Source organism: Pseudonocardia autotrophica, from assembly GCF_003945385.1.
GTDB lineage: Bacteria > Actinomycetota > Actinomycetes > Mycobacteriales > Pseudonocardiaceae > Pseudonocardia > Pseudonocardia autotrophica.
This window is the reverse complement of the sequence record NZ_AP018920.1, coordinates 4616785-4847470: the sequence shown is the minus strand read 5'-3', so window position 1 is coordinate 4847470 and position 230686 is coordinate 4616785. Positions and strand designations below refer to the sequence as shown.

The following is a 230686-nucleotide window of genomic DNA, read 5'->3' as shown; positions in this document are numbered from 1 at the left end:
CGGTGCGACGACGACGGCGGGCCCCTGCAGCGCGTAGAACGGGACCCAGCGCAGCTCCACCCCGAGGACGTTGATCACGGCGACCGCGACCACGAAGACCGGCACGGACTGGGAGAGCACCGCGAGCGCGCGCGACACGGACGGCAGGAAGCGGACGCCGGTCGCGGCGGCCGTGCCGATCAGGTAGGCGAGCAGCCAGCCGCCGAGCAGCGCGCCGCCCCCGATCGCGAGCGACAGCGGCATGCGGGCCGCCAGCTCCGGGCCGATCGGGATCCCGGTGGTCGTCGTCGTGCCCCAGTCGCCGCGGAGCAGGCCGGCCATCCAACTCAGGTACTGCTCGACGGGGGGAGCGTCGAGCCCCCAGGTCCGCCGCAGATCCGCCAGGTTCTCCTCGGTGACCGGGATCCCCCTGCTCTGCAGGTAGGCCGCCATCGGGGTGGTCGGGATGCTGCGTGCGATCACGAAGACGACGACGCTGGCCACGGCCAGTACCGCGACTGCGGCGAGCATCCGACGGGCCGGGCCGACCAGCGTGTGGGTCGGCCCGGCCGTCGGGAGGCCGGGTGGGCTCGCCTCGGGCACGGCTCAGCTGAGCCCGAGTTCCGGGTTGATCACGTAGTAGTCGCCGCCGTAGGGCCGGTAGGAGGCGAGTCGTTCGGTCGTGGCGATGTGCCACTGGGGGTCGACCTGGAAGAGCAGGGGCAGGTCGGTGTGCACCTGGCGCTGGATCTGACGGGCGAGGTCGTCGCGCTCGGCGCCCGCCGGCAGGGTGCCCAGGCGGTCCAGGAGGCCGTCGGTCGTCGGCGAGCTGTAGCCGGTGAAGTTGTTGGCCGCCCCGGTGCGCAGGAACTGATTGAGGAAGTACGACGGCTCGGCGGTCGGGGCCGTGTGCTGGGCGTACACCGCGGCGTTCCAGTCACTCGCGGCGAGCCGTTCGCGGATGTCGTCGGTGACCGACGTCGTCGAGGCGATCCCCAGGTCCTTCAGCTGCGAGACCATGATCTGCATGATGATCGACAGGTCCGGTCGCGAGGTATAGGTGACCAGCGACAACGACAGCGGCTCGCCGTCCTTCGCGCGCATGCCGTCCGCGCCACGGACCCAGCCTGCCCGGTCGAGGATCCGGCCGGCCTCAGCTGGGTCGAAGCCCAGGGTGAGGTCACCGGCGAACGAGTAGGTGTGGGCGAAGGCGCCGGTGGCGACCCGGCCGCCGAGCAGCGCGTCGACGTAGGCCTGCCGGTCCAGGCCCAGGTCCAGGGCCTGCCGGACGGTGAGGTCGGTGGTCGCCCCGACCTTCTCGTTCAGCATGGAGAAGTACTGGTACCCGGCCTCGATCGAGCTCACCGTGACCGACGGATCGTCCTGCAGCTGGCGTGCGACCTCGGGCGTGATCGTGAACGCCATGTCGATCGAGCCGCTCTGGATCGCCAGGCGCATCGCGTCGGCGTCGGCGAACGACCGGATGCCGACCGGCCCCCGGCTCGCCGCCTCGGCGTAGTGGGTGTTGGGCACGAGATCGAGCTGCTCCTTCGGCCGGAGCGAGCCCACGGCGTACGGGCCGGTGAAGACGAACCCGCCGGCGGCGTCGCCCTTGAACACGACGTTGGTCCACTCCGCCAGGACCGACTCCATGACCATGGTCGGGCGCGTGGTGCGGACCGCGACCGCGTCGCCCTCCGGCGTGAACGTCATGCCGCCGGTCGAGGCCGTGGCCAGGGAGTTCTCGGTCTGGATCCGGTTCATCGCGTCGGCGAAAGCGGCAGCGTCGACGGGGGAGCCGTCGGAGAACAGGACGCCGTCGCGCAGCTCGAGCGTCCAGTCGAGGGCGTCGTCACGGGTGGCCGACTCGACGAACCGCGACGACAGGGTGCCGTCCCGGTCCGAGGTGTACACCGACTCCGCGACGCCGGCGGCCGTGAGATCCCAGGCCGTGGACATGGGGTCGACCACGTCGAGGACCGAGGTCTGCCCGACGGTGATGGGCGCGGTATCGGAGCCTGCGTCCTGGGCCGACGAGCAGGAGGCGACGACGAGGAGAGCGAGCACGGCCGCGACCGTCCGCACCCGGCGACGGGTGGGAGACGCGACCGGGCGACGGACGTCGGTGGACATGTCACTCCGGAAGGATGATGCCGGCGACTCGCCGAGCTACGGGGGTGGATCCTGCTCGTGACCGGTTACGGGAGCCGGAACCCGTCCGAGCGACGATTTCACAACGATCATCTTCTCAGCTGATGACATGAGCAAGTGTTACGAAGGTCATCCGGTGGCTCCGGGGCAGGACAATCGCCCGTTCGGCCCTGACCTCGTTGCGTCGTCGGAAGGCGCGAGATGCGGCAGAAGACGGACATGGCCACTGTGCGATGCCCGAATGGGCGGACCGGAGCACGACCGGTGCCGCAGGTGTGTCGAGGCCTGTGATCGCTCGGACCGTGCGCAGGTCTCGCCGGTGGCGGCGTTGCGGGTGGGCCCGTTCAGCTCGGCGGGGATGTCGACCCCGTGCGCGCCCTCCGTATCCGGACTCGTTCAGCCACCCGACGATGACACGCGAGCGGGTCCCGACGGCCGGGCCACGGGGGTGAGGCGCTGCGACGCCCTCCGGATAGCCGGACGCCCCTTCGGCTGCACCGGGTGGGGCCGCCCTGTCGTGTCGGGCCTTCTGTGGAGCGAACACCCGATGGACGGGGAGGTCGGAGACCGCTACCGGGTGCTCCGAGCATTCGTTGTTGCAGGTGGGGGACAGGTCGGGCCCCGCCACACGGAGATCACGGCTCTCTCCCACGCGCCACGGCGCCCCCGAGGCAGACAGGCCCGCGAGGGCCGCAACGATCTCCGGGGCCGCACCGATCTCCGACCACGCGGAGACCGGGGCGCTCTCCCATGCGGCGCGGCGCCCCGGGGCAGGCAGGCCCCCGGGTGCCGCCGATCCCTCACTACGCGGAGGTCGCGGTGCTCTGCCGTGCGACCCAGCGACCCTGGGGTGAGGCTGGCCCGCGGGTGTCTCCTTCGGTGTCGGGTCAGAACGGTGGGGCATCGTCGTCACGTCGATCAGCGGTCGCAGCACCTCGATCAGCGGTCGCAGCCTCCGGGGCCTCGGGGGGCGGTGCGGTGTCCGGGTTCGTGAGATGGGGCCGGTAGTCGTGCGGCCGGGTCGTCTCCCGGCGCCCGCACGGGCTGATCCAGGTGAGCGACCCGTCCTCTCCGGCGACGACCTGCCAGCCGGGTGCGTCTTTGAGTTTGTGGTGGTGCAGGCACAGACCGTGCAGGTTCGCCGCGTCGGTCATACCACCGTCGGCCCAGGGGACGAGGTGGTCGAGATCGCGGATCGGTCTGCTGCACAACGGACCACGACAGATTCCATCGCGGGCCCGCACCAGATCGGCCAGATCGTCGGGTGGGGCGTAGGTGCTGCGTCCACGATCGCGGACCTCTCCCGAGAGCGGGTCCACGACCAGTCGGGCCCATACGCCGCCGGCGGCCAGTGCCCGGGCTGTGGTTGCCGGGATCGGTCCGTGTCCGACCAGTTCGGCCGGGCGGTCATCGCCGAGCAGCGTGTCGAGCGAGACGACGACCTGGATCAGCGGCTTGCGCCCGATTGCCGCCACCGGATCCGCCCTGGCCGCCAACACCTGAGCGACCACCTCGGCCAGCGCCTCGGGCGACAGACCCGCCGACGCGGCAGTATCGGCGACGCCGGCTTCCCGGGTTCCCCCGGTGGCCCCACAGGATCCGTTAACCCCACGGGATCCGATGGCCCCGCGAGCCCAGCTGGTTGTGGCACCGTCAACCGGTCCGGCACCGGCCGGCCGGGCTGCGCCACCTCCAGCACCTGCACCGCCTCCAGCACCTACACCGGCTGCACCGTCTCCGCCGGCTGCACCGGCTGTCGTGCCCGCACCGACTGTGGCGTCTGCTCCGGCGGCGAGGACCTGGCAGACGGCCTCTCGGACCGCGGCCAGATCGGTGATCGACACCGTGCCCTGCAAGAGTTGGTGGGCCAGGTCGACCCGCCGCTGCTCCAGCGTGCGCGGGTCGTCGGCGCCCAGGGATCTGGCCAGCCGGTCCACCGACCGCCACGACGCCTCGGTCTGCTCGGCGGCGGCGGAGAGCCACAACGAGGCCATCCCGTCATCGGACCGGCTGATCGACATCCGCCGATCAGCCTTGGCCCGCTCGTGCCGCCGCGCCGCACCCTGCGGGTCCACCCGCGCCACGGTGCGACGCAACCGATCCTGCAACAACCGGCGGGGCGCGGCAGCCGCGCCGGGCAACACTCGTGCCTCGACCTCCCGCGCCACCTCATCGGTCAGGACGCTCGTGGCGTGTGCGATCGCGTCGGCCTTGCGCTCGTCGATCCGGCCCGCCTCCCACTCCGCCAGGGTCGCCGGAAGCACATGCGCGAACCTGACCGCGCCCGCGAGCATGCAGCGGGCCTCCTCCAACGACACCCGCAACGTGAGTGCGACCTGGTCGGGTAACCACCGCCCCACCGGCGCCGCCGCACCCGAATCCGCGCCCGGTGGCGGCGCGCTGCTGCCCGGTGGGTGCCGGTCGGCGAACACAGCCAGCATCCGGGTACGCAGCGCCGAGGCCCAGCGTTCCATCCGCTCGGCACCCTCGACCACATCGAGCAGCTGGGCATCGTCGAGCAGTTCGGGGCTGTCCCCGGCGAGCTGACAGTCCAACGCCAACGCGAAACCCACCGGCCGATCCGGATCCACCGTGACGGCCGGATCGTCATCCCCGCACAGCAGCCCGCACAGCTCGCGGGTCATGCCGTGCGGGCACGGATCGGCCGCGACCGCCTCCGGGCTGAGCAACCCACCATCGATGTCGAACATGTGTTCGAGTCTACTAGGGATTGTGTGCCGCTCTCTAGAACGAATTCCAGGTAATTCCATACAGGACACGAACCGGCACCGCGCACCACCGGATGCCCGAGGCTCGACGCCCAGACCCGACCGCCCGACCGCCCGACCCGGTACGCCCGACCGGCCGGTCCGCCCGACCGCCGCGCCTACCGGCCTGTGGTGGCGGGGAGCGACCACACCTGCGGGTTCGCGCCCCCGGAGCCAATTCCGAGCCACCGGCCACGGATTCGCGCCCCCGGGGCATACCCGAGTTGGTCGCTTGCCGGTCGCGCCCCGGCCCAGCCCCCGGTCACCGGCCCGGTCGCACGCCACTCTGTCGGACGCCACTGCCCCGCGGGCAACACCTGAGTCACCCCTGCCATGCACACCCCCTGAGTCACACCAGAGTCACTCACCTGCGAGCTCGCAGCCCCGGGTAACACCCGGGTCACTCGTCGGCCGGCAACGGCGCCGACACCGGCGCGGATCGCCGACCGAACCAGCGCTCGATCTCCGACGCCGGCGCAGGTCACCGATCGGGCCCGGACCCGTGACGCAGCAGGTCCGGGCCACACCTTGCCGGGCAGTGACCGAGCAGCAGCCGGGCAGCCACGAACCGCCGGCCGACCGGCCACGGCACCCGTCGTCGACCGCCGCACGTGCGCCGGTTCACCCCCTTGACGGCACGATCGGCAAGCCGAGGTTCGCTGAGCGGGAGCAGGAACAGCCGGCCGATCCCGGCGACGACCACGGATCCGTCACCAATCCCTGGGACACCACCAGGATGCCCGGCGGCTCCAGCGGGGGCTCGGGGGTCGCCGTGGCCACCCGGTCCTGCTTCGGGGCACTCGGCACCGACACCGGCGGGTCGATCCGCCTGCCTTCGGCGCTCAACGGTGTCACCGGGCTGCGCCCGACGATCGGACGGGTCAGCAACGCGGGCGTGATCCCGCTCGCCTGGAGCATGGACACGGTCGGCCCGATGGCCCGGACCGCGATCGACTGCGCCGCGATGTTCACCGCGCTCGCCGGCTTCGACCCCGCCGACGCGGGCTCGGTCGACCGGGCGGGCGAGGACTACGGCGGGGACCTGTCCGGGGGCGTCGACGGCCTGCGGATCGGGGTCATCGAGGGCTACTCGTTGCACCACGTGCAGCCGTCGGTGGAGAAGGGGGTCCGGGCGGCCCTGCAGACCCTCGAGGCCGCCGGGGCGCGGGCCACCGAGGTCTCGATCGCCGACATCGAGGGCAACATCTCCGCCCAGCTCACGGTCGAGGCCGCCGAGCCGAGCACGTACCACCAGCGCTGGCTGCGCGAGCGCCCCGACGACTACGGCGACGACGTCCGGCTGCTCCTCGAAGCCGGCGAGATGTTGCTCGCCACCCAGTACCTGCAGGCCCAGCGCTACCGCGCGCTGCTGCGCCGGCAGACACTCGCTGCACTGTCGCGGGTGGACGTCCTGGTGTGTCCGACCCTGCCCTTCACCGCCACTCCACTCGGTGAGGTGACCGTCGAGATCGACGCCGGGGTCCCGGAGGACATGCTCTCGGCGATCATGCAGTTCACCGGCCTGCCCTCACTCACCGGCCTGCCGGCGATCAGCGTGCCTTGCGGATTCGACGAGGCGGGCCTCCCGGTGGGTATGCAGCTGATCGGCAAGCCGTTCGCCGAGGCGACCCTGCTGCGGGCGGTCGCGGGATTTCAGGACCGCACCGCGTTCCACGCGGCGGTGCCGCCGCTGGTCGGTTCGATGAGGTGACGCCCCCGGCCTGGCGCTGCGGCCCGACAGGTCCTCCCCGGAACCGATGGTGACGCCGTGCCGGCCGCCGGTTCTCCCGAGACGTGATGGCCGAGCCGGTCATCGGTCGTGGTGATCGCGGACGTCACTCGGCCGCTGCCCGAACTCACGCCGGAACGATCTGTCGAGATGGGGCAGGCCGGCGAACCCGAGGTCGGTCGCGAGCCGGGTGAGGGACCGCCGGTCGTCGGGCGTCGGAGCCGGCATCGGAGGGCTGGCCGCTGCGGTCGGGCTACGGGCGGCCGGCTGGGACGTCACGGTCCTCGAACGGGACGCCGACACCAGGGGCGCGGGCGCGGGGATATCGCTGTGGTCGAACGGGCTCCGCGCCCTGGATCTGCTCGGTGTCGGAGACACGATCCGCGCGCACGGACCCCTGACCGGGCAGGGCGGGATACGCACCGGCACCGGCCGCTGGCTCTCCCGGTCCTCGGGCGAACGCCTGCACACCGACAACGACCTCGGCGTGCTGATCCTGCACCGCGCCGAGTTGCACTCCTGCCTGCTCGCAGCGCTGCCCCGGGGCGCCGTCCGGACCGGTGCCACGGTCGTCGACGTCGAGCAGACCGACTCGTCCGCGACCGTCATCCATCGCACGGAACACGCCGGGCAGCAGCGCCTCACCGCCGCGCTGGTGGTGGTCGCCGACGGTGTCCGGAGCCGGGTTCGAGCCGCGATCCTGCCCCGCGCCGGTGCACCGGCCTACGCAGGCTTCACCGCATGGCGCGGGGTGACCGGCGACCGCTGTGCGCTGCCGCGCCAGTCGGAGTCCTGGGGGCGTGGCGCCGTGTTCGGATTGACGCAGCTCCCCGACGGGCGGGTGTACTGGTTCGCCACCGCCAACGAGCGGCCCGGGGGGCGGCATGCCGACGAGAGGGCCGAGGTCCTCCGTCGTTTCGGGTCCTGGCATCCGCCGATCGGTGAGATCGTGCGCAGCACCGATCCCGAGGCCGTACTGCGGCACGACATCTACTCCCATCCCCGGCCGCTGGCGGAGTTCACCCTCGGGCGCGTCGCACTCCTCGGCGACGCCGCGCACGCCGTCACCCCCAACCTCGGGCAAGGTGGGGGCCTCGCCCTGGAGGACGCCGTCGTCCTCGCTTCCGAACTCGCCGGAGATGGTCCCGTCAGCCGGGCGCTGGCCCGCTACGACGCCGCTCGGCGACCCCGCGCCGAGCGGATCTCGGCGCTCTCCCAGCGGATCGGTCGTCTGGCCCAAGCCGAGAACCCGATCCTCACGACACTGCGTGACACACTCGTCGCGCTCACCCCGAGCACGGTCTCGGCGAGGAGTCTGGCCCGCACTGCCGCATGGCGACCGCCGTCCCCGGGGCCCGGCGGATCCGGTCCGATGAGGCAGGACGACGCGTCGTAGCCGCACGCCGGGATCGGGCGGGAGGCCTCGTCGAGGCCGGTGCCGGCCGGTCGAACCGGGATCCGCTCCCCGGGCGCGCGGCACGGGGCTCGCGGAGCCAACGGAACCATGGGTAGGGTTCGACGACACCGGAGCGGCCTGATGACACCGCTCCCCGGTGAGTACGACCCCGTCCGGGCCTCGTCTCGCGTCCCACGCGTGCAGCCCGGGACCGTTTCGCACCCGTCTCGGTGGTGCCGTCATCAGGAGCTCAGATGCTCGACCGTCTTCCTGCTCTCGCCCTGTCCGAGCGCGGAGCGTCCCGCCCCGATCCGGTCGTTCTCGGCGGCGTCCCGGTCCTACCGATGCCCGAGCACGTCGTCGAGGCGGTCCGGGCCGTCGCGGGCACGCCGTTCCCGCGGCTCAGCCGGGGATCGCCCACCCTGCGCGCGGCGCTCGCCGCGCGCATCGGCGCGGACGACCCGGAACGCGAGCTGCTGATCACCCACGGCGCCCAGCACGGCATGAGCGTGGCGCTGCGCGCGCTGCTCGCCCCCGGCGACGAGGTGCTGGTCCCGACCCCGACCTACTTCTTCGACGGCATGGTCCGGATGGCCGGCGCGCACCCGGTGCACGTCCCGGCCCGTGCCGACGACGGCTGGGCGGCCGACCCGGCGGCGCTGGCGGCCGCGATCACCCCCGCCACCCGCGCGCTGCTGCTCTGCAACCCGAACAACCCGACCGGCCACACCCCCACCCGTGGCCGGCTCGCCGAGCTCGTCGACCTCGCGGCGCGGCACGGGCTCGTCGTGCTCTCCGACGAGTCCTACGAGCGCTACGTCCACGACGGACCCGGCTACGTCCCGCTCCAGTCGCTGCGCGACCGACACCCGGACCTGGTGACGGTGACGAGCCTGAGCAAGAACTACGCGTTCAGCCACTGGCGGGTCGGCTACGTGCACGCCCCCGCGCCGCTGCTGGACCGCGTGCACACCGCGTTCGAGTGGGACGCGATCAACGTCGGGGACATCCCGCAGGCGGCCGCCGAGGCGGCGGTCACCGGCCCGCAGGAGTGGCTCGACGCGGTGTTCGGCCTGTTCCGCGGCAAGCGGGACCTGCTGGTCGAGACGTTGCGGACGGCGGACGTGCCGGTCGTGCCACCGACGGCGGGCATCTTCGCCCTCGCCGACCTGTCCCGGATCGGTACGGGCAGGCAGCTGGAGGACGAGCTCCTGACCCGGGGGATCGTCGCGCTCGCCGGCGACGCGTTCGGCGGCCCCGCCGGCCACGCCCGGCTGCTCTACGGCGGCCCGGACGCCGGCATCGTCGAGCTCGGACGCAGACTCGCCTGATCAGAGGGGGAGTGCGATCGGGGCGCTGGTCACCGCGGCACTCGCGGTCAGCGCCCCGATGATCTCCCGCTGCGCCGACGCCGTCCGCCGGGCCATCGCGGCGCGCGCGGTGTCCGGCTCCCGGGCGACGATCGCGTCGACCAGGGCCCGGCGCTCGTCGATCCTCCCCGGTGGCATCGACGGGTCCAGCTTCAGCGCCAGCCGGACCACGCGCTCGATCTCGTCCAGCGCGTCGACCGCGGCCGCGGCGAGCCGGGCGTTGCGGCACCCGTTGGCGATGATCGACTCGAACTCGTAGTTGTGCCGGAACCGCTCCTCGAAGCGGGGTCCGCCGAGCTGTCCGTCCTCGTCGTCGACGCACAGCTCCTGCAGCCGGTCCGCCTCGGCGGCCGAGAGGCCGTGCCGCGCGGTCAGCGACGCGGTCTCGGACTGCAGCAGCGAGCGCATCGCGCACAGATCGCCGACGTCGCTGAGCGTCACGGCCGAGACCACGTACCCGGCGCGGGGCTGCGGGGTGACCAGCCCGTCGCGGTGCAGCCGGGCGAGCGCCTCGCGGACCGGGGTCTTGCTCAGCCCGAACTCGCGGGCGACCGCCTGCTCGGAGAACTGGGTGCCCGGCGGGCGCCGGAGCTCGATGATCGACCGCTTCAGCCGGCGGTACGCCGTCTCCATCAGCCGGTCGGCGGGGGGTGGTTCGCGGAGCAGATCCGGCTCGTAGCGCACCGTCGCACGGTAACAGCGCACGGCGATTGACATATGTTTCCGCGAAATCAATATGTCAGCAGGGTCTCGCTGAGATCTCAGAACGCTCCTACTGTGCATCTCACCCGGCGTCGCCGTCATCACGACGCCGGATCCGCAATGGCAGCGCGCAGACGGAGGTCGTTCGTGGCCCACCCACCCCCCGCCGGCTGGCGGGTAGGCGCCGACGTCGGAGGGACCTTCACCGACGTCGTCGCGCTCGGCTCCGGCGGACGGATCGTCCCCATGAAGGTCCTCTCGACCCCGCCGGCCTTCGGCGAGGGTGTCGTCACCGCGACCACGACCGCGGTGCAGGCCGCCGGCGTGACCGCGGCCGACGTCACCGAGATGCTGCACGGCACCACGGTCGCCACCAACGCGATCCTGGAGAAGGACGGCGCGGTGACCGCGCTGGTCACCACCGGCGGCTTCCGGGATGTGCTCGAGCTCGGGCGGCTGCGCCGGCCGACGCTCTACGACCTCGGCTGGACCAAGCCGGCCCCGCTGGTGCCCCGGCGTCGCCGGTTCGAGCTCGACGGCCGGATCCACGCCGACTCCACGGTCGACCCGGCCGCGTCGGCCGAGGGGATCACGCAGGTCGCCGAGGAGATCCGGGGCTCCGGCGCCGCGTCCGTCGCGGTGTGCCTGGTGAACTCGCACCTGCGTGCCGACGAGGAGCGGCGGGTCGCCGCGGAGCTCGGCCGGCTGCTCCCGGGCGTCTACGTGACCGCCTCGGTGGACCTCGGCGCCGAGCCCGGGGAGTTCGAGCGCACCAGCACCGCGGTGGTGAACTCCTACGTCGGCCCCACCGTCCAGGACTACCTGACCGTGCTCGAGCGCGACCTGGTCACCGCCGGGGTCACCGCCCCGCTGCTGGTGATGCAGTCCGGCGGCGGGCTGCTGGACGCGGAGAAGGTCGGCCGACGCCCGGTCGAGATCATCGAGTCCGGCCCGGCGGCCGGCGTGACCGCGGTGGCGGCGCTGGCCCGCGCGATGGACCTGCCCGGGGTCGTCGCCTTCGACATGGGCGGCACGACGGCCAAGGCCTCGCTGATCGAGGACGGGTCCCCGTTCGTCTCGGCCGACTACGAGGTCGGCGGCGGCATGAACGTGGCCCGCGGACTCGGGTCCGGCGCCGGCTACCCGGTGCGGGCGCCGTCGATCGACATCGCCGAGATCGGCGCCGGTGGCGGCAGCATCGTGCGCACCGACGCCGCCGGGGCGCTGCACGTCGGGCCGTCCAGCGCGGGCTCGCGCCCCGGCCCGGCCGCCTACGGCAACGGCGGGGAGCGGCCCACGCTGACCGACGCCAACGTCGTCCTCGGCTACCTGAACCCGGAGTCGATCGCCGGGGGACGGGTCCGGATCCACCCGGACCTGGCGACCAAGGCGCTCGCCGGCGTCGCCGCCGAGCTGGGCGCCGGGGTGCCGGAAACCGCCCGGGGCGCCTACGACGTCGCCGTCTCCGGGATGACGACCGCGGTCAAGGCCGTCACCAGCGAGCGCGGCCGCGACCCGCGGGAGACGACGATGGTCGCCTTCGGCGGTGCCGGCCCGCTCTACGGCGCCGCGCTGGCCCGCGAGCTGGGCATCGACACCGTCGTCGTGCCTACCCACCCCGGCCTGTTCTCCGCGCTGGGGCTGCTCGTCGCCGATATCGAGCGGCACGCCTCGGCCGCCCACGACCCCGACCGGGCCGGCGCGCCGGCGATCGCGGGGGAGTTCGACCGGCTGGCCGCCGTCGTCGACGCCGAGCTGCGCTCCGCGGTCGCCGACCGCGAGGTCGTCGTCGAGCGGTTCCTGGACATGCGCTACCGCGGCCAGCGGTTCGAGCTCCGGGCACCGCTGCCGTCCGGGCCGGTCGACGAGGCGGCGCTGGCCGCCGCCCGCGAGTGGTTCCACGCCGAGCACCGGCGGACGTACGGTCGCCGGGGCCCCGACGCCCTGGTCGAGATCGTGACCCTGCGCGTGATCGGGCGGGTCGAGGCCGGTGTCCGGCTGGACGCCGCGCTCGCCGCGCCGCTCCCGCCGGCCGCCCCGGAGAGCCGCCGGCGATGCTTCTTCGACGGCCGGGAGGTCGACGTCGCGGTCGTCGGCCGCGCCGCGCTGGACGCGACGCCCCGGTCCGGCCCGCTCGTCGTGGAGGACATGGACTCGACGACGCTCGTGCCCCCCGGCGCGTCGGCGCACCGCGACCAGCTCAACAACATCGTCATCTCCTGGAGTCGACCGTGATCCGCGACGCCGCGACCTTCGAGGTCTTCCGCAACGCCGTCACCGGTGCCGCCGACGAGATGGCGATCACCGTGCTGCGCACCGCGCACAGCCAGATCGTCGCCTCGAGCATGGACTTCTCCGCCGCGCTGTGCGATGCCGACGGGCGGACCATCGCCCAGGCCAACACCTGCCCGGTGCACCTCGGGTCGATCCCCGAAGCGATGGACGCGGTGCTGGAGCGCTTCGGCGACACGCTCGCCGACGGCGACGTCTACATCCTCAACGATCCCTCGCTCGGCGGGATGCACCTGCCCGACGTCTTCGCGGTGACCCCGGTCTTCGCCGACGCCGTGCTGGTCGGGTTCGCGGTGAGTGTCGTCAACCACGCCGATGTCGGGGGATGGGCGGCCGGTTCGATGGCCGTCCAGTCGACGACCGTCTTCGCCGAGGGGGTGCAGATCCCGCCGTCCCGGCTCGTCGAGGCCGGCCGGACCAACGAGACGTTCCTCGAGCTGATCCTGCGCAACGTGCGCGAACCCGAGCTGTTCCGCGGCGACCTCGAGTCCCAGCTCGCCGCCAACCACACCGGGGCCCGCGGACTGCGGGAGCTGGTGGAGCGCCACGGCACCGGGGAGTTCGGCCGGCTCGTCGACGAGCTGCTGGACTACTCCGAGGCCCTGCTGCGCGCCGAGCTCGACGGCGCGGTCGCGGGCACCTACGAGTTCGCCGACCAGATCGACGACGACGGGCTCGGCGGCGACCCCATCCCGTTCCGGGTCCGGGTCACCGTCGACGCCGACGGCCTCGGGTTCGACTTCACCGGCAGCTCGCCGCAGGTGGCCTCGGCGCTCAACGCGACCGCGTCGTTCACCCGCTCCGGGTGCTACGCCGCGGTGCAGGGACTGCTCGCCGCCGACATCCCGGCCAACAGCGGCTTCCAGCGGGTGTTCCGCTTCGAGATCCCCACCGGCTCCATCCTCGACGCGAACCGGCCCGCCGCCCGCGGCGCGCGCGGGCTCGTCGCCTACCGGCTCATCGACACCGTCCTCGGCGCGCTCGCGCCCGTCTTCCCCGACCGCACCCCCGCGGCCGGCGACGGCGGGCCGAACTCGGTGGTGATCGGCGTGACCGGCGACGACGGCTCCTCCACCGTGCTCTGGGACGTCCTGTGCGGAGCCTGGGGAGCCCGGCCGGACCAGGACGGCATCGACGGGATCAGCCCGCTCGGCGCCAACCTCGCCAACACCCCGGTCGAGGACATCGAGCGCTCCGGGCACGTCCGCATCGACGGCTACGGCTACCTCACCGACTCGGCGGGCGCCGGCCGCTACCGCGGCGGGCTCGCCACCTTCCGGGACATGACCGTCCTCGCGCCGTGGGCGACCGTCCAGATCCGGTCCGACCGGCGCACGTCGCTGCCCTACGGTCTCGCCGGCGGCCGGGACGGCACGCCGTCGGCGAACCTGCGCGACCCCGGCCCGGACGAGGTCCTCCTCGAGACCAAACCCCACCTCACGATGGTCGCCGGGTCCCGGCACCGGCAGACCACGGCCGGCGGGGGCGGGCACGGCGACCCCTTCACCCGCGACCCCGGGGCCGTGCTCGACGACGTCCTCGACCACAAGGTCAGCCCCCGCGGCGCCCGCGAGGACTACCGCGTCGTCGTCACCGGCGACGGGCGCATCGACCACCCCGCCACCGCACTCCTCCGCTCGGCCCGCTGAGGCCACACACCGGAAGGCCACTGTCATGAGCAGCAGTGACGTCACGGGCACGGATCCGGAGATCCAGGACGAGGCCGAGCGCCGCCTGTGGCGCCGGATCGCCTGGCGCATCATCCCGATCGTCGGCCTCGCCTATCTGATGAGCTACATCGACCGGGCCAACCTCGGGTACGTCGCCCAGCCGATGTCCCGCGAGCTCGGTCTCGACGCGGCCCAGATCGGCCTGGCCGGCGGGTTGTTCTTCATCGGCTACATCCTGGTCGAGGTGCCGAGCAACATGGCGCTGCGCCGCTTCGGGGCCCGCAAGTGGATCACGCGGATCATGGTCACCTGGGGCCTGATCACCGCGCTGACCGCCTATGTGGACTCCGCGGCGCACCTGTACCTCGCCCGGCTGGCCCTGGGCTTCGCCGAGGCCGGGCTCGCCGCCGGCATCCTGCTCTACCTGACCTTCTGGTTCCCCCGGAAGGTGCGGTCCTGGGTGATGGCGACGTTCTTCCTGATGATCCCGCTGTCGTCGATCGTCGGTGCCCCGCTCGCCGCGGCCCTGCTGTCCTGGGGCGACATCCTGTTCCCCCTGTCCGCGTGGCGGTCGCTGTTCCTGGTCGAGGGGGTGTTGACGCTGATGGTCGCGGTGGTCGTCTTCTGCCTGCTGCCGGACCGTCCGTCCGACGCGAAATGGCTGTCCGACGACGACCGCGCACGGGTCGAGGCCGCGCTGCAGGCCGACGAGGAGAAGCGCGCCGCCAGCGGTGCGATCAGCGGGTTCGGGGCCTCGATGCGCAGCGGCCGGGTGTGGGTGCTCGCGATCGCGTTCTTCACCGTGGTCTTCGGCCTCTACCCGCTCGCCTTCTTCCTCCCGACGATGATCTCCACGATCAGCGACGCCGCCGGAGGCGACGTGAACAGCGTGCTCGTCTCGGCGATCCCCTCGGCCTTCGCGATCATCGTGATGATCATGTGGTCGCGGGTCTCGGGCCGGCTCAGCGCGGTCACCGCCACCGTCGTGCCGATGGCCGTCGGTGCCGCCGGGCTGGTGCTCGCGACCGCCGCGGGCAGCGGGTATCTCTTCGTGGCGGCGGTGTGCCTGAGCACCGCCGGGATCTACAGCGCGATGCCGCAGTTCTGGCGGATCCCGCCGCTCGCGCTCACCGGCGCGGCGGCGGCCGCCGGGATCGCGGTGATCAACTCGGTGAGCAACCTGTCCGGCTTCGTCGGGCCGTACGTCACCGGCGCGATCCACGACGCCACCGGCAGCTACACCTGGGCGCTGCTGACGATCGCCGCGGTCATGGTGGCCGGCATAGGCGTCGTGCTGACCACCGGGCGGCGCATCGAGACGACCATGGACCGCTGACCCGGGTGGTCGGGACCCCGACGCGGTGTCGCAGCGATCCACTGCCGGATCCCGTGCTGCGAGTGGTGGGCGTCACTCGGGGTTGAGTGTGCCGCTGCGGCATGACCTGTACTGCGTTCACACGAGCAACAGAGTGGACGACGAGGGCAGGACGACCATGTTCGACGTGCAGCACACGACCGACCGACCGGCGCGTCCGGCGGCACGCGGCCGTCCGACGGTGAGCGTCGTCGTCCCCGTCCGCAACGAGGCGAAGAACCTCGAGGTCGTCCTGCCGGCGCTCGCCGCGGTGCGTCCCGCACTGCACGAGATCATCGTCGTCGACAGGCACTCCACGGACGGCTCGCTCGACACGGCCCGTCGGGTGCTGCCGTCGGTGCGGACCCTCACCCAGACCCGCAGGGGCAAGGGCAACGCGCTGGCCTGCGGTTTCGCCGAGGTGACCGGGGACATCGTGGTCATGTTCGACGCCGACGGCTCGGCCGATCCCGCGGAGATCCCGGCGTTCGTCGCCGCGCTGGTGGCGGGGGCCGACTTCGCCAAGGGCAGCCGGTTCACCGCGGGCGGCACAGCGACGACATCACCGCGCTGCGCAGGGCCGGCAACCTCGGTCTCAACGTCGTCGCCAACGCGTTGTTCGGCACGTCCTACACCGACCTCTGCTACGGCTACAACGCGTTCCGGGCCGATCTGCTGCCGGTGCTCGATCTCCCGGCGACGGACGCCCCGGCCCCGGCCGCGGGCATGCTGTGGGGCGACGGTTTCGAGATCGAGACGGTGCTCAACTGCCGGATCGCGGCCGCCGGTCTCGCGATCACCGAGGTCCCGTCGGTCGAGCGCCACCGGATCTTCGGCGACACCAACCTGCGTACCTTCGCCGACGGCGCCCGGGTGCTCCGCACCCTGCTCGCCGAGCGCCGGCGCACCTCCCGGACGATCGCCCCGGTGCTGCCGCTGCCGGTGTCCGCCGACGTGCCGGCGCTCCCGCACGCCCGCCGCCCGCAGACGACGACACCCGACGCGCCGGGTCACCGCCGCCACCCGACCACCGACCAGCGTCCTGAAGGGGCCGATCGTGCACTCGCCTGAACCCCGCCCCGGGTCGACCTCGCCGGAGGCCGGCGAGGTCGACCACACGGTGCGGCTCGACCGGTCCGCGCTCGACGCCACCCGGCCGTTCGGCGCCCACCTGCGGATGAGCTGGTGGAAACCGCTCGTCCTGCTCGTGACGCTGCCGGTGGTGCTGGTGCTCACCCAGTGGCTCGCCTTCCTGTTCGTCGGCGTCGTCGTGGGCAGCGACGATCCGCTGTCCACCGAGTTCACCCCGTCGAAGTCCCTGGCGGCCAATCTCGCCATCGGGGTGACCGGCCTGGTGGCGGTCCTGCTGCTGGTGTGGATGACCCGGGTGCCCTGGCGAGCACTGTTCAGCCTCCGGCGGGCGTTCGACCCGCGGCGACTGGCCCACTACTCGCTCGGAGCGGCGCTGCTGGTGGGGGCGGCGATGGCGGTCGTCGCGGTGGTCGCGCCGCAGTCCACCGGCTGGACCAGCTTCGCGATCACCGGCACGACCGTCGCCCTCCTCGCGGTCACCCTGCTCACCACCCCGGTCCAGGCGGCCGGCGAGGAGTTGCTCTTCCGCAGCGTCCTGCTGCCGGCGGCCGCGAGCTGGCTGCGCGCGGTCCGGCCGGCACTGGCGCTCGGGCTCGTGGTGTCGTCCCTGGGGTTCGCCGCGGTGCACGGCTCGACCGACCCGTGGCTGGCCGGCTACTTCACGGTGGTCGGGCTCAGCACCGGACTGATGGCGATCATCAGCGGCGGGATGGAGGCGCCGATCGCCTTCCACGTCGTCAACAACGTCCTGGCCGGCATCATCACCAACGTGATGTCCGGCGGCGGAACCAACACCATCGACCGGACGACCGAGACCGGTGGCCCGTCGCTGCTGATCCTCGCCGTCGCGAACATCGCGATGGTCGCCGTCGTGTGGCGCTACGAACGACGGGCACGCCCGGAGCGGGCCGTCGCCTGACGACCGGACCCGCGCCCCGTTCAGTGCGGGGCGCGGATGCCGTCGACGATCCGGGTCCAGCTCTGCGCGCCGTGCCCGTCGTCGATCGCGCGCCGGTAGTGCGCCTGCACCGCGCGGGGGAGCGCGAGATCGATGCCGGCCTCCTCGCTCGCGGCCACGACGTGATCGGCGGTGGCGCCCATCATGGTCGCGGTGCTCAGGTCACCGGGGTGGTGCCCGGTGTCGATCTGGGTCCACGGCGCGTCCCCGGCCGCCACCATGTCCGGTGTGGCCGCCAGCATCGCGAGCAGCCCGGGCATCACCTCCGATGCGGGCAGGCCCGCGGTGCCGAGCAGTGCGGTCCCGTGCGCGAGCGCCGACAGCCCGGTCAGGAAGACGTCGAGATGGGCCAGGTACATGAGCTGCGCCAGCGCCGGATCGTCGCCGAGCCGGTGCGGTTCGCCGATCGTGGCGAGCACCTGCCGGTAATGCTCGAACGACTCGGCGTCGCCGCTGTAGAACACCGACGCGGCCGGGGTGCCGACCATGGGCGGCGGGACCATCACCCCGCCGACGACGAACTGCGCACCCTGCCCGGCGATCCACCGGGCGGCGTCGCGGGTCCCGGAGGGCCCCTCCGAGCTGAGGTTGACGACGGTGCGCCCGTGCAGGTCGTCGGTGGCCTCGCCCAGGACGTCGTACATCGCCCGGTAGTCGGTGAGGCTGAGGATGATCAGCGGGCTCGCCCGCAGCGCGTCGGACGGGGTCGGCGCGAGCACGGCGCCGTCGGCGACGACCTGCTCGGCCCGCGACGGCGTCCGGTTCCACACGGTCACCCGGTGGCCCGCCCCGAGCAGGGCGCCCACCATGGCCCGGCCCATCGGCCCGAGCCCGATCACGGTCACCGCGGTCATGCCGCGCTCCGTCCCACGCGCAGGCCCTCGGCGATCCGGCCGAGGTCGTCGGCGCCGTGGCCGGCGTCGATCTGCTGCCGGACGAGTGCCCGCAGCAGGTCGACCGGTGCGGGATCGACGCCCTGTTCGCGGCTCGCCCGGCCGATCGTGTCCAGTGCGGCGCCGGTCCAGTCCAGGCTCTGTGGCGGGGCGGAGAAGTCGCCGCTGTCCAGGACCGCCGCAGAGGCCGCGAACGACTCCGTCATCGCCGCCAGGAACGGGGTGGCGCGCTCGGCGAACTCGACGCCGGTGACACCACCGGCCCGCACCATGGCGGCACCGTGCAGGAACCCGGTGAACATCGAGTACATGGCCGCGAGCATCGCGAGATCGAGCAGTGACGCCCGCCCGGCGTCGGCACCGTCGTAGGTGCTCGCCGCCCAGCGGTCCAGCAGCTCCCGGTGGGCGTCGAAGACGGTGCGCGAGCCGCTGTAGAGGATCTGCGCGCCGGGTCCGCCGATCATCGGCGGGGTCGCCATGATCGCCCCGTCCAGATGGGCGATGCCGCGCTCCGCGCTCCAGGACGCCAGCTCCCGCGCCTCGGCGGGGGTGCTCGTCGTGAGGTTGACGATCGTGCGCCCGCGCAGCGCATCCGCCACCGGATCGAGGGTCGCGTGCACGGCGGCGTGGTCGAGGAGACAGACGACGACCGGTCCGCCGGCGGCCACCGCCTCCCGTACGGTCGCCGCCCCGGTCGCGCCGCGGGCGAGCAGGTCGGCAGCGCGCCCCGGGGTCCGGTTCCACAGCGTCACCGGACGGTCGTCGTCGAGCAGGGTGCCGGCGAGTGCGCGGCCCATCGCGCCCGTCCCGAGGAGGGTGACGGGAAGTTCCGTGTCGGTCATGGAGGTCGTTCTTCCTTCTTGAGTTCGCCGTATCTGTTCCTCCATGCTGGGCGGGTACTACAGAGGTCGGAAGTACCCACTATTTACTGCGGTACTTACCTATTGGTAAGTGAGGAGCGCACAATGACGGCTTCGGACAGGTGCGGTCCCTACATCTGCGGCATCGACGCGGCGCTCGACGTCGTCAGCGGCAAGTGGAAGGGGCTCATCCTCTGGGAGCTCGACGAGCACGGCGTCCGGCGGTTCGCCGAGCTGCGCCGGGCGCTGCCCGGGGTGAGCGAGAAGATGCTGACCCAGCACCTGCGTCAGCTGGAGGAGGACGATCTGGTGCATCGCCGGGTGCACGCGGAGGTCCCGCCGCGGGTGGAGTACTCGCTGACCGAGCACGGTCGCACGCTCAACGCCGCCCTCGGTCCGCTCGGTGAGTGGGGCCGGGACCGGATCGCCCGCGAGCAGCGCACCATGGTCGACCACCCCGACGCCCCGCTGATGCCCCGCCCCTGACCCGGGCTGCCCCACCTCTGATCCGGGATGTCATCCCCCGGCGCCCGGTACCCGGCGCAGATGCGGGCCCAGCACATCCGGCTCCGGGGTGGACAGCGCCGCGCGCAGGAAGCGGCGCAGCACCGGCGAGTCCTCGTCGGCCCGCCACAGCGCCCCGGTCTCGACGACCGGGGTGTGCTGGCGGGCCGGTCGCGCGACCAGCCCCGGCCACAGCAGCGAGGTGACCTGGGCGGGTAGCAGCGCGACCCCCGCGCCGCTCTCGACCAGGGACAACGCGTGCAGCACCGAGGTCGCCTCGTGCCGGTGGTCGTAGCCGGCCGGGCCGACCTGGTCCCACACCGCGCGGGTGTGGGCGGCGAGGCCGGCGCCCGTCGTGCTCACCCGCCCGTCGTCGAGCGCGGTCAGGTCCACCCGCTCGTGGCCGGCCGCGGGATGGGCGGCGGGCAGCACGAGCACCAGTGGTTCCCGGGTGACCACCGCGACCTCGAGGCCGCGTGCCGCGCCGAGTGCGTGCCGGCTGCCGCCCGGCCCGGACGGGGGCAGGTGCAGCAGCCCGGCCTGTGCCTCGCGGCGGTGGACGCGTTCGACGGCGTCGTCGTCGGCCAGCTCCAGCAACCGCAGGTCGATCTCGTCGCTCACGGCGACGCCGAAGCGGGGGAGCAGCCGGGGCGACACGGTGTGGCCGATCGCCAGCGTCAGCGATCCCTTCGTGCCCAGCCCGACCGCACGGACCTGGTCGGCGGTCGTCGCCAGATCGGCCAGGATCCGCCGCCCGCGCTCGGCGAGCAGCCGCCCCGCCGCCGTGAGCTCGACGCCGCGGCCGTGCCGGGTCAGCAGCGTGACGCCGAGCTCGCGCTCCAGCGACTGCAGGCGCACCGACAGCGGAGGTTGCGTCATGTGCAGCGCGGCCGCGGCGCGGCTGATCGACCCCTCGGTGGCCACGGCGAGGAAGCACTCCAGCGCGCGCACATCCATACAGCGAGCATATATCGGAGTTCCGTAACTCGTATTGGACGAATAGGCGGCCGGTGTCGATACTTCCGGTAGTGACCTGGGGCATACCCGAACGGCCCCGAATCCCGACCCGAGGCGGCGTGACGACGATGCACGACACCACCGGACCGACCCTGCACACCGACGTCCTGGTCATCGGCAGCGGCCCCGCGGGTGCCTCGGCCGCGCTGTTCCTCGCCACCTACGGCGTCGACCACATGGTGATCACCAAGTACCGCTGGACGGCGAACACCCCGCGAGCGCACATCACCAATCAGCGCACGGTGGAGATCCTGCGGGACATGGGGATCGAGCAGGACATCACGACCCAGGGCGTGCCGTCGCACCTGATGGGCGACACCGTGTTCTGCACGGCGCTCGCCGGTGACGAGATCGGCCGCGTGCGGACCTGGGGCACCCACCCCGAGCGGCGGGCCGACTACGTCATGGCGAGCCCGTCGGACAACTGCGACCTGCCGCAGACCCTGCTCGAACCGATCCTGGTCGGGCACGCGGCCGAGCGGGGCAGCCGCATCCGCTTCGACACCGAGTACGTCGGTCTCGAACAGGACGACGACGGCGTCTCGGTCGCGGTGCGGGACCGGCTCTCCGGCGCCGGCTACACGATCCGTGCGAAGTACGTCATCGGAGCCGACGGTGGCCGGAGCCAGGTCGCCCGGGACATCGGGCTCCCGTTCGAGGGGCGGATGGACCTCGCGGGCAGCATGAACATCGTCTTCCACGCGGACCTGTCCCGGTTCGTCGAGCATCGCCCGAGCGTCCTGTACTGGGTGCTCCAGCCCGGCTCGAACATCGGCGGGATCGGGATGGGCCTGGTCCGCATGGTCCGGCCCTGGGACGAGTGGCTGGTGGTGTGGGGCTACGACATCGACGAGCCGCCGCCGCAGGTCGACGACGCGATGGCCACGAAGATCGTGCACGATCTCGTCGGCGACGACACGGTGCCGGTCACGATCCGGTCGACGTCGCTGTGGGGCAACAACAAGATGTACGCCACCCGGTACCGCTCCGGCAGGGTGTTCTGCGCGGGCGACGCGGTGCACCGGCACCCGCCGTCGAACGGGCTCGGCTCCAACACCTCCGTGCAGGACTCCTACAACCTCGCCTGGAAGCTCGCCGCCGTCCTCTCCGGGCGGGCCGACGAGTCGCTCCTCGACTCCTACGACGCGGAGCGCGCACCGGTCGGTGCGCAGATCGTGCTGCGCGCCAACAAGTCCATCGAGGAGTTCGGCCCGATCTTCGACGCGCTCGGGGTGGGCGGCGGCGAGGACCCGGCCACCCAGCAGGCCAACATGAGCGCCCGGTTCGGGTCGACCCCCGAGGCGGAGAAGCAGCGCCGCGCGCTGCGCGAGGCACTGGAGCTGAAGAACTACGAGTTCAACGCGCACGGCGTCGAGCTCGGCCAGCGCTACCGGTCCGGCGCGGTCGTCCCGGACGGGTCGCCGGAGCCGGAGTACGTGCGGGACCCGGAGCTCTACCACCATCCGACGACCTGGCCGGGCGCCCGGCTGCCGCACTGCTGGCTCGGCCGCGGCGGCCACCGCGTCAGCACCCACGACGTGACGGGCAAGGGGCGGTTCGCCCTGCTCACCGGGATCTCCGGTGAGCGCTGGGCGGACGCTGCGGCGCAGGCGTCGCAGCGGTGGGGGGTGCAGGTCGACGCGCACGTGATCGGCCCCGGCCGTGAGTTCACCGATCTCTACGACGACTGGTCCCGGCTGCGCGAGGTGTCGGAGGCCGGCTGCGTGCTCGTCCGGCCGGACGCGCACGTCGGATGGCGGTCGCACGACCTGCCCGCCGATCCGGCCGGGGCGCTCTCGGACGCGCTCGGCTCGATCCTCGGCCGGACCCGCTCGCCGCAGCAGCAGGAGGTATCGCGATGACCACCGGTTTCGTGCACACCACCGCGCCGTCCCGGATCGTGTTCGGGGCGGGAACGCTCGAGACGGTCCCGCAGGAGGTCACCCGGCTGGGCCGGGAACGCGTCCTCGTGCTGGCCTCGCCCGAGCTCGCCGAGGCAGGCGACCGGATCGAGAAGGCGCTCGGCCCGCTCGCCGTCGCCCGGTTCGACGGCGCCGCCATGCACACCCCGGTGCCGGTGACCGACGAGGCGGCGGAGCTGCTGCGGGCGGTGTCGGCCGACTGCGTCGTCGCCGTCGGCGGCGGCTCCACCACCGGACTGGCCAAGGCGCTCGCCGCGCGTACCGGGATCGACCAGGTCGTCGTGCCCACCACCTACGCCGGATCCGAGGTCACCCCGGTGCTGGGGGAGACCGCCGACGGCGTGAAGACGACGCGGTCCTCCCCGGACATCCTCCCGGAGACCGTCGTCTACGACGTCGAGCTCTCCGCCGGGCTGCCGGTACCGGTCGCGGTGACGAGCGCGGTGAACGCACTCGCCCACGCGGTCGAGGCCCTCTACTCCCCGGACGCGAACCCGGCGATCGACGCGCTCGCGCTCGACGCGATCCGCCGGCTCGCGACCGGACTGCGCCGGCTCGGCGACGGCACCGACGACCTCGCGACCCGCTCCGAGCTGCTGCAGGGCGCCTGGCTGGCCGGGACGTGTCTGGGCGCGGTCGGGATGAGCCTGCACCACAAGCTCTGCCACACCCTCGGCGGCAGCTTCGACCTGCCGCACGCACCGACGCACACGGTCGTCCTCCCGCACGCCATGGCCTACAACGCCGCTGCGGCCCCGGCGGCGATGGCGCGCGTCGCGGAGGCGCTCGGCGTCGCCGACGCACCGTCGGGCGTGTACGACCTCGTGGTGCGCGCGGGCGGCCCGACCGCGCTGGGCGACCTCGGGCTCGCCGAGTCCGACATCGCCGTCGCGGCCGGGATCGCCGTCGAGAAGCCCTACCCCAACCCGGCCGAGCTGACCCGCGACGGCATCGAGGGGCTGCTCCGCGACGCCTGGGCGGGACAGCGGCCGCGGAGCTCGCCCGCGGCGGCCGCCGGCCGGATCACCGAGCAGGCCGTCGCGTCGTTCGCCGGCACCCCCGATCCGCGGCTGCACCGGCTGCTCACCGAGCTGGTTCCGCGGCTGCACGACTTCGCCGTCGCCACCGGACTGACCCAGGACGAGTGGGCGGCCGGCATCGACTTCCTGACCCGGACCGGGCACGTCACCACGGCGACCCGCCAGGAGTTCATCCTGCTCTCGGACACCCTCGGGCTCTCCAGCGTGGTCGACCTGCTCACCCACTCCCGCACCCCGGACAGCACGCCGTCCGCGGTGCTCGGGCCCTTCTACGTCGAGGGGCCGCCCGAGCTCGCGGCCGGCGCGGACATCGCGGCGGGCCTGCCCGGTACCCCGCTGTTCGTGGACGTGGCGGTGACCGGGACCGACGGGACACCGATCCCGGACGCCGTCGTCGACGTCTGGCAGTCCGACGACAACGGTTTCTACGACGTCCAGCTGCCCGATGTCGACGGCCCGGTCCTGCGGGCCCGGTTCCGCACCGATCCCGGTGGAGCGCTGCGGTTCCGGTCGATCCTGCCCCGTGAGTACCCGGTCCCCGACGACGGCCCGGTCGGCGAGATGCTCGCCGCGACCGGGCGGCACCCCTACCGTGCACCGCACCTGCACTTCATGATCGACGCTCCGGGATACGCCCGGCTCATCACCCAGCTGTTCGTGCGCGGTGGCCGCTATCTCGACTCCGACGCCGTCTTCGGGGTGAAGGACGATCTGGTCGTCGACTTCGCCGAGCACACGGGTCCGGCTCCGGACGGCCACGACGTCGACGGGCCGTGGCGCTCGCTCGGGTTCACGTTCGTGCTGCAGACCCCGCCCGGAGCGGCCGACGGCGGGTGAGCCGGAACCGGCGGCTCGCCGGCCACCCGGGCGGGCGGTCCCCGCTCCGGGAGCGGGGACCGCCGGGATCGGCCGGGATCAGGACTGTCCGACGAAGCGGAGCAGTGGCTCGTTCACCTCGTCGGCGTGCGTCCAGAGCAGGCCGTGCGGGGCGTCCGGGATCTCGACGTACTCCGCGTCCGGCAGCAGCTCGCGGAACGGGCGTGCGGTCGCGTCGATCGGCAGGATCCGGTCCCCGGTCCCGTGCAGGATGAACACCGGCTTGCCGCTCTCCCGGACGGCCGTGACGTCGGCCCGGAAGTCCTCGATCCAGGACGACACGACCGCGTAGGCGGCGACCGGCGCCGACTTGGTGGCGGTGTTCCAGTTCGCGGTCACGACCTCCTGGCCGATGCGCTTCCCGAGGGTCTCGTCGAGGTTGTAGAAGTCGTTGTAGAACTGGGTGAACCAGGCGAACCGGTCCTCCTTCGCGGTGGCCGCGATGCCGTCGAAGACGTCCTGGGGCAGCCCGGTCGGGTTGTCGTCGGTCCGGACCAGGAACGGCTCCAGCGACGCGAGGAACGCCAGCTTCGCGACGCGCTCGTGGCCGTGCCGGCTGACGTAGCGGGCGAGCTCGCCGGTGCCCATGGAGAAGCCGACGAGTACGACGTCGCGCAGGTCCAGCGTGGTCAGGACGGTGTTCAGGTCGTCGGCGAAGGTGTCGTAGTCGTAACCGCTGCCGACCTTCGTCGAGTCGCCGAAGCCCCGCCGGTCGTAGGTGATGACGCGATTGCCTGCGGCGATGAGTGCCCGCTCCTGACGTTCCCAGCTCGCCCCGTCGAGCGGGTAGCCGTGGATCAGGACGACGGGCCGGCCGCTGCCGCGGTCGGTGTACGCGATCTCGACGGGGACGCTGTTCTCCGCGCCCACGGTGATGGTTGCCATGTGTGGTCCTTGCTCGCGATGTGGAGTCGTGCCGGAGGTGCACCGAGAACACCGTCGTGCGCCGCGCTGTTCCGCGGTGCCACGGACGGATGGCCGGGCACACCGCCTCGGGGGGCGGCGTGCCCGGTCCGGTCGCGGCGTCGGGACCCCCTCGGTGCGACGACGGTAGGGCCGTCGTGCGCGATGCACATCGGTCACCGGATCGGTCGTCGCCGGCGGACCACCACCCTGCGGGTCGGAGCTGCTCGCAGGCCGGGGGTGGTCACAGGTCGAGGACGAGGCGGGGTGTGGCGCTGCGCGAGACGCAGATCATCAGGCAGCTCTGCTCGTCCTGCTCGGCGGCGGTGAGCACGTGGTCCCGGTGGTCGGCGCGGCCGTCGAGGATCGGGGTCTCGCAGCTGCCGCAGATCCCGTCCCGGCAGTCGAAGTCGATGTCGGCCCCGGCCGCCACCGCCCTGGTGAGGATCGACTCGCCCGGCCGCACCACGAACGAGGTGCCGGTGTGGGCGAGCTCGACCTCGAACGGCTGCTGATCGGCGGAGTCGTCCTCGGCGTCGGGTGCTGCGAACAGCTCGTAGCGCACGGCGTCCGGATCGCCCCAGCCCGCGCACTGTTGCTGCACCGCCTCGATCAGGCCGGCGGGCCCGCAGCAGTAGACGAGGGTGCCCGGCTTCGGGTCGTCGAGCAGCCGGCCCAGGTCGGGATGGCCGGCCTCGTCCTGCGGGACGATCTCGACCTCCGGCGGCAGCTCGCCGCGGAAGGCCATCGCGTCGCGGGTCCGCCCGCCGTAGATCATCTGCCACGATCCGCCCCGTCGCCGGACCGCATCCAGCATCGGCAGCAGCGGCGTGACACCGATCCCGCCGGCGACGAACACGTGGTGCGCGGCGTCGACGAGTGCGAAGTTGTTGCGCGGTCCGCGCACAGTGAGCCGGTCGCCGACGGCCGGCTCGGTGTGCAGCCACTCCGAGCCGCCCCGGCTCTGCGGTTCGCGGAGCACACCGATGCGGTAGCGGCTGGTGTCGTCGACGTCGCCGCACAACGAGTACTGCCGGGTCAGCCCGTTCGGCAGCACCAGGTCGAGGTGCGCGCCGGGCGACCAGGGGGCCAGCGCGCCGCCGTCCGGGTCGGCCAGTTCGATCGCGATGACCCCGTCGGCCACGGCCGTGATCGTCCGGACGACCAGATCGCGTTCGGATGTCCCCATGTGCACCTCCGGGACTCAGGAAGCGGTGGGCCAGGAGACACGCAGCTCCTCCAGACCCCGGAAGAAGTAGCTGGCGATGTAGGTCGGTTCCCAGCCCGGCTGGAGGGCGAGCCCGGGAAGGCGCCCGGTCAGCGCCTCGACGGCGAACCTGACCTCGGTCCTCGCCAGGGTCGCGCCGGGGCACCGGTGGATGCCGTGGCCGAACGCGAGATGGTCGCGGACGTTGGGGCGGTCCGGGTCGAGCAGGTCCGGCTCGGGGAAGGTTCGCTCGTCACGGTTGCCGGAGCCGAACAACAGCAGCAGGGCGCTGCCCGCCGGGAGATCGACGCCGCCGAGCCGGGTGTCGCGGGTCGTCACCCGCATCAGTCCGCGGTGCGGGGCGTCGCGCCGCAGGGTCTCCTCGGCCAGCCGCGGGATGATCCGCGGGTTCGTGATCGCCTCCTCCCACCAGCGCCGGTGGGTCAGCATCGCGAGCAGCGTGCTGGTGAGGGTGTCCCGGGTGGTGTCGTGCCCGGCGACCCGCAAGCCGCGGAACACGTACTGGATGTCGGAGTAGCTCATCGGCGGGAAGGCGTCGCCGTCGCCGTGCACCATGTCGGAGATGAAGTCCTCGCGCGGGTTCGCGCGACGGTCCTCGATCAGCGCGGCGATGTAGCGCTCGTACTCGACCATGCGCCGGGCGGCGTCGACCTTGCCGTCGGTCGGCGCGAGCGGGTTCCACAGCAGGACCTGGTCGTCGGTCCAGTCCTGGACGAGATCGACCTCGTCCTCCGGGATGCCGAACACCGCGCTGACGACGGCCTGCACGAACGGGTCGGCGTACTGGGAGAGCAGGTCGGCCGAGCCGTCGGCGGTGAAGGCGTCGATCAGCTCGTCGGCCTTGCGCTTCATCAGCGGCTGGACCGCGCGGATCCGGCGCCCGCCGAAGGCGTGTTCCAGGGTGCGCCGCAGCGGCGCGTGCTCGGGTTCGTCGGTGTTGACGATCGTCGCGCCCTCGGGCGTGCATCCGGCGTCCTCGAAGACCTTCACGACCTCGGGCGGGTTGTTCCAGATCGAGGGGATCGCGTTGCGGGAGGAGTAGGTCGCCGGGTCCTCGACGACCGTCCGCAGGTCGTCGTAGCGGGTGACCAGCCAGGCCCCGAGGGTCGCGCTGAACCGGACCGGCTCGGTGTCGCGGCAGTCCGCGTAGAACGGGTTCGGGTCGTCCCGGTCCGGGGCGACCATCGGGTTGAAGTCGCGGGGGCAGGTGGACGGGGCGGATGTGGAGACGGTGCTGCTCATCAGTCTTCCTCGACTGTGGGTGCAGGTGCTCAGGCGTCGGCCGGCGTGAACTTCTCGCGGTGGATCAGCCGGGGGGCCATCCGCCGGCGTTTGAAGGCCTTCACCCCCGCCTCGACCATCGGTGGCGGACCGCAGAGCCAGCCGGACCAGCCGCGGGCCGACGCGACGTCGTCGACGAAGAGATCGGTCGGGAGACCGGTGCGGTGGGCGGTGCCCGGGGGCGGATCCTCGTGGGACAGGACGGGGACGAAGGTGAACCCCGGGTGGGTCTCGCCGAGGCGGGCCATGAGATCGAGGTCGTAGAGATCGGCGGCGCCGCGGACGCCGTGATACAGCAGGATCTGCCGGCCGGGGTCGCGGGTCAGCGCGGTCCGGGCCAGGGCGATCAGCGGGGCGAGCCCGGTGCCGCCGCCGATCATGACCATCGGTTCCCCGCCGTCCTCGTCGGCGGGGGCCAGGAAGAAGTCACCCAGCGGCCCGGCGGCCCGGACCCGGTCGCCGACGGCGAGCCCGTCGAAGATCCACCGCTCGGTGGCGGCACCGCCCTCGACCAGCCGGACGTGCAGTTCCAGGACCTTGTCCTCGTCGGCGGTGTTGGCCAGCGAGTACTGCCGCCGGACACCGGACCCCGGGACCGCCAGCTCGACGTACTGCCCGGGATGGAAGGCCAGCGGATCGGTCAGGCCCAGCCGCACCCGGCGGGTGTCTCGTGCGATGTCCTCGATGTCGACGACGGTCGTGTCGAGGTCGCGCAACGGATGCGTATCGCGCCCCGCGGTGCCGGCGCCGGGTCCGGAGGGCTCGACGACCGCGTCGGAGCGGAGCCGGGCCTGGCAGGCCAGCGCGAGCCCGGCGGCCCGCTCGTCCGGCGCGAGCGTGTCGGCGGGGGAGTCGCGGTGGTCGACCTCCCCGCGCAGCACCCGCACCTTGCAGGTTCCGCAGGTGCCCTGGTTGCAGGAGTTGGGCATCCACACCCCGCCGCGGAGGAAGGCGTCGAGGATCGCCTGGTCCGGGTGGCACGGCACCTGCTTGCCACCGACGGTCGCCGTGAACACCACCGGCTCAGACCTCCCAGGTGACGTGCAGGCTGGTCGGGCCGCGGAATCCCCAGCCCCAGAACTCGACGTCCGCGCCGGTGTCGCGCTCCAGGTTCGGGACCGACTCGAACAGCTCCTCCAGCGCGATCCGCATGACGTGGTTGGCGTAGTAGATGCCGGCGCACGCGTGGTTGCCCGCGCCGAACGCCAGGTGCGGAAGCGGCGGCCGGTGCAGGTCGAACCGGGTCGGCGCGTCGTACCGACCGGTGTCGTGGTTGGCCGATCCGTAGGAGAGGATCACCGGGGTGCCGGCCGGGAGGTCGATCCCGGCCACCGTGACCGGGCGGGTCGAGATCCGCGCGGTGGCCGACCAGATCGGCGACGTCCAGCGCATGCCCTCGGAGATCGCGCGCGGGATCAGCGTGGGGTCGTCGACGACCTGCTCCATCTGCTCCGGCTCGCCGAACAGCCCGACCAGGGTGGAGGCGATGCCGTGGCCCGGCTCCTGCATGGCGCCGAGCAGGTAGACGTAGATCGTCGGGTAGATGTACTCGCGCTCGCGGGTCCGGCCGGGCGGCATGCCGTCGTGCAGCCAGTGCGAGATGGCGCTGTCGTCGGGGTGGGTGATCCACCGGTCGATCAGCGGGTCGACGGCTGCCTGGATCTCGGCTTTCGCCTGGTCACCCTCGACGAACCCCTCCGGGTTCGCGAACTCGCCGTCCTCGGTCATGGCGGCGTTGGTGAACGACCGGCTCAGCTTGGCGAACCAGTCGCGGAGCGTGTCGGAGTGCACGTCGGTGAGCCCGAGGAGGTCCCCGAGCGAGCGGACGCTGACCGGCTCGCAGTACTGCGAGACCAGCTCGGCCCGGCCGTCGTTCTCGATCCGTTCGAGATGCCGCCGGGCGATCGGGCGGACGAGATCCTCGACGTAGCGGTCCACCTCGATCGGCTGCAGCGCCGGCTCGACCATGCCGCGCAGATCGGTGTGGACGTCACCGTTGACGCCGATGATCGCCGGATGGCCGAAGGTGCGGCCACCGGCGGGGGTGATCACGGCCTCGAAGTCCGGGCTGGTGGCGATCTCCCGGCAGATCTCCGCGGTGGAGGCGACGTAGGAGCCGAGGACCGGGACGTATGCCAGCGGGGCCTCGGCCCGCAGCCGCTCGTAGGTCCGGTACGGGTTGCGCTCCAGCTCGGTCATCGTGACGTCGTTCAGCCACGACAGGTCGGGTGTTGCGGTGTGGTTCAACGTCGTCATCGACGTGACCTCCTTCACTGCGCCGTTCGGGACGGCGAGAAGGTAGGTCCGCGCGGCCGGCCGGGGCGACACCGATCGCGCGGATCCGGTACCGATCGCGCGGAAATCCGTGGAGGCCTGACCTGGGATAAGCTCCCGGGCATGGCCGCACGCAGAGGTGCGCCCCCACGGGACTGGGAGCAGGTGTCGCGCACGGTCGCCGACGCCTATTTCCCGCACGAGCTCACCCCGATCGGCGCGCGGAACGAGCCGCGCCTCACGCTCCAGACCCTCGATCTCGGGCCGGTGCTGCTCGGCTACGTCGGCTGGGGCGCGAACATCGAGATCGTGTGCGACTACCCGGGGGCCTACGAGGTGAACCTGCCGCTGACCGGGCATCTCGTCTCCCGCGGCCGCCGCGGACCGGTCACCTCGGTGGCAGGTCAGGCAGCGGTGTTCCGGGCCGACACGCTGTCGGTGATCAGCCACTGGGATGCGACCTGCACCGTTCTGGGGGTCAAGTTCGACCGGGACTGGCTCGACCTGGAGGCCGAGCGGATCCTGGGCAGCGAACCCGCGCGGGTCGCCGGTGTCATGCCGGACCGGCTCGACCTCGATGCGGGGCCCGGTGAGGACTGGCGGCAACTGGTCAACAGCCTGGCTCCGCTCATGCGCAGGCCGGACGCGTTCAGCGGATCCCCGGCCGTGCGCGAGCAGCTCGCCGGTGCGGTCGCCGCCGGTTTCCTGCTGACCAGCTGCCCCGACCTGGGCCACGGGCCCATCGCGCGGCCGCGCACGATCTCCCGGGTGGTCGACGCGGTCCGGGACGACCCGGCCCGCACGTGGACGGTGGCGGACATGGCTGCGATCGGGAACACGACGGTGCGCCGGCTCCAGGAAGGTTTCCAGGAGTGGATCGGCTGCCCGCCGACGGAACACCTCACCGTGGTGCGGTTGCAGCGGGCCAAGGCCGATCTCGAGGACCGCACCGAGCTCTCGGTGAGCGACGTCGCCGCGCGCTGGGGGTTCTCCAGCCCGAGCCGGTTCGCCGCCGCGTACCGGCGTCGCTACGGCCACCCGCCGTCCGCAGCACGGCGCGGTACCCGGCGCTGAACCACCGGGTACCGCGGCGCCGGTCAGGGATGCGGGCCGCCGCCGAAGCCGGTCCAGCGCAGCTCCGGGGGCAGGTGCCCCATGTCGTTGTAGAGCACCAGGGTCGGTGCCGCGCCCGGCCGGTACTCGATCACGGTGAGCGATGCGTTGCCCGGGTTGAGACCGAGCCAGCGGGCGGGTGGTGCGTCGAGCGCGTGCCGCACCAGCCAGGCGATCGGGTAGGCGTGCGTGACCAGTACCTCGTGCGTGTCGGTGCCGGTGGGCCGGGTGAACCGGCCGGTCAGGGCGGCCGCGCGGGCGGCGCCGTCGGCGGCCTCGGCGGCGTCGTAGCCGTCGAAGAAGCCGGCCCACTCCGCGGGCGGGGCGCCGGGCACGTGCGGTACGTGATCGACGAGCTCGTCCGCCTCGTGCACTCCGGCACCGGGCAGGTACTCGGCGAGGATCTGCGCGGATCGGACGGCCCGGGGCAGCGGCGAGTGCCACACGGCGCCGATCGGCAGCGCGGCCAAGCGGGTGCCGAGCAGCTCGGACTGCCGGTGTCCGTCGTCGGTGAGCCGGCCGAACGGATCGGCGGCTCCGTGCCGGACGAGATGCAGGCGGCGCGCGGGCATCAGCGGTTCTCCTCTGTTCGCAGAGCCGTGTGCGCGTCGTGCAGGCGGTCCGGTCCGGGACGCGGGGTGTGGTCACCGGAGATCTCGTCGGCCCAGTCGAGGAGCCGGTCGCGGTGCGGGCCGGCGTCGTCGACGACGGCGCCGGCGTGCCCGAGGACGACCTGGCCGGTCGTCCCGTCGATGGTGATCACCGTGCCCTCGGCGAGGGTGCCCGTGCGGGTCGTGACCGTCCCGGCGACCGGGTCGACGTCGAGATCGGCGGCGCCGACGACCGCGGGCCGGCCCAGCGCCCTGGCGACGACCGCGGCGTGGCAGGCGGGCCCGCCGCGGGTGGTGAGGATCCCGACGGCCGCCGCGAGGCCGTGCATGTCGTGCGGCGAGGTCTCCGGCCGGACCAGCACGACCGGGCCGCCGGCGGCGTAGCGGACCGCCGCGTCCGCACTGGTCGCCACCCGGCCGGACACCACTCCCGGGCACGCCCCGATGCCCTGCCCGGCGACGACGTCGGCGCCGGTCGGCGCGAGCGTCGGTGTCCGGGCCCGGTCGAGGTCCCGCTCGGTGGTCCGCCGCACCGCTTCCGGCCGGTCGATCAGGCCGTCGTCGGCGAGGTCCACCGCGATCCGCAGCGCCGCGAGCCCGGTGACCTGGGCCGGGCGGAGCTGGAGGAACCACAGCCGGCCGGACTCGTAGGTGAACTCGACATAGCAGGGTCGCCGCAGCCGGCGTTCGGCCCGGTCCAGGGCGGTGGTGAGCGCCGCCCACACCGCGGGTTCGCGCCCGGCCAGCTCGCCCAGCGGACGGGTCCGGACCCGTCCGGAGACGACGTCGTCGCCCCGGTGTCCGAACAGGACGTCGCCGAACGGTGCCGGCGCACCGGTGTTCGGGTCCCGGCTGAAGGCGACCCCGGATCCACTGTGGTCGTCGCGGGCGCCGTCGACCATGACCTGCACGATTGCGGCGGTACCCCGGTCGTGCGGGATGTCGTGCAGCGTCCGGTAGGTGCGGGCGCGGGGCGAGTCCCAGGAGGTGAACACCTCGCGCAGCGCGTCCGCGAGTGGCGCGTTCGGTCCACCGGGGTGTACGGCGACGTCGAGGACCGTGCGCATCATCCCGGGCATCGAATCGGCCGCACCGGAGCGGACCGAGACCTGCTGCGGCAGGGAGCCGAGGGCGCTGGTCACCTCCTCGACGAGCCCATCGGGGAGCCGGCCGGTGCCGAGGACGCCGCGACAGACCTCGGTGGTGACGACGACGGCGGCCGGCACCGGCAACCCGAGCCGGTGCAGCTCGGCCAGCCCGCGGGCCTTCGCGCCGATGCTCGCGGCCGGTTCGTCGAGCTGCGCGGAGACGGTGTGCACCCGGCTCATCGCGGGATCCCGAGGGTGGTGAGCAGGTCCTCGTGCAGCTCGGCCCACACGGTGTGGAACGAGGTGGTGCTGTCGGTGGCCTCCCGGAGGTCGCCCGCCCGGACCCGGCGCAGGGCGAGTGCCAGCCGCGGGCGGTACCGCCCGAACCGTCCGAGCGCGGCGGTCAGCTCCTCGCAGACCACGGCGGCGCGCCGGTCGAGATCGACGAAGCGGTCGAGCACCCGCGCGTCGTACTCCGGGTCGGAGTGGTCGTTCACCACGGTGGCGCCGCCCGCGCCGCGCAGCTGCCACGCCGTGCACAGGTCGAGCAGTTCGGGATTGAGTTCGAGGAACCGGTCGAGGGCAGCGGTCAGGGCCGGGCCGGTGCCTGCGGCGGCGAGCTCGGCGGCGATCCGGTCCGCGTCGGCTGCCCGGCCCCGCGCGCTCAGGCCCCACGACGCGAAGGGCCCGGTCGCGTGGACGACGAGTCCCGCGGCGGCGAGATCGAGCAGCTCCGACTCGACGGTGGCGGGCGGCAGCCCGGTCGCGGCGGCGAGCCGGCCGAGGTCGGTGTGTCCGGTGCAGCGCAACGTGTGCAGGACCAGAAGGTCCAGGGGAGTCGTGGTCGCCACGGTCTCATCTCCGAATGCCGTTAGTCTTCAGATGTCGGCAACATCTGGATGACAGTTGTAGCATGACGTCGGCGATGGGAGGGGTCGATGCCGAGACTGACGCGGGCCCAGCAGCAGGAACGCACCCGAGGCACCGTGCTGGCCGCGGCCCGGCAGGAGTTCGCCGAGCACGGGTTCGGCGCCGCGAAGGTCGACCGGGTCGCCGAGCGCGCGGAGCTGACCCGGGGCGCGGTGTACTCGAACTTCGCCGGGAAACGCGCGCTGTACCTGGCCGTGCTGGTGGACGTCGTCGAGCGGGCCCGCGAGCAGGCCGAGCCGCCCGTGGTGCCGCCGGGATCGACCGGCGCGGCGCTGGCGGAGTTCGCCCGGGTCTGGCTGGAGCGTCTCCCCTTCGTCGGCGACGCACCCGGCAGTGGTCACCTGCAGTTGAGATCGCTCTCCGGCGTCGTCGAGGACGGACCGGCCCGGGAGGCGCTGGCCGAGCTGGTCCGGTTCGAAGCGGTGCTGCTGGGGCTCGCGCTGGAGGCTCGGCGCCCCGGGGCCGGCCGGCGGGTGCGGACGGCCGGGCTCGCACTGACCCTGCTCGCCGGGGCTGCGGCCGTCGCCGAGAACGCCCCCGGCGTCGGTGACCCGTTCGACCTGGTGCGCGCCGCCGAACATCTGGCCGGCATCGCGATCGTCGACGACGACCGCCCCCCGTACCTGGACCATGTCGACCCCGCCGAGATCGTCGACCTCCCCTGGGAGGCACCGCGCGGGCTGGTCGACGAGATCAGCGGTCGCCCCGCCGAACCCGGCCGGGACGGGGTGGTGGTCGCGCTCGGCGTGCACCGCCTGCGGGCCGCCGAGGAGACGTTGCGGTCGGCCCGGCTGCGGGACGAGGTGACGGTCGTCGTGGTGGGTGACGATCCGGCCGAGCTGGGTCGCCTGGCCCGGCTCCGGATCGTCGATCTCGTCGGCTGCCTGCGCCGGGTGTTCACCCCGTCCGACCTGCCCCGGCTCCGGGTCGTACTGGACGACGGGACCGTCGCGACGGCGCTCGGGGTGCGGGAGCCGGGGGTGCGCACCGAGGTGGCGGTGCGGGTGCGCGGGGGGAGGATCGTCGCGCGGGCCGAGGGGCTCGGGGCCGGGCACACGGTGGCGGCGGCCACGGCGTTGCCGCGGGCCTGACGCCCGGCGCCGCCGTGGCCGCCACCGGTCCCGCACGCCGGTCGGGCGTGCCTCAGAGCGAGGAGCGCAGGTGCGCCAGGACCGCGTCGTGGACCTCGCTGCTGCGCGGAACGGCTCCGGACGCCCAGTACACGGCGTGCACGAGTCCGTCGGCCCGGGTCGCGGTGACCGGGGTGCCCGCGGCGTCCAGCGCGGCGGCGAACGACTCACCCTCGTCCCGGAGCGGGTCGAACTCCGTGGTGAGAACGAGGGTCGGGGGCAGCCCGGCCAGGTCGTTGGCCGGCAGCGCCAGCCTCGGGTCCGTGACGTCACCGGGGCCGGTGACGTACTGCGCACCGAACCAGGCGAGCGCCTCCAGGTGGAGGAGGTACCCCTCGGCGTACTCGGTACGCGCTGCGGTCTCGGCCGCCGGGTCGACGAGCGGGTACAGCAGGACCTGGGAGCGTACGGCGGGCCCGCCCTCGTCCCGGGCCCGGATGACCGCGGCCGCGGCGAGGTTGGCGCCGGCGCTGTCGCCGAGCACGGCGATCCGGGCGGGGTCACCGCCGTGCGCGGCGATCTCCCCGGCGGTCCACCGGAGTGCGGCGAAGGCGTCGTCGTGTGCGGCCGGGAACCTGGACTCGGGGGCCCGCCGATAGGTCGCGGTCACGACGACCGCACCGGCATCGAGCGCGAGGGCGCGTGCCCGCTCGTCGACGACGTCCAGTCCACCGCCGACGAAGCCGCCGCCGTGCACGTACAGCACCACCGGGAACGGTCCGTCGCCGTGCGGGACGTGGATCCGCAGCCGCTGCTCCGGGGCGGGGCCGTAGCTCGCGTCGACGACGGCGGCGACCTCGCGGGCGGGAAGCTGCAGACCGGTGAAGCTGTCGACGGCGGCGCGGGTGCCGTCCACGCCGAGCTTCTCGAAGGACTGGAAGCCCTGCGCGCCGAGGCCGTCGATCAGGGCCTTGACATCGGGGTCGAGTGGCATGGGTCGGTCCTTTCAGGCCTGCGCGAGCGCGCGGTCGGAGCTGCTGGAGATGTCGAAGCCCGCGTATCCGGCGGCGACCACCTCGTCGCACCGGGCGCGGTAGCCGGGCGCGCCACCGAGGTAGACCAGCACCCGCTTCGGCTTGCCGGGCACGTTGTTGCCCATGTACCAGGAGGTGGGGGAGTCGGGCAGCAGGGTCGCCTGGGCGAGCTCGTTGGTGTGCGCGACCCAGTCGCGCTCCGCGTCCGAGGTGGGCTCGATGACCGAGCGCCCCGTGGACTCGATGTACCGGATCGCCTCGACCGAGAAGTCGACGTGGTCCTCGATGGCGAGAGGCATGTTGTAGAGCACCGACGGGCTCTGCGGGCCGGTGATCATGAACAGGTTCGGGAATCCGGCCGCCATCAGACCGAGGTAGGTCTGCGGGCCGTCCGCCCAGTGATCGGCCAGCGCGAGGCCGCTGCGGCCGACGATGTTCATGGCGAGCAGAGGCCCCGTGCACGCGTCGAAGCCGGTGGCGAGAACCAGCACGTCGAACCGGTGCACGGTGCCGTCGGCGAGCCGGACACCGGTCTCGGTGACGGCCTCGATCGGGTTGGACCGCACGTCGACCAGATCGACGTTGGGCCGGTTGTAGGCCTCGTAGTAGTCGGTCTCCAGCGGCGGCCGCTTGGTGCCGTACGGGTGGTCGCGCGGAGCCAGGAGCTCCGCCGTCGCCGGGTCCTGCACGCGTTCGCGGATGCGGTCCCGGATGTACTGGGCGACGGTGTCGTTCGCCTCGTGGTCGAACAGGATGTCGCCGAAGGAGTCGATGAACAGCCGGAACCCGCCGCGGTTCCAGCGGTCGTCGAACACCTCGCGGCGCTCCTCGGGGGATGCGGCGACCGCGGAGGGCTGCACCTCGGAGTAGGGGACACCGAGGAAGTGGTTGCGCGAGGCATCCCGCAGCGCCCGGTAGTCGGCTTTCTCAGCGGCCTCCTCGGCGGGGTCGGTGGGGTAGTTGCCGATCGGGGTGGCGTAGTTCGGGGTGCGCTGGAGCACGGTCAGGTGCCCGGCGGTCTTCGCGATCTCGCTGATCGCCTGGATGCCCGAGGAGCCGACACCGACGATCCCGACCCGCTTGCCCTCGAAACCGATCTCGTGGTGCGGCCAGTTGCCGGTCGCGTAGGTCTCTCCGGTGAAGTTCTCGATCCCGCTGAACTCGGGCTCCTTCGGGACGGACAGGGTGCCGGCGCCGGAGATGACGTACCGCGCGGTGTGCACCTCGCCGGCGTCGGTGGTCGCCGTCCAGTGTGAGTTGTCGTCGTCCCAGGCGAGCGAGACGATCCTGGTGTGGAACCGGATGCTGCGGCGAAGGTCGAACCGGTCGGCGACATGCTCGAGGTAGCGCAGGATCTCCGGTTGTGCCGGGAAGCGCTCCGTCCAGTGCCAGTCCTGTTGGAGGGCGTCGTCGAACGAGTACGAGTAGTGGACGCTCTCGATGTCGACGCGGGCCCCCGGGTAGCGGTTCCAGTACCAGGTGCCGCCCACACCGTCGGCGGCGTCGAAGGCGACGACGTTCTTGGACTCCTTGTCGCGCAGCGCGTGAATGGCGTACAGGCCGGCGAATCCGGCCCCGATGATGATCGCGTCGTGATTCTCGGCGGTAGGGGACACCACTGGAACCAGCCTCCTTGCGGGTGACGTGGTGGCGGTCCGCCGGTCGAGCCGGCGGCCGTGTGATCGCCACGACACCGTGCCCTCGGGGCACGGACCGCCGACAGCGTGGAAGCACCTCACCGCCGTCCGGGGCGGTACCCGCGGCGCCGGCGCGTGTTACCCGGGTACTCACCGAGCGTCATCAGGTATGGCGTCGGCGAGGTTTCGTGCCACCCTGGGCGGCACTCCTGGATGGGGAGGCGTCATGGTCGACGTCGCCGGGCAGGACCGGCGCGAACGTCAGGTTCCGCGGGGCCGCCATCGCCTTGCCACGGCGCTCGACAGCTTCGTCGGTCGCGAGTCGGACGTCGCCCGGCTGCACGAGGAACTCCGGACGCACAGCCTCGTCTCGGTGACCGGGCCCGGTGGCGTCGGTAAGACGAGGACCGCGCTGACCGCCGCCGAGCTGTGGGACGACGACGTGTACGTCGTCGAGCTCGCGAGCGTCACCGACCCCTCGCAGATCGCGCCCACCGTGGCGACCGCGATCGGCGTGTCCGACCAGTCGAACCGGGACGCCGTCGACCGGGTGATCGGGCACCTGGCCGCGGCGCCGTCGCTGCTCGTCGTCGACAACTGCGAGCACCTGGTCGAGGGCACCGTGCGACTGCTGCTGCGGCTGCTCGCGGACCTGCCGGAGCTGACCGTGCTCGCCACCAGCCGGTCCGCGCTCGGAGTGCGCGGCGAGCAGGTGCACCGGCTCGATCCGCTTGCCGTCCCGGAGACCGGTCGCTGTGACGGACGGTCGCTGACCGAGGTGCCGTCGGTCCGGCTGCTGCTCGACCGCGCCCGCGGCCTGCTGCCCGAGTTCCGGATCGACGACGGCAACCGCGGCGCCGTCGTAGCGCTCTGCCGCAAGCTGGACGGCCTGCCGCTGGCGATCGAGCTCGCTGCGGTCCGGCTCCGGTCGCTGTCGGTGTCGCAGGTCGTCGATCGGCTGGACGGGCGCCTGCACCTGTTGGCCGCACCCGGCCCCGGCACGGAGCCGCGCCAACAGTCGCTGCGCGCGCTCATCGACTGGAGCTACGACCTGTGCAGTCCGGCCGAACAGCTGCTCTGGGCTCGGATGTCGGTGTTCCCCGCATCGGCCGGCCTGGAGACGCTGGAGGGCGTGTGCGGGCACGGCGACCTGGCCGGGGACCGGCTGCTCGACGCGCTGGACGGCTTGATCGGAAAATCGGTCGTCGTGGTCGACCGGGACGGCGAGGACCTGCGGTATCGGCAGTTCGTCTCGCTCCGGGAGTACGGCGCCGAGCAGCTCGACGAGTCCGGCTGCACCGAGGAGATCCGCCGGCTGCACCGCGACCACTACATCGCGGTCGCCACGACGGTGCTCGAGCGCTGGTGCGGCCCGGACCAGGCACGCGACCTCGCCCGCCTGCGGCTGGACCATCCCAACCTGCTCGCCGCGCTCGGGTTCAGCGCGAGCACCCCGGGCGAGGAGGTCGCCGGTGCCCGGCTCGCGTCGCTGCTGCGCTACCACTGGATCGCCGGTGGCTTCCTCACCTACGGGCGGCGCTGGCTGGAGCGGCTGCTGCGCCGGCTCGATCCGCGCACCCCGGAGCGGGGCGAGGCGCTGTGGGTGGTGGCGTGGGTCGCCCTGATCCAGGGCGACCGGTCGGTGGCCCGTGAGTACCTCGACGAGTGCACGGCGATCGCCGAGGAGCTCGGCGACGTCGCCATGCAGGGTCACGCCGCCCACTGGACGGCTCTGATGAACCTGTTCGAGGGCGACCTGGTGGAGTCGGTCGACCGGTACCGGCACGCGATGGAGATGCATCGTGAGGTCGGCGACGCCCCTGCCGAGCTCACGGCCGGCTTCCAGCTCGGGATGGCCGAGACCTACGGAGAGCGGCCGCAGCAGGCGCTGTCGACCGTCGCCGCCGTCATCGAGCGGGCGACCGCCGACGGCGAGATGTGGAACCACGGCTATGCACGCTGGGTCGAGGCCATCACCAGGCTGCACCTGGGCGAGCTGCAGGCGGCACGCGACGCGGTCCTCAGCACCCTGTTGATCGAGCGGGACTTCCGCGACGGGGTCTGCACGGCGCTCAGCGTCGAGGTCTGCTCGTGGATCATGACGGCGACCGGCCGGGCCGCGGACGGGGCGACCCTGTCCGGTGTCGCCGCCGGTGTCTGGCGACGTCTCGGCACCTCGCTCGCGGCCTTCGGCCCGCACGCCTCGGCCGAGGGGCGCGCCTACGACGAGCAGATCGACCGGGTGCTCGGCGCCGACGCCGCCGACGCCCTGCGCAACGAGTACGCGGGTGCCGACGTGGCCGACGCCGTCCGGATCTGCATCGACATCGTCACCGTCGCCGGGTCCGGGCGGCCGGATCGGACACTCCGGATGGCCGGGCGCACCCTGGCCGAGCTGACCGCCCGGGAGGAGGAGGTCGCACTGCTCATCGCCGAGGGCCTCAGCAACAAGGCGATCGCGGAACGGCTCGTCATCTCGCGCCGCACCGTCGACGGCCACGTCGAGCGCATCCTGCGCAAGCTCGACGCCGGGTCGCGGACCCAGGTCGCGACGTGGGTGATCGAGCAGAGCCGGCGGGCCGGATCGCCCGGGTGAGTATGCGCTGCCGAACGTGCAGCGCGGCGGCGGTGACCCGGTGAACACGGAGTCGTACCCGCGTCCCGCTTCAACGTATAGCGCGGCAGGGGGCTTGCGGCAAGCCCCCGATCATGCTGGAAGCTCTCCCGCCGACGCCGCTTCGGCATGCGGCACGGACACACGGGAGAACAGTGGTCGACACCGCGAGCACGACGACCGGGCGCTGGGTACACGATCTGCGCGAGCTCGACCGGAGCCGGATCGCGCTGGTCGGGGGCAAGGCCGCGCACCTGGGGGAGCTGTCGCGGATCGAGGGTGTGGAGGTGCCGGCCGGCTACTGCGTGTCGACGGACGCCTTCCGGCTGTTCACGGCCCAGGTGCCCGCCTTCGACGAACTCGTCGACCGGCTGGACGGGCTCGCCGCAGACGATCCGGCCGGGCTCGCCGGGCTCGCCGCGCAGATCCGGGCGGCGATGGAGTCCGCCCCGGTACCCGACGACCTGGCGGCGGAGATCGCGGCGGCGGCCGGCGGGGGCGGGCGCGCGGTCCGGTCCAGCGCCACCGCCGAGGACCTGCCGACGGCGTCGTCCGCGGGTCAGCAGGACACCTACCTGAACGTCGTCGGGTCGTCGGCGGTCGTCGGACACGTCCGCTCCTGCTGGGCGTCGCTGTTCACCGAGCGGGCCGTCGCGTACCGGGCCCGGCACGGCATCGACCACCGCACCGCACGGATGGCGGTGATCGTCCAGGAGATGGTCGACCCGCAGGGATCGGGCGTGCTGTTCACGGCCGATCCGGTGTCGTCGAACCGGACCGTGGTGGCCGTCGAGGCCTGTTTCGGCCTCGGCGAGGCGCTGGTCTCCGGCCGGGTCGACGCCGACCACCACACGGTGCGCGACGGCATCGTCGGGACGACGATCGGGAGCAAGGCGCTGGCCGTGCGCCCGTCACCGGGTGGCGGGACGTGGACCGACGCCGTCGATCCGCGGATGCAACGGCGGCCGGTGCTGACCGACGCGCAGGTGCTGGAGCTCGCGCGGCTGGGCAGGCGGATCGAGGCGGCACTGGGCGCCCCGCAGGACATCGAGTGGTGCCTGGCCGACGGACGGTTCCGGATCCTGCAGAGCAGGCCGATCACCACGCTGTTCCCGGTCCCGGTGACCACGGACGGCCGCCCCCACGTGTACGTGTCCGTCGGGCACCAGCAGATGATGACCGACGCGATGACGCCGCTGGGTCTGTCCGTCTGGCAGCGGACCACGCCGCGGCAGATGGCCGAGGCCGGTGGACGGCTGTTCGTCGACGTCGTCGACCAGCTGGCGTCGCCGGTGACGCGGGAGCTGGTCCTGGGCGGCCTGGGGGCGTCCGACCCGCTGATCCGGGACGCGTTGCAGACCGTGCTCGACGGCGGCGGCATCGTGCCCGACGTCCCGCCACCGGCCCCGCCGCAGCCGCCGGCCGGCGCCGCCGAGCCCGCCCCGATCGACGCCGATCCGGCCCTGGTCGAGGAGCTGGTCGCGCACTGGCGGGCGTCCCTGGCCGCCGTCGAACGGGACATCGCGGAGCTGCGGGGACCGGAGCTGTTCGACTTCCTGGAGACGGACCTCGGGGAGCTGCAGCGGCTGCTGATCGAGCCGCGCAGCCACCAGGTGATCATGGCCGGGATGCAGGCCACCTGGTGGCTCAACGACCGGATGCGGGAGTGGCTGGGGGAGGCGAACGCGGCCGACACCCTGGCCCGGTCCGCACCCGGCAACGTCACCTCGGAGATGGGGCTGGCGCTGCTCGACGTCGCCGATGCGATCCGCCCGCATCCCGCGGTGGTGGACCATCTGCGCACCGCCGTCGACCGCGGGTTCCCCGACGGCTTCCCGGGCGAGCTGGCCGGGCTGCCCGGCGGACACGACGCACGGGACGCGATCCTCGGCTACCTCGACCGGTACGGCGCGCGCTGCGTCGGCGAGATCGACATCGCCCGGCCGCGCTGGGCCGAGCGCCCGGGGGATCTCGTGGCGGTGCTGCTCGGCAACGTCGACAACGCCGGGCCCGGGGCCGGGCGCCGCCGCTTCGAGCAGGGCCGGCAGGAGGCGGCGGCGAAGGAGCAGGACCTGCTGGAGCGGTTGCGGGCGCTCCCGGACGGGGCGCGGAAGGCCGACGAGACCGCGGCGATGATCGACCGCCTGCGGACCTTCGTCGGGTATCGGGAGTACCCCAAGTTCGCGATGATCGGCCGCTACTTCGCCTACAAGCGGGCGCTTCTGCGGGAGGCCGACCGGCTCGTGCGGGACGGCGTGCTCGGCGACCGGGAGGACTGCTTCCTGCTGCGGCTCGACGAGCTCCACGACGTCGCCCGGACCGGGCGGGTCGACGACACGCTCGTCCACCGGCGGCGGGCGGAGCTCGACAGGTTCCGCGCGCTCACCCCGCCTCGCGTACTCACCTCGGACGGCGAAACCGTCGCCGGGACGTACCGGCGCGACGATGTGCCCGACGGCGCGTTGATCGGGCTGCCGGCGTCCACCGGGGAGGTGGAGGGCCGCGCCCGCGTCGTACCCGACCTGGCCGCGGCCGATCTCCGCACCGGCGACATCCTGGTCACCGCCTTCACCGATCCCAGCTGGTCGCCGGCGTTCGTGACGGTCGCCGGCCTCGTGACCGAGGTGGGCGGCCTGATGACGCACGGCGCGGTGATCGCCCGGGAGTACGGGCTGCCCGCCGTGGTCGGGGTGGCGGGAGCCACCCGGCTGATCCGGGACGGGCAGTGGATCCGGGTCGACGGGACCAGCGGTCACGTCCGGATCCTGGCCGAGTAGAGGCCCTGGCCGATCACCGGCCGGTGCTCCCGTCGACGAGCTCCCGCAGGATGTCGGCGTGCCCGGCGTGCCGCCCGGTCTCCTCGATCATGTGCGTGAGCGCCCAGCGGACGGTCGGTGCGGGCCGGCCGGGCCGCGGCAGCGGCGCACCGAGATCGGGGAGGGCATCCAGGGCCCGGTTCGCGGCCGCGACCGTGGCCCGGTAGCCGGCGACGACGGAGTCCACGGTGTCCTCCGGGCCGGTGTGGAAGGTCGCCTGCCAGTCGGTCACCTGCTCCCCGAGGAACATCGCCCGCTCGACCGCGGTCAGGTGGTGGAGCAGGCCGAGCAGGTTCGTGCCGGACGGCACGGCGGCGGTGCGCACGGCCGGCTCCGGCGCGCCCTCCACCTTCGCTGCGATCGAGGTGCGCAGATAGTCCAGGAAACCGCGCAGGACCTCGGCCTCCGAGGCTCCGGTGCGCGGGGGTGGGGTGTCCTGTCGTGCGGATCTCGGCACGGTGTTCCTCCGGTGGGTCAGGCGGTGCGGCGGATGGTCAGGACATGGTCGACGACCTCGGCGGTGCTTCCGTCCGGACCGGTCGCGATCCGGCGCGGGGCATCGGCACGCTCGACCGTCCAGCCTGCCGGATCCAGGTCGAGCCCGGCGGCGATTTCGGCCGGCGCCGGGAAGTGGGTGTCCGGATCCTGGTTCCACGACCACGGCGCGATCGAGCCGTGGTCGACGACGAGCAGCAGCCCGCCGGGCCGCAGCGCACCCGCGGCCGCCCGGAGGACGGCGTCCCGGTCGAGCGGGAGCGGGGTGTGCAGGTACTGCGCCGACACCAGATCGAAGCTCCCGTCCGGGAACGTCTCGCCGAGATCGTGGGTCGCGGTCCGGATCCGGTCGCCGAGCCCGAGCCGCTGGGCGAGATCGGCGAGCCTGCCGGTCGCGACCGCCGACACGTCGACCGCGGTCACCCGCCATCCGCGGCGGGCCAGGAACAGGGCGTCGCCCCCGGCGCCGCAGCCCAGATCCAGTGCGGTGCCGGGCTGGACACCGTCGACGGTCTCCGCGAGTCGGGCGTTGGCCGACGGTGCGTCCGTCGCGGCGGGCCGGGTGGCGTACAGGTCGTCCCAGAAGGTGGTGGCATCCGTGCTGTTCATGCCGCCACCCTGATCCAGGGCGACCGGGACGGCAAGAATCGTTGCTGTTCCGGCAACGGGCGACCTCGACTCGTCCGGAGCGGGTCAGGCCGTCCGGAGCGATGACGGGACGGCGGTGCGGAAGTCGGTGGCCCGGTTCAGCGCGCGGTCCAGGACCGCCAGAGCCGGGCGTAGGCCCCGTGGGCGGCGAGGAGCTCGGAGTGGCTGCCGCTCTCGATCATCCGGCCGTCGGCCATGACGACGATGCGGTCGCAGACCGCGGCCTGAGAGAGCCGGTGGGCGATCACCAGGCCGGCGCGTCCGTGCAGCGCGGCCGCCGAACAGCGGTCCAGCAGTTCCGCGTCGCTCGACCCGGCCTCGGCCGTCGCCTCGTCGAGGATCGCCAGGTCGGGATCGGCGAGCACGAGGCGGGCCAGCGCGATCTGCTGGGCCTGAGCCGGGGTCGGCGCCCGCCCGCCGGCGCCGAGCAGGGTGTCCGGACCATCGGGCAGCGACTCGAGCAGACCGTCCGCGCCGGCCGCGGCGAGTGCGCGGGCGATCTCGGCGTCACCGGCGCCGGGTGCGGCCAGGTTCAGGTTCTCGCGCAACGTCCCGGTGAAGACGTGGGTGTCCTGGGTGATCAGCACGGTGTTCTCCGGGCGGGTGACGGTGCCGCTCCTCGGCGCGTGGATCCCGGCGAGCAACCCGGCCAGGGTGGTCTTGCCCGCTCCGGAGCTGCCGACGACCGCGACCCGCTCACCCGGTCCGATCGTGAGATCGATGTCGTGCAACACCTGCCGGCCCCCCGGGTAGGCGAACCCGACCCCGCTCAGCCGGACGACCGGAGCGCCCACCGCGGTGGCGCCGGTGGTGCCCTCCACGGGGCGGCCCGGCGGCATGGTGATCACCCCGATCATCCGGTTCAGCGAGGCCAGTGCCGACTGCAGCACGTCGATCACCAGCAGGAGCTGGGTGACCGGTCCGAACAGACGCAGGGTCACGAGCATCGCGGTGGTCGCCATGCCGACCGTCGAGCTGCCGGATCCGATCAGCAGACAGCCGACGACCAGGATGGCCGCCAGGCCGAGGTACTCGGCGAGGTGCAGCCGGCCGACGAACATGTTCTGCACCGTCCGCGCCCGCAGCGTGTGCCGCACGACCTCCCAGGACGCGCCGACGACCCGCCGGTGTCGCCGGTCGCCGAGGCCGAAGGCCTGCACGGTGTCGAAGCCGCGCAGTGACTCCAGGATCTGCTGCGCGCGTTCGCCGGCGGCCCTGCGCTGGGCCTGGTAGACGGCGGGAGCGGTGGCGAGGTACCAGCGCAGCGCGAACACGTGCACCGGGAGAGTGGCCGCGAGCGCCAGCCCGTAGCGCCAGTCCAGCGCGGTCATCCCGGCAACCGAGACCAGGATCGTGAAACCGGCCGAGGTGAGCGCCGGGACGACCCGGTGCGCGGCTTCGGCGATCTGGGAGACGTCGTCACTGGCCCGTGCGACGAGGTCGCCGGTCCCGGACCGCTCGACGACGCCCTGCGGCAGCTGCATCGCCCGGGCCACCAGGCGTTCGCGCAGCTCCGCCAGAAGCGTCTGGTAGATCCGTCCGGCGAGGACCGCGGTGAGCGCGGTGCCGACCGCGGCGACGCTCGTCGCGCCGACCATCACCACGATCGTCCACCACACGGTGCCCGCGTCCGCGGTGCCGGCGTCGACGGAGTTGATGAGCGAGCCGAGCGCCACCGGCATCGCCAGCCCGAGCGCGGAGCTGCCCAGCCCCAGCAACGCGACGGCGAGCAGCCGCAGCCGGTGGCCACGGCTGACCAGCTTCAGCTCGGCCCAGGTCGTCCCCCAGCCGGCGACGGGCAGACCCGGCCGGATCGCGTCGGCGGTCACCGGGTCACCCGAACCGGGCCGCCGGCGTGCGCCCCCGGCTCGACGACGCGGTCGCATCGGGCCAGGAGCACGGGGGAGGTGGTGACCAGGAGCGTCGAACGCCCTGCGCGCACCCGGCGCAGCCGGTCGGCGATCGCCGCACCGGTCACCGAGTCGACGGCCGTCGTGGGCTCGTGCAGGACCAGGACCTGCGCGTCGCGGGCGTAGGCGCGGGCCAGCGCGAGCCGCTGGCGCTGGCCACCGGAGAGCCGGTTGCCGTTCTCCCCGACCTGGATGTCGAGGCCGCCCGGCGTGCCGGATACGAAGTCGTCGCAGGCCGCAGCCCACAGCGCAGTGGCCCGGTGGTGCGGGGCGGCACCGGGCAGGTCCAGGTTCTCGGCGACGGTGCCGCTGAACAGACCGGCCTCGTGCGGTGCGACGACGACTGCGGCCCGGTAGTCGGCCGGGTCCAGCTCGGCGGCGGGAACGCCGTCGAGAAGCACCTCGGCCATCCGCCCCACACCTCGCGGCGCCAGGAAGGAGCCGACGATCGCATTCGCGGTGCGGTCGTCGGCGTGCAACCCGATCACGGCGCCCGGCTCGAGCCGGATCGGTTCGTCGCCGTCGGCGATGACCTCCACGACCGGCGGGGTGGCCGGGCCGGGCGGGGGCGCGGCGGGTTCCGGTGCGTCACCGGCTGCACGCAGCAGATCCAGTACCCGCTCGCCCGATCCGACGGCGGCCGCCCAGACGGCGCCGGCGTTCGCGGTCAGCAGGTTCAACGGTGGCAGCAGCGCCTGGGTCAGCCCGGCGACCGCGATCAGCTCGCCGATCGTGATCTCGCCGGCGACGGCGAAGAACCCGGCCAGCCCCGCGATGCCGGCGACGAAGAGCCCGGAGATGGTGTTGCTCCCGGCGAGGTAGCGGCCGAGAGCCCCGAGATTGGTGTACGCCCCGGTGAGTGCTGCCCGGCTCTCGTGCCGGTAGCGGCGGGTCGCCTCCTCCTCGGCGCGGACCCCCTTGACAACCCGGTAGCCGGTCACCAGGTCGGTAGCTCGCCCGACCGCGACCGCCAGCAGTGACTGGGCGTGCCGCGCGGTCCGCGAGAACGGCCCGCTCAGCGCACCCATCAGCCAGACGACGACCGGCGCGCCGAGCAGCACGGCCACGCCGAGCGGCCAGTGGATCACCAGCAGGGACACCGCGACGACGGTGATCCCGGCGAGCTCGCCGACCGGGAACACACCGAGGTTCACCGCGGTGGAGAGCCGGGTCAGATCGTTGGTCGCGGTGGAGAGGACGACTCCGTCGGGCCGGCGGACCCGTCCGTCGGCCGGGTGCAGGACCGACCCGGACAGGGTGCTGCGCAGTCGGTGCTCGACCGTCTGCACCGCCCGGGCTGCGAGGAAGGCGCTGACCCGGAAGGCCAGCGCCAGGCAGAGGAAGGTGATCCCCAGCAGGGCCAGCCAGCCCGAGAGCTGCACGAGATCCCCGGTCTGCAACGCGCGGTCGATCGCCAGGCCCATGATCACCGGGATGGACGCGGTGGCGGCGTTCTGCACGATCGCCAGCGCCGCGGCCGGGACGGTCAGGCGGGGGGCCGCGACCGCGACCCGGGCGGTGAACCGTCGTGGGCCGGTGCCCGGGGCGACGGCGAACTGTTCCACCGGGGGTGGGGAGGGCGGGGCCTGCCAGAGCACCGGAAACCGGCGGGTGAGGCGGCCACGCCCGAGCCCGGCCGGGTCCGTCGAGCGCTCAGGGGTCACGCGGAGCCATGGTCATGTCGTCCTTTCCGCAGGGCGTACCCGTCGATGCCCGGCGAGCCGCGCGGCACGGGAAGATCCGGAGGAAGGCGACCCTAACCACGGGTCATCGTGTGGTCGAACCCCTACGTCCGGTGACAGTAACCACAACCCTGAGGCTAGCCTAAACAAACCACAGGAGTTAGCGTCGCTCGGCGTAATCGAGACCAGCCGACACACACCCGCCGTCGTCGACCGAGGTATCCGGTCATCGTCGTGGCGAGGAGCCGGGACCGTCCCGGATGTCTGGCGGGGTCGTGACGCGAGGCGGTGTCCTTCGTGTCCCTCCGTGGCCCTCGTCGTTTCTCCCGGCCCGTCACGTCGGCTGCCGTGACTCCGAGCAGCCCGAGAGGAATCCGATGTTCCGCACCGTGCTCGGTGGAAAGATCCACCGTGCGACCGTCACCCAGGCCGATCTGCACTACGTCGGCTCGTTGACCCTGGACTCCGACCTGGCGGAGGCCGCCGGGCTCGTCGAGGGGGAGCAGGTCCAGGTCGTCGACATCACCAACGGCGCCCGGCTCGAGACCTACGTGATCATGGGTGAGCCCGGTTCCGGCGTCGTCTGCATCAACGGTGCCGCCGCGCATCTCGTGCACCCCGGTGACCTGGTCATCATCATCTCCTACCTGCTGGCCGACGACGCCGAACCGGCCACGCACCGGCCCAGGGTGGTGCACGTCGACGCGGACAACCGGATCGTCGAGCTCGGTGTGGACCCGGCCCAGCCGGTTCCCGGGACCGTCGACCAGGTCGCCTCCCGGTGAGCGCCGTGCCGGATCTCGAGCCGTTGGTGCTCGACGGCGTCGTCGGGCACCCGGAGGAGTTCGCCGCCCGCTACCGCCGGGACGGGCTCTGGATCGATCGGACCTTCTCCGAGATGCTGTTCGACACCGTCGAGCGGGTCCCCGATGACGTCGCCGTGATCGCCGGTGACACCGAGCTCACCTATGCCGAGCTCGGTGAGCAGGTGCTGCGGCTGGCCGCCGGGTTCCGCGCACGGGGCATCGGCCGCGGCGACCGTGTCGTCGTGCAGCTGCCCAACGTCGCCGCGTACATCCCGCTGGTGTTCGCGCTGTTCGAGCTCGGCGCCGTCCCGGTGCTGGCGCTGGCGGCACACGAGCGCAACGAGATCGCCCAGTTCGTCGACCTGGCCGAGGCCGTCGCCTACCTGACCGTGGAGTCGCACGACGGCAGCGACCTCGCCGGGCTCGCCGCCGGGATCGCCGCGTCGTCGCCGACGGTGGCGCACACCGTCGTGCTGGACCGGGCCGGCGGCGGCCCGGAGCTCGACGCGCTGCTGGCGCACGAGCCGCTGCGCCACGAGCGCCGCTCGCTGCCCTCCGACGTCGCGTTCCTGCAGCTGTCCGGCGGCACCACCGGCACCTCGAAGCTCATCCCGCACACCCACGAGGGCTACCTGGGGTCGATGGTCCAGGCGTCCCGCGTCGGCGGCATCACCGCGGACACCGTCCAGCTTGTCGTGCTGCCGATGCCGCACAGCTTCGCGATGCGCTCGCCCGGCTACCTGGGCGCGCTGCACGCGGGTGCCACGATCGTGCTCGCCACCGACGGGAGCCCGGACACCGTCTTCCCGCTGATCCAGCGGCACCGGGTGACCGAGACCGCGCTCGTCCCGCCGCTGGCGCTGGCCTGGCTGAACTCGTCGCTGCGCGGTGAGTACGACCTCACCAGCCTGCGGACGGTACGGGTCGGCGGGGCCAAGTTCGGCGCGGAGGCCGCAGCCCGGATCGGCCGCGAGCTCGGCGCCACCCTGCAGCAGAGCTACGGCATGGCCGAGGGCCTGCACACCTTCACCGGTCTCGACGAGGACGAGGAGACGATCACCACCCGGCAGGGCAGGCCGACCTCGGACGCGGACGAGATCCTCGTCGTCGACGACGAGGACCGGCCGGTCCCGCAGGGCACTCCCGGCCACCTGCTGACCCGGGGACCGGCGACCGTCCGCGGGTACTACCGGACCCCGGAGCACGACCGGACGGTGTTCACCGCCGACGGCTTCTACCGGGTCGGCGACCTGGTCCAGCAGGACGAGCGCGGCTACCTGACCGTCGTCGGCCGGGCGAAGGACCAGATCAATCGGGGTGGCTCGAAGATCGCGCCCGAGGAGGTCGAGAACCACCTGCTCGCCCACCCGGCGGTGCACGACGCCTCCGTCGTCGGGGTCCCGGACGACGTGCTCGGGGAGCGAGCCAAGGCCTACCTCGTGCCCCGCGAGGGCGGTGACCCCTCGGCGCTCACGCTCGCCGGGACGCGGTCGTTCCTGCGGGAACGCGGTCTGGCCGGATACAAGCTCCCGGACCTGGTCGAGGTCGTCGAGACGTTCCCCAGCACGGTCGCCGGGAAGGTCAGCAAGCGCGCCCAGCGAACGAAGAAGGACTGACGTGAGCAATCCGGTACGCCTGCCGTTGTCCGTCGCGCAGCGCGGGGTGTGGTCCGCGCAGCAGCTGTTCCCGGACTCGACCGTCTATCGGGTCGGCCAGATCATCTGGATGGCCGGGCCGATCGATCCGGTCGCGTTCGTCGAGGCGGTGGACGCGGCGGTCACCGAGACCGAGGCACTGCGCGCGCGGTTCGGCGAGATCGACGGATCGCCGGTGCAACGGGTCGACGACGACGCCACGGTGCATACCGCGATCGTGCACGAACCGCTCGACGACGACGCGATCGTCGATCGCGCCCGGATCGACTACCGCACGCCGGCGACCGGATCGGACACGCTGTACGCGCCGTGGTCGCTGCTGGCCCGGCGCAGCGGCGGCGGCTGGGCCTGGGCCTTCAACCACCACCACCTGGTGCTCGACGCCTACGGTGTCTCGCTGGTCGTCCGCCGGATCGCCGAGCTCTACACCGCGCGGGTGTCGGGCGCACCGGCCCCGGAACGCTGGTTCGGCACCCTGGCCGACATCGTCGATCCCCCCGACGGCGGCCCGGAGGCGGCGGAGGCGTACTGGCGGGGGGTGCTCGACGTCGATCCCGGCGTCCCGGACGACGCGGGCCGGCTCGACGACGCCTTCGGGTTCCGGCCGCACACCGTGCCGGTGCCGCTCGGCCCGGAGGTCCGGGACCGCATCGCCGCGTTCGCCCGGCCCGCGCGACTGTCCTGGCCGGACGCCCTCGTGGCGCTGTGGGGCCTGTTCACCGCGCGGGACCGGCACTCCGACCGGGTCGCGGTCCGCATGCCGTTCATGCTGCGGGACGGGGCGGCCCGGCTGCGCACCCCGTCGATGACGTCGCGGATCGTCCCGCTGGTCGTCGGGATCGGACCGCGGACGACGGTGGCCGAGCTGCTGCAGGCGATCTCGGCGCAGATCCGCGGCGTCCCCGCGCACACCGCGATCGAGGACGCGCAACTGGCCCGGCTGTGGCCGGGTGGTGAGGCCGCCTACTTCGAGCTCCCGGTCGTCAACATCAAGCTGCTGGACTACGCCGCGGACTTCGCCGGCACCGCGGGCGTAGAGCAGACGGTGAATCCCGGCCCGGTCGGCCGGCTGGACCTGTCCGTGCACAACGATCCGGTCCACGGTTTCCGGCTCGACCTGCGCGGGCGCGAGCCGGAGTACGCGGGGCGCGCCGTCGAGGAGCACGCCCGGCGGTTCGCCGACTACCTCGACGCGGTGCTGGACCTGCCGATCGACACGACCCTGGTCGATCTCGACCGGGCCGGGGCGCCGCGCCCGGACGGCGACACCGCCACCGGGCCCGACGGGATCGCGCTGGACCCGCCCGCCCGCACCGTCGACGAACTCGTCCGCCGGCAGGTGGCCCGCACCCCGGGGGCCACCGCCGTCGTCGACGACCCGACCGGACTGCGCTGGACCTTCGCCGAGCTCGACGCGCGGGTCAACGCGCTGGCCGCGCTGCTGGTCGAGCGCGGCGTGCGGGTGGGCGACCGGGTCGGGGTGCTGCTGCCCCGCAGCCCCGACCTGGTGGTGGCACTGGCCGCGGTCCTCCGGGCCGGCGCGGGCTACCTGCCGATCGACCCGAACCTGCCGGGTGCGCGGATCGCGACGATCCTCGAGGACGGCACCCCGTGCCTGGTCGTCACCGACACCGGCGGCGCCGGCCGCGCCGGCCCGGACGTGCTGGTCCTCGACGAGCACACCGGCGAGCTCGACCGGGGCGCGGCGACGCCGCCGGCGCTGTCCCGGGAACCGGCGCCCGACGACCCGGTCTACGTCATCTTCACCTCGGGCACCACCGGACGGCCCAAGGGCGTCGAGGTCCCGCACCGGGCACTGGTGAACCGGCTGGCCTGGGGCCGCGAGCGCTACCCGCTCGGCGCCGGCGGGACCGTGCTGATGAAGACCCCGGTCTCGTTCGACGTCTCCGCCCCGGAGGTGTTCGCCCCGCTCACCGAGGGCGGCTCGCTGGTCGTCGCCGCGGACGGGCGGCACGGTGATCCGGAGTACCTGCACGAGGTGATCCGCCGGCACGCCGTGCACCGGATCAACTTCGTGCCCTCGATGGGCGAGGAGTTCGTCCGCGCCGGCACCGGCACGCTGCCGTCGCCGACCGTGACGATGGTGGCGGGCGAGGCGTTCCCCGCCGCGCTCGCGACCGCGCTCGGCGAGCGCACCGGCGGCACGGTCCTCAACATCTACGGACCCACCGAGACCGGCGAGATCACCCACCACGAGGCGGACCCGACGACGCCGGGCCGGGGCGCGCTGGTGCCGATCGGCACCCCGATGGCCAACACCCGGGCCCGGGTGCTCGACCGGTGGCTGCGTCCGGTCGGGGCCGGGATGCCCGGCGAGCTGTACCTGGGCGGCGACCAGGTCGCCACCGGCTACGTCGGCCGGCCCGGCCGCACCGCGGAACGCTTCGTCGCCGATCCCGGCGGCGCGGGGCAGCGCCTCTACCGCACCGGGGATCTGGTGCGCCGCACCGCCGACGGCGTGCTGGAGTACCTCGGCCGCGCCGACGACCAGGTCAAGATCCGCGGGCACCGGGTGGAACCCGGCGAGGTGGCCGCGGTGCTGGAGCGACACCCGGCGGTGACCCGCGCGGCGGTCGTCGCACAGGAACACCGCACGGCCGGAACCCGGCTGGTCGGCTACGTGACCACGGTCTCGCGGACCGGGGACGAGCCGTCCGGGCGGGCCGCGGCGCTGCGCGCGCACCTGGCCGGGCAGCTGCCCGGCCACATGGTGCCCGCCGCGATCGTGGAGCTCGATGGCTTCCCGGTCACCGCCAACGGCAAGATCGACCGCCGGGCCCTGCCCGAGCCCGGGGCGCTCGCCGAGCCTGCGGCCGCCGGCCGGCCGCCCCGCACCGGCACCGAGATCGCGCTGGCGGAGGCGTTCCGGGAGATCCTCGGGCTGCCCGCCGACACCTGGCCGGGCGTCGACGACGACTTCTTCGCACTCGGCGGGCACTCGCTGCTCGCGACCCGGCTGCTGGCCCGGGTGAACGCCATGGCCGGGACCCGCGCCTCGCTGCGCGACGTCTTCGACCGGCCCACGATCGCCGGGCTCGCCGACCTGCTCGGCGAGCTGCCCCGAGCTGTGGCCCCGGCCGCTTCGGCCGCCGCCCGCCCGGGACGGGTGCCCGCCTCGGCAGGCCAGCAGGCGCTCTGGTTCGCCGAGCAACTCGGCGGGCCCGGCGGACGCTACGTCGTCCCGACGGTCGCGCAGGTGACCGGCGACCTCGATCCGGCGGCGCTCACCGCGGCGGTGCGTGACGTCGTCGCCCGGCACGAGTCCCTGCGCACCCTGCTGCGCGACGACGACGGCGGCGGGCTGGTGCAGGTGGTCGTCCCCGCCGACGAGGCGGGGCGGCGGCTGGTGTGCACGATGGAGGACCTGAGCGCTGCCGCGCCGGAGGTGCTCGACGAGCGGGTTGCCCGGGTGGTGCGGGCCCGCTTCGACCTGGCCGTGGACCTGCCGGTGCGGGTGGCGGTGCTGCGCACCGGGGCGCAGGAGTGGCGGTGGGTGCTGGCGGTGCACCACCATGCGGTCGACGAGTGGTCACTGCCGGTGCTGCTGCGGGACGTGTCGGTGGCGTATCGGGCGCGTCGGGCCGGACGGGAGCCGGAACGGGCGCCGTTGCCGGTGCAGTATGCCGATCACGCGATCAGCCGGCGTGCCCACCTGGGCCGGGCGGACGACCCGGGTTCGGTGCTGGCCGGGCATCTGGCGTACTGGCGGGATGCGCTGGCCGGCGCGCCGGAGGAGTCGACGATCTGCGCGGACCGGCCGCGGCCCGCCGAGCCGACCCACCGGGGCGAGGACGTCGGGTTCGCACTCGACGGCGACGTGGTGAGCGCGCTGCGCACGGTGGCCGCCCGCCACGGCGTCACCTCCTTCATGATCGCCCAGGCCGCCGTCGCACTCGCCGTGTCCGCGCTCGACGGCACCGGCTCGGCCGACGCCGACGTGGTCGTCGGGTCGCCGGTGGGCGGCCGCACCGAGGAGGGCCTGGCCGACGCGGTCGGCTACTTCGCGAACGTGCTGCCGTTCCGGCACCGCTTCTCCGCCGCCGACCGGCCGGCCGACGTGCTGGCCAGGGCCCGGGAGACCGTGCTCGACGGCTTCGCCCACCAGGACGCGCCGTTCGACCGGATCGTCACCGCCGCCGGCGCCGGCCGGGACACCGGCCGCAACCCCGTGTACCAGGTCATGCTGACCCACCAGCAGCACACCGGCGAGTCCTACCCGCTGGTGCTGCCGGGCGCCGACGTCCACCCGGACGGCACCGGCATCGGCGCCGTGAAGGCCGACCTGGACGTGTACCTGACGGACCGCCCGGACGGCATCGACGGGTTCGTCAGCGCCGCGACCGATCTGTTCGACCGGGCCACCGCCGAGCGGTTCGTCGCGGTGCTCACCCGGGCGCTGGCCGCGTTCGCGGCCGATCCGGAGCAGCCGCTGGCCCGCCTGGAGCTGCTGCCCACCGACGACCTCGCACGGATCGAGCAGTGGTCCCGCGGCACGACCGGGGCACCCGCCGGGGCGTCCACGGTGGACGCCATGCTGCGGCAGCGGATCGCGGCCACCCCGACGGCGACGGCGGTCGTGGACGGTGCGAGCGGTCGCCGGTGGACCTTCGCCCAGCTCGACGCCCGGATCGACGCCGTGGCCGCCACCCTCGCCGAGCGGGGTGTCACGGTGGGCGACCGGGTGGGCGTGCTGCTGCCGCGCGGCGTCGATCTCGTGCCGGTGCTCGCCGGCGTGCTGCGTGCCGGGGCGGCCTGCGTGCCGCTCGACCCGGCACATCCGCCGGCGCACCTCGCCCGGCTGGTGGAGGTCGCCCGGCCCCGGCTCGTGGTCACCGCCCCCGGCGGGCCGGAGCTGCCGCTCGATGCCGACCGGCTGCTCGACGTCCCGGAGGTGGCGCAGGCGCCGCAGGCGCCGCCGGCCCCGGCGGACCGCCGGGCCCCGTCCGGCGGCGATCCCGCACAGATCATCTTCACCTCCGGCACCACCGGCGAGCCCAAGGGGGTGCAGCTCCCGCACGCCGCCCTGGCCAACCGGCTGAGCTGGGGAAACGCCCTGCTCGGCCTCGGCGCCGGGTCGCGGGCGCTGGTCAAGAGCGGGGTCGGTTTCGTGGACGCGGTGACCGAGCTGTTCGGCCCGCTCACCGCGGGAGCCACCGTCGTCGTCGCGCCTGACCGGATCGCCCGCGACGCCGCCGCACTGTGGTCGGCCGTGCGCGACCACGACATCACCCACCTGCTCACGGTGCCCGCTCTGGCCGACGGGCTCGGTGCCGAGCCGCACACCGCCGGGGACCCGGGACCGGACACGCTGCGGCACTGGGTGTCGTCCGGGGAGCCGCTCACCCCCGGGACGCGGGACACGATGCGCCGGCTCGCCCCGGGTGCCGTGCTGCACAACTTCTACGGCTCGACCGAGGTCACCGGCGATGCCACCGTCTGCACCGTCGACACAGCGCGCGCGGGCGGGCGGGTGCCGATCGGGCGCCCGCAACCCGGCGTCACCGCGCGGGTGCTCGACGGCCGGCTGCGCCCGGTCGGCCCCGGCGTGACCGGTGACCTGTACCTGGGCGGTGCCCAGCTGGCCGACGGCTACCTGGGCCGACCGGCGTTCACCGCCGAGCGGTTCGTCGCCGATCCGTTCGCCGCCGCCGGCGGCGGCAGGCTCTACCGGACCGGCGACCTGGCCCGATGGACCGCCGACGGCCGGCTCGAACACCTGGGCCGCGCCGACGACCAGGTCAAGATCCGTGGGCACCGGGTCGAGCCCGGCCAGGCACGCGCCGTGCTGCGCGCGCATCCGGCGGTCTCCTCGGCTGTCGTCGTCGCCGCCGAACACCCGGCGGGCGGCATGCGCCTCGTCGGGTACGTGACCGTGCGCCCCGGGTCGACCGGCCCGGACGTGCCGGGGGAGCTGCGGGCCTTCCTGGCCGAGCGGCTCCCCGACCACCTGGTGCCCTCGGCGCTGGTGGAGCTGGACCAGCTGCCGCTCACCCCGAACGGCAAGGTCGACCGGCGCGCACTGCCCGCTCCCGGGCCGGGCACCGGAGCCGCCGGACGGGCCCCGGCCACCGACCACGAGCGGCTGCTCGCCACCGCGTTCCGCGAGGTGCTGGCACTCGACCCGGACACCGCGCTCGGTGTCGACGACGACTTCTTCCGCCTGGGTGGGCACTCGCTGCTCGCCGCCCGGCTGCTGACCCGCGTCAACACCACACTCGCGTCCGCGTTGCGGTTGCGGCACGTGTTCGCCCACCCGACGATCGCCGGTCTGGCCGCCGCCGTGTCCGGCCCCGCCCGGCACGACAGCTCGCCGCTGCCACCGATCACCGGGGTCGTCCGCCCGGACCCGATCCCGGCGTCCTTCGGCCAGCAGGCGCTGTGGGTGCTCGGTGAGCTCGGGATGGGCCCGGCCTACCAGGTCGGGATCGTGCTGCGGATCCCCGGCGGCGCGGACGTCGCTGCGCTCGGCCGGGCGCTGCACCGCTTCGTCGAACGGCACGAGATCCTGCGTACCCGTTTCGTCGCCGACGACGGGCTGCTCACCCAGGTCGTCACCGCGCCGCCGCAGCAGCCGGGCCCGACCGTCCGGACCGTCGCCGCCGACGACGTCCCGGCACGGGTCGGCGAGTTGCTCGCCGAGCGGCGCGACCTGGCCGTCGACGGCGGCGCCGGGTTCACCCTGCTCCAGGTGCACGACCGCACCGGGGCCGGACCGGCCGGGCGGGACGACCTGCTCGTCGTGCACGGCCACCACATCGTGATCGACGAGGGATCGGTGCGGCCGCTGGTCCGCGATCTCGACGCGCTCTACGACGCCGAGCTGACCGGCACGCCGGTCGCGCTGCCCCCGCTGCCCGTCCAGTCCGCGGAGTTCGCGGTGTGGCAGCGCCGCCTGCTCGGCGACCGCCACGACCCGGGTTCCCGGTTCCGGGCCGACCTGGAGCACTGGGCGAAGCAGCTGGCCGACCTGCCGGTCGAGACCCCGCTGCCGCTGGACCGGCCGCGGGCCGAGACCACCGAACGCACCATCCGGACCGTGCGGGCCGGACTGGGCGGCGAGGGGTCCGCCGCCGTCGACCGGCTGCTCTCGGACCGGCGGGCCACCCCGCTGCAGGGACTCGTCACCGCGCTGGCGCTCGGCCTGTGGGCCGAGGGCGCCGGGAGCACCGTCCCGGTCGGCACCCCGGTCGAGCTGCGCGACCAGCCCGAGCTCGCCGACGCCATCGGCTACCTCGTCAACACCGTCGTCGTGCGCGCCGACGTCGACGACAGCGCCGGGTTCGGCGAGCTGCTCGCCGACGTCCGCGACCGGGTCGTCGACGCCGGCGAGCACAAGCACGCCCCGTTCGACAGCGTCGTCGAGACCCTCGCGCCGCCCCGGATCCCGGGGATCAGCCCGCTGTTCCAGGTCATGGCCGCCTTTCGAGACGACCACCGGCGAGACGACCACCGGCCGCGCCGGCTCGTCCCCGATCCGGCGGTCGTGGCCGCCGCGGCCGACGACCGGGCCAGGCCCGCCCTGTCCGACCTGGTCGGGCTCGTCGTTCGGCGCCCCGACGGGCAGCTCGACCTGCAGCTCAACTCCGCCCGAGAGCTGTTCACCGCCGCCACCGCCGACCGCCTGCTCGCCCGGGTGCACCGGTTCCTGGTCCTCGGAGCCCGCTACCCGCATCTACCGGTACGCCATCTCGTCCAGCTCGTCCGGGCAGCAGGCGACCGGCTCGACGACCGGGCCGACCGGGACACAGCCGACCCGGTGCACTCCGGGGCCGGGCCCGAGGCCCGCCATCCGCTGCCGGACCTCGACCCGGGCGACGTCGCCTCCTGGAACGCCGCGCTGGAGTACCTGAGCTGCACCCTCCCCGGGGCGGGCCCGCTCACCCTGCACGTGCGCGACGACGGCTCCGCAGAGCTCATTGGGCACCCCGACGGTCCGGCGCTCGCCGGGCCCGGCGGCGGCCCGGCCGCGGCGCTCGGCACCGTGGCCGGGCTCGCCGCTGAGCTCGTGGCGTCCTACCGGACCCGGGTCGCGCTGACCGTCGGCCGGGAACCCGGCGTGCACCCGGGCCGCCCGCAGCTGCGGCCCGCCGACCGGGTCCGCGTCGCACCGGCCGACGCCGACCGCCTCCGCGCCCGCTACGGCCCGGACAGCAGGCTGCTGCCGCTGTCCGCCCTGCAGAGCGGACTGCTCTACCACATGGTCCGGTCCCGCGAGACCGGCGACAACAACGCCTACGTCTCGCAGGTGCTGCGCGAGATCAGCGGGGAACTCGACGTCGACCACCTGCGCCGCACCGTCGAACGGGTGTGTGCCCGGTACCCGAACCTGTTCGCGGCCTTCGTGCCACTGCACGACACCGAGGTGGCGGTCGTCCCGGCCGGGGCCACGGCCGGTTTCCGGGTGGTCGGCCCGGACGAGCTCGCCGGCGACACCGCCGCGTCCTACCTGGAGCGCGAACGCCGCGTCCCGTTCGACCTCACCGACCCGCCCCTGATCAGGTTCACCCTGGTCCGGCACGCCGAGCGGGCCGCCACCCTCGCGATGACCTTCGAGCACATCCTCATGGACGGCTGGTCGATCAATGCCCTGCTCGCCGAGATCGTCGACAGCTACGCCGATCCGGGACTGCCCGAACGGACCGGGCCGGCGTCGTTCGAGGACTACCTGGACTGGCTCGGCGCCCGCGACACCACCGCCGCCCACCGGGCGTGGGACGACTACCTCGCCGATCTCGCGGGCCCGACCCTGCTCTGGCCCGAGGGCGGCGACCTCGGCCTGACCCGGGTCGACACCGGCGACGTGCACCGGGACCTCACTCCGGAGGCGGCCGCCGCGGTGCACGCCGCAGCCCGCCGGGCCGGGGTCACCGTCGGCACCCTGCTGCAGGCCGCGTGGGCGCTCACCCTCGCCCGCGTCACCGGTGGCGACGACGTCGTGTTCGGCAACACGGTCTCCGGGCGGCCACCGGAGCTCCCTGGCTCCGACCGGATGATCGGGCTGCTGTTCAACACGCTGCCGATGCGGGTCGGCCTCCGGCCCGCCGAGAGCGTCGGCGAGCTCCTGTCCCGGATCCGGACCGAGCAGCTGCGGGTACTCGACCACCCCTACGCGGAGCTGACCCGGATCCAGGACGCCACCGGGCTCGGCGCGCTGTTCGACACCCTGTTCGTGGTGCAGAACCTGCCGTTCGACCCGTTCGGTACCGACGAGACGGCGCCGGGCGGGCTGCGGGTGACCGGGGGCACGGTCAACGACGCAACCCACTACCCGGTCACCGTCGCGGTGAACCCCTGGGAGCGGGCCGGCCACGCCACCGTGCACGTGCGGCTGTCCTACCGCCGCGACGCCCTCGGCTCCGACGCCGCGGACCGGCTCACCGAGCGCTACCTGCACGTCCTCGGCGAGCTCGCCGCCGACCCGAACCGGCCGGTCGCCCGGGTCGGGACCTACCTGCCCGACGAGCGGCCGCCGTCGCCCGCCGGGGCGGCCCGCCCGGTGCGCGAGGTGACGGTGGCCGACCTGCTGGACGAGCAGGTCGTCCGCTCCCCGCAGGAGACGGCGATCGTCGCCGGTGACCGCAGTCTCACCTTCGCCGGGTTCGCCGCCGAGGTGAACCGCTACGCGCGGCTGCTGCTCTCCCGCGGGGTCCGTCCCGAGCACCGGGTGGCGCTGCTGCTCCCGCGCGACGAGCGGATGGTCGTCGCGATGTTCGCGGTCTTCACCGTCGGCGCCGCCTACGTGCCGATCGACGCCGAGCACCCGGACGAGCGGATCGGGACGATGCTCGACATCGCGCGCCCGACCGCGACCCTGGTGACCACCCGGGACGCCGCCCGCGTCCCGGGGCCCGCGCCTGGCTCCGGCCGGGGGAGTGCCGGTGAGTTGCTCGATCTCGACGACCCGGCGGTACGTGCGGAGCTGGCGGCGGGCGATCCCACCCCGGTGACCGACGCAGAGCGGGGCGGGCCGATCGAGCAGGACAACCTGGCGTACGTCATCTTCACCTCGGGATCGACCGGGCTGCCCAAGGGGGTCGCGGTCGGCTACCGCGGCCTGACGAACATGTACGCCAACCACGTCGAGGAGATCTTCGACCGGGTCGTCGCCCACCAGGGCGGGCGCCGGATGCGGATCGCGCACACCACGTCGTTCTCCTTCGACGCCTCCTGGGAGCAGCTGTTCTGGCTGCTCAACGGGCACGAGGTGCACGTGATCGACGAGGAGCTGCGGCGCGAGCCGCAGCGGCTGCTCGACCACTACGACGCCGCCCGGATCGACGGGTTCGACGTCACCCCCTCCTACGGGCAGCTGCTCGTCGACTCCGGCCTGCTCGACCGGGACCGGCCGGCGGGGCGGTCGGTCGCCGCCGACGCGCCCGGTGTGGTGTTCGTGTCGCTGGGCGGCGAGGCCGTGCCGGAGGCGTTGTGGCGCAGGCTGCGCGAGGCACCGGGGGTCGAGTCCTACAACCTCTACGGACCGACCGAGTACACGATCAACGCGCTGGGCGCCGATCTGTCCCGCTCGGAGACGTCCAGCGTGGGACGGCCGATCGCCAACACCCGCGCCTACATCCTCGACGGGGCCCTGCACCCGGCGCTGCCCGGCGTGCCCGGCGAGCTCTACCTGGCCGGGGCGGGGACCGCCCGCGGCTACTGGGCCGAGCCGGGGCGCACCGCGGAGCGGTTCGTCGCCTGCCCGTGGGAACCCGGCACCCGGATGTACCGAACCGGGGACCTCGCCCGCTGGACCCCCGAGGGGACCATCGACTATCTCGGCCGCGCCGACGACCAGGTCAAGATCCGGGGGTACCGGATCGAGCCCGGCGAGGTCGCCGACGTGCTCGCCGGTGACCCGCAGGTCGCCCGGGCCGCGGTGATCGCCCGCCCGGACCCGCAGGGCTCGACGGCGCTGTACGGCTACCTGGTCTCGGCGGCCGGCGAGATCGCCCTCGACGCGGTGCGGGGACGCGCGCGGCAGCTGCTGCCCGACTACATGGTCCCGGCCGGGCTGGCCGCGATCGACGAGCTGCCGCTGACGGTCAACGGCAAGATCGAGGCGCGGGCACTGCCGGACATCACGACCGACGCCGCCGAGCACGTGGCACCGCGCACCCCGGCCGAGGCCGCGGTCACCGGTGCCGTCGCCGAGCTCCTCGGCGTGCCGCAGGTGTCGGCGACCGCGGGCTTCTTCGACGCCGGCGGCAACTCGCTGCTCGCGATGCGCCTGGTCGCGCGGCTGAACGAGCGGCTCGGCTCCGGGCTGCTGGTGCGCGACGTGTTCACCGCGCAGGATCTCGCCTCGATCGCCGAGCTGATCGATCCCGGCTCCGGCGCCGATCCGGGTGGCGGTGGCTCAGCCGACGTGGCCGGTGCCGTCCTGATGCCGCTCGCGCCGTCGACCACCGGCCGGCACCTGTTCTGCGCGCACGCCCGCTACGGGCACGCCTCGCTGTACTCGGCGCTGGCCGGCCACGTCCCGCCCGGGGTCGGCGTCGTCGGGCTGCAGGATCCGGCGCACGCCGGGCTGGACACCGAGTTCGGCTCGATGGGCGAGCTCGCCGCCGTCTACGCCGACGCGGTCCAGCGGGTCCAGTCGGCCGGACCCTACGACCTGCTCGGCTGGTCCTTCGGCGGGCACATCGTGTTCGCCGTCGCCCGCGAGCTCGTCGCACGCGGCGAGCCGGTCGCCACGATCACGATCATCGACACCACCCCGACCGGCCCGGACCACGTCCCCGACCCGGGTGACGTGGCGCCCCGTCCCGGCGTGCCGGTGGCCGCCGACACGCTCCGGCAGGAGGAGTTCCTGCGCGCGACCTCCGGGGAGCTGCGCGAGGTGCTCGGCGAACAGGCGAGCGCCGAGGTCTTCGCCGACCACACCCAGCTCACCGCGTTCGCCGTGTCCGGGCTGCGGTGCGAGCGGCACATGGCCGAGCCGACCACCGGCGGGCTCGACTGCCCGGCGCTGCTGGTCGCGGCCGGCGCACCGGTCGAGGCCGACACGGCCGCCGGCACCGGGATCGCCGGGTGGACCGCGCACCTGCCGCGCGCCCGCACGGTGCACGTCGGGGACGCCGACCACAACGCGATCGTCCGCCCGGATCGCGGCCTGCCGCACTGGGCGCACCACCTCACCGGCCTGCTCCAGCGCAGCGGACCGGGGACCCACAACCAGGAGGGACATCGATGAGCCTGACCGCCGACGAGGCCGCCGCGGACGTCGCGGAGGTGCTGTTCCTGGAACCCCGCGATGTGGACCACCGGCTCGACCTGCGGGAGCAGGGCCTGGACTCGGTGCGCACGATGGAGCTGGTCGACCGGTGGCGCCGGGCGGGCGTGCCGGGGGTCAGCTTCGTGCTGCTCGCCGAGGACCGCAGGCTGGAACGCTGGCTGGAGCTGCTGGGTGAGCTGCAGGCGGAGACCCGGGACGATCCGGAGCCGGCGACCCGGGTCCGCACCTGCATCGCGACCGTCTCGCTCGGCGGGACACTGCCCGAGAAGCTCGACGCCGCGGCCGCGGCCGGGTTCGACGGCGTCGAGCTGCTCGACGCCGACCTGCGTGACGGGCCGTGGGCGGCGGCCCGGGTGGCGGCCCGCTGCGCCGAGCTCGGTCTGGACATCGACCTGTACCAGCCGTTCCGGCGCGCCGAGGGGGTGGACGACGCCGAGTTCGACGCCGTGCTGGCCCGCTTCCGCGGCGAGCTCGACGTCATGGCCGACGTGGGCGCGTCGTCGATCCTCGTCGTCTCCAACACCGACGCCGACGCCGATCCCGACCGGGACCGCACCGTCCGCCAGCTCACCACGCTGGCCGACGCCGCCGCCGACCGGGGAATGACGGTGACCTACGAGGCCCTGGCCTGGGGAACCCACGTCGGCCGGTTCACCGACGCGTGGGACGTCGTGCGCCGCGCCGATCATCCGGCGCTGTCGGTCGCCGTCGACACCTTCCATCTCATCTGCCGCGGTGAGGACGCCGCGGCACTGGCGGGGGTGCCGGCCGGGAAGATCTCGCTGGTCCAGGTCTCCGATGCGCCGTGGCGGTCCGGCGGGCTCGCGGAGTGGAGCCGCAACCACCGCTGCCTGCCGGGGGACGGTGAGTTCGATCTCGTCGGGCCGCTGGCCGCCCTGTTGGCCGGCGGCTACCGGGGGGCCCTGTCCCTGGAGCTGTTCGATCCGGCGCTGCGCCGGCGGGACCCGCACGAGGTGGCCGCCCGCGGCGCGGCCGCGCTGGACGAGCTGGTGGCCCGGACCGGGGCCGGGGCGGTGCCCGCGGGCTGACGGCCCGCACCCGGCCGGTGCGCACCGGGGGCGGCGGCGGACCGCCCCGGTGCGCACCGGCGCGTGCGTCAGACCTGGCCGATCGGCTCGCGCTTCTCGGACTGGAACGCGTCCTCGCCGCGGCCGTGCGCCCAGTACGCCGACAGCGACAGCCGGGACCGGTCGATCCCGCACTCGTCGGCCAGGTACGGCCGCAGCGCCTTCATCGCCCCGCGCTCGCCGTGCGCGAAGACCTGCACGTCCCCGTCCGGCCGCTCCAGCGCGCGGACCGCGTCGACCAGCACCGTGCTGGTGCCCGCCCCGGCGCCGCCGCGGTGCAGCCACCGCACCTCGATCCCCTCCGGCGCGACCAGGTCGAGCTCGTCGGCCGCGGTGCCGACCTCGATCAGCGCCGTCCCGCGCGCGTCGGCGGGCATCGCCTCCAGCGCCGACGCGATCGCCGGCAGCGCCGACTCGTCCCCGGCCAGCAGGTGCCGGTCGGCGCCCGGGTCGGGGGCGTAGCCGCTGCCGATCCCGCCGAGCACGACCGGATCGCCCGGCCGCGCGGACGCCGCCCACGGCCCGGCGATCCCGGCGTCGCCGTGCACGACGAAGTCGATCCAGATCCGCTCGGCCGCGAGGTCGAAGCGCCGGATCGTGTAGGTCCGGGTCGAGGGGAGCTGCTTCACCGGCAGCCGCTCGCGCAGCGCGGCCAGGTCGTAGGGCGGGACGAGCTCCGAGCCGGCCGGCCGGAACAGCATCTTGGTGTAGGTGTCGGTGTGCCCCTTCGCGGCACTCTCGGCGGCGTCGGCCAGGGCGGGCCCGCCCGCGACGATGCGCATCAGGTGCGGCGAGAGCTGCACGCGCTCGAACACCTCCAGCACGATCTGGGGCCTGCGGGTCCGGGGTCCGGGAGCGGTCATCGGGTTCCTTCGGTGGTCGAGGTGCGGGGATCGAGCGGCACGACGGTCGGGGTACCGGTGACCGGATCGGGGACGACGAGGCAGCGGAGCCCGAAGACCTCCTCGATCAGCTCGGCGGTGATCACCGCCTGCGGCGGGCCGGTGGTGACGACCCGGCCGTCCTGCATGACGATCAGGTGGTCGGCGTAGCGGGCGGCCTGGTTGAGATCGTGCAGCACCGCCACGATCGTCCGGCCGTCGGCGTGCAGGGTGCGGAACAGCTCCATCAGCTCGTACTGGTGGGCGATGTCGAGGAACGTGGTCGGCTCGTCCAGCAGCATGATCGGGGTGTCCTGGGCCAGCAGCATCGCCACCCACACCCGCTGCCGCTGACCGCCGGACAGCTCGCCGACCAGCCGGCCGGACAGCTCGGTGAGCCGGGTCGCGGCGAGCGCGTCACGCACCGCGGCCTCGTCGGAAGGACGCCACTGGTGGAACAGGTTCTGGTACGGCGCGCGGCCGCGGGCGACCAGGTCGGCGACCCGGATGCCGTCCGGGGCCAGCGAGCTCTGCGGCAGCAGGCCGAGTAGGCGGGCGGCCCCCTTGGCCGGGTACTCGGCGATCGCCCGGCCGTCGAGGAGCACCTCGCCCGAGCTCGGCGGCAGGATCCGGGACAGCGCCCGCAGCACGGTGGACTTGCCGCAGCCGTTGGGGCCGATGATCGCGGTGAACGACCGGTCGGGTACCTCGACGGAGAGGTGTTCGGCGACGACGCGGCGCCGGTAGCCGATCGTCGCGTCCCGGGTGACGATCCGTGCAGCGCCGGGCCCGGCAGGCGCGCCGGCCCCGGCGGTGTCGGTGTTCCCGGAGGTCGTGCTGGTCATCGGGGGTCTCCCGTTCCCGCTCATGGATGGGTGCCGTACTGCCGGCGGGCCTCGTGCACCAGCAGCCAGATCAGGTAGATGCCGCCCAGGCAGACCGTGAGGAGTCCGACCGGGACGACCCGGTACACCTCGGCGATCACCAGGGAGAGCAGGTGTGCGCCGGCCAGCAGGGCCGCGCCGGTGCAGGCGGCGGACAGCGTGCTGACGCCTGCGGTGCGGCTCAGCCGGCGGGCGATCTGCGGGGCGGCCAGCGCGATGAACGCGATCGGCCCGGCCGCCGCGGTCACCAGCGCCGTCGTCGCCACCCCGACGACCAGCAGCGACAGCCGGGCCGTGCCGACCCGGGTGCCCTGGGTGACGGCGGCGTCGTCGCCCAGCTCGAGCCGGCGCAGCGACGGCGACAGCACGACCGCAGCGCCCAGGACCACCGCGGCGATCCCCAGCGACGGCAGCATCGACGACCAGGTGATGTTCGCGATCGAGCCGGCGGCCCAGAATCCGACGGTCAGCGCATCCTCGACGTCGGCGCGGGTGATGAGGTAGGCGTTGGTGGAGTGCAGCATGGCCGCGATCGCGATCCCGACGACGATCAGCCGGAACCCGGCGATGCCGCCCCGGTAGGCCAGCAGGTACACCGCCAGCGCGGTGACCAGCCCGCCGGCCAGCGCGGCGGCCGCGATGTTCCAGTAGCTGCCGGCGCCGAACACCAGGACGGTCAGCGCCACGCCGGTGTAGGAGCCGGCGTCGAAGCCGATCACGTCCGGCGAGCCGAGCGGATTGCGGGTGAGCGACTGGAAGATCGCCCCGCCGACGCCCAGCAGCGCGCCGAACACGAGCGCGGCCGTGACCACCGGCAACCGCCACTCGAGCACGATCGTGCGGTGGAAGCGCTCCCCGCCGCCGACCAGGGCGCGGGCGACCTCGCCGGCGCCGAGCCGGTAGTCGCCCAGGCCGAGCGCGAACACCGAGACCCCGAGTGCGAGGGCGAGCAGCACCGCCGAGACCCCGACCAGCCGCAGTCCGATCCGGCCGGAGAACAGCGGGGTGCGGACGGTGCGCAGCGGATAGCCGAAGTCGACCGGCTCGCCGGTCCCGGGGCCCGGGACGTCGTGTCGGGTGCGGGTCACAGGCCGCTCGCCTCCCTCCTGCGAACCAGCGCGATCAGCACCGGCGCGCCGATGATCGCGGTGACGATGCCGACCTCGATCTCGCCGGGGCGGGCGATCACCCGGCCCAGCACGTCGGCGACGAGCACCAGCGCCGGGGCGGTGAGCGCCGAGTAGGCGATGATCCACCGCTGGTCCGGCCCGACGAACCAGCGCACCACGTGCGGCACCATCAGCCCGACGAAGGCGATCCCGCCGGTCAGCGCGGTCGCACCGCCGGCGAGCAGGGTGATCACGACGATGCCGAGCACCCGGGCCCTGGCCACCTTCGTGCCGAGCGACGCGGCCAGGTCGTCGCCGAGCGCGATCGAGTTCAGCGCACCGGCCAGCGCCACGGCACCGATCAGACCGGCGATCAGGAAGGGGGCGACGAGCAGGGTGTCGGCCAGCCCGGTGCGGTCGATCGAGCCCAGCCCCCAGTTGCGGAACGCGCGGAAGGTCTCCGGGTCGATCAGGGTGAGGAAGGTCGAGAAGCCGTTGAGCACCGCGCCGAGCGCCACCCCGGCGAGCACCAGGGTGACCGGCGACGCGGTCCCGCCGCCGGCCGAGCCGATGACGAACACGACGACCGTGGTCACCGCGGCGCCGAGGAAGGCGAACCACAGGTACCCGGTGATGCTCGTCAGGCCGAACACCCCGGCGCCGAGGGTGACGGCGAACCCGGCGCCCGCGTTGACGCCGAGGATGCCGGGCTCGGCCAGCGGGTTGCGGGTGAGCGCCTGGATCAGTGCGCCGGCGACGCCGAGCGCGGCGCCCACGAACAGCGCGACGACCGTGCGGGGCCACCGCTCGGTCCACACGATGATCGACGCCTCGGAGCCGTCACGGGACCACAGCGCCGACCACACCTGGTCGTAGCCGACCGGGTTCGCACCGTGCGCCAGGCTCAGCAGCACGGCGACCGCGAGCGCGGCGACGATGGCGCCGAGCCCGAGGGCCCGGCGCCGGTACAGCGACGACGGGGCGGACGCCCGGCCGGACGACCGGGCTGGGGCGTCTCCCCGCCCGGTGCGTCGCCGGAGCCTGGTGGTCGGCACGTCCGATCAGCCGAGGTCGAGCCCGTCGAGCTGCCTCGTCAGCTCGTCGGCCGCCCACGGGAGGCTCGTCGCGCTCGCCCCGCGCCGCAGCACCCAGGTCAGCTCGCTGCCCGGCTCGTCGATGGTGACGCCGACGTAGCGGCCCTCGGCGACCGCCGGCAGGGCCTGGAACAGCGGCGCGCTCTCACGCGCCTCCCGGCCGGGCGCGTCGTTGTAGAACATGACCAGCACGTCGCCGTCGAGCTGCCCGACCTGTTCGTCGGCCACGCCGGGGTCGGCGGCGAACTGTTCGGCCAGCGGGTTCGGGGCGAAGCCCATCGCGGTAACGATCCGTTCGGCGGTGCCACCGGCGACGGTGTAGTAGTCGATGCCGGACTGGGTGTAGTCCGTGGCGATCGTGATCGTCCGCCCGGCGTACCGCGGGTGTTCCCGGGCTGCGGTGGTGACCGCCTGCTCGGCCTCGGCGATCACGGTGTCGGCGGCTGCCGGGAGGTCCAGCGCGCGACCGACCATGCGCTGCGTCTCCTGCCAGGAGATCTGGTCACCGGCGACCTGCTCGGGGTTCTCCAGTACGGGTGCGATCGAGCTGAGGCGCTCGAAAGCCACGTCGTCCTGGACGAAGTTGGTGGCGATGATCAGGTCGGGTTCGGTCGAGGCGATGCCCTCGAAGTTGATCGGGTCGCGGCGGGTCGCGGTGTCCCGCATCTCGATCTCGGAGAACCACTCCTGGCTGCGCCAGGGCCACTCCGTCTCCTCCGCCATCGTGTAGACCGGGGTGACCCCGAGCGCCTCGAGCGCGTCCACGTTGGGGGAGAACCCGATCACGGCGATGCGCTCCGGGCGCTCCTGCAGCGTCGTCTCGCCGGCCCAGGTCGTGAGCGTGAGCGGGTACCGGGTGGTGCCCTCGGCCGCGGGGAGCGCCGGTCCACCGGCTGCGGTGCCGCCGTCGGCCGTGTCGTCGCTGCCGGTACCCGCGCAGCCGGCCAGCGCCAGCAGCAGCGCGATGGCGAGTGCGGGCACGGCGTTCCGCCGCCCGCGGCGGAACATGGAGAGAGCCATGACCGTCCTTTCCTGAGTGGAGCGATGCCCGGGAACGGGGTGATCCGGACTCCCCGGACACCAGCAGTCAGGTTAGGCAACGCTATCTCCGGTGGGGTGCAGATTCCGACACGATGTGTGCAGTTGGCGCCACGATCGCCCGCCGAACGGCGTCGCTGCCGGAGACTGGCCGGGTGTCGCACGCTGCGTGGTTGCCCGACGGCGGGCCGATGAGCGACCCGGATCACGCCGAGCCCGGTGCGACCGGGCTGCCGTGGCGCATCCACCTGCCGCCGGTGTCGATCGCCGAACGCGTCGAACGCGACAAGCACGTTCTGCTGTGGCAGGTGCGGGGCCGCTCCGACTTCACCGTCGACGACGTGCCCCGGGGACTTCGGGTCGGGCAGGCACTCTGGCTGCCGGTCGGCACCCGGCACTCGTTCACCACGCAGCTGAACGCGGTACTGCTCCCCATGTCCTTCGAGGTCGCGGTGACCGCCACGACGCTGTCCCGGCCGACCACGATCGACGTCGACCGTGACCTGAGGACCCTGTTCCTGGCGTTCATCCAGTCGACCTACAGCATCATCCGGCCCAGCACGAACATCGCCCGTCAGATCCTTGCCCTGATCGAGGAACGGCCCGTGCTGGCCACCTCGATGCCGATGCCGACGACCGACTCGGCGCTCGTCGTGGCCGAGGCGCTGCGATTCAATCCGGGCGACGAACGCTCCGTCGACGAGCTCGCCGAGTCGGTCCACACGTCCACCAGGACGATCGAGCGCGCCTTCCTCGCCGAGACCGGCATGACGTTGCGTCGCTGGCGGATCGGTAATCGGATGGAGGCCGCGGCGATCCTGCTCCGCTCGCACACGACGCCGGACGCCGTGGCGCGCCGGGTGGGGTACGTGAACACCAGCGCGTTCCGGCGGGTGTTCAAGGGGCACTTCGGCGTGACGCCGGGTCAGTACATCGAGCGCTTCCGGGTCGAGCCGTGACTCGTCCCGTCAGTTGATGCTCGAGTGTGATTTCCGGCTCGTTCCGGTGGTCGCAGCTGTTGCGAATTCACGGCAACAGCCGAGAGTGCGCGGACAGTTGTCCGAGTTGCTCGCGTGCTGACCGGCCACGCTGCCGGATCGCAGGTCGCAGGGTCCTTGCTGCTGGAAGTTCCTGTCATTCGAACACCAGTTGTTGATGCAGTTCGGTGGCAGTTGAGTGATTGGGGCGATCGATTCCGGGATCTAGGCTCGCGCCGGATCCGAGAAAAAGGAACGACAATGCGATCGCTGTTCGCCGACGTGCGTTTCCGGCGGCTGTTCGCCGCCCAGGTGGTGGCACTCGCCGGCACCGGGCTCACCACGGTCGCGCTCGGGCTGCTGGCCTACGACCTGGCGGGGGAGCGGGCCGCGCTGGTGCTGGGCTCGGCGCTGACCGTCAAGATGGTCGCCTACGTGCTCGTCGGCCCGGTGGTGGGCGCGATCGCCGACCGGGTGCCGCGCCGCCGGTTGATGCTGGCCGCGAACCTGGTCCGCGCCGGGGTGGTACTGGCGCTGCCGGGGGTCACCGCACTCTGGCAGGTGTTCGTCCTGATCGGCGTGCTGCAGGTCGCCTCGGCGACCTTCACCCCGGTCTTCCAGTCCGTGCTGCCCGACATCATCACCGACGAGCAGGACTACACCCGGGCGCTGTCGGCCGCGCAGCTCGCGAGCAGCCTGGAGACGGTGCTGAGCCCGCTGCTGGCTGCCGCGGCGCTGCTGGTGGTCGGCTACTCGTCGCTGTTCGTCGGCACTGCCGTCGGATTCGCGGTCGCGGCGGTGCTGGTCGCGGTGACGGTCGTCCCGCCGGTGGCGCAGCGTGCTCCCGGCGGATTCGGTACCCGGCTGCTGCTGGGCGTGCGGCTGTTCCGGGCGGTCCCGCAGCTGCGCGGCCTGCTGGCGCTGAACGCGGTGGTCGCGACGGTCGGGGTGATCTCGCTGGTCACCACGGTGAACGTGGTGCGGGACCTGCTCGGCGGCACCGACGCCGAGGTGGGGCTGCTGCTGGCGGTCTCCGGCGCGGGCACCGCGGTGGCGGCGGCCTGCACGCCGTGGTTCGCCCGGCGCGCGCCGATGCGCACGGTGATGCTGGCCGGAGCCGGTGTCTCGCTCGGCGCGGCGGCCGCCACGGTCATGCTCGGGCTGTACCCGTCGTGGACGGTCGCCGTGTTCGCCTGGGCGCTGGTCGGGCTCGGCCCGGGCTGGATCATGGTCAGCACCGGGCGTCTGCTGCGGGTGTCCGCCGGTCCGGGGCAGCGACCGGCGCTGTTCAGCGCGCAGTTCTCGCTGTCGCACGCCTGCTGGCTGCTCACCTACCCGCTGACCGGCTGGCTCACCGTCGCGGTGGGCCTCACCGGAACCTGGTTGGTGCTCGCCGTGCTCGCGGTGCTCGGGACCGGGGCGGCGGCCGCGCTGTGGCCGCGGACGGACGCGGACCTGATCCGGCACCGGCACGACGACGACGTCGACCACGACCACGTCGCCCGGGCCGACCGGACCGCGCGGGGATGGACGCACTCGCACCGGCTGGTCGTCGACGAGCGGCACCCGCACGGGCCGGTCCCGGCCTGAGCACACGCACCCGGGCGACGCCTGTCGTCGCGGGTCGAGGCGGATGGGGGCCGGTCGGGGGCGACCGTCGACCGGTCGCTGATCGGGCTCAGCTGCCGACCTGGCTCAGCTGTCGATCGAGCTCCGCCGCTGATCGGGGCAGCTGTGGACCAGCCTCAGCTGCTGATCCGGTACCGGGCGATCTTGCGATACAGGGTGGACCGGGCGAACCCCAGCGCCGCCGCTGCGGCCACCCGGTTGCCGCCGCTGTCACGCAGGGCGGCCACGATCGCGTCCCGCTCGGCCTGGTCGACCGGGCGCAGCGAGGTGCGCGGCGCGCTCTGGCAGAACTCGGGCAGGTCCGCCGCGCTCAGCTCGCCCACCGGGCGCCGGTCCAGCGCGGCCTCCAGTGCCGCCCGCAGCTCGCGCACGTTGCCGGGCCAGCCGTAGCGGGTGAGGGTCCGCAGCGCGTCCGGCGACGGGCGGACCTCGCGTCCCGGTGCGAGCTCGGCCAGCAGCTCACCCACCAGGCCGGGCAGGTCGCCGATCCGGCTGCGCAGCGGTGGGACCGTCACCGACTGCCGGAACCGGGCGAGCAGCGCGTCGTGCCCCGGCCCGCGCCGGGTGGTCCCGGTGGCGGTCGCGGCGAACCGGATGCCCGGCCGATCGAACAGGGGGAGCAGCCGGCGGGCACCGTCGTCGTCGCGCCGGTCGATGTCGGACAGCACCACCAGCTGCGACGTCCCGGCGGCGAGCTCGGGGACGGGGTCTGCGGGAGCGAGCTCGAGGACGCCGTCGGTGCCGTGCAGGGCGCGGTCCAGATCCTCCAGTAGCCGGCGCCGCCCGGTCCCGGCCTCGCCGACGACCAGCAGCGGGGTCCCGGTGCGCAGCGCCTCCGCGGCGGTCGCCCCGGCCACCCGCAACGCCGGGCTGCCGGCACTGCCCGACGGCAGCGGCGCGCGGTCGTCCGCGGCGATCCGGGGCGCCGGGACCCCACCCGCCTCGCGGACCACCGCGACCTCCCCGGCCAGCCCCGCGACCGTCCCACCGACCGAGACGGTGCTGCCGCGCAGCCGGACCCGGGCGCCCGACGGCAGATCGATCCGGTCGTCCACCCCCGGCCCGCCGATCATCAGGAACCGCGCGTGGTCCTGCAGCGCGACGAGATCACCCGGCTCCAGCAGCGTCCGCATCGCCGCGTTCGCCAGCACCGTCCGGCGGCCGACCGCCAGTACCGCCCGCCGGGTGCGCGCCTCGACCCGGGTGTACAGGTCGAACAGGGCCTGCTGGTCGGGATCCCGGTCGCGCAGCAGGTTCTCCCGGATCCGGGCGGCCGCCGAGCGGACCAGCGAGTGCAGCACCGGCGAGGAGTGCTCGGCCCGGCAGCTGATGTCGATCACGCCCTCGATCCGGCCGCTGAACGGGTCGTGCACCGGGGCCCCCGCGCAGGCGTAGCCGTGCAGGCGTTCCACGAAGTGCTCGGCGCCCACGATGTGCACGGACTCGCCGCTCTCCAGCACCGTGCCCACGCCGTTCGTGCCGACCGCGTCCTCGGCGTAGCCGAACCGCTCGGCGAAGTTGTTCAGATCGGCGTCCCGGCCGATCCCGGACGTGGTGTCGCGCCGGACGAGCAACCGGGCGCGGTCGTCGGTCAGTGCGATGCACACCGGAATGTCCGCGACCTGCTCGGCGAGCTGTTCGAGGACCGGGCGGGCGCACCGGACGAGCCGGGACTGCACGTCGAGATCGGAGTGGTACTGGTTCGCGATCACACCCGGATCGACGCCGCGGGCCGCGCTGCGCCGCCAGGACGCGACGACGTGTCGCGGTACGTCCGGGAGATCTGCGTCCGGCTGCTCCAACAACGCCGAGCGGGCTGCGTCGAGCAGCCTGCGCCGGCCGACGAGATCACCCAACGTCGCACCTCCCTGTGCTCCCCATCACATCATGCGGTGTCGGTCAAGGAAGCCGTCTGTCCGAGTTTGGGACACCGCCGGTCCGCCGGCCCCGCCTAGCGTCGAAACGGTCCCGCCACCGCCGATCCGGGAGGTCCCGACATGACCGACGCCGCCACCCTCGAGCGCGACCGGGAGGCCGGGACCCCCGGCCACGTCGACGTCCTGATCATCGGGGCCGGGGTGTCCGGTATCGGTGCCGCGCACCGGCTGCGCGAGCAGTACCCGGATCGCAGCTTCGCGATCCTGGAGGCCCAGGACGCCTGCGGCGGGACCTGGTGGACCCATCGGTTCCCCGGCGCCCGGTCGGACAGCGACCTGTTCACCTACGGCTACCGGCACAAGCCGTGGCGCGGCCCGTCGATCGCGGCCGGCGACGAGATCCTGAACTACCTCGACGAGGTCATCGAGGAGGACGACCTCGCCGGGCACATCCACTACCGGCACCGGGTCACCGCGCTGGACTGGTCGACCACGGACCGGCGGTGGACCGCGCAGGTCACCCGGACCGACACCGGTGAGCAGCTTCGGCTGACCACCGACTTCCTGTGGATGTGCCAGGGCTACTACAACCACGACGAGCCGTACACGCCGCAGTGGCCGGGCATGGAGCGCTTCGAGGGCCGGGTCGTGCATCCGCAGGCGTGGCCGGACGATCTCGACCACGAGGGCCGTCGGGTGCTCGTCATCGGATCGGGCGCGACGGCGGCGACCGTCGTCCCGGCGATGGCCGGGACCGCCGAGCACGTGACGATGCTGCAGCGCTCGCCGTCGTACTGGTTCCCGGCGCCGCGCGTGCACGAGCTCGCCACCATGCTGGCGCCGCTGGACCTCCCGGCCGACTGGACGCACGAGATCCTCCGCCGCCAGTACGTCCAGCAGCTCGACTGGCTGGCCACCACCGGACGCGACGATCCCGACCAGCTGCACGAGTTCCTGGTCGAGGCGATCCGGCCGCTGCTGCCCGACGGCACCGACGTCGAGAAACACTTCACCCCGAGCTACCGGCCATGGCAGCAGCGGATCGCGTTCGTGCCCGACGGCGACTTCTTCGAACGGATGCGCGCCGGACGGGTCTCGGTGGCCACCGACACGATCGACGAGTTCACCGAGAAGGGCGTGCGGCTCTCGTCCGGCGAGGTCGTCGAGGCCGACATCATCGTGACCGCGACCGGGTTCAACCTCTCGGTGTTCGGCGACATCCCGTTCCGGGTGGACGGCGAACTGGTCGACTTCACGAAGCGGGTCACCTGGCGCGGGATCATGATCAGTGGGGTGCCGAACATGGCGTACGCCTTCGGCTACTTCCGGCACAGCTGGACGCTGCGGCTGGACCTGGTCAACGACGTCATCGGGCGGATCTTCGACCGGATGGCCGAGCGCGGCGCCGGCATCGTCGTCCCCGAGCTGCGCCCGCAGGATTCCGGCATGGAGCTGCGGCCATGGGTCGAGCTGGAGAACTTCGGCCCCGGCTACGTCCAGCGCTGCCGGGACCGGATGTTCCGGCAGGGCGACCGGGACCCGTGGACCCACATGCACGAGCACGACCACGAACGCGTCGCGCTGCCCGGGGCCGACGTCGACGACGGCCTGCAGTACCGCTGACCGGCTACCACCCACCCCCCGACCGCGTCCCAGGGAGGACCCGTGCCCCGCATCCCCGTCCGCACCGGTGTCACGCTCAACCACGAGATCAGCGGCGCCGGCGAACCGTTGCTGCTGATCATGGGAACGTCCGGCTCGATCCAGCTCTGGGGTGAGCTGATCGCCCGCCTGGAGCAGACCCACCGGGTCATCGCGTTCGACAACCGTGGCCTGGGCGGCAGCGACCGCGGGGCCGGCCCGATCAGCGTCGCGGCGCTGGCCGAGGACGCCTCCGCCCTGCTGGAGGCGCTCGAGGTGCCCTCGGCGCACGTGCTCGGCTGGTCGCTGGGATCGGCGGTCGCCCAGGAGCTCGCACTGGCCCACCCGGAGCAGGTCCGCTCGGCCGTGCTGTACGCGACCTGGGCCCGCGCCGACGGGTTCCAGCGTGCGGTGCTCAGCGCGCTGCGCGCCCCCTACGTGCACCGGGACATGGAGGCGGCGCTCGCCGCGTCCGGGATCGCGTTCTCCCCGCAGCTGCTCGACCATCCCGACTTCGGCGCGCTGCTGGAGCCGATGCTGCCCGCGTTCCCGCAGAACGAGTCGCAGATGCAGGTGACCGTCGAGCAGTGGGACGCCGACCTGGCACACGACACGCTGGACCGGCTCGGCGCGATCACCGCACCGAGCCTGATCGTGGTGGGGGAGCAGGACCTGCTGACCCCGCCGTGGCAGGCGCGCAAGGTCGCCGATGCGATCCCCGGGGCCCGCTTCGAACTGGTGCCCGGTCCCGGATCCAGCCACGGCCTGCACATCGAACGGCCGGAGGACCTGGCGAAGATCGTCATCGGTTTCCTGGGGGAGCACGCCGGCAGCTGAGCCGGTCGCAGTCTCTCCGGTGATCCGAGCCGGGGCACTCCGCGCGGGGGGTGTGCCCCGGGGAGGCACGGAGCTCCCCCTGGTGCCTGGCCCGAGGCCACCGGGTCACGCGAGTGGATCTCGGCACGCCGTATCGCGGGAGCGGGGGTGCGGAGCAGTCGCCGGCGAGCCCCTGTCAGGGCGGCCCCGGCTTCGAGCACCTGGTCTTCTGCGTACCCCGTGGAGGGGCCGTCGCGCTGAGCGGCCCGCCCCACCCGCGCGGGATCCCCCTGACCGCACACCTCTTTCCTGTGCCACACACCCGTTGCGGCAGGTGTGTGGCGCAGCAGAGAGGTGTGCGGCGGGCCGGGACCGCCTCCCGCGTGCTCCGAGGGGGAGCGGCCTGGGCCCGTTCGTTTCCTTTGCGTGACGACAGCGCAACGCTCCGTTCCACCACTTGTCGTGCACCACCCTCTCCGATTTACTGGCCTAGCCAGTAACTCTGACGAGGGGGTCGGATGCCGCGTATCGCGCACCCGTCACGGATCCGCCGACTACTGCCGGGCGTTGCCCTGGCGCTGGTCACGGCCGTGTCTCTGGCCGGCTGTGCGGCCGGCCCACCGGCCTCCCGGTCCGCCGACGGGGAGATCACGATCGCCCTCGGGACCTCGCCGACCAATCTCGACTTCACCCGCAGTGCGGGCGTCGCGATTCCGCAGGCCCTGCTCTACAACGTCTACGAGGGCCTGGTGAAGATCGACGACGACGCCCGGGTGGTGCCGCTGCTCGCCGAATCCTGGACCGCCGCGCCGGACGGGCTCAGCTACACCTTCCGGCTGCGTGAGGGGGTCCGCTTCTCCGACGGCAGCCCGATGACCGCCGACGACGTCGCGTTCAGTTTCGACCGGCTCGACGAGTGGACCACGGCCAGCGCGCGGTCCCTGTCGGCGATCGCCGGCACCCGGGTGCTGTCCCCGCGCGAGGTCGTCGTCGAGCTGTCCGAACCGGACAACGACCTGCTCCGCAACCTGGCCGGGCCGGGCGGCGCGATCTTCACCCCCGGCGCGGTGGACGAACTGGCCACCACCGCGGTCGGCACCGGCCCGTACCGGGTGGAGGGCTACACACAGAGCTTCGAGATGCGGCTGGTCGCCCACGACGACCACTGGGCAGGCCCGCCGCAGGCCCGCCGGCTCACACTGTCCTATTACAGCGACCCGACCGCGCAGATCAACGCGCTGCTCAGCGGCAGCGCGGACGCCGTCGTCGGGCTGACGGCGCCGCAGCTGCTCGGCCAGCTCGACGATGACCCGGAGTTCGCGGTCACCGAGGGCACCACCACCGGCGAGGTGGTGCTGGCGATGAACAACGCCACCGCCCCGTTCGACGACGAGCGGGTCCGCCGCGCGATCCGGCACGCCGTCGACGACGACGCCGTCCGCGAGGTCGCCGCGGACGGTCGCGGCTCCGCGATCACCTCGATGGTCCCGCCCACCGATCCCTGGTACGACGACCGGCCCGATCCGTACCCGCACGATCCCGAGCGTGCCCGGGAGCTGCTGGCCGAGGCCGGGCAGTCCGGCACGGAGGTCGGCTTCACGGTGCCGAACCTGCCCCAGTACGTGGCCGCCGCCCAGGTCGTCCAGTCCGATCTCACCCGCGTCGGGTTGACCGTCGACCTGCGGATCCGCGAGTTCCCGGCGGTCTGGCTGGACGAGGTGTTCGGTCGCAAGGACTACCAGCTGGCGATCATCAACCACGCCGAACCGCGCGACATCGGGCAGTTCTCCAATCCGGACTACTACTTCGGCTACCGGGATCCGGTCGCCGACGACCTGCTCGATCAGGCCCGCACCGGACCGGCGGACGAGTACACCGGCCGGATGCGGGCCTACGCCGAACGCATCTCCGACCGCGCCGCCGCCGGATTCCTCTACCTGACGCCCTGGCTGACCGCGCACCGCGAGGACGTCACCGGCCTGCCGGTGAACTCGACGTCGGAGTCCATCGACCTCACCCGCGCCGCGCGCGGCTGACCCCGGAGACCGAACATGATCGTGTCGATGACGCGGCGGCTGCTCGTCTTCGCGGGCACCGTCCTCGCCGCCTCGGTGGTGATCTTCGGGTTGCTGTCGGTGCTGCCCGGCGATCCCGCCGAGGTCGCGCTCGGGCTGGGGGCCTCCCCGGAGGAGCTGGCCGCACAGCGCGCCGAGATGGGCCTGGACCAGCCGCTCGTCGCGCAGTACCTGCAGTGGCTCGGCGGTCTGGTGCAGGGCGACTTCGGGATCTCCGCGGTCACCGGCACGCCGGTCGGCGCCGAGCTGGGCACCCGGTTGACGACGACGGCGGTGCTGATCGGCTCCGGGATGGCGGTCGCGGTCGTCGTCGCCGTCCCGCTGGGCGTGCTCGCCGCGACCTACCAGCGACGGCCGGTCGGGGCGCTGCTCAGCGGATCGAGCCAGGTCGGGATCGCGGTCCCGAACTTCCTGGCCGGCCTGCTGCTCATCACCGTGTTCGCGGTGCAGCTGCGCTGGTTCCCGGCCGGCGGCTGGTACCGGACCGGCGACGGGTTCGGGACGCTGTTCGCGCATCTGGTGCTCCCGGCGCTGGCGCTGGGCTCGGTACAGGGCGCGGTGCTGGCCCGCTACGTACGCTCCGCGGTGCTCGACGTGATGCGCGACGACTGGATGCGCACCGCCCGGGCCAAGGGCCTGTCCCCGGCCAGGGCGCTGCTCCGGCACGGGCTGCGCAACGCCGCGGTCCCGGTGCTCACGGTCGGCGGCGTCCAGCTGGGCGTGATGCTGATCGGCGCGGTCGTGATCGAACGGGTCTTCGTGATCAACGGGCTCGGCAGCATGCTGCTGGAGCGGATCGCGACCCGGGACATGATCGCGGTGCAGGGGATCGTGCTGGTCCTGGTGCTGGCCGTGCTCCTCGTCAACCTGGTCGTCGATCTGGTGCAGACCGCCGTCGACCCCCGACTCCGGGAGGCCTCGTGACCGGACCGCAGCGCACCGATCCGCCGGCGGCCACGGCCTCCCGGCGGCTGAACACCGGCATCATCGTCGGCGGGGGACTGGTCGCGCTGGCCGTGCTGGCCGCGCTCGTCTCACTGGTCTGGACGCCGCACGATCCGCTGCCCGTCGTCGCCGCGGACCGGCTGCTCACCCCGGGCGACGGCTACCTGCTGGGCACCGATCCGTACGGCCGCGACGTGCTCAGCCTGCTCATGTACGGCGCCCGGATCAGCCTGCTGGTCGGCGTCGTCGCGGTCGCGATGGCGGTCGTGATCGGCGTCCCGGTCGGGGTCTGCGCCGGGATGAACGGCGGGCGGGTCGATCAGCTCCTGATGCGGATCAACGACGTCGCGCTGGCCTTCCCCGCGCTGCTGCTCGCGATCGTGCTGGGCGCGGTGTTCGGGGCGGGCGTCGGCACCGCGATGATCGCGCTCGGGATCGGCGCCGCGCCGTCGTTCGCCCGGGTGTCACGCAGCGGAACACTGCAGGTGATGAGCCGGGAGTACGTCACCGCCGCCCGGGCGGCCGGGCGCGGCGGGCTGTTCGTCGCCGTCCGGCACGTGCTGCCCAACATCTCCGGCCTGGTGATCGTGCAGTCGTCGGTGGCGTTCGCGATCGCCGTCCTCTCCGAGGCGGCGCTGTCCTATCTCGGTTTCGGTACCACGCCACCGACCCCGTCCTGGGGCCGGATGCTGCAGGAGAGCCAGAGCTACCTGGCGTCCGCGCCGCATCTGGTCGTGTGGCCCGGCCTGGCCATCGCGCTCACCGTGCTCGGGCTGAACCTGTTCGGCGACGGGCTGCGCGACCATCTCGATCCCCGGATGGAGGCGGGGCGATGAGCGCCCCCACCACGACCACCGCGATCCCGGCGCTGCGGCTGACGGACCTGCACGTGCGCTCCGGCGGGCGGACTCTCGTGCACGGTGTCGACCTGGAGCTGGCGCCGGGAGAGCGGCTCGGGCTGATCGGGGAGTCGGGCAGCGGGAAGTCGCTGACCGCGTACGCCGCACTCGGACTGCTCGACGAGTCGCTGCAGGCCACCGGGACGATCGCGCTGGCCGGGGTCGACGGCAACCTGCTCGACGCCGGCGAGGCCGCGCTGTGCCGGGCCCGCGGCCGCACCGCGTCGATGGTGTTCCAGGAGCCGATGACCGCGCTCAACCCGCTGATGCGGGTCGGGGCACAGATCGCGGAGGTGCTGCTCGAACACCGGACGGTGCCCGGCCGGGCCGCCGCGGCGGCGGCTGCCGTGGAGCTGCTGGAACAGGTCCGGATGCCCGACCCGGAGCAGGCGGCGCGGGCCTATCCGCACCAGCTCTCCGGCGGGCAGCGGCAGCGGGTCGTGCTCGCGATCGCGATGGCCAACGCCCCGGCGGTGCTGGTCTGCGACGAGCCGACCACGGCGCTGGACGTCACCGTCCAGGGCCAGGTGCTGGAGCTGATCACCGAGCTGGCCCGGGAGCGCGGCACCGCGCTGCTGTTCATCAGCCACGATCTCGCCGTGGTCGCCTCGGTCACCGACCGGGTCGCGGTCATGCAGAACGGCCGGATCGTCGAGCAGGGCCCGGTCGACGAGGTGCTCACCGCGCCGAGTCATCCCTACACGCGGGCGTTGCTCGCCGCCGCCGATCTCTCGGTGCTCGACGAGCACGGGCGGCTGCGCACCACGACGAGCGCGCCGGCAGCATCTGCTGCGCCGTTGCGGGAGGTTCCGGTCCCGCCGGCCGGCCCGCAGCGTCCCGGCGGGCCGGCCGCACACCTGGTCCTGCCCGAGGACGGCCCGCCCCCGGTGTTCAACGCCGTCGAGGGCACGGCGGACGGCACCGGAGAGAGCACAGGAGACGGCGCAGGAGAGGGCGCAGGAGAGGGCAGAGCGCTGATCCGGGCCCGCGACCTCACCCGCACCTACCGTCGCGCGGGCGCATCGGTGCTGCGGCGCAGCCACCCGGTGCACGCGCTGCGCGGCGTCGGGTTCGACGTCGCCGAGGGGCAAGCGCTGGGGATCGTCGGCGAGTCCGGCTCCGGCAAGTCGACCCTGATCCGGCAGCTCTGCGGGCTGGACCGGCCCACCTCCGGGTCCCTGCAGCTGGCCGGCGACGACATCACCGATCCGGACCGGGCGACCCTGCGCCGCGTCCGGGAGGCCGTCTCCATCGTCTTCCAGGACCCGATGGGCTCGCTCGACCCGCGGATGCGGGTGCGCGACATCGTCGCCGAGCCGGTGCTGCGCGGGGACCGCGCGGAGATCCGGGACCGGGTGGCCCGGCTGCTGGAGTCGGTCGGACTCGACGCCGCCGCCCTCGACCGGTACCCGCACCAGTTCTCCGGCGGCCAGCGGCAGCGGATCGCGATCGCCCGTGCGCTGATCACCCGGCCACGGATCCTGGTCGCCGACGAGCCGGTCAGCGCGCTCGACGTGTCCGTCCGCGCCCAGGTGCTCAACCTCATCGCCGGCCTGGCGCGGGAGTACCGGCTGACCGTCGTGCTGATCTCGCACGATCTCGCCGTCGTCCGGCACGTCTGCGACACCGTCGCCGTGATGAACCAGGGCCGGATCGTGGAGGCGGGCCCCACCGCCGACGTCTACGCCTCCCCGCTGCACCCGTTCACCCGCCGCCTGGTCGCGGCCACCCCGCGGCTGCGCGACGCCCTCGCCGACCGTACGAAGGGAGACCCGGCGTGACGAGCGCGCTGCCGGACACCGACCTCACCGCCCGCACCGCGACCGAGCTGCGTGCCGGGTACGCGGCGGGGGAGTTCACCCCCACCGAGGTGCTGCGGGCGGTGCAGGAGCTCGTCGACCGGCTGGAACCGGGGATCGGCGCGTTCGCGCACAGGGAGCCGGCCGGGAACGCCCGCGCGGCGGCCGCCGCCTCCGACGTCCGCTGGTCGCAGGGCCGGGCCGGGCTGCTCGACGGTGTTCCGCTCACCCTGAAGGAGAACATCGCCGCCGTCGGGCACCCACGGCCGTCCGGCTCGGCGGCCTTCGCCGACGCCGAACCCGCCACCGAGGACGGCCCCGCCGCGCAGAGCACCGCCGCCGAGGGTGCGATCCGGCTCGGCAGCACCGTCATGTCCGAGCTGGGGATGCTCTCGTCCGGGGTGTCCGGCCTGCACGGCGTCACCCGCAGCCCGCTGAACCCGGCATGGACGGTCGGCGGGTCCAGCGGCGGCGCCGCCGCGGCGGCGGCCGCCGGATTCGGCCCGTTGCACGTCGGCAGCGACATCGGCGGCTCGATCCGGCTGCCCGCGTCGTGGACCGGTCTGGCCTCGTTGAAACCCAGCTTCGGCATCATCCCGGTCGATCCGCCCTACCTGGGGCGCGCGCTCGGACCGCTCGCCCGCACCGTCGACGACGTCGCGCTGGCCATGCGGGTGCTGGCCCGCCCCGATCCGCAGTACCGGGACCCGGGGTATCTGGAGCTCGCGGACGCGGGCTGGCAGCGGGTCACCGAGCAGCCGATCACCGACGGCGAGCTGCGCGGCCTGCGGATCGGGCTGCACGCCGACGCCGGCTGCGGCCTGCCGACCGATCCCGAGGTCGCGGCCGCCGTGCACGCCGCCGCGGAGCTGTTCGCCCGGGCCGGCGCACAGGTCGTGCCGGTGCAGCCGTTCCTCACCGCGGAGCTGCTGCACCTGCTCGACATGTTCCTGCGTGCCCGGTCCTGGGCCGATCTCGTCGCACTCCCGGAGCGCCGGCGCGACGCCGTGCTGCCCTACATCCGCGAGTGGGCCGCGGCCGCCGCGGACATGCACGGTCCCGCTGTGTTCGAGGCGTATCACGCCGTCGGACGGATCCGGGCCGACACGATCCGGGCCACCCGGCACGTCGACGTCGTGCTCTCACCGGTCGCGCCGGTCGCCGCGTTCCCGGCCGAGCAGCACGGCCCCACCGACGACCCGGCCACCGCGCTCGACCACATCGCCTACACCGCGCCGTACAACTTCTCCGAGCAGCCGGCCGCCACCGTCAACGCCGGTTTCACCACCGACGGCAGGCCGATCGGCCTGCAGCTCGCCGGGCACCGGTTCGCCGACGTCGAGCTGCTGCGGGTCGCCCGCTGGTTCGAGCAGGCGTGCCCGCGCCGAGACGTTCGGGACCGAGTTCTGCGGCCCGGGTCCGACCCCGGCGACTAACCTGGTGAGTCGATCACGTCCCGGGCCCCGGGGGAGTCGGAGGGAAGGTCCCGCGTGGAGTTCGAGACGATCAGCCGGCAGAGCGCCCACGAGGCGATCGTCGAGCGGATCGAGCGTGCCGTCGACGAGGGCCTGCTGCGCCCCGGCGACCGGCTGCCCAGCGAGCGCAGGCTGATGGAGCAGTTCGGGGTCAGCCGGCCCACCGTCCGCGAGGCGATGCGGGTGCTGCAGGCCACCGGCGTCGTCGCCGCGCACCCGGGGGACCCGCGCGGCCCGGAGATCCTCGCCTACTCCCCGGCGGTGTTCGAGAAGTCACTGGCCCGCCTCGCCGCCGTGGACACGATGTCCCGGGTGGAGATCCTTCAGTTCCGGGTCGTCATCGAGGCCAACGGATCTCTGCTCGCCGCGCACAACCGCACCGAGGACGACCTGCGCGAGATCCGGGCCGCGCACCGCGAGCTGCAGGCCGCCGCCGAGCGGGCCGACGGCGGCTTCGGGGCCGCCGCCGACAGCTTCCAGGCCGCGATCCGGCGGGCCTCGCACAACCAGCTCGTCTCGATCACCGGCGGGGTGCTGGCCGGGGTCGTCCGCGCCCTGATCGACCGCAGGCTCGCCGACGAGACCGACGTCCGGCGACGGCTGCGCGCCAGCGAGCGCTACGCCTCCGCTGTGCTCGCCGCCATCGTCGCCGGGGACGGCCCCACCGCGGCCCGCGAGGTGACCCTCGGGATCCACGCCTACTACGCGGGCCATCTCGACCCGGCCGAACAGGACCAGCTCGCCCTGCTGCTCGGCGAGACCTGAACCGACCGCCCGGGTCCCGATCGGTAGTCAGGTGTTGGCATAGTCAGTCCGGATCGTTCGGATCCCCGGCAGGCCCCGTCCCGTCCCGGACGACGGCGGCCAGCCACTTCTTCAGCAGCACCGTCTCCGGCGCGTCCAGTGCCTGGTTGTCGTCCGGCAGACCGGCGAGCAGGGCGGCGGCCGCCTCGGCCGGTGACCGCTCCGCGTCCGCCCGGCGCCCGGGCCGGCCACCGGTGATCGCCTCCAGGGTCGCCTCGCGCGCGTCCGCGGAGAGCTCCGGATCGGGGGAACCGGTGATCTGGTGCAGCGTGACCCCCACGTTCGCGGCCAGCACGTGCCCGGCCGCCCGCTCCGGGCTCGTGACGAGCCGTCCGCGCCGCTGCGCCTCACGAGTCAGGCCGAGCAGGATCCGGTTGGTCCGATCCTGCGCCGCCGGACGCCTGCCGGGCGTCACCTGGCCGTACATGAGCGCGTAGAAACCGGGGTTGGCCAGGCCGAACGCGACGTGCGCGTCCCACCCGTGGGAGATGTCCCGGATCGGGTCCCCGGTCGACTCGCCGGCTTCCTTCAGTGCCAGGTACTGCTCGAAACCGTGCTCGACGACGGCGTCGAGCAGGCCCTCCTTGTTGCCGAAGAAGTGGTAGAGGGTCGGCAGCCGGACCCCGGCGGCGTCACAGATCGCCCGCAGCGGAACCGGCTCGCCGGGGGCGGCTGCGATGAGATCTGCGGCGGCCCGTAGAAGCCGGTCCCGGGTGTTTCCGGCACGCCCATCAACCACCCGGTCACTGTACGTGGACCCCGGTGTCCGCCCGCTGCCGCCGAGCGGCCGGGCACGCGGACCGTGGCCCGCGCACCCGGCCACCCCTCAGCCCTCCCGGATCGTCATCGACTCGATCCGCGCGCCGTCGACCCGGAACTCGAAGCTGCTGTACCCCGCCATCGACTCAGCGGGTGGTGTACCCGCCGTTGGCGAAGATGGTCTGGCCGGTGATCCACCAGCCGTCGGTGGCGAGGAACCGTACGATCGGAGCGATGTCCTCGATCCGGGTGAGCTGGTTGCCCATCGCCATCGACTTGTGGAACTCGACCCGCTCCGGGGTCTCCTGCGGGTAGAAGAACGGCGTGTCCATCGGGCCCGGCCCGATTGCGGTCACCGAGATGCCGCGGTCGGCGAACTCCTTCGCCGCGGCCCGGGTGAAGTGTTCCACCGGCGACTTGCCGCCCGCGTAGGTCGAGTAGCCGTCGGTGAACGCCGCCAGCAGCGACGTCACGATGGTGATCACCTTGCCGCCGTCGGCGAGGCGCAGGCCGGCCTCCTTGATGAAGAAGTACGCGGCCTTCGAGTTGATGTCGAACATCGAGTCGTACTCGGCCTCGGTGGTCTCCGCGATCGGCTTGCGGAGCACCTTGCCGACCGTGTTGACCGCGACGTCGATCTGCCCGAGAGCGGCCTCGGCGTCGGCGAAGAGCCGCTCGACGTTCGCCGGGACCGTGAGGTCACCGCTCAGCACCACGCTCGTTCGGCCGGCAGCCTCGACGGCTTTCAGCGTGTCCTCGGCTTCGCCCCGGGAGGACTCGGAGTTGTAGTGGATCGCCACGTTCGCCCCGGCCTCCGCGGCCTGGCGGCTGATCAGCCCCCCGAGGTTCTTCCCACCGGCGGCGACCAGCACGTTCTTGTTCTGCAGGGTGTGCGCGGTCATGAAACCTCTCCTATATCGACTGACTACTGCAACATAACAAAGATATATAGCGATTGCGAGCCGAGACGCCACCCGCGCCGTCCGGCGGTCGGGCGCGAGCGGAAGTGCGGGCGTGTGGGTCGCGGGGGTGATGACGCGACTCCTGGTCGAGGCATCCCTGCGGAGGTCTGGGCGATCCCTCGGTGAAAATTCTGACAGCGCTATTATGTTAGTGCTGTTATGTTAGCGCTGTGACATCGAAGGACCCGACCCGTACACCGGACCGGCTGGCGCCGATGCGCGCGCTCGTCGCCGATCTGGAGGCCGAGATCGCGCAGGTCTACGAGACGCGCGGGCTGCACGGGGTGCGCCCCCGCTACGCCTATCCATTGATCCGGCTCGCGCACACCGGACCGTTGACCATCCGGGAGCTGGCCGAGTCGATCGGCCACACGCACTCGGCGGTCAGTCAGACCCTGGCGGGCATGCGACGCGAGGGACTCGTGACCTCCGAACCGGGTCCGGACGCGAGGACCCGCCGGATCGCGCTCACCGAGCGCGGGCAGGCGCTCGTGCCGTTCCTGGAGGCGGAGTGGCGGGCGACCGAGGCCGCCGTCGCCGACCTGGACGACGAGTGCCTGCCCACCTCGATCGGCGCCATGGTGGAGGCGATGCGCGCCGCACTGCGCCGACGCGGCATGCAGGACCGGATCGGTGACCGGCTCGGCGGGCTGAGACCCCCGCCGGACACCTGATGCGGACCGGGCTGATCGATCTCGAGCCGCTGCGCACGCCGGCCTTCCGCGCCGCCTGGATCGGCGGCACCGCGCACGGCTTCGGTCACCAGGCCGCCACGGTGGCGGTGCTGCAGCAGACCTGGGACCTGACCCGGAGCCCGCTGTGGACCGGTGCGCTCGGGGTGGCCACCGCGGTGCCGATGATCCTGGTGGGGCCGGTGGGCGGTGTGCTGGCCGACGCGGTCGACCGGCGGGTACTGATCCGGCTCGCGTCCGCGGTGCAGCTGTTCGTGGCGTTCGCGCTGGTCGCCCAGATGGTGTCCGGTGTCGCCTCGGTCGCACTGCTGTTCGGGCTGGTCGCCCTGCTCGCGGCCGGGACGGGGCTGGGCGCGGGCGCCCGGCGGACACTGCCGGTCCGGCTGCTCCCCACCGCGCAGGTGCCCGCCGGGATCGCCTTGACGGTGGTCTCGTTCCAGGTCTCGATGCTGGCCGGGCCGGCCGCCGCCGGGGCGTTGATCGCGATCTGGTCGCCCGCCGCCGGGTACGGGCTGCTGGTCGCGATGACGGCGATCGCGCTGCTGGCGACGACGTGGCTCCCGGCCCTGCCCGTCGGTGACGCCGGCACCGGGCGGGCCCCGGCCGGCGGGTGGGCGTTCCTGCTGCGCCGACGGACCCTGCGCGGCTCGTTCGCAACCGATCTCGCCGCCTGCCTGCTGGCTTTCCCGGTCTCACTGTTTCCGCTGGTCAACGAGCTGAGGTACGGCGGTGACCCGCGTGTGCTCGGAGCGTTCCTCAGCGCGCTCGCGGTCGGCGGGCTGATCGTGGGGCTGTTCTCCGGGGCCCTCACCCGCATCCGGCGGGCCGGGGTGGTCCAGCTGGTCGCCGCGGGCACCTGGGGTCTCGCGGTCGCCGGGTTCGGGACGGCCGGGTCGTTGTGGGCTGCGCTGGCCTGTCTGGTCGTCGCGGGTGCAGCGGACTCGGCGTCGGTGATGGTGCGCGGCGCGCTCGTCCAGATGGAGACGCCGGACGTGTACCGGGGGCGCGTGTCCTCGGCCGAGATCGTCGTCGGTATCGCCGGGCCGGAGCTGGGGAACCTGCGCGGCGGGCTGGTGGCCGCACTGGTCTCGGGACCGTTCGCCCTGGTCAGCGGGGGACTGGCGGCGACCGCCGTCGTCGGATGGGTGGCGCTGCGCAACCGTGCGCTGCGGGAGTACACGCTCCCGGGGCGTTCATGATCCCTGTTTCGGGAGTGCAACGTGCTCGAACCGGCACCAGCACTCCCGAAACAGGGATCATGAACAGGTCCGCCCGGCCACCGTGCGGTGGCCGGGCGGATCCGTGGTGCAGGTGAGGTGTCAGCCGGGCATGCCGGGCATCATCGGCATCTCGGGCAGCACCGGCTGGGACGCGAACAGGTCGAGGTACATCCCGCCGGACACGAACAGGCCGAGCACACCGAGCACCAGCCCGCCGAGGGCGACCGGACGCACCCAGGTGGCGGTGCCCGGACGCTTGGTCGGGCCGAGCAGCAGCACCGTGGTGATCACCACGGCGATCAGTGCGATCAGGCCGTTGACGCCGGCGGCGACGTTCCACGGAGCACCGTAGAACGCGTTGATGGAGTCGCCTGGCATTCCTGTGGCGGCCTCGATCTGGCCGACCAGCTCCTCTCGGGAACGCAGCATGTCGGTGAGCGAGGTGCCGGTCAGGGACGCGAGGCCGAGGCCCGCGCCGACCACGGCGCCGGCGCCCGCCGCCGCGCCACCGGAGGTGCTGGTGCCGGCGCCCGCCGCCGCACCGGTCACGGCATCGCCGGAGCCCGATGCAGCATCGCCGGAGCCGGAGCCGGAGCCGGAGCCGGAGCCGGAGCCGGAGCCGGAGCCACTACCCGAGCCAGAGGTGGTGCCCGAGCCGGAGCTGGAGCCACTACCCGAGCCAGAGGTGGTGCCCGAGCCGGAGCTGGAGCCCGTGCTCGAGCCGGCGCCCGAATCCGAGCCGGTCTCGGAGGCGGCGCTCTCGGAGGAGGAGGCGCTCCCGGAGGCAGCGCTTCCGGAGGCGGCGTCGGCGGGCACCGAGCCGGTTCCCGACGCGGTCGTCGCGGTGTCGGTCCGCTCGCCGGAACCGGTCCCGGTGGTGCCGTCGGAGGTCTCGGCTCCGGTCGGGTCGGTCTCGGTCGCGACCGGAGCGGTCTCCGTGTCGTGGGTCGTCTCGGAAGCCATCCCGGCACGGTACGTGAGGCAACGAAGCCTCCGGCGACCCCCCTACCTCGGCAAACGTCCGGACACCTTCCGGTCACCCGATCGACGGATGTGCGCTGGGCAACAGCCGATCAGGCGTTCGCCAGCGGCCCGGACACGGTGACCGGCGGCACCTCGGCGGTCACCGCCTCGATCTCGACCGGGCAGCTGTGCGCGCTGGGTCCCTGCGCGAGCGCGGACGTGCCCCGGTCACCGGTCAGCACGTTCGCGTTGCCGTGCACGCCGAGCCGCCCGGCCGGGCACCCGCCGAACCGATGGGGTCCGATCGGTGCCCGGTCGGGCGGGTACGACCCGGAGCCGGATCAGCTGTTGGTGGGGAACCCCAGGTCGACGCCGGTGGCGGTGTGCGGCCACCGGGTGGTGACGACCTTGGCGCGGGTGTAGAAGTGCACACCCTCGGTGCCGTGCGCGTGCGTGTCGCCGAACAGCGAGTTCTTCCAGCCGCCGAAGCTGTAGTAGGCCATCGGCACCGGGACCGGCACGTTGATGCCGATCATGCCGACCTCGACCTCGTTCTGGAACCGGCGGGCCGCGGCGCCGTTCTGGGTGAACAGCGCGGTGCCGTTGCCGTACGGGTTGCTGTTGATCAGCTCGACGGCCTCGGGGTAGGTGCCGACGCGCAGCACGGACAGCACCGGGCCGAAGATCTCGTCGGTGTAGACCGACATCTCGGTGGTGACGTTGTCGAGCAGCGTGGGGCCGACGAAGAAGCCGTCGCCGTCGGCGTCGAAGCCGCCGGTGCGGCCGTCGATGACGACGGTGGCGCCGGCGGCCTCGCCCGCGTCGACGTAGCCGGTGACGCGCTCCTGGGCGGCGCGGGTGACCAGCGGGCCCATGTCGCTGGAGCGGCGACCGTCGCCGGTGCGCAGTACCCGGGTGCGCTCGGCGATCTTGGCGACGAGGGTGTCGGCGATGTCGCCGACGGTGACGAGCGCGGAGATCGCCATGCAGCGCTCGCCGGCGGAGCCGTATCCGGCGTTGACGGCCTGGTCGGCGGCCAGATCGAGATCGGCGTCGGGCAGCACGACCATGTGGTTCTTGGCGCCGCCGAGTGCCTGCACCCGCTTGCCGTGTGCGGTGCCGGTCTCGTAGATGTAGCGGGCGATCGGGGTGGAGCCGACGAAGCTGATCGCCTTGACGTCGGGGCTGGTCAGGAGTGCGTCGACGGCGGTCTTGTCGCCGTTGACCACGTTGAACACTCCGTCGGGCAGGCCGGCCTCGGACCACAGCTCGGCGATCCACAGCGCGGCCGAGGGGACCTTCTCCGACGGCTTGAGCACCACGGTGTTGCCCGCGGCGATCGCGACCGGGAAGAACCACATCGGGACCATGGCCGGGAAGTTGAACGGGCTGATGATCCCGACGACGCCCAGCGGCTGGCGCACGGAGTGCACATCGACACCGGTGGAGGCGTTCTCGGTCGCCGAACCCTTGAGCAGGTGCGGCATCCCGCAGGCGAACTCCACGACCTCCTGGCCGCGGGCGACCTCACCGGCGGCGTCGGAGAGGACCTTGCCGTGCTCGGCGGTGATCAGCGCGGCCAGCTCGGGGGCGCGTTCGTTGAGCAGCTCGCGGAAGCGGAACAGGATCTGCGTGCGGCGGGTCAGGCTGGTGTCACGCCAGGCCGGGAAGGCCGCCGCGGCCGCTGCGACCGCGACCGCCGTCTCCTCCTCGGAGGCCAGCGGCAGGTAGCCGGTCACCGCGCCCGTCGCCGGGTCCGTCACGTCGGAGAACCGGCCCGAGACACCCTCCAGGGGCTTCCCGCCGACCCAGTGGTGCAGCACCCTCGTGTCAGGGCTGTCGATCGTGCTCGTCATGATCGCCTTTCAGGAGTGGTCGGGTCGCAGGAACGGGCGCTGGGCGGCCTTGTTCTGCTCATAGGTCTTGCGCGCGGACTGCGTGCTCGCGAGCTCGCTGACCTCGGCGACCGGCACGTCCCACCAGGCCTCCGAGTCCGGGGAACCGGACAGCGGATCGGTCTCGACGTGGATCACCGTGCTGTCGTCGGCCGCCTTCGCCGCCCGGATGGCGTCGGCGAACTCCTCCGCGGACGAGGCGCGGACGACCCGCACCCCGAAGCTCGCGGCGTTCGCGGCCAGGTCCATCGGGAGCCGGTCGCCGTCGAGGCGGCCGGTCGTCGCCGACCGGTACCGGTACCGGGTGCCGAACCGCTGCGAGCCCAGGGACTCCGACAGGGCGCCGATCGAGGCGAACCCGTGGTTCTGCACCAGCACCGTGATGATCTTGATGCCTTCTTGGACGGCGGTCGCCAGCTCGGTCGCCATCATCAGGTACGACCCGTCGCCGACCAGCACGAACACGTCGCGGTCCGGGCAGGCCAGCCGGACGCCGAGACCGCCTGCGACCTCGTAGCCCATGCAGCTGTAGCCGTACTCGACGTGGTAGCCCTTCGCCTCCCGGACCTGCCACAGCTTGTGCAGGTCGCCGGGCATCGAGCCGGCCGCGCACACCACGACGTCCCGCGGGGCCGACAGCTCGTTGACCAGGCCGATGATCTCGCCCTGGCCGAGCAGGCCGTCCCGGCGCCGGGACGGGGCGAAGGCGGCCTCCACCCGTGACGTCCACTCCGCGGTGGCACGGGTGTACTCCGCCCGGTACTCCTCCGGTACCCGGTAGTCGCGCAGCAGCCCGGTCAGCCCCTGCAGCGTCTCCCGTGCGTCGGCGACGATCGGGGCACCGGAGTGCTTCACCGAGTCGATCGGCGCGACGTTGAGGTTGACGAACCGTACGTCCGGGTTCCGGAAGATCGTGCGGCTGCCGGTCGTGAAGTCCGACCAGCGGGTACCGACCCCGATGACGACGTCGGCGTCCCGGGCGGCGGCGTTCGCGGCGGTCGTGCCGGTGGCGCCGATCGCGCCGAGACACTGCGGGTGGTCGTGCAGCAGGCTGCCCTTGCCGGCCTGGGTCTGGCCGACCGGGACACCGGTCTGCTCACAGAACGCCGCCAGCGCGTCCGTCGCGTCGCTGTAGTGCACACCCCCACCGGCGACGACGAGTGGGCGCTCCGCGTTCCGCACGAGGTCGACGGCCCGGTCCAGGGCCCGCGACTCGGGAACCGGCCTGGCCACGTGCCAGGTCCGTTCGGCGAACAGCTCCTCGGGCCAGTCGTGTGCCTGCGCCTGGACGTCCTGCGGGAAGCAGACCGTCACCGCGCCGGTCGCGGCCGGATCGGTCAGTACCCGCATCGCCGACAGCAGCGCCGCGGGCAGCTGCTCGGGCCGCCAGATCCGGTCGAAGTAGGCGGAGACCGGGCGGAAGCAGTCGTTCACCGTCATGTCGCCGGCCCACGGCTGCTCCAGCTCCTGCAGCAGCGGCGACGCCGAGCGGTCGGCGAAGGTGTCCGCCGGCAGCAGCAGTACCGGCAGCCGGTTGATCGTGGCCAGCGCCGCGCCGGTCACCATGTTCGTCGCACCCGGCCCGACACTGGTCGTGACCGCCCAGGTCTGCAGGCGCTCGCGCATCCGGGCGTAGGCGACCGCGGTGTGCACCATGGCCTGCTCGTTGCGGCCCAGCACGTAGGGCAGCGAGGGACGGTTCGATCCGTCGGCCCACTCCAGCTCGTCCTGCAACAGGGCCTGCCCGATGCCCGCGACGTTGCCGTGGCCGAAGATGCCGAAGCAGCCCTCGATCAGCCTGCGCCGCTCACCGTCGCGCTCGCTGTACTGGGCGGCGAGGAAGCGCACGGTCGCCTGGGCCACCGTCAGCCGGACGGTGCCGGGCCCTGCTCCGGACGGCCCTGCTCCGGACGGCCCTGCTCCGGACGGCACTGTCCCGGACGGCCCTGCTCCGGTCATCACTGTCCTCCGAGGCGGGAGTCGACCGCCTGGTCGGCCCACGTGTCGCGGACCCAGGCCTGGTCGGGGTGGTCGGTGATCAGCCAGGCGCGCTCGTCGCCCGGACCGGCCATCACGTTGAGGTAGTACATGTCGTGCCCCGGAGCGGCCGCACACGGTCCGTGCCAGCCCCATGGCACCAGCACCGTATCCCGGTCGTGTACCTCGACGGTCACGTCGATGTCGTGCCCCGGCGACGACGACGTCCGGTGGAACCCGAGCCCGGGCTGTCCGTCGGGGCCCGGCGCGATCTCGAAGTAGTAGATCTCCTCGAGCTCGCACTCGTGCGGCCCGGCCTCGTCGTGCTTGTGCGCCGGGTAGCTGGACCAGTTCCCGCCGGGCGTGATCACCTCGACGCAGATCGCCGACGCCGCCTCGAACACGCCCGCCGCGCCGAAGTTGCGGACCTGGCGGGAGGCCTGGCCGGCGCCGCGCAGCTCCACCGGGACCTCCGCGGCGGGCTGGTAGCGGAACGGTAGCTCACGGTCGGTGCGGGCCGCGCACAGGGCGAACCGGCCGCCGGCGGCGGAGGCGATCGTGACCGCGGAGCGCACCGGCAGGTAGGCGAAGTCCGACGGCCCCTCGAACACGTTCTCGCGGCCGAGCAGGGTGTGCGTCACCTCGCCCAGGGTGACCGTCGCCGAGCCGGACAGCGGGATGACGAGCATCTCCTCGTCGCGCGTGTCGACCAGGTGGCTGCCGCCGGCCGGCAGGTTCAGGATCCGCAGGCCGGAGTGCTGCCAGCCGGCCGACTCGGGGGTGACGACCAGCTCGTAGCCGTCGCCGGGGGCGGTCCCCGCGGGGACCACGTAGCGGTCGTTCATGGCGTCTGTACCTCCTGCGGCCGGACCAGCGACACGGCGGTGTCGACGGCTGCGGCGACGTCGTCGTCCTCGGGGAAGAGCAGCGTGCGGCCGACGATCAGGCCACGCACCGACGGCAGCTCCAGGGCAGCCTTCCAGGACGCGTAGGTTTCCTCCGGCTCGGCTGTCGGGTCACCGCCGAGCAGCAGGGTCGGCAGCGTGGTCGCCGCCATCACCCGCTCCATCTCGTCCACGACCGGCAGCTTCAGCCAGGTGTAGGCGCTGGACCCGCCCAGGCCCTGCCCGATGTGGATGGACCGGATGACGGCCTCGGGGGAGAGGTCGTTGGACACCTGCCCGTCGATGCGCCGGGACAGGAACGGCTCGACCATGCACACCAGCCCGGCCCGGTTCGCCTCGGTGACGACCCGGGCGCACAGCTCCAGCGTGCGCACCGATCCGGGATCGTCCGGGTCGATCCGGGTCAGCGTCTTGATCGCGTCGAACCCGGCGTCGACGGTGTCGCGCACCGCGTAGCCGGTCTGCCGGTCGTCCAGCTCGAACGTGGACCCCTGGATGCCGCCCCGGTTCATCGAGGACAGGACGACCTTGTCCTCGAGCGCACCGAGCAGCAGCAGGTCCTCCAGGATGTCGGCGGTGCCGAGCACGCCGTCGACGCCGGGCCGGGACAGTGCCGTGACCAGCCTGCCGAGCAGCTCGGGCCGGCTCTCCATGGCGTCGGCCCGGCCGCCGGCCGAGAGCGAGCCGCGGGCCGGGTGGTCCGCCGCGACGATCATCAGCCGGCCGTCGGAGGGGACGAACGGGCGGCGGCGGCGCGACGCGAGCAGCGCCGGGATCCGCTCCGGCGAGAAGGCGCGGATGTCGCGGATCTCGTCGTAGGAAGCCGCGAACCCGTGGGTGGGCGGGTGCATCGTGGTCATCGCTCCTCGTTCGGGTCGCCGCCGCCGAGCAGGACGTCGATCTCGGCTGCGGTGGGCATTGCTGTCGAGCACTCCAGCCGGGAGGCGACGATCGCGCCCGCGGCGTTCGCCCGGGCGAGCACCGTCTCCAGCGGCCATCCGGCGAGCAGGCCGTGCGCGAGCGACCCGCCGAAGCTGTCACCCGCACCCAGCCCGTTGTAGGGACTGATCGGGATCGGTGGGGACACCACGCGTTCGGTGCGTGTCCTGGCCAGCACTCCGTCCGGGCCGCGCTTGACGACCGCGAGCTGCACGCCGGCATCGAGCAGGGCGTCGGCGGCCCGGTCCGGATCGGTCTCGCCGACGGCGATCTCGCACTCCTCGCGGTTGCCGACCGCCACCGTGACCTGCCCGAGCACCTTCTGCACCTGCTCGGTGGCCGCGGCCGGGGACTCCCAGAACATCGGCCGGTAGTCCAGGTCGAGCACGGTCCGGCCGCCGGCGCGGGCGGCGAGGGCCTCGTGGTGCGCGGAGCGGGACGGCTCCTCGGACAGGCCCGACACCGACAGCCACAGCAGCCCGGCGCCTGCGATCGCGTCGCGATCCAGGTCGGCGGGGGAGACCTGCAGGTCGGGGGCGGTGGGCCGGCGGTAGAAGTAGAGCGGGAAGTCGTCCGGCGGGAAGATCTCGCAGAAGGTGACCGGGGTCGGGTACTCCCCGTTGGTGACGACGTGCCGGTCGTCGACGCCGAGACGGTTCAGCTCCCGGCGGACGTAGCGGCCGAACGGGTCGTCGCCGACGCCGGTGATGATCGCGGCGCGCCTGCCGAGCCGGGCCGCGGCGACCGCCACGTTGGCCGTGGTGCCGCCGAGGAACTTGCCGAACGAGGTGACATCTTCCAGTCCGACGCCGACCTGCAACGGATAGATGTCCACCCCGGCGCGACCGAAGGTCAGGATCTCGGCTGAGGTGTTCATGATCCTCTTCCCGTTGGGTCCATGGTGTGACTGCGTTGTGAACGGTAGGCGCCCCGACACGCCTCGGTCAATACTTTGTACAGACATAGAGACAACCGGACTTTCCGAGGTAGGGTGCGCTCATGGCCACCCGAACCGACGCCGTTCAGGTCGATGTCCGGCTCGACCGGGCCAGCCCGGTGCCGCTCTATCACCAGCTCGCCCAGGCCATCGAGATCGCGATCGAATCGGGTGCGCTGAAGCCGGGAGACCGGCTGGAGAACGAGCTCTCGCTGACCCGGCGGCTCGGGCTCGCCCGGCCCACCGCCCGCCAGGCGATCCAGGAGCTGGTGCGCAAGGGGCTGCTGGTCCGCCGGCGGGGGCTCGGCACCCAGGTCGTCCGGCCGGCGATCCACCGGGACGTGCGGCTGAGCAGTCTCTACGACGACCTCACCGCATCCGGGCGCGCGCCGGAGACCACGGTGCTGGCCCACGAGAGCTGCACCCCGGCCACGGCCGGGATCCCGGTGCTGTCCGAGCTGCTACCGGCCGACGAGCCGCTGCAGCGGCTGAAACGGCTGCGCCGCGCCGACGGCGAGCCGTTGGCGATCATGACCAACTTCCTGCCCGCCCGGTTCGAACTCGGCGACGGCGAGCTCGCCGGGCGCGGGCTCTACACGCTGCTGCGGGAGCAGGGGGCACAGATCGCGATCGCGCACCAGATCATCGGTGCCCGGCTCGCCGACGCGGACGAGGCGGCGCTGCTGCAGCAGCCCGCACCGCTGGCCTGCGTGACCGCCGAGCTGGTCGTCTACGACGACGCCGGCGTGCTCGTCGAGCTCGGCCGTCACCTCTATCGCAGCGACCGGTACACGGTGCAGACCTCGCTGGTCGTCTGAGGCCGCTGGTCCGCGCCGGCCGGTTCGGCGCGCCGCGGCACCGGGGCCGGGCCCGGGCGGCCGGAGTGCCGGCGCCGGCGGCCATCAAGCCACGAGCGCCGACCCACAGTGGCGCGGTGCGCTCCACGGTCAGCAGCGCGATCCCGATCGGGACCCGGTTCCGCTGGTCGTCGGAGTCCGACGACGAGGTCCGCCGTGCCGGCGGATCCTCATCGGTGGGTGAGCGGTGCCGGTGGACGACCGGCACCGCTCACCCGGTGGGGAGTGCCGCCCGCAGGTTCTGCACGCTGGTGGACACGTCCTCGACGGGGCCGGCGCCGGACGGCGGCCCGTGCAGGATGGTGTCCTGCTCCAGCACGTGCCAGCCGGTGTAGCCGTAGGCGTCGAGTCGCGACAGCACACCGTCGAGATCGAGGTCGCCCTCACCGAGGGGCCGGTACATGCCCAGTCCGACGGCCTCGGTGTAGCTGCGCCGCCCGTCCTGCACCTGCCGGGCCAGGCCGAGGTCGACGTCCTTGAGGTGGGTGTGCGAGATCCGCTCCGGTGCCTGCCGGGCCAGTTCCGCCGGGTCGGTGCCGCCGATCAGCAGGTGCCCGGTGTCGAGGCAGAGCTGGATCCGGGCCCCTTCCAGCACCCGCCGGACGTCGTCGCCGGTCTCCACCATCGTCCCCACGTGCGGGTGCAGCACCGCGGTGACGCCACGGGTGGCGGCGTGGTCGGCGATCCGGTCCAGGTTGGACAGCAGCAGCTTCCAGCCGCCCTCGTCCAGCTCGGGCCGGGAGTCGTAACCGGTGCCGCCGGAGTCGGCGGAGAGCACGAGGGTCCCGGCGCCCGCGGCGTCGTAGCCGGCCAGCAGCTCGTCGACGCCGGCCAGCGGATCGTGCTCGGGGACGTGCAGCAGGGTCGGGGTGAACCCGCCCACCGCGTGCAGGCCGTACCGCTGCAGCGTCGCGGCCTTCGCGTCCGGGGCGTCGGGCAGGAAGCCCTCCGGGCCGAACTCGGTCGCGACCAGGCCGACCTCACGCATCTCGGTGAGCACCCGGTCCGGGTCGAGCTGGAATCCCCAGCCGGGGACCTCGCAGACTCCCCACGAGATGGGCGCACCGGCGATCCTGGGAGCGGGCATCAGCGGGTCACCTCGTCGAGACGGACGGAGCGGTGCGAGCGCAGCGAGAGCGTCGCGGCCTCGGCGATCCAGTCGGCGGCCAGTGCGTCGCTCACCGAGCACGGGGTCTCGCGGGTGCCCGCGACCAGCTCGGTGAACGCGGTCAGCTCGGCCCGGAACGCGGGCGCGAGGCGGTCCATGAACGTCTCGTGCAGCCGGCCGCCGGGGAAGTGCACATCCGGCTCGACCGACCGCAGCGGCAATCCGGTGTCGAGGCCGACCGCGATCGAGTCGGCGTCGCCGTGCAGCTCCATCCGTACGTCGTAGCCCCGCCGGTTGTACCGGGAGTTGGTGACGACCGCCTGCGAGCCGTTGTCCAGGGTCAGGACGACCTGTCCGGTGGAGACGTCGCCGGACTCGGCGAAGACCGGGTCGCCGTACACGTCGCCGGTGGCGTAGACCTCGACGACCTCGCGGCCGGTCACCCAGCGCAGGGCGTCGAAGTCGTGGACGCCGCAGTCGCGGAAGATGCCGCCCGAGGTCCTGATGTAGTCGGCGCTCGGCGGCGCCGGGTCCAGGGTGGTCGCCCGGACGGCGAACACCCGGCCGAGGTCGCCGGCCTGCACGGCGGCGCGGGCCGCCACGAACCCGGCGTCGAACCGGCGCGGGAAGCCGATGTGCACGCGCTCGTCACGCCCGGCGAGCTTGCTCGCCACATCCACCCCGTCGTCGATCCGGGTGGCGAGCGGCTTCTCGCAGAAGACCGGCAGGCCGGCGTCGGCCGCGGCGAGCAGCAGCTCGGGGTGCGATGCCGTGGCGGCGGCGATCACGACGCCGTCCGGCTTCATACCCAGCAGCTCCTCGGGCGAGGCCGCGGCCACGGCACCGGTCCCGGCGGCCACCGCCGCGATGGCGTCGCTGCGGGCGTCGGTGACGATCAGCTCGTCGACGGCGTCCAGGCCGGCCAGGGTCTGCGCGTGGAACGCGCCGATCCTGCCGAGTCCGATGAGTCCGATCTTCATGGCTTTCCAATCGTGTCGAGGTGGGTGCCGAGGCGTCCGTCGGACCGTGTCGCGACCGGCCCCACGCCGAGTCTCCGGCGGAATTAGTAGTTATGTCAAGACAAAGTATTGTGCAGTAGGAAGGCCCGGGGCCGCCTCGGCGGAGCGGCCCCGGGCCGGGGGAGCGGGTGGGTCAGCGCTTCAGCTCGTGGGCGAGTTCCGCCAGCTCCTGACCACCCGCCATCTCGGCGGTCAGCTCCTCCAGGGACACCTCGGAACGCCGGCGGTCGAGCACCTGGCGGCCGAGTTTGAGGATCATGAACCGGTCACCGACCAGGTTCGCGTGGTGCGGGTTGTGGGTGATGAACACGACGCCCAGTCCGGCGTCGCGGGCTGCGGCAGTGTACTTGAGCACCACCCCGGACTGTTTGACCCCGAGCGCGGCGGTCGGCTCGTCCAGGATCAGCACCCGGGCCCCGAAGTAGACCGCCCTGGCGATCGCGACGCACTGCCGCTGCCCACCGGAGAGCGTCCCGATCGGTTGGTTGATGTCCTTGACGTGGATGCCCATCTTCCCGAGCTCGGTGTCCGCGATCTCGCGCATCTTCGGGATGTCCAGCGGTGCCAGCGGATACCGCCCCTTCCGCAGCTCGGAGCCGAGGAAGAAGTTCCGCCACACCTCCATCAGCGAGACCACGGCGAGATCCTGGTAGACCGTGGCGATCCCGAGATCGAGCGCCTGGCGGGGCGAGCTCAGCCGGACCTGCTCGCCGTGCACGGACAGGGTGCCCTCGGTATGCGGATGCAGCCCTGAGATGATCTTGATCAGGGTGGACTTACCGGCTCCGTTGTCGCCCAGTACGCAGGTCACCTCACCGGCGTGCACGGTCAGATCCACACCCTCCAGTGCCCGGATGGCGCCGTAGGCCTTGCCGACCCCGCTCAGCTGCACCAGCGGCACGGGGGAGCGCCGCTCGGTCGTCTCGTTCGTCCCGGTCGTGTCGGACGTGTCGGTCGTCATCTCGGGTCCCTTCACTTCCGCCGCGTCGCGGAGGTCTTGACGTAGAGGTTGACCAGGACGGCGAGCAGCAGCATCACGCCGAGGAACGCCTTGAACCAGTTCGGGTCCCATCCGGCGTAGACGATGCCCTGGGTGGTCATCCCGAAGATGAACGCACCGAGTGCGGATCCCGCGGCGGAGCCGAAGCCACCGGTCAGCAGCGCCCCGCCGACGACCGCGGCGACGATGTAGATCAGCTCGTTGCCGACGCCGAGCCCGGCCTGCACGGTGGCGAAGTTGAACAGCAGGTGCTGGCCGAGGAACCAGGCCATCAGGGCGACGCCCATGAACAGCCCGATCTTGACCCGGGCGACCGGGACACCGACCGCGCGGGCCGAGTCCTGATTGCCACCGACCGCGAAGATCCAGTTACCGGTGCGGGTGCGCAGCAGCAGCCAGGAGGCGATCGCGACGAACACCAGCCACCAGATCACCGACATCTTCACCGTCATGAAGCCGAGCGGCACGTCACCGGCGAAGAACGCCTTGGCCGAGGTGAAGCCGTCCATGGTGGAGATGTTGCTGGTGGCGACGGTACCGGTGACCAGCTTGGTGACGCCGAGATTCACACCCTGCAGCACGAAGAAGGTGGACAGGGTGATCAGGAAGCTCGGCAGTTTCGTCCGGACCAGCAGCCAGCCGTTGACGAACCCGATCGCGAGCGCGATCACCAGGCTGACCGCCGCGCCCACCCAGACGTTGAGCGAGAGCTGGAAACTGATCATCGCCGACGACAGCGCCGCTGCGGTCACCGCGACACCGGAGGACAGGTCGAACTCGCCGCCGATCATCAGCAGCGCCACGCCGAGCGCCACGATGCCGATCGTGGACGCCGAGTAGAGGACGGTGGACAGCGCCTCGACGGACCGGAACGGCGGCGCCAGTACGAAGAAGAACACGAAGATCGCGATCGCGGCCGCGGTGGCCCCGATCTCCGGGCGGGCCAGTGCGCGGGCGCCGAGCGAGCGCTGCACGCGCTCCGGGCCGGGCTTGGGAGGTGTGGTGGCGGGTGGGGTGGCGACACTCATCGCAACGGCTCCTGGGCGGTCAGCGGGTGTTGTTCGCCGTGTATTCGGCGATCTCGGCGATGTTGCTGCTGTCGACGAAGGACGGACCGGTCAGCACCGGCTTGCCCCCGCCCAGGTCGTTGCCGTTGGAGAGGTTGAGCCAGAGGCTCTGCACCGACATGTATCCCTGCACGTAGGGCTGCTGGTCGACGGAGAAGGCGATCCGGCCGTCCTGCACGGCGGCCGCGACGTCGGCGTTGAGATCGAAGGTGATCACCTCGGCCTGGCTGCCGCTCTCGGCCTTCGCCTGGGTCGCGGCGAGTGCGACGGGAGCACCGAGCGTCACGACGTGCGTGATCGACGGGTCCTGCTGCAGCTTCGCGCCGATGGTCTGCTGCACCGCCGGCAGGTCGGCGCCGTTGACCTGCAGGTTCTCCGTGCCCGGCGAGGTGGCGAGCACGCCGGCGCAGCGGGCCTCCAGGGAGACCGAACCCTGCTCGTGGATGACGCAGAGGGTCTTGCCGCCGCCGCCCTCGGTGATCCGCTCACCCGCGCTGCGGCCGGCGAGGGTCTCGTCCGAGCCGAAGTACATCCCGATGCCGTAGTCCGGGTAGTCCTCGATCCCGGAGTTGAACGCCACGGCCGGGATGCCCGCCTCGACCGCCCGTTGCACGGCCGGACCGACCTGCGCGGACTGCGAGAGCGTCACCGCGACGCCGTCCACCTGGGAGTCGATCGCGTTCTGGACGAGAGTGGCCTGTTGGCCGCCGTCGGGGTTGTTCGAGTACCGCAGATCGACGTTCAGCTCGGTCGCCGCCTGCTCGGCCCCGGCGCGCACCTTGTCCCAGAACGAGTCGCCGGGCGACTCGTGGGTGATCATGGCGATCACGTAGCTCTGGCCGGTGGCCTGATTCTGCGCCTGTGCGCCGCCCTGACTGCTGCACGCGGCGAGTGCCAGTACCGACGCCGCGGCGACGGTGACCGCGAAGGTCTTCCGAATACTCCTCATCGAGCATCTGTCTCTCTGTGAAGTGCAGCCGTGGTGGCCACGGGGAGTGAGATACGCCACGAACAGGTGTACGCTCCCGACTTCATCAGGTCAATACTTTGTCAGTACAAATCAGGGAGCGTCGAACAGGAGGAGGTGACCGGTGGCCGAGCCGGGATCCGCCGTGCGGGACACGCCGGACCGGGGCAGCCCGGTTCCGCTGTACTTCCAGGTCGCCGGCCACATCCAGTCCATGGTGGACAGCGGGGAGCTGGTCGCCGGCAGCCGGCTGCCGCACGAGGCGGAGCTCCTGGAGCGCCTGCGCACCAGCCGGTCCACCCTGCGTCGTGCGGTGTCCTATCTGGTCGAGCTGGGGGTGCTGGCCCGGCGTCGGGGAGCCGGGATCCGGGTGCTGCCACGCCGGGCCGAACTGCCCGCCGACCTGTGCGGCCTGCACGACGAACTCCTCCGGGCCGGGCGGGTACCGACCACCGAGCTGCGTTCGTTCGAGATCGGGCCGGCCGGGGAACACATCGCCGCGGCGCTCGGCCTCCCGGTGCGGGCGACCGTCACCCGGTTCGAGCGGTTGCGGCTGGCCGACGGCGAGCCGCTCGCGCTGCTGTCGAACCGGGTGCCGGTGGGGGTGCTGCCGCTGCGCGCCGACGATCTCGCCGTGCGCGGTCTCTACGACCTGCTGCGCGACGCGGGGCACGCACCCCGGCGGGCCCGGCAGCTCGTCGGTGCCCGCGCGGCCACCCCGGAGGAGGCTGCGATCCTCGGCGAGGCTCCGGGTGCTCCGCTGCTCACGATGACCAGCACGTCCTGGGACGACGCCGGAGCCGCCGTGGAGTACGGCTCACACCTCTACCGGGCGAGCCGCTACTCCATCGAGCTGAACCCGACCGCGTCCGGGATCGCTCCGGCGTGAACCGCGGGTAGGGCAGGTGGATCAGGCCGGACGGTGCGGGGTCCCGCGCAGGCTGTACCAGTACGCGCCGGCTTCGGCGTCGCTCATGTCGGTCCGCACCTCGACCCCGGCGGGGCGGCCGAATCGGCGCTTGATGGCCTTCCGGGCGACCTTCTCGACCTTGTGTGCCAGCCGCTCCGGGATCGTCCGCCCGGCGAGGGTCAGCACGGCGACGAAGGCGTAGCGGACCGGCCCGCGACGCGGCCAGGGGCCGGTGCCGTCGGCGAGCGAGAGCTCCACGGTCATCGGGCGCTTCTCGTGCTCGTGCAGCGCCCTGGTCAGCTCGGCCTCGACGGTCTGCGCGTCGGCGCCGGCCGGCGCCTCGACCCGGACGACGGCCATCACGGCGTTCGGCATTCCTGCGCCCACAGCGCCCACTGCACTCACGGTCCGTGGCTCCTTCCGCTGCACGCCACCTCGGGTGGTGCGCATCCCGGACCATTCTTTCCCGGTGGGACCCGTCTCAAACAAGAGCTGTATCGAGAAAGCACGCGGCAACATCACTGCAGAGGGTGGCGTTCGGCGTAGTCGTACACCCATATGGGCTACGGCCGGGTCAGCCGTTCCAGTATCTCCAACACGTGTTCGTAATCCTTGCCGGTCGCCCGGCTCATCCCGAGCTCGCAGGTCCGGTTGCAGGACGCGTACCCGTCGGCGGGTACCGCGGCGATCTCCCGGGCCTGCTCGGCGGTCGCCGACTCGGTCAGCTCCGGATGCAGCATCCCGCGGTCCCCGGCGAACCCGCAGCACCCCCACGCGTCCGGGACGACGATCTCCTGCGCGACCGCGTCCGCGACCCGCCGCAGGGGCTCGACGAGCCCGAGCTGGGTGGCCGAGCAGGTCGGGTGCAGCACGATCCGGCCCAGCCGCCCGCGGACGGTCCCGGCGAGCGCCGGCAGCAGGTGCTCGGCGGCGTAGGCCACCGAGTCGACCACCTCGATACCCCGGTACTCCGCAGGCCCGGACGCGATCATCACCCGCAGCCCCTCGGTGCACGACGACGCATCGGTCACGACCGGCAGGGTGCCGCGCCGGGTCGTCGTCCAGAGCGCGGGCAGCACCCGCTCCGCCATCACCGCGGCGCCGTCGGTGAGCCCCTTCGACTTCCAGGGGGTGCCGCAGCACAGCGACCCGAGATCGGCGGGCGCGGTCACCCGGATCCCGGCACGGTCGCAGAGCCGGACGAACGCGTCCGCGGCGCCGTCGCCGGACGAGCCGAACATCGCACCCGTGCACGACGAGAACAGGACCAGCTCGGCCCCGGTCGGGACGAGCCCGTCCGGCCTGCGCCGCCCGCCGCCGCCGGGCAGGTCCGCCGACCACAGTGGAACCTGCTCGGGATCGGCGATCCGGCGCAGCGCCGCCGACGCGGGCCCCGCGCCCGGCACCCGCTGCGCCACCGACAGCGCGGCACCCGCGGCCCGGGTGGTGGCGCCCCAGTGCTTCGCGGCGAACGCCCAGCCGCGTGCTGCGGCCTTCTGCGGGCGCTCGGCGCGCAGCCGGCGCACCAGGTCACCGGTGTTGATCAGGACGGGGCAGGCGGTGGCGCACATGCCGTCGGCGGCGCAGGTGTCGACGCCGTCGTAGGCGTAGTCGGCCTCCAGCTCGGCCACCAGCTGCTCGTCGCCCGCGGCCCGGGCGTGCTCCAGCTCGCGGCGCAGCACGATCCGCTGCCGGGGCGTGGTCGTGAGATCCCGGCTGGGGCAGACCGGCTCGCAGAAGCCGCACTCCACGCACCGGTCCACCTCGGACTCGACGGTCGGGGCGGACTTGAGATCGGACAGGTGCGCGGTGGGGTCGTCGTCCAGGACGACGCCGGGGGAGAGCACGCCGCGCGGGTCGCACAGCCGCTTGATCTCGAGCATGACGTCGTAGAGGTCGTCGCCGTACTGCCTGCGGACGAACGGCGTCATCATCCGTCCGGTGCCGTGCTCGGCCTTGAGGGTCCCGCCGTGGGCGAGCACCAGATCGACCATGTCGTCGGTGAACCGGCCGAACCGGTCCCGGCCCGCGCCGTCGCCGAGCCGTTCGGTGAGCATGAAGTGGACGTTGCCGTCCTTGGCGTGCCCGAAGATCACCGCGTGGTCGTAGCCGTGCCGCCCGAACAGCTCGATCAGGCCCTGGCAGGTCGGCAGCAGGTCCGGCACCGGGACGGCGATGTCCTCCAGCAGCGCGGCGGTGCCGGACGGCCGGGCCCCGGCGACCTTCGCGTACAGGCCCTTGCGCAGCTTCCAGAGCCCGGCCTTCGCGACCGGGTCGCCGGACAGCTCGCGCGGGCCCTGCAACGGCAGCGCCGCGATCAGCCCGGTGGCGGCCCCGGCGAGTTCGTCGGCCTCGGCGGCCGAGTGCCCGCGGTACTCCACCAGCAGCGCCGCCTGCTCGTCCACGGTGAGGGCGCGCAGCCGGGGATCGGCGTCGGCGTCGGCCTGACCGACCCGCAGCGAGGTGGCGTCGAGCAGCTCGATCGTCGCCGGTCCGGAGTCCACCAGCGACGGCAGCGCGCGGTTCGCGGCCGCCAGGTCGTCGAACACCAGCAGCCCGGTCCGGGTGTGCGCCAGCACCGGGACGGTCCGCATGGTGATCGAGGTGATGAACGCCAGCGTCCCCTCCGAGCCGACGATCAGCCGGGCCAGCACGTCGACCGGCCGGTCGTGGTCGAGGAACGAGTTCAGCCCGTAGCCCATCGTGTTCTTCAGGGCGAACTGCTGCTCGATCGTCTTGCGGGCCACCGGATCGGCCCGCAGCCGGTCCCGGATCCGGGAGAGCCCGGCCCACAGCTCGGGTTCGCGGCCGCGCAGCTCGTCGTCCGCGCCGGGGGCGCCGGTGTCCAGTGTGGTCCCGGACGGCAGCACGATCTCCAGCGAATCCAGCAGCGCGTAGCTGTTCGCGACCGTCCCGCAGGCCATCCCGGACGAGTTGTTGGCCACCACACCGCCGAGGGTGCACGCGACCTCGCTGGCCGGGTCCGGGCCGAGCATCCGGCCGTGCCGGGCGAGCCGGGTGTTCACCGCGCGGACGGTCGCGCCCGGGCCGACCCGCACCCGGGCCCCGTCGTCGAGGATCTCGATCCCGCGGAAGTGCCGCCGGGTGTCGACCAGGATCCCGTCGGTGACGGCCTGCCCGGACAGGCTCGTCCCGCCGGACCGGAAGGTCAGCGGCACCCCGGTCGCTGCGGACACCCGGAACAGCCTGGCCACCTCGTCGGCCCCGGCCGCCGTCACGACGGCCGCCGGGGTGCGGGCGAAGTGCGACGCGTCGTGCGCCATGCCGAACCGGTCGATGGCCCGGGTGCGGACGGCATCGGGCCGGACGGCGGTCGCCAGCCGGTCGTGCAGGTCGGTGCTCACGATGGTGCTCCTCGCGTGGGGGTGGACGCGTGGGCTCCAGACTGCACTGCCGGTGCCGGAGACGGCGACATCGGCCCGCCCGCGGCGAGGGGCTGCGTGCCGGACCGGATCGGCTCGGTCGTCCTGGGCGGAGGGGGATCGTGGCGCTCGATTCTCGAGCAGCGCCGCGGCCCCTTCCAGCACGTCGGGGCCCATGAAGGTCGGCATCTCGTAGGCGGCGGAGGCGTCGAACGCCGGTCCGGCGCTGCGCAGCCATGCGTTCGGAGACCGCTTGGTCAGCCGGACCGCCTGCTGGGAACCGGCGTCCGCCGGATCCTCGCCCGGAGCGGGGACAGGCGGCCGGCGGGGGCGCCGAGGATCAGGAGATCGCGGGCATCGGGCCGGGCGGCCGGTCGAGGTGCGGCCACGGCCGGGCGGACAGCCGCGGATCGGGCATCCGCGGCATCCGCGGGAGCAGCCCGGTCGACGGAGCCTCCCGGGTGGGTGCCGGTGCCGGCCCCGGGACCGGCACCGGTGCGTCCGGGACGGAGGCCTCGGCCAGTAGCTCGCGGACGTCGACGGTGACCGGATGTGCCTCGCCCAGGATCCCCTCGGCGGTGTCGGCGATCGCGGCCAGCAGACTGCCCGCGCCGGGCAGGTCACCGTTGTCGGCCCGGGCCAGCGCGAGCCCGGCGCAGGACGCGATGGTGCACGGGTGTGCCGGGCCGAGCACCCTGGTCCGCCGGTCGATCACGTCCTGGTAGCGGGCGATCGCCTCCCGCGGGTCCCCGGTGATCCGGTGTGCGGCGGCGACCGCGTCGGCGGCGGCCAGCGACGCGGGATGGTCGGCGCCGAACTCCACCTCGCGGACGGTGAGATTGCGGGTGGCCAGTGCGAGGCCGCGGATCTCGTCGTCACCGAGGAGGTAGGCGACGGCGAGACTGCCTTCGACGACGAGGGTGTCGGTGTCCCGCGGGCCCAGCTCGCGGCGGGCGGCGGCGAGCACCTGCTCCAGCCGCCGGGTCGCGTCGATCACTGCCGTACGGTCGCCCGCCCGCCCTGCGGCCCGGACGTCGGTCGCGGCCCGGTCGTGCCGCACCCGCAGCGCGGAGCGTGTGCCGCCCGCGCGATGGTCGACGTCCGCGCTCTCGCGCAGGAACGGGGAACCGGCGAAGACGCTGTCGTTCATGGTCGTCGGCCCCTTTCCGATCATCGGCCGGTCACTCGTCCGGCCCTCAAGATCGCTACTCAGCGTACCGACAACTCGGTCGATGACCAGAGGTGCAGGTCCATTCGAGGCGCAGGCCACCCCGGTTATCGACACAGGGTCACCGCGGTGCGACACCCGGTCGCGGACGGCGGCGCGGGGGAGCACTCAGCGGCGCACGGTGAGGCTCGCCGACGCAGCCGCCTCGGCGATCCCGGAGTGCAGCCGGACCAGCGACGCCGGCAGATGGGTGACGGCGTCGCGGGCCAGGTCGCGGGCCGTCGTCCGGTCCACCTCGGGCTCCAGCAGCCGCTCCACCCCGAGCGCGGAGATCAGCGCCAGGCTGAACGCGCCGTGCAGGGTGAAGGTGCCGGGACGACGCACCATCTCCCGCAACGCGATGCCCGGCTCGTGCGCGGCGGCCCGGTCGGCGACGGTCAGCCGGTGCCGGCGGCGGCCCAGCAGGCTCCGTGCGGTCTCCTGGGTGAGTACTCCTCGCCGGAGGAGCTCGTTGCGGACGGCACTCAGAAGCGGCTCGCCGAGCGCGTCGGTCCACGCCCGCACCGGATGGGGCCGGGTCTCGTGCGCGATGCTGTCCAGTACGAGCATCGCGGTCCCGTCGGCCGGTGCCGGCCGCCCGGCGCGGTTCGCGACCACCCGGTCCTCCTCGTCGACGGACAGTGCGCCCGCCGCCACCAGATCGCCGAGCTGGGCACCGACCAGCCCACAGGCGAGCAGATCGGGGGCCAGCCCGGAACGTCCGGTCAGTTCGTCGTACGCGATCAGGTAAAAACCGGTCGCGAGCGCGCCCTGCTTCACGTCACCATCCCAAGATTCACTCTGAGTAATTGGTTGCGCGCATAACGCCAGGATTACCGTCCGATTGCGCGATGAGCGTGACGGGACGTTAGCATTTTGTCTCGACAAACGATTCCCAGGTGATCAGGAGACCCGCATGGCACGGCATGCGACGGTGGACCGGCAGGTGCCCGGGCTGCGACGGCGACGGCTCGGGGTGGTGCACCTGGTGTTCTTCACCGTCGCGGCGTCCGCGCCGCTCACGGTCCTCGCGGGTGGTGTCACCACGGCCTATGCGGTGAGCGGGAACCAGGGTGTGCCGCTGGCATTCCTCGGGGTGGCCGCGGTGCTCGTGCTGTTCGCCGTCGGTTACGCGGCGATGAGCCGGCACGTCGCGAATGCCGGGGCGTTCTATGCGTATCTGTCGCGCGGTATCGGTCGCCCGGCCGGTGTGGCGGGTTCGTTCGTGGCGCTGGTCGCCTACAACGCGATCCAGATCGCGCTCTACGGACTGTTCGGCGTGGCCATGTCCGACTTCGTCGCCGAGCTCGCCGGGCTGCGGCTGCCGTGGTGGAGCTGGGCCGTGTTCGCGATGCTCGCCGTCGGCTGGCTCGGGCTGCTGCGGGTCGACCTGAACGCCCGGGTGCTCGCGGTGCTGCTGCTCGTCGAGGTCGCGGTGGTCGTCGCGTTCGACGTCGTCGGCTTCACCGAACCGGCCGACGGTGTCGTGTCGACCGATCCGTTGCTGCCCTCGACGTTGCTCGCCGGGGGGATCGGGGCGGTCATCGCGTTCACCGTGGCGTCCTTCACCGGTTTCGAGTCCGGCGCGATCTACTCCGAGGAGGCGCGGGACCCGCGGCGCACGGTGGCCCGTGCGACGTTCGTCGCGGTCGCCTTCACCGGCCTGTTCTACGCGCTGTCCGCCTGGGCGATGGTCGCCGCCACCGGCGCGGCCGACCTGCAGGCGCGGGCCGCGGACGAGGGGCCGGGCCTGGTGTTCGGCCCGCTGGCGGACCGGTTCGGCCCGCTGGTCGCCGACATCGCCGTCCTGCTGCTGCTCACCAGCGTGTTCGCCGCGCTGCTGAGCTTCCACAACGGCGTCGCCCGCTACCTGTTCGCGCTCGGCCGTGAGCGGGTGCTGCCCGCGGGACTCGCCACGGTCGGCGCCCGGTCCGGCGGCCCGATCGCCGGTTCACTGACCCAGTCGCTGCTGGCGGCGGTCGTGGTGTTCGCGTTCGCGGTGACCGGGGCCGATCCGATGCTCGCTCTGTTCAGCTGGTTCTCCGGCCTGTCCGCGGTCGGGGTCGTGCTGCTGATGACCGGCACCTCGATCTCGGTGATCGGGTTCTTCCGGCGGAACCGGACGGCGAAGGCGTCGCTGTGGGCACGGACGATCGCGCCCGCGTTGGCGGCGCTGCTGCTGGCGGCGATCCTGACCGTGCTGGTCGGCAACTTCGACGCACTGCTCGGGGCCGACCCGTCGTCGCCGGCCCGTTGGGTACTGCCCGGGATCGTGCTGCTGGCCGCGGTGATCGGCGTCGGCTGGGCGCTGTACCTGCGCCGGACCCGGCCCGAGGTCTACGAGGGCATCGGCGCCGGTGCCCCCGCTCCCGACGGGGTCGCCCCGGACACGGGTGCCCCCGCGGTCTACCTGCGGCGGGCCGGTGAGACGGGGCCCGCCGACTGGGCCGATACCGGTTCGGCGAACGAGGGGGTGCCCGCGGACGATCGTGCGACGACGGTGTTCCCGATCCCGGGGGCCGATGACGGGCCTCCCCGGTCCGGCCCGCGCGACTGATCGGCTTCGCCGGGGTCACCCGGCCGTGCGGTGTTCCGGTTCCTGCGGTGCATTTCCGTCGTGCGGACTGGAACTGCGCGCACCGGATCCCGAGGATCGATTCCTTCGACGCCGTGCGACACGAGGGGACGCGATGCCGGATTCAGGACGGGTGCGCCGTGCGGCGTGCCCCGGTGGCCGGCGGTGACCTCCGGCGATACCGGCGGAGACGACGCACCTGCGGGCGATCGCGGCCCGGACACGGTCCGGTGGGTCCCCGACTGGGCCACCGAGGGCGCGCACCGGCCGATGCCGCCCCGCCCGCCACTGCGGTCGGTGCCGTTCTTCGGTGTGCCGCTGACGTCGGAGCCGATGGCCGACGCGTCGGAGCCGCCGGCCCAGCCACCGGTGCAGTCGACCCAGCCGCCGATGCCGCCGGCCGAGCCGCCGGTGCAGTCCAGCTACCCGCCGGTGCCGCCGGCTCAGCTGCCGGTGCAGTCGACCCAGCCGCCGACGCCGTCGACCGAGCCGCCGGTGCAGTCCAGCTACCCGCCGGTGCCGCCGGCTCAGCTGCCGGTGCAGTCGACCCAGCCGCCGACGCCGTCGACCGAGCCGCCGGTGCAGTCCAGCTACCCGCCGGTGCCGCCGGCTCAGCTGCCGGTGCCGCCGGTGCAGTCGACCCGCCCGTCGCCGCCCTCGGGGGAGCCCGGCCACCCACCGCTCCCGCCGGGGTCCGGCCGCGCGACCTCGCGTGCGCTGACGTTCGGGCTGGCGGGTGTGTTGCTCGCCGCCGCCGGGGCGTCGGTGGCGGTCGTCGCCGCCTCGGCCGCCGTGCAGCAGGACGGTGGCTGGCCCCGGGCCGGGGCGCCCGCCGCGGTGCTGGATCCGGCCGGGCCCGCCGAGCCGGAGGGATCCGGCCCGCCCGCCACGTCGCCGGGGCTTCCGGCCACGGCACTCCCCGGGCCGGGGGCCGACAGCGGGGACCCCGGAGCCGGGAGCCCACGGACCGGGAACGACGGCCCCTCCGGTGCGGCCGGGCAGGGATCCGCGGGCGGTCCCGTAACCGGAAGCGGCGGGCCGGGAGCCGGGACGGATGAGCCTGGTGCTCCCGGGCCCGGGGCACCGGCACCCGCCGTTCCCGGTGCCGGAGGTCAGGTCCCCGATGCCGGCGCCCCGGGTGGTGACCGGCCCGGAACCGGAGGATCGGCCGCCGGCGAACCCGAGCCCGAGGCGCCCGGATCCGGTGCGCCCGGTGCCGGTGGTCCGGGGTCAGGTGGTGCCGGTGAGCCGGACGCCGGCGGCCCCGGCCCCGATGCCGGTGGGCCGGGATCCGGTGGTCCGGCCGGCGGTGAGCCGGGATCGGGTGGCCCGGGGTCCGGTGGTCCCGGTGCGGGTGAGCCGGATGGCGGTCAGCCTGGTGCCGGAGGTCCGGGTGGCGGTGGTCCGGGATCGGGCGGCTCGGGCTCCGGTGGTCCCGGTGCGGGTGAGCCGGGTGGCACTCGGCCCGGTGCCGGTGGCCCGGGGGGCGGCGAGCCGGGATCCGGTGGTCCGGGATCGGGTGCCCCGGGAGCCGGTGGGCCCGAGTCCGGTGCCGCGGCGGGCAGCTCCGGCCGGCCGGCACCGGCACCGGCACCGGGAGCAGGTGGGACGCCGGAGACGGCCGGAGGGGCGCAGCCCGGTTCCGGGTGATCCGGCGTCCCCGGCTCCCGGCGACCGGACCGCGGAAGCCGGGCTCGTCCTCCTCGGACTGATCGGGATCGTCTCCGTGCTCCTCACACCACGCGTCCAGCGGGTCGGGGACCTCCTCGCGGGAACGGTCGTCGAACTCGATCCCGGACTCGATCCCGGACTCGATCCCGGACGCTGACTCGCAGGTCGGCGGGGAGCTCTCCGACCGTGGTCGGACGGCCGGGATCCGTCCCCGCTCCGACGCGGCGCGGGGGGTCGGCCCGGCAGGGTTGTACACATGGGAGCGACGCAGCACAGGTCTTGCGGGGGTCCGCCGCCCGCCACGATCGGGTACCGAGCATCATGGCTCGTCGTGGACGGTCCCGGCTGGTGTGCGGTGCGGCCCGGTGGGGGCGCGCGGTGACCGCGGCGGAGCGCCCCACGATCGTCGAGCGGTTCGTGACGCTGTGCCGGCGCAATCCGGTCGTCGTCGATGCCGTCCTCGCCGCGCTGCTGATGTACGTCGCGGTCAGCTGGACGCTCGAGGGCAAGGTGCCGCGCGCCGACCAGGCCGTCGCCCTGGTGATGGCCGTGCTGGTCGCGACGCCGGTGGCGCTCCGGCGGACGCACCCGATCCCGGCCGCGGTCGGCACCGCCGTGATCGCGGCCGCCGCGCAGCTGTTCTTCCCCGGGATCGGCGCGGTGGTCCTGCTGCCGGCACTGGTCATGGGGTACTCGGCGATCGCCTACGGCCCGCGCTGGGCGGGCGCGGTCGCCTTCGTCCTGATCCTGCTGGGCGCGGTGATCCGGCCGGCGATCGGGCTGCTGACCACCACCGCCGACCTGCCGGGACCGTGGGCGTTGCCGCTGGTCCTGGGCGTCCCGCTGGTGCTCGCGCTGCTCGTCTGGCTGTCCGGGTCGCTACGCCGGGCCGCGGTGCGGCGGACCGAGCAGCTCCGCGACCGCGCCCGGCTGCTGGAGGAGACCCGGCGCCAGGAGGTGCGGATCGAGCTGCTGGCCGAGCGCTCCCGGATCTCGCGGGAGGTGCACGACGTCGTCGCGCACTCGCTGTCCGGGATCATCGCGCAGGCCGACGGCGGCCAGTTCGCCGCGCAGCGCGACCCGCAGAAGGCGGTGGAGGTGCTGGCCGGTATCGCCACCACCGGCCGGGAGGCGCTCGGTGACGTGCGCGGTCTGCTGGAGATGCTGCGCGACTCCGGGATCGACGACGGCGGCGTCGACGAGCCCGGCCGTCCACAGCCCGGCACCGACGACGTCGCCGCACTCGTCGAGCAGGTCCGGGCCGGTGGGCTGCCGGTCGAGCTCGCCGTCACCGGCACACCGCGCCCGATCGGCGGCGGCAGCGCGCTGACCGCCTACCGGGTGGTGCAGGAGGCGCTGACCAACGTGCTCAAGCACGCCGGGCCGGCCACCCCGACCCACGTCGGCCTGGAGTGGACCGAGGACGAGCTGACCGTCCGGATCCGCGACGAGGGTGCGCGTGGGCCTGTCCCGCGGCCGCCGCGTGGCGGTCACGGCCTGATCGGTATGCGTGAGCGGGCCGCCCTGCACGGCGGTTCCGTCGAGACCGGCCCGCACCCGGACGGCGGCTGGGCCGTCCGGCTGCGGCTGCCCTTGAGAGGAGAACGGTGACCGCTGTCCGTCTGATGCTGGTCGACGACCAGGAGCTGGTCCGCGCAGGCTTCGCCATGGTGCTCGACTCGTGCGACGACCTGTCCGTCGTCGCCCAGGCCGGGGACGGCGAGGCCGCGCTGGCCGAGCTGGAGCGCACCGAGGTCGACGTCGTCCTGATGGACGTCCGGATGCCGCGCCTGGACGGCATCGAGGCGACCCGGCGGGCGGTCGCCGCGCACCCGGGCCTGAAGGTGATGGTGCTGACGACCTTCGATCTCGACGAGTCGGTGACCGCCGCGATCGCCGCCGGGGCCAGCGGTTTCCTGCTCAAGGACGTCCGGCCGCAGGAGCTGATCGAGGCCGTCCGGACCGTGTACCGGGGCGACTCGGTCGTCGATCCGGTCTCCACCCGGCGGTTGCTGCGGGCCACCGCGCCGCTGCTGTCCGCGCCCGAACCGGCCGCCGCCGCACCCGAGGCGACGGCCGCGCTCACCGCGCTGACTCCGCGTGAGCACGAGGTGCTGGGCCTGGTCGGGCAGGGCATGAGCAACGCCGAGATCCAGGCCGAGCTGGTCGTGTCCGAGGCGACCGTGAAGACCCACATCGGGCACCTGCTGGCGAAGACACAGTCCCGCGACCGGGTGCAGCTGGTGGCACTCGCCTTCCGCGCGGGCCTGGTCAGTTGAGCACGACGACCGGCCGCATCCGGGCACTGGACGCGATCCGCGGGCTGGCACTGGCCGGCATCCTGATCGTCAACATCCCGCCGCTGGCCGACATGCCGATCCCGGCCCGCGACGGCTGGGAGGGCGGCACCGAGCAGTGGTTCCAGCTCCTCGTCCAGCAGCGGTTCTTCCCGATCTTCTCGTTCCTGTTCGGTCTGGGCTTCGCGATCTTCCTGCAGCGCGCGGCGACCCGCACCGACCGGCCCCGGCTGGTGCTGCTGCGCCGGCTGCTCGCGCTGGGCGTGCTCGGCGCGCTGCACCAGCTGCTGCATCCGGGGGAGGCGCTGCTGCCCTACGCGATCGCCGGGATCGTGGTGCTGCTGCCGGCGTCCTGGCTGCCCCGGATCGTGGTGCTGCTCGGCGGGATCGCCGCGACCGGGATCGCCGTGTTCGTCCTGCACGGTGGGATCTTGCTGATCCCCGGCATGTTCCTGCTCGGGGCGGCCGCGGCCCGCTACGGCATCCCGGAGCGGCTGGAGCGCCCGGGGGTGGGCGTCGGCGTCGTGTGCGCCGTGGCGGTGGCCGGTGCGGTGCCGTTGCTCGTCCTGCAGACCGGGTCGATCCGGTACAGCGGGTTCGACCACCTGTCCCCGGTAGCCGGCCTGGTCCTCGCCGTGGCGTACGTGACCGGGCTCGCCCTGCTGCTGCGCACCCCGGCCGGACCGGCCCTGTCCGCGGTACTCGAACCGCTCGGCCGGATGGCGCTGACCAACTACCTCGGCGCCACCCTGCTGGTGCTCGCGTTCGCGCCGCTGATCGGACTGTCCGGTTCCGAGCGCTATCCGCTGGTGCTGGTGCTCGCCGCGGCGATCCTGGCGGTGCAGGTGCCCGCCAGCCGGTGGTGGCTGCGGCGCTTCGCCTACGGGCCGGTGGAGTGGCTCTGGCGGATGGTCTCCTGGTGGGCTCCGGTCCCGCTGCGCCGGTCCGCCGACTGATCCGATCCGATCCGCACGACGATCTTGCCGCGGGCCCGGCCGGACCCCAGGTGCTCGATCGCGGCGCCGGCGTCGTCCAGCCCGACGGTCCGGTCGAGCACCGGCGTCAGCTCGCCGGTCTCGACCAGGTCACGCAGGTGTCCCAGGTCGGTGCTGTTCTCGCTCGCCACCAGCACGACGAGCCGTTGCCGCAGCAGCGGTGAGAGCGCCGCGGCGCGCAGCAGCCGCCCGTAGCCGCCGGTGATCCGGGCGTCCGGCCGCTCCCCGCCGACCAGCACGGCGGTGCCTCGCGGGGTCAGCAGCCGGCGCAGCCTGCTGACCGGCGGATTGCCGCCGATGTCGAGCACGACGTCCCAGCGGCGGCCGAGACCGGCCACGTCGGTGCTGGTGCGGTCGATCACCTCGGTCGCGCCGAGCCCGCGGACGAGATCCACCGATCCGGTGCGGCACACCGCCGTCACCGACGCGCCCGCGGCGCGGGCGATCTGCACCGCGAACGTCCCGACCCCGCCGGACGCGCCCAGGACCAGTACCGACGCGCCCGCGGTGACCCGGCCCGCGGTGTGCACCGCCTGCCACGCGGTCTGCCCGGACACCCCGAGGGCGGCGGCCGCCTCCGGCGCGAGACCGGCCGGGGCGTGCGCGATCCGGTCCGCGGGCGCGATCGCGTACTCGGCGAGGCTGCCGCGCGGCGCCGTGCCGAACACCGCGTCGCCGACGGCGAGCCCGGCCACCCCCGGCCCGACCGCGGTGATCTCGCCCGCGAGATCGCGCCCGGGCACCGGGGTGCGCGGCGCCCGCAGCCCGACGGCCGGGCGGACCGCGAACGGCAACCCGGCCATCAGGTGCCAGGTGCCGCGATCGAGCGCTGCGGCCGCGACCCGGATCAGCACCTCACCCGGCCCCGGCTCCGGCACCGGGCGCTCCGCGACCTGCCACACCCCGCTCGTGCCGTACCGCTCCTGCACCACAGCGCGCATCGTCCACTCCTGTACTAAGTACGAAAACGTACGTCGTACGATACGGTCGGACGGCATCGACCACAAGGGGGACGCCGATGGCGCGGCAGCAGCTGAGCCGCGAGCGGGTACTCGCCGCGGCAACCGAGCTGGCCGACCGGGAGGGGATCGCGGCGCTCACGATCCGGGCCGTCGCGAACCGGCTCGGCAGCGCGCCGATGGCCGTCTACCACCACGTCGCGGGCAAGGACGAGATCCTCGACGGCCTGGTCGACACCGTCTTCGCCGAGATCGACGAGCCGGTGCCGGGGCAGCCGTGGCGCCCGGAGCTGGCCCGGCGCAGCCGTTCCGCGCGGGCCGCGCTGGCCCGCCACCCCTGGGCGGCGCCATTGCTCGACAGCCGCCGCCGGCCCGGCCACGCCACTCTCGCCCAGCACGACGCCGTGCTCGGAACATTGCTGTCCGACGGGTTCGACCTGCCCGCCGCCGGGCATGCGTTCGCCCTGCTCGACGCGTTCGTCTACGGGTTCGCGCTGCAGGAGGCCGCGCTCCCGTTCGCGCCGGACACCATCGAGGCCGGAGCGCAGGAGATCGTCGCGGCTCTCCCGGACGGCAGCTATCCGCACCTGGCGCGGTTCGCCGCCGAACGGATCGGCCCCGGCTACGCCTTCGGCGACGAGTTCGACGTCGGGCTGGAGCTGGTGCTCGACGCCATCGGCACGCTCAGAGCTGCAGTACCAGGTGTGCCACGCTGAAGTAGATGACCAACCCGGTCGCGTCGACCAGGGTCGTCACCGCCGGCGCGGACACCACCGCCGGGTCGATGCCCACCCGGCGCGCGATGAGCGGCATCGTCGCCCCGATCGTCGCCGCCCAGGCGCAGATCACCACCAGCGAGATGCCGACCACCAGCGCGATCGACGCGCCGACCAGCGCGGTCCCGATCACCAGCCCGGCGAGCGCCAGCATCGTGCCCAGTGCGGCACCGACCCGCGCTTCGCGCCACATCACGGCGAGCACGTCCGAGGGCCGCACCTCGCCGACCGCCAGTGCTCGCACGCTCGCCGTCGCGGCCTGCGCGCCGGCGTTGCCGCCGGTGCCGATCAGCAGCGGTACGAACAGCGCCAGCGCGGTGACCTGGGCCAGGGTGTCCTCGAAGTACTGCAGGACGTTCACCGTCAGGGTGGCCGCGACCAGCAGCAGGAGCAGCCAGACCACGCGGGAGCGGGCCAGCCCCAGCACCCCGGCGGTCATGTAGTGGCCCTGCCACGGCTCGGCGCCGGACTGGCGGGCCACGTCCTCGGACTCGGCGCGCTCCAGCTCCTCGACCGCGTCGTCGATCGTGAGCAGCCCGAGCAGCCGCCGCTCGGCGTCGACGACCGGCAGCGCGATGCCGTCCGAGTCGCCGAGCAGCCGGGCCGCCTCCTCACCGGTGTCGGTGGCTCGGACCCACGGGATGTCGGTCTCCACGAGCTCGGTCAGCGGGGTGTCCGGCGGGCTCAGCACCAGCTCGCGCAGCCCGATCGTGCCCTCCAGCCGGCGGCCGGGGCCGACCACCGGCAGTGTGTAGACGGTCTCGGCGTCCCGGCCGGTCCGGCGCACCCTGGCCAGCGCGTCGGCGACCGTGCCGCCGGCGTGCAGGCTGACCACCTCGGGCGTCATGAGTCTGCCGACCGAGCCCGCCGGGTAGCCGAGCAGCGCCGCCGTCGCGCGGCGCCGGGCCGGGGTCAGCCCGGCCAGCACCCGGTGTGCGACCGAGGCGGGCATCTCGCCGAGCAGCCGGGCGCGGTCGTCCGGGTCGAGGCCCTCGACCAGCTCGCGGACGGTGTGCCCGCGGCCGTCGGCGGGCTCGTCGGCGGTGCCCTCGCGCATCCCGTCCAGCACCCGCTGGGCGCTGACCGCGTCGAGCTCCTCGAACACCGCGGCGGCGGTGTCCTTGTCCAGCAACCGGAACAGCACGCCCGCGTCGGTCTCGTCGCAGCGGGCCAGCACCTCGGCGAGATCGCGGGCACTGAGGTCGCAGGCCCGGGCGGCGACACCGACCAGGTCGCCGTCGTGCAGGGCTCCGGTCAGCAGATCGGTGAGGTGGTCGGGATGACTCGGGACTCCACCTCGGGCGGCCTGATCGGCCTGCGTGCGCGTCGTGGTCGTCGCGTCCATGTCCACCTCCCTGCTCCGGAGACGGGCCGGGACCGCGCGAGACGGCGCAGCATCGGCCCGGTGAGTTGCGTACAGCAACAGTCGTACGCTTCACGCAAGCGTCTCGCACCCGGGCCGGACGGCCGTCACCGGGGTGTCAGCGGACGGGCGTCGATCACGCTGCGTGGGCCGGCGGTCGCGGTGACCGACTCGACCCGGAAACCGGTGTCGGCCAGCAGCTGGGCGTACTCGGTGCGGGTGCGTTCGCGACCGCCGGTGCCGACCAGCATGTGCAGGTCGTAGAGCGCGGGTCCGGGATCGCCGGGATCGTCCTCGGGCAGTACCTGCTCGACGACGAGCACCCGTGCGTCCGGTCCGGTCGCGGTCCGCACGTTGCGCAGCAGGGCGCGGCACTCGTCGTCGGTCCAGTCGTGCAGCACGAAGGACAGCAGGTAGACGTCGGCGTCGCCGGGCACCGCCTCGAAGAAGTCGCCCATCATCACGTCGCAGCGATCCGCGACGCCGGCCGCGGTCAGCTCGGCGTGTGCGCGCTGCGCCACCAGTGGGAGGTCCACCAGGATCCCGCGGCAGGCCGGGCGGGCGGCCAGCACGTGCCGCAGCAGTGCACCCGTCCCGCCACCGAGATCGACCACGGTGCTGCCGTCCGGCACGTCGTAGGCCTCGACGAACCGGGCGCCGGCGTCGTCGATCAGTCCGCGCTGGGTGACGTCGTAGAGCGCGCCCAGCTCCGGGCGGTGGGTGAGGTGGCCGAACAGCGGGCGCCCGTTGACCCGGGTGCAGGCCTGCTCACCGGTGCGGACCGACGCGGTCAGGTCGTCCCAGAGCGGGCGCCACAACCGGGAGGTGAGCAGTGCCCTGGCGTGCGCCCCGCCGGGTGCGTCCCGGCGCAGCGCATCGCCGAGCGGGGTGGTCGACCAGTGGCCGTCGGCCGCGCGGGTGCACAGGCCGAGCGTGCCGAGCGCGCGCAGCAGCCGGTCCAGCGCCGGTGGATGGGTGCCGGTGGCCTCGGCCAGCTCCGGGGTACCGACCGGGCCGTCGGCCAGTACGTCGGCGACGCCCAGCTCGGCTGCGGCGCAGATCGCGTCGGTGATCCAGTGCGCCTGGACCATGCCGATCAGCTCGGTGGCGGGGGACGGGGATGCGGTGTCCATCCGGGAAGTGTCCCCGGTCACACCGGCCCGCGCCGGGATCAGAGACCGGGATGGTCGCGCAGGTTCACCTGGTCGCAGGTCAGCGCGAACGCGTCGATCTCCTCGGGGGTGGGCGGCTCGGCCCGGGCGGCGAACTCGGCCAGCCCGCGGAAATAGCGCTCGCGCGGGGCGCCGGGGACGAACAGGATCAGGAACCGGGCCGCCGAGTCCGGCCCGGTGCGGAACGCGTGCACCCCGCCCGGCGGGACGTGCACGAGGTCGCCGGGGCCCGCCTCGGTCCGGTCCGCCCCGGTCATGATCCGCAGCCGGCCCTCGAGCACGTAGAAGCTCTCGGTGAATCCGGAGTGGTAGTGCGGCATCGCCCCCGGCGAGTCCGGCGGGATCCACGACTCGAACAGCCCGAAGCCGCCGCCGACGGCGTCGCCGGGTGCGGCGAACCGGGTCCACGACCCGGTCCGCGAGGTGACGGCCTGCTCGGTGGTCGCAGCGGGGCGCCACACCGCCGACGGTTCGGGGAAGCTCACGCCCACCGACGGTAGTCGTCGGGTGACCGGGCGTCCTGTGGCGACGGCCGGTCGATCCGGATCGACCCCGCGGCCGAACACCGGGGGAGCGGCGAACGCGATGCCGGCCGTCGGTATCGTCGGCGGCACCGGCGGAGCGGATCCGTCGCGGTCCCCGTGGAGGAGCGAGGTGAGGTCGTTGCGCGCCCTCGCCTCCCTGTTGCTGCTGGCACTGGCGCTGCTGATCTGCGCCGGTCCGGCCGCGGCCGGGCCACCGCCCGGGCACACCGCGGCCGTCGGCGCCGCGGAGTGTCCGTACCACCCGCCGTCGACGCTGCACGCGGGTGACTCGGACCAGGTGCCGCGGCGCGGGGACGACGGGCCGCCGGTACCGGACGTCGCACCGGCGACCGTCCCGGTCGCGCTCGCCCCCGTCGCACCGCCGGACACCGTCGCGCCGTCGCCACCGGAACGGACGCTGCGCACGCCCTCACCGGTCGAGCAACTCTGCGTCGATCGGAACTGACCAGCGGGAGCCCGGTCCGTCCTGTCCCGATCCCGTGATCCGGCATCCCCGCCGGCCCCCCGTGGAGGAACCCTCCCGATGACCCGCAACGTCAAGATCTCCCTCGCCGTCGTCGGCGCGTTCGCGCTGATCCTGGCGGCGCTGCTGTTCGCCAACCGCCCGGACGCGCCGGATACCGCCCCGGGTGGCGCCGTCGCCGCCGACACCCTCGTCCCGGCCGAGGCGCCCCGCCTCAACGACAACCCGGGCGCGCCGGTCACGATGGTCGAGTTCCTCGACTTCGAGTGCCCGTCCTGCGCCCAGATCCAGCCGGTGATGAGCCAGCTCGTCCAGCAGTACGGCGATCGCGTCGAGTTCGTCGTCCGCTACTTCCCGCTGCCCAACCACAGCAACGCCGTGCCTGCCGCCGTCGCGGCCGAGGCCGCGCACCGGCAGGACCGCTTCATCCCGATGTACGAGCGGGTGTTCCAGACCCAGGCCGAGTGGGCCGGGGCGGAGGACGCCGCGGGCATCTTCCGCGGCTACGCCGAGGAGCTGGGGCTGGACATGGCCGCCTACGACGCGGCGGTGGCGGACCCGGCCACCCGGGCGGCGGTGCAGGAGTCCGAGGAGGCCGGCCTCGCCGCGGGCGTGCAGAGCACCCCGACGTTCTTCGTCAACGGTGAGAAGCTGAACCCGGAGTCGGTGCAGGACATCACCGACGCCCTGGACGCGGCGGTGGCCCCGTGACCGCAGCCGCCCCGACCGAGGAGTTCGCCCGCGTGCCCGTCGAACCCGCACCCGCGGTCCCCGGACCGGTGCCACGGCTGTTGCCCTGGCTGCTGATCGTGGGCGGTGCGCTGGGCCTGCTGGCCGCCTTCGCGCTGACCGTCGAGCGGATCGCGCTGCTGCAGGACCCGAACTACCAGCCTTCGTGCAGCATCAACCCGGTGCTGTCCTGCGGGTCGGTGATGACCACCGAGCAGGCCGCGTTCTTCGGGTTCCCGAACCCGCTGCTCGGGATCGGCGCGTTCGCCGTCGTGGTCACGACCGGGGTGGCGCTGCTGGCCGGTGCCCGCTTCCCGCTCTGGTACTGGGCCGGCCTGACCGCCGGCTCGGCGGCCGGGGTCGTGTTCGTGCACTACCTGATCTTCCAGAGCCTCTACCGGATCGGCGCGCTCTGCCCGTACTGCATGGTGGTCTGGGTGGTCACGATCCCGATCTTCTGGTACTCGGCGCTCGCGACGCTGGACCGCAGCGGCGGTGCCCGGGGGCTCTACGCCGGACTGCGCCAGTACCACGCGGTACCGGTGGTGCTCTGGTTCGTCGTGGTCATCGGGCTGGCCCTGCACCGGTTCTGGGACTACTGGTCGAGCCTGCTCTGAGCCGCCGGTGCGGGGGACCACACGGTCTCCCGCACCGGACCGGCCCTGCTCAGCGCTCGGTGTCGGTGCGGGACTCGGTGCGCGGGGTCTCGCGGCCCGCGCCTGCTTCGGGGAGCTCCCGGGGCGGGGTGCCGTCGCCGTCGGCCGGCTCGTCCTTGGTGTTCAGCTCGGTCTTGAGGATCCGGCTGGAACGCCCCACCGAGCGGGCCAGGTCGGGCAGCTTCTTCGCGCCGAACAGGAGCACGATCACGAGCAGGATGATCAGCAGCTGGGTCGGTCCGGGAGGGGTCATCTCTCACTCCTTGTCCGCCGGGCGGATGCCCAGCACGTGACGCAGGTACAGCGACCGCGTCGCGGCCGCACACAACAGGAACGGCGGGACCACTGCGAGCAGCAGCGGCCACACCGCGGCGGGCGGCGCAGCCATCCCGAACAACGGGGCGACCGGTGTGAAGGGTAACGCGACGCCCGTCACCACCACCGCGGCCACCGTCACCACCACCGCCCGGGCGGGCCGGCCGGCCCGGGTGCGCAGCAGGAGCAGCACCAGTACCTGCGAGAGAACGCCCTCGACGAACCAGACGGCCTGGAACACCGCCTGCTCCTCCGGGGTGTCCAGGCCGAGGTAGCGCCAGACCGCCCAGAACGTGAGCAGGTCGAACGCCGAGCACAGCGGCCCGAAGACGGCCATGAACCGCAGCATCCCCCGGGTGTCCCAGCTGCGCGGCCGGGCCGTCCAGCCCGGTTCGACCCGGTCGAACGGCAGCGCCAGCGCGGCCACGCTGAACAGCACGCTCTGCAGCACCAGCTGGGAGGGCAGCAGGGGCAGGAACGGCAGCACCGCCGAGGCGGCCACCACCGACAGCGCGTTGCCGACGTTCAGCGCGGCGGTCACCGTCAGGTAGCGGGTGGCGCGCCCGAGGGTGCGCCTGCCCTCCTCGACGGCGGTGACCACGACGTCCGGGCCGCGGTCGGTGAGCACGATGTCCGCGGCCGCCCGCGCCGCCGGGACCGCGCCGTCGACCCCGATCCCCACGTCGGCGGCGCGCAACGCGGCGACGTCGTTGACGCCGTCGCCGAGGAAACCCACCGTGTGCCCGCCCGCCTGCAGGGCGGTGACCACACGTTCCTTCTGCAACGGGCCGAGCCGGGCGAACACCGTGGTCCGGTCGACGGCGCGGGCCAGCGCGACGTCGTTCATCGCGTCCAGGGCGGGGCCGTCCAGCACGCCGTCGACGTCGATGCCCGCCCGCTCGCAGACCTGCTCGGCGACCGTCGTGTCGTCGCCGGTCAGCACCTTCACCGCGACACCCTGGGCGCGGAACCGGGCGACCGCGGTCGCCGCCGACGCCCGCACCGGATCGACCATCCCGACGAAGCCGAGCAGCAGCAGGTCCCGCTCGGGCTCCGGGTCGTGTGCGGGGGCCCGCCGGGTCGCGACCGCCACCACCCGCATCCCGCGGGCGCGGTGGCCGTCGGCGGCGTCGGCGGCCGCGGCGCGCAGCGAACGGGTCAGCTCGACCCGTGCGCCGTCGCGCACCGTGTGCGTGCAGCGCGGGAGCACGGTGTCCGGGTCACCGCGCACCAGCACCAGCTCACCGGCGGCGTGCGCGTCGCGCAGCACCACGGTGGCGCGCCGGCGGGCGTGGTCGAAGGGCAGCTCGCCGACCCGGGTGAGCAGGCCCCCGGCCAGCAGCGTCGAGTCGTCGCGGCCGGCGCCGGCGAGCGCCTCGTCGGTGCCGTCCCGGGGGACGCCCTGGAACCGGACGGCGACCGCGGCGGCGTCGCCGGGAGCCGGATCGGGGCGGCCGTCCAGATCGACCGAGTGCGTGAAGACGACCCGGTCCTCGGTCAGCGTCCCGGTCTTGTCGAGGCAGGCGACGTCGATCGCGCCGAGATCGTGGATGCCGTCCGGCCGGGTGACCAGCACTCCCGCGTCGCGCAGCCGGGCGGTGCCGCGCAGCAGGGTCGTCCCGACGATCACCGAGAGCAGTTCCGGTGCCAGCCCGACGGTCACCGCGACCGCGAACAGCAGCGCCTGCCGGGAGTCCCCGGAGACCGTTCCGTTGATCATCAGCACCAGCGGGGCGGCGACCAGCATGCACCGCACGAGAGTCCAGCTCACCGACCGCACGCCGCGGTCCACGGCCGACTCCGGGCGGGGCCGGCGCGCCCGCCCGGCGAGCTGCTCGGCGTGTGTCGTGGCCCCGGTGGCCAGCACGACGGCGGTGGCCCCGCCGCGGGTGACGGTGCTCCCGGCGAGCAGCAGCGAGCCCAGCCCGGTGACCGGGCGCCGGTCCTCCCCGCGCCGGTGCCGGGCACGGCGGGGGCCCGGTCCGGTGCGGTCCGACGGCGGCGCCTTCGGCACCGGCAGCAGTTCCCCGGAGAGCGACGACTGGTCGACGAGCAGGTCGTCGGCGCGCAGCAATCGCAGGTCCGCGGGGACCGGGTCGCCCGCGTGCAGCAGCACCACGTCGCCGGGCACCAGATCCTCGGGCGGGATCTCGCTCTCCCGGGGTGCCGAACCCGGCGCGGGCCGCCGGCGCACCGTCACGGTGGTGCCGACCCGGGCGCGCAGCACCCGGGCGGCGCGCCCGGTGCGGATCTCGTTCCACATCCGCAGCCCGATGCCCAGCGCGGCGAGCAACAACACCAGTGCGGCGCTCGCCGGGCCGTCGGCGACGGCGAGCAGCGCACCGAGCACCACCATCAGACCGGCGAACGGGCTGGCGACGGCCCGGCGGACCCAGCCGGCCGCCGACCGGCCGCGCTCGGCCGCCGGGACGTTCTCGCCGTACTCGGCGGACCGCACCGCCGCGGTCTCCTCGGTGAGTCCGCGGCGGGACGTGTCGAGGCCGCGGAGCAGGGCGAACGCGTCGGCCGTCGCCGCGTCGCGCAGCGCGGTCTCGCCGCGGGCGACGGGCGGCCCGGGCGGTGCGGGACGGGTGGTCGGCGACCCGCCGGGGATCCGGCGGCCGGTCCGGTCCATCACACTCCTCGGGTCCCGGCTCCACGCCGGGAACCGTGTAGGTAGGGTAACAGTTGCGTAAGTGGCGCAACTGTTGCAACTGTCTTGGGGCGTGGTGGACGAGCCGGAGCTGCTCGATCCCGAGCTGCTGGCCGATGCGGCCGCGGCGTTCGGGATCCTGAGCGCGACCTCCCGGCTGCAGATCGTCTGGCTGCTCGCCGCCGGGCCGCGCGACGTCGGCACCCTCGCCACCGCGCTCGGCCAGCCGGTCGCCGCGGTCAGCCAGCACCTGGCCAAGCTCAAGCTGGCCGGGCTCGTCCGGGCGCGGCGCGACGGGCGCCACCAGATCTACGTGATCGACGATCCGGGCGTCGTCGAGGTGGTCCGCGCGGTCGTCGCCTCCCGGACGGCACGCCGTCCCGAGGCGCCGGGCGAGCGGGGGACCGCGTGACGCCGCCGCGGCCGGGGCGGCGACCCGACTCGCCGACCACACCGCTGCAGCCGCGCACACCGGACGCCCGGGGCGGTCCCGGCCGGCCGGCGCCGGGTGCAGCGCCGCCGCCCGGTGCTGCGGGGTCCCGCGGCACCGGGACGCCACCGCCGCCGCCCGGGCGAGCCGTGCCTCCGGCCGCCGGTCGGCCGGGAGCGGCTCCCGGCGGTGCGGCCCGGCGGCCTGCCCGCGCCGGCGTCCCCGCGGCCCCGGTCACCGGCCGCCCCGCTCCCGGTGGCGCCCGACCCGCTCCCGGTGGTGCCCGACCGGCCCCCGGCGGTGCCGGCCGGCAGCGGTCCGCCGGCGCGGTGCCTGCCGGCCGGGCGCCGGGCCCCGCGCCCGGCGGCTCGTCGTCACCGACCGACCGGCTCCAGCCCTGGCCGCGCGCCGAACGGGCGGCCCCGCGCCGTCCCCGGCGGGTGCGGCGCTGGGCGGCCACGCTCTCGGCGGCCGTCTTCCTCGCCACCGGTGCCGGCTGGGCGGTGCTCGGCGGCGACGGCGGCCTGGTCACCGCGGACGTGACCGGGGAGAGCGTGGCCGACGGCGCCACCGACATCCTGCTGGTCGGCAGCGACTCCCGGGTGGACGCCCGCGGGAACCCGCTGCCCCGCGAGGTCCTCGACGCGCTCGACGCGGGAGACGCCGACGGCCAGCAGAACACCGACACCCTGATGCTGGTCCGGATCCCGGACGATCCGTCGCTCGGGGCGTCCGCGGTGTCGATCCCGCGCGACGCCTGGGTGGCGGTGCCCGGCCTGGGCACCCACAAGATCAACTCAGCGCTGGCGCGGGGCGCCGCCGTCGCCCGGCCCGGCCTGCAGGAGCAGGGACTGAGCGGTCCCGAGCTGGAGCGGCAGGCGAACGCGGCGGGCAGCCGGACGCTGGTGCAGACCGTCGAGGCGCTCACCGGCGTCTCGGTCGACCACTACGCCCAGGTCAACCTCGCCGGGTTCGCCGAGATCACCCGCGCGCTCGGCGGGGTCCCGGTCTGCCTGAAGGGCCCGGTCGACGACCACTACTCCGGCGCGCGCTTCGCGGCCGGCCCGCAGACCGTGCAGGGGGCCGAGGCGCTGTCGTTTGTCCGGCAGCGGCACGGCCTGCCGGGCGGGGACCTGGACCGGGTCCGCCGCCAGCAGGCGTTCCTGGCCGGATTGACCCACCGGCTGCTGTCGGCGGGCACGCTGGCCGATCCGGTCGCGGTGGCCGGGCTGTTGCGTGCTGTCAACGGTGCCGTCGTGCTCGATCAGGGCTGGGACCTCACCTCGCTGATCGCGCACGCCGCGGAGCTGCGCGGCGACCGGGTGGAGTTCCGGACGATCCCGACCGGTCGCGCGGACTACCGGACCGGCTCCGAGGGCGTCGCCGTCGAGGTGGATCCGGCGGAGGTCAGCGCGTTCTTCGCGGAGCTCACCGCCCCGAAACGGCCGCCCACCGATGATCACGGCGCCGAGGGTGCGGGTACGGGCACTGTGGAGGCCGACACTGCGCCCACCACCGGCGCGGGCGGGGGCAGCGCAGCCCCACGGGGGGATCCGGTTCCGGTGTCGGAACCCGCGAGCGTCCCCCCGCCCGACCTGACCGCCGACGGCGTGCCCTGCGTGGACTGATCCCCACCGGCACGATCCCTGAGCCGAGGAGCTCCCATCTCCGAGATCATCGAGTTTCTCAACTCCGTCCCGCTGTGGGTGGTGGTGCTCGTCGCGGGTCTGATCACCCTCGGCGAGACCACGCTCGGGATCGGACTCGTCCTGCCCGGCGAGACCGTGCTGATCGCGGCGGCGATGGCCGTGCCCGACGTGCCGTCGGCGGTGCTGGTGACCGGTGTCGTCGCGGTCGCGGCGATGGGCGGGGACTCGATCGGCTACACGATCGGGCGCAGGCTCGGCCCCCGGCTGCGGGATTCCAGGCTGATCCGGCGGATGGGGCAGGACAAGTGGGACGACGCGGCGCGCACGCTGCGCAGGCACGGATCCTGGGCGGTGCTGTGCGCCCGGTTCCTCCCGGTGGTGCGGACGATGACGCCGGCGGCGGCCGGCGCCTCCGGGCTGCCGCTGCGCCGTTTCCTGCCCGCCGTCGTGGTCGGGGCCATCGCCTGGGCGTCGCTGCACGTGGCGGCCGGCTACCTGCTGCGGGAGGCCGCGGAGAAGTTCGAGCACGCCTTCGGGCTGCTGGGCTGGGTGTTGCTCGGCATCGCTCTCGTGGTCGGCGCGATCGCCTGGAAGGTGCGCCGCCGCCGGGCGGAGGCGCGCAAGCGGGAGGCCCGCGAGAAGGTCGCCGCGCTCCGCGAGTGAGGCGACCGGGGGGCGACAGTCGCGCCCGCCGCGGGCAGGATCATGCCGATGAAGGCAGTCAGCTACTCCCGTGAAGGCGCGGCCCGCGACGTCCTGACCATCGGTGACCTGGACACGCCGCAGCCCGGCCCCGGGCAGGTCAGGGTCCGGATCCGCATCTCGGCGGTGAATCCGACCGACACCAAGACCCGCGCCGGCACGACGTCGCGCCCGATCGACGTCGTCCGTGTCCCGCACCAGGACGGGGTCGGCGAGATCGACGCGGTCGGGGAGGGCGTCGATCCGTCCCGCGTCGGACAGCGGGTGTGGGTGTGGCTCGCCTCGCCCGGCGGCGAGGGCGGTGCGCCGCTCGCCGAGTGGGGCAGCTGCGCGCAGTACACGGTGCTGCCCGCCGCGCAGGCGACACCGTTGCCCACCGGCGCCGCGGACGATCTCGGTGCCTGCCTCGGGGTGCCTGCGATGACCGCCTACCACTGCGTGCTCGCGGACGGCTCGGTGTCCGGGCGCACCGTGCTGGTCACCGGCGGTGCCGGTGCGGTCGGGCACTACGCCATCCAGATCGCGCGCTGGGCCGGCGCCACCGTGGTCACCACGGTCTCCGGGCCGGAGAAGGCAGCGCAGGCCCGGGCCGCCGGGGCGCATCACGTCGTGAACTACCGGGAGGGCGATCCGGCCGCCGCGATCCTGGACGCCGCCGGGCCGGTCGACCGGATCGTCGAGGTTGCGCTCGCGCAGAACCTGGAACTGGACCTCGCGGTGCTGCGCCGGGGCGGGCACGTCGTGTCCTACGCGGCGACCCCGCAGGATCCGGCGCTGCCGGTCCGGTCGCTGATGACGGCGAACGCGGTGCTCCGGTTCATGCTGCTCTACAACGTCGAGCGGGACGTCCTGGCGGACGCGGCACGCGGGGTGAGCGTCGCGGTCGCGCACGGCGCGCTCACCCCGCTGCCGATCCACCGGTTCGGTTTCGACGACGTCGTCGCCGCCCACGAGGCGGTCGAGGCAGGCGTCACCGGCAAGGTGGTCGTGGACCTGTCCTGACGGCCACCCCGGCAGCCACCCGTCAGCAGGCTCCCGTCAGTGGAGGTCCGTCAGTAGGAGTCTTCGTCCTGGCCGGCGTCGCGGAGCTGATCCGCGAGGTCGGCCGGATCGGCCTCCCGGTCGGTGCCGGGGACGACGGGGATGTCGTCGTCATCGGGGAGCACCGGGCGGCGCTGTTCGAGCGCGTCCGCCGGGTCGGCCTCGGAGATCGGGGTGTCGGGGCGCATCGTCTCTCCTCTCGCTCGGTCGGTCGGGGCGTACCCAGCCGGCGGGCGCCTCATGCACGGGGCCGGTCAGCCGGGTCCGATCAGGCGCAGCTGGGGGACCACCGGCGCGCCGCGGGCCGAACCCAGCTCGGCCCAGGTCGTCTTGCCCCGCGGGTGCCTGCGGACCCCCCAGCTGCGGGCCACCGAGCCGACGATCTGCAGGCCGCGCCCGCGGCGTGCGGACGGGTCGAGCGGGCGCTCGTGACCGGGTACCGGTGAGCCGTCGCGGACGGTGACCCGGACCGCTCCCTCGCGGACCCGGGCGGTCAGCACCAGCGGTGTGCGTGCGTGGTCGATCCCGTTGGCGACCAGCTCGTGCAGGACCAGCACGGCGTCGTCGACCAGGATGTCGTCGTCGAGCAGCGGGGCCAGGAAGCGGCGCAGCTCGGACCGGACGAACCGGCAGGCCGACGGCTCCGGGGCGACCCGGAGCCGCCATGATCGGTCGCTCACCGTCGAACCTCCATTCCGGCTCGTCGGACGGTGCCGATGACTACCCGCGGTTGCTGCGACCAACACCTTCGCGTCCGTTCGGCGGTCCGGTGCTCCGGCGGGGACGGGTACCGTCGGGGTGTTCGACGCGTAGAGCCACCTGCGCGTGCCCGCAATCCTGCGAGCACGACGAGGAGGCCCGTTGCGCATCGCCGTCATCCGCACGTCCGAGGTTCCCGACGGGTGCGGAACCGCACCCGTCTCCACCGCCCTGGCCGTTGCGGGACACCGCGTCCTGGTTCTCACCGACCGGCCGGGTGAGCACGACCCGGTTCCCCCGGCCACCGGGCCCGGGGAGCTGGAGGTCCGGCCGCTGGCGGGCACCGGCACCGGCTGGGACGACGACCCGCCCGACCTGGTGCACGCGATCGGACCCGCCGCCGTCCGGTGGGCGGTCGCGACCGGCGTGCCGACCGTCGCGGCGTACCCGACCGGTGGCCCGGACCCGAGCGGTCCGCCGGAGGGGGTCGCGCTGGTGCTCGCCGACTCCCAGCACCGGCACACCGCGCTGCTCGAGACGGGCGTGCCGCGCGCGCAGCTGCGGACCGTGCCCGCCTGTGTCGACACCGACGACTACACCCCCGAGGGCCCGGCCCTGCGCCGCGGCGAGCACCCGAGGCTGGTCCTGATCGGCTCGCTCGCCCCGGGAGCCGGGGCGGGTACCGCGATCCGCGCGCTCGCCCGGCTGCGCGACGCCGAACTGCTGGTGGCGGGCGGCACGCGGGGCGACGACCCGGACCGTGCCCGGCTGTTCGCGATGGCCGGGGAGGCCGGCGTCACCGGACGGGTCCGGTTCCTCGGACCGGTCGGGGACGCCCAGCGTCCCCGGCTGCTCCGCTCCGCCGATGTCGTGCTGGAGGTGCCGAACCGGGCCGTCCCGGTGGCCCCGGTGCTGCAGGCGATGGCCTGCGCCCGGCCGGTGGTGGGGTCCGCGGTCGGCGGGGCGGCCGACGCGGTGGTCGACCGGGTCACCGGGCTGCTGGTCCGGCCCGGGCGTCCCGCGGACGTCGCCGCCGCCGTGCGCGACCTGCTGGGCGACGACGCCATGCGGGCCGGCTACGGCATCGCCGGGCGGGACCGGGCGGTGTCCAGGTTCGGCAGGTCCCGGATCGCCGTCACGCTGACCGCGCTGTACGGCGGGCTGATCGGGCCGGCGGAGCCGGACCCCGAGTCCGATTCGGAGTCCGATCCGGAGGCCGGGGCCGAGCCGGACTCGGCGATGGAGCTGCTCGGGTAGCCCGGCCCGAGGACCGTGCTCCGTGACGGGAGCAGGGCCGCGTCGCGCTGCCGCCGGTGCGACGGCCACCGGTACGGCCGCTCGACGGCGATGTCGCACAAGCGATGGGCGAGGTCGAGCTGCTGCGGGCGGACCGCGGTCAGTGACCGGCCCGGCGCAACCCGAGCAGCGCCAGGTGCACCGAGGTGCGAACCTCGGGCTCGGTCAGGTCGGCACCGACGAGCGTCGACAGCCGGCGTATCCGGGCGTAGGCGGCGGGCCGCCCGGTGCCGATCCGGCGGGCGAACTCGGCGACGACGCCACCCGCGTCGACCAGCGCGTCCAGCCCGGCCAGCGCCTGCTCGCGCTCGGCGTCCGGCAGCGCGAGCACCGGCCCGAGCTGTTCCTCCACGAAGCCGAGCAGCCGGGGATCGTCACCGAGCCGCCACACCAGCCCGCGCACGCCCAGCCCGGCGCGGCGCCTCGGCAGCGGTGGCCGGGCCCCGGGCGGCGACGTGGACCGGTACACCTCGGCCGTCGTCCGGGCCTGACACAACAGCTCCGGCAGCCGGTCGAACGGGCCGGGCCCGGCGACCGCCACGACGGTGCCGGGTGGCAGCAGCCGGACGAGCTCGTCGGCGCGGGATCCGCCACCGGCCCGGCGGGGGAGTGGCACCAGCACGACCTCCGCCCCGTCGAGGCTCGCGGTCACCGCGTCCGGGACGACCGCCGGTGCGGTCCCGGACGCCGCGCCGTCGATCAGCACCACCTCGAACTCCCCGGTGGTGTCGATCCCGGCGGCGCGGGCGCGCAGGGCGAGCCGGCCGGTGTCCACCGGCGTCGCGGCGGCCAGCTCACCGAGCAGCGCGTCGTGCGCGGCCCGGAGCAGCCCGGCCGGGGCGTCTTCGCGGACCAGCAGCGACAGCGCGTCCGCCGTGTGCCCGAGTACCGCGGCGATCCGGTCCTCGGTGCCCGCGGCCGGGCGGGCTGGGACCGCGAGCCTGCCCCAGCGCGCGCCCGGCAGGCCGACCGGCGCCGTCCGCCAGCCCTCCGGCCCGGCCGGGCCGGCCAGCCGGGAACGGGCCGGCCAGTCCCGCAGGTCCGGCTCGCCCGCGGTGAGCAGCACCCGGTGCGCCAGGTCCTCGCACACCACCGGACCGTCCAGCAGGACCGCGGTCTCGGCGACCACCCGCTGCGGTGCCGCTCCGTGCAGGGTCAGCGTCCGGAACACGGTGCCCGCGTGCTCGGTGAACGACGCCCGGTCGTGCCGCTCGGTCAGGATCGTCCCCAGCACCCCGGCGACGACCTCGGCGAAGCGCACCGTGCGGCGCAGCTCGACCAGCGGGAAACCGGCTGCGCGGGCGGCCTGTACCAGCGGATCGGGCAGCGCGGCGAGGTGCTGGCCGATCTCGACGACCAGCCCGACCCCACCCGCCGCGCGCACCGCCGCGACGTAGCGGGCCGGATCGGTGGTCGGGTCGGTGGCGGGCAGCCCGACCGACAGCACCAGCACGCCGTCCGGCAGTGTCCCGGCGGGTTCGGCCAGCTCGCTGACGTGCACCCAGCGGACCTCGGTGCCCAGCGCGGCCCGCCCGGCGCGGACGGCGGGTGCCCCGGCCCGGACCTCCGGGCGGGCGAGGACATCCGCGATCGTCGGGTACACGCGGAGCACTCCGTTCTGGTCGGGGCATCAGACGATACGAATCGTATCGGCGTGTCCGGCGGCGCAGGCCGGACGATCGGACGGACGACCGCGACCGCCGGACGGCACGGACAGGAGTCCCCCCATGACCGCACTCGAGGACCGCAGCACCGCCGCCGACGACCCGCCGATGTCCGCGGCCGCGCAGGCCGCCGGGAAGCACCTGTGGATGCACTTCGCCCGGATGCACGGCCGGGACGGCGCCAACCCGATCCCGGTGATCACCCGGGGCGAGGGCATGAACCTGTGGGACGACCGCGGCCATCGGGTGCTGGACGGGCTGGCCGGGCTGTTCGTCGTGCAGGCCGGCCACGGCCGCCGGGAGCTCGCCGAGGTCGCCGCGAAGCAGGCGTCCGAGCTGGCGTACTTCCCGGTGTGGGGGTACACCACCCCGCCGGCGGCCGAGCTCGCCGAACGGCTGGCGCATCTCGCGCCCGGCGACCTGAACCGGGTGTTCTTCACCTCCGGCGGCGGGGAGGCGGTCGAGTCGGCGTGGAAGGTGGCCAAGCAGTACTTCAAGCTGCGCGGCAAGCCCGCCAAGCACAAGGTGATCAGCCGGATGACCGCCTATCACGGCACTCCGCACGGGGCGCTGGCGATCACCGGGCTGCCCGCGATGAAGCAGGACTTCGAGCCGCTCGCGCCGGGCGGGTTCCGGGTGCCGAACACCAACCTCTACCGCCATCCCGAGTTCGGCGGCGACGCCGAGGCGCTCGGGCGCTGGGCCGCGGACCGGGTCGAGGAAGCGATCCTGTTCGAGGGCCCGGGCACCGTCGCCGCGGTGGTGGTGGAACCGGTGCAGAACTCCGGGGGCTGCCTGACCGCGCCCGCGTCGTACTTCGCCCGGCTCCGCGAGATCTGCGACCGGCACGACGTGCTGCTCGTCTCGGACGAGGTGATCAACGCGTTCGGCAGGCACGGGCACGCGTTCGCCTGCACGAAGTTCGGCTTCACCCCGGACATCGTGACCTGCGCCAAGGGCATGACCTCGGGCTACGGCCCGCTCGGCGCGATGATCGCCTCGGAGAAGGTGATCGAGCCGTTCCTGGAGCCCGGGGTGACCTTCCCGCACGGCTACACCTGGGGCGGGCACCCGGTCTCGGCCGCCGTCGCGCTGGCGAACCTCGACCTGATGGAGCGCGAGGACCTCTACGGCAACGTGCTGGCCCACGAGCAGGCGTTCGGCGACACCCTTCGCCGGCTGCTGGACCTGCCGATCGTCGGCGACGTCCGCGGTGACGGCTACTTCTGGGCGATCGAGCTGGTCAAGGACAAGGACACCCGGGAGACCTTCGACGCCGCCGAGCGGGAGCGGCTGGTCAAGCAGTACCTGCCGGGGGCGCTGTTCGGGAACGGGCTCTACTGCCGTCCCGACGACCGCGGTGACGTCGTCGTGCAGCTCGCCCCGCCGCTGATCGCCGGGCAGGCCGAGTTCGACGAGATGGAGCAGATCCTGCGGCACACCCTCACCGAGGCACAGGCGGTGGTCTGACCGCACGCCGCGGTTCCCCCGTAGCACCCCGGCGCGCCCGGCCGGCCGTGTCGCGAAGTTGTTCGGCAACCGCCCGGTAACTACGTTGTGCCAGGGGAATGCGCCGCTACGCGGCGGGCCGGGGCAAGGGGGATCGATGACGACCGACGGACTGCTCGGGACCCGCGAGGTGGTGATCACCCAACCGCGTTCCTTCACCGAACGATCGATCCTGCAGCGCTGGGCGGAGAAGGAGCATCCGGGCGCCCGCATCGTGTCGATCGGCGCCGGATCGGAGGCGCCGGCCGCGCTCGGCGAGGCGCTCGACGGTGACGACACCGTGATCGTCCCGGCCCGGGTCACCTGGGTGACCCCCGAGCCGGACGAGTCCGGTCCGGTGCGCAAGCTGGCCGGGCTCGCGACCACCGCGGCGATGCGGATCGCCTGGTCGCCGCTGCACCCGACGATGGCCCGGCACCGGCCGGACGCGGTCCGGGTCGTCGCCGGCGAGCCGGCCACCGTCGCCGACCTGGCGTCCCGCTTCGTCGCCCAGGAGAGTGGCGGCCCCGGCTCGGTCGGCTTCACCCGGTTCGTGGCCCGGCAGGCGGTGCTGGCCTGCGACCGCGCGGAGCGCCGGATCCTCGGTGACCGCTACAAGGTGCCCCGCCGGATGGTCGAGCAGATCACCTCCTCGAACCGGTTCCCGAAGCTGGTCGAGCGGCTCGTCGGGCAGACCGGCTCGACGAAGGCCGAGATCGAGCAGCAGCTGGGGAGCTGCCTGCAGGAGATGGCGGCGGTGCAGAGCCCGCCCGCGATCGACGTCTTCCGGGCGATGATGGGCCCGATGCACACCAAGGCCTGGGACGTCCAGGTCGACGAGTCCGGCCTCGAACGGCTGCGCGAGCTCAACAAGGAGCACGCGCTGGTCTTCCTGCCGAGCCACCGCTCGTACGCCGATCCGCTGGTGTTCGCCGAGGTGCTGCACGAACGGAACTTCCCGCGCAATCACGTGCTCGGCGGCAACAACCTGTCGTTCTGGCCGATGGGCGCGCTCGGCAGGCGGGCCGGGGTGGTGTTCATCCGGCGCAGCTTCGGCGGCGACACCGTCTACAAGGCGGCGATCCAGGAGTACCTCGGTCATCTGCTGGCGAAGCGGTTCAATCTGGAGTGGTACATCGAGGGCGGACGTAGCCGGACGGGCAAGCTGCGCCGCCCCCGCTACGGGCTGCTGCGCTACCTGGTCGCCGCGATGGAGGACCGCCCCGAGCTGGACGCAGTGCTGGTCCCGGTCTCGATCGTCTACGACCAGCTGCACGAGGTCGGCGCGATGGCCGCCGAGCAGCGCGGCGGGGAGAAGAAGGCCGAGGGCCTGGGCTGGCTCTACGGCTACTTCCGGGACCAGCGGCGGCACATCGGCGCCGCGCGCGTCCGGTTCGCCGAGCCGCTCTCGCTGCGCCAGGCACTGACCGACGCCGGCGACGGATCGGCCCGGCTGGAGAAGGTCGCGTTCCGGGTGTGCGCGGGCATCAACCGGGTCACCCCGGCCACGGCGACGTCGCTGGCGACGTTCGCGCTGCTCAGCGCCCGGGACCGGGCACTGACGCTGCAGCAGGTGCGCGAGGTCGTCGCCCCGCTCGCCGACTACCTGGAGGCCCGCGGCGTCCCGGTGCCGATCGCCGAGCTGCGTACCCGGCACGGCCTGCGGATGACCCTCGACCGGCTGGCCGAGGCCGGCGTCGTCACGATCTACTCCGGCGGCACCGAGCCGGTGTTCTCGATCAGCTCGGGCCGGCACCACGTCGCCGCGTTCTACCGCAACGGGGCGCTGCACCACCTGCTGAACCGGGCGATGCTCGAGCTGGCCCTGCTCCGGGTCGGCGACTCCGGCGAGGACGAGGACCCGGTCGATGTCGCGTGGCGCGAGCTCGCCCGGCTGCGCGACCTGCTGAAGTTCGAGTTCTTCTTCTCCACCCGCCGCGAGTTCCGCGACGAGATCCTGCGCGAGGCCGATCTGGTCGATCCGGAGTGGCGCCGGCGGGCCGGGAAACCCGCCGATGCGCGCTCGGCGCTGCGGCAGGCACCGCTGCTCGTCGCGCCCGGCGTGCTGCGGTCGTTCTTCGACGCCCAGCTGGTCGTCGCGGACCGGCTCGTCGCGCTCGGCGACGAGCCGATGCCCGAGGAGAGCGAGTTCCTCAACGACTGCCTCGGTGTCGGGCGCCAGATGCTGATGCAGCGCCGCCTGGACCGGCCCGACTCGGTGTCGCGCGAGCTGTACGCGACGGCGCTGCGGCTGGCCGAGAACCGGGAGCTGCTCGACTCGTCGTCGCCGGGCGCGCGGCGGGCGGACTGGCAGACCGAGGTCGGCGCGGTGATCGAGGACCTGGGCCGGCTGGCCGACCTGCACCGGGCCCGGCTGCAGGTGGTCCTCGGCGACGGGGACGATCAGGCCGCCGTGCCGGCGGTGGCGACGAAGGAACGTGCGGAAGGGGACAGCGGTGTCGCGAGCTGAGGGAGCCGATACGGCGAGGGCCGAGCGGCTCGCGGCCGTCCGGGCGGCGCCACCCGGGCCGGGCACCATCGCCTACTTCGACTACGACGGCACCGTCATCGACGGCTACTCGGCGGGCGCGTTCTACCGCAGGCGGCTGCGCGAGTTCGACGTCGGGCCGGTCGAGATGGTGCGCACCGTGCTGTCCGGGATGCGCGGGATCCGCACCGACGACGACTTCAAGGAGTTCCTCTCCATCACCCTCGCGACCTGGAAGGGGCGCAGCGAGGCCGAGCTGCACGCGCTCGGCAACGCCCTGTTCCGCGAGGAGATCGCCGGGTCGCTGCACCCCGAGGTGTGGGAGCTCGTGGCGGCGCATCAGGAGCAGGGGCACCAGGTCGTGATGGCATCCTCGGCGACCCGGTTCCAGGTGCAGCCGATGGCCGAGGAGCTGGGCGCCGACCGGGTGCTGTGCACCGAGCTGGAAGTGGCCGACGGGGTGCTCACCGGGCGGGTCGTCGGGACCTCGCTGTGGGGGCCCGGCAAGGCCGAGGCGGTCCGCGCCGACGCCGCCGCGCAGGACGTCGACCCGGCCGACTGCTTCGGCTACGCCAACGGCACCGAGGACGCCGAGTTCCTCTCCTCGGTCGGCCATCCGGTCGCGGTGTCGCCGACCGACTCGCTGCGCGAGCTCGCCGGCCGCAACGGCTGGCCGGTGCTGGACTGCGCACCCCGCGGGGGACTGTTCCCGGGGGTCACCGACCTCGCCCGGACCGCGATCTTCTACGGCGGCATGGCGGGTGGGCTCGCCGCCGCGGCCGGTGCCGGGCTGCTGCACGGGTCCCGGCGCAAGTTCGTCGACCTGGCCGCCGGGGTGGGCTCCGACGTCGCGTTCGGGCTGTCCGGGATCGACGTCGAGGTGACCGGGGCCGAGCACCTGGTGTCCGCCCGGCCCTGCGTGTTCGTGTTTAACCACCAGTCCAAGTTCGACGTCCCGATCCTGATGAAGCTGCTCCGTGACGGGTTCACCGGCGTCGCGAAGAAGGAGGCCGCGGCGATCCCGGTCTGGGGGCAGCTGTTCCAGATCGCCGACGTCGCGTTCGTCGACCGGGGCAACACCGCGCAGGCCAGGGAGGCGTTGCGGCCGGCCGTGGAGAAGCTGCGGGACGAGGGCATCTCGCTGGCCATGGCCCCGGAGGGCACCCGCTCGCCGACGCCGCGGCTGGGCCGGTTCAAGAAGGGCGCCTTCCACATCGCGATGCAGGCGGGCGTCCCGATCGTCCCGCTGGTGATCCGCAACGCGGGGGAGATCATGTGGCGGGGCGCGCAGACGCTGCGCGGGGGAACCGTGCAGGTCGTCGTGCTTCCGCCGATCGACACCTCGCACTGGGTCGCCGAGGACGCCGGGAAGCACGCCGAGGAGGTCCGCACGATGTTCCTGGACACCCTCGCCCGCTGGCCGGAGCGCCGCCCGCACCTCGGTGATTCCGATGAGTGAGACGCCCCTGAGCTGGGGATCGGTCCGCGAGATGTCGCCGTTCGAGGTGATGATGTGGCGGGCCGAGTCCGATCCCCGCTACCGCGCACCGGTGCTGGCCGTCGAGCTGCTCGACGAGAAGCCGGACTGGGAACGCCTGGTGGCCGCGACCGAGTGGGCGACCCGGATGGTGCCCCGGTTCCGGGAACGGGTGCGGGAGCCGCTGGCCGGGCTGGGCACCCCCTACTGGATCCACGACGTCGAGTTCGACCTGCACTACCACCTGCGGCGGGTGCGGATCCCCGGCTCCGGGCCCGGCTTCTGGGCCGAGCTCGCACCGATCGCCGAGCAGTTCATGATGACGCCGTTCGACCGGGAGCGGCCGCCGTGGGAGGCGATGCTGGTCGAGGGCCTGCCGGGCGGGCGGGCCGCATTCCTGCTGAAGCTGCACCACGTGCTCACCGACGGCATGGGCGTCGTCCAGCTGCTGTCCCAGCTGCACAGCCGCCGCCGCGAGCACGACCCGGAGAAGCCGCAGCCGGTCGCGCCGGCGGCCGAGGCACCCGATCCGCTGGCCGAGGTCGATCGGCTGGTGCGCCGGGAGGTCGGCCTGGTGCCCGCCGCGGCCCGGATGGCACGTGACGTGCTCGGTGCGCTCACCCACCCGGTGTCGGCCGTCCGGGACACCGTCCGGTGGGTGGAGTCCGCGACCCGGGTGCTCGCGCCGCCGTCCGGCGGGGCGTCGGAGCTGCTGCGTCCGCGCGGACTGTCCTGGCGGTTCGTCGCGCTCGACGTCGGCTTCGCCGAGCTGCGCGCGGCGGGCAAGTCGGTCGGCGGATCGTTCAACGACGCCTACGTCGCCGCGCTGCTCGGCGCGTTCCGGATCTACCACGAGAAGCAGGGACGGCCGGTCGCGCCGGCGGCCACGCTGCGCACCTCGGTGCCGGTGTCGTTGCGGCGCACTGGTGACGCCGCGGGCGGTAACCGCTGGGCGCCGGCCCGGCTGGCCGCGCCGATGGGCGTCGTCGACCCGGCCGAACGGATCCGCACCGTCGGGTCGCTGATGCGGGCCGCCCGGGACGAACCGGCGCTGGAGAGCCCGGACGTCGTCGCGCCGCTGCTGGCCCGGCTGCCCGGCCCGCTGCTCACCCTGGTCGCCGGCGGGTCGACCGCCGGGAACGACCTGCAGGCGTCGAACGTGCCGGGCCTGCGCTCCGAGGCGTTCCTGTGCGGGGCGCGGATCGAGCGGGTGTACCCGTTCGCGCCGCTGCCCGGCTGCGCCGCGATGATCTCGGTGGTGACCCACGGCGACACCTGCTGCGTCGGGGCCAATCTCGACGCCGCCGCCGTCACCGATCGGGAACTGTTCGCGGAGTGCCTCGCCGCCGGGTTCACGGAGGTGCTGTCGCTGCGTCCGGGGGCCGCGGAGCCCATGATCGTCCGGTGACCGGCCACCACCGCGGCGGCTCGGGCGAGCCGTTGCTGCTGCTGCACGGGATGACGTCGTCGTGGCGGGCCTGGCGCCCGGTGCTGCCGATGCTGGAGCAGCATCACGAGGTGTGGGCGGTCACGATGCCCGGCCACCTGGGCGGTCCGGGGCTGCCCGACGGTGACTTCTCGCTCGATCTGATGGTGGACGCCCTGGTCGAGCGGCTCGACGAGCTGGGGATCGACCGGATGCCGCACGTCGTCGGGAACTCGCTCGGCGGGTGGGCGGCCCTGGAGCTGGCCCGGCGTGGCCGGGCCCGGTCGGTGGTGGCGCTGTCACCGGCCGGGGCGTGGGCGGTCCCCTCGGACCTGTACCGGCTGCTCGCCACGTTCCGGATCGGTGCGCTGCTCGCCGGGTGGGCGCCGGTCCGGATGCTCGCGTCCTGCCGGTCGCTGCGCCGGCTGCTGCTGCGCACCGTGTCCGAGCACGCCGACCGCTACTCCGCCGACGACGTCGACGTGCTGTTCGACGATCTCGCGGGCTGCACCGCGCTCGATCCGCTGCTCACCGCGGCCACGATGGACACCATGATCGCGCCGTTCGACGAGGCGCCCTGCCCGGTCCGGATCGCCTGGGCGGGTGCCGACCGGACGATCCCCTACGCCCGCTACGCCGAACCGATGATGGCCGCCGTGCCGGGGGCCGATCTGGTGGTGCTGCCGGGCGTCGGGCACGTCCCGATGGTCGACAATCCGGCGCTGGTGGCGTGGACGATCCTGCAGCACACCCGCTACGAGGTGGCGCTGCGCGAGCGGTGAGCCGCGCCGAGCGCCTCGACCGTCTCGGCGAGGGACTCGGCGACCGGCGTGGGGGCGATCCCGAGTGTCGCCGTCGCCTCGGTCGAGTCGAGCAGGAACGGTGCACGGAACTGGTACTGGGTCTCCCGCAGCGCCCGCACGGTCGGATCGGTGAGGCCACCGAGCCACAGCGCGGCCCGCGGGAGGGTGTGCAGGCGTGGGGCGGCCGACCCGGTGTGACGGCAGGCGAGGACGGCGATCTCCCGGATCGAGACCGGATCGGCACTGGGCACGTGCCAGGCCCGGCCCCAGGTCGCCGGGGCTGCGGCGACGGCGACCATGGTGCGTGCCACGTCGGACACCGCGGTCCAGGTGTGCGGCGCGTCGAGATCGGCGGGGACGAACGCCCTGCGCCCGGCGAGCAACCGGGGTAGGACCAGCCCGGTGAGCAGTGACCTGCTGCCCGCCCCGAGGTGGTCCGAGGCACGCACCTCCACGGTGCGGATCCGGCCCGCCCGGTGCCGGTCCAGTGCGTCCTGCCAGACCTGGGCACGTACCCGGGCCTTCGCACCGGCGGGCCGGATCGGGGAGTGCTCGGTCATCGGCCCGGTGACCGGACCGTAGAGGTAGAGGTTCCCGGCGGACACGAGCACCGCACCGCTGTGCTCGGCGGCCTCCAGCAGGGCGCCGGCGAGCGGCGGCCACTCCTCGGGCCACCGGTGATAGGGCGGCGCGGCGCAGTCGTACAGCGCCACCGCGTCGCCGGTGAGCCGGGCCAGCGTGCCCCGGCCGGTCACGTCCGTCGCGATCGGTTCGATCGACGGGTGCTCCGGGCCACCACCCCGCCTGCTGACGATCCGGACCTGCTCCCCGCGGGCGGCCAACGCCGTCGCGACCGCGCTGCCGACGGCACCCGCACCCACCACCACATGCCTGCTCATATCAGTGCTCCGTTTCGCGATCAGTGCTCTCGTCAAGCCGACGGTACGTCCGGAGTCGGTCGCGGACAAGGGGCGGTCGCCGGGTCGTGCGGGGCCGTCGGCCGTGCGGTGGACGACAGGTGCCGGGGTCAGCGACCGTCGGCGGCGATCCCGGTGTGGTCCTCGGCGGCCCGGCGCAGCTCGCCCAGGATGCGCGTCAGCTCGACGCGGTCGTGCTCGGTGAGCCGGTCGAAGACCTGGCGGAGGTCGTCGGCCCGGGCATCGCGGATCGCCCTGGCGGTCGCCGTGCCCCGTTCGGTCAGGTGCAGCTGGACGGCCCGCCGGTCGTCCGGATCCGACACCCGCTCCACCAGGCCGAGTGCGGCCAGTCCGTCCACGACCTCGGTGGCCGAGCGCGGGGTGATCCGTAGGTGTTCGGCCAGGCCGCCCGGGCGCAGCTCACCGTGCCGGGCGAGCGCGCCCAGTGCCCTGGCCTGCGACGGGGTCAGGTCCCAGGTGGCCAGCGCGGTCGCCGAGGCGTGCCGCAGCCGGCGGGCGACCGCCCAGAAGGAGTCGGCGAGGTCGCCGGCGGAGTCCGGATCGGGCACGGGAACACCGTAGCAAGCAATCGTGTTGTTCCCACATAGTGAGGTAACCACACCAGTTTTCGATCGCCCTGCGAAGGAGCCCCCTTGAAATCCGACCACCCGAACCGTCCCGGCCGGCCGCCGGATCCCCGGACACCCGGCCCCGAGGAGAAGGAACAGGCCCGCGCCGTCTCGCTGCGCCGGATCGGCGCCCTGTTCACCCCGCACCGGGCCCCGCTGGCGGTCGTCCTCGTGACGATCGCCGCCTCGTCGATCGTCGGAATGGCGTCGCCGTTCCTGCTGCGCGAGGTCATCGACGTCGCCCTGCCGGAGCGCGACGTCGTGCTGCTCGCCTGGCTGGCCGGCGCGATGGTGGCGGTCGCCGCGATCACCGCCGCACTCGGCGTCGTCCAGACCTGGATCTCGACCCGGATCGGTCAGGAGGTCATGCACGGGCTGCGCACCGACGTCTTCGCGCACCTGCAGCGGCAGAGCCTGGCCTTCTTCACCCGGACCCGCACCGGTGAGGTGCAGTCCCGGATCACCAACGACATCGGCGGCATGCAATCGGTGGTCACCAGCACGGCCACCTCGGTCGCCTCGAACCTGACCACCACCGTCGCCACGCTGGTCGCGATGCTGGCGCTGTCCTGGCAGCTCACGCTGGTCTCGCTGGTGGTGCTGCCCCCGGCGGTGCTGCTGACCCGTCGGGTCGCCCGCACCCGGCGTGCCGTCACCGCCGCGCAGCAGCGCGAGCTCGCCGATCTCAACGTGACCGTCGAGGAGAGCCTCTCGATCAGCGGTGCGACGCTGTCCCGGACACTCGGCAGCGGGCCGGAACTGACCAGCCGGTTCACCGACTCGTCGTCCCGGCTGATCGGTCTGGAGCTGCGCTCGCAGCTCGCGGGCCGCTGGTCGATGGCGGTGACCCAGGTGGTGTTCGCCGCCGTCCCGGCCGTGATCTACCTGTCGGCGGGGCTGCCGTTCACCGCGGGCGCGATGAGCATCGGAACCCTGGTCGCCTTCACCGCACTGCAGACCGGCCTGTTCCGGCCGATCATGGGCCTGCTCTCGCTCGGGGTTCAGATCGTTGCCTCGCTGGCGCTGTTCGCGCGCATCTTCGAGTACCTGGACCTGCCGATCGACGTCGCCGAGCCGCGTGACCCGGTCGAGGTCGACCACGCCCTGGTGCGCGGGCACGTGCGCCTCGAAGGCGTCACCTACGCCTACCCGGGCAGCGGCACGGCCGCCGTCGCCGGGATCGATCTCGACGTGCCGGCCGGCAGCACCCTGGCGCTGGTCGGGGAGACCGGCTCGGGCAAATCGACGCTGGCCGGGCTGGTCGCCCGGCTGCACGACCCGACGTCCGGGCGGGTGACGATCGACGGCGTCGACGTGCGGGATCTGGCCACCGCCGATCTCACGGGGATCGTCGGCGTGGTGAGCCAGGAGACCTACCTGCTGCACACCACCGTCCGGGAGAACCTGCGCCACGCCCGGCCGGACGCGACCGACGCCGACATCGAGGCCGCCGCCCGTGCCGCGCAGGTGCACGACCTGATCACCGCGCTGCCCGACGGCTACGACACGCTCGTCGGATCCCGCGGGCACCGGTTCTCCGGCGGGGAGAAGCAGCGGATCGCGATCGCCCGCACGCTGCTGCGCGACCCGAAGGTGCTGGTGCTCGACGAGGCCACCAGCGCGCTGGACACCCGGACCGAGCGGGCCGTGCAGGCCGCGTTCGACGAGCTGTCCCGCGGCCGGACGACGATCACGATCGCGCACCGGCTGTCCACCGTCCGTGACGCCGACCGGATCGTCGTGATCGACCACGGCCGGATCGCGGAGGCGGGTACGCACGACGAGTTGCTGGCCGGTGCCGGCCGCTACGCGGCGCTGGCCACGGCCTGAGCGCAGCTGCCTGATTGCCCGGTCTGCGGCTGCTCGGCTGCCGGTCCGTCGTTGCCCGGCAGGGTGCGATCCAGACCTGCTGCGTGACAGGTCCGGATTCGGTCGGTGAGCTGTGTCGGGGTCGGGGTCGGGGTCGGGGTCGGGGTCGGGTGCTGGGGCCGGTCGGTGATCCGCGCCGGCGTCGGTGCCGTGGCCGGCCGGCGGGTGACTCGGGTGTGGCCCCGGGGTGCGAACTGGCGGGTGGGTGGATCGGGTGTGGCCCGGGGTGCGAACTGGCCGGCGGGCGATTCGGGTGTTGCCCGGGGGCGCGGATCCGCAGGTGGGCGACTCGGGTGTTACCCGGGGGCGCGAACCCGCAGGCAGGCGACTTGAGTGCGGCCCGAGGACGCGAATCCGGTGCCCGGTGCCCGGTGGCCCGATGTGGCCTGGGGTGCGAACTCGCAGGCGGGCGACTTGGGTGTGGCCCGAGGCGTGAACTCGCAGGCGGGTGACCCGGTGTGGCCCCGGGGGCGAGAGCTCGCAGGTGTGGTCGCTCTCCGCCGCCTCGGACCGGTACGTGCGGCGGTCGGGTGTACCGGGCAGGCGTGCTGGTCGGGTCCGGACGTCGGGCATCCGGCGGGGTGCGGTGACGGTTCGTGTCCTGTATGGAATTGCCTGGAATTCGTTCTAGAGAGCGGCACGCAATCCCCGGTAGACTCGAACACATGTTCGATATCGATGGTGGGTTGCTCAGCCCGGAGGCGGTCGCGGCCGATCCGTGCCCGCACGGCATGACCCGCGAGCTGTGCGGGCTGCTGTGCGGGGATGACGATCCGGCCGTCACGGTGGATCCGGATCGGCCGGTGGGTTTCGCGTTGGCGTTGGACTGTCAGCTCGCCGGGGACAGCCCCGAACTGCTCGACGATGCCCAGCTGCTCGATGTGGTCGAGGGTGCCGAGCGGATGGAACGCTGGGCCTCGGCGCTGCGTACCCGGATGCTGGCTGTGTTCGCCGACCGGCACCCACCGGGCAGCAGCGCGCCGCCACCGGGCGCGGATCCGGGTGCGGCGGCGCCGGTGGGGCGGTGGTTACCCGACCAGGTCGCACTCACGTTGCGGGTGTCGTTGGAGGAGGCCCGCTGCATGCTCGCGGGCGCGGTCAGGTTCGCGCATGTGCTTCCGGCGACCCTGGCGGAGTGGGAGGCGGGCCGGATCGACGAGCGCAAGGCCGACGCGATCGCACACGCCACGAGCGTCCTGACCGATGAGGTGGCGCGGGAGGTCGAGGCACGAGTGTTGCCCGGCGCGGCTGCCGCGCCCCGCCGGTTGTTGCAGGATCGGTTGCGTCGCACCGTGGCGCGGGTGGACCCGCAGGGTGCGGCGCGGCGGCACGAGCGGGCCAAGGCTGATCGGCGGATGTCGATCAGCCGGTCCGATGACGGGATGGCCTCGTTGTGGCTCTCCGCCGCCGCCGAGCAGACCGAGGCGTCGTGGCGGTCGGTGGACCGGCTGGCCAGATCCCTGGGTGTCGATGATCCGCGCACGCTGGAGCAGCGGCGGGTCGACCTGGCCCACCAGTTGTTGCAGGGCACGGTGTCGATCACCGATCTGGCCGCGGTCCGAGAGGCCGTCTGCCAGGTCCTCACGCCCGATGCAACAGGCGCAACGGATGCAGCCGGCACATCCGATGCAGTGGGCGCAGCCGGTACAGCCGATGCAATGGGTGCCGCCGATGCGGCCGCTTCGGCGGGTCTGTCGCCCGAGGCGCTCGCCGAGGTGGTCGCCCAGGTGTTGGCGGCCAGGGCCGATCCGGTGGCGGCAATCGGGCGCAAGCCGCTGATCCAGGTCGTCGTCTCGCTCGACACGCTGCTCGGCGATGACCGCCCGGCCGAACTGGTCGGACACGGACCGATCCGGGCGACCACAGCCCGGGCACTGGCCGCCGGTGGGGTGTGGGCGCGGTTGGTGGTGGACCCGCTCTCGGGGGAGGTCCGCGATCGTGGGCGCAGCACCTACGCCCCACCCGATGATCTGGCCGATCTGGTGCGGGCCCGCGACGGAATCTGCCGCGGACCGCTGTGCAGCAGACCGATCCGCGATCTCGACCACCTCGTCCCGTGGGCCGACGGTGGTATGACCGACGCGGCGAACCTGCACGGTCTGTGCCTGCACCATCACAAGCTCAAGGATGCGCCGGGCTGGCAGGTCGTCGCTGGCGAGGACGGGTCGCTCACCTGGATCAGCCCGTGCGGGCGCCGGGAGACGACCCGGCCGCACGACTACCGGACCCACCTCACGAACCCGGACACCGCACCGCCCCCTGAGGCCCCGGAGGCTGCGACCGCTGATCGAGGTGCTGCGACCGCTGATCGAGGTGAGGACGATGCCCCGCCGTTCTGACCCGACACCGAAGGAGACACCCGCGGGCCCGCCTCACCCCAGGGTCGCTGGGTCGCACGGCAGAGCCTCGCGACCTCCGCGTAGTGGGGGATCGGCGGCACCCGCGGTGGGCCCGCCTGCCTCGGGTGGCGTGGGAGAGCGGCCGTGCTCTCCGTGCGGTCGGGGATCGGCGGCACTTGCGGGCCCGCCCGCCTCGGGGGTGCTGGGCGGCGTGGGAGAGCGCCGCGGTCCGTGTGGTGGGGGATCGGCGGCACCCGTGGGCGGTCCGGCGTGACCCGGCCGAGGGGACGATCCGAAGCAGGGCCGGGTGGATCCGGGCCGGATCCACCCGGCGTGGCACGGCGTGGCGCTGCCCGGATCGCGCTACCTTCCGCAACCTCCGGGGGTCGCTTGATCGAGTGAGGTGGGGATGTGGGTCACATCCGATTGCTACGCGCGTCGGCCGTCGTGCTGGGTGTCCTCGTCCTGACCGGGTGTACGCGTACCTCGATCGAGGGCCTGCAGGTGCGTTCCGGTCCCGGCACCGGGCACGGCGTCGTCGCCACGATCCCTGAAGCCGGCACCCCGGTCCGGGTGAGCTGCTGGCAGCGCGGCGAGGCGGTACGCGGTGACGACGTCTGGTACCGCATCGGCTCCCCGGAGCAGGGCTGGGTGACCAACTACTACGTCCGGACCACCCGGGACTTCGGGAGTGCCCCCGCCTGCTGAACGGGCCCGGTCACTCGTGCTCGGGCAGCAGCGGGACCTCCAGGTCGTCGCCCCGCCCGAGCCCGGTCGCCCGGGACACCGATCCGGCCCCGAACCGGCGGCGCACCGCGTCCAACGCGGTGTCCAGTGCCGGACCGGAACGGGCGTCGAGCGGGAGTTCCAGCTGCAGGGCGTCGTCCCGGTCGAGGTTGGTCAGCGACAGGCCGAGCAGCGTGATGCCGCGATCGCGGATCTCCGGCAGCGCGGCGACGAGCAGCCGTCGGGCCGCGGCGAGGATCGTCGGGGTGTGCGCGGTCGGCACCGGGAGCGTGTGCGAGCGGGTCACCCGGGCGTAGTCGGCGAAACGCAGCCGCAGCACCACCGTGCGGCACACCCGCCCACCGCCCGTGCCGGACGGGTCCCGGTCGCTTCCCGTCGGCGCGCGCAGCCGGCGGGCGAGCCGGTCGACGGTGCCGGCGAGGATCGCGTCCAGCTCCTGCGGATCGCGATGCCGGCGGCCGAGCGCCCGCTGCGACCCGATCGAGCGCCGGGCCCGGCTGGTCTCGACCGGGCGCGGATCGCGCAGGTGCGCCAGCGCGTGCAGGTGCCGCCCGGCGGCCGGGCCGAGCAGCGACACCAGCGCCGCCTCACCGAGCCCGGCGACGTCGGCGACGGTCCGCACGCCCAGCTCGTGCAGCCGGCCCGCGGTGACCGACCGGACGCCCCACAGCCGCTGCACCGGGAGCGGGTGCAGGAACTCCCGCTCCCGCTCCGGCTCGACGACGAGCAGCCCGTCCGGCTTCGCGACGCCGCTCGCCACCTTCGCCAGGAACTTGGTGCGTGCCACCCCGACCGTGATCGGCAGACCGGCCTCGGCCAGCACCCGCTCGCGCAGCCGGGCGGCGATCTCCCGCGGCGCACCCGCGATCCGGGCGAGCCCGCCGACCTCCAGGAACGCCTCGTCGATCGACAGCCCTTCCACCTCGGGTGTGACGTCCCGGAAGATCGCGAAGACCGCGCGGCTCGCCGCCGAGTAGGCCGCCATCCGGGGCGGCACGACGATCGCGGCCGGGCACAGCGCCCTGGCCTGCCTGCCGCCCATCGCGGTCGCGACGCCGTACGCCTTCGCCTGGTAGCTCGCCGCCAGCACCACCCCGCCGCCGACGATCACCGGCCGGTCGCGCAGGCTTGGGTCGTCCCGCTGCTCGACCGAGGCGTAGAACGAGTCCAGGTCGGCATGCAGGATCGTGGCCAGGCCGCGCACGAACATATGTTCGCACACGGGCCGGGTTCGCGTCACGCGCCTCCGGTGCGGCTCTGCCAGCGCATCCTGGCCCGCCGTGCGGCTTTCGCGACGCCCTCGTCGGGATGGTTCGTGCCGAGCTCGGCGAGCACGTCGCCCAGGTGCGGATTGTCGAGCCGCCACAGATCCTCGAACACCGGGGCCGTCTCCGGTGGGAACTCCCGGGCGAACAACTCCGGCCACTGGTCGGGGGCGATCGTGTCGATGGTGACGGCGAGCACGTCGACCGAGGCGTGCAGCAGCAGGTCCGGCTCCAGCTCGTCGGGATCGAGCAGCCCGCGCCCGACCAGCCGCCGAGCGACCTGCGCGCGGTGCGGCCCGTCGAGATGCTCGAGCAGCAGATCGTCGACGACACCGGAACCGAACCGCTCGGCTGCGACGCTGGTCGCGGTCAGCACGACGACCAGCGGCCGGGCGGGATCGAGTGCCTCGGTGACGAACGCCGAGATCGCCCGCGCGGGATCGGGCTGCGCCGCATACCAGGCGTCGATGTCGTCGCGCCACTCGTCGGGTGGCACCTCGCCCGCGAGACCGACGACGTCGGCGGCGGTGGCGACGGCCGGATCGGGCCGGGTCGGGAAGTCGATGCCCTCCGCGGCGAGCACCAGCAGCGCGCAGGCGATCCCGCCCGAGGTGAGCACGACCCGCCCGCCGATGCGCCGGGTCTCCTCGAACGGGCCGGGATCGGGCAGCTGCTCGGAGTCGTCCCAGCGGACGAGCCCCAGCCGTTCGAGCCGGGTGACCAGGACACCGGTCGTCGTGGGGACGACGTCGACCACCCGGAACCACTCCGACCAGCCCAGGACGAGGCCGAGCAGCTCGGCGACGGTGTCGAACTCCAGCCCGTCGGCGGGATGGCGCAGCAGGGCGAGGAACGCCGGCGTCGCGTCGTCGGCGGGATGCGGGAGGGCGTCCTGGTCGTCGTCGTGATCGGCACCGGCACCGGTGACCGTCTCGAGATGTGCCTGCAGGATCTCGATGGCGTGCCGCTCCACCTCGTCGACGGGTTCGTCCGCGGCGTCGAAGAGCCCGTCGAGGCCCTCGTCGATGAGATCGCCGGACCACTCGTCGTCGTCGCTGCGGCGGTCGCCGAGCACGGTGAGCACGCCCTCGTCACGGGCGGCGAGCACCAGGTCCTCGTGGGCCGTGGTGTCGTCGAGCTCGGCGAAGCGCTGCACCGCGACCAGTCGTCCGCCGTCGCGGCGGACCGCCCCGGCCCGCACCGCGGTCTCCAGCACCCAGGTGAGGGTCCGCAGCTGGTCGGACCGGGCCAGCCGGGAACCGGCGGGGCGGTCGAGCGGGTCGCCGGTGCCGAGCAACTCCACCAGGTGGCGGGCGTCGGCGAGCCGCAGGTTCCCGGTCCTGGTGAGGGCCCGGCCGCGGTCGCCGCACCACCGGGCGAGTGCGCGGGCGTCGCGCAGGATCGGCGCCTGCGCGGCGCATCGCGCACGGTCGGCCGGGGAGGGGATCCGCACCGGATCCGGCGGCGACTCGAACTCGGCGAGCAGCGGCTCGACCGGGCCGGCCTCCAGCTCGTCGTAGGTGTCGGCGAAGTCGGTGCACCGCCGCCGGATCGCCGAGGGCCGCGGGCTGGTCGGTGCGAGCAGGCCCTGCTCGTCGAGGTACTCGGCGAACACCACGACGGTCAGCGGGACCAGCCGCAGCGGCAGCCGGTGCTCGGCCATGACCTGCGGGCACCACTCGGCCAGGAACTCGGTGATCTGCTCCAGCGGCCAGCTCGCGAGATCACCGTCGGCGGCGAGCCACTTGTACTGCATCAGGAGCTCGGCCGAGGTCGGTTCGCCGGCGAGATCGTGCTCGTCGAGCCACGCGGCGAAGCCGGTACTCAGCTCCGCCAGGCGCTCCCGGAACGCGTCGCCGTCGTCCACACCGAACTGCATGCGCATGACGACGAGTGTGCCCTGTGGGTACGACACCGGCAGACCGGCGTGTCCGAAGCCGGTTCGGCCCGGAACGGGCAGGATGGGCCGCGCCATGACGACCTTGTTCGCGCTGCTCATCGCCGTCGCTGCAATGATCGGCAACACCGTCGCGGCGCTGTGGGAGGCCAAGGGCAGCCGGCTGGCGAAGTACGGCCGCCTGGTGTGGTTGCAGCCGTGGTTCCTGGCCGGGCTGGCCGCCGACGTCGTCGCCTGGGTGCTGACCGTGGCGGCCCTGCGCTACCTCCCGGTGTTCGCGGTGCAGTCGATCCTGGCCGGGGCGATCGCGCTGACCACGCTGGCCGACCACGGTTGGAACCCGTGGAACCTGATCCGGCGCGACCGCTGGGCGGTCGTCGCGGTGCTGTCCGGGCTGGTGCTGGTCGCGGCGAGCGCCGAACCGGAACGCCCGGATGCGCTGCCCCCGGTCGCGACGCCGGTGCTGCTGGTGTCGTTCGCGCTGCTGCTGGTCGCGGTGCCGTTCGTGTGGCGGGCCGGACGCCCGATGCTGCTCGCGTTCCTCGCCGGGCTCGGGTTCGGTGGGACGGCGCTCGCGGTGCGCGCCATCCATCCCGGCCCGATCCGCTGGGAGACCGTCGGTGACCTGCTGCTCGATCCGCTGGGCTACGGGGTCGTGGCGATGGGGGTGCTCGGCGTGGCGGCGTTCGCGAAGGCGCTGCAGGACGGCGCCGTCGGGACGGCGACCGCGGTGCTGTCGGTGACCGAGGTGGTGGTGCCGGGTGTGGTCGGCATCGCGCTGCTCGGGGACCGGATCCGGCCCGGCTGGGAGGGCGCCGCACTGCTGGGGGTGATCGTGGCGCTGGCCGGAGTGATCGCGCTCACCCGGCCCGATCCGGACTCGCAGCGCAGACGGGTGCACTGAGCGGGAAGCCCGGCGGGCCGGCCGGCGTTGACCTCGGACATGACGGCGAACACGGCGGACGCAGCGGCAGACACAGGGGCGGACACAGGGTTCACGGCGGCGGACGCAGGGACCACAGCGGCGGCCACGGGAACAGCGGCGGCGACTGCTGCGGGTGCGCACGCGGCCTGGCGGGCCGAGCGGGAGGAGCTGCTCCGCGCACCGCACGGCTGGCTGTCGCTGACCGCGCTGCACTGGCTCGACGACGGTCCCGGCACCGTCGGGTCGCTGCCGGGAACCTGGCGGATCGCCGACGCCGACACCGTCGAGATCACCGCAGCCGCGTCCGACGGCGTCGTCCTGCCCGGTGCCGGGCAGCCGCTGGACGGCACCGCGCAGGTCCGTCCGGTCGACGGCGCGCCCGGCGCGATGGTGACGGTGGGGGAGCGGGTCGTCGAGATCGCCCGCCGCACCGACGGCTACGCACTGCGGGTGCGCGATCCGCAGGCGATCACCCGGACCGCCTTCGACGGCGTCCCCACCTGGGACTTCGATCCGGATGCCGTCGTGACCGGCCGGTTCACCGCCTACGCCGAGCCGCGCCGGATCACCGTGGACGCGGTCGTCGAGGGCCTGCAGCACTTCCCGACCGCGGTCGGTGAGGTCGAGTTCGAGCACGGCGGTGCCACCCGGCGGCTGGTCGCGCTGGCCGGCAAGGACGGCGGCCTGTCGCTGCACTTCCGCGACGCCACCTCGGGCCGGGAGACCTACGGCGGCGGCCGGATCCTGACCGCCGCCGATCCGGGCGCCGACGGTGCCGTGATCCTCGACCTCAACCGGACGGTGAACCTGCCCTGCGCCTTCACCGCCCACGCGACCTGCCCGCTGCCGCCCGCCGGCAACACCCTCGACGTCGCGATCGAGGCCGGGGAGCGGACGCCACCGCGCCCGGACCTGAGCTGAAGAGGGGGTTCGGGCGCCGCCCCGCCCGGACCCGAGCTGAGCGGGGGAGTGGGAGCGTCAGCCCGCGACACGCTGGTAGATGTCGGTCACCAGGAGCGTGAGGAACAGCGCCGACGATGCACCGAGCAGCGTGTTCGACAGCCACCGCGAGCGCCCCTGCGCCGGGACCCGCTTCGAGTTGAGCAGCAGCATCAGGGTGATCGCGAGGAACGGCATGAACACCGACCCGAGCACGCCGTACACCAGGGTGAGCCCGAACGGGCGATCGATGAACAGCAGCATCATCGGCGGGATCGTCAGCCACAGCAGGTAGCCGCGGAACGGCAGCGAACGCTCGACCTCGGTCGCGACGAACGCGCTGGAACGTTCCCGCTCGGTCTCCGGGGCCGCGACGGCACCGGCCGCCGAGGTGCTCGCGGCGGCGCCGACCGCCGCGTCGTTGCCGATGACGTCGGCGGCCCTGCCGTGCGGTAGCCGCAGCGTGCGGACCATGTCGGCGAACAGCAGGCTGACCCCGTTCCAGACGCCGAGCAGCGAGCTGGAGGTGACCGCGAGGAACCCGAACAGGAACAGCAACCGGGCCCACTCGCCGTAGCTCTCGCCGAGCGCCTCGCCCAGGGTGAGCAGGCCGCGGTCGTTCTCGGTGAGGTCCTGGCCGAGCAGCATCGTCGAACCGACGATCAGCATCGCGACCACGAAGATGCCGGTCATCACGTACCCGACGGCGTTGTCGAGGCGCATCATCGACAGCCAGCCGGTGCCCTTCCAGCCCTTGGCGAACATCCAGTAGCCGTATGCGGCCATCGTGATGGTCCCGCCGACACCACCGATCAGGCCGAGCACGTAGACGACCGAGCCCTCGGGCAGCCGCGGCACCAGCCCGCTCGCCAGGTCGCCGAGGTCCGGGGTGACCAGCACGGCCACCGACACCACGGACACGAACTTGATCAGGACCAGCACGGTCATGAACTTCTCGAACACGTGGTAGCGCTGCGCCCAGACCAGCGCGAGGCCGACCACGCCGGCGATCATCGCCCAGTACCGCACGGACAGGCCGCCGAACAGTGCGTTCAGCGGGAGCCCGACCGCGGACATCGCGGTCGCCCCGTACACGAAGCCCCAGATGACGATGTAGGCGGCGAAGAAGCTGGTCGCCCAGCGCCCGAGCCTGCGCCAGCCGTCGAGCAGCGTGGAACCCGATGCCAGATGCCAGCGCCCGACGCCCTCGCCGAGCGCCAGCTTCAGGACGGTGCCGAGCACGGCGGCCCACAGCAGCGCGGTGCCGTACTGCGCGCCGGCGATCATCGTGGCGACCAGGTCGCCTGCCCCGACGCCGGTCGCCGCGGCCAGCAGACCGGGACCGAGGCTGCGGAACCGGTGCCGCCCGGTCGGCGGGAGCAGCGGTTCCGTGGGGGTCCGATCCGAAGCGTCACTGCTCATGAGCTGCTGCACTTCCTGTGGCAGGGGTGTCGGGCACCGGGACGCCCTGGTCACGGCGCGGCCGGCGCAGCGGGGCCGGGCGATCGCCGCCGGACGGTCCGGGAGCGAGCTGCGCGGGTGCGAGCATGACGCACCGCAACGGTTCCGCGCAGCGTTTGCAACCTCGCCGCAACCGTGTCGCCGGGCCCTTCGGGTGGTGTTCACTGCACTCGTTGCCCCGACGACCGTGGCGCGGAACGGCGAGCACCGCCGCGGTCGTGGCGAACCCGCTCGCAGGAGGCCCGACGTGACCGAGACACTCGAGAAGTCCGCGGTGCGCGACACGGCGCAGACCTGGATGACCGCGTTCGGCGACGCGCTCGCCGCCCGCGACGTCGACCGGGCCGTCGCCCTGTTCGCCGACGAGAGCTACTGGCGCGATCTGGTCGCCTTCACCTGGAACCTGACGACCGTCGAACACCACGACGGCGTCCGCGACCTGCTGACCCACACCCTGGACGGTGCCGACCCGTCGAACTGGACGATCACCGCGGAGCCCACCGAGGCCGGCGGGGTCACCGACGTCTGGTTCTCCTTCGAGACGGCGGTCGGCCGGGGATCCGGGCACGCCCGGCTGGTCTCCGGCGACGGCGGGCCGCGGGCCTGGACCTTCCTCACCACCCTCGACGAGCTGAAGGGCCACGAGGAGCCGCGCGGGGAGAACCGGCCGTTCGGCACCGAGCACGGCCCCAACCCGAACCGGGTGACCTGGAAGGAACAGCGCGAGCAGGAGCTGTCCGAGCTGGGCCGCACCCGCGATCCGGAGGTCGTGATCGTCGGCGGCGGCCAGGGCGGGATCGCGCTGGGTGCGCGGCTGCGTCAGCTCGGCGTCCCGGCGATCATCGTCGAGCGCAACGAGCGCCCCGGCGACTCCTGGCGCAAGCGCTACAAGAGCCTCGCCCTGCACGACCCGGTCTGGTACGACCACCTGCCCTACCTGAAGTTCCCGGAGAACTGGCCGGTGTTCGCGCCGAAGGACAAGATCGGCGACTGGCTGGAGTTCTACACCCGGATCATGGAGCTGAACTACTGGGGATCGACGACCGCGCGCTCGGCCACCTACGACGACGCGAGCGGCCGCTGGGATCTGGTCGTCGACCGGGACGGCGAGGAGATCACGCTGCGCCCGCGGCAGCTGGTGTTCGCGCTCGGGGTGTCGGGGAAGCCGAACATCCCGACGTTGCCGGGCCGGGAGCGATTCGCCGGCGAGGTCCAGCACTCGTCACAGCACCCGGGCCCGGACGCCTACAAGGGGAAGAAGGTCGTCGTCGTCGGGTCGAACAACTCGGCGTTCGACATCTGCGGGGCGCTCTGGGAGGTCGGCGCCGACGTCACGATGGTGCAGCGGTCCTCCACCCACATCATCAAGTCGGACACCCTGATGGATCTGGGCCTGGGCGATCTCTACTCGGAGCGCGCGGTCGCGAACGGGATCGACACCCACACCGCCGACATGATCTTCGCGTCGCTGCCGTACCGGATCATGCACACCTTCCAGAAGCCGATCTACGACAAGACCCGCGAGGTCGACGCCGACTTCTACCGGCGGCTCACCGATGCCGGGTTCGATCTCGACTTCGGTGACGACGACTCCGGCCTGTTCATGAAGTACCTGCGTCGCGGCTCCGGCTACTACATCGACGTCGGTGCCGCCGAGCTGGTCGCCGACGGCCGGGTGAAGCTGGCCAAGGGCCAGGTCACCGAGTTCACCGAGAAGGGCGTGCGGCTCGACGGGCCGGACGGCGGCGCCGAGCTCGAGGCCGATCTTGTGGTGTTCGCGACCGGCTACGGCTCGATGAACGGGCTGGCCGCCGACATCGTCGGCCAGGAGATCGCGGATGCGGTCGGCAAGGTCTGGGGACTCGGGTCGGACACCACCAAGGACCCGGGACCCTGGGAGGGCGAGCAGCGCAACATGTGGAAGCCCACCCAGCAGCCGAACCTGTGGTTCCACGGCGGGAACCTGCACCAGAGCCGGTTCTACTCGCTGTACCTGGCGCTGCAGCTCAAGGCCCGGGAGGCGGGCATCCCGACGCCGGTGTACGCGCTGCAGGAGCGGCACCACCTGTCGTAGCGGCGCGGGCCACCGGCGGACCGCGCATCCCCCCGGAACACACGGGCCGCCGGTGTGGGCCCGGGGGGACCTCCGGCCGCCCTCCGGTGCCGCGGATCCCGGCACCGGGGGGCCTGGACAGCTGTCCTGAATTTACTTGACGACTGTCCAGACCCGGTCACCGGCCATTGCTCAGCGACCGGCCGGCGCGGCGAGATCCTCCACCGCGGATCCGACGTCGACCGAGCTGCGCAGCACCCCGTAGTCGGCGTAGCGGTCGGCGACCTCCTGCAGCTCGGTGACCAGCGCGTCGTCCAGCGGTTCGGTCTCGCGCTGTGCCCGGTCGGCCATCAGCTGGGCGACCTCGGCCGGGCGGCCGGTGAGCTCGGAGTAGATCGCCGCGTTCTCCGCCGGGTTCTCCCGCGCCCACTGCAGGGCGGTGGCGTAGCGCTCGGTGAAGTCGGCCATCGCCGCCCGGGTGCCCGGGTCCTCCAGGGCCGCGGTGTTGGCGTCGAGGAAGGTCAGGCCGGTGCCCAGGCCCTCGGAGTCGCGCAGGATCCGGGCGCCGGACTCCTGCTGGGCGACCGCGGTGTACGGGTCCCAGGTGGACCACGCGTCGATCGCGCCCGAGTTCAGCGCCGCGGCCGCGTCGACCGGCTGCAGGAAGGAGATCTCGACCTCCTCGGCGGGCACCCCGGCCTCCTCCAGCGCCCGCAGCAGCAGGTAGTGCCCGATGCTGCCCTGGGTGGTGGGGGAGACCTTCTTGCCGCGCAGGTCGGCGACCGTCTGCACCGGGGAGTCGCCGGGCACGAGCAGCGCGAGGCCGCCGTGTGCCGGGGACCGGGTCGCCTCCACGATCTTGATGCTGTCGGTGGAGGAGAGCGCGGTCAGGGTCGGGGCGTCACCGGCGATGCCGATGTCGATCGCCTCGCTGCGCAGTGCCTCCAGCAGCGGGGCCGCCGCCGGGAACTGTGCCCACTCGACGGTGTAGGGCGCGCCGTCGAGCGCGCCCGATGCCTCGACGACCGCCGACTGGATGCCGGCCTGGTCGCCGACCCGCAGCGTCACCTGCGACAGATCGACCGGGGCGCCGTCGTCGGCCGGGGTGCCGCCGGCGCAGCCGGTCAGGACCAGCGCGATCGCGGCGAGCACGGCGGGGAGCGCGAGTCGGTTCACGGTGTGGGCTCCGGATCGGTGAGCGGGGTGAGCGAGGGAAGGTTCACGACGATCCCCTCCTGGGTGCTGCGCGAGATCACGACGACGGCCGGGTTGTCCGGGTCGGGGTTCTCCTCGCGGTGCGGCACGTAGGGCGGGACGAACACGTAGTCGCCGGGCTCGGTCTGCAGCACGACCTCGCCGGTGCCGTCGTGGAAGACGAACCGCGGACGCCCGCTGACCACGTAGATCGAGGTCTCGGCCTCGCCGTGGTGGTGGTCGCCGGAGTTGGTGTCCGGCGCGACGTGCGTCTCGCCGGTCCACAGCTTCCGGGAGCCGACGGTCCGACCGCTGACGGCCTCGCGCCGCGACATCCCGCTGGTCTGGGCGGTGTCGGCGGACAGGTCGGCACCGCGGACCAGGTGCACCCGGGCATGCGCCGGCGGATCGCCCGGGGTCGGTGCGAGATCGGGATGGAAGGCGTCGGTGTTGCTCATCGGGGGGTTCGCTCCGGGGTGAGTGCGGTCAGGGTGTGGCCGGTCAGGAAGTCGGCCACGGTGCGTTCGAGATCGGCCCAGAGGGCGGCGGCCGGGCCGGTGCCGCGGACCGTCGCGAGCGCACCCTCGGTGGCGCGCACGACGTCGGCGACGGTGATCGTGTCGGCGGGCAGGGCGAGCCGGTAGCCACCCTCGCAGCCGCGCCTGCTGGTGACGAGCCCGGCCCGGCGCAGCTGCAGCATGATGTTGACCAGCGAGTTCAGCGGGATCCCGCGGGTACGGGCGATGGTCTCGCAGGTGACGGTGCCCTGGCCGTCGTCGCCGGCCGCCGTGGCCAGCTCGGCCAGTGCCCGCAGCGCGTGGTCGAGCCGGGCGGACACGTTCAGCGGTGCGGCCCGCCGGGTGCGCGCCGCGGCCTCCGCCTCCGGGGCGACGAACGTCGCCCCCTTGGCGACCTTCTCCAGGAACAGCACCAGGCGGGCGGCGACGATCCGGTGGAACTGGTCGTTGAGCACGTCGTGCACCCCGTCGGCGACGACGGCGAGCTCGTCGGCCGCCCGCACGAGCGCCCGCACCGCGGCGACCGGGGCGACGACGTCGGCGTCGCCGTGCAGCCACAGCACCGGTACCTCGGGCAGCGCGGCGGACGGCACCGGCGCGGCGGGCACGGCGATCTCGCCCCAGCGGAACCCCGGATCGGCCTCCAGCACGCCACGGTGCACCGGGCAGGCGGTGCGGGCGTCGAGCTCGCCGGCCCGGTCGCGCGGCGGCTCGGTCGTCGGGGCGGCGGCGGGCAACCCGGCCAGCACCAGCGCGTCCAGCCCGACGGTGCCTTCGGCGGCGATCTCCCAGGCGCGCAACGCCCCGGTGTCCGAGCCGAGCAGCACCCTGGCACCGGTGGCGCCGTCGAGGGCCGCGGCGACCGCCGCGATCGGGTCGGCGTCGCCGGCAGCGGAATCGGGCGCCACGACCGTCCAGCCGTCGACGGCCAGCCGGCGACCGAGCCGGGCGTAGAGACCGGGGTGCTCGCCGCGGCCGCCGAGCACCACGACGGTGCCCCGGGACGCGCTCTCCGGCGTCCAGCGGGCTGTGGCGGTGGCGGGTGCGCTCACGCCGGCACCCCCACTGCGCTGCCCCGGCGGGTGAGCTCGGCGCGCACCGCGGGCAGCAGCTCGCTGCCGTAGCGGCGGGCGTCGGCGATCGGGTCGTAGCCGCGGATCAGCAGCGTGCTCACCCCGATGCCGACGTAGTCGGCCAGCGCGGCGGCGACCGTGTCCGGTGTCCCGACCAGCGCGGTGGAGTTCCCGGCCGCGCCGGACGCGGCGGCCGTCGCCGTCCACAGGCAGCGGTCGTGCACCTCGCCGGCGGCGGCCGCGGCGAGCAGCCGCTGGGAGCCGACGTTGGCCGGGGCACCCGCCTCACGCATCCGGGTCCCGGTGAAGGAGCCGTGCCCGCCGTTCGCGGCCACGATCCGGGCGTGTACGTCGCGGGCCCTGGCCCACGCCTGCTCCTCGGTGTCACCCAGGATCGGCCGGAACGACACGCTGATCCGCGGTGCCTCGGTGCGCCCGGCCGCGTGCGCGGCGTCCCGGACGCGGGCGATCTGCTCGGCCGTCCCGGCCAGTGGCTCACCCCACAGCGCGAACACGTCGGCGTGCCGCCCGCCGACCCGGTAGGCCGCCTCGGACGAGCCGCCGAAGTACACCGGGATCGACGAGAGCGGACGGACCTCCTGGCGGACGCCGGCGACCCGGTAGTGCTCGCCGTGGTGGTCGAACGCGTCCGGCTCGGTCCAGGAGCGGCGCACGACCGAGAGGTACTCGTCGGTGCGGGAGTAGCGCTCCTCCTTGTCCAGCCAGTCGCCGTCGCGCCGCTGGTCGACGTCGCTGCCGCCGGAGATGACGTGCATCGCGACCCGGCCGCCGCCGGTGAAGTGGTCCAGCGTCGCGTACTGGCGGGCGGCGAGGGTCGGCGCGGTGAACCCGGGCCGGTGCGCGACCAGGAACCCGAGCCGCTCGGAGTGCGCGGCGGCGTAGGCGGCGACCTGCAAGCCGTCCGGGGTGGACGACGAGTGGCCGACCAGCACCTTGTCGAAGCCCGCCTCCTCGTGCGCGGCGGCGAACCCGCGCACCGCGGCGCGGTCGATCAGCGGGCCGGTCGCGGGCCGGATCTCGGAGACCTCCTGGGTCCCGATCATGCCGATGAACTCGACGGCGGCCGTTCCTCCTGTGATCACTGGTTCTCCTGAGGTCGCTGGTGGACGCCGAGACGGCCGAGCAGCTCGGCGCGCAGGCGCTGGAAGTCGGGATCGGTGACGTCGCGCGGCCGGTCGATCGCGACCGGTGCGTCGTAGGAGATCCGGCCGTCCTCCATCACCAGCACGCGATCGGCGAGCACCAGCGCCTCCTCGACGTCGTGGGTCACCAGCAGCACCGCGCAGCGGTGCCGCTGCCACAGTTCGTCGACCAGGCCGCGGGCGGTGATCCGGGTGAGCGCGTCGAGCGCGGAGAACGGCTCGTCGAGCAGCAGCAGGTCCGGATCGCGGACGAGTGCACGCGCCAGTGCGGCGCGCTGGGCCTCGCCGCCGGAGAGCACCTTCGGCCACACGTCGGTGCGGTGCGACAGGCCGACCTCGGCCAGCGCGGCCTCGGCGCGGGCCCGGTCCGGCCGGCCGGGGAGCCCCATGACGACGTTGCGCCACACCTTCTTCCACGGCAGCAGTCGGGGCGCCTGGAAGCCGACGGCGCGCCGCCGGGCGACGGTGACGTCGCCGGTGACGTCGTGGTCGAGATCGGCGAGGATCCGCAGCAGCGTCGACTTGCCGCAGCCGGACGCGCCGAGCAGTGCCACGAACTGGCCGGGCTCGATGTCGAGATCGAGGTTCTCCAGCACGGTGCGGTCGCCGAAGCGACGGGTCAGTCCGCGTACCGCGACCGGGGTCACGGCGCCGTCGGTGGTACTCAGTTCCCGCTGAACGCCGGTCGCCACGACAGGAACCCCCTCTCCAGCATCCGCACGACGAAGTCGCCGAGCAGTCCGAGCAGTGCGTAGAGCGCCAGGCAGACGACGATCACGTCGGTCTGGAAGAACTCGCGGGCGGTGTTCATCTCGTACCCGATGCCGGAGGTGGCGTTGATCGTCTCGCCGAACACCAGCGCCAGCCACGCGGTGCCCAGCGAGAACCGCAGGCCGACCAGGAACTGCGGCATCGCCGACGGCAGGATCACGTGCCTGACCTGGCCGAACCAGCCGAGCCCGAGGGTCCGGGCGGCCTCGACCAGGGTGGCGTCGACGTTGCGGATGCCGCCGAAGAGGTTCATGTACAGCGGGAAGGTGACGGCCAGCGCGATCAGCGCGATCTTCGGTTCCTCGCCGATGCCGAACCAGATGATCAGCAGCGGGATCAGGCCGATCACCGGGACCGTGCGGAGCATCTGGACCGGGGCGTCGATCACGTCCTCGCCGAGCCGGAACAGCCCGGACAGGGTGGCGAGCACGACCGCGGTGACCAGGCCGATCGCGATCCCCGCGACGACCCGGCCGGTGGAGGCCAGCACCGCGCTCTGGATCGCGCCGTCGGACCACATGTCGGCGGCGGTGACGGCGACCGTGAGCGGCGCGGCGAGCACGTCGCGGGGCAGCACGCCGGTGCTGGAGAGCACCTGCCAGAGCCCGACGAGCGCCACCGGCGACGCGGTCTTCACCACCCAGCGCGGGATCCGGCCGGAGCCGCGTGCGTGCCGGGTCCGGAGTGTCTCCACCTCGGGTGGCGCCTGCGCGCGCTCCCGTTCGGAGGTCATGGTCATGGGTGCTCCCAGCGAGCTGTCGGGGCGGGTGCCGGCACACCGGCCCGCCGCCCGGCCCCGGACGGGGCGGCGGCGGGAGGGTGTGGGAGTGCGACGTGAGGTGGTCACCCCTGCGGTGCGCCCGAGCGGGGCCGGGTGGTCCGGGAACCCGCCGGGGCGTCGGCGCCGGCCGGGGTGGCCAGGGTGGTCACGCCGGCCGGAGCGACCGGGGTGGCCACGCCGATCGGGGTGGCCGCGTGGTCACGTCAACCGGAGTGACCGGGGTGGTCACGCCGGCCGAGGTGGCCGGGGTGGTCACGCCGATCGGTACGGCCGTGTGGTCGGGGGTGACCGGGGTGGCCGTGCGGTCAGGGTCGACAGAGCGCCGACGCGACGCGCAGGAGGTCGATGTGACCCCGCGTCGTCAGCAGCACCGATCCGGTCATGGGACGACGGTAACCCGGCCCGGCCGGAAACCCAACCCCGGAGGTTGGGATTGAACTCACTGTGTTTCGCCTGGTGGGAAGCGGTGTACCCGTCCGGACACGTTGGCTGTGAGACACGGGGACACGAGAGCGCGAGCGGGCTCCCCGTGGCGAATCGGTGCCAGGGGAGCCCGCTCGCGTGAGGGGAGCGGGCCTCAGACCGTCAGGGCCAGGCCACGGGCCCGCAGCACCCGGCGTTCCAGCGGCCGGAACACCAGCAGCTCGATCCCGATCCCGACGATGAGGATCAGCAGGATGCCCGCGAACACCTGGGAGATGTTGCTGACGTCGGCGCCGTTCTTCAGGTAGGCGCCCAGCCCCAGGCCCAGTGCGGGCCCCATCGCGATGATCTCGGCGGCCATCAGCGACCGCCACGCGAAGGCCCAGCCCTGCTTGCAGCCGGCCAGGTAACCGGGCAGTGCCGCGGGCAGCAGGACGAACCGGGCCATCGCGAACCCGGTCGCCCCGAGGACCCGTCCGGCGCGGGGAAGGATCGGCGGCACCTGGTCGATCCCGGCGACCAGGCCGTTCGCGATCGAGGGCACCGAACCGAGCAGCACCACGTAGAAGATCGTGGCGTCGGTCAGGCCGAACCACAGCACCGCCGCGGGCACCCAGGCGACCGACGGCAGCGACTGCAGTCCGGTCAGCAGCGGCCCGATCGCGGCCCGGACCAGCGGGACCTTCGCCACCAGCAGGCCGAGCGGGGTGGCGATGGCCAGTGCGAACAGGAACCCGATCGCGGCCCGGCTGATCGAGGTCCACAGGATCGACCAGATCGAGCCGTCGATGACGATCTCGGCGAACTGCTCGCCGACCACGCCCGGTGCGGGCAGCCGGAACTCCGGCAGCACCGCCGACGCCCACACCGCCTGCCAGATGCCGATGATCGCGGCGAGCGCGACCAGCGGCGGCAGCCAGGTGCGCAGCAGTTGCTGCCACCACGGCGTCCGCCGGACGACCGGGGTGTCCAGCGCGTCCAGCCCGGCGATCGCGTCGGCGGTGTCGTTGTCGGGATGTCCGGGCGCACCGCGGGGCGCCCCGCCGGCGGTGCCGTCGAGCGGGTCGTCGCCGAGCACGCCGACCGGGCGGCGTCCGTCCTCACGCGGCATGGCTGGTGATCACCTGCCGCAGTCGTCCGGTGATGTCGTCGTGCAGCTGTGCCTGCTGCTCCGCGCCGTGGCCGTCGGCGGGGATCTCCCACTCGCGGACCACGGTGCCGGGCCGCGAGGACAGCAGGACCACCCGCTCGGCCAGCCGGACGGCCTCGCGGACGTCGTGCGTGACGAACACGATCGTGGTCCCGGTCGCCCGCCACACCCGCAGCAGCTCGCCCTGCAGGACGTCGCGGGTGATCGCGTCGAGCGCGGCGAACGGCTCGTCCATCAGCAGCAGGCCGGTCGTGTCGGAACCGGGGTCCCCGGCTCCCAGGCCGGTGGCCGCGGCCAGCGCGCGGGCCAGCGAGACCCGCTGCCGCATGCCGCCGGAGAGCTCGTGCGGGCGCTTGGCACCCACCCCCTCCAGCCGGACCAGCGACAGTAGCTCCTCGGCCCGCCGGGCGCGGGCCGCCCGGCCGTGCCCGGCGAGCCGCAGCGGGAGCTCGACGTTGCGCTGCGCGGTCAGCCACGGCATCAGCGCGGCCTCCTGGAACATGAACGACGGCCGCGCCGCACCGACCGAGACGGTGCCCGCGGTCGCGTCGTCCAGGCCGGCGAGCAGGTTCAGCAGCGTCGACTTGCCGCAGCCGGACGCGCCGAGCAGGCAGACGAACTCGCCGTCGGCGACCGTCAGGTCGATCCCCTTCAGCGCGTTCACCGCCGCCGGGCCGTGGCCGAATGTCTTGCCGACGCCGTGCAGCTGCACGGCGGCGGTGCCGTGGGTGCCGCGGGCGCCGTGGGCGCCGGTGATCTCGGCGAGATCGGTCGGTTCGGTGAGTTCGGTGAGATCGGCAGGCATCGGAGGTCCCCCTCGTCGGTGGTGGCGGTCGTCAGCTCGCGTCGAGCCCGGCCGGGTCGATCGCGGGCTCGCCGGCGGCCGCACGGACGGCGTTGATCGCGGTCGGGTCGAGGAAACCGGTGAGATCGGCGGCGGACTCGGCGATCTCCGCGGTCACGGCGTCGTCGGCCAGCTGTGGCCAGGTACCGGCCAGCGGATCGGTGTCGAAGGTCAGCTCGCCGAAGGCCCGGTCGAGCACCGGCTCGGACAGCGCGTTCCCGGTGATCTCCTGGATCGCCTGGTTGGAGACGGTGCGGGCCTGCTCGGGCTGCTCGCGGATGAACTCGATCGCCCGCTGCTCGGCGCGCAGGATCGCCTCGACGGTCTCCGGGTGCTGCTGCAGGAACTCGGTCCGGACGATGATCACCGTGGTCGGGAACTCGCCGTCCGGCCAGAGGGTCCGCTCGTCCAGGAAGACCGAGGCGCCGGCGTCGACCAGGCGCGAGCTCCACGGCTCGGGCAGCCAGCCGCCGGCGACCGCGCCCTGCTTGAACAGGTCGAGGGTGCGCGGGTTCTCGATGTTCTGCACGGTCACCGCGTCCGGCCCGTCGCCGATCGGGAGGTTGTTCTCCTTCAGCCAGGTCTTCAGCGCGACGTCCTGGGTGTTGCCCAGCTGCGGTGTCGCGATCGTCTTGCCCTTGAGCTGCTCGGGGGTGGTGATGTCCGGGGTGGTCACCAGCTGCGCACCGGCCGAGGTGGAGCCCGCGACCAGGCGGACCGCCTCGCCGCCGGAACGGGAGAACGCGTTGATCGCCGGGCCGGAACCGATGAAGGCCACGTCGATCGAGCCGCCGAGCAGCGCTGCGACCTGGTCCGGGCCGGCGTTGAAGGTCTGCGGGGTGAGCGCGGTGTCGCCGAGCTCCTCGGCGAACAGGCCGTTCTCGACCGAGATCAGCGCCGGGGCGTGGGTGATGTTCGGGAAGTAGCCGAGGCGGACCTCGGCGGCGGGGGAGGTCTCGCCCGAGGCGGCGGCGCCGCCTCGCTCCTCGGCGCGGGAGCAGCCGGCCAGTACGCCGACGGTGGCGAGCAGTGCGACGAGGACGGCGGCGGTGCGCCTCCGGGAACCGGAGCGCAGGACGTGCGGGGGCATCGGGACGTGGTCCTTCCGTGGTGGGGCCCGCGCCGGTGGAATCGGGCGCGGACGGGAGACGCCCGGTGCGGTCGCCGGGGGTCGGGATGTGCCGGGATCAGGGCACACCGGGGGAGCCGGTCGGGCCGGCGGCCGGGGAGACGGGGTCCCCCGGCGGAGGATCAGCGACAGTGCTCGCTGAAGGCCGGTGCACGCCGGCTGGGCCAGAACGGCTCGAGGCCGGTCGGGCGGACGGGGATCGTGCGGTGCCGCGCGCGGGATCGCGCAGCGATGGGTCGATCGCCCCGCGTCGTGGTGTCCGGAGCCTCGAGCACGCCCCGGAGACGCGGACCGGGACGCGATGGCCGTCCCTGGCACGTCGTCACCCGGACAGGGTGCGGTGCGGTCACCTCTCCGGACAACCCTCGGTCCACCGGCCAGGAAACGGGACACCCTGTCCGGACAACATCACCCGGATCCGGCGACCGGGTGTCCGTAGCTCGGGACGGCCGGATTATTCCGCACGCGTCGCAGGTCACTCCGGGTGCGCGCGGGTTGACACGGCGGTGGCCGGACTCCTTAGAGTCGATGGCGGACACCATCCGGAGCGGCCGAGAGACCTGGCTCGACGACGCCGCAGCAACCCCCCGCAGCACGCGGGTGCGGGTGCTCCTGCCGGGCACGATGGAGGGGATCATGCGGTCGGTGGCGGATCGGGTGCGCGGCGCGCACCACCCGCGGTACCGCAGGCACGTCGATCTGCGGCGGGTCACCAGCGCGGCCTGTCGCGGCTGAGCGCGTCCCCGCCTCCCACCTCTCACACACGTTCCGCCGCGCGTCGACGCGCGGCGAGGAAGCGATGCCCCGATGTCCGCACCGGACACCTCTGTCCCGCCCGCGTCGCCGCTGCACCTGGCGGTCGCGTTCGACGGCACCGGCTGGCACCCCGCCGCCTGGCGCGAGCCGGGTACCCGCCCCGGCGAGCTGTTCACCGCCCGGCACTGGGTGCAGCTGGCCCGCACCGCCGAGCGTGGCCTGCTCGACCTGATCACCATCGAGGACGGCCTCGGCCTGCAGTCCGGCGATCACCTCGCCGAGCCCGAGCGGCGCACCGACCGGGTCCAGGGCAGGCTCGACGCCTCGCTGGTCGCGGCCTTCCTCGCGCCGCTGACCTCGCGGATCGGGCTGGTCCCGACCGTCACCACCACACACACCGAGCCGTTCCACGTCGCATCGGCGCTGGCCACGCTCGATCACGACTCGCACGGCCGGGCCGGCTGGCGGGTGCAGACCTCGGTGCGCGCCGACGAGGCCGCGCACTTCGGCCGCAGGCAGATCCCCGCGGTCGGCCGGTCCGAGCTGGACACCCCGCGGGGCCGGGCGCTGGTCGCCGAACTGTTCGGCGAGGCCGCCGAGGTGGTCGACACGGTGCGCCGGCTGTGGGACTCCTGGGAGGACGGCGCCGAGATCCGGGACGCGCTCACCGGCCGGTTCGTCGACCGGGACCGGCTGCACACCGTCGACGTCGAGGCCGCGCACTTCGCCGTGCGCGGCCCGTCGATCGTGCCGCGGCCGCCGCAGGGCCAGCCGCTGGTGGCGTCGCTGTCGCACGGCTACGAGCCGTCGCTGCTCGCCGCGCGGGTCGGCGACGTCGTGTTCACCACCCCGCACGACGCAGACGACGCCGCCCGGGTGGTGGACCAGGTCCGCACCGCGGAGCGGGCCGCCGGCCGCACCGCGCCGCCGCTGCGGATCCTCGCCGATCTCGTCGTCGTGCTCGCCGGCACCGAGGCGGGCGCGCGGGACCGGCTGGCCCGGCTCGACGCCCGTGATCCGCTCTCCAGCGACGCGCTCGTCGTCGCCACCACCCCGGCCGGGCTCGCCGACCGGCTGCTCGACTGGCGGGCCGCCGGGCTCGACGGCTACCGGCTCCGCCCGGCCGTGCTGCCCACCGATCTCGACGCGATCGTCGACGGTCTGGTTCCCGAGCTGCAGCGGCGCGGCGCGTTCCGCACCGGCTACGCCGAGACCGGTCTGCGCGAACGCTTCGGGCTACCCCGTCCCACCAGCCGGTACGCGCCGCGGTCCGGCAGCGCGACCGTCCCGGCACTCCTCCCGGGGCTCGCCCCCGTGCCCGCCCCGACCACCACCGGGAGCCCCGCATGACCCGCAAGCAGATCGTCCTGGGTGCCTACTTCCCGGGCGTCAACCACGACACGGTGTGGAGCGATCCCGCCTCCGGCAGCCACATCGCGTGGGAGTCGTTCGAGCAGTGGGCCCGCACCGCCGAGCGTGGCGGCCTCGACCTGTTGTTCCTCGCCGAGGGCCTGCGGCTGCGCACCCGCGGCGGCGAGATCTTCGATCAGGACGTCGTCGGCCGCCCGGACACCTTCACGGTGCTCGCCGCGCTGGCCGCGGTGACCGAGCACATCGGGCTCGCCGGGACGATCAACTCCACCTACAACGAGCCCTACGAGCTGGCCCGCAAGTTCGCGACGCTGGACATCCTGTCCGGTGGGCGGGCCGCCTGGAACGTCGTGACCAGCTCGGACGCCCCGACCGGGGAGAACTTCCGGCGCGGCGCCTACCTCGGGCACCATCAGCGTTACGAGCGCGCCGGCGAGACGCTCGCCGCGGTCCGCGCGCTGTGGGATTCCTGGGGATCCGGCGCGGTCGTCGCCGACCAGGCCTCCGGGGAGTTCCTGTCCGACGCCCGGGTGGGCGACTTCGCGCTGTCGGGCAACCAGTTCGACATCGCGGGCCGGTTCAGCACGCCGCGCAGCCCGCAGGGTCACCCGGTGATCCTGCAGGCCGGCGAGTCGCCGGCCGGGCGGGACTTCGCCGCGGCGAACGCGGACGCGATCTTCTCCCGGTACCAGAGGTTCGACGAGGCCCGCGCCTTCTACGACGACGTCAAGGCCCGGGTCCGCCGGGCCGGGCGCGACCCGCACGAGGTCCGGATCCTGCCGAGCGCGGGCGTCGTGCTGGGGGACACCGACGCCGAGGCCCGGGAGCGGCACGAGCACATCCACGACCTGCAGGTGGACCCGTGGACCTCGATCGTGCTCGCCGAGATGGTGTGGAATCGGGACCTGTCGTCCTACGACCCGGACGGCCCGCTGCCCGACGTCGACCCCACCCCGGAGGCGCCGCGCTGGATCGAGGGCCGGGCCCCGCTCACCCAGGATCCGCACGCCACCGCGGCCGCCTGGCGGGAGATCGCCGCGGCCAACGGGTTCAGCCTGCGTGAGACCGTGAAGCACGTCTTCGACCGGGCGGTGTTCGTCGGCACCCCGGAGCACGTCGCCGACGAGATCGACCGCTACGTGCAGTCCGACGCGAGCGACGGCTTCATCCTCGGATCGCACGTCACTCCGTCCGGGCTCGACGAGATCGTCGAGCGGGTGGTGCCGATCCTGCAGGAGCGCGGCGTGTTCCGGACCGGCTACGACGGCGGCACACTGCGCGAGAACCTCGGCCTCGCACCGCCCGCCCGGTTCGGTGAGCGCCGGAACTCCGGGCGGCGCGCGGCGGTGGCGTCGTGAAGCTGCGCCGTCCGTCGTTCCCGTGGCGGGTGCCGCTGCCCGGGCTCCCCGCAGGCCGCGGCGCGGTGCTGCTCGCGGCCACCGCGCTGACCCTGACCGCCTGCGGCTCCGGTGCCGCCGGCGCGGCCGCCGGGGAGCCGCGGCCCGGCGGGACGCTGGTGTTCGCGGTCTCCTCCGACCAGGGCTGCGCCGATCCGCAGCAGGTGGCGTCGAACGACTCGATCTACTCGCTGCGCCAGGTCGTCGACTCGCTCACCGACCAGGACCCGGAGACCGGCGAGATCGTCCCGTGGCTGGCCACCGAGTGGTCCTCCGACGACGACGCGACCGCCTGGACGTTCACCCTGCGCGAGGGGGCGACCTTCTCCGACGGCACCCCGGTCGACGCCGAGGCGGTGCAGGCCAACTTCGACCGGATCCCCGAGCTCGGCGCCCGCGGGGTCCTGCCGAAGGGCTACCTCGCCGGGTACGCGGGTACCGACGTCGCGAGCCCGACCGAGTTCACCGTGCGCTTCGAGCAGCCGAACGTGCAGTTCCTGCAGGGCACCTCGACGCACAGCCTGGGCCTGCTCTCCCCGGCGAGCGTCGCCGGGACCGATGAGGAGCGCTGCGCCGGAGTGATCGGCTCCGGGCCGTTCACCCTCGAGTCGTACGTGAAGGACGACGTCACCGTCCTGGCGAAGCGCGCCGGCTACGACTGGGGCTCGTCGCTGTTCACCCGGCCCGGCGAGGCCTATCTCGATCGTGCCGAGTTCCGGGTCGTCCCGGAGTCCGGTGTGCGCTCGGGCAGCCTGCAGTCCGGCGAGATCGACGCGATCGCCAGCGTCGGGCAGCAGGACGAGGCGCCGCTGACCGCCGCCGGTGTCGAGCTGGCGGCCCGGCCGAACCCGGGCATCCCGTTCGGGATCAGCTTCAACCACGAGACCCCGCTGGGCGCCGACGCCGCGGTCCGCGAGGCCGTGTCGCGGGGCATCGACCGGGCCGAGCTGGTGACCGCCGTGCACCCGACGCAGACCGTCGCGGCGACCAGCTCGCTGTCCTCGACCACGCCGGGCTACGCCGATCAGTCCGCGCTGATCGAGCACGACGCGGCGGCGGCCACCGCCGCACTGGACGCCGCGGGCTGGGTGCCCGGGCCGGACGGCATCCGGGTCAAGGACGGCCGGCCGCTCACCCTGCCGCTGACCTTCGCGCAGAACATCGCGACCGCCAAGCCGTCGCTGGAGCTGATCCAGCAGCAGCTGCGCCGGATCGGGATCGACCTGCAGCTGCGCGAGGTGCAGATCTCCGAGTCCCCGGTCATCCAGCAGAACGGCGACTTCGTCGCCCTGTGGGGCAACCTGACCCGGGCTGACCCGGACATTCTCCGGTCGCAGTACTGGACCGGCGGGAACAACTACTACCGGCTCCCGCCGAGCCCGCTCGACGACGCGCTGGCCGGCCAGGCCGCCACCACCGACGAGGCCCGGCGTGCCGAGCTGGCCGGGACGGCGCAGCGGCTGCTCGCCGAGGGCAGGCACAACGTGCCGGTGGTCGAGCTGACCACAGTGCTCGGTGTCGGCCCGACGGCGCACGACGTCGCCTTCGACGCGTCGTCGCGGATCCAGCTGCACGACACCTGGAAGTCCGGATGAGTACCGCCGACGTGCTTTTTCCCGCGGAGGCGGCATGAGTACCGCCGACGTGCTTTTTCCCGCGGAGGCGGCATGAACACCCCGTATCTGCTGCGCCGGCTCGGCCTGGCCGCCGTCGTCGCATGGGCGGCGTGGACGGTGTCGTTCGTCGTGCTCTACCTGCTCCCCGGCGACCCGGTGGCCACCATGGCCGCCGGGGCCGGGGACGGCGAGCAGCTCGGCCCGGCCGAGCTGGACGAGCTGCGCGCCCGCTACGGGCTCGACCAGCCGCTGATCGTCCAGTACGTGACGAAGCTGCTGGCCGCGGTGCAGGGCGATCTCGGGACCTCGTTCGCCACCGGGCAGCCCGTCCGGTCGGCGATCGCCGAGGCGCTGCCCCCGACCCTGCAGATGGCGGGGGCGGCGCTGCTGGTGGCGATCGTCGGCGGCACCGCCGTCGCCGTCGCCGCGACCTGGACCCGCCGCCCGTGGCTGCGTCAGGTGCTGGCCGGGCTGCCGTCGCTGGCGGTGTCGCTGCCGGTGTTCTGGATCGGGCTGATGCTGGTGCAGCTGTTCTCGTTCCGGCTCGGCTGGCTCCCGTCGGTCGGTGACCGGGGAGTCGCCGCGCTGGTGCTCCCGGCGATCACGCTCGGCCTGCCGACCGGTGCGCTGATCGCCCAGGTGCTGGCGAAGAGCCTCGGCCAGACCCTGGAGGCGCCGTTCGTCACCACCGCGCGGGCCAAGGGGGTCGGCCCGGCCGCGGTGCACCTGCGACACGCGCTCGGCAACGCCGTCATACCCGCGCTGACGGTGCTCGGCTACGTGGTGGGCAACGTGCTCGCCGGAGCCGTCGTCGTCGAGACGGTGTTCACCCGGCCCGGTCTGGGCCGGCTCACGGTTGCCTCGGTCGGGGTGCAGGACATCCCGGTCGTGCAGGGCGTCGTGCTGTTCGCCGCGCTGACGTTCGTCGTGGTCAACCTGCTCGTCGATCTCGCCTACCCGCTGCTCGATCCGAGGGTCGCCGTCACCGCAGGTGCCCGGTGACTCCGGTGAGCCTGGCAACCCCGTTCCCGCACGGAGGTGCGTCATGACCGAGCTGCTGGACCGCGCCGCACGCGGCGCCCCCGATCCCGCGGCCCGCCCCGGCTCCGGCGGCCGCGGCGGAACCGGCCGGGCCGGGCGGCACGGTGGTGGTCCCGCCCGGTTCGGCCGGTTCCTGCGTGCCCGGCCCGGACTGGTCGCGGCGATCGCGATCGTGCTGCTGGTGCTGACGGCCGCGGTCGTCCCGGGGCTGCTCGCCCCCGGGGACCCGGCGATCGGCGACACCGCGGACCGGATGCTCCCGCCCGGCCCCGGGCACTGGTTCGGTACCGACCACCTGGGCCGGGACGTGTGGACCCGGGTCGTGCACGGGGCGTCGCTGTCGTTGCAGGCGACCGTGATCGCGGTGGCCGTCGCGCTGATCGCCGGTGGCCTGATCGGCCTGGTCGCCGGGTTCGCCGGTGGCTGGGTGGACGAGATCCTGATGCGCGTCGTGGACGTGCTGCTCGCGATCCCGGCGATCCTGCTGTCACTGGCCCTGATCACCGCGCTGGGCTTCGGCACGGTGAAGGTGGCGATCGCGGTCGGCATCGCCAGCGTGGCGAGCTTCGCCAGGGTGATGCGCGCCGAGACGCTGCGGGTGCGCCGTTCGCTCTACGTGGAGGCCGCCCGGGCGGTGGGCACCCGCGCTCACGTGACGTTGCTGCGGCACGTGCTGCCGAACGCGGCCGGACCGGTCGCGGTGCTCGCCGTGCTGGAGTTCGGGCTGGCGATCCTTGCGATCTCGGCGCTGTCGTTCCTCGGCTACGGTGCGCCGCCACCGGCGTCGGAGTGGGGTTCGTTGGTCGCCGACGGCCGCAACTACCTGGCCGTCGCCTGGTGGATGTGCGCGATGCCCGGCCTGGTGATCGCGGCGACCGTGCTGTCGGTGAACCGGATCTCGCGGGCCCTGGACGGCGAGTGGAGGCGATCGGCATGACCGGGCAGCTGTTGTCGGTCCGCGACCTGGAGATCACCTACCGCGGTTCGGCGGGGCCGGTGCACGCCGTGCGCGGGATCGATCTCGACGTGGCCCCGGGCGAGGTCGTCGCGATCGTCGGCGAGTCCGGGTCCGGCAAGTCGACGCTGGCCCAGGCGGTGCTCGGGCTGCTCCCGGAGAACGGCTCGGTCACCGGCGGGTCGATCGCGCTGTCCGGCACCGGTGAGCTGACCGGGCTGGCGGAGAAGGCGTACCGCGCCGTGCGCGGTGCCCGGATCGGCCTCGTCCCGCAGGATCCGGGCGTCGGCCTGAACCCGGTGCAGCGGGTCGGCGAGCAGGTCGCCGAGGTGTTGCGCACGCACGGCCTGGCCGACCGGCGCTCGGCGGCCGCCCGGGCCGTCGAGCTGCTGGAACGGGCCGGGCTCACCGATCCGGCGACCCGCGCCGGGCAGTACCCGCACGAGCTGTCCGGCGGGATGCGCCAGCGGGTGCTGATCGCGATCGCGATCGCCGCCGATCCGGCGCTGGTCGTCGCCGACGAGCCGACGAGCGCACTGGACGCGACCGTCGCCCGCCGGATCCTGGACCATCTCGACACGCTGCGCCGCGGATCCGGTACCGCGCTGCTGCTGATCACGCACGATCTGGCGGTGGCCGCCGACCGGGCGGACCGGATCGTCGTCATGCGGCACGGGCTGATCGTCGAGCAGGGGCCTGCGGCGGAGCTGCTGGCCGGTGCGACCGAGGAGTACACCCGGGAGCTGCTGGCCGCGGCGCCCGGGCTGGCCGTGACCGCGCCGCCGCCGCGGCCCGCGGTCGATCCCACCGGGGTCCCGATCGCGGAGGTCCGGGACCTGGTGAAGGAGTTTCCGCTGCCGCGGGTGCGCGGGCAGTGGCGGCGCCCCACGCACCGGGCGGTGGACGGGGTGTCGTTCAGTATCGCCCGCGGCGAGACCCTCGCACTGGTCGGCGAGTCCGGATCGGGCAAGTCGACGACGGCGCGGCTGCTGCTGCGGCTCGAGGACCCGACATCGGGCGAGATCCTGATCGACGGCGAGGACGTCACCCGGGTCCGCGGCGAGGCGTGGCGGCGGCTGCGGCGCCGGGCCCAGCTGGTCTACCAGAACCCGTACGCCTCGCTGGACCCGCGGTTGCGGGTGCGCGAGATCGTCACCGAACCGCTGCGGGCGTTCTCCGTGGGCAGCCCGGCCGAGCAGGCGGACCGGGCGGCCGAGCTGATCGGCCGCGTCGCGCTGCCCACCGAGCTGCTCGAACGCCGGCCCGCGGAGTTGTCCGGTGGGCAGCGGCAGCGGGTCGCGATCGCCAGGGCGCTGGCGCTGTCGCCGGACCTGGTGGTCTGTGACGAGCCGGTGTCGGCGCTGGACGTGTCGGTGCAGGCCCAGGTCCTGGAGCTGCTCGCCGAGCTGCAGGAACGTGACGGGCTGGCCTATCTGTTCATCTCGCACGACCTGGCCGTCGTACGCCGGGTCGCGCACCGCACCGGGGTGCTGCGGGACGGGGTGCTGCGCGAGCTGCGGCCGACCGCCGAACTGTTCGACGACCCCCGCGACGACTACACCCGGGAGCTGCTGGCCGCGATCGCCGGCCGCCGGGCGGAGGTCGCCCGGTGAGCCGTCCGGTGATCTGCCCGGTGAGCCGCACCGTCACGTCGCGGCGCCGGTTCGTCGACTTCGGTCGCACCCACACCACGCTCTGTCGCCCCGGCCGGACGACCGCATCCCGACCGCACCGCAGAGCCCAGGAGACCGCCGTGAGCACACCCGTCCGTGCCCTTCCGACCGACCACACCACCCGATCCCGCGCCGTGGATCCCGGTGCCCAGCTGCTCGACGGCCTGGAGGCCCTCGTCCGGCGGCACCGGGCGCTGGCCCACGACGACGCCGACACGCTGCACGCCGAGCTGATCACCGCCGAGGTGGCCCAGCAGCTGGCGGTGGCGCGCAACGCGCTGCGCCGCATCCCGCGGTCGGCCTGACCGACATCGAGGGCCGACATCGAGGGCCCGGCACCGGGCGCGCATTCCCGGTGCCGGGCCCTCGATGTCCGGTGCGGCTACCCGACCTCGTCGAGCTTGCCGGTCGCGACGTCGAACACGAACCCGCGGATCGAGTCCTTCTTCGGTACGAACGGGTTCGCCTTGATGCGGGCGATCGACTGCCGCACATCGGCGCCGAGGTCACGGAACGACTCCGGGGCCCACTCCGGCTTGATACCGATCTCGTCCTGGATCGACGCCCTGAAGGCGTCGTCGGTGAAGGTCAGCATCCCGCAGTCGGTGTGGTGGATCAGGATGATCTCCTCGGTCCCGAGGAGCCGCTGGCTGATCGCCAGCGAGCGGATCTCGTCGTCGGTGACCACACCGCCGGCGTTGCGGATGACGTGCGACTCGCCCTCCTGCAGACCGAGGACGCGATAGACGTCGATCCGGGCGTCCATGCAGGCGACCACGGCGAGCTTGCGGGACGGCGGCAGCGGGAACGGGCCGGAGAAGGACTCGGCATAGCGGGCGTTGTTCTCGAGCAGTTCGTCGGTGACGGACACGGGTGCTCCTGTGCAGTGGGGGAGCGCGGGCGTCGAACCCGCGCGGAAACGCACGGGACGGCCACGCGGCGACCCACCGGCACGTGGTGTGCGGAGGGTCGCTACGCGGCCCACCGACAGAACTCGTCGAACTGCACGACCCGGCGGCTGGGCCAGAACGGCTCGAGCCGGGTGCGCATCACCGCATGATTCGACCGCGTCCGGTCCCCGCACGCAAGGCGCGGACCGGTGGACTCTTCGATCGGCAGCACCGGCGGCACGAGCGGCCGGCCGGAGTCCGGGGAATGATCAGCTGTCCGGTCCGGTGAAGAACTCCAGTGCGATGTTGTCCGGATCGCGGAACGAGATACCGCTGCCGTAGTGCGCCCGCTTGATCCCGTCGTGGCCGATCCCGAGCTCGGTCAGGCGCTGCGCCCACCGCTCCAGCTCCGCGTGCGAGCCGACCGCGAACCCGACGTGATCGAGGCCGGTGCGCTGCTCGTCGAACGGTTCGCCGGACTCCCGGCCCTGGTGGGTGTGCAGCCCGAACAGCATGCCGCCGTCCAGCGCGAAGACGGTGTGGTGGAACCGGCCACCCTCCTCGTCCTCGTCGAGGACGGGCTCGGTGCCGAACAGCGCCGCGTACCAGCGGGTGCTGCGATCGAGATCACTGACGGTCAGCGCGACGTGCTGCAGTCCCGGAAAGGCCACGATGGAGCTCCCTTGCTTCTCGTGTGGGGATATCGCCACGTGTCTATCAGTCGTGGTCGTCGCGCCGGGCCCTCCAACAGGACGGGGCGGGACCCGGGAGATTCCCGTGGTCCCGCCCCGTGTACCCGGTGATCAGCTGGCGGGCATGAGCACCTTGTCGATCACGAACACGGTCGCGTTCGAGGTCGGGATGTTGCCGCAGAGCACGGCGGCGGTGTTGCCCTGGCCGTCGGTCACGGTCGGGGCGTCAGCGGTGCCGCCGATGGTCAGGTCGCCGCCGGCGAGCTCGGTCAGCGTGCCCTTCTCGACGATGCCCTCGGCGTCCAGACGCTCCGGCGTCACGTGGTAGGAGAGCAGGCCCTGCAGCTGCTCGGTGTCGGCGAGCAGCGCGTTGAACTGCTCCTCACCGAGCTGCTCCTGGACCGCCTCGAAGGCCGGGTTCGCCGGGGCGAACACGGTGATGGCCTCCTGCTGGTTCAGCGTGTCGGCCAGGCCGGGCACCTCGCCGACCGCGGTCACCAGGGTGCTGAGCAGCGGGTTGCTGCCCGCGGCGGTGGCGACCGGCTGCGGGCCCATCGCGTTCAGCGAGCCGGGCTCGTCGCCCTGCGGAAGCTGGCCGCAGGCCGGGCCGAACACGTCGTCGTTGGTGGTGACACCGTCGGCGGCGGCCGGCTCGGCCGGGGCCGACGACATCGCCGGCGGGGCGGAGGCGGCCGGCTCGGCCGGCTCGTCGCCGCCCATGCCGCCACAGGCGGTGAGGCCGAGGGAGAGGGCCGCCAGGAGTCCGACGGTGGCCATGGTGCGAGATGCGCGCATTGTGATTTCCTTTCGAGATGATGCCGGGCGAAGAATGCTGTAGTTATTTTTTCCGGTGTCGAGATGTTGTTCGTGTCGAGCCGGCTGTCCGGTTCGGACGGATGGAGTTTTTTTTCGAGAAGATTCCGGGTTTTCCGGAAAATGCCAGGGCGGTGCCCGGGAACGACGCGTCGCGGGCTCAGGCGACGGTGAGGATCACCTGCGGCTGACCCGTCGCACCGTCCGGGATCGGATCGACGCGCTCCTCGGTCTGGGTCAGGCCGCGCCGGTCGGTGGCACGTGCGGTGAGGGTGTGGCTGCCCGGTTCGAGATCGAGCTCGGCCGTCCACATCCGCCAGGTGTTCGGATTGACCTCGGTGGCCAGTTCGGCCCGTACCCACGGCCCGCCGTCGGCCCGGACCTCGACCTGCGCGATCCCCACCGGCTGCGCCCAGGCGACTCCGGCGACCCGGACCCGTCCGGCCGGCTGCTCGGAGAACCCGGTCGGGGCGTCGATCCGGCACTGGGTCTTGATCGGTGCCCGCTCACCCCAGCCGCGGTCGCGCCAGTAGACGGTGCGGTCGGCGAACGTGGTCAGCTCGATCTCGGCCAGCCACTTCGTCGCCGAGACGTACCCGTAGAGACCTGGCACCACCATCCGCACCGGGAACCCGTGCTCGACGGGCAACGACTCGCCGTTCATGCCCAGCGCGAGGATCGCGCCGCGGCCCGGCTCGAGGACGGTCGCGGTCGGGGTGCCGGCGGTCCAGCCGTCGCGGCTGGTGGAGACGATCTGATCGGCCGCCGGATCGACGCCGGCCTCCAGCAGCAGCGGCGCCAGGTCGACACCCACGAAGTTCGCGGTGGACACCAGGTTGCCGCCGACGGTGTTGGAGACACAGGTCATCGTGATCGTCCGCTCGACCAGCGGACGGGCCATCAGGTCGTCGAAGTTGAGGGTGATCTCGCGATCGACCCGGCCGTGGATGCGCAGGCTCCAGTCCTCGGCGCGCACGGCGGGGATCTGCAGGGCGACGTCGATCCGGTAGAAGTCCGCGTTCGAGGTGACGAACGGGACCGTGCCGAACCGGGCGAATCCCGCGGACTCCGGGATCGCCGGCGCACGCTCGGTGAGCCGGGCCATCGCCAGCCGCCGGGTCACGGTGGCCCGGGACTCGGCGATGCCGCGCCCGGAGGCGGCCAGCGCGACGCCGGCACCACCGGCGACCAGCGACCCCACCGCGACAGCTGCCGAGGCACCGGCGAGTACCGTCCGGCGGCGGACCGGGGTCGCGGCCGGTCCGTCGCCGGACGAGATCGGGCCGGCAGGATCGGCCGGACCGGGGGGACCGGCGGGACCGGTTGCGCCGGCGGCTCCGGGCGCGCTGTGCCGGGCCGCGGCCGCCGACCTCGCGAGGTGGTGCAGGCCGAGTTGGGTGAGCAGCCCGACGACCAGCGCGGTGAGCGGTGCGAACACGTCCGACGGCCGGGCGGCGGGCCCGGCGAGCACGGCCACCGTCGAGACGACGCCCAGCAGTACCACCGCGAGGGTGCCGGGCAGTGGCCGGTGCCGGGCGGCGAGGCCCGCCGCCGCCCCGGCGAGCATCAGCAGCACCGCGGTCCCGGCGAGGAGCACCGGCTTGTCGGCCGTGCCGAACGCGGATTTCGCGAACTCGACCACCGGCTGCGGGGAGAGCCGCACGACGGCGTCGCCGACCGCGACGAACGGTGACGACGCCGGTGCGAGCAGCCCCGCGACCAGATGGCCGGAGGCCACCGCGGCGATGATGGCGAGCAGTTCCACCATGATCGCCACCGACCGCGACAGAACGGTGCTCGCTTTTACCGGGGCCCGCTCGTCGGTGGTCACACCTGTTCTTCGAGAATGCGGGCCCTGCTGGTTCGGATGAATTCTCCGGCGTGCCGATGCGCGCCGGCTGAGCGGTTCCGGACGGGGCGGGCCCGGTCAGGTCAGCCCGAGCCGCTCGGTGTTCGACCCGAGCGTCTCGGGGGCAGGCGCGGTCGTGGCCGCGGGTACGGCGCCGGTGCGCTGGTTCGGCGGCGCGGCGTCCCCGGTGGAGTGCTGGGTGGCGTGCTGGGTGGTGTCCGATGGCGGGTCGGCGGGCTGTTCCGTCGGCGCGGGGACGGGCGTCGAGGGTGGGGTCGGCGCGGGGAGCGCGGTGTCGGCACCCAGACCCATCTGCGCCGCCGCCGTGCGGATCGCGTCGACGACCAGCAGCAGCGCCGCCCGGCGCCCGGAGTTCGTACGGTAGGCCAGCGACACGGTCCGGGTGAGGGCGTCGCCGAGGGCCACCACGTCGACCCCGGGGGGCCGCAGCGCCAGGCCCAGGTCGGACACGAGCGTCACGCCCAGCCCGGCCGAGACCATCGCCATCGCGGTGGCCTGCTCCTCCACCTCGTGGTCGATCCGCGGGACGTACCCGGCCGCCTGGCAGGCGAGCCGCGCGGCGTGCCCGAAGTGCGAGCGGGCCGGGGACATGATCCACGGGTGCTCGGCGAGCTCGGCCATCGTGACGCTCGCGGCGGGCACCGCACCGGCGGGGACCGCGGCGTAGAGCCGCTCGACGGCGATCACCGCGCGTTCCAGGCTGCGGTCCCAGGTCATCGGGTAGTTGGAGTAGTCGATGACGAACGACAGGTCGAGTTCGCCGTCGCGGACCGCGGCCGCCGTCTCCTCGGGGGCCAGCTCGCGGCTGCGGACCACCACCCCCGGATGCGTACGGGCCAGCGCGGTCAGTGCGTCGGGTAGCAGCCCGGACGCCACCGACGCCCACACCCCGGCCGTGACCTTCGCCGAGACCGACTCCCCGGCCTCCTCGATGGCCTGGGTCGCGCGTTCCACCGCGGCGAGAATCCCCTCGGCGTGCTCGGCCAGCAACACTCCGAGGTCGGTCAGTTGCACGCGGCGACCACGCCGTTCGAACAAGCGGGCACCGACGTCGCGTTCGAGCTGGGCGAGCTGCTGGGACACCGCCGACGCGGTGTAGTGCATAGCCGTCGCGGCCGCGGTGATCGTTCCGCGTCGGTGCAGCTCACGCAGCATCCGGAGGCGGGGCAGCGACAGGTCCATGAACCGGAGCCTAGGCGTTGTGCAGGAACGGTGAACACCGCCGTGAATGATCCGTAAATGGACGCGGTGGCAGGTCCGGCCGCACGCTGGGGTCACCGGTCGATCAGCCATGGACCGGGGGGACGACGAGGTCCGCAACAGGCTAAGACGCGACCGGCGTGGCCCCAGGCCAGGCGACCGGCACGAGCACGAGGAGGTGGGTCGCCATGACCACGATGCAGAACCCCGCCGGCAGCACCGCCCAGCAGGTGGCGGCGCAGACCGCCCCGGCCGTCCCCGGTATCGGCGCCACGCCCGTCGCCCCGGCCGTCCGCCGCTCCGAGCCGTACATGCGCCTGCAGTGGAACGACTCGATCACCGGTGCGGTCGGCTACCTGGTGGTGCACACCCTGCGCGGCGGTCTGGCCACCGGAGGCACCCGGATGCGCGCCGGCTGCACGCTGAGCGAGGTCGAGGATCTGGCCCGCGGGATGGCCAACAAGACCGCGACCTTCGACCTGCCCGTCGGCGGAGCGAAGGGCGGCATCGACTTCGACCCGAAGGACCCGCGCGCCGTCGAGGTGCTGGAGCGGTTCTGCGAGGCCATGCGCCCGTGGATCGACCGGCACTGGGTCACCGCTGAGGACCTGGGCGTTCCGCAGCACCTGATCGACGAGGTCTTCGGCCGGCTCGGCCTCGGCCAGAGCTACCACGCCGCGATCAGCCGTGCCGACGACCCGGAGGCCACCCTGCAGCGGGTCCGCAAGGGCCTCTCCGCGAAGGTCGAGGGCGGTTTCGAGCTCGGTGACGTGATCGGCGGCTACGGTGTCGCGCACGCCTGCCTGGCCGCCGCGGTCTCCTGGGGCCAGGTCCCCGCCGAGACCACGGTCGCGATCCAGGGCGTCGGCACGATGGGCGGCGCGGCCGCCTACTACCTGCACGAGGCCGGTGTGAAGGTCACCACGGTGGCCGACGCCGCGGGCACCCTGCACTGCGCCGACGGGCTCGACGTCCCCGCGCTGCTGGACCTGCGGGACGGCTACGGCGAGATCGACCGCACCCGGCTGCCCGCGGGGGTCGAGGAGCTGCCGCGCAACGCGATCCTCTCCTCCGAGGTGGACATCCTGGTGCCGGCCGCGATCTCGTACGCGATCACCCCGGACAACTCGTTCGACGTCCGTGCGCGGGTCGTCGTGGAGGCCGCGAACGCCGCGACCACCCCGGAGGCCGAGGCCATGCTCGCCGCTCGCGGCGTCCCGGTGCTGCCGGACTTCGTCGCGAACGCCGGTGCGGCCGTCTGGGCGTGGTGGATGCTGCTCGGCGAGGTCGACGACCAGCCGCAGAACTCGTTCGACCGGCTCCGCAGCGTGATGCACGCCAAGGTCGCCTCGCTGCTGGCCGCGTGGGCGGAGGAGGGCGTCACTCCGCGCGAGAGCGGGCACCGCTGGGCCGACGACCCGGCCCCGACGACCGGCCCGGTCGTCATTCCCTGATCACGGGTTGCACCCGGTGGGCCCGGACCGGCACGGTCCGGGCCCACCGGCGTGTGTGGGGGCCGGGCGAGGTGGCCGTGCCGGCACGGTCGCTTGACCTGGAGCGCGCTCCAGGCCGGATGCTTGCCGCATGAGCACCCCGCAGATCGTCCTCGGCGCGATGAACTTCGGCACCCGCGTCGACACCGGCACGGCGTTCGACCTGCTCGACCGGTTCGTCGAGCGCGGCGGCGAGTGGATCGACACGGCCGACGTCTACGCGTTCTGGAACGACCCGTCCGGTGACGGCGGCCAGAGCGAGCGGGTCATCGGATCCTGGCTCGCCGCGCGCCCCGGCGTGCGTGACCGGGTGCGGATCTCCACCAAGACCGGCGTCCGTGGCGGGCTCGGCCCGGCCACCGTGACCGAGGCCGCCGCAGGCAGCCTGCGCCGGCTCGGGACCGAACGCGTCGACCTCTACTGGGCGCACACCGACGACCGGGATGCCGATCCGGCCGCGACGGCCGAGGTGTTCGGCGGGCTCGTCGAGCGCGGCATCGCCGACCGGATCGGGGCGTCCAACCACACGTCGTGGCGGGTGCAGCGGTTGCGCGGGCTGGCCGCGGCACGAGGGATCCCGGCTTTCGGCGCCGTCCAGTTGCGGCACTCCTACGTGGTGCCGCGGCCGGGCGCCGCGCTGCCCGACGTCGGACACGTGCTGCTCTGCGCGGACGCCGCCGATCTCGCGGCGGCGGAGAACCTGGAGCTCTGGGCCTACACCCCGCTGGTGAACGGTGCCCTCAGCCGGACCGACCGCACCCTTCCCGAGGCCTACGACCACCCCGGCACGGTGGCCCGGCTCGCCGCGCTGGACGCGGTCGCCGCGGATCTCGGAGCCACCCGCAACCAGGTCGTACTGGCCTGGCTGCTCGCCGGCGGCAGCGGGCGCAGCGGGCGAACCGGGGATCTCGCCGTCCCACCGGCGTGGCCACTGGTCGGCGTCAGCGGGATCGGACAGCTCGACGAGGTGCTCGACGCCCGCGATCTGGTGCTCGATGCGGCCGCGCGCGAGCGGCTGGACACCGCGGCATGACGGTGCTCGGAGACGGACCGTGCTCGGCGGGCGAGGCCGCCCGGCGGACCGGGCTCACCGTCGACACCCTGCGCTACTACGAGCGGGTCGGGCTGGTCCCGCCGCCCGCCCGGGACCGTGCCGGGCACCGGATCTACACCGACGAGGACCTCGTCTGGATCGGCATGGTCGGCTGCCTGCGATCGGCCGGTCTGGGCATCTCCGACCTGCGGGAGTTCCGGACCCGGCTCGACGACCGGGCGGGTGCGGACGATCTGACGTCGTTCCTGACCGCGCACCGGGCCGAGCTGCTCGCGCGCCGGGCCCGGCTGGACGCGGCGCTCGCCGTGCTGGACGAGAAGATCGCGCACTACGGGCCGGGCTGAGCCGGGCTCAGTCCGTGTGGTTGCCCCGGTCGTCCCGGCCGCTCCGGTCGCCCCGGTCGCGCTCGTCGCGGTGGATCTCGTCGTACCGGCGGCGGGCCTCGACGTGCTGCTCGGATCGCCGGGCCTCCCGGGTGGAGGCCGCCGCGCCGACCGGGTAACCGGCCTTCATCACCCGCGTCTCGGCGGCCTCGACCACGTAGACCATCGAGTAGAAGAACCCGATGAACGCGCCCGCCAGGATCGCGCCGAGCCGCACCCACGGCGGACCCGGCACGACCAGGTAGAGCAGCGCCAGCAGCGGGGCCAGCTGGACGGCCGTGCGGGCCAGGTGCCGGAGCCACCAGGTCCGGCAGGTGACGTCGTGCAGTACCCAGCGCCGGTGGCGCTCGGGCAGCCGGGCACCGAAGGCGTAGGCCAGCCAGCGGAAGGGGTTCGGGCGGTGCATGACGTCCTCCAAGTCAGGTGACCCTAACCCGGCGAGCCGCGGGTGCATCGGATGCCCCCGGGTGGCTGATGAGCAGCGCGAGCGAGCCGCCCCGCAGACGTTCGGGCGGGCGGCAGTGACGGGTACGGATCAGGTCAGGCCCCTCTCTCCTCGCGGCGCATCGACTCGCCGCCGTCCGGAGCACCGACGGCGGACGGCGGCGACGACGGCCCGGAGCGGTGTTGCCGCGCTCGTCATGGTCGACCGTCCTGGCGCGCAACCACAACCCGGCGGGGGCCACCGGTGCAGCCGGCGCGCAGATCCGTGCGCCGCAGGACCGGTCCGACCGCCATATCGTCCGGTTTCCCGCTTCGGCGCCGCCTACACCCGTGCGGCGGTGCGGGCCTGCACACACCGGCCCCGCGAGCTGCCCGGCCGAGGCGGTCCGGTGCCGCGCTGCCGGGGCGCGCGGAAGTCGGGTGCGCGGCGCGGGTGGATCACCTAGCCTGCCCGGCGTGGCAGCGTACCTACGCCTGCGCGTCGCCTGACGGCGGCGCCCGAGCATCCTTCCCGCGGCACCGCCGTCCCCGCAGCCGGTCCTGAACCACTGCCGGGCGGCGCTTTCGTGCGCGTCCGGCTCCCTCCCCGGGAGCTTCCCTTGGCACGCCCACTCGGCCGTCACGAGCACGGCCAGAACTTCCTCATCGACCCGTCCGTCCCCGCCTCGCTGAGCGTCGTCGTCGCCGGGTACCCGGCGCGCCCGATCCTCGAGCTCGGCGCCGGTGACGGCGCCCTCACCGCCGCGCTGCTCGACCTGGACCGGCCGGTCACCGCCGTCGAGATCGACCCGCACCGGGTGCAACACCTGCGCCGCCGCTTCGGTGCGCGGGTCACCGTCCGGCACGGCGATCTCGTCCGCGAGCGGCTCGACCGGCCGGTCGACGTCGTCTCCAACGTCCCGTACGCCCTGACCACCCCGCTGCTGCGCCGACTGCTGGGCGCCCCGCAGTGGGCGCACGCACTGCTCCTGCTGCAGTGGGAGGTGGCGCGCAAACGGGCCGCGGTCGGCGGGACGACGGCGCTGACCGCCCGCTGGTGGCCGTGGTTCGGCTTCCGGCTGGTCGGCCGGGTCCCGGCCCGCGCGTTCCGGCCCGTCCCCTCGGTGGACGGCGGGATCCTGGAGATCACGCGGCGGGCGTGTCCGCTGGTCGACGGCCCGGCCGGGCCCTACCAGCGGATGGTCGATCAGGTGTTCACCGGCCGGGGCCGCGGTGTGGTCGACGTCGTCGCGCGGCGGTACGGCCGGGCGACCGCACGGGCCTGGGCGGCCGGCGCCCGGCTCGACGCGCGCACGCTGCCCCGGGACCTGGGCCCGGAACACTGGGCGGAGCTGTACGCGCTGGTGCGGGCCCGCTGACCCCGGCGACGGCGAGCGGCGCACCCGGAAGCCGGACCCCCGTCCCGGTGATCCCGATCGCCCCCGGGCCCGGCCGGGCGTCCCACGACCGGGTGGATCCCGCCGAGGTGTGCCACGCCCGCACGCCCGGCCCCGCTCCGTTGTGATCGTCTCACCCCCGGCCGACCGGCGACCGGGGGAGTGGACATGACGAGGCGGGTGCGCGACGGGATGGTGACCGTTGCCGTCACCGCTGTGCTCACCGTGCTGCTGCCGGCGTCCACCCCGGCCGGTCCCGTCTCCGCGGCGGATCCCGCGCTCGCGGCCGCGGTCCACGCCGTCGCGCCCGCTCCGGCGATCACCCACCGAGAGGAACGGATCGACACCCCGGGCGGACCGGTCACCACCGATGTCGTCGTCGCCGACCTGCGCCGGTCCGGTGTGCAGGCCACCCTGCTCACCGGCGCGACGGTCGGCGAACGGGCCACCGTTGCGGTACACGCCGACCGGGCGGGCGCCGCCGCGGCACTCAACGGCGACTTCTTCGACTTCGCCCGCAGCAACGTCCCGGCGGGCCCGTCGGTGCGCGACGGACGGGCGCTCACCTCACCCGTGCCGCCCGGTCGTCGGCTCGCCCCCGCGGTCCCGGGCAGCGACCCCGGTGACGTGCTCGCCGTCGACGACGGCGGCACCCCCCGCATCGACCGGCTCGTCCTCGACGCCTCGGCCACCGCCGCCGACGGGACCACCCTGCCGATCCGCACCCTCAACGCCTACGCCGTCCCGGTCGGCGGCATCGGCCTGCTCACCCCGGACTGGAACGGCGACCGCAACGCCACACTCTGCGGCAGCGACACCGACCGGGACGCCCCGTGCGCGCCGGACCGGATCGAGGTCGCGGTCCGCGACGGCGCCGTCGCCGAGGTCCGCCCGCCCGGTACCGGTCCGGTCGCCGACGGCGAGCAGATCCTGGTCGGGCGCGACGAGGGCGCCGCCGCACTGCGCGGGCTGGCCCCCGGTGATCCGGTCGAGATCGAGCACCGGATGACCGCCGCGTCCGGTGTGCCGCCGCGGACAGCGGTCGGCGGCAGCCCGGTGCTGCGGGACGGCGCACCCGTCCCCGGTCTCGACGCCGCCGTCCGCGAGCCGCGCAGCGCCGCCGGGATCACCGCCGAGGGACGCCTGATCCTGCTGACCGCCGACGGCCGCGAGTCCACCAGCGTCGGCATCACCCTGGCCGAGACCGCCGAACAGCTGCGTCGCGCCGGCGCCGTGCACGGCGTCAACCTCGACGGCGGCGGCTCGTCGACGATGGTGTTCCGCGGGCAGGTCGTGAACGCCCCGTCCGAGGACGCGCACCGGGCGGTCCCCAACGCGTTCGGGATCCTCGCCCCCTGAACCGGGCCGCTCAGGACCGGCGGGCGGTCACCTCGAGCATCGCGAACAGCTGCTCCACCAGCCAGTCCCGCAGCCCGGTCCGGTCCGGGACCTCCCCGGCCTCCAGCCAGGACAGCACCGAGCCCTCGACCAGAGCGACCCAGCCGCGCAGCGTCATCAGCTGCAGTACCTCCGGATCCGGGACCCCGCCGCGTACGCACAGCAGATCGACGATGTGGTCGCGCACCCCGTCGACCAGCGCGTCGGTCTCACCGGTCGACACCACCGATCCGCTGCGCAACAGCGCGACGTAGGCTCCGGCGTGCCGCCGCACCACGTCGATGAACACGTCCAGCGCCGCCGACAGCTGCTCCTCCAACGGGCCCTCACCGGCCAGTGCGACCCGGGCGATCAGCTCCTCGGCGACGTTGCCCAGCGCCGCGACGTGCAGCTCCTCCATGCTGGAGAAGTAGCGGTAGAACAGCGCCCGCGACACGTCGGCGACCCGGGTCACGTCCTCGACCGCCACCTCGTCCGGGGAGCGGCTCCCGTAGAGGTCGAGTGCGGCCGACACGAGCTGTGCGCGCCGGGCCTCCGGCGTCATCCGCCGGGGTGAACGGGCAGGGGAGGAGGTCATCACCGGAAAGCGTACGGAACTCCCACGCCTAGCGACCGAGATCGACGACGACACGCGCGCCCTCCGCCCGCCCGACGCACAGCGCGGTCAGGCCGGGCCCCGCCGGATCGCCCACCGTCGATCCCTCGACCAGCCGCACGTGGCAGGTGCCGCAGAACCCCTGCCGGCAGGAGTACGCGACGTCCGGCCGCACGTCCCGGATCACGTCGAGTGCCGTCCGGTCGGCGGGCACCGGCAGCTCCGGGCCACCGGCGAGCGCCACCGTGAAGGGGCGGCCGTCCCGGATCGGCGGCGGCGAGAACCGCTCCGAGTGGAACCGCCGGTCGGCGGGCAGCGCCCGGCGCACCGCGTCGATCATCGGTGGCGGCCCGCAGCAGTACACCGCGGCACCCGGGTCCGTGCCGGCCAGCAGCTCCTCGGCGGACGGGACCCCGGCCGTGCCGTCCGGCCTGCGCCGGACGCGATCGGATGCGAGCCCGGCGAGCCCCTCGGACAGCGGCATCGACGCCAGGTCGCGCCCGGTGTGCACCAGCTGCCAGGGCAGGCCCGCCGCGTGCACCGCACGCACCATCGGCGCGATCGGGGTGATCCCGATCCCGCCGGCCAGGAACAGGTAGGACGGCGCCGCCGCCAGCGGGAACGCGTTCCGCGGCCCGCGCACCCGCAGACGGGCACCCGGGGTGAGCCGGTGCACCTGCGCCGATCCCGAACCACCGGGCACGGCACGCACCGCGATCCGGTACACCGACCGGTCCGCCGGATCCCCGCACAGCGAGTACTGGCGCAACAGACCCGATGGCAGCACGACGTCCAGGTGGGCACCCGGCCGCCACCCGGGCAGCGGGCCGGAACCGGCCAGCTCCACCTCGGCGACATCCGGGCACGGGTACGTCACCGACCGGACCTCGACCGGCAGCTCCCGATCGACCGGAGCGGCCGGCCGGCGGCGGCGCGCGCTGCGCAGCGACGCCTTCTGCGCGACGGCGGTGACCGTCGCCAGCGCCCGTGCACTCCGGTTCGGATGCGGGGGTGGGGCGACGCTCATGCCGCGCCGCCGTGCTCGGCGGCTGTGCTGCTGCTCGGCGCGGCGGCGGTGCTACTCCTCGGCTCGGCCGCTGTGTCGGCGGTCGGCGCGGTGGCTGTGCTGCGGCTCGGCTCCGCCGCTGTGTCGATGGTCGGCTCCGCCGCTGTGTCGATGGTCGGCTCCGCCGTGCCGCTGCTCGGCTCCGCCTCGGCTGCCCGCGCGGCGGGGGAGACCGCCAGGTAGGCCACCGCGGCGTCGGTGTCGCCGTGGTTCGCCGGGTGGAAACGCGGGTTCAGGTAGGACAGCATCGCCCGGGTGAACAGCATCGGCCCCGGCACCAGCCCCCGCCGCGACGCCCGCAGGTAGTCCCGGACCCGGGCCCGCCGGGCCGGGGTCCCGCGCAGCCCCGGATCGCGGGCACACAGCTGCGCCGTCCCCGACGCCCACAACCGGATCAGCGCCGGCGCCGTCACCAGCATCGCCCGGATCCGGCGCAGGTAACGCCCGTCGAGATGCACGTACAGGTCGTGCGCGACCGACCGGTGCTCCACCTCCTCCGCCCCGTGCCAGCGCAGCATGTCCAGCATCTGCGGGTCCGCCCCGGCCGCGTCGAGCTCCGGGGAGTGCAGGATCCATTCGCCCAGCACCGCCGTCAGGTGCTCGATCGCGGCCACCAGCCCGACCCGCTCGACCAGCCACTCCCGGGCCTCGTCGCCGGACAGCCCGCGCTCCCCGAGCAGCTCACCGAAGATCCACTCCACCTGCTCGACGTACCGGGTCACGTCGATCCCGGCCTCGCCCAGATGATCCAGCGCACCCTGGTGCGACGACGCGTGCATCGCCTCCTGCCCGATGAACCCGCGTACATCCTCGGCCAGCGCGTCGTCGCGCACCATCGGCAACGCCTGCGAGAAGACCTCGACGAACCAGCGCTCGCCCTCCGGCAGCAGCAGGTGCAGCACGTCGATCAGGTGCGAGGCGAACGGTTCGTCCGGGATCCAGTCGGTGCGCAGGGCCGAGAAGTCGAAGCGGACGTCACGGGCGTGCAGCGCGATCCGGTCGCCGTCCTGCGGAAGGGCGGTCATCGGCGGTGCTCCTCTCTCCGGGAACGGGTGGTGCGGCGGGCTCAGCGGGGTCAGTGAGGTCAGCGGGGTCGGCGAGGTCAGCGGGTTCAGCGGGTCAGTGAGTTCAGTGAGTTCAGCGGGTTCAGCGGGTTCCGGCGTCGATCCGGGCGACCGCCCGCAGCAGGCCGGGGGACAGCCGGGACGCCAGCAGCCCGGCGTGCGCCTCCGCGGTCACCGGTGCGAGCGCCACGTTCCGCTCGACCGCGCGGATCAGCCGCGACGCGACCCGGTCCGGGGTGTAGCCACGCCGGGCGTACGCGGCGGCGGAGGCCCGCCTGCGGGCGTCCTGGGTGGCGTCGTCGGTACCGGCGAACCGGGTGTGCGCGGTGATCGGGGTGTCCACGAACCCCGGGCACAGTGCGGTGACGCCGACACCCTCCTCGGCCAGCTCGGCGCGCAGGCACTCCGACAGCATCAGCACCGCGGCCTTCGTGGTGGCGTACGCGGGCAGCGCACGGGACGGCAGGTACGCCGCCGCCGACGCGACGTTCACCAGGTGACCGCCCTCGCCGTGCTCGCGCAGCAGCGCCCCGAAGTGCCGGCAGCCGTGCACGACACCCCACAGGTTCACGTCGACGATCCGCCGCCATTCCTCGGCCGTGATGTCCGCGAACGGTCCGGCGACGGCGATCCCGGCGTTGTTGACGACGAGATCGGGGACGCCGTGCTCCGCGGCCACCCGGGCGGCCAGCCCGGCGACCGCCTCGTCGACGGCGACGTCCACCGTCTCGGCGAACGCCCGGCCGGTGCCGTGCCTGCGCTCGATGATCCCGGCGGTCCCGGCGGCACCGTCCGCGGAGAGATCGGCGACCACCACCCGGGTGCCCCGGTCGGCGAGTGCCAGCGCGGTCGCCCGCCCGATCCCGCTCCCGGCGCCGGTGACGACGGCGAGGCCGCCCTCCCAGCGGACGGCCCGCCCGGACCGGCCGTCGGAGGCGACCAGCGCGCGGCCGCGGGCCGCGGCCCGGGTGAGGGCGGGGGCCGGCCGGGCCGGCGCGGCGGTCCCCGCGACCATCTCGGCGGTGCAGCGGGCGATCACCTCGGGCCGGTGCCGGACGATCCAGTGCCCGCCGGGCAGGTAGCGGACCCGCAGGTCGGGGGCGAACTGCGCGGCGCTGGTGGCCAGCGCCGGCATCACATAGGCGTCGCCGCGCGGCGCGAGGATCTGGACCGGAACGTCGGTTCGGCGCTGCTCGGGCCTGCCGAGCCGGCGGGGCAGGTTCCGCCGGTACAGCTCCAGGCCGTTCACCCCGTCCCGCACCGAGGGCCGCGGGATCCGCTCGGTCCGCTCCAGCAGCCTCCCGATCGCCCCGCTGCGGCAGAGGAGCTCGGGCAGCACCGGCAACCGGAACGCCAGCGTGTACCAGGAGTGCAACCCCTGCCGGACGACCGAACGCAGGTCCCGCGGGGAGCGGCGGCGCAGGAACAGCCCGACGTGATCGAGGCTCGGTCCCGAGATCGAGGTGAACGACGCGACCCGCCCGGTCAGCGCATCGCCGGTGACCGCGTGCCAGGTCTGGATGGCGCCCCAGTCGTGGGCGAGCAGGTGCACCGGCTCGCCCGGCGAGACCGCGTCGCAGACGGCGCGCAGATCGGCGGCGAGCAGTTCGAGGTCGTAACCCGCGCGGTCGGCCGGCGCGTCCGAGTCGCCGTGCCCCCGGACGTCGTAGCTGACGACGTGGTGGTCGGTGGCGAGCAGGTGGGCGACACCGTCCCAGACGTGCCGGTCGTCCGGGTAGCCGTGCACGGCGACGATCGTCGGTGCTGCCCGGTCGCCCCGTTCCTCGACCGCGAGGCCCAGGCCGTCCGGCGTCGTGACGGTCGTGCGTTCCACCACATCACTGTGAGACACATCGTCATCATAGAAAAGCTGTCAACAAGAGTCGAGGGGTGGACGGCCGGTCCGCCCTCCGGTCGCGCAGGGTCACCTCGGGCCGGCGCCGCGCCCGTTCCCCGGCCGGGGCGGGCCGTTGGCCGGCACCGGGCCCGGATCCGGATCGCCTGCCGCCCACATCGCCGCCACTCGCCCGGCCACCCGGTCGTGGGCCGCGAGGGTCGCGGCACCGGTCGTCCGGACGCCGGCGAGCGTGTAGAGCAGCTCGGCGTCCCGGCCGTGGTCGAGATCGAGCAGCCCGTGCACCCGGGCCAGCTCCAGGACCAGCCCGCACGGTCCGGTGCCGGCGGCGCCCGCGGCCCGCGCCAGCGCACCCGTGGTCGTGGTGGCGGCACCGGGGAGCAGGCATCGCCCCAGCTCACGGGCCAGCCGGCCGAGTGGCTCGACGTCGGCGGGATGCACCGCGACCAGGCAGAGGTCCGGGCACGGGCCCGGCGGGTGGCCCGGCCGCGCCTGCGCGGCGCACAGCACCCCGGACAGCCGGCACCAGGCCCGCGCCGCGGCGGCCGTCGCGCCCGGCGGGGTGGCGTCCCGGGACAGCGCGCCGAGGGCGGTGCACAGCACCCGGTCGACCCTCGCCCAGCCGCCGGGATCGCGCGGGACCGCCCGGATCACCGTCCCACCCGTCGATCCGCTCATGGGCCCTCCTCGGCCGTACGGCGTCGTGGGAGGCGTCGCCCGGATGCCGGCCGCCGTTACCGCGCGTAGTCAGAACTGGCGAGGAGGTACGTTCGACCCGTCCCGAATTCCGGGTCCCGTGCCCGATCCCGTTCCCGCCACGACCGCCGGAGGCCTCACGTGCCCGACGACCCGCCCGCCTGGTTCACCTCGGCCCTCGCCGTGCCGTCCGGTTGCGGCGGCGTCGAGGTCGACGGGGTGCGGATCGCGTACCGGACGTGGGGCGACCCGGGTGGGCCCGGCGTCGTCCTGGTGCACGGCGGCGCGGCGCACTCGCACTGGTGGGACCACATCGCGCCGCTGCTGGTGGAGGGCACCCGCCGGGTCGTCGCGGTGGACCTGTCCGGGCACGGCGATTCCGGCCGGGCACCGTCCTACGACCTGGATCGCTGGGCCGCCGAGGTGCGGGCGGTGATCGAGGACGCGCGGCTCGGCGAGCGCCCCACGCTGATCGGGCACTCGATGGGCGGCTTCGTCACGCTGACCGGGGCGCTGCGCTACGGCGAGGAGCTGGCCGGGGCGGTCGCGGTCGACTCGCCGGTGCGCGACCGGTCACCGGAGGAGGACGCGGCCCGGGAGAAGCGGGCGTTCGGCCCGGCCCGGGTGCATCCGGACCGGGAGGCGCTGATCGCCCGCTTCCGCACCGTGCCCGAGCAGGACGGCGACCTGCCCTGGGTGCACCGGCACATCGCCGAGCACAGCATCACCGCCGTCGACGGTGGATGGCGGTGGAAGTTCGATCCGAGGATCTTCGGCGGGATCGGGCTGACCCCCGCCGATCTCGGGCGGCCCGGCTGCCGGATCGGACTGTTCCGGGCCGAGCACGGGCTCGTCCCGGCGGACATGGGCGAGATGGTGGTGGACCGGATGGGGCGGGCCGCACCGGTGGTCGAGATCCCCGGCGCCGGGCACCACGTGATGATCGACCAGCCGCTCGCCCTGCTCAGCGCGCTGCGGACGCTGCTGGCCGACTGGGAGTACTCGGTGCCGGTGACCGCACCCGAGACCGTCGGTTAGGTTACCCTCACTCGCGTCGGTCCGAGCGGGCCGCAGGGGAGGCGTGATGGGGGAGTCGACGGGGCGCGCGCAGGGAATCCTGCTGCTCGCGGTGCTGGCCGCGATCGTCTCGCAGCAGGTCCTGGTGCCGGTGCTGGCGCCGTTGTCCCGCGAGGTCGGCCTGTCCACGGTCGAGCTCGGGCTGGTGATGACGGTCGCCGCCGGGCTCTTCGCCGTCACCAGCCTGTTCTGGGGGCGGGTGGTGGACCGGTGGGGGCACCGCCGGGTGCTGCTGCTCGGGCTCGCCTCGGCCGGTCTGGGGCTGACCGGGTTCGCGGTCGTCTCGCAGGCGGCGCTGGCCGGTCTGCTGTCCCCGGGCGCCACCCTCACCGGGATGATCGTGACCCGCAGCGTGGTGTTCGGCATCGGTCTCGGGGCCGTCCCGACGGCGGCGATGGCGTTGATCGCCGCCCGCACCGCACCCGGCCCGGAGCGCACCGCCGGGATCGGGCGGCTCGGTGCGGTGCAGGGGATCGCGGTCGCGCTGGGGCCGGCACTCGGCGCGCTGCTCGGGTTCGCCGGACTGCTCGGGCCGGTCTGGCTGGCGCCGGTCGCGGTGCTGGTGGCGATCGCGGTGGTGGCGGTCGGGGTCCGGCCCGCGCCGGTGGAGCACCGGGCCGCCGAGCCCGGGGACGCGCCCCGCGCGGTCCGCCCGTGGGACGCCCGGATGTGGCCGGTGCTGCTGACCGGCTTCCTGATGATGCTGTCGCTCGGGCTGGTGCTGATCGTGCTCGGCTTCCTGGTCCAGGACCGGCTCGGGCTGGACGCGGCGGGCACCGTGCGGGTGTCCGGTGCGATGTCGTTCCTGTCCGGGATCGCGCTGGTGCTGATGCAGGGTGTCGTCGTGCCCCGGCTGGGCTGGCCGCCGGTGCGGCTGCTGCGGCTCGGCCTCCCGGTCGCCACCGCCGGGCTGCTGCTGCTCGCGGTCGCGCCCGGGATGCTCACCATCGGGCTGGCGATGACACTGCTCGCGGCCGGTCTCGGGCTGGCGATGCCCGGCTACACCACCGCGGCGACCCTGCAGGCCGGGCCGGAGGGCCAGGGCGGCGTGGCCGGGCTGGTGAACGCCACCAACGGGGCGACGTTCGTGATCGGTCCGCTCGCCGGGACCGCCCTCTACACGCTCGGGACCGGGATCCCCGCGTTCGTCGCGGCCGCGGCCTGCCTGCTCGGCGTGCTGCTCGCCGTCATCCATCCGGCGCTGCGCTCGGCACGGCGGGATCCAGCGGCTACTGTGACACCATGACCGAGCAGTCAGAGCTGACCGTTTCCGGTGACGAGGTGCTCGTCGAGCGGCGCGACGGTGTCCAGGTGATCACCATCAACCGGCCGGCCGCGCGCAACGCGCTGAACGAGAACGTCGCGCGGGCCGTCGCGGCCGCGGCCGACGAGCTGGACGCCGACGACGAGCTGCGGGTCGGGATCCTCACCGGCGCCGGCGGGGCCTTCTCGGCCGGGATGGACCTGAAGGCGTTCCTGCGGGGCGAGCGGCCGGGCCTGCCCGGCCGGGGGCTCTGCGGCATCACCCAGACCCCCCCGCGCAAGCCGATGATCGCCGCGGTCGAGGGCTGGGCGCTGGCCGGTGGCTTCGAGCTGATGCTGGCCTGCGATCTGGTGGTCGCCGCCCGGGGTGCCCGGTTCGGTGTGCCGGAGGTCAAGCGTGCGCTGGTCGCGGCGGCCGGCGGGGCACTCGAGCTGGCGAACCGGGTGCCGCGCGCGCTCGCGCTGGAGATGCTGCTGACCGGCGACCCGATCGACGCCGCCAGGGCCGAGGCCGCCGGGCTGGTCAACCAGGTCGTCGACGACGGCGGCGCACTCGACGCCGCGCTCGGGCTGGCCGCGCGGATCTCCGGCAACGGCCCGCTCGGCGTCGCCGCGAGCAAGCGGATCGTGCGGGAGTCCCCGGACTGGGGTGCAGACCGCTGGGCCCGCCAGGACGAGATCACCGCCGCGGTCCTGAACTCGCAGGACGCGCGCGAGGGCGCGACGGCGTTCGCCGAGAAGCGCGACCCGGTGTGGAAGGGCGCGTGAGCGCGGCTCAGTCGTCCAGGTAGCGGTGCATGACGTGCAGCCCGGTGGTCGTGCCGTCGGGCAGTGTGAACGCGTCCGGCACGATCCCGATCGTCGCGAAGCCCAGTGAGTGCCACAGCGCGACCGCCCGGGTGTTGCTCTGCACGACGGCGTTGAACTGCATCGCCGAGTAGCCGAGCGAGCGGGCCAGGGCCACGATGTGCTCACCGAGCGCCCGCCCGGTGCCGCGCCCGGCCCGCTGCGGGTCGACCGCGAAGCTCGCGGTCGCCACGTGCGAACCGGGGCCGGGCTGGTTCGGGCCGGTCTTGGCGGTGCCGACGATCACGCCGCCGCCGCTGCGGTCGCCGTCGCCGCCGCCGTCGATGGCGACGACCACCCGGCCCGGCGGGCGCAGCATCCACATCGAGCGCGCCCACCCCTCGTCCACATCGGTCGGCACGGTGTAGGTGCGGCCTTCGGCGAAGATCGGCCGGAGGATCTGCCAGACGGCGGGCCAGTCGTCGTCGTGGGCGTCGCGGATCTGCACGCGATCAGGGTAGATAGAGGTCGCGCGGGCCGGCGTCGAGGGCGTCGACCGCGCCCCCGGTGTGCTCGGCCAGCCAGGCCTCGAAGTCCCCGACCCGGGACTCCGCGACGGCCACGGTGAAGGTGACGTCGGCGCCGTGCTCGACCTCGCGCAGCAGGTACGACGAGTTCCGCAGGGCGTGCTCCAGCCGTCCGGCCCGGTCGTGGGGCAGTGCGAGCAGTAGCTCGCGATGTCGGACCCGGCGCAGCTCGCCGACCCGGTCCAGGGTCTCCGACAGCGCCCCGGAGTAGGCGCGCACCAGCCCGCCGGCGCCGAGCTTCGTGCCGCCGAACCAGCGGGACACCACCGCGACGACGTCGGTCAGCCCGCGCCGGGACAGCACCTCCAGCATCGGGACGCCCGCGGTGCCGGACGGCTCGCCGTCGTCGTTGCTGCGGGCGGTCATCGCCCCGGTCGCCGGGTCGCCGATCCGCAGCGCCGTGCAGTGGTGGGTGGCGTCCGGCCCGGCCCGGCGCACCCGGTCGATCAGTGTGGTCGCGGCGTCCACGTCGGGCACCCGGGCCACGGTGCAGACGAACCGGGAACGCTGGATCTCGATCTCGTGCGCGCCGTCGCGGGCGATCACCCGCACGACACTGCCCCGATCCGGGCCCCGATCCGGGTCGTCGGGTGACCCGGGTCGCCGGAGGTGGCGGTTCCGGATCGATTCAGTGCACCCTGGAACGGTCCGGTGCGGAGGCCGCCCGGTGCGGCCGGCCGCACATCCTCGACGGAGAAGGGATCTCCGACCATGAGCGACACCGTCGCCACGCTGCACCTCCCGCGCGGACTGCGCGCCGCCCTGAGCCGGCTGGGCCGCCGGATCGACGCCTACACCCTGCAGGCGTTCAACCCGGTCTACTCGATGCCCGGCGCGCGGCGTCGCTGACCCCCGTCACGGGGGCGGCGGGTTCTCCTCCGCCGGGGCTGCGGGGATCCGCAGCGGCCGCAGCCACACCCACAGCACGAACAGCGCGCCGAGGACCAGCATCGCGATCCCGGTGTCCAGGTTCAGGTTCGTCCCGCCGGTCTTGGCCAGGTTCGCGGGATCGTCACCGGAGACCACGCCCATGATCACGAGCACCAGGCCGTAGACGCCGAACAGCAGCGCGATCACCGAGCGCAGGTCGAAGAGGTTGGTCGCGGTCGTCGAGACGGGGGCGTTCGCGCCCGCCCGGGCGCCGGCTCGGTCGTCGGTCATCTCTGGGCTCCTGTTCCGGTCAGCCGGTCACGACGTAGAGGACCACGGTCAGGGCGAGCACCGCAGCGGCGAGGACGGCGGGGGAGCGGTACCAGCCCGCGTCGTCGCCGTCGGTGGAGTGCGTCCGCGACGCCTTCGGGGTGAGGCTCCAGACCAGGCCGACCAGCTCGGCGTCCGGCCTGGGTGCGGTCACCAGGGACACCGCGCCGGCCACTCCGACGCCGACCACGAACGCGGCGATGGCACCCAGGAAGCTGCCCGCCTGGTTCGAGATCTCGAGCACCCCGGTGCGGACCAGGACGTCCACGGTGACCGCGGCCGTCGTGCCGGAGAGGAGTCCGATCCACGCGGACGGGCCGGTCATGCGCTTCCAGAACAGGCCCAGGATGAAGATCGCGAACAGTGGGGCGTTGAAGAAGCTGAACAGCGACTGGATGTAGTCCATCAGGTTCGTCGAGCCGGACGCGATGAACGCGGTGCCGATCGCCAGCACACAGCCGATGATCGTCACCAGCCGTCCGATCCGGAGGTAGTAGCCGTCCTCCCGGTCGGGACGCACCCAGTCCTGCCAGATGTCGTAGGTGAACACGGTGTTGAACGAGCTGATGTTGGCCGCCATGCCCGCCATGAACGCGGCGAGCAGACCGGCGATCGCGACACCGAGGATGCCGTTCGGCAGCAGCTCCTTCATCAGCAGCGACAGCGCGTTGTTGTAGGTGATGCCGTCGACGGCCGCGCCGCCGCCGGTCTTCACCGCGCTGATCTGCGGAACCAGGATCGCCGCGATCATGCCCGGGGTCACGATGACCAGCACGACCAGCGCCTTCGGGAAGGCGCCGATGATCGGCGTGCGGCGGGCCGCGGACATGCTCTTGGCCGACAGCGCGCGCTGGACCTCGGCGAAGTTCGTCGTCCAGTAGCCGAAGGAGAGCACGAAGCCGAGACCGAACACGATGCCGAGCACCGACAGGAACGGGTTCTGGATCTCGGTCAGCGGGGTGCCGGGCCAGGCGTTGAGGTCGGCGCCGCCGCTGGGGCCCTCGGTGACCGCGCGGGTCAGGCCGTCCCAGCCGCCGACCCGGTTCAGCCCGGCCACGGTCAGCGGGATGAGCAGCGCGAGGATCACGAAGAACTGCAGGACCTCGGTGTAGATCGCCGCGGACAGCCCGCCGAGCGAGATGTAGCCCAGCACGACGACGGCCGCGACCGGGATGGCCAGGTACAGCGACCAGCCCAGCAGCGCCTCCAGCACCAGCCCCAGGGAGAACAGGTTGACGCCGGCGATCAGGATCGAGGCGACCGCGAAGATCACCGCCTGCACCCGCTGGGTGGTCCGGTTGAACCGCTTGAGCAGGAACTCCGGCACGCTGCGGGCCTGCGAGCCGTAGTAGAAGGGCATCATCACGATGCCCAGGAACACCATCGCCGGGATCGCGCCGAGCCAGTAGTAGTGCACCGTCGGGATGCCGTACTGCGCGCCGTTGGCGACCATGCCGATCAGCTCGATCGCGCCCAGGTTGGCCGAGATGAACGCCAGGCCGGTGATCCACGCCGGCATCGACCGGCCGGACAGCAGGAAGTCCAGGCTGGACGAGACCGAGCGGCGGGCCGCGTACCCGATGCCCAGCACCAGCACGAAGTAGAACGCGACCAGCAGGTAGTCGACGACGTTCGGGTCGAGCCGGAGGATCTCTTCGGTCGTCATGTCACGCCCTTGCACAGGGCGGTCTCGCACAGGTCCATCTCGGACGCTCCTCGCCGTCGAGTAGGCATCGCGCTCGGTTACGTTGCGCAAATCAACGCACAAGATAGACCGAAGACGGACAGAAGTGAACACTCTCTCCCGTTCGATCTTTCGATCGGGCGTCCCGCAGTTGCTCCACGTTCGGTTTTGTTGCAACCTGTGCGGGTGATGCTCTTCTCGGACGTGCTGTCGTGAGCCTGCTCGCGGAGCAGCGGCGCGAGGTGATCGTGGAGCGGGTGCGTGCCCACGGCGCGGTCCGGGTCTCCGAGCTGGCCGAGCACCTGGGCGTGTCCGAGATGACGGTCCGGCGCGATCTCGACGTGCTGGCCCGGCGCAGGCTGGTGGACAAGGTGCACGGCGGTGCGACGGTGATCGGCGACCACACCACCACCGAGCCCGGCTTCTCGGCGAAGGCGGTCCGCGAGCCCGCGGAGAAGGAGGCGATCGCCGCCGCGGCGGCTGCGCTCGTCGAACCCGGGGCCGCGGTCGGGCTGTCCGCCGGCACGACGACCTGGCGGCTGGCGCACCGGATCGCCCGGATCCCGCGGCTCACCGTCGTCACCAACTCGCTCGCCGTCGCCGAGGCGCTGCACACCGGCGGGGCGGAGTCGGTGGGTTCCACCGTGATCCTCACCGGTGGGGTGCGCACGCCGTCCGAGGCGCTGGTCGGGCCGGTCGCGATCGCCGCGCTGCGCTCGCTCAACCTGGAGATCGTGTTCCTCGGCGTGCACGGGATGAGTGCCGCGGCCGGGTTCTCCACACCGAACATGACCGAGCGGGACACCAACCGGGCGCTGGTCGACGCCGGCCGGCAGCTCGTCGTCGTCGCCGACCACACGAAGTGGGGCACCGTCGGCATCTCGACGATCGCCGAGCTGGGGGAGGCCGACGTGCTGGTCACCGACTCGGGTCTGGCCGACGTCGATCGGGCGGTACTCGACGGTGAGGTGGACCGCGTGATCGTCGCCGGACCGGAGGAGACGTGATGGAGACCGTGCGCCGCTCGGCGACCCGGCTGGCCGACGGCCGGGAGATCCTCTGGTTCGACGAGCCCGGATCGCCGCCCCGCGACCCGGCCGGTCTGGTGGACCGGCGCGACCTGCCCCGGGTGACGCCGGCCTCGCAGCTGCGCTTCGATCCGCTGGCCGGCGAGTGGGTGACGATCGCGGCGCACCGCCAGGACCGCACCTACCAGCCGCCCGCCGACCGGTGCCCGCTGTGCCCCAGCCGGGACGGCAAGCTCACCGAGGTGCCGTCACCGGAGTATCAGGTGGTTGCATTCGAGAACCGGTTCCCCTCGTTCGGCTCGGCGCCGGGCGCGCCCGTCCCGGAGCCGGCCGGGGATGCTCCGCACGCGGAGTCCGGGCGCTGTGAGGTGGTCTGCTTCACCGACGACCACGACACCCCGTTCGCCCGGCTGCCGGCCCGTCGGGTCCGGCTCGTGCTCGACGCCTGGGCCGACCGCACCGCCGCGCTGGGCGCCCGGCCGGGGGTGCGGTACGTGTTCCCGTTCGAGAACCGGGGCGCCGAGATCGGGGTGACGCTCGCGCACCCGCACGGTCAGATCTACGCCTACCCGTACCTGCCGCCGTTCCCGCAGCGGATGCTCGCCCAGGTGGCCGCGCACCGGGAGGCGACCGGGGAGAACCTGTTCGACGTCCGGCTGGCCGCCGAGCGGGCCGGGGAACGGGTCGTCGTCGCGGGGGAGCACTGGACGGCGTTCGTGCCGGAGGCGGCGCGCTGGCCGGTCGAGGTGCACCTGTATCCGCACCGTCCGACGCCCGATCTCCCGGCGCTCGACGAACCGCAGCGCGCCGAGTTCGGCACGATCTACCTGGACGTGCTGCGCCGGCTCGACGCCCTCTACGACGACGAGCTGCCCTACGTCGCGGGCTGGAACCAGGCCCCGGTGCTGGAGTCCGACGGTCGTTCCGACGCCCGGCTGCACCTGCGGCTGCACTCGATCCGCCGGGCCCCCGGGAAGATCAAGTACCTGGCGGGATCGGAGTCCGGGGCCGGGGCGTTCATCTCCGACGTGCTCCCCGAAGCCGTGGCCGAGCGGCTGCGGGGCCGGTAGGGCGCGGAGTACCGGGGCCGGACATGCGTCGAGGCCGGGTCCCTCCCCAGGGACCCGGCCTCGGACGTCGTACGGAACGCCGGGTCAGACCCGGATCGCGTTGTGGAACGGCATCGCGTCGACGTCGGAGTACTTGACCGGCTCGCCGCTGGTCGATGCGTGCAGGATCTTGCCGTTGCCGGCGTAGATGCCGACGTGGCTGACCGGCGAGTAGAAGAACACCATGTCGCCGGGCTTCAGCTCGCTCTTGGAGACCGACTGGCCGCCCATCTGCGACTGCGCGCTGGAGGTCCGCGGGAGGTCGATGCCGGCCTGCTCGAAGGCCCAGACCATCAGGCCGGAGCAGTCGAAGGCGCTCGGCCCGGTGGCGCCCCACTTGTAGGGCGCGCCGAGGGCGGTCTTCGCGGTGGTGAGCGCCTGGATGCCGGCCGAGGAACCGCTCACGTCGCCGACGGGGCCGCCGCCTCCGCCGCTGCCACCGGCACCCGATCCGGCGCCCCGGCCCGCGTTGTTCGCGGCGCGCTCACCGGCGCGGGCGCGCTCCTGCTCGGCCCGCTCCTGGGCCTCCTGCTGGGCGGCGACCGCGGCGATGCGGGCGGCGTCGGCCTGCTCGAACGCCTGCGGTACCGCCGCGGTGGCCTGCTCCAGGCCGCTTCCGAGGGTGGTCGCGGCCTCGCTGGTGCCTGCGCCGCCCTGGTCGGAACCGGCGGCGGGCAGCGACAGCGTCATCGTCGCCTCGTTGTTGACGCCCGCCAGGTCGACCCCGGCCGCCTGCTCCTCGGTGGCCTGGTCGCCGGGGGTGCTGACCGCCGTGACGACGCCCATCACCGCGGTGGCGCCGACGAGGGTCGCCGACATGGTCGCGGCCACCGCGCGCGGGTTGCGGCCGAACGGCCCGGTGTCGGAGGTGCCGCGGACCAGCCCGATGGCCGATCGCGAGGTGACGCCGGCCGGGAGGTCCCGGGAGACGATCGAGTCGCCGTCCGCGGCGACCGGGGCGTCGCCGGCGGGGACCGCGGGGAAGCCGGTGGCCGGGGTGTCGATCTGCTCGATCGCCGGGCCGAAGGCTCCGGTCCCGGCGGCCCTGGCGGCCCGGCGGCCGCCGGAGGCGGGGGTGTCGAAGCCGGCCTCGGAGTAGCGGGACAGCAGCTCGGCCGCGGAGATGCCGGCACCGGAGTCGCGGTCGCGGCGACGCCGGGGGCTGCCGATGTCGGGGAGCTCGGTCGCGGGGGTCTCGACCGGATTCAGTGCAGTGGTCATTCGTGGTTCCTCGCCGCCACGGGCCCTGCTCCGGCTCTCGAGCCGGATGCGAACCCGTCCCCGCCGCGTGCTGGTGGGCGCCAGGGGGAGTGTCGGCAGGCGGGGTTCGGACGGCCGACCAGGCGCACCAGCCGACGTTTCGTCGGCCAGCACGAAGGACCGTAACCGCTCCGTGACTCAGGTGCCTGTCAGCCTCGCCGCGCATGCGACGAGCGGCGCGTCCTGCGCGATCCGCGTGCAGAACGGCCGCCGAACGGTGGGCGCACTGCGCCGTTCGAGGTAATCGAGGCGGATTCTGCGACGAGCGGTCGGTGCGACCGGGTGACGGTCCGTGCGCCGGATCGGCCGATGGGCCGGACGGCGCAGGGCGGCCGTTCGCACGGCCGCTCGGGCCGCGGATGGCGGTGCGACGGTGTCGGAAATCGGAGGCTCTGCCACGATCGTGTCGACGGCCGGGTCCGTGCGGTGCCGAAACACGCACCGGAGCCGGCCCGAGCGAACCACGAGACGACGCGCCACCACCCGCGCCCTTCCGGGCGGGTCGGCGGGATCTGAACCGGACCGGACATCCGGTACGTATCCACCACCACATGTCGACACACACACCGGAGGTCCCTGCAGTGCCGGACCGATCACCCGGCCCGATCTGGGTCGGGGAGACCGCCCACCGGCGCGCCCCGGGCGGGCCGCCCGGGGTGGGCCTGCACGTCCACCCGCGGTTCACCGCCGCGCGTCTCCTGGTCACCGACGCGGGCGTGCCCGTCGGCCAGGTCGACGTCGCGCTGACCGACGGGCGGGCCACCGCGGCCGAGATCGACCGGGCGACCGCCGCGGTCGTCGCCGGCGCCCCGCCGGATCCGCCGCCGGCCTCCGACGAGCCGATGACCGTCGTCGTCGCGACCCGCGGCCGGCCGGAGAGCGTGCGGCGCTGCCTCGCGGCGATCCTGGCCGGTGACCACGCGGCCGTCACGGTGCTGGTCGTCGACAACGACCCGCCGGACGATCGCACCCGCGACGTGGTCGCCGCGGTCGGCGACGACCGGGTGCACTACGTCCACGAGCGCAGGCGGGGGGTGTCGGTCGGCCGCAACCGGGGGCTGGCCGAGGCGCGGACCGAGGTCGTCGCCTTCACCGACGACGACACCGAGCCGGACCGGCACTGGGCGTCCCGGATCGCGGGCGCGTTCGCCGCCGATCCCGGGCTCACCGGGCTCAGCGGCCCGGTGCTGGCGGCCCGGCTCGACACCCCGCAGGAGCGGGCCGCGGACATCGCACTGGCCTGGAACAAGGGATTCACTCCGCGCCGGTTCCGGCTCGACGACCCGCCGGTGGACTCGGCGGTGTTCCCGTTCTCGCCCGGCCTGTTCGGGATCGGCGCGAACCTCGCCGTGCGGGCCCGGCGGGTCCGTGAGCTGGGCGGCTTCGACGAGGCACTCGGCCCGGGCCGGGCCACCCGCGGTGGCGAGGACATCGAGCTGATGGTCCGGATCGTGCTGGACGGCGGCACACTCGGCTACCTGCCTGCCGCCTACGTGTGGCACCACCACCGTCCCTCGGACGGCGAGCTGCGCACCCAGCTCGGCGGCTACGCACTCGGGCTCGGCGCGTTCCTCGGCAAGGTCGCGCTGGACGGGCCGGCCCGCCGGCTCGCGCTGCGCCGGTTCCCGGCCGGGATCGCGCGGCTGCGCGAGATCGTGCGCCGCGAGTCGGCCGGTGTCGCGCAGGACGATCCTCCGGAGCCGGACACCGCCGGCTCCGCGCCCGGTCCGGGACCGGCCCGGGCCGGTACCGACGGTGGCGAGGCGGATGCCGCCGCGGGCACCGGGCCGTCCGCGGTGGCGGTGGCCGAGGCGGCGGGGGTGCCGGCGGTGGCCGAGGTGCCGGCGGACCCGGAGGAGCGGCGGCACGAGACCGTCGCGCTGCCGGACGGTGCGGCGGCCCGGAAGCTGCGCGGGCTGGCCGGTGGCCCGGTGCTCTACCTGCGCACCCGCCGGCAGGTGCTCGCCGAGGGCGGCAGCTGCCCGCCGCTGACCGCGCCCGGCCGGCACTGACCCGGCCGGCACTGACCCGGCCGGCACTGACCCGGCCGGCGGCGGGCCCGGTCGGCCCGGGTGTGCCGGCTGGGTCCGGTCGGGCCGGGGGTCCGGCGGGCTCGGTTGGCCGGGGGCTCGGCTGTGCGGCGGGCTCGGCTGTGCGGCGGGCTCGGCTGTGCGGGGGCTCAGCGGTCCGGCAGGTCCGGATCCACGGCGGGACCGGCGAGCTCGGCGAGCACGGCGGAGGTCGCCGAGCCGAGTGCGGGGCCGGGGTTCCCGCGCCGGGCCGGGGTGCGGGAGAAGCGCATCGGCGAGCCGAGCTGACGGACCGGCCCGAGCCCGGGGTGCTCGGCCTCCCAGAGGAAGCCGCGCTCGCGCAGCACCGGATCCTCGAACACCTCGTCGTAGCCGGCGATCGGCGCGCAGGGGACACCGGCTGCGTCCAGTGCCGCGCGCACCTCCGTCGTCGGCATCGTGGTCGTGGATTGCTCGATCGCCGCGATCAGCTCGTCGCGTGCCGCCATCCGGGCGGTGCTGTCGGCGAACCGCGGGTCCTCGCGCAGCGCCCCCAGCCCGAGCGCGTCGCACAGCGACGACCACAACCGCTCGGTGTTCGCGCCCACCGTCACGTAGCCGTCTGCGGTGCGGACGGCCTGGTAGGGCGCATAGCGCTGGTGCGCGGAGCCGTGCCGGACGGGCACCTCGCCGTCGCCGAAGTACATCCCGGCCTCCCACACCGCGAGTGACACGCCGGACTCCAGCAGCGACACGTCGATGTGCTGACCGACACCGGAGCGATCCCGCTCGCGCAGCGCCGCGGTCACCGCGAGCGCCACGTACAGCCCGGTGACCAGGTCGCAGACCGGCACGCCGACCTTGACCGGGTCGCCGCCGGGTTCCCCGGTGACGCTCATCAGCCCGCTCGCCGCCTGGGCCATGATGTCCAGTCCGGCGCGCCCGGCGGCCGGCCCGTCCTGCCCCCAGCCCGACGCCGAGGCGTAGACCAGCTCCGGGCGTCGCTCGCGCAGCACATCGGCGCCCAGTCCGAGCCGGTCCATCGCGCCGGGCCGCAGGTTCTCGACCACGACGTCGGCCCGGTCGGCCAGCGAGAGGAAGGCGTCCCGGCCGCGCTCGTCCTTCAGGTCGAGCGCGACCGACTCCTTGTTCCGGTTCAACCGCAGGAACGGGGAGCTCTCGCCGTCCAGGAACGGTCCCGCGGACCGGGTCGGGTCGCCGGCGCCGGGCGGCTCGACCTTGACGACCCGGGCGCCCAGGTCGGCCAGCTGCATGGTGGCGAACGGGGCGGCCATGAAGGCGCCGACCTCGAGCACGAGTAGCCCGGTCAGGGGAGGGTCCGTCGTCATACGGGGTGCTCCTGGTTCCTGCGGCCGCCGCGGCGGCCTGTTATACGGTATACGGGTAGCTGTCCGAATCGAGGTGGTGACGATGACCGCGGTGCAGTCCGGATTGTCGGGGCGGATCGTCGTGCCGCCGAGCATGGCCGATCTCGCGACCGACGCGATCCGGGCGATGATCTTCTCCGGCGAGCTCGCACTGGGCGAGCGGCTGGTGGAGGCGCGGCTCACCGAGCGGCTGGGGGTGTCCCGGCCGCCGCTGCGCGAGGCGCTGCAACGGCTCGGGCACGAGGGGCTGGTCGCCTCGCATCCCCGGCGCGGCGCCACCGTCCGCAGGCTGAGCCGGCACGACGTCTACGAGATCGTGACGCTGCGCGAGGAGCTGGAGTCGATCGCCGTCCGGCTCGGGATCCCGGTGCGCTCGCCCGCCCGGCTGGCCCGCTGCCACGACGCGCTGCGGTCGTTCTCCGAGACCGCCCGCGAGGCCGACGAGAGCCGGTTCCTGCAGCGCAAGTTCGACTTCCATCTCGCCGTCGTCGATCTCGCCGGGCACTCCCGGCTCACCGACGCCTATCGCGCGCTGTCCTCGCAGCTGCAGCTCTGCATGGCGCTGAACCGGACCGCCCGGCGCGACCGGGAGAGCCTGCTGGAGAACGTCGAGCGGCACCGGGAGCTGCTGGCCGTGATCGAGGACGGCGACCCGCAGATCGTGCAGCAGGCCCTCACCGAGCACGGTCACGGATCGTTCCTGCTCGACGTCGTCGATCAGCTCGACGGCGGTAGCCCGGAGTCCGAGGAGTGGCTCGCCCGCCGTCGCGGCCGTTCCTGACCCGGCCGGACGCGACCGGCGGTACCGACCGGCCGGAGCCGTCCGGACCACCCGGCGAGCCGGGCTCATGCGAACCGCCCGGCCAGCCGGGTGGCGGCCTCGCGCAGCAGGGTGGCCGCCTCCTCGGTGCGGTCGGCGAAGAACCGGCTGGTCGGACCGGACACCGAGATCGCGGCCGGGCTCGGCGCCCCGGGGACCGGGACGGCGACGCAGAACACGCCGTCCTCCTGCTCCTCGGCGTCGACCGCGTGACCGGCCAGCCGGATCGCGTCCAGCTCGTCGAGCAGCGTCTCGACGTCGACCACGGTGTAGCCGGTCTGGCCCGGCATCCCGGCGGTCTCCAGCAGCCGCCGGGCCTCCCCGGCGGGCAGCTGCGCGAGCAGTGCCTTGCCCACCCCGGTGCTGTGCAGGAAGACCCGCCGTCCGACCTCGGTGAAGGTCCGCATCGAGTGCCGGGACGGCACCTGCGCGGTGTAGACGGCCCGTTCGCCGTCGAGCACCGCCATGTTCGCGGTCTCGCCGATCCGCTCGGCGAGTGACGCCAGATCCGTCCCGACCCGGGCGCCGAGCAGCCGCGACGCCCGGTCCCCGAGCCCGATCAGGCCGGGCCCGAGGGTGTAGCGGCGGTTGGGCAGCTGATGGACGTGGCCGAGATCGACCAGCGTCCGGACGAGCCGGTGGATGGTCGGCAGCGGCAGCCCGGACGCCTGGGCCAGCTCGCTGACCGAGAGCTCGCCGTCGGATCCGGCGAGCACCTCCAGGATGCCGAACGCGCGGGCGACGGACTGGACCCCGCCCGTCATCAGCCCCAGCCGGGCACGACGAAGATCAGCCAGCTGAGCAGCGGTGCGACGGCGCACATGCTGAAGCCCCAGATCATCAGGCCGCGGAACACCCGGTCGGTCTGCTCGGCCGGCGCGTTCGCGACGACCAGCGCGCCGCTGGTGGAGAACGGCGACGAGTCGACCACCGACGACGAGATCGACAGCGCGATGATCAGCCCGATCGGGCCGATCTCACCGGCCAGCAGGAACGGCACGGCCAGCGGGATCAGCGCGCCCAGGATGCCGGTGGTCGAGGCGAACGCGGAGACGACCGCGCCGATCAGGCAGATCAGGATCGCGGCGAACAGCGGAGCGCCGATCCGGGTCACCAGGTTGCCGAGCCAGTCGATCGTGCCGACCCGTTCCATCAGGGCCACGAACGTCACGATGCCGCAGATCAGCAGGACCGTCGGCCAGGCGACCTGGCCGACCGCTGCCTTCGCCGAGGTCGGCGAGATCAGCGACAGCACCACCGCGACGGTGAGTGCGGTGAAGCCGACGTCGAGACCGAAGGCCAGTGCACCGACGGCCAGGAACACCAGGCCGAGGATGGTCATGATGTGGTCGCGTTCCAGCGGGAGGTGCGCGGTGTCGTCCGGGTCCCCGTCCCCGTTCCCGCTGCCGGTGGTGGTCGTGGGCGCGGTGCGGGAGTGACCGACGGCGCCGCCGCCGAGTGCCACCGAGGTGCCGGGCTCGGCCGCGACCGCGATCCGGCCGGGTCCGCCGAGCGTGGCGTTGTCCGCGGAGCGGCGCATCAGCTCACGGCCGCCGAACATGAAGAACACGACGATGCTGAGCAGCAGGTTGAACACGAACGACGAGACGAACAGCAGCCCGGGGTTGCTGGGCAGCCCGTTCCGGCTGACCACGCCGTTGACGATGCTGCCGAAGATGCTGATCGGCGAGAAGCCGCCCGCGGTGGCGCCGTTGATGATGAGCAGGCCCATCAGCATCGGGTTGATCCGGTAGCGCAGGGCGAAGCCCATCCCGATCGGGGCGATGATCGCGACGGCCGCGGGGACCACCGCGCCCGCCGCGGTCAGTACCGCGGTGACCAGGAACATCACCCACGGGATCAGGGCGATCCGGCCGCCGACGGCGCGTACCGCGAGCTGGACGAGCCGGTCGACGGTGCCGTTCCCCTTCGCGATCGCGAACAGGAACGTCACCCCCACCAGGATGACGAACAGGTCCCCCGGGAAGCCGCCGACGATGTCGTCGGTGTCCTCCCCGACGAACGCCGTCCCGACGACGAAGGCCGCGACGAAGGCCAGCGCCCCCATGTGCACGGGCAGCGCCGTCGCTATCAGGAACACCAGGCCCAGGGCCACGACGGTGATGAGTTCGATGGACATCGTTGATCCTCTGTGGTCGGCATTGACGCAGTCAGGGTTCAGGGATGTTCGGGAAGTACCGTATCGACGGCAGACTGTAGACGGTATACCGTCGATTGCGCGAGACCCGGTTTCCGTGATGCGGAACAGCGGGCACCGAGCGTGGAGGGGAACCCATGACGTACGCAGCCGGCAGGCACTTCCTGCAGATCCCGGGGCCGACCAACGTGCCGGACTCGGTGCTCCGCGCGATGTCGGCGGCCACCATCGACCACCGCGGTCCCGAGTTCGGGGAGCTCGGGGCGCAGCTGCTGCGCGATGTCCGCCCGGTCTTCGGCACCACCGGGCCGGTCGTCATCTACCCGGCCACCGGCACCGGTGCCTGGGAGGCGGCGCTGGTCAACACGCTCAGCCCGGGCGACACGGTGCTCACCTTCGAGACCGGGCACTTCGCCACGCTCTGGCAGGACATGGCGCGCAGCCTGGGCCTCGAGGTCGACTTCGTGCCCGGCGACTGGCGGCACGGCGCGGATCCCGCGGTCGTCGCGGAGCGGCTCACCGCCGACACCGCGCACCGGATCCGGGCGGTCTGTGTGGTGCACAACGAGACCTCCACCGGCGTGACCAGCCGGATCCCGGAGATCCGGGCGGCGATCGACGCCGCGGGCCATCCGGCGCTGCTGCTCGTCGACACCATCTCCTCGCTCGGCTCGATCGACTACCGGCACGACGAGTGGGGCGTCGACGTCACCGTCGCGGGCTCGCAGAAGGGCCTGATGCTCCCGCCCGGGATGAGCTTCAACGCGATCAGCGCCAAGGCGCTCGAGGCGTCGGCCACCGCGCGGCTGCCCCGGACGTTCTGGGACTGGGGCCCGATGCTCGCGGCGAACGAGCGCGGCTACTTCCCCTACACACCGAACACGAACCTGCTCTACGGCCTGCGCGAGGCGCTGCGGCTGCTCTACGACGAGGGCCTGGAGAACGTCTTCGCCCGGCACGCCCGGCACGCCGAGGCCACCCGCGCCGCCGTGCGCGGCTGGGGGCTGGAGGTGCTCGCACTCGACGAGCGGGAGTACTCCGGTGCGCTCACCGCGGTGCTGGTGCCCGACGGCGTCGACGCCGACAAGGTGCGCGCGCTGATCCTGGACCGGTTCGACATGTCGCTCGGCGCCGGACTGGGCAGGCTCGCCGGGCGGGTCTTCCGGATCGGGCACCTGGGCTCGTTCAACGACCTGACGCTCGCCGGGACGCTCGCCGGCGTCCAGATGGGGCTCGGCCTGGCCGGCGTCGCGGTGGACGGGCGTGGCCTGGACGCCGCGCTGGAGGTCCTGCAGGACTCCTGAGCCCGGCCGCCACCGGAGGAGAAGCACCAGCGCGAGAGGACGCCCCCGTATGACCGCCGAGCTGACCGGCACCACCACCGGGCACACCACCACCGAGCACGCTGCCACCGTCCCGGGCCTGGAGCAGGCGCTGCGCTCCCGGCTCGCCGGGGAGGTCGCGTTCGACGACTACAGCCGGCACCTGTTCTCCCGGGACGCCAGCATGTACGCGATCACCCCGCTGGGCGTGGTCTTCCCACGCAGCCACGACGACGTCGCCGAGGCCGTCCGGATCGCCGGCGAGTTCGGCGTTCCGGTGGTGCCGCGCGGGGCCGGGACCAGCCTGGCCGGGCAGACCGTCGGGCCCGGCATCGTGCTGGACACCTCCCGGCACCTGAACCGGATCGTCGAGATCGACCCGGCGGCCCGCACCGCGGTCGTCGAGGTCGGGGTGGTGCAGGACCAGCTCAACCAGGCGGCGGGCGAGCACGGGCTGATGTTCGGCCCGGACACCTCCACCAGTAACCGGGCCACGATCGGCGGGATGCTCGGCAACAACTCCGCCGGCAGCGGCTCGCTGACCTTCGGGATGACGATCGACCACATCCGGGCGCTCGACGTGGTGCTCGCCGACGGCTCCACCGCCCGCCTGGAACCGGTCGACGAGGCCGAGCGGCTGCGCCGGGCCGAGGCGGACACCCTGGAGGGCCGGCTCCACCGGGAGCTGCCCGCGCTGGTCGACGCGAACGAGAAGGCGATCGCCGACGGGATGCCGCTGTTCTGGCGGCGGGCCTGCGGCTACCGGCTCGACCGGCTCGCCGGCTACGGCGACGCGAACCCGTTCGACCTGGCGAAGTTCGTCGTCGGTGCGGAGGGGACGCTGGTGCTGGCCACCCGCGCGGTGGTTGATCTGGTGCCGAAACCGAAGCGGACCGTGTACGCGGTCGGGCACTTCGCGACCGTGCACGGGGCGATCTCGGCGACCCTGGACGCGCTGAGCTGCGCGCCGCACCAGGTCGAGATGATGGACAAGACGATCCTCGACCTGTCCCGGCAGAAGATCGAGTACGCCGACCTGGGCAATCACCTGGTCGGCGATCCGGCGGCGCTGCTGTTCGTCTCGTTCTCCGGTGACGACGAGCCGGAGCTGGTCGCCAAGCTGGACGCGCTCACCGCGCTGTGGGAGCGGCACGGGCACGGTTACCACACGCTGCGGCTGGTCACCCCGGCCGAGCAGGCCGCGCTGCTCAAGGTCCGCAAGTCCTCCCTCGGCCTGCTGATGGCGGCGGGTGAGGGCACCCGGCGCCCATTGGCGTTCATCGAGGACACCGCGGTCGCGCCCGAGCACCTGGCCGAGTACACCGAGCGGTTCGCCGCGATCCTCGACGAGCACGGCCTGGAGGCCGGGTTCTACGGCCACTGCTCCGTCGGCTGCCTGCACATCCGCCCGTTCGTCGATCTCACCGACCCGGAGCAGGTCGAGACGATGCGGGTGGTCGCCGAGAAGATCAAGAACCTGGTCGCCGAGTACGGCGGCGTCAACTCCTCGGAGCACGGCGACGGTCTCGCCCGGTCGGAGTTCAACCGGGAGATCTTCGGCGACCAGCTGTACGAGGCGATGCGGCAGGTCAAGGCGCTGTTCGACCCGGCGGGCGTGCTGAACCCCGGGAAGATCGTGGACGCGCCGCCGATGACAGACAACCTGCGTGACCGGGACGCACTGCCGCCCGCCCCGCCGCTGACCACGGCGCTGTCGTTCGAGGTGATCGGCTCCGGATCGGCCTCCGGCATGCGCGACGCGGCCGATCGCTGCATGAACATCGGGCTCTGCCGCAAGACCACCGCCGGGGTGATGTGCCCGTCGTACCAGGTCACGCTGCAGGAGGAGCACTCCACGCGGGGGCGGGCGAACGCACTGGTCAAGGCGCTGTCCGAGCCGGATCCGGCGGCCGCGCTGGCCGACGAGCGGCTGCACGAGATCCTCGATCTCTGCCTGATGTGCAAGGCCTGCAAGAGCGAGTGCCCGATGGGCGTCGACATGGCGTCGCTGAAGTCCGAGGCGCTGCACCAGCAGCACGCCCGGCACGGCACCCCGCTGCGGTCCCGGCTGTTCGGCGCGATCCGCACGCTGAACCGGCTGGGCGCGGCGACCGCGCCGGTGTCCAACCTGCCCGGCCGGATCGGGTTCCTGCGCCGGATCATGGAGCGCACGGTCGGGATCACCGCGGCCCGGCCGCTGCCCCGGTTCGTGCGCGACGACCTGGTGCGCCGCCGGCGCAGGCACAGCCCGGCCCGGGGGACCGCGGGCACCGTCACCTGGCTCGCCGACTCCTTCACCACCTACACCGAGCCGCACATCGGGGAGGCCGCGATCGAGCTCCTCGAAACCGCGGGCTGGAACGTGCAGCTCGCCTCCGGTGGCTGCTGCGGCCGTTCCAGCCTGTCCAAGGGCCTGCTCGACGACGCCCGCCGCAAGGCCTCCGGCCTGGTCGCCTCGCTGGCCAGGGACACCCCGGCCGGGTCGCCGATCGTGGGCTGCGAGCCGTCCTGCGTGTTCACCCTGCGGGACGAGACGATCGCGCTGCTCGGCGACTCACCCGAGGCGCAGCAGGTCGGGAAGCGGGTCCGGCAGGTCGAGGAGCTGCTGGTCGAGGCGATCGACGACGGCAGGCTGGTGCTGCCGGAGCGCTCCGGGCTGAGCGGGCGGCGGGTCGTCTACCACGGCCACTGCCACCAGAAGGCCGAGGTCGGCACGGCCGCGACGCTCGCGCTGCTGCGCCGGATCCCTGGCCTGGAGGTCGCGGAGATCGACTCGGGTTGCTGCGGGATGGCCGGCTCGTTCGGCTTCGAGGCCGAGCACTACGCGACGTCGATGGACGTCGGCCGGGACCGGCTGTTCCCGGCCATCGAGGCCGAGTCCGCGGACACCCTGGTCGCCGCCACCGGCGTCTCCTGCCGCCAGCAGATCTTCCACGGCGTCGGGCGGACGGCATGGCATCCGCTGGAGCTGGTGCGCCAGGCGCTCGGCGGACGGGGCTGACGGCATGCGGATCGTCCGGTTCGACGGCGACGGCGGGCCCGTGCGGACCGGCTGTGTCGAGCCCGGCCCGGTCACCGGCCGCCCGGCGGGCGGGCCGGACCCCGGTGCGCGGCCGGACCCGGCGGGATCGGCGGGATCGGCGGGCGAGATCGTGCGGGAGCTCGGTCGGTCCGGCCCGGGGGCGGTTGCCGGGCGGCTCGACGAGCTGCGGCTGGCCGCACCCTGCGAGCCCCGCACGATCGTCTGCGTCGGCAGCAACTACCCCTGCCAGGTGGCGGAGAAGGGGCGGGCCCGGCCGGAGCGGCCGGCACTGTTCCTGAAGGCGCCGAACGCGGTCGTCGGGCCGGGGGAGCCGGTGCTGCGCCCGCGCGAGGTGAACCGCCTGGAGTACGAGGGCGAGCTGGCGGTGGTGATCGGCACCCTCGCCCGCGACGTCGACGAGTCCGACGCCATGCGCCACGTGCTCGGACTGACCTGCGCCAACGACGTCACCGCGGACGACTGGCGGGCCGACGGGCAGTGGACGCGGGCGAAGAGCGCCGACACGTTCTGCCCGCTCGGCCCGTGGATCGAGACCGAGCCGCGGCCCGGCCCGCTGGGACTGACCACCCGGCTCGGCGACGAGATCGTGCAGCGCTCGGACACCGGGGCGATGATCTTCGACGTGCCCCGGATCCTGGCCTGGGTGACCCGCTGGATCACGCTCTCGCCCGGTGACGTGGTGCTCACCGGCAGCCCGGCCGGGGTCGGGCCGATGGCGCCGGGGGACCGGGTCACCGTCGAGATCGAGGGGATCGGCGCCCTCAGCAACCCGGTCGCACGGCGCTGATCCGGGCTCGCGGTGCTGGCGGCCCGGGCCCCGGCGACGGAGCCCGGGGGCGTGCGGCGGTGGTCCGGGTGCCCCGGCGCGACAGCTCAGGCGCCGCGCAGCGGCAGGGCCGGCTCCGGTGCGTCCAGCTCGTCGGGGGCCGGGGCGTCGGCGTGCCCGAGCGCGCTGCGGTAGACCGCGCCGAGCGCGTCCGCCCAGACCGACGCCTCGAACCGGTCGAGGAACCGCTGCCGGGCGGCGGCACCGCGGCGCGCCCGCAGCTGCGGGTCGCGCGCCATCCGGACCAGCTCCTCGGCGATCCGGGACGCCGAGACCGATGTCAGCGCGCCGGTCTCCCGGGTCACGATCTCCGGGATCCCGCCGACCCGGGTGGCCACCGCGGGTGTCCCGGTGCCGTGCCCGAGCACCAGCCGCCGCGGCATCGTGTCGTGCCGGGTGGTGTGCAGCTGCACGTCCGCGACCTGCAGCAGCTCCACCGGATCGGTGTCCTTGCGGAACGCGACCCGGCCGGAGAGCAGCTCGTCGCCCGCCACCCGGGACTCCAGCCAGGGGCGCAGTGGACCGTCGCCGCCGAGCACCACCGTCACCGGTTCGTCCTGCGGCAGCTCGGCGACGGCGTCGAGCAGCATGTCCTGCCCCTGCCCGCGGCGCATCGGGGCCACCGAGACGGCGACCACCTCGTTCTCCGCGACACCCAGCCCACGCCGGAACCGGGCTGCCGCCTCGGGCGTCCCGACCCCCGGATCGGCGGCACCGTCCGGGATCACCGACAGCCCGGCCGTCGAGCCGGCGGCGGCCCGGTACCAGTCCCGCTGCAGCATCGACGTCGCGATGGTGCGGGTCATGAATCGCCTGCGGGCCAGCGTCTTCGCCGTGCGCCGCAGGTGGTCGCCGCGGTCGGCGGGCTGGGCGTGGATGTGGTGCAGCGTCGAGATCGCCGGGATCCGCAGCCGGGCCGCGGCGGCCGAGCCGACGACGTCCGGGCGGAGCCCGTGGGTGTGCACCAGATCGACGCCGTGCTCGCGGAACGCCCGGAGCACCTTCGGCACGGCACGTGGATCCCACGGGGCGACGTTCAGCTCCACGACGGGGGTGGCGGTCCGGCCGAGCCGGGCGGCGATCCCGGGCTGGTCGGACGGGTTCAGCGCGACCACGACCAGCCCGTACCCGGCGGCGGGGCCCGCGGTTGCCAGGTCGGCGAGTGCGGCCGCCACGCCGTGCGGGTCGAGTGACTCGACCAGATGTCCGATCTTCATCGTGCTTCGGCCTCCCGGGATGGATCTGGGATGTCGGTCGGCGGGGCACCGACACTACCGAGTGACAGCGGTCCGTGACGGCCGGGACACCGCGGGGATCGGGGGACGGGGCGCCGGGCGGAGTGCGGCGTGGATTACGGTCACGGCGTGCGCACGGTGTTGGTGATCGGGATCGGGGCGGGCGACCCGGAGCACCTGACCCTCCAGGCGGTCGACGCCCTGCGGCGGACCGACGTCGTCTTCGTGATCGACAAGGGCGACGTCAAGGACGACCTGCTCGCGCTGCGCACCGAGATCCTGCGGCGGCACCGTCCCGACGGCGGGCACCGGACCGTGGTCGCGCCCGAGGTCGACCGGAACCGCGGCGCGGACGTGCAGCACGATGACGCGCGCTACCGCGACGTCGTCGTCGACTGGCAGGACCGGCGGGCCGAGCTGTACCGCACGATGCTCGAGACCGAACTGGCCGACGGGGAGACCGGCGCGTTCCTGGTCTGGGGTGATCCGTCGCTCTACGACGGGACGCTGCGGCTGCTCGACGCCGTGCTGGCCGACGCGCCCGACGGCGACTGGCGGGTCGAGTCGATCGCCGGGATCTCCAGCGTCGCCGCGCTGGCCGCCGCGCACCGGCTGATCCTGAACCGGGTCGGGCGGCCGGTGCTGATCACCACCGGCCGCCGGATCGCCGACGGGATGCCCGGCGATGTCGACGACGTGGTGGTGATGCTCGACGGCCGCACCGCGTTCGCGACGCTCCCGCCGCAGCAGCGCGGCGAGCTGCACATCTACTGGGGCGCCTACCTCGGGACCCCGGACCAGCTGCTGCTCGCCGGCCCGCTGGAGAAGGTCTGCGACGAGATCCTGCGGGTGCGTGCCGCGGCCCGCGAGCGCAAGGGCTGGATCATGGACACCTACCTGCTGCGCCGCGGCGCAGCAGAACGCTGACGGGCACTGACGGGCACTGAGGAGCGCCGCGGACCGCTGAGCAGCGCTGTCGGGAACCGAGCAGCGCGGAGGGGCGCCGGGGATTGTCGGGGACGGCGGAACCGCACGGCATGAGCAGCGACGCGCCGGGGGCCGGTCCGCTGCGGTGGACCGGGTTCGCCGGTGCCCTGCTGCTGACCGGCGGCGCCTGGGCCGTGCTCGTCCTGCCGGCGTCGGTGCCCGCGCTCGCCGCGGGCGTCACCGGCACCGGATTGCTGGTGCTGGCGTGGGCGTCGACCGGGCGCCGGGTGCTGCGCGGCGTCCCGCCGTCGCCGGGCTGGTCGGTCCGGACACTGGGCCTCTGGGCCGCGCCGCTGCTGGTCGCCCCGCCGCTGTTCAGCCGGGACGTGTTCAGCTATCTCGCGCAGGGCGAGATCGCGCACCGCGGGCTCGATCCGCACCTCGTCGGGCCGCGCGCGGTGCTCGGCACCAGCTCGGGCCCCGGGGCGCTGGTGGACGGCCACTGGGTGGACACGCCGTCGCCCTACGGCCCGCTGTTCACCGCGCTCGCCCGGGGTGTCGCCGCGATCGCCGGCGAGGACCCGGTCGCCGGGGTCGCGCTGCACCGGCTGCTCGCGGTGGCCGGGCTGGTGCTGCTGGTGCTGGCGGTGCCCCGGCTCTGCGCGCTGTCCGGTGCCTCGCCCGCGGTGGCGATGTGGCTCGGCCCGGGCAATCCGCTGGTGCTGTGGCATCTCGTCGGCGGGGTGCACAACGACGCGCTGATGCTCGGGCTCGGGCTCGCCGGTACCGCGCTCGGGCTGCAGGCACTCGACGGCGCGCGGGACCGGATCGGCTGGGCGCGGCTCGGCGCGGGCGTGCTGCTCGTCTCGCTGGGCGCGCTGGTGAAGCTGCCGGTGCTGGCAGCACTCGCGGTGGTCGGGACGGCACTGGCCCGCCGCCGCGGCGGCACGCTCGGTGGGTTCGTGGCGGCCGGGTTCGGGGGGGCCGCCGCGTTCGCCGCCGTCGCCTCGGTGACGTCGGTGCTCACCGGCACCGGGTTCGGCTGGATGCGGTCGGTCGGCACCCCGGGCATGTTGTGGAGCTGGATGGCGCCGACGAACTGGTTCGGCTTCGCCGTCGGCGGGATCGGTGCGTTGTTCGGCGCCGACCTCACCGCCCCGATGATCGCTGCCGGCCGGGTCGCCGGAACGGTGCTCGCCGTCGCCGGCATCGCGTTCGTGCTGTACCGGCAGCTGCACGGCCGGATCGACCCGGTGCCGGCCTGCGGTGCCGTGCTCGGGCTGATCGTGGTGTTCGGGCCGGTGCTGCATCCGTGGTACCTGCTGTGGGCGGTGCTGCCGCTGGCCGCCTCCCCGCTGACGACGCGGGCCCACACCCGGATCGCCGTCGTCTCCGGGGTGTTCGCGGTGCTGCTCCCGCCGCTCGCCGGTGACCACGGCGACCGGCCGGGAACGCTCGTCGCCGGCTACGCGACGGCGGCGCTGATCGTCGGGATCGCGTTCGTGCTGCTGCTGCGCCGGGAACCGACACCGGAACGCGCACCGGCGCGCGACGGCGGCGGGACCGGCCCACCGGTGTGACCGCGCACCCCGGTGCGAGCGCTCCGGGCGGCGGTCCCGGATCATGGGGGTGTCGATCTCGGAGGAGCGGATGAGCGGTGTCGTGACCGGGCGTGCGGACGGCCCGTGGCGGGAGCGCTTCCGCGCGCTGCGCCACGTCCCGCTGCGCCACGCCGCCGCCCTCCCGGCCGGCGTGCTGCTGCACCTCGCGTTCCCGCCGCGGCTGCTCTGGTGGGCGGCGCCGATCGCGTTCGCCCTGCTGTGGTGGGCGCTGCAGCGGAGCACGGTGCGCCGGGCCGCGCTGATCGGCTTCGTGTTCGGGCTGGCGTTCTTCCTGCCGCACCTGGCGTGGATCCAGGACTTCCTCGGCCGCGAGTTCGGACCGGCGCCGTGGGTCGGGCTGTCCGCGCTGATGGCGGTGTTCACCGCGGCGTTCTGTGCGGTCGTCCCGCTGCTGTCCCGGTTGCCCGGCGCCCCGCTCTGGGCGGCCGCGGCGTTCGTGCTGCAGGAGTCGCTGCGCGGCCGGATCCCGCTCAACGGGTTCCCGTGGGGCCGGGTCGCGTTCAGCCAGGTGGAGGGCCCGTACCTGCCGCTGGCCGCGTTCGGCGGGGCCCCGCTGGTGACCTTCGCGGTGGTCGCGACCGGTTTCACCCTCACCGCGCTGCTCACCCGCCCGACGGTGCTGCGGGCCGTCCCGGTGCTGCTGCTGGTGGCGGCGGTGCTCGGGGTGCCGGCGCCGCCGACCGACGCGCAGAGCGGGACCCGCACCGTCGCGCTCGTCCAGGGCAACGCGCCGGATCTCGGCCTCGGCCTGCTCGGCGCGCGGGACCTGCTGCGCCGCAACCATCTGGCCGTCACCGCCGAGCTGGCGGACGAGATCCGGGCCGGCACCGTGCCGCGCCCGGACCTGGTGCTCTGGCCGGAGGGCGCCACCGGGACCAACGGCACCGATCCGGCGGTCGATCGCGCCGTCGCCGATCTCGGCGTGCCCACGCTGATCGGTGCGATGTACCGCGACGCGGGCGGCACCGAGAACGCCGTCGTCGCCTGGGACCCGCGGACCGGCCCTGGCCCGCGCTACGCCAAGCAGGAGCTGGTCCCGTTCGCCGAGCGGATCCCGCTGCGGCCGATCGCCAGCCTGGTCACCCCGTTCGTCGACGTCCCGGACCTGCGTGCCGGGGACCGGCCGGGCCGGATCGATCTCGCAGGCACCCGGCTGGGCGTCGGGATCTGCTATGAGGTCGCCTACGACTGGGTGCTGCGCGAGTCCGCGGCGCAGGGCGCCGAACTGCTGGTGGTCCCCACCGACAACGCCTGGTACGGGCCGGGGGAGATGACCTATCAGCAGCTCGCGATGGCGCGATTGCGCGCCGTCGAGCACGGCCGGGCGGCCGTCGTCCCGGCGCTGAGCGGGGTCAGCGCGGTGGTCCGGCCGGACGGCAGCGTTGCCCGCTCCACCGAGATGTACACCGCCGCGACGGTCGTCGAGCAGGTGCCGCTGCGCTCGGACGTCACCGTGGCGACCCGCTGGGGCGGCCTGGTGGAGGCCCTGTTCGTCGCCGCCGCGGTCGGCGGCTGCCTGGCCGGAGCGGTGCGGCACCGCCGGCGCCGGGCCGCCGCATCCTGAGCCGGACGGCTGTCGGCGGGCGGGAGTGTCCCGGCTGTGGTCGGATCGGTGGCGTGCTGAGCATGCTGGACACCGTCCTCGACCGCGCCGTGGTCCCCGGCTACTCGAGGATCGGGTACCTGCTGCGCAGGCGCGGATGGACCGGGCCGCGGGCCGATCCGGCGCGCGGCGCGCTGATCGGGCGCACCGCGCTGGTCACCGGCGCGGGCGGCGGGCTCGGCGAGGCGGTCGCGACCGGCCTGGTCCGCCTCGGTGCGACCGTGCACCTGCTCGTGCGCTCGGCGGAGAAGGGCCGCGCGGCGCAGGACCGGATCCTCGCCGCCGTCCCGGGGCTGTCCCGGAGCCGGCTGCCGGTGCAGATCTGCGACATCGGTGAGCTCGCGCAGGTCCGGTCGTTCGCGACCCGGTTCGCGACCGAGGTCGACGCGCTCGACGTGCTGGTGCACAACGCCGGGCTGCTGCCCGAACGGCGCAGTGAGACCGGCGAGGGCAACGAGACGACGCTGGCCGTGCACGTGCTCGGCCCGCTGCTGCTCACCCGGCTGCTCGCCGACACCCTCGCGGCCGGGGCGCAGCGCTCCGGCACCGACTCCCGGGTGATCGTGATGTCGTCCGGCGGGATGTACGCCCAGCCGCTGCGCGTCGACGACCTGCAGTTCGAGCGGGGTGACTTCGGCGGGACCGCCGCGTACGCCCGGACCAAGCGGATGCAGGTCGTCATGACCGGGCTGCTCGCCGACGAGCTGGTGTCCCGGCGGATCACGGTGCACGCCCTGCACCCGGGATGGGCGGCGACCCCCGGGGTGACCGGGTCGCTGCCGCTGTTCGGGAAGCTGCTCGGGCCGGTGCTGCGTACCCCGGCCCAGGGCGCGGACACCGCGGTGTGGCTGGCCGCGGCGCCGTCGTCGGAGATCGGGAGCGGGCGGTTCTGGCACGACCGGGCGCCCCGCCCGGCGCACTACCTGTCGCGGACCAGGGAGAGCGCCGAGGACCGGGAGCGGTTCGGCCGGGAGGTGGATCGGCTCACCGGGTGAGCGGTCCGTCGAGCAGGGCCGCCGCGGCCCGCCGGACGTGCGCCAGTACGTCCTCGGGATCGGCCCGGCCGACCGCTCCGTCCGGCAGCAGCGGATGCACCAGGCTCAGCCCGAGCAACCAGGCCAGCAGCAGCTCGGCCCGCAGCTCGGCCTCGGCCAGGTCGGCGGCACCGGTCGCGCGGGCGGCGAAGGCCGCGGTGAATGCACCGGCGAGCTCCATCCGTACCGCCGCCGCAGCTTCCGAGGTGCCGGCCGAGCGGACGACCGAGCCGAACAGGTCGTGCTCCGGCCCGGTGCCGCCGTCGAAGATCGAGCGGAGCGTGCGTTCGAGCAGCTCCTCGGGCGGTCCGCCGTGCAGCACGGCCAGCGCGCGCTCCGCGGCGACCCGGGCGAACAGCGCGTCCTTGCTGCCGAAGTAGCGGAACAGCAGCGCCTGGTTCACCCCGGCGCGTTCGGCGATCGCCCGCACCGGGGTGCGGTCGTAGCCGTGCTCGGCGAACAGGTCCGTGGCCGCGGCGAGCAGCGCCCGGCGGGTGGCGTCGCCGGAACGCACCGGCGGGGCACCGGACTCGGCGCTCACGGGCGGACTCCTCTCCTGCGGGGCACGGTGATCAGGTGAGTGGACGGTAGCGCCCGCCCGGCGGCGCATGGCGCTCCCGGTGCCCGGGTACGCGCAGTGCGAGACCCGAACCGAGAAGGACGTGAGACCCGTGGCCGCAGGCGACGAGAACGAGTTCCAGCCGGAGGCGCCGGACCTGGCGTCGGCGTTGCAGCTGGACACCGACGAGGCGCTGACCGGCCCGTCGGACGCCGATCCGCTGGACGCCGGCTACGTGCCGCCGGACCGCCCGTACGGCGTCGAGGACAACGCCGTCACCCCCGCCGGCGAGCGGGCCGGTGAGACCCACGAGGCTCGGCTCGCCAGGGAGGTGCCGGATGAGCTGTCCACGGCGGATACCGACCGCTCGGGCCGGTTGACGAGTGCGACCGACTCGCCGGACGGGCGGCCCGCGGTGGACGGTGCGGCCCACGACGTGGGTATCGACGGCGGCGCGGCCGGCGCGGAGGAGGCCGCGGTGCACGAGGCCGACCGGCGGATCGTGCCGGTGGTCGACGAGTCCCCGGCCGGCGATCCCGAGGTCAGCGCGCAGCTCGCGGAGGACGCCGACCTGGCCGACGAGGCCGCCGCGGATGCGGAGTCCGACGCCGGGAGCCACCCGGAGTGGGCCCGCCGCAGCTGACCCGGACCGACCCGGACGGGTCAGGCCGCGCTGCCGGTGAGCCGCGCGATGGCGCCGTCGAGATCGAGGTGGTCGTTCTCCTCGCCGAGGTCGACGATCTCCAGCGTCGCCTCCACGAACTGGGCGAGCAGGTCGCGGTCGACCTCGAGGACCGCGGCTCCGCCGTCCGAACGGATCTCGATCTCGACGACGTCGTAGCCGTCGACCCGACGCGGTGCCATCCGGATGTCGCCGATCCCGGTCGGCGTGGTCAGGCCCTCGATCACCAGGTCGCGGGCGACCAGCCACTCGATCCAGCGGTCCGCGGAGCGGCGCACGGAGAACGAGATCGCGAACGGATCTGCCGCCCGGAACGCCCAGCGGCTCACGATCGGGGACGCCTGGCCGTGCAGCACGGTGAAGACGTCCTGCTGGATCGAGTCGCTGGTCATCCTGCTCGCCCTCCGAAACCGTGCCCCGGACCGCCGTGGTGTGCCGCGGTCTCACCGGGTACATCGCCGGACAGGCCTCCGGCGCTGCATCCCGGGCGAGGATTCACCCGTTCGCGCCATCTGTCGTTCACGTCACGATACGGAAGTGGCACAGCAGGTCCAACGAACGGGCGTGCCGTCGGCGACGGCCCGGGGTGTCGCCGGATCCGGTGACACCGGGTGGTCGCCGACGGCTCAGTGCCGGGTGACGGCGGTGACCAGCCAGATCCCGCCGGGGCCGGGCCGCACGGTCTGCTCCAGGGTGACGGTCGCCCTGGCCGGTGACCGGCCGTCGGTGACGTCGTAGTTGCCCGGGGCCAGCTCGGTGATCGCGGGATTGCGGTACTCCAGCTCGGCGCCGACGTAGGAGATCGTGACCTCCTGCGGGTCGAGCAGCCACGGGTCGCCGCCGCGGTCGGCCTGCTGCTGCATCCGCTGTGCGGTCGCGGCGTCGCCTGCCGGCCAGGACGGCACGTCCTGCTCCGCGCGGGGCGCGGCCTTCGCCTGCGGATCCGGTGCGGGCCGCGGGCCCGCCGCGGGGGCGGGGGCGGCCGGTGGCGGCGCCGGAGAGCCGGCCGGTGCAGGCGGCGCGGTCGGCGCAGACGGTGCAGGCGGCGCGGACGATCCGGGCGGTCCGGCCGACGTGGACGACCCCGTCGGCATCGTCGACGAGGCCGTCGGGGCGGGTGCCGGCGGGGCCTCCGGAAGTGCGGCGTTCCCGCAGCCGACGAGCAGCACGACCAGCACCAGCAGCGCCAGGCCGACGAACGCGCCGCGCAGCATCAGCCGCGGCCCGAGCCGGCCCACCCGGATGCCGGCCGGACGGCCCGGAGCGGCCCCGGCCGTGCTCACCTGCGGGAGGTCCGGTGCGGTCACGCGGGAACCTTACGACCGGCCCCGCGCCGGACCGGGGAGGCGGCGCCGCCCCGTTCCGGTGACCGCCGCCCGGCGGGGGACCTGGCGGGACGAACGGTGCCGACGTCCGCCGGAGTGATTAGGGTCGCCGGTGAGCGACGGGGAGCAGCCCCGGCACGAGCCCGACGAGGTGCACGAGAATGGCGTCCGGTACCGCGGCGACGGACAAGTTCCTCGCCGCACGCGACTTCCTGCTGGCCCACCGCGAGGACTACGCCACCGCCTACCGCGACTTCCGCTGGCCGGAGCTCGACGAGTTCAACTTCGCGCTGGACCACTTCGACGTGGTGGCCGCCGATCCGGAGCGGGGCGCGCGGCGCGCACTCTGGATCGTCGAGCAGGACGGTTCGCAGGAGCACTGGACCTTCGCGGAGCTGGCGCAGCGGTCGAACCGGGTCGCGAACTGGCTGCGCGCCCAGGGCGTCGGCCGCGGCGACCGGGTCATCCTGATGCTGGGCAACCAGCTGGAGCTGTGGGAGACCCTGCTCGCGGCGATGAAGCTGGGTGCCGTCGTCATCCCGGCGACGACCCTGCTGACCCCGGCGGACCTGCAGGACCGGGTGGACCGGGGCGGGGCGCGGCACGTGGTGGCCGCGGCGTCGGACACGGCGAAGTTCGAGGCGGTCACCGGCGACTTCACCCGGATCGCGGTGCGCGGTGCGGTGCAGGGCTGGCGTGACTACTCCGGTGAGGCCTACACGGCGGACGCCGAGTTCACCCCGGACGGTCGGACCGCCGCGTCCGACACGCTGTTGCTCTACTTCACCTCGGGCACCACGGCGAAGCCGAAGCTGGTGGAGCACACGCACACGTCGTACCCGGTGGGGCACCTGTCCACGATGTTCTGGATCGGGCTGGAGCCCGGCGACGTCCACCTGAACATCTCCTCGCCAGGCTGGGCCAAGCACGCCTGGTCGAACGTGTTCGCGCCGTGGATCGCCGAGGCGACGGTGCTGGTGATGAACTACGCCCGGTTCGACGCCGAGTCGGTGCTCGGCGTGCTCGACCGCTGCGGAGTGACCAGCTTCTGCGCGCCGCCGACGGTGTGGCGGATGCTGATCCAGGCCGACCTGTCGACGCTGAACACCCCGCCGACCAAGGTCGTCGGGGCCGGCGAGCCGCTCAACCCGGAGGTCATCGAGCAGGTCGAGAAGGCGTGGGGGCTGCGGATCCGGGACGGGTTCGGGCAGACCGAGTCGTCGGTGCAGATCGGGAACTCGCCCTCGCAGCCGGTGAAGCCGGGCTCGATGGGCCGCCCGATCCCCGGGTTCGTCGTGGCGCTGGTCGATCCGGCGACCGGCGAGGTCGGCGACGAGGGTGAGATCTGCCTCGACCTGAACCACCGCCCGACCGGGCTGATGGTCGGCTACGCCGACGACCCGGAGCGCAACGCCGAGGCGATGGCCGGCGGCTTCTACCACACCGGTGACGTGGGTTCGCGGGACGCGGACGGCTACATCACCTACGTCGGCCGCGCCGACGACGTCTTCAAGGCCAGCGACTACCGGATCAGCCCGTTCGAGCTGGAGAGCGTGCTCATCGAGCACCCGGCGGTCGCCGAGGCCGCGGTGGTGCCGTCGCCGGACCCGGTGCGGCTCGCCGTGCCGAAGGCCTACGTGGTGCTCGCCGCCGGGCACGAGCCGACCGAGGCGACGGCGACCGACATCCTGCGGTTCGCCTACGACAATCTCGCGCCCTACAAGCGGATCCGCCGGCTGGAGTTCTTCGAGCTGCCCAAGACGATCTCCGGGAAGATCCGCCGGGTCGAGCTGCGCGGCCGGGAGAACGAGATCCACTCCGACCCGCAGGCCGAGGTCGGGACGGAGTACACGCTGTAGGGCGCCGGCCGGTCAGTCGTCGGCCGCGTAGTGGCCCGGCCACTCGCGGTAGGGGATCCGGGCGATCTCGATGATCTCGCCGAGCCGGGACCACTCGTTGCGGCCGAGCCGGGCCAGCGGGGCGAGCCGGCGCACGTCGGGCAGTGAGGTGCCGCGAGCATCGGTGGTGAACACGTCGTCGTCGATGGCGGCGTTCACCACCCGCCCGATCACCACGGTGGAGTCCCCGAGTTCGATCGCCGAGTGCAGCACGCACTCCAGCGCGACCGGGGACTCCGCCACCCGGCTCGGGGTCACGACGGTGCTCGGCTCCGCGGTGAGCCCGACCGAGGTGAACTCGCTGATCTCGGACGGGAAGTCGGTCCCGGTGGCGTTGATCTTCTCGAACATCGGCTCCCCGGCCAGGCACACCACGAACTCCCGGGTCTCCGAGACGTTGCGCAACGAGTCCTTCTTCCCGACCGAGGTGAACTGGACCATCGGCGGGTCGACGCAGGAGACCGTGAAGAACGAGTGCGGTGCCAGGTTGTCCACGCCCGCGGCGGAACGGGTGGACACCCATGCGATCGGCCGGGGGACGACGACACTGGTCAGCAGCTTGTAGAACGGTCCGGTGCCCAGTTCGTCCGGCGAGTGGTCGGTGCGCATGGGGTGATCCTGCCTGTTCGGTGATCAGCGTGCCGACCTACCGTCAGCCGCATGCGCGACGGCGCCCGGGCGGCCGGGCTGATGATCGGGATCCTGGCGGACGCGATGCTCGGCGACCCGCGGCGCGGGCATCCGGTCGCGGCGTTCGGCACGCTCGCGGCCGGGCTGGAGCGGTGGCTGTACCGCGACTCCCGCGTCGCCGGGGCGGTGTACGCGGTGGTGCTGGTCGGCGGCACGGTCGCGGCCGGTGTGCCGGCCGGGCGGGTGGGCGGACCGGTCACCCGGACCGCCGTCACCGCCGTGTCGACCTGGGCGGTGCTCGGCGGGACGTCGCTGATCGGAGAGGGGGCCGCGCTCGCGGCGGCGCTCGCCGCGGACGACCGGGCGGCGGCCCGGACGCGGGTGACCCATCTGTGCGCCCGCGATCCCGCGCTGCTCGACCCCGACGGCATGGCCCGCGCCGGGGTGGAGTCGCTGGCCGAGAACACCTCGGACGCGGTGGTCGGGCCACTGGTCTGGGGCGCCGTCGCCGGTGTGCCCGGGCTGCTCGGGTATCGCGCGGTGAACACCCTGGACGCCATGGTCGGCTACCGGTCGGCCCGCTACGAGCGGTTCGGCTGGGCCTGCGCGCGGCTCGACGACCTGGTGAACCTGGTCCCGTCGCGGGTCACCGCCCTGCTCACCGTCGCCATCGCCCCGCTGGTCGGCGGATCGTCGCGGGCCGCCCTGCGCGCCTGGCGCCGCGACGCCGCCGGTCATCCCAGCCCGAACGCCGGACCGGTCGAGGCCACCGCCGCCGGCGCACTGGGCCTGCGGCTGGGCGGACCGACGACCTACGCCCACGGCACCGAGAACCGGCCCGCCCTGGGCGACGGGCACCCGCCCCGCCAGGGGGACCTGGTGCGGGCCGCGCGGCTGTCGAGACTGGTGGCCGCCGCGGCCGGGGCGCTGGCGGTCGGCGTGGCGTACGCGACGGGCCGGCCCCGCAGTGGGGGAGTACATCCGGAACCGCTCACCAGGTGAGCGGTTCCGGTGGAGCGAGGCCGGACAGCACGGGCCGATCGCTCACCCGGTGAGCGAACTCGCCGGGTGAGCGCCTGGGCTCACCGGCGGGCGCCGCTGAGGATCACGCCCGCGAGCAGCGCCGGGACGGCCCACTCGGCGGCGCGGATCGCGTCCTTCGGGGCGTCGTCGCGTGCTCCCAGTACCGCGGTGCCCACCGTCAGGCCGGCCGCGGCGACGGTCAGGCCGACCCCGACGGCGTCGCCGGTGGCGCGCCGGGTCGCGAGCTGGCCGAGACCACCGGTGAGGGTCGCGGCGAGCGCGGCCCGGGCGATCGGCGTCCAGGTGGACCAGCCCGCGGTCGCGACGCGCTGCCGGTCGGCGGGCCCGCCCGCAGCGTCCGCTGCGGCGTTCAGCCCGGAGACGCCCATCAGCGAGCCGCCGAACCAGGCGGCGGCGCCGACGTCACGAAGGGCCCGGAAAGCGGTCGCGCGGTCCATGTCTCTCCTCGGGGAGCGGGATGTGTGCGCGCGAGACCCTAGCGCCGGGCGGTCACCGGTCCGCGCGGCCCTCGCCGCCGTAGCCGTCCCGGCCGGAGAGCTGCTCGCGCAGGCTGCCGCGTGGGTCCCGGCGGCCGCGCCGCTGCAGCAGCTCCAGCCGGATGAAGATCACCAGCGCGACCAGTGCGACCACGCCGAAGGTCAGCCACTGCAGCGCGTAGGAGAAGTTGCTGAACGGCGCCCCGCCGCCCGGCGGCGCGATCGGGATCGGGTTCAGCACGCCGGCCTGGCCCTCGTCCAGGGAGACGATCCCCTCGACCGGGGTGGTCCCGGTCGCCTCGGCGACCGCGCGCGAGTCGGCCGCGTAGATCTGCCGGGTGCCGCCGTCGAGCAGCGGCGGCCTGCCCTGCGGGTCGTTCTCGTTGAGCCGCAGCCGGCCCTCGACGTTCACGGTCCCGTCCGGGGCGGCCGCGATGTCGGGGACGACGCCGCCCTCACCGGCGGCGACCGTGCCGCGGTTGACCACGACCAGGCGACCGTCGGTGAGCCGCAGCGGCGTCAGCACCTCGTAGGCGGGCGCGCCGTCGACGACCCGGAGCCGGACCAGCGACTCGGCGTCGCGCTCGAAGGTGCCGGTCAGCTCGACCCGGCGCCAGATGTCGTCGGACGACACGGCCGCCCCCGGCGGGACCAGCTCGGCGAACGGGACCGCCGGGGTGTCGTGGGCGGCGGCGATGGCGGCGTTCTGCGACTCCCGTTCGGCCTCGCGGCCGAACTGCCACGGCGCCAGCAGCGTGTAGCAGGCAACCACGAACGCACAGACGACGCCGATGAAGGCGAGCCAGCCGGGCCGGAGCAGGAAGCGCACGCCGTCCAGGGTAGTCGTGGCCGACGGGGATACTGACCGGTGTGGCAGTCGACCTCTCGGGCGCGGTGTTGATCGCCGGAACGACCTCGGACGCGGGCAAGAGCGCCGTGGTCGCGGGGATCTGCCGCTGGCTGCACCGGCGCGGGGTGTCGGTGGCGCCGTTCAAGGCCCAGAACATGAGCAACAACTCGGTCGTCACCCCGGACGGCGGCGAGATCGGCCGGGCACAGGCGATGCAGGCGCACGCCTGCGGGATCGCGCCCGGCGTCGACCTCAATCCGGTGCTGCTGAAGCCGGGGAGCGACCGCACCTCCCAGGTCGTCGTCCGGGGGCGGGCCGACGGGCAGGTGTCGGCGCTGTCCTACCGGCACCGCACCGCGGCGCTGGCGGAGGTGGTGGCCGACTCGCTGAGCCGGCTGCGGGAGCGCTACGACGTCGTCGTCTGCGAGGGTGCCGGCTCGCCGGCGGAGATCAACCTGCGCCCCACCGACCTGGCCAACATGGGCTTCGCCCGGCGCAACGACCTCCCGGTACTCGTCGTCGGGGACATCGACCGGGGCGGGGTGCTGGCGCACCTGTTCGGCACCCTCGGCGTCCTCGAACCGGCCGACCAGGCACTCGTCGCCGGGTTCGTGATCAACAAATTCCGGGGGGACGTCCGGCTGCTCGAACCGGGGCTGGAGCAGCTGCTGACGCTGACCGGCCGTCCGACGCTGGGAGTGCTGCCGTTCGCCGAGGGACTGTGGCTGGACGCCGAGGACTCGCTCTCCGCCGTCGCCGACGGCGTGCTCGGCAGGCCCGCCCCGCCGCGCGGCGCGCAGTGGCTGCGGGTGTCGGTGATCCGGCTGCCCCGGATCTCGAACGCCACCGACGCCGAGGCGCTGGCCTGCGAGCCGGGCGTCGCCGTCCGGTACGTGACCGAACCGTCGCGGATCGCCGACACCGACGTCGTCGTGCTGCCCGGCTCGAAGTCCACCGTCTCGGACCTCGGGTGGCTGCGGTCGTCCGGGATGGCCGACGCGGTGGCCGCGCACGCCGCCGTCGGACGCCCGGTGCTCGGGATCTGCGGTGGCTACCAGATGCTGGGCCGCACGATCACCGACCCGCACGGGGTGGAGGCGACGCCCGGCACCGCGGTCGACGGGCTGGGTCTGCTCGACCTGGAGATCGCCTTCGACCGGGACAAGCACCTGGGCACCCCGACGTCGACCGCATGGGGGCAGCCGGTCACCGGATACGAGATCCACCACGGCCGGGTCGTGCGCTCCGGTGATCCCGGGCTGATCGGCGACGAGGGATCCGACCGGGGGAACGTGCTGGGGACGCACTGGCACGGCCTCGCCGAGAACGACGGCTTCCGGCGCGCGCTGCTCACCCGGCTGGCCGCCGAGGCGGACCGGGACGGCTTCCGGGTGGCGGACGACACGTCGTTCGCGGCGGAGCGGACCCGGCAGGCCGATCTGCTGGCCGACCTGGTCGAACAACACATGGACACGTCGTCACTTGAACATGTGATCCGACACGGAGCACCGGCGGATCTCCCGGTGCTGACGTCCGGTCTGGCAGCCTCGGCCAGGTGAACGCTGCGGTGACGTCCCTTCGATTCCCGTTCTCCGCCGTCGTCGGGCACGACGACCTGCGGCTGGCGCTGCTGCTCAACGCCGTGCACCCGGGGGTCGGCGGGGTACTGGTGCGCGGCGAGAAGGGCACCGCGAAGTCGACGGCCGTGCGGGCGCTGGCCGCGCTGCTGCCGGATCTCGACGTCGTCGAGGGCTGCCGGTTCGGCTGCGACCCGGCCGCGCCGGACCCGGCCTGCCCGGACGGACCGCACCTGCTGGGTGAGGCGAGCACACGCCGTCCGGCCCGGCTGGTGGAGCTGCCGGTCGGCGCGACCGAGGACCGCCTCGTCGGGTCGCTCGACCTGGAACGCGCGCTGTCCGAGGGCAAGCGCGCCTATCAGCCGGGTCTGCTCGCCGACGCGCACCGCGGGGTGCTCTACGTCGACGAGGTCAACCTGCTGCACGACCACCTCGTCGATCTGCTCCTCGACGCGGCCGCGATGGGCCGCGCGCACGTCGAGCGGGACGGCGTCTCGGTCTCGCACGCGGCCCGGTTCCTGCTGGTCGGCACCATGAACCCGGAGGAGGGCGAGCTGCGCCCGCAGCTGCTCGACCGGTTCGGGCTGACCGTGGAGGTGCGGGCCTCGCGCGACGTCGACACCCGGGTCGAGGTGACCCGGCGGCGGCTGTCCTTCGAGGACGACCCGGCCGGGTTCGCCAGCCGGTTCGCCGGCGCCGAGGCGGACACCGCCGCCCGGCTACGGGCCGCGCAGGAGCGGGTCGTGGGCGTCCGGCTGTCGGATCGTGAGCTGCGCCGGATCGCGTTCGTCTGCGCCCGCTTCGACGTCGACGGGATGCGTGCCGACCTGGTGATCAGCCGGGCGGCCGCGGCGCACGCGGCCTGGGAGGGGCGCACCGCGGTGGTCGAGGACGACGTCCGGGTCGCCGCCCGGCTCGCCCTGCCGCACCGGCGCCGTCGCGACCCGTTCGACGAGCCCGGCATCGACGAGAAGGACCTCGAGGAGGCCCTGCGCGACGCCGAGGAACACCTCGGCCCGGACGACGACCCGGACCCCGGTGGCGGCCCCGACGGCCCCGAGGACCCGGACCCGCAGGACGGCCCGGACTCCGCGGACACCGACGGCGCCGAGCCGGACGGCATCGATCCCGGCACCGATCCCGGCACCGACCCCGACGGCGGCTCCGACGAGTCGGGTGGCTCCGGCCCCCCGCAGCGCCCGGACGGCTCGGCGCGGGACGGCCACGATCCGGCCGACGGCACCGAGCAGTCGTCCGAGGCACCGGACCCGGCGAACGACTCCGCGGAACCGGAGGACGGCGCCGGCCGGGAGCAGCGACCGGGCGGCGACGGCGGGGAGGGGCGCGCCCTCGTCGTCGGGGACGCCGCGAAGCTGCGCCGGGCGACGATCCGCAAGTTCGCCGTCCCCGGGCTCGGCGCGGGCGCCCCCGGACGCCGGTCGCGGGCCCGCACCGACGCCGGCCGGGTCGTCCGGCCGACCGACTCGGGCACCACCCGGGCCGCCGACCTGCACCTGCCCGCCACCGTGCTGGCCGCCGCGCCGCACCAGGCGCAACGCGGTCGCAGCGGGCCGGGGCTGCTCGTGCAGCGCGGCGACCTGCGCCGCGCCGAGCGGGAGGGACGCGAGGGGAACCTCGTGCTGTTCGTCGTCGACGCGTCCGGGTCGATGGCCGCGCGGAAGCGGATGACGGCCGTCTCCGGCGCCGTCCTCGGGCTGCTGCGTGACGCCTACCAGCGTCGCGACAAGGTCGGGCTGGTGACGTTCCGGGCCAGGACCGCCGAGCTGACCCTGCCGCCGACCTCGTCGGTCCCGACCGCGCAGCAACGGCTCGCGACCCTGCGCACCGGCGGGCGGACCCCGCTCGCCGAGGGGCTCCTGCGGGCCCGCTCGGTGCTCGCCGCCGAACGCCGCCGCGATCCCCGCCGCCGTCCGCTCGTCGTGCTGCTGACCGACGGCCGGGCGACGGTGCCGGCCCGCCCCGGCGGTGACCCGGTGGCCGACGCCCGCCGCGCGGCCGCGCTGCTGGCCGACGACGGCGTGCACACCGTCGTCGTGGACTGCGAGAGCGGGCACGTCCGGCTCGGACTGGCCGCGCCGCTCGCCGCGTCGGCCGGCGGCGAACTGGTGACACTGGACGAGCTGACCGCCGAGAGCGTGGGGGACCTCGTCCGGTCCGCCCGCGCGGCCTGAGAGGAGACCCGCCGTGCCGCAGGGACAGGTGAGTGTCACGCCCGAGGACGGGCTGACCACCCGGCAGCGCCGTAACCGGCCGCTGCTGATGGTGCACACCGGCGTGATGAAGGGGAAGTCGACGGCGGCGTTCGGGATGGCGCTGCGCGGCTGGAACCAGGGCTGGTCGATCGGGGTCTTCCAGTTCGTGAAGTCGGCCAAGTGGAAGGTCGGCGAGGAGGAGGCGTTCCGCGCGCTCGGCCGGGTGCACGACGAGACCGGCGAGGGTGGTCCCGTCGAGTGGCACAAGATGGGATCGGGCTGGTCTTGGTCCCGCAAGCAGGGCTCCGAGACCGACCACGCCGACGACGCGCGCGAGGGCTGGGCCGAGATCCGCCGCCGGCTGCGTGCCGAGCAGCACGGCCTGTACGTGCTCGACGAGTTCACCTACCCGCTGAAGTGGGGCTGGATCGACGTCGACGAGGTGGTCGCCGAGCTGACCGGCCGGCCGGGGCACCAGCACGTGATCATCACCGGCCGGGACGCGCCGCAGGCGCTGATCGACGCGGCCGACCTGGTGATGGAGACGACCAAGGTCACGCACCCGATGGACGCCGGCCAGAAGGGGCAGCGGGGGATCGAGTGGTGAATGCTCGCGCCCTGGTGGTGGCGGCGCCGTCGTCGGGGAGCGGGAAGACGACGGTCTCCACCGGCCTGATGGCCGCGCTGCGCAGCCGGGGCACCCGGGTCGCGCCGTTCAAGGTCGGCCCGGACTACATCGATCCCGGCTACCACTCGCTGGCGGCCGGACGGCCGGGCCGGAACCTCGACGTCGTGCTGCAGGGCGCCGAGCGCCTCGCGCCGCTGGCCCGGCACGGCTCCCGGGACGCCGACATCGCCGTCGTCGAGGGCGTGATGGGGCTGTTCGACGGACGCATCCCGGACGGTGCCGGTTCGACGGCGCAGGTCGCGGCCGCGCTGGGCGCACCGGTGCTGCTGGTGGTGGACGTCCGCGGGCAGTCCCGGTCGCTGGCCGCGCTGCTGCACGGCTTCCGGTCGTTCGACCCGGCGGTCGAGGTGGCCGGGGTGATCCTGAACCGGGTCGGGTCGGCGCGGCACGAGGAGGTGCTGCGCGCCTCCGCCGACGAGATCGGACTGCCGGTGCTCGGCGCGGTACCGCGCCGGGCCGAGCTCGCCGTGCCGTCGCGGCACCTCGGCCTGATCACCGCGGCCGAGCACGGCGCCGCCGCGACCGCCGCCGTCGACGCGATGGCCGGGCTGGTCGCCGAGCACGTCGATCTCGACGCGGTGCTGGCGCTGGCCCGCCCGCTGCCCGACGGCCCGGTCTGGGACCCGCACGCCGAGATCGCCGCAGTCACCGGTGCGGCGCCCGCTCCCGCTCGGCCGGTGTCCGGCGGCCTGGCCCGGGACCTGCACGCCGAGATCGCGGCAGCCACCGGCGCGGCGCCGGTTCCCGCCCGCCCGGTGTCCGGCGGCCCGATCCGGGACCTGCACGCCGGGATCGCCGCCACCGGCGCGGTGCCGGCCCCCGCTCGGCCGGTGGTCGCGCTGGCCGGCGGCCCGGCGTTCGGGTTCGGGTACGCCGAGCACGCCGAGTTGCTCGAGGCGGCCGGTGCGCAGGTGGCGGTCGTCGATCCGCTGCGCGATCCGGACCTGCCGGAGGGGACGTCCGCGCTCGTGCTGCCCGGCGGGTTCCCGGAGGAGCACGTCGGCGCGCTGGGGGAGAACCGGTCGCTGCGGATGGCCGTCGCGCGGCTGGCCGCGTCCGGTGCGCCGGTGCACGCGGAGTGCGGGGGCCTGCTCTACCTGTGCCGGGACCTCGACGGGGCACCGATGTGCGGGGTCCTCGAGGCCTCGGCCGCGATGACCGACCGGTTGACCCTCGGCTACCGGGAGGCCGTCGCGGTGTCGGCGTCGCCGCTGTTCCCGGCCGGGGCCCGGGTGGGTGCGCACGAGTTCCACCGTTGTGCCGTCACCCCGCGCGCCGGTTCGGCCCCGGCCTGGGCGTGGCGTGGCGCGGAGCCGGAGGGGTACGTCGTCGCCGGGGTACACGCCTCGTTCCTGCACACGCATCCGGCAGGCAACCCGGACTCGGTCGCCCGCCTGGTCGCAGGCGCGTGACCACCGGTTCCGGGCCGGAGCGCCGGCCCGGTGGGCGTCCGGCGCCGCAACCGGAGCTCGCACTCGGGATCGGGATGCGGCCCGGGGTGTCGGCCGCCGCGCTGCGGGCGCTGCTGCGCCGGGTGGCGGACGAGCACGGCCTCGATCTCGATCACGCGGTCGTCGCGACGCTCGACCGGCGGACCTCGGAGCCGGGTCTGCTGCAGGCCGTCGCACCGCGGACCCCGCGCGGATACCCGGCGGAGCAGCTCGCCGCGGTGGTGGTGCCGACGCCGAGCGACCGGGTCGCCGCCGCCACCGGAACGCCCGCGGTCGCCGAGGCCGCCGCGCTGCTGGCCGCGGGCCCCGGGGCGGTGCTGGTGGTACCCAAGACCGCCGCCTCCGGCGCGACCGTGGCGGTGGCGCGGCTGGCGCGGGCTACGCGGGTGGCGCGGGCTATGCGGATGGCGCGGCTGGCGGTGGGAATGGCGCCGTCCGGCGCCGCCCCTGATCCGTCCTCTGACACCGCCCCGGGCTGACGCCCCCGGCAGCCGCACGGGTTCGCCGAGTCCGCACGGGTTCGTTGCGTTCGCACGGGGTCGGATCTCGTGCGGATGCGGTGATCCCGTGCGAACGGTGCTCGGGCTCGTGGCCGGTCGCGTGGCGAGGGCTTTCTCCCCGTGCCGGGTGGCTGCCGGGGCGCAGGGTCGGCTGCGTTCGCACGGGTCGGCTGCGTTTACGCAGGCCGGCTGCGTACGCGTGGGTTCGTCGCGGGCCGCGTGCGCACGGTTCGCCGCGTCCGCATGGGCTCGCTCCATCCGCACGGGTTCGTTGCG

At 73.8% G+C, this 230686-nt stretch carries 188 protein-coding genes, 2 pseudogenes and 1 riboswitch (1 of these 191 cut by a window edge); of the genes and pseudogenes, 95 read left to right on the top strand and 95 right to left on the bottom strand.

Features of this window, described 5'->3' with window-relative positions; translation table 11 throughout:
• The 3 genes from Pdca_RS22525 to Pdca_RS22515 form a co-directional block, all read right to left on the bottom strand.
• Positions 1–582, bottom strand: partial view of an ABC transporter permease subunit gene (locus Pdca_RS22525; protein ID WP_085916836.1) — the 5' portion only. 390 nt of this gene lie to the left of the window's left edge; only the first 582 of its 972 coding nucleotides appear in the window; it begins with the start codon at positions 580–582; the stop codon falls past the left edge of the window.
• A 3-nt stretch (positions 583–585) separates the two neighbouring features.
• Positions 586–2112, bottom strand: a complete 1527-nt coding sequence (locus tag Pdca_RS22520) for an ABC transporter substrate-binding protein (RefSeq protein ID WP_085916835.1) — start codon at positions 2110–2112, stop codon at positions 586–588.
• 905 nt (positions 2113–3017) lie between these two features.
• Positions 3018–4901: an HNH endonuclease signature motif containing protein gene (locus Pdca_RS22515; RefSeq protein ID WP_133725364.1), complete on the bottom strand. Its 1884-nt coding sequence runs from the start codon at positions 4899–4901 to the stop codon at positions 3018–3020.
• A gap of 535 nt (positions 4902–5436) precedes the next feature.
• On the opposite strand from Pdca_RS22515, the gene Pdca_RS22510 reads away from it, so the two are divergent.
• The 3 genes from Pdca_RS22510 to Pdca_RS22500 all read left to right on the top strand — a co-directional run bounded on the left by Pdca_RS22510 (position 5437) and on the right by Pdca_RS22500 (position 9354).
• The gene (locus Pdca_RS22510) at positions 5437–6609 is read left to right on the top strand and encodes an amidase (RefSeq protein ID WP_232021120.1); all 1173 of its coding nucleotides are present in this window, start codon (positions 5437–5439) and stop codon (positions 6607–6609) included.
• 208 nt (positions 6610–6817) lie between these two features.
• The gene (locus Pdca_RS22505; RefSeq protein WP_158092225.1) at positions 6818–8023 is read left to right on the top strand and encodes an FAD-dependent monooxygenase; all 1206 of its coding nucleotides are present in this window, start codon (positions 6818–6820) and stop codon (positions 8021–8023) included.
• A 254-nt stretch (positions 8024–8277) separates the two neighbouring features.
• Complete coding sequence (locus Pdca_RS22500) at positions 8278–9354, top strand: pyridoxal phosphate-dependent aminotransferase (RefSeq protein ID WP_085914282.1); 1077 nt, start codon at positions 8278–8280, stop codon at positions 9352–9354.
• Here Pdca_RS22500 and Pdca_RS22495 read toward each other — a convergent pair whose 3' ends face one another.
• The gene (locus Pdca_RS22495; RefSeq protein ID WP_232021119.1) at positions 9355–10077 is read right to left on the bottom strand and encodes a GntR family transcriptional regulator; all 723 of its coding nucleotides are present in this window, start codon (positions 10075–10077) and stop codon (positions 9355–9357) included. It abuts the gene before it with no gap.
• Positions 10078–10242: 165 nt separating this feature from the next.
• Here Pdca_RS22495 and Pdca_RS22490 point away from each other — a divergent pair, with 165 nt between their 5' ends.
• The 6 genes and pseudogenes from Pdca_RS22490 (at position 10243) to Pdca_RS22470 (ending at position 17422) form a co-directional block, all read left to right on the top strand.
• A complete protein-coding gene (locus tag Pdca_RS22490; RefSeq protein WP_232021118.1) occupies positions 10243–12330 on the top strand; it encodes a hydantoinase/oxoprolinase family protein in 2088 nt (695 codons plus the stop codon).
• Complete coding sequence (locus tag Pdca_RS22485) at positions 12327–14036, top strand: hydantoinase B/oxoprolinase family protein (protein ID WP_085914284.1); 1710 nt, start codon at positions 12327–12329, stop codon at positions 14034–14036. Before Pdca_RS22490 ends, Pdca_RS22485 begins: the two co-directional genes overlap by 4 nt.
• Positions 14037–14061: 25 nt before the next feature.
• Positions 14062–15393, top strand: a complete 1332-nt coding sequence (locus Pdca_RS22480; RefSeq protein ID WP_085914285.1) for an MFS transporter — start codon at positions 14062–14064, stop codon at positions 15391–15393.
• Between the two features lie 157 nt (positions 15394–15550).
• A pseudogene (locus Pdca_RS37080) lies at positions 15551–15922 on the top strand (glycosyltransferase family 2 protein); the annotation flags it as partial.
• Positions 15923–16026: 104 nt separating this feature from the next.
• Entirely contained in the window at positions 16027–16482 is a 456-nt protein-coding gene (locus Pdca_RS37075; protein ID WP_232021772.1) for a hypothetical protein, read from the top strand.
• Positions 16469–17422: a CPBP family intramembrane glutamic endopeptidase gene (locus Pdca_RS22470; RefSeq protein WP_197719800.1), complete on the top strand. Its 954-nt coding sequence runs from the start codon at positions 16469–16471 to the stop codon at positions 17420–17422. The genes Pdca_RS37075 and Pdca_RS22470 overlap by 14 nt, the downstream gene beginning before the upstream one ends.
• Before the next feature lie 20 nt (positions 17423–17442).
• Here Pdca_RS22470 and Pdca_RS22465 read toward each other — a convergent pair whose 3' ends face one another.
• Both Pdca_RS22465 and Pdca_RS22460 read right to left on the bottom strand, forming a co-directional pair.
• Entirely contained in the window at positions 17443–18315 is an 873-nt protein-coding gene (locus Pdca_RS22465) for an NAD(P)-dependent oxidoreductase (protein ID WP_085914286.1), read from the bottom strand.
• Positions 18312–19196 carry an NAD(P)-dependent oxidoreductase gene (locus tag Pdca_RS22460; RefSeq protein WP_085914287.1) on the bottom strand — a complete coding sequence of 295 codons (885 nt, stop codon included), beginning with the start codon at positions 19194–19196 and terminating at the stop codon, positions 18312–18314. Before Pdca_RS22460 ends, Pdca_RS22465 begins: the two co-directional genes overlap by 4 nt.
• Positions 19197–19319: 123 nt before the next feature.
• On the opposite strand from Pdca_RS22460, the gene Pdca_RS22455 reads away from it, so the two are divergent.
• On the top strand, positions 19320–19700 hold the full coding sequence (locus tag Pdca_RS22455; protein ID WP_085914288.1) for a winged helix-turn-helix transcriptional regulator: 381 nt from the start codon (positions 19320–19322) through the stop codon (positions 19698–19700).
• A gap of 30 nt (positions 19701–19730) precedes the next feature.
• On the opposite strand, the gene Pdca_RS22450 is transcribed toward Pdca_RS22455, so the two are convergent.
• The gene (locus tag Pdca_RS22450; protein ID WP_085914289.1) at positions 19731–20675 is read right to left on the bottom strand and encodes a LysR family transcriptional regulator; all 945 of its coding nucleotides are present in this window, start codon (positions 20673–20675) and stop codon (positions 19731–19733) included.
• A gap of 128 nt (positions 20676–20803) precedes the next feature.
• Between Pdca_RS22450 and Pdca_RS22445 the strand changes: the two genes are divergently transcribed.
• Together Pdca_RS22445 and Pdca_RS22440 are read left to right on the top strand one after the other, a co-directional pair.
• The gene (locus Pdca_RS22445; RefSeq protein WP_085914343.1) at positions 20804–22597 is read left to right on the top strand and encodes an FAD-dependent oxidoreductase; all 1794 of its coding nucleotides are present in this window, start codon (positions 20804–20806) and stop codon (positions 22595–22597) included.
• Positions 22594–24534 (top strand): maleylacetate reductase and hydroxyquinol 1,2-dioxygenase domain-containing protein, encoded by a 1941-nt coding sequence (locus Pdca_RS22440; protein ID WP_085914290.1) that lies wholly within the window; start codon positions 22594–22596, stop codon positions 24532–24534. The genes Pdca_RS22445 and Pdca_RS22440 overlap by 4 nt, the downstream gene beginning before the upstream one ends.
• Positions 24535–24612: 78 nt before the next feature.
• On the opposite strand, the gene Pdca_RS22435 is transcribed toward Pdca_RS22440, so the two are convergent.
• The 5 genes from Pdca_RS22435 to Pdca_RS22415 all read right to left on the bottom strand — a co-directional run bounded on the left by Pdca_RS22435 (position 24613) and on the right by Pdca_RS22415 (position 30241).
• Positions 24613–25458 carry an alpha/beta fold hydrolase gene (locus Pdca_RS22435; RefSeq protein ID WP_085914291.1) on the bottom strand — a complete coding sequence of 282 codons (846 nt, stop codon included), beginning with the start codon at positions 25456–25458 and terminating at the stop codon, positions 24613–24615.
• Between the two features lie 262 nt (positions 25459–25720).
• A complete protein-coding gene (locus tag Pdca_RS22430; protein ID WP_085914292.1) occupies positions 25721–26665 on the bottom strand; it encodes a PDR/VanB family oxidoreductase in 945 nt (314 codons plus the stop codon).
• A gap of 15 nt (positions 26666–26680) precedes the next feature.
• Positions 26681–27946 (bottom strand): cytochrome P450, encoded by a 1266-nt coding sequence (locus Pdca_RS22425; protein ID WP_085914293.1) that lies wholly within the window; start codon positions 27944–27946, stop codon positions 26681–26683.
• A gap of 29 nt (positions 27947–27975) precedes the next feature.
• Positions 27976–29004 (bottom strand): 2Fe-2S iron-sulfur cluster-binding protein, encoded by a 1029-nt coding sequence (locus Pdca_RS22420; protein ID WP_085914294.1) that lies wholly within the window; start codon positions 29002–29004, stop codon positions 27976–27978.
• Between the two features lie 4 nt (positions 29005–29008).
• Positions 29009–30241, bottom strand: coding sequence for a cytochrome P450 (locus Pdca_RS22415; protein ID WP_085914344.1), 1233 nt, complete (start codon positions 30239–30241; stop codon positions 29009–29011).
• A 141-nt stretch (positions 30242–30382) separates the two neighbouring features.
• Between Pdca_RS22415 and Pdca_RS22410 the strand changes: the two genes are divergently transcribed.
• Positions 30383–31333 carry an AraC family transcriptional regulator gene (locus tag Pdca_RS22410; RefSeq protein ID WP_085914295.1) on the top strand — a complete coding sequence of 317 codons (951 nt, stop codon included), beginning with the start codon at positions 30383–30385 and terminating at the stop codon, positions 31331–31333.
• A 23-nt stretch (positions 31334–31356) separates the two neighbouring features.
• Here Pdca_RS22410 and Pdca_RS22405 read toward each other — a convergent pair whose 3' ends face one another.
• From Pdca_RS22405 to Pdca_RS22395, 3 genes are read right to left on the bottom strand one after another with little or no spacing between them, the layout of a single operon-like run.
• On the bottom strand, positions 31357–31944 hold the full coding sequence (locus Pdca_RS22405) for a histidine phosphatase family protein (RefSeq protein ID WP_085914296.1): 588 nt from the start codon (positions 31942–31944) through the stop codon (positions 31357–31359).
• Positions 31944–33311: a PEP/pyruvate-binding domain-containing protein gene (locus Pdca_RS22400; RefSeq protein ID WP_085914297.1), complete on the bottom strand. Its 1368-nt coding sequence runs from the start codon at positions 33309–33311 to the stop codon at positions 31944–31946. Before Pdca_RS22400 ends, Pdca_RS22405 begins: the two co-directional genes overlap by 1 nt.
• The gene (locus Pdca_RS22395) at positions 33308–33922 is read right to left on the bottom strand and encodes a transcriptional regulator (RefSeq protein WP_085914298.1); all 615 of its coding nucleotides are present in this window, start codon (positions 33920–33922) and stop codon (positions 33308–33310) included. Before Pdca_RS22395 ends, Pdca_RS22400 begins: the two co-directional genes overlap by 4 nt.
• Before the next feature lie 87 nt (positions 33923–34009).
• Here Pdca_RS22395 and Pdca_RS22390 point away from each other — a divergent pair, with 87 nt between their 5' ends.
• Positions 34010–35092, top strand: coding sequence for a TetR/AcrR family transcriptional regulator (locus Pdca_RS22390; RefSeq protein WP_085914299.1), 1083 nt, complete (start codon positions 34010–34012; stop codon positions 35090–35092).
• Between the two features lie 52 nt (positions 35093–35144).
• On the opposite strand, the gene Pdca_RS22385 is transcribed toward Pdca_RS22390, so the two are convergent.
• Together Pdca_RS22385 and Pdca_RS22380 are read right to left on the bottom strand one after the other, a co-directional pair.
• Positions 35145–36065 (bottom strand): alpha/beta hydrolase, encoded by a 921-nt coding sequence (locus Pdca_RS22385; protein WP_085914300.1) that lies wholly within the window; start codon positions 36063–36065, stop codon positions 35145–35147.
• Between the two features lie 12 nt (positions 36066–36077).
• Positions 36078–37721 (bottom strand): flavin-containing monooxygenase, encoded by a 1644-nt coding sequence (locus Pdca_RS22380; protein ID WP_085914345.1) that lies wholly within the window; start codon positions 37719–37721, stop codon positions 36078–36080.
• A 247-nt stretch (positions 37722–37968) separates the two neighbouring features.
• Here Pdca_RS22380 and Pdca_RS22375 point away from each other — a divergent pair, with 247 nt between their 5' ends.
• Both Pdca_RS22375 and rph read left to right on the top strand, forming a co-directional pair.
• A complete protein-coding gene (locus Pdca_RS22375; RefSeq protein ID WP_085914301.1) occupies positions 37969–40338 on the top strand; it encodes an ATP-binding protein in 2370 nt (789 codons plus the stop codon).
• Between the two features lie 173 nt (positions 40339–40511).
• On the top strand, positions 40512–43133 hold the full coding sequence (rph, locus tag Pdca_RS22370; RefSeq protein WP_232021117.1) for a rifamycin-inactivating phosphotransferase: 2622 nt from the start codon (positions 40512–40514) through the stop codon (positions 43131–43133).
• A gap of 13 nt (positions 43134–43146) precedes the next feature.
• Here rph and Pdca_RS22365 read toward each other — a convergent pair whose 3' ends face one another.
• The 4 genes from Pdca_RS22365 to Pdca_RS22350 form a co-directional block, all read right to left on the bottom strand.
• Positions 43147–43629: a DinB family protein gene (locus tag Pdca_RS22365; RefSeq protein WP_085914303.1), complete on the bottom strand. Its 483-nt coding sequence runs from the start codon at positions 43627–43629 to the stop codon at positions 43147–43149.
• Positions 43630–43646: 17 nt separating this feature from the next.
• On the bottom strand, positions 43647–44276 hold the full coding sequence (locus Pdca_RS22360; RefSeq protein WP_085914304.1) for an SAM-dependent methyltransferase: 630 nt from the start codon (positions 44274–44276) through the stop codon (positions 43647–43649).
• Positions 44277–44413: 137 nt separating this feature from the next.
• Entirely contained in the window at positions 44414–46144 is a 1731-nt protein-coding gene (locus Pdca_RS22355; protein ID WP_232021116.1) for an ABC transporter ATP-binding protein, read from the bottom strand.
• Positions 46141–47889: an ABC transporter ATP-binding protein gene (locus Pdca_RS22350; protein WP_197719798.1), complete on the bottom strand. Its 1749-nt coding sequence runs from the start codon at positions 47887–47889 to the stop codon at positions 46141–46143. The genes Pdca_RS22355 and Pdca_RS22350 overlap by 4 nt, the downstream gene beginning before the upstream one ends.
• A gap of 395 nt (positions 47890–48284) precedes the next feature.
• Between Pdca_RS22350 and panD the strand changes: the two genes are divergently transcribed.
• Genes panD through Pdca_RS22330 form a run of 4 tightly spaced genes read left to right on the top strand, consistent with a single transcriptional unit; the run spans position 48285 to position 63670 of the window.
• Entirely contained in the window at positions 48285–48692 is a 408-nt protein-coding gene (panD, locus tag Pdca_RS22345) for an aspartate 1-decarboxylase (RefSeq protein ID WP_085914306.1), read from the top strand.
• Complete coding sequence (locus tag Pdca_RS22340) at positions 48689–50329, top strand: (2,3-dihydroxybenzoyl)adenylate synthase (protein ID WP_085914307.1); 1641 nt, start codon at positions 48689–48691, stop codon at positions 50327–50329. The genes panD and Pdca_RS22340 overlap by 4 nt, the downstream gene beginning before the upstream one ends.
• A 1-nt stretch (position 50330) precedes the next feature.
• Entirely contained in the window at positions 50331–62579 is a 12249-nt protein-coding gene (locus Pdca_RS22335; RefSeq protein ID WP_085914308.1) for a non-ribosomal peptide synthetase, read from the top strand.
• Positions 62576–63670: a TIM barrel protein gene (locus tag Pdca_RS22330; protein WP_174824292.1), complete on the top strand. Its 1095-nt coding sequence runs from the start codon at positions 62576–62578 to the stop codon at positions 63668–63670. The genes Pdca_RS22335 and Pdca_RS22330 overlap by 4 nt, the downstream gene beginning before the upstream one ends.
• 68 nt (positions 63671–63738) lie before the next feature.
• Here Pdca_RS22330 and Pdca_RS22325 read toward each other — a convergent pair whose 3' ends face one another.
• Genes Pdca_RS22325 through Pdca_RS22305 form a run of 5 tightly spaced genes read right to left on the bottom strand, consistent with a single transcriptional unit; the run spans position 63739 to position 68697 of the window.
• Positions 63739–64572 carry a siderophore-interacting protein gene (locus Pdca_RS22325; RefSeq protein WP_085914309.1) on the bottom strand — a complete coding sequence of 278 codons (834 nt, stop codon included), beginning with the start codon at positions 64570–64572 and terminating at the stop codon, positions 63739–63741.
• On the bottom strand, positions 64569–65435 hold the full coding sequence (locus Pdca_RS22320; protein WP_085914310.1) for an ABC transporter ATP-binding protein: 867 nt from the start codon (positions 65433–65435) through the stop codon (positions 64569–64571). Before Pdca_RS22320 ends, Pdca_RS22325 begins: the two co-directional genes overlap by 4 nt.
• Positions 65436–65455: 20 nt before the next feature.
• Positions 65456–66562 (bottom strand): FecCD family ABC transporter permease, encoded by a 1107-nt coding sequence (locus tag Pdca_RS22315; RefSeq protein ID WP_085914311.1) that lies wholly within the window; start codon positions 66560–66562, stop codon positions 65456–65458.
• Complete coding sequence (locus tag Pdca_RS22310) at positions 66559–67638, bottom strand: FecCD family ABC transporter permease (RefSeq protein WP_085914312.1); 1080 nt, start codon at positions 67636–67638, stop codon at positions 66559–66561. Before Pdca_RS22310 ends, Pdca_RS22315 begins: the two co-directional genes overlap by 4 nt.
• Positions 67639–67644: 6 nt before the next feature.
• Positions 67645–68697, bottom strand: a complete 1053-nt coding sequence (locus tag Pdca_RS22305) for an ABC transporter substrate-binding protein (RefSeq protein ID WP_085914313.1) — start codon at positions 68695–68697, stop codon at positions 67645–67647.
• Positions 68698–68906: 209 nt separating this feature from the next.
• Between Pdca_RS22305 and Pdca_RS22300 the strand changes: the two genes are divergently transcribed.
• Both Pdca_RS22300 and Pdca_RS22295 read left to right on the top strand, forming a co-directional pair.
• Entirely contained in the window at positions 68907–69674 is a 768-nt protein-coding gene (locus tag Pdca_RS22300) for an AraC family transcriptional regulator (protein WP_085914314.1), read from the top strand.
• A 279-nt stretch (positions 69675–69953) separates the two neighbouring features.
• Entirely contained in the window at positions 69954–71282 is a 1329-nt protein-coding gene (locus tag Pdca_RS22295; protein ID WP_085914315.1) for an MFS transporter, read from the top strand.
• A 155-nt stretch (positions 71283–71437) separates the two neighbouring features.
• On the opposite strand, the gene Pdca_RS22290 is transcribed toward Pdca_RS22295, so the two are convergent.
• Positions 71438–73177 carry a sigma-54-dependent Fis family transcriptional regulator gene (locus Pdca_RS22290; RefSeq protein WP_085914316.1) on the bottom strand — a complete coding sequence of 580 codons (1740 nt, stop codon included), beginning with the start codon at positions 73175–73177 and terminating at the stop codon, positions 71438–71440.
• Between the two features lie 141 nt (positions 73178–73318).
• Between Pdca_RS22290 and Pdca_RS22285 the strand changes: the two genes are divergently transcribed.
• The 8 genes from Pdca_RS22285 (at position 73319) to Pdca_RS37615 (ending at position 83613) form a co-directional block, all read left to right on the top strand.
• Positions 73319–74821, top strand: coding sequence for a flavin-containing monooxygenase (locus Pdca_RS22285; protein ID WP_085914317.1), 1503 nt, complete (start codon positions 73319–73321; stop codon positions 74819–74821).
• A gap of 42 nt (positions 74822–74863) precedes the next feature.
• Positions 74864–75676: an alpha/beta fold hydrolase gene (locus tag Pdca_RS22280; protein ID WP_085914318.1), complete on the top strand. Its 813-nt coding sequence runs from the start codon at positions 74864–74866 to the stop codon at positions 75674–75676.
• A gap of 569 nt (positions 75677–76245) precedes the next feature.
• Positions 76246–77691 carry an ABC transporter substrate-binding protein gene (locus tag Pdca_RS22275; RefSeq protein WP_158092226.1) on the top strand — a complete coding sequence of 482 codons (1446 nt, stop codon included), beginning with the start codon at positions 76246–76248 and terminating at the stop codon, positions 77689–77691.
• A 15-nt stretch (positions 77692–77706) separates the two neighbouring features.
• Entirely contained in the window at positions 77707–78654 is a 948-nt protein-coding gene (locus tag Pdca_RS22270) for an ABC transporter permease (protein ID WP_085914320.1), read from the top strand.
• A 47-nt stretch (positions 78655–78701) separates the two neighbouring features.
• Complete coding sequence (locus Pdca_RS22265; RefSeq protein ID WP_085914348.1) at positions 78702–79511, top strand: ABC transporter permease; 810 nt, start codon at positions 78702–78704, stop codon at positions 79509–79511.
• Positions 79508–81355: a dipeptide ABC transporter ATP-binding protein gene (locus Pdca_RS22260; RefSeq protein WP_085914321.1), complete on the top strand. Its 1848-nt coding sequence runs from the start codon at positions 79508–79510 to the stop codon at positions 81353–81355. The genes Pdca_RS22265 and Pdca_RS22260 overlap by 4 nt, the downstream gene beginning before the upstream one ends.
• Positions 81352–82809: an amidase gene (locus tag Pdca_RS22255; RefSeq protein WP_085914322.1), complete on the top strand. Its 1458-nt coding sequence runs from the start codon at positions 81352–81354 to the stop codon at positions 82807–82809. Before Pdca_RS22260 ends, Pdca_RS22255 begins: the two co-directional genes overlap by 4 nt.
• Before the next feature lie 54 nt (positions 82810–82863).
• On the top strand, positions 82864–83613 hold the full coding sequence (locus Pdca_RS37615; protein ID WP_197719797.1) for a FadR/GntR family transcriptional regulator: 750 nt from the start codon (positions 82864–82866) through the stop codon (positions 83611–83613).
• 43 nt (positions 83614–83656) lie between these two features.
• Here the strand turns inward: Pdca_RS37615 and Pdca_RS22245 are convergent, their stop codons facing one another.
• Positions 83657–84391 carry a TetR/AcrR family transcriptional regulator gene (locus Pdca_RS22245; RefSeq protein WP_085914349.1) on the bottom strand — a complete coding sequence of 245 codons (735 nt, stop codon included), beginning with the start codon at positions 84389–84391 and terminating at the stop codon, positions 83657–83659.
• A 166-nt stretch (positions 84392–84557) separates the two neighbouring features.
• A complete protein-coding gene (locus Pdca_RS22240) occupies positions 84558–85313 on the bottom strand; it encodes an SDR family oxidoreductase (RefSeq protein WP_085914323.1) in 756 nt (251 codons plus the stop codon).
• A gap of 230 nt (positions 85314–85543) precedes the next feature.
• On the opposite strand from Pdca_RS22240, the gene Pdca_RS22235 reads away from it, so the two are divergent.
• Both Pdca_RS22235 and Pdca_RS22230 read left to right on the top strand, forming a co-directional pair.
• Complete coding sequence (locus tag Pdca_RS22235; RefSeq protein WP_085914324.1) at positions 85544–86047, top strand: MarR family winged helix-turn-helix transcriptional regulator; 504 nt, start codon at positions 85544–85546, stop codon at positions 86045–86047.
• Positions 86047–87264 (top strand): MFS transporter, encoded by a 1218-nt coding sequence (locus Pdca_RS22230; RefSeq protein ID WP_085914325.1) that lies wholly within the window; start codon positions 86047–86049, stop codon positions 87262–87264. Before Pdca_RS22235 ends, Pdca_RS22230 begins: the two co-directional genes overlap by 1 nt.
• 120 nt (positions 87265–87384) lie before the next feature.
• On the opposite strand, the gene Pdca_RS36115 is transcribed toward Pdca_RS22230, so the two are convergent.
• The 7 genes from Pdca_RS36115 to iolC all read right to left on the bottom strand — a co-directional run bounded on the left by Pdca_RS36115 (position 87385) and on the right by iolC (position 94841).
• Positions 87385–88248: a hypothetical protein gene (locus tag Pdca_RS36115; protein ID WP_158092227.1), complete on the bottom strand. Its 864-nt coding sequence runs from the start codon at positions 88246–88248 to the stop codon at positions 87385–87387.
• Positions 88249–88358: 110 nt separating this feature from the next.
• Positions 88359–88508 carry a hypothetical protein gene (locus tag Pdca_RS35720; RefSeq protein ID WP_158092228.1) on the bottom strand — a complete coding sequence of 50 codons (150 nt, stop codon included), beginning with the start codon at positions 88506–88508 and terminating at the stop codon, positions 88359–88361.
• A gap of 81 nt (positions 88509–88589) precedes the next feature.
• Positions 88590–90104, bottom strand: a complete 1515-nt coding sequence (locus Pdca_RS22215; protein ID WP_085914327.1) for a CoA-acylating methylmalonate-semialdehyde dehydrogenase — start codon at positions 90102–90104, stop codon at positions 88590–88592.
• Between the two features lie 9 nt (positions 90105–90113).
• Complete coding sequence (iolD, locus tag Pdca_RS22210; RefSeq protein ID WP_232021115.1) at positions 90114–92006, bottom strand: 3D-(3,5/4)-trihydroxycyclohexane-1,2-dione acylhydrolase (decyclizing); 1893 nt, start codon at positions 92004–92006, stop codon at positions 90114–90116.
• 95 nt (positions 92007–92101) lie between these two features.
• The gene (gene iolB / locus Pdca_RS22205) at positions 92102–92965 is read right to left on the bottom strand and encodes a 5-deoxy-glucuronate isomerase (RefSeq protein ID WP_085914329.1); all 864 of its coding nucleotides are present in this window, start codon (positions 92963–92965) and stop codon (positions 92102–92104) included.
• A complete protein-coding gene (locus tag Pdca_RS22200) occupies positions 92962–93876 on the bottom strand; it encodes a class I fructose-bisphosphate aldolase (protein ID WP_085914350.1) in 915 nt (304 codons plus the stop codon). Before Pdca_RS22200 ends, iolB begins: the two co-directional genes overlap by 4 nt.
• Positions 93877–93881: 5 nt before the next feature.
• On the bottom strand, positions 93882–94841 hold the full coding sequence (gene iolC, locus Pdca_RS22195) for a 5-dehydro-2-deoxygluconokinase (RefSeq protein ID WP_085914330.1): 960 nt from the start codon (positions 94839–94841) through the stop codon (positions 93882–93884).
• A gap of 122 nt (positions 94842–94963) precedes the next feature.
• Between iolC and Pdca_RS22190 the strand changes: the two genes are divergently transcribed.
• Entirely contained in the window at positions 94964–95719 is a 756-nt protein-coding gene (locus Pdca_RS22190; protein WP_085914331.1) for a GntR family transcriptional regulator, read from the top strand.
• 250 nt (positions 95720–95969) lie between these two features.
• On the opposite strand, the gene Pdca_RS22185 is transcribed toward Pdca_RS22190, so the two are convergent.
• From Pdca_RS22185 to Pdca_RS22165, 5 genes are all read right to left on the bottom strand, one after another.
• Positions 95970–96845 (bottom strand): sugar phosphate isomerase/epimerase family protein, encoded by an 876-nt coding sequence (locus Pdca_RS22185; protein ID WP_085914332.1) that lies wholly within the window; start codon positions 96843–96845, stop codon positions 95970–95972.
• The gene (locus tag Pdca_RS22180; protein WP_085914333.1) at positions 96845–97846 is read right to left on the bottom strand and encodes a Gfo/Idh/MocA family protein; all 1002 of its coding nucleotides are present in this window, start codon (positions 97844–97846) and stop codon (positions 96845–96847) included. The genes Pdca_RS22185 and Pdca_RS22180 overlap by 1 nt, the downstream gene beginning before the upstream one ends.
• Positions 97847–98018: 172 nt before the next feature.
• Complete coding sequence (locus Pdca_RS22175) at positions 98019–98846, bottom strand: ATP-binding cassette domain-containing protein (protein WP_085914334.1); 828 nt, start codon at positions 98844–98846, stop codon at positions 98019–98021.
• 11 nt (positions 98847–98857) lie between these two features.
• On the bottom strand, positions 98858–99913 hold the full coding sequence (locus Pdca_RS22170; RefSeq protein WP_085914335.1) for an ABC transporter permease: 1056 nt from the start codon (positions 99911–99913) through the stop codon (positions 98858–98860).
• 19 nt (positions 99914–99932) lie between these two features.
• Positions 99933–100901 (bottom strand): substrate-binding domain-containing protein, encoded by a 969-nt coding sequence (locus tag Pdca_RS22165; RefSeq protein WP_085914336.1) that lies wholly within the window; start codon positions 100899–100901, stop codon positions 99933–99935.
• A 142-nt stretch (positions 100902–101043) separates the two neighbouring features.
• Here Pdca_RS22165 and Pdca_RS22160 point away from each other — a divergent pair, with 142 nt between their 5' ends.
• A complete protein-coding gene (locus Pdca_RS22160) occupies positions 101044–101808 on the top strand; it encodes a GntR family transcriptional regulator (RefSeq protein WP_232021113.1) in 765 nt (254 codons plus the stop codon).
• 21 nt (positions 101809–101829) lie between these two features.
• On the opposite strand, the gene Pdca_RS22155 is transcribed toward Pdca_RS22160, so the two are convergent.
• The 4 genes from Pdca_RS22155 to Pdca_RS22140 all read right to left on the bottom strand — a co-directional run bounded on the left by Pdca_RS22155 (position 101830) and on the right by Pdca_RS22140 (position 107199).
• Positions 101830–102234, bottom strand: a complete 405-nt coding sequence (locus tag Pdca_RS22155) for a hypothetical protein (RefSeq protein ID WP_125911519.1) — start codon at positions 102232–102234, stop codon at positions 101830–101832.
• 158 nt (positions 102235–102392) lie between these two features.
• Entirely contained in the window at positions 102393–105194 is a 2802-nt protein-coding gene (locus tag Pdca_RS22150; protein ID WP_197719796.1) for an FAD-binding and (Fe-S)-binding domain-containing protein, read from the bottom strand.
• A 358-nt stretch (positions 105195–105552) separates the two neighbouring features.
• A complete protein-coding gene (locus Pdca_RS22145; RefSeq protein WP_125911518.1) occupies positions 105553–106362 on the bottom strand; it encodes a tetratricopeptide repeat protein in 810 nt (269 codons plus the stop codon).
• A gap of 186 nt (positions 106363–106548) precedes the next feature.
• Positions 106549–107199, bottom strand: coding sequence for a GOLPH3/VPS74 family protein (locus Pdca_RS22140; RefSeq protein ID WP_158092229.1), 651 nt, complete (start codon positions 107197–107199; stop codon positions 106549–106551).
• Between the two features lie 136 nt (positions 107200–107335).
• Here Pdca_RS22140 and Pdca_RS22135 point away from each other — a divergent pair, with 136 nt between their 5' ends.
• The gene (locus tag Pdca_RS22135) at positions 107336–108976 is read left to right on the top strand and encodes an APC family permease (RefSeq protein ID WP_085914340.1); all 1641 of its coding nucleotides are present in this window, start codon (positions 107336–107338) and stop codon (positions 108974–108976) included.
• 629 nt (positions 108977–109605) lie between these two features.
• On the opposite strand, the gene Pdca_RS22130 is transcribed toward Pdca_RS22135, so the two are convergent.
• Positions 109606–109905, bottom strand: a complete 300-nt coding sequence (locus Pdca_RS22130) for a hypothetical protein (protein ID WP_125911517.1) — start codon at positions 109903–109905, stop codon at positions 109606–109608.
• Between the two features lie 332 nt (positions 109906–110237).
• On the opposite strand from Pdca_RS22130, the gene Pdca_RS22125 reads away from it, so the two are divergent.
• The 4 genes from Pdca_RS22125 (at position 110238) to Pdca_RS22110 (ending at position 113918) form a co-directional block, all read left to right on the top strand.
• Positions 110238–110822, top strand: a complete 585-nt coding sequence (locus Pdca_RS22125) for a hypothetical protein (protein ID WP_125911516.1) — start codon at positions 110238–110240, stop codon at positions 110820–110822.
• 164 nt (positions 110823–110986) lie between these two features.
• A complete protein-coding gene (locus tag Pdca_RS22120) occupies positions 110987–112276 on the top strand; it encodes a sensor histidine kinase (protein ID WP_085916465.1) in 1290 nt (429 codons plus the stop codon).
• Positions 112277–112290: 14 nt separating this feature from the next.
• Complete coding sequence (locus Pdca_RS22115) at positions 112291–112944, top strand: response regulator transcription factor (RefSeq protein WP_085916473.1); 654 nt, start codon at positions 112291–112293, stop codon at positions 112942–112944.
• Positions 112941–113918 carry a DUF418 domain-containing protein gene (locus tag Pdca_RS22110; protein ID WP_232021112.1) on the top strand — a complete coding sequence of 326 codons (978 nt, stop codon included), beginning with the start codon at positions 112941–112943 and terminating at the stop codon, positions 113916–113918. Before Pdca_RS22115 ends, Pdca_RS22110 begins: the two co-directional genes overlap by 4 nt.
• Here Pdca_RS22110 and Pdca_RS22105 read toward each other — a convergent pair.
• On the bottom strand, positions 113843–114898 hold the full coding sequence (locus Pdca_RS22105) for an NAD(P)-dependent alcohol dehydrogenase (RefSeq protein ID WP_085916464.1): 1056 nt from the start codon (positions 114896–114898) through the stop codon (positions 113843–113845). The genes Pdca_RS22110 and Pdca_RS22105 overlap by 76 nt on opposite strands.
• Before the next feature lie 77 nt (positions 114899–114975).
• Here Pdca_RS22105 and Pdca_RS22100 point away from each other — a divergent pair, with 77 nt between their 5' ends.
• Positions 114976–115632, top strand: coding sequence for a TetR/AcrR family transcriptional regulator (locus Pdca_RS22100; protein WP_085916463.1), 657 nt, complete (start codon positions 114976–114978; stop codon positions 115630–115632).
• On the opposite strand, the gene mgtE is transcribed toward Pdca_RS22100, so the two are convergent.
• From mgtE to Pdca_RS22085, 3 genes are all read right to left on the bottom strand, one after another.
• Positions 115601–117037, bottom strand: coding sequence for a magnesium transporter (gene mgtE / locus Pdca_RS22095; protein ID WP_085916471.1), 1437 nt, complete (start codon positions 117035–117037; stop codon positions 115601–115603). The two genes, Pdca_RS22100 and mgtE, sit on opposite strands and share 32 nt — an antisense overlap.
• Positions 117038–117162: 125 nt before the next feature.
• Positions 117163–118188, bottom strand: coding sequence for a methyltransferase (locus Pdca_RS22090; protein ID WP_085916462.1), 1026 nt, complete (start codon positions 118186–118188; stop codon positions 117163–117165).
• A gap of 38 nt (positions 118189–118226) precedes the next feature.
• The gene (locus Pdca_RS22085) at positions 118227–118712 is read right to left on the bottom strand and encodes a cupin domain-containing protein (protein ID WP_085916461.1); all 486 of its coding nucleotides are present in this window, start codon (positions 118710–118712) and stop codon (positions 118227–118229) included.
• Between the two features lie 169 nt (positions 118713–118881).
• On the opposite strand from Pdca_RS22085, the gene Pdca_RS22080 reads away from it, so the two are divergent.
• From Pdca_RS22080 to Pdca_RS22070, 3 genes are all read left to right on the top strand, one after another.
• Positions 118882–119217, top strand: a complete 336-nt coding sequence (locus Pdca_RS22080; RefSeq protein ID WP_125911515.1) for a hypothetical protein — start codon at positions 118882–118884, stop codon at positions 119215–119217.
• 78 nt (positions 119218–119295) lie between these two features.
• Positions 119296–119946: a DsbA family protein gene (locus tag Pdca_RS22075; protein ID WP_085916459.1), complete on the top strand. Its 651-nt coding sequence runs from the start codon at positions 119296–119298 to the stop codon at positions 119944–119946.
• Positions 119943–120581, top strand: coding sequence for a vitamin K epoxide reductase family protein (locus tag Pdca_RS22070; RefSeq protein WP_085916458.1), 639 nt, complete (start codon positions 119943–119945; stop codon positions 120579–120581). Before Pdca_RS22075 ends, Pdca_RS22070 begins: the two co-directional genes overlap by 4 nt.
• Positions 120582–120630: 49 nt before the next feature.
• Here the strand turns inward: Pdca_RS22070 and tatA are convergent, their stop codons facing one another.
• A complete protein-coding gene (gene tatA, locus Pdca_RS37610) occupies positions 120631–120873 on the bottom strand; it encodes a twin-arginine translocase TatA/TatE family subunit (RefSeq protein WP_085916457.1) in 243 nt (80 codons plus the stop codon).
• 3 nt (positions 120874–120876) lie between these two features.
• On the bottom strand, positions 120877–123570 hold the full coding sequence (mgtA, locus tag Pdca_RS22060) for a magnesium-translocating P-type ATPase (RefSeq protein WP_085916456.1): 2694 nt from the start codon (positions 123568–123570) through the stop codon (positions 120877–120879).
• Between the two features lie 91 nt (positions 123571–123661).
• Here mgtA and Pdca_RS22055 point away from each other — a divergent pair, with 91 nt between their 5' ends.
• The 4 genes from Pdca_RS22055 (at position 123662) to Pdca_RS22040 (ending at position 127371) form a co-directional block, all read left to right on the top strand.
• Positions 123662–124000 (top strand): ArsR/SmtB family transcription factor, encoded by a 339-nt coding sequence (locus Pdca_RS22055; RefSeq protein ID WP_085916455.1) that lies wholly within the window; start codon positions 123662–123664, stop codon positions 123998–124000.
• A 347-nt stretch (positions 124001–124347) separates the two neighbouring features.
• Entirely contained in the window at positions 124348–125646 is a 1299-nt protein-coding gene (locus Pdca_RS22050) for an LCP family protein (RefSeq protein WP_125911514.1), read from the top strand.
• Between the two features lie 81 nt (positions 125647–125727).
• Positions 125728–126330: a DedA family protein gene (locus Pdca_RS22045; protein WP_125911513.1), complete on the top strand. Its 603-nt coding sequence runs from the start codon at positions 125728–125730 to the stop codon at positions 126328–126330.
• A gap of 48 nt (positions 126331–126378) precedes the next feature.
• Entirely contained in the window at positions 126379–127371 is a 993-nt protein-coding gene (locus Pdca_RS22040) for an NADPH:quinone reductase (protein WP_085916470.1), read from the top strand.
• 50 nt (positions 127372–127421) lie between these two features.
• On the opposite strand, the gene Pdca_RS35715 is transcribed toward Pdca_RS22040, so the two are convergent.
• Both Pdca_RS35715 and Pdca_RS22035 read right to left on the bottom strand, forming a co-directional pair.
• A complete protein-coding gene (locus Pdca_RS35715; protein WP_158092352.1) occupies positions 127422–127598 on the bottom strand; it encodes a hypothetical protein in 177 nt (58 codons plus the stop codon).
• A 66-nt stretch (positions 127599–127664) separates the two neighbouring features.
• On the bottom strand, positions 127665–128090 hold the full coding sequence (locus tag Pdca_RS22035; RefSeq protein WP_085916452.1) for an ATP-binding protein: 426 nt from the start codon (positions 128088–128090) through the stop codon (positions 127665–127667).
• A 181-nt stretch (positions 128091–128271) separates the two neighbouring features.
• Between Pdca_RS22035 and Pdca_RS22030 the strand changes: the two genes are divergently transcribed.
• Positions 128272–129366, top strand: coding sequence for a glycosyltransferase family 4 protein (locus Pdca_RS22030; protein WP_158092351.1), 1095 nt, complete (start codon positions 128272–128274; stop codon positions 129364–129366).
• A gap of 139 nt (positions 129367–129505) precedes the next feature.
• On the opposite strand, the gene Pdca_RS22025 is transcribed toward Pdca_RS22030, so the two are convergent.
• Positions 129506–131008, bottom strand: a complete 1503-nt coding sequence (locus tag Pdca_RS22025; RefSeq protein WP_085916469.1) for a PucR family transcriptional regulator — start codon at positions 131006–131008, stop codon at positions 129506–129508.
• A 124-nt stretch (positions 131009–131132) separates the two neighbouring features.
• Between Pdca_RS22025 and Pdca_RS22020 the strand changes: the two genes are divergently transcribed.
• The 5 genes from Pdca_RS22020 to Pdca_RS22000 all read left to right on the top strand — a co-directional run bounded on the left by Pdca_RS22020 (position 131133) and on the right by Pdca_RS22000 (position 138730).
• Positions 131133–132539, top strand: coding sequence for an aspartate aminotransferase family protein (locus Pdca_RS22020; RefSeq protein ID WP_373865481.1), 1407 nt, complete (start codon positions 131133–131135; stop codon positions 132537–132539).
• 136 nt (positions 132540–132675) lie between these two features.
• Positions 132676–135027, top strand: coding sequence for a glycerol-3-phosphate 1-O-acyltransferase (locus Pdca_RS22015; protein WP_085916450.1), 2352 nt, complete (start codon positions 132676–132678; stop codon positions 135025–135027).
• The gene (locus Pdca_RS22010) at positions 135014–136504 is read left to right on the top strand and encodes an HAD-IB family hydrolase (RefSeq protein ID WP_085916467.1); all 1491 of its coding nucleotides are present in this window, start codon (positions 135014–135016) and stop codon (positions 136502–136504) included. Before Pdca_RS22015 ends, Pdca_RS22010 begins: the two co-directional genes overlap by 14 nt.
• On the top strand, positions 136497–137930 hold the full coding sequence (locus Pdca_RS22005; RefSeq protein ID WP_085916449.1) for a wax ester/triacylglycerol synthase domain-containing protein: 1434 nt from the start codon (positions 136497–136499) through the stop codon (positions 137928–137930). Before Pdca_RS22010 ends, Pdca_RS22005 begins: the two co-directional genes overlap by 8 nt.
• Positions 137927–138730, top strand: a complete 804-nt coding sequence (locus Pdca_RS22000) for an alpha/beta fold hydrolase (RefSeq protein WP_085916448.1) — start codon at positions 137927–137929, stop codon at positions 138728–138730. The genes Pdca_RS22005 and Pdca_RS22000 overlap by 4 nt, the downstream gene beginning before the upstream one ends.
• Here the strand turns inward: Pdca_RS22000 and Pdca_RS21995 are convergent.
• Both Pdca_RS21995 and Pdca_RS21990 read right to left on the bottom strand, forming a co-directional pair.
• The gene (locus tag Pdca_RS21995) at positions 138703–139650 is read right to left on the bottom strand and encodes an NAD-dependent epimerase/dehydratase family protein (protein ID WP_085916447.1); all 948 of its coding nucleotides are present in this window, start codon (positions 139648–139650) and stop codon (positions 138703–138705) included. The two genes, Pdca_RS22000 and Pdca_RS21995, sit on opposite strands and share 28 nt — an antisense overlap.
• 128 nt (positions 139651–139778) lie before the next feature.
• A complete protein-coding gene (locus tag Pdca_RS21990; RefSeq protein ID WP_085916446.1) occupies positions 139779–140237 on the bottom strand; it encodes a MarR family winged helix-turn-helix transcriptional regulator in 459 nt (152 codons plus the stop codon).
• Between the two features lie 84 nt (positions 140238–140321).
• Here Pdca_RS21990 and Pdca_RS21985 point away from each other — a divergent pair, with 84 nt between their 5' ends.
• From Pdca_RS21985 to Pdca_RS21975, 3 genes are all read left to right on the top strand, one after another.
• Positions 140322–142127 (top strand): ABC transporter ATP-binding protein, encoded by a 1806-nt coding sequence (locus Pdca_RS21985; protein ID WP_085916445.1) that lies wholly within the window; start codon positions 140322–140324, stop codon positions 142125–142127.
• Positions 142128–142771: 644 nt separating this feature from the next.
• On the top strand, positions 142772–144505 hold the full coding sequence (locus Pdca_RS21980) for an HNH endonuclease signature motif containing protein (protein WP_125911512.1): 1734 nt from the start codon (positions 142772–142774) through the stop codon (positions 144503–144505).
• Between the two features lie 411 nt (positions 144506–144916).
• Positions 144917–145213, top strand: coding sequence for an SH3 domain-containing protein (locus Pdca_RS21975; RefSeq protein WP_085914619.1), 297 nt, complete (start codon positions 144917–144919; stop codon positions 145211–145213).
• 10 nt (positions 145214–145223) lie between these two features.
• Here the strand turns inward: Pdca_RS21975 and dinB are convergent, their stop codons facing one another.
• Together dinB and Pdca_RS21965 are read right to left on the bottom strand one after the other, a co-directional pair.
• Positions 145224–146462, bottom strand: coding sequence for a DNA polymerase IV (gene dinB / locus Pdca_RS21970; protein WP_174824271.1), 1239 nt, complete (start codon positions 146460–146462; stop codon positions 145224–145226).
• Positions 146463–146488: 26 nt separating this feature from the next.
• Positions 146489–148402, bottom strand: coding sequence for a hypothetical protein (locus tag Pdca_RS21965; protein WP_125911511.1), 1914 nt, complete (start codon positions 148400–148402; stop codon positions 146489–146491).
• A gap of 88 nt (positions 148403–148490) precedes the next feature.
• On the opposite strand from Pdca_RS21965, the gene Pdca_RS21960 reads away from it, so the two are divergent.
• Together Pdca_RS21960 and Pdca_RS21955 are read left to right on the top strand one after the other, a co-directional pair.
• Positions 148491–149318, top strand: coding sequence for a hypothetical protein (locus Pdca_RS21960; protein ID WP_085914621.1), 828 nt, complete (start codon positions 148491–148493; stop codon positions 149316–149318).
• A 39-nt stretch (positions 149319–149357) separates the two neighbouring features.
• Positions 149358–150260 carry a DUF1684 domain-containing protein gene (locus tag Pdca_RS21955; RefSeq protein WP_085914622.1) on the top strand — a complete coding sequence of 301 codons (903 nt, stop codon included), beginning with the start codon at positions 149358–149360 and terminating at the stop codon, positions 150258–150260.
• 57 nt (positions 150261–150317) lie between these two features.
• Here the strand turns inward: Pdca_RS21955 and Pdca_RS21950 are convergent, their stop codons facing one another.
• Positions 150318–151700, bottom strand: coding sequence for an Nramp family divalent metal transporter (locus tag Pdca_RS21950; protein WP_085914623.1), 1383 nt, complete (start codon positions 151698–151700; stop codon positions 150318–150320).
• A gap of 286 nt (positions 151701–151986) precedes the next feature.
• On the opposite strand from Pdca_RS21950, the gene Pdca_RS21945 reads away from it, so the two are divergent.
• A complete protein-coding gene (locus Pdca_RS21945) occupies positions 151987–153813 on the top strand; it encodes an NAD(P)/FAD-dependent oxidoreductase (protein WP_197719795.1) in 1827 nt (608 codons plus the stop codon).
• Between the two features lie 171 nt (positions 153814–153984).
• Here the strand turns inward: Pdca_RS21945 and Pdca_RS21940 are convergent, their stop codons facing one another.
• The 9 genes from Pdca_RS21940 to Pdca_RS21900 form a co-directional block, all read right to left on the bottom strand.
• Positions 153985–154968, bottom strand: coding sequence for an ABC transporter substrate-binding protein (locus Pdca_RS21940; RefSeq protein ID WP_085914624.1), 984 nt, complete (start codon positions 154966–154968; stop codon positions 153985–153987).
• Complete coding sequence (locus Pdca_RS21935; protein ID WP_085914625.1) at positions 154965–155444, bottom strand: cupin domain-containing protein; 480 nt, start codon at positions 155442–155444, stop codon at positions 154965–154967. Before Pdca_RS21935 ends, Pdca_RS21940 begins: the two co-directional genes overlap by 4 nt.
• A complete protein-coding gene (locus Pdca_RS37050) occupies positions 155441–156556 on the bottom strand; it encodes an Rrf2 family transcriptional regulator (RefSeq protein ID WP_085914626.1) in 1116 nt (371 codons plus the stop codon). The genes Pdca_RS21935 and Pdca_RS37050 overlap by 4 nt, the downstream gene beginning before the upstream one ends.
• Entirely contained in the window at positions 156553–157680 is a 1128-nt protein-coding gene (locus Pdca_RS21925; RefSeq protein ID WP_232021111.1) for an LLM class flavin-dependent oxidoreductase, read from the bottom strand. The genes Pdca_RS37050 and Pdca_RS21925 overlap by 4 nt, the downstream gene beginning before the upstream one ends.
• Positions 157677–158432: an ABC transporter ATP-binding protein gene (locus tag Pdca_RS21920; protein ID WP_085914627.1), complete on the bottom strand. Its 756-nt coding sequence runs from the start codon at positions 158430–158432 to the stop codon at positions 157677–157679. The genes Pdca_RS21925 and Pdca_RS21920 overlap by 4 nt, the downstream gene beginning before the upstream one ends.
• On the bottom strand, positions 158405–159250 hold the full coding sequence (locus Pdca_RS21915; RefSeq protein ID WP_085914628.1) for an ABC transporter permease: 846 nt from the start codon (positions 159248–159250) through the stop codon (positions 158405–158407). Before Pdca_RS21915 ends, Pdca_RS21920 begins: the two co-directional genes overlap by 28 nt.
• 619 nt (positions 159251–159869) lie before the next feature.
• Complete coding sequence (locus tag Pdca_RS21910) at positions 159870–160826, bottom strand: ABC transporter permease (protein ID WP_085914629.1); 957 nt, start codon at positions 160824–160826, stop codon at positions 159870–159872.
• The gene (locus Pdca_RS21905) at positions 160816–161670 is read right to left on the bottom strand and encodes an ABC transporter ATP-binding protein (RefSeq protein WP_085914630.1); all 855 of its coding nucleotides are present in this window, start codon (positions 161668–161670) and stop codon (positions 160816–160818) included. Before Pdca_RS21905 ends, Pdca_RS21910 begins: the two co-directional genes overlap by 11 nt.
• A 31-nt stretch (positions 161671–161701) precedes the next feature.
• Complete coding sequence (locus Pdca_RS21900; RefSeq protein WP_085914631.1) at positions 161702–162799, bottom strand: ABC transporter substrate-binding protein; 1098 nt, start codon at positions 162797–162799, stop codon at positions 161702–161704.
• Positions 162800–163373: 574 nt separating this feature from the next.
• Positions 163374–163469: riboswitch (SAM riboswitch) on the top strand.
• Positions 163470–163474: 5 nt separating this feature from the next.
• Between Pdca_RS21900 and Pdca_RS37810 the strand changes: the two genes are divergently transcribed.
• From Pdca_RS37810 to Pdca_RS21860, 8 genes are all read left to right on the top strand, one after another.
• Entirely contained in the window at positions 163475–163573 is a 99-nt protein-coding gene (locus tag Pdca_RS37810; RefSeq protein WP_331852678.1) for a putative leader peptide, read from the top strand.
• Between the two features lie 72 nt (positions 163574–163645).
• A complete protein-coding gene (locus tag Pdca_RS21890; protein WP_085914633.1) occupies positions 163646–164944 on the top strand; it encodes an LLM class flavin-dependent oxidoreductase in 1299 nt (432 codons plus the stop codon).
• Entirely contained in the window at positions 164941–166323 is a 1383-nt protein-coding gene (locus Pdca_RS21885) for an NtaA/DmoA family FMN-dependent monooxygenase (protein WP_085914634.1), read from the top strand. Before Pdca_RS21890 ends, Pdca_RS21885 begins: the two co-directional genes overlap by 4 nt.
• Positions 166320–167957, top strand: coding sequence for an ABC transporter substrate-binding protein (locus Pdca_RS21880; RefSeq protein WP_232021110.1), 1638 nt, complete (start codon positions 166320–166322; stop codon positions 167955–167957). The genes Pdca_RS21885 and Pdca_RS21880 overlap by 4 nt, the downstream gene beginning before the upstream one ends.
• Before the next feature lie 72 nt (positions 167958–168029).
• Entirely contained in the window at positions 168030–168980 is a 951-nt protein-coding gene (locus Pdca_RS21875; protein WP_085914635.1) for an ABC transporter permease, read from the top strand.
• A gap of 43 nt (positions 168981–169023) precedes the next feature.
• Positions 169024–169956, top strand: a complete 933-nt coding sequence (locus tag Pdca_RS21870) for an ABC transporter permease (protein ID WP_085914636.1) — start codon at positions 169024–169026, stop codon at positions 169954–169956.
• Positions 169953–171587, top strand: coding sequence for a dipeptide ABC transporter ATP-binding protein (locus Pdca_RS21865; RefSeq protein WP_085914684.1), 1635 nt, complete (start codon positions 169953–169955; stop codon positions 171585–171587). Before Pdca_RS21870 ends, Pdca_RS21865 begins: the two co-directional genes overlap by 4 nt.
• A gap of 140 nt (positions 171588–171727) precedes the next feature.
• Entirely contained in the window at positions 171728–171952 is a 225-nt protein-coding gene (locus Pdca_RS21860; protein ID WP_125911510.1) for a hypothetical protein, read from the top strand.
• Between the two features lie 77 nt (positions 171953–172029).
• Here Pdca_RS21860 and Pdca_RS21855 read toward each other — a convergent pair whose 3' ends face one another.
• The 5 genes and pseudogenes from Pdca_RS21855 to Pdca_RS21835 form a co-directional block, all read right to left on the bottom strand.
• Positions 172030–172518 carry a beta-class carbonic anhydrase gene (locus Pdca_RS21855; protein ID WP_085914638.1) on the bottom strand — a complete coding sequence of 163 codons (489 nt, stop codon included), beginning with the start codon at positions 172516–172518 and terminating at the stop codon, positions 172030–172032.
• Positions 172519–172806: 288 nt separating this feature from the next.
• The gene (locus Pdca_RS21850; protein WP_197719794.1) at positions 172807–173208 is read right to left on the bottom strand and encodes a VOC family protein; all 402 of its coding nucleotides are present in this window, start codon (positions 173206–173208) and stop codon (positions 172807–172809) included.
• Between the two features lie 132 nt (positions 173209–173340).
• Positions 173341–174024 carry a fasciclin domain-containing protein gene (locus Pdca_RS21845; RefSeq protein WP_085914639.1) on the bottom strand — a complete coding sequence of 228 codons (684 nt, stop codon included), beginning with the start codon at positions 174022–174024 and terminating at the stop codon, positions 173341–173343.
• Positions 174025–174202: 178 nt separating this feature from the next.
• Positions 174203–175873: a molybdopterin-dependent oxidoreductase gene (locus tag Pdca_RS21840; RefSeq protein ID WP_307724028.1), complete on the bottom strand. Its 1671-nt coding sequence runs from the start codon at positions 175871–175873 to the stop codon at positions 174203–174205.
• A gap of 300 nt (positions 175874–176173) precedes the next feature.
• Positions 176174–177094, bottom strand: a pseudogene (locus tag Pdca_RS21835) (LysR substrate-binding domain-containing protein); the annotation flags it as partial.
• A gap of 206 nt (positions 177095–177300) precedes the next feature.
• Between Pdca_RS21835 and Pdca_RS21830 the strand changes: the two are divergent.
• From Pdca_RS21830 to Pdca_RS21820, 3 genes are all read left to right on the top strand, one after another.
• Positions 177301–178566, top strand: coding sequence for a Glu/Leu/Phe/Val family dehydrogenase (locus Pdca_RS21830; RefSeq protein ID WP_373865471.1), 1266 nt, complete (start codon positions 177301–177303; stop codon positions 178564–178566).
• Between the two features lie 130 nt (positions 178567–178696).
• The gene (locus tag Pdca_RS21825; RefSeq protein ID WP_085914641.1) at positions 178697–179638 is read left to right on the top strand and encodes an aldo/keto reductase; all 942 of its coding nucleotides are present in this window, start codon (positions 178697–178699) and stop codon (positions 179636–179638) included.
• Entirely contained in the window at positions 179635–180003 is a 369-nt protein-coding gene (locus Pdca_RS21820) for a MerR family transcriptional regulator (RefSeq protein ID WP_085914642.1), read from the top strand. The genes Pdca_RS21825 and Pdca_RS21820 overlap by 4 nt, the downstream gene beginning before the upstream one ends.
• A 7-nt stretch (positions 180004–180010) precedes the next feature.
• On the opposite strand, the gene Pdca_RS21815 is transcribed toward Pdca_RS21820, so the two are convergent.
• Positions 180011–180448, bottom strand: a complete 438-nt coding sequence (locus tag Pdca_RS21815; protein WP_085914643.1) for a DUF5313 family protein — start codon at positions 180446–180448, stop codon at positions 180011–180013.
• A gap of 637 nt (positions 180449–181085) precedes the next feature.
• Here Pdca_RS21815 and erm point away from each other — a divergent pair.
• The gene (gene erm / locus Pdca_RS21810) at positions 181086–181844 is read left to right on the top strand and encodes a 23S ribosomal RNA methyltransferase Erm (RefSeq protein ID WP_085914644.1); all 759 of its coding nucleotides are present in this window, start codon (positions 181086–181088) and stop codon (positions 181842–181844) included.
• A 186-nt stretch (positions 181845–182030) separates the two neighbouring features.
• Positions 182031–183221 carry a phosphodiester glycosidase family protein gene (locus Pdca_RS21805; protein ID WP_125911509.1) on the top strand — a complete coding sequence of 397 codons (1191 nt, stop codon included), beginning with the start codon at positions 182031–182033 and terminating at the stop codon, positions 183219–183221.
• A gap of 10 nt (positions 183222–183231) precedes the next feature.
• Here Pdca_RS21805 and Pdca_RS21800 read toward each other — a convergent pair whose 3' ends face one another.
• The 5 genes from Pdca_RS21800 to Pdca_RS21775 form a co-directional block, all read right to left on the bottom strand.
• Positions 183232–183837 carry a TetR/AcrR family transcriptional regulator gene (locus Pdca_RS21800; RefSeq protein WP_232021108.1) on the bottom strand — a complete coding sequence of 202 codons (606 nt, stop codon included), beginning with the start codon at positions 183835–183837 and terminating at the stop codon, positions 183232–183234.
• Between the two features lie 28 nt (positions 183838–183865).
• Complete coding sequence (locus tag Pdca_RS21795; RefSeq protein ID WP_085914647.1) at positions 183866–184882, bottom strand: PDR/VanB family oxidoreductase; 1017 nt, start codon at positions 184880–184882, stop codon at positions 183866–183868.
• The gene (locus tag Pdca_RS21785) at positions 184879–185946 is read right to left on the bottom strand and encodes a metal-dependent hydrolase (RefSeq protein WP_197719792.1); all 1068 of its coding nucleotides are present in this window, start codon (positions 185944–185946) and stop codon (positions 184879–184881) included. The genes Pdca_RS21795 and Pdca_RS21785 overlap by 4 nt, the downstream gene beginning before the upstream one ends.
• Positions 185947–186067: 121 nt before the next feature.
• Positions 186068–187819: an SDR family oxidoreductase gene (locus Pdca_RS21780; RefSeq protein ID WP_166665851.1), complete on the bottom strand. Its 1752-nt coding sequence runs from the start codon at positions 187817–187819 to the stop codon at positions 186068–186070.
• Between the two features lie 90 nt (positions 187820–187909).
• Positions 187910–188518 carry a hypothetical protein gene (locus Pdca_RS21775; protein WP_085914649.1) on the bottom strand — a complete coding sequence of 203 codons (609 nt, stop codon included), beginning with the start codon at positions 188516–188518 and terminating at the stop codon, positions 187910–187912.
• 159 nt (positions 188519–188677) lie between these two features.
• Here Pdca_RS21775 and Pdca_RS21770 point away from each other — a divergent pair, with 159 nt between their 5' ends.
• From Pdca_RS21770 to Pdca_RS21760, 3 genes are read left to right on the top strand one after another with little or no spacing between them, the layout of a single operon-like run.
• Positions 188678–189574, top strand: coding sequence for an alpha/beta fold hydrolase (locus Pdca_RS21770; protein WP_085914650.1), 897 nt, complete (start codon positions 188678–188680; stop codon positions 189572–189574).
• Between the two features lie 46 nt (positions 189575–189620).
• The gene (locus Pdca_RS21765; protein ID WP_085914651.1) at positions 189621–190859 is read left to right on the top strand and encodes an MFS transporter; all 1239 of its coding nucleotides are present in this window, start codon (positions 189621–189623) and stop codon (positions 190857–190859) included.
• Complete coding sequence (locus Pdca_RS21760) at positions 190856–191644, top strand: crotonase/enoyl-CoA hydratase family protein (RefSeq protein WP_085914652.1); 789 nt, start codon at positions 190856–190858, stop codon at positions 191642–191644. Before Pdca_RS21765 ends, Pdca_RS21760 begins: the two co-directional genes overlap by 4 nt.
• A 7-nt stretch (positions 191645–191651) precedes the next feature.
• Here Pdca_RS21760 and Pdca_RS21755 read toward each other — a convergent pair whose 3' ends face one another.
• On the bottom strand, positions 191652–192170 hold the full coding sequence (locus Pdca_RS21755; protein ID WP_085914653.1) for a GNAT family N-acetyltransferase: 519 nt from the start codon (positions 192168–192170) through the stop codon (positions 191652–191654).
• A gap of 4 nt (positions 192171–192174) precedes the next feature.
• Positions 192175–192801 carry an IMPACT family protein gene (locus tag Pdca_RS21750; RefSeq protein ID WP_085914654.1) on the bottom strand — a complete coding sequence of 209 codons (627 nt, stop codon included), beginning with the start codon at positions 192799–192801 and terminating at the stop codon, positions 192175–192177.
• A 159-nt stretch (positions 192802–192960) separates the two neighbouring features.
• On the opposite strand from Pdca_RS21750, the gene Pdca_RS35710 reads away from it, so the two are divergent.
• Positions 192961–193098: a hypothetical protein gene (locus Pdca_RS35710; protein ID WP_158092252.1), complete on the top strand. Its 138-nt coding sequence runs from the start codon at positions 192961–192963 to the stop codon at positions 193096–193098.
• A gap of 6 nt (positions 193099–193104) precedes the next feature.
• Here the strand turns inward: Pdca_RS35710 and Pdca_RS21745 are convergent, their stop codons facing one another.
• On the bottom strand, positions 193105–193410 hold the full coding sequence (locus Pdca_RS21745; protein WP_085914655.1) for a hypothetical protein: 306 nt from the start codon (positions 193408–193410) through the stop codon (positions 193105–193107).
• 19 nt (positions 193411–193429) lie between these two features.
• On the bottom strand, positions 193430–195115 hold the full coding sequence (locus Pdca_RS21740) for a sodium:solute symporter family protein (protein ID WP_085914656.1): 1686 nt from the start codon (positions 195113–195115) through the stop codon (positions 193430–193432).
• A 230-nt stretch (positions 195116–195345) separates the two neighbouring features.
• Here Pdca_RS21740 and Pdca_RS21735 point away from each other — a divergent pair, with 230 nt between their 5' ends.
• Complete coding sequence (locus Pdca_RS21735) at positions 195346–196140, top strand: DeoR/GlpR family DNA-binding transcription regulator (protein ID WP_085914657.1); 795 nt, start codon at positions 195346–195348, stop codon at positions 196138–196140.
• A gap of 8 nt (positions 196141–196148) precedes the next feature.
• The gene (galT, locus tag Pdca_RS21730) at positions 196149–197231 is read left to right on the top strand and encodes a galactose-1-phosphate uridylyltransferase (RefSeq protein ID WP_085914688.1); all 1083 of its coding nucleotides are present in this window, start codon (positions 196149–196151) and stop codon (positions 197229–197231) included.
• An 84-nt stretch (positions 197232–197315) separates the two neighbouring features.
• Here galT and Pdca_RS21725 read toward each other — a convergent pair whose 3' ends face one another.
• Positions 197316–198491 (bottom strand): C40 family peptidase, encoded by a 1176-nt coding sequence (locus Pdca_RS21725; RefSeq protein ID WP_232021106.1) that lies wholly within the window; start codon positions 198489–198491, stop codon positions 197316–197318.
• A 590-nt stretch (positions 198492–199081) separates the two neighbouring features.
• Between Pdca_RS21725 and Pdca_RS21720 the strand changes: the two genes are divergently transcribed.
• The gene (locus Pdca_RS21720; protein WP_158092253.1) at positions 199082–200542 is read left to right on the top strand and encodes a glycosyltransferase family 2 protein; all 1461 of its coding nucleotides are present in this window, start codon (positions 199082–199084) and stop codon (positions 200540–200542) included.
• Between the two features lie 167 nt (positions 200543–200709).
• Here the strand turns inward: Pdca_RS21720 and Pdca_RS21715 are convergent, their stop codons facing one another.
• Complete coding sequence (locus Pdca_RS21715) at positions 200710–201888, bottom strand: CaiB/BaiF CoA transferase family protein (protein ID WP_085914659.1); 1179 nt, start codon at positions 201886–201888, stop codon at positions 200710–200712.
• Positions 201889–201970: 82 nt separating this feature from the next.
• On the opposite strand from Pdca_RS21715, the gene Pdca_RS21710 reads away from it, so the two are divergent.
• Positions 201971–202708, top strand: coding sequence for a GntR family transcriptional regulator (locus tag Pdca_RS21710; RefSeq protein WP_085914690.1), 738 nt, complete (start codon positions 201971–201973; stop codon positions 202706–202708).
• A 65-nt stretch (positions 202709–202773) separates the two neighbouring features.
• Here Pdca_RS21710 and Pdca_RS21705 read toward each other — a convergent pair whose 3' ends face one another.
• Together Pdca_RS21705 and Pdca_RS21700 are read right to left on the bottom strand one after the other, a co-directional pair.
• A complete protein-coding gene (locus Pdca_RS21705) occupies positions 202774–203511 on the bottom strand; it encodes an IclR family transcriptional regulator (protein ID WP_085914660.1) in 738 nt (245 codons plus the stop codon).
• On the bottom strand, positions 203511–204887 hold the full coding sequence (locus tag Pdca_RS21700; protein ID WP_085914661.1) for an SLC13 family permease: 1377 nt from the start codon (positions 204885–204887) through the stop codon (positions 203511–203513). Before Pdca_RS21700 ends, Pdca_RS21705 begins: the two co-directional genes overlap by 1 nt.
• A 155-nt stretch (positions 204888–205042) precedes the next feature.
• On the opposite strand from Pdca_RS21700, the gene Pdca_RS21695 reads away from it, so the two are divergent.
• From Pdca_RS21695 to Pdca_RS21685, 3 genes are read left to right on the top strand one after another with little or no spacing between them, the layout of a single operon-like run.
• A complete protein-coding gene (locus tag Pdca_RS21695) occupies positions 205043–206209 on the top strand; it encodes a pyridoxal-phosphate-dependent aminotransferase family protein (RefSeq protein WP_085914662.1) in 1167 nt (388 codons plus the stop codon).
• 49 nt (positions 206210–206258) lie between these two features.
• Positions 206259–209228, top strand: a complete 2970-nt coding sequence (locus Pdca_RS21690) for an FAD-binding and (Fe-S)-binding domain-containing protein (protein WP_085914663.1) — start codon at positions 206259–206261, stop codon at positions 209226–209228.
• Positions 209229–209232: 4 nt separating this feature from the next.
• A complete protein-coding gene (locus tag Pdca_RS21685) occupies positions 209233–210057 on the top strand; it encodes a fumarylacetoacetate hydrolase family protein (protein WP_085914664.1) in 825 nt (274 codons plus the stop codon).
• Between the two features lie 86 nt (positions 210058–210143).
• Here Pdca_RS21685 and Pdca_RS21680 read toward each other — a convergent pair whose 3' ends face one another.
• Positions 210144–211313, bottom strand: a complete 1170-nt coding sequence (locus tag Pdca_RS21680) for a glycosyltransferase family 4 protein (RefSeq protein ID WP_085914665.1) — start codon at positions 211311–211313, stop codon at positions 210144–210146.
• A 147-nt stretch (positions 211314–211460) separates the two neighbouring features.
• On the opposite strand from Pdca_RS21680, the gene cobF reads away from it, so the two are divergent.
• The 4 genes from cobF (at position 211461) to Pdca_RS21660 (ending at position 216478) form a co-directional block, all read left to right on the top strand.
• Positions 211461–212258 (top strand): precorrin-6A synthase (deacetylating), encoded by a 798-nt coding sequence (gene cobF, locus Pdca_RS21675; protein ID WP_166665850.1) that lies wholly within the window; start codon positions 211461–211463, stop codon positions 212256–212258.
• A 110-nt stretch (positions 212259–212368) separates the two neighbouring features.
• The gene (gene mptB, locus Pdca_RS21670) at positions 212369–213838 is read left to right on the top strand and encodes a polyprenol phosphomannose-dependent alpha 1,6 mannosyltransferase MptB (protein ID WP_085914666.1); all 1470 of its coding nucleotides are present in this window, start codon (positions 212369–212371) and stop codon (positions 213836–213838) included.
• Positions 213839–213908: 70 nt separating this feature from the next.
• On the top strand, positions 213909–215444 hold the full coding sequence (gene lnt / locus Pdca_RS21665) for an apolipoprotein N-acyltransferase (RefSeq protein ID WP_085914692.1): 1536 nt from the start codon (positions 213909–213911) through the stop codon (positions 215442–215444).
• 44 nt (positions 215445–215488) lie between these two features.
• Positions 215489–216478: an SDR family NAD(P)-dependent oxidoreductase gene (locus Pdca_RS21660; RefSeq protein WP_373865472.1), complete on the top strand. Its 990-nt coding sequence runs from the start codon at positions 215489–215491 to the stop codon at positions 216476–216478.
• Here the strand turns inward: Pdca_RS21660 and Pdca_RS21655 are convergent.
• Complete coding sequence (locus tag Pdca_RS21655) at positions 216468–217058, bottom strand: TetR/AcrR family transcriptional regulator (RefSeq protein ID WP_158092254.1); 591 nt, start codon at positions 217056–217058, stop codon at positions 216468–216470. The genes Pdca_RS21660 and Pdca_RS21655 overlap by 11 nt on opposite strands.
• Before the next feature lie 130 nt (positions 217059–217188).
• Here Pdca_RS21655 and Pdca_RS21650 point away from each other — a divergent pair, with 130 nt between their 5' ends.
• Positions 217189–217719, top strand: coding sequence for a DUF5709 domain-containing protein (locus Pdca_RS21650; RefSeq protein ID WP_125911508.1), 531 nt, complete (start codon positions 217189–217191; stop codon positions 217717–217719).
• Positions 217720–217739: 20 nt separating this feature from the next.
• On the opposite strand, the gene Pdca_RS21645 is transcribed toward Pdca_RS21650, so the two are convergent.
• Both Pdca_RS21645 and Pdca_RS35705 read right to left on the bottom strand, forming a co-directional pair.
• On the bottom strand, positions 217740–218150 hold the full coding sequence (locus Pdca_RS21645) for an SsgA family sporulation/cell division regulator (protein ID WP_085914669.1): 411 nt from the start codon (positions 218148–218150) through the stop codon (positions 217740–217742).
• A 234-nt stretch (positions 218151–218384) separates the two neighbouring features.
• A complete protein-coding gene (locus Pdca_RS35705) occupies positions 218385–219065 on the bottom strand; it encodes a hypothetical protein (protein WP_085914670.1) in 681 nt (226 codons plus the stop codon).
• Positions 219066–219244: 179 nt separating this feature from the next.
• Between Pdca_RS35705 and Pdca_RS21635 the strand changes: the two genes are divergently transcribed.
• Entirely contained in the window at positions 219245–220942 is a 1698-nt protein-coding gene (locus Pdca_RS21635; RefSeq protein WP_085914671.1) for an AMP-binding protein, read from the top strand.
• Between the two features lie 12 nt (positions 220943–220954).
• Here the strand turns inward: Pdca_RS21635 and Pdca_RS21630 are convergent, their stop codons facing one another.
• Positions 220955–221590 carry a flavin reductase family protein gene (locus Pdca_RS21630; RefSeq protein ID WP_085914672.1) on the bottom strand — a complete coding sequence of 212 codons (636 nt, stop codon included), beginning with the start codon at positions 221588–221590 and terminating at the stop codon, positions 220955–220957.
• A gap of 51 nt (positions 221591–221641) precedes the next feature.
• Between Pdca_RS21630 and Pdca_RS21625 the strand changes: the two genes are divergently transcribed.
• On the top strand, positions 221642–222613 hold the full coding sequence (locus Pdca_RS21625; RefSeq protein WP_085914673.1) for a cobalamin biosynthesis protein: 972 nt from the start codon (positions 221642–221644) through the stop codon (positions 222611–222613).
• An 80-nt stretch (positions 222614–222693) separates the two neighbouring features.
• Here the strand turns inward: Pdca_RS21625 and Pdca_RS35700 are convergent, their stop codons facing one another.
• Both Pdca_RS35700 and Pdca_RS21615 read right to left on the bottom strand, forming a co-directional pair.
• The gene (locus Pdca_RS35700; RefSeq protein ID WP_085914674.1) at positions 222694–223092 is read right to left on the bottom strand and encodes a hypothetical protein; all 399 of its coding nucleotides are present in this window, start codon (positions 223090–223092) and stop codon (positions 222694–222696) included.
• 52 nt (positions 223093–223144) lie between these two features.
• Positions 223145–223960 carry an SURF1 family cytochrome oxidase biogenesis protein gene (locus Pdca_RS21615; RefSeq protein ID WP_085914675.1) on the bottom strand — a complete coding sequence of 272 codons (816 nt, stop codon included), beginning with the start codon at positions 223958–223960 and terminating at the stop codon, positions 223145–223147.
• 41 nt (positions 223961–224001) lie between these two features.
• Between Pdca_RS21615 and Pdca_RS21610 the strand changes: the two genes are divergently transcribed.
• Genes Pdca_RS21610 through Pdca_RS21590 form a run of 5 tightly spaced genes read left to right on the top strand, consistent with a single transcriptional unit; the run spans position 224002 to position 230389 of the window.
• A complete protein-coding gene (locus Pdca_RS21610) occupies positions 224002–225540 on the top strand; it encodes a cobyric acid synthase (protein ID WP_166665849.1) in 1539 nt (512 codons plus the stop codon).
• 8 nt (positions 225541–225548) lie between these two features.
• A complete protein-coding gene (locus Pdca_RS21605) occupies positions 225549–227750 on the top strand; it encodes a putative cobaltochelatase (RefSeq protein ID WP_085914695.1) in 2202 nt (733 codons plus the stop codon).
• Positions 227751–227763: 13 nt separating this feature from the next.
• The gene (gene cobO, locus Pdca_RS21600; RefSeq protein ID WP_085914676.1) at positions 227764–228378 is read left to right on the top strand and encodes a cob(I)yrinic acid a,c-diamide adenosyltransferase; all 615 of its coding nucleotides are present in this window, start codon (positions 227764–227766) and stop codon (positions 228376–228378) included.
• Positions 228375–229871 (top strand): cobyrinic acid a,c-diamide synthase CobB, encoded by a 1497-nt coding sequence (locus Pdca_RS21595; protein WP_166665848.1) that lies wholly within the window; start codon positions 228375–228377, stop codon positions 229869–229871. Before cobO ends, Pdca_RS21595 begins: the two co-directional genes overlap by 4 nt.
• Complete coding sequence (locus Pdca_RS21590; RefSeq protein ID WP_197719791.1) at positions 229868–230389, top strand: cobalamin biosynthesis protein; 522 nt, start codon at positions 229868–229870, stop codon at positions 230387–230389. Before Pdca_RS21595 ends, Pdca_RS21590 begins: the two co-directional genes overlap by 4 nt.
• Positions 230390–230686 lie beyond the last annotated feature (297 nt).

Coding starts and splice junctions, on each gene's coding strand:
- Pdca_RS22520 (WP_085916835.1), bottom strand. CDS start 2,112: ATGTCCACCGACGTCCGTCGCCCGGTCGCGTCTCCCACCCGTCGCCGG.
- Pdca_RS22515 (WP_133725364.1), bottom strand. CDS start 4,901: ATGGAATTACCTGGAATTCGTTCTAGAGAGCGGCACACAATCCCTAGT.
- Pdca_RS22500 (WP_085914282.1), top strand. CDS start 8,278: ATGCTCGACCGTCTTCCTGCTCTCGCCCTGTCCGAGCGCGGAGCGTCC.
- Pdca_RS22480 (WP_085914285.1), top strand. CDS start 14,062: ATGAGCAGCAGTGACGTCACGGGCACGGATCCGGAGATCCAGGACGAG.
- Pdca_RS22465 (WP_085914286.1), bottom strand. CDS start 18,315: ATGACCGCGGTGACCGTGATCGGGCTCGGGCCGATGGGCCGGGCCATG.
- Pdca_RS22460 (WP_085914287.1), bottom strand. CDS start 19,196: ATGACCGACACGGAACTTCCCGTCACCCTCCTCGGGACGGGCGCGATG.
- Pdca_RS22455 (WP_085914288.1), top strand. CDS start 19,320: ATGACGGCTTCGGACAGGTGCGGTCCCTACATCTGCGGCATCGACGCG.
- Pdca_RS22450 (WP_085914289.1), bottom strand. CDS start 20,675: ATGGATGTGCGCGCGCTGGAGTGCTTCCTCGCCGTGGCCACCGAGGGG.
- Pdca_RS22445 (WP_085914343.1), top strand. CDS start 20,804: ATGCACGACACCACCGGACCGACCCTGCACACCGACGTCCTGGTCATC.
- Pdca_RS22440 (WP_085914290.1), top strand. CDS start 22,594: ATGACCACCGGTTTCGTGCACACCACCGCGCCGTCCCGGATCGTGTTC.
- Pdca_RS22435 (WP_085914291.1), bottom strand. CDS start 25,458: ATGGCAACCATCACCGTGGGCGCGGAGAACAGCGTCCCCGTCGAGATC.
- Pdca_RS22430 (WP_085914292.1), bottom strand. CDS start 26,665: ATGGGGACATCCGAACGCGATCTGGTCGTCCGGACGATCACGGCCGTG.
- Pdca_RS22425 (WP_085914293.1), bottom strand. CDS start 27,946: ATGAGCAGCACCGTCTCCACATCCGCCCCGTCCACCTGCCCCCGCGAC.
- Pdca_RS22415 (WP_085914344.1), bottom strand. CDS start 30,241: ATGACGACGTTGAACCACACCGCAACACCCGACCTGTCGTGGCTGAAC.
- Pdca_RS22410 (WP_085914295.1), top strand. CDS start 30,383: ATGGCCGCACGCAGAGGTGCGCCCCCACGGGACTGGGAGCAGGTGTCG.
- Pdca_RS22405 (WP_085914296.1), bottom strand. CDS start 31,944: ATGCCCGCGCGCCGCCTGCATCTCGTCCGGCACGGAGCCGCCGATCCG.
- Pdca_RS22400 (WP_085914297.1), bottom strand. CDS start 33,311: ATGAGCCGGGTGCACACCGTCTCCGCGCAGCTCGACGAACCGGCCGCG.
- Pdca_RS22390 (WP_085914299.1), top strand. CDS start 34,010: ATGCCGAGACTGACGCGGGCCCAGCAGCAGGAACGCACCCGAGGCACC.
- Pdca_RS22385 (WP_085914300.1), bottom strand. CDS start 36,065: ATGCCACTCGACCCCGATGTCAAGGCCCTGATCGACGGCCTCGGCGCG.
- Pdca_RS22375 (WP_085914301.1), top strand. CDS start 37,969: ATGGTCGACGTCGCCGGGCAGGACCGGCGCGAACGTCAGGTTCCGCGG.
- Pdca_RS22360 (WP_085914304.1), bottom strand. CDS start 44,276: ATGAACAGCACGGATGCCACCACCTTCTGGGACGACCTGTACGCCACC.
- panD (WP_085914306.1), top strand. CDS start 48,285: ATGTTCCGCACCGTGCTCGGTGGAAAGATCCACCGTGCGACCGTCACC.
- Pdca_RS22330 (WP_174824292.1), top strand. CDS start 62,576: ATGAGCCTGACCGCCGACGAGGCCGCCGCGGACGTCGCGGAGGTGCTG.
- Pdca_RS22325 (WP_085914309.1), bottom strand. CDS start 64,572: ATGACCGCTCCCGGACCCCGGACCCGCAGGCCCCAGATCGTGCTGGAG.
- Pdca_RS22320 (WP_085914310.1), bottom strand. CDS start 65,435: ATGACCAGCACGACCTCCGGGAACACCGACACCGCCGGGGCCGGCGCG.
- Pdca_RS22305 (WP_085914313.1), bottom strand. CDS start 68,697: ATGGCTCTCTCCATGTTCCGCCGCGGGCGGCGGAACGCCGTGCCCGCA.
- Pdca_RS22300 (WP_085914314.1), top strand. CDS start 68,907: ATGAGCGACCCGGATCACGCCGAGCCCGGTGCGACCGGGCTGCCGTGG.
- Pdca_RS22295 (WP_085914315.1), top strand. CDS start 69,954: ATGCGATCGCTGTTCGCCGACGTGCGTTTCCGGCGGCTGTTCGCCGCC.
- Pdca_RS22285 (WP_085914317.1), top strand. CDS start 73,319: ATGACCGACGCCGCCACCCTCGAGCGCGACCGGGAGGCCGGGACCCCC.
- Pdca_RS22270 (WP_085914320.1), top strand. CDS start 77,707: ATGATCGTGTCGATGACGCGGCGGCTGCTCGTCTTCGCGGGCACCGTC.
- Pdca_RS22260 (WP_085914321.1), top strand. CDS start 79,508: ATGAGCGCCCCCACCACGACCACCGCGATCCCGGCGCTGCGGCTGACG.
- Pdca_RS22240 (WP_085914323.1), bottom strand. CDS start 85,313: ATGACCGCGCACACCCTGCAGAACAAGAACGTGCTGGTCGCCGCCGGT.
- Pdca_RS22230 (WP_085914325.1), top strand. CDS start 86,047: ATGCGGACCGGGCTGATCGATCTCGAGCCGCTGCGCACGCCGGCCTTC.
- Pdca_RS36115 (WP_158092227.1), bottom strand. CDS start 88,248: ATGGCTTCCGAGACGACCCACGACACGGAGACCGCTCCGGTCGCGACC.
- Pdca_RS22215 (WP_085914327.1), bottom strand. CDS start 90,104: ATGACGAGCACGATCGACAGCCCTGACACGAGGGTGCTGCACCACTGG.
- iolB (WP_085914329.1), bottom strand. CDS start 92,965: ATGAACGACCGCTACGTGGTCCCCGCGGGGACCGCCCCCGGCGACGGC.
- Pdca_RS22200 (WP_085914350.1), bottom strand. CDS start 93,876: ATGCACCCGCCCACCCACGGGTTCGCGGCTTCCTACGACGAGATCCGC.
- iolC (WP_085914330.1), bottom strand. CDS start 94,841: ATGAACACCTCAGCCGAGATCCTGACCTTCGGTCGCGCCGGGGTGGAC.
- Pdca_RS22190 (WP_085914331.1), top strand. CDS start 94,964: ATGGCCACCCGAACCGACGCCGTTCAGGTCGATGTCCGGCTCGACCGG.
- Pdca_RS22185 (WP_085914332.1), bottom strand. CDS start 96,845: ATGCCCGCTCCCAGGATCGCCGGTGCGCCCATCTCGTGGGGAGTCTGC.
- Pdca_RS22180 (WP_085914333.1), bottom strand. CDS start 97,846: ATGAAGATCGGACTCATCGGACTCGGCAGGATCGGCGCGTTCCACGCG.
- Pdca_RS22175 (WP_085914334.1), bottom strand. CDS start 98,846: ATGACGACCGACACGTCCGACACGACCGGGACGAACGAGACGACCGAG.
- Pdca_RS22170 (WP_085914335.1), bottom strand. CDS start 99,913: ATGAGTGTCGCCACCCCACCCGCCACCACACCTCCCAAGCCCGGCCCG.
- Pdca_RS22165 (WP_085914336.1), bottom strand. CDS start 100,901: ATGAGGAGTATTCGGAAGACCTTCGCGGTCACCGTCGCCGCGGCGTCG.
- Pdca_RS22145 (WP_125911518.1), bottom strand. CDS start 106,362: ATGAACGACAGCGTCTTCGCCGGTTCCCCGTTCCTGCGCGAGAGCGCG.
- Pdca_RS22135 (WP_085914340.1), top strand. CDS start 107,336: ATGGCACGGCATGCGACGGTGGACCGGCAGGTGCCCGGGCTGCGACGG.
- Pdca_RS22120 (WP_085916465.1), top strand. CDS start 110,987: ATGGCTCGTCGTGGACGGTCCCGGCTGGTGTGCGGTGCGGCCCGGTGG.
- Pdca_RS22115 (WP_085916473.1), top strand. CDS start 112,291: ATGCTGGTCGACGACCAGGAGCTGGTCCGCGCAGGCTTCGCCATGGTG.
- Pdca_RS22105 (WP_085916464.1), bottom strand. CDS start 114,898: ATGCGCGCTGTGGTGCAGGAGCGGTACGGCACGAGCGGGGTGTGGCAG.
- Pdca_RS22100 (WP_085916463.1), top strand. CDS start 114,976: ATGGCGCGGCAGCAGCTGAGCCGCGAGCGGGTACTCGCCGCGGCAACC.
- mgtE (WP_085916471.1), bottom strand. CDS start 117,037: ATGGACGCGACGACCACGACGCGCACGCAGGCCGATCAGGCCGCCCGA.
- Pdca_RS22090 (WP_085916462.1), bottom strand. CDS start 118,188: ATGGACACCGCATCCCCGTCCCCCGCCACCGAGCTGATCGGCATGGTC.
- Pdca_RS22075 (WP_085916459.1), top strand. CDS start 119,296: ATGACCCGCAACGTCAAGATCTCCCTCGCCGTCGTCGGCGCGTTCGCG.
- tatA (WP_085916457.1), bottom strand. CDS start 120,873: ATGACCCCTCCCGGACCGACCCAGCTGCTGATCATCCTGCTCGTGATC.
- mgtA (WP_085916456.1), bottom strand. CDS start 123,570: ATGGACCGGACCGGCCGCCGGATCCCCGGCGGGTCGCCGACCACCCGT.
- Pdca_RS22040 (WP_085916470.1), top strand. CDS start 126,379: ATGAAGGCAGTCAGCTACTCCCGTGAAGGCGCGGCCCGCGACGTCCTG.
- Pdca_RS35715 (WP_158092352.1), bottom strand. CDS start 127,598: ATGCGCCCCGACACCCCGATCTCCGAGGCCGACCCGGCGGACGCGCTC.
- Pdca_RS22020 (WP_373865481.1), top strand. CDS start 131,133: ATGACCGCACTCGAGGACCGCAGCACCGCCGCCGACGACCCGCCGATG.
- Pdca_RS22015 (WP_085916450.1), top strand. CDS start 132,676: ATGACGACCGACGGACTGCTCGGGACCCGCGAGGTGGTGATCACCCAA.
- Pdca_RS22005 (WP_085916449.1), top strand. CDS start 136,497: ATGAGTGAGACGCCCCTGAGCTGGGGATCGGTCCGCGAGATGTCGCCG.
- Pdca_RS21995 (WP_085916447.1), bottom strand. CDS start 139,650: ATGAGCAGGCATGTGGTGGTGGGTGCGGGTGCCGTCGGCAGCGCGGTC.
- Pdca_RS21980 (WP_125911512.1), top strand. CDS start 142,772: ATGGAATTGCCTGGAATTCGTTCTAGAGAGCGGCACGCAATCCCCGGT.
- dinB (WP_174824271.1), bottom strand. CDS start 146,462: ATGTTCGTGCGCGGCCTGGCCACGATCCTGCATGCCGACCTGGACTCG.
- Pdca_RS21965 (WP_125911511.1), bottom strand. CDS start 148,402: ATGCGCATGCAGTTCGGTGTGGACGACGGCGACGCGTTCCGGGAGCGC.
- Pdca_RS21960 (WP_085914621.1), top strand. CDS start 148,491: ATGACGACCTTGTTCGCGCTGCTCATCGCCGTCGCTGCAATGATCGGC.
- Pdca_RS21955 (WP_085914622.1), top strand. CDS start 149,358: ATGACGGCGAACACGGCGGACGCAGCGGCAGACACAGGGGCGGACACA.
- Pdca_RS21950 (WP_085914623.1), bottom strand. CDS start 151,700: ATGAGCAGTGACGCTTCGGATCGGACCCCCACGGAACCGCTGCTCCCG.
- Pdca_RS21935 (WP_085914625.1), bottom strand. CDS start 155,444: ATGAGCAACACCGACGCCTTCCATCCCGATCTCGCACCGACCCCGGGC.
- Pdca_RS21915 (WP_085914628.1), bottom strand. CDS start 159,250: ATGACCATGACCTCCGAACGGGAGCGCGCGCAGGCGCCACCCGAGGTG.
- Pdca_RS21910 (WP_085914629.1), bottom strand. CDS start 160,826: ATGCCGCGTGAGGACGGACGCCGCCCGGTCGGCGTGCTCGGCGACGAC.
- Pdca_RS21905 (WP_085914630.1), bottom strand. CDS start 161,670: ATGCCTGCCGATCTCACCGAACTCACCGAACCGACCGATCTCGCCGAG.
- Pdca_RS21900 (WP_085914631.1), bottom strand. CDS start 162,799: ATGCCCCCGCACGTCCTGCGCTCCGGTTCCCGGAGGCGCACCGCCGCC.
- Pdca_RS37810 (WP_331852678.1), top strand. CDS start 163,475: ATGCGGTCGGTGGCGGATCGGGTGCGCGGCGCGCACCACCCGCGGTAC.
- Pdca_RS21890 (WP_085914633.1), top strand. CDS start 163,646: ATGTCCGCACCGGACACCTCTGTCCCGCCCGCGTCGCCGCTGCACCTG.
- Pdca_RS21885 (WP_085914634.1), top strand. CDS start 164,941: ATGACCCGCAAGCAGATCGTCCTGGGTGCCTACTTCCCGGGCGTCAAC.
- Pdca_RS21875 (WP_085914635.1), top strand. CDS start 168,030: ATGAACACCCCGTATCTGCTGCGCCGGCTCGGCCTGGCCGCCGTCGTC.
- Pdca_RS21870 (WP_085914636.1), top strand. CDS start 169,024: ATGACCGAGCTGCTGGACCGCGCCGCACGCGGCGCCCCCGATCCCGCG.
- Pdca_RS21865 (WP_085914684.1), top strand. CDS start 169,953: ATGACCGGGCAGCTGTTGTCGGTCCGCGACCTGGAGATCACCTACCGC.
- Pdca_RS21845 (WP_085914639.1), bottom strand. CDS start 174,024: ATGCGCGCATCTCGCACCATGGCCACCGTCGGACTCCTGGCGGCCCTC.
- Pdca_RS21830 (WP_373865471.1), top strand. CDS start 177,301: ATGACCACGATGCAGAACCCCGCCGGCAGCACCGCCCAGCAGGTGGCG.
- Pdca_RS21825 (WP_085914641.1), top strand. CDS start 178,697: ATGAGCACCCCGCAGATCGTCCTCGGCGCGATGAACTTCGGCACCCGC.
- Pdca_RS21820 (WP_085914642.1), top strand. CDS start 179,635: ATGACGGTGCTCGGAGACGGACCGTGCTCGGCGGGCGAGGCCGCCCGG.
- Pdca_RS21815 (WP_085914643.1), bottom strand. CDS start 180,448: ATGCACCGCCCGAACCCCTTCCGCTGGCTGGCCTACGCCTTCGGTGCC.
- Pdca_RS21805 (WP_125911509.1), top strand. CDS start 182,031: ATGACGAGGCGGGTGCGCGACGGGATGGTGACCGTTGCCGTCACCGCT.
- Pdca_RS21800 (WP_232021108.1), bottom strand. CDS start 183,837: ATGACCTCCTCCCCTGCCCGTTCACCCCGGCGGATGACGCCGGAGGCC.
- Pdca_RS21795 (WP_085914647.1), bottom strand. CDS start 184,882: ATGAGCGTCGCCCCACCCCCGCATCCGAACCGGAGTGCACGGGCGCTG.
- Pdca_RS21785 (WP_197719792.1), bottom strand. CDS start 185,946: ATGACCGCCCTTCCGCAGGACGGCGACCGGATCGCGCTGCACGCCCGT.
- Pdca_RS21775 (WP_085914649.1), bottom strand. CDS start 188,518: ATGAGCGGATCGACGGGTGGGACGGTGATCCGGGCGGTCCCGCGCGAT.
- Pdca_RS21765 (WP_085914651.1), top strand. CDS start 189,621: ATGGGGGAGTCGACGGGGCGCGCGCAGGGAATCCTGCTGCTCGCGGTG.
- Pdca_RS21760 (WP_085914652.1), top strand. CDS start 190,856: ATGACCGAGCAGTCAGAGCTGACCGTTTCCGGTGACGAGGTGCTCGTC.
- Pdca_RS35710 (WP_158092252.1), top strand. CDS start 192,961: ATGAGCGACACCGTCGCCACGCTGCACCTCCCGCGCGGACTGCGCGCC.
- Pdca_RS21745 (WP_085914655.1), bottom strand. CDS start 193,410: ATGACCGACGACCGAGCCGGCGCCCGGGCGGGCGCGAACGCCCCCGTC.
- Pdca_RS21740 (WP_085914656.1), bottom strand. CDS start 195,115: ATGACGACCGAAGAGATCCTCCGGCTCGACCCGAACGTCGTCGACTAC.
- Pdca_RS21725 (WP_232021106.1), bottom strand. CDS start 198,491: ATGACCACTGCACTGAATCCGGTCGAGACCCCCGCGACCGAGCTCCCC.
- Pdca_RS21720 (WP_158092253.1), top strand. CDS start 199,082: ATGTCGACACACACACCGGAGGTCCCTGCAGTGCCGGACCGATCACCC.
- Pdca_RS21715 (WP_085914659.1), bottom strand. CDS start 201,888: ATGACGACGGACCCTCCCCTGACCGGGCTACTCGTGCTCGAGGTCGGC.
- Pdca_RS21710 (WP_085914690.1), top strand. CDS start 201,971: ATGACCGCGGTGCAGTCCGGATTGTCGGGGCGGATCGTCGTGCCGCCG.
- Pdca_RS21705 (WP_085914660.1), bottom strand. CDS start 203,511: ATGACGGGCGGGGTCCAGTCCGTCGCCCGCGCGTTCGGCATCCTGGAG.
- Pdca_RS21700 (WP_085914661.1), bottom strand. CDS start 204,887: ATGTCCATCGAACTCATCACCGTCGTGGCCCTGGGCCTGGTGTTCCTG.
- Pdca_RS21695 (WP_085914662.1), top strand. CDS start 205,043: ATGACGTACGCAGCCGGCAGGCACTTCCTGCAGATCCCGGGGCCGACC.
- Pdca_RS21690 (WP_085914663.1), top strand. CDS start 206,259: ATGACCGCCGAGCTGACCGGCACCACCACCGGGCACACCACCACCGAG.
- Pdca_RS21685 (WP_085914664.1), top strand. CDS start 209,233: ATGCGGATCGTCCGGTTCGACGGCGACGGCGGGCCCGTGCGGACCGGC.
- Pdca_RS21680 (WP_085914665.1), bottom strand. CDS start 211,313: ATGAAGATCGGACATCTGGTCGAGTCACTCGACCCGCACGGCGTGGCG.
- mptB (WP_085914666.1), top strand. CDS start 212,369: ATGAGCAGCGACGCGCCGGGGGCCGGTCCGCTGCGGTGGACCGGGTTC.
- lnt (WP_085914692.1), top strand. CDS start 213,909: ATGAGCGGTGTCGTGACCGGGCGTGCGGACGGCCCGTGGCGGGAGCGC.
- Pdca_RS21645 (WP_085914669.1), bottom strand. CDS start 218,150: ATGACCAGCGACTCGATCCAGCAGGACGTCTTCACCGTGCTGCACGGC.
- Pdca_RS21635 (WP_085914671.1), top strand. CDS start 219,245: ATGGCGTCCGGTACCGCGGCGACGGACAAGTTCCTCGCCGCACGCGAC.
- Pdca_RS21630 (WP_085914672.1), bottom strand. CDS start 221,590: ATGCGCACCGACCACTCGCCGGACGAACTGGGCACCGGACCGTTCTAC.
- Pdca_RS21625 (WP_085914673.1), top strand. CDS start 221,642: ATGCGCGACGGCGCCCGGGCGGCCGGGCTGATGATCGGGATCCTGGCG.
- Pdca_RS35700 (WP_085914674.1), bottom strand. CDS start 223,092: ATGGACCGCGCGACCGCTTTCCGGGCCCTTCGTGACGTCGGCGCCGCC.